The 225,984-nt window shown below is 68.1% G+C and carries 203 protein-coding genes, 2 tRNA genes, 1 other RNA gene, 7 pseudogenes and 1 riboswitch (1 of these 214 running past the window's edge); of the genes and pseudogenes, 123 read left to right on the forward strand and 90 right to left on the reverse strand.

From position 1 onward, the window contains the following. Window positions 1–160 carry the beginning of a polyprenyl synthetase family protein gene (locus MSPGM_RS12590; RefSeq protein WP_003597325.1) on the reverse strand. It extends 803 nt beyond the left edge of the window, so 160 of the gene's 963 nt are visible here — the first part of the coding sequence; it begins with the start codon at window positions 158–160; its stop codon lies off the left edge, out of view. Window positions 161–196: 36 nt separating this feature from the next. On the opposite strand from MSPGM_RS12590, the gene mtgA reads away from it, so the two are divergent. After that, window positions 197–982, forward strand: coding sequence for a monofunctional biosynthetic peptidoglycan transglycosylase (mtgA, locus tag MSPGM_RS12595; protein ID WP_003597327.1), 786 nt, complete (start codon window positions 197–199; stop codon window positions 980–982). A 4-nt stretch (window positions 983–986) separates the two neighbouring features. Here the strand turns inward: mtgA and MSPGM_RS12600 are convergent, their stop codons facing one another. Together MSPGM_RS12600 and MSPGM_RS12605 are read right to left on the reverse strand one after the other, a co-directional pair. After that, window positions 987–2,390, reverse strand: coding sequence for a deoxyribodipyrimidine photo-lyase (locus MSPGM_RS12600; RefSeq protein ID WP_003597329.1), 1,404 nt, complete (start codon window positions 2,388–2,390; stop codon window positions 987–989). Window positions 2,391–3,019: 629 nt separating this feature from the next. Next, window positions 3,020–4,141 (reverse strand): TRAP transporter substrate-binding protein, encoded by a 1,122-nt coding sequence (locus tag MSPGM_RS12605; protein WP_003597331.1) that lies wholly within the window; start codon window positions 4,139–4,141, stop codon window positions 3,020–3,022. 134 nt (window positions 4,142–4,275) lie between these two features. Here MSPGM_RS12605 and MSPGM_RS12610 point away from each other — a divergent pair, with 134 nt between their 5' ends. Then, the gene (locus tag MSPGM_RS12610; RefSeq protein WP_003597333.1) at window positions 4,276–4,851 is read left to right on the forward strand and encodes a tyrosine phosphatase family protein; all 576 of its coding nucleotides are present in this window, start codon (window positions 4,276–4,278) and stop codon (window positions 4,849–4,851) included. Window positions 4,852–4,874: 23 nt separating this feature from the next. Here the strand turns inward: MSPGM_RS12610 and MSPGM_RS12615 are convergent, their stop codons facing one another. From MSPGM_RS12615 to MSPGM_RS12630, 4 genes are all read right to left on the reverse strand, one after another. Next, complete coding sequence (locus tag MSPGM_RS12615) at window positions 4,875–5,999, reverse strand: branched-chain amino acid ABC transporter substrate-binding protein (RefSeq protein WP_003597335.1); 1,125 nt, start codon at window positions 5,997–5,999, stop codon at window positions 4,875–4,877. 318 nt (window positions 6,000–6,317) lie between these two features. Then, complete coding sequence (locus tag MSPGM_RS12620) at window positions 6,318–7,490, reverse strand: polysaccharide biosynthesis/export family protein (RefSeq protein ID WP_012752876.1); 1,173 nt, start codon at window positions 7,488–7,490, stop codon at window positions 6,318–6,320. 197 nt (window positions 7,491–7,687) lie between these two features. Beyond that, entirely contained in the window at window positions 7,688–9,154 is a 1,467-nt protein-coding gene (locus MSPGM_RS12625) for an LTA synthase family protein (protein ID WP_003597338.1), read from the reverse strand. 6 nt (window positions 9,155–9,160) lie between these two features. After that, entirely contained in the window at window positions 9,161–11,110 is a 1,950-nt protein-coding gene (locus tag MSPGM_RS12630) for a capsular polysaccharide biosynthesis protein (protein ID WP_003597339.1), read from the reverse strand. 362 nt (window positions 11,111–11,472) lie between these two features. On the opposite strand from MSPGM_RS12630, the gene MSPGM_RS12635 reads away from it, so the two are divergent. Genes MSPGM_RS12635 through MSPGM_RS12645 form a run of 3 tightly spaced genes read left to right on the forward strand, consistent with a single transcriptional unit; the run spans window position 11,473 to window position 14,461 of the window. Beyond that, the gene (locus MSPGM_RS12635) at window positions 11,473–12,780 is read left to right on the forward strand and encodes a capsule biosynthesis protein (protein WP_003597340.1); all 1,308 of its coding nucleotides are present in this window, start codon (window positions 11,473–11,475) and stop codon (window positions 12,778–12,780) included. A gap of 56 nt (window positions 12,781–12,836) precedes the next feature. Next, window positions 12,837–13,604, forward strand: a complete 768-nt coding sequence (locus MSPGM_RS12640) for an SDR family NAD(P)-dependent oxidoreductase (protein WP_261925660.1) — start codon at window positions 12,837–12,839, stop codon at window positions 13,602–13,604. Continuing rightward, a complete protein-coding gene (locus MSPGM_RS12645) occupies window positions 13,604–14,461 on the forward strand; it encodes a methionyl-tRNA formyltransferase (protein WP_003597342.1) in 858 nt (285 codons plus the stop codon). The genes MSPGM_RS12640 and MSPGM_RS12645 overlap by 1 nt, the downstream gene beginning before the upstream one ends. A 3-nt stretch (window positions 14,462–14,464) precedes the next feature. Here the strand turns inward: MSPGM_RS12645 and MSPGM_RS12650 are convergent, their stop codons facing one another. Continuing rightward, a complete protein-coding gene (locus MSPGM_RS12650; protein WP_003597343.1) occupies window positions 14,465–15,745 on the reverse strand; it encodes an O-acetylhomoserine aminocarboxypropyltransferase in 1,281 nt (426 codons plus the stop codon). Window positions 15,746–16,305: 560 nt separating this feature from the next. On the opposite strand from MSPGM_RS12650, the gene petA reads away from it, so the two are divergent. From petA to MSPGM_RS12670, 4 genes are all read left to right on the forward strand, one after another. Continuing rightward, entirely contained in the window at window positions 16,306–16,854 is a 549-nt protein-coding gene (gene petA / locus MSPGM_RS12655; protein WP_012253951.1) for a ubiquinol-cytochrome c reductase iron-sulfur subunit, read from the forward strand. A 34-nt stretch (window positions 16,855–16,888) separates the two neighbouring features. Further along, complete coding sequence (locus tag MSPGM_RS12660; RefSeq protein ID WP_003597348.1) at window positions 16,889–18,181, forward strand: cytochrome b; 1,293 nt, start codon at window positions 16,889–16,891, stop codon at window positions 18,179–18,181. Window positions 18,182–18,202: 21 nt separating this feature from the next. Then, window positions 18,203–19,096, forward strand: coding sequence for a cytochrome c1 (locus MSPGM_RS12665; protein WP_003597351.1), 894 nt, complete (start codon window positions 18,203–18,205; stop codon window positions 19,094–19,096). 211 nt (window positions 19,097–19,307) lie between these two features. Then, entirely contained in the window at window positions 19,308–20,183 is an 876-nt protein-coding gene (locus MSPGM_RS12670; protein WP_003597352.1) for an S-methyl-5'-thioadenosine phosphorylase, read from the forward strand. A gap of 104 nt (window positions 20,184–20,287) precedes the next feature. Here MSPGM_RS12670 and MSPGM_RS12675 read toward each other — a convergent pair whose 3' ends face one another. Together MSPGM_RS12675 and MSPGM_RS12680 are read right to left on the reverse strand one after the other, a co-directional pair. Then, window positions 20,288–20,551 (reverse strand): YARHG domain-containing protein, encoded by a 264-nt coding sequence (locus MSPGM_RS12675; RefSeq protein WP_003597353.1) that lies wholly within the window; start codon window positions 20,549–20,551, stop codon window positions 20,288–20,290. A 34-nt stretch (window positions 20,552–20,585) separates the two neighbouring features. After that, window positions 20,586–21,491 carry a metallophosphoesterase gene (locus MSPGM_RS12680; RefSeq protein WP_003597354.1) on the reverse strand — a complete coding sequence of 302 codons (906 nt, stop codon included), beginning with the start codon at window positions 21,489–21,491 and terminating at the stop codon, window positions 20,586–20,588. Window positions 21,492–21,701: 210 nt separating this feature from the next. Here MSPGM_RS12680 and hisB point away from each other — a divergent pair, with 210 nt between their 5' ends. The 7 genes from hisB to coaA all read left to right on the forward strand — a co-directional run bounded on the left by hisB (window position 21,702) and on the right by coaA (window position 26,561). After that, window positions 21,702–22,289 carry an imidazoleglycerol-phosphate dehydratase HisB gene (gene hisB / locus MSPGM_RS12685; protein WP_003597355.1) on the forward strand — a complete coding sequence of 196 codons (588 nt, stop codon included), beginning with the start codon at window positions 21,702–21,704 and terminating at the stop codon, window positions 22,287–22,289. A gap of 22 nt (window positions 22,290–22,311) precedes the next feature. Beyond that, entirely contained in the window at window positions 22,312–22,815 is a 504-nt protein-coding gene (locus MSPGM_RS12690; protein WP_003597356.1) for a DUF2628 domain-containing protein, read from the forward strand. After that, complete coding sequence (gene hisH, locus MSPGM_RS12695; RefSeq protein ID WP_003597357.1) at window positions 22,812–23,474, forward strand: imidazole glycerol phosphate synthase subunit HisH; 663 nt, start codon at window positions 22,812–22,814, stop codon at window positions 23,472–23,474. The genes MSPGM_RS12690 and hisH overlap by 4 nt, the downstream gene beginning before the upstream one ends. A gap of 41 nt (window positions 23,475–23,515) precedes the next feature. Then, window positions 23,516–24,283: a 1-(5-phosphoribosyl)-5-[(5-phosphoribosylamino)methylideneamino]imidazole-4-carboxamide isomerase gene (gene hisA, locus MSPGM_RS12700; RefSeq protein WP_003597359.1), complete on the forward strand. Its 768-nt coding sequence runs from the start codon at window positions 23,516–23,518 to the stop codon at window positions 24,281–24,283. Between the two features lie 47 nt (window positions 24,284–24,330). Next, window positions 24,331–25,107, forward strand: coding sequence for an imidazole glycerol phosphate synthase subunit HisF (gene hisF, locus MSPGM_RS12705; protein WP_003597362.1), 777 nt, complete (start codon window positions 24,331–24,333; stop codon window positions 25,105–25,107). A gap of 120 nt (window positions 25,108–25,227) precedes the next feature. Further along, complete coding sequence (locus MSPGM_RS12710; protein ID WP_012752879.1) at window positions 25,228–25,551, forward strand: phosphoribosyl-ATP diphosphatase; 324 nt, start codon at window positions 25,228–25,230, stop codon at window positions 25,549–25,551. Further along, window positions 25,548–26,561, forward strand: coding sequence for a type I pantothenate kinase (coaA, locus tag MSPGM_RS12715; RefSeq protein WP_003597366.1), 1,014 nt, complete (start codon window positions 25,548–25,550; stop codon window positions 26,559–26,561). The genes MSPGM_RS12710 and coaA overlap by 4 nt, the downstream gene beginning before the upstream one ends. Before the next feature lie 167 nt (window positions 26,562–26,728). Here the strand turns inward: coaA and MSPGM_RS12720 are convergent, their stop codons facing one another. Further along, window positions 26,729–28,414: a methyl-accepting chemotaxis protein gene (locus MSPGM_RS12720; protein ID WP_080577024.1), complete on the reverse strand. Its 1,686-nt coding sequence runs from the start codon at window positions 28,412–28,414 to the stop codon at window positions 26,729–26,731. A gap of 566 nt (window positions 28,415–28,980) precedes the next feature. Between MSPGM_RS12720 and MSPGM_RS12725 the strand changes: the two are divergent. Together MSPGM_RS12725 and MSPGM_RS12730 are read left to right on the forward strand one after the other, a co-directional pair. Continuing rightward, window positions 28,981–30,125: pseudogene (locus tag MSPGM_RS12725) on the forward strand (transglycosylase SLT domain-containing protein). 191 nt (window positions 30,126–30,316) lie between these two features. Further along, window positions 30,317–30,838: a response regulator gene (locus tag MSPGM_RS12730; RefSeq protein WP_003597371.1), complete on the forward strand. Its 522-nt coding sequence runs from the start codon at window positions 30,317–30,319 to the stop codon at window positions 30,836–30,838. 49 nt (window positions 30,839–30,887) lie between these two features. On the opposite strand, the gene MSPGM_RS12735 is transcribed toward MSPGM_RS12730, so the two are convergent. Beyond that, on the reverse strand, window positions 30,888–31,019 hold the full coding sequence (locus MSPGM_RS12735; RefSeq protein ID WP_261925661.1) for a hypothetical protein: 132 nt from the start codon (window positions 31,017–31,019) through the stop codon (window positions 30,888–30,890). A gap of 584 nt (window positions 31,020–31,603) precedes the next feature. Between MSPGM_RS12735 and MSPGM_RS12740 the strand changes: the two genes are divergently transcribed. Continuing rightward, a complete protein-coding gene (locus MSPGM_RS12740) occupies window positions 31,604–32,275 on the forward strand; it encodes a L,D-transpeptidase (protein WP_043706714.1) in 672 nt (223 codons plus the stop codon). A 120-nt stretch (window positions 32,276–32,395) separates the two neighbouring features. Here the strand turns inward: MSPGM_RS12740 and MSPGM_RS12745 are convergent, their stop codons facing one another. Together MSPGM_RS12745 and MSPGM_RS12750 are read right to left on the reverse strand one after the other, a co-directional pair. Next, window positions 32,396–32,722 carry a hypothetical protein gene (locus tag MSPGM_RS12745; RefSeq protein ID WP_003597378.1) on the reverse strand — a complete coding sequence of 109 codons (327 nt, stop codon included), beginning with the start codon at window positions 32,720–32,722 and terminating at the stop codon, window positions 32,396–32,398. A 207-nt stretch (window positions 32,723–32,929) separates the two neighbouring features. Continuing rightward, window positions 32,930–33,406, reverse strand: coding sequence for a phasin (locus MSPGM_RS12750; RefSeq protein ID WP_003597379.1), 477 nt, complete (start codon window positions 33,404–33,406; stop codon window positions 32,930–32,932). A 241-nt stretch (window positions 33,407–33,647) separates the two neighbouring features. Between MSPGM_RS12750 and MSPGM_RS12755 the strand changes: the two genes are divergently transcribed. The 5 genes from MSPGM_RS12755 (at window position 33,648) to MSPGM_RS12775 (ending at window position 42,663) form a co-directional block, all read left to right on the forward strand. Beyond that, entirely contained in the window at window positions 33,648–36,179 is a 2,532-nt protein-coding gene (locus tag MSPGM_RS12755; protein ID WP_012752883.1) for a PAS domain-containing sensor histidine kinase, read from the forward strand. Between the two features lie 259 nt (window positions 36,180–36,438). After that, complete coding sequence (acs, locus tag MSPGM_RS12760; protein ID WP_012752884.1) at window positions 36,439–38,388, forward strand: acetate--CoA ligase; 1,950 nt, start codon at window positions 36,439–36,441, stop codon at window positions 38,386–38,388. 211 nt (window positions 38,389–38,599) lie between these two features. Further along, entirely contained in the window at window positions 38,600–38,986 is a 387-nt protein-coding gene (locus MSPGM_RS12765; RefSeq protein ID WP_003597382.1) for a DUF485 domain-containing protein, read from the forward strand. After that, on the forward strand, window positions 38,983–40,668 hold the full coding sequence (locus MSPGM_RS12770; protein WP_003597383.1) for a cation acetate symporter: 1,686 nt from the start codon (window positions 38,983–38,985) through the stop codon (window positions 40,666–40,668). The genes MSPGM_RS12765 and MSPGM_RS12770 overlap by 4 nt, the downstream gene beginning before the upstream one ends. Window positions 40,669–40,926: 258 nt before the next feature. Continuing rightward, a complete protein-coding gene (locus MSPGM_RS12775) occupies window positions 40,927–42,663 on the forward strand; it encodes an MFS transporter (protein WP_003597384.1) in 1,737 nt (578 codons plus the stop codon). A 213-nt stretch (window positions 42,664–42,876) separates the two neighbouring features. On the opposite strand, the pseudogene purH reads toward MSPGM_RS12775, so the two are convergent. From purH to sseA, 3 genes and pseudogenes are all read right to left on the reverse strand, one after another. Then, window positions 42,877–44,474, reverse strand: a pseudogene (gene purH / locus MSPGM_RS12780) (bifunctional phosphoribosylaminoimidazolecarboxamide formyltransferase/IMP cyclohydrolase). 207 nt (window positions 44,475–44,681) lie between these two features. Beyond that, window positions 44,682–46,394: a heparinase II/III family protein gene (locus MSPGM_RS12785; protein ID WP_003597386.1), complete on the reverse strand. Its 1,713-nt coding sequence runs from the start codon at window positions 46,392–46,394 to the stop codon at window positions 44,682–44,684. A 187-nt stretch (window positions 46,395–46,581) separates the two neighbouring features. Continuing rightward, a complete protein-coding gene (gene sseA / locus MSPGM_RS12790) occupies window positions 46,582–47,430 on the reverse strand; it encodes a 3-mercaptopyruvate sulfurtransferase (RefSeq protein ID WP_012752889.1) in 849 nt (282 codons plus the stop codon). Window positions 47,431–47,702: 272 nt separating this feature from the next. Here sseA and MSPGM_RS12795 point away from each other — a divergent pair, with 272 nt between their 5' ends. Then, window positions 47,703–47,939 carry a hypothetical protein gene (locus MSPGM_RS12795; protein WP_003606795.1) on the forward strand — a complete coding sequence of 79 codons (237 nt, stop codon included), beginning with the start codon at window positions 47,703–47,705 and terminating at the stop codon, window positions 47,937–47,939. 82 nt (window positions 47,940–48,021) lie between these two features. Here MSPGM_RS12795 and MSPGM_RS12800 read toward each other — a convergent pair whose 3' ends face one another. Then, window positions 48,022–49,107, reverse strand: a complete 1,086-nt coding sequence (locus MSPGM_RS12800) for a calcium-binding protein (RefSeq protein WP_012253974.1) — start codon at window positions 49,105–49,107, stop codon at window positions 48,022–48,024. A gap of 674 nt (window positions 49,108–49,781) precedes the next feature. On the opposite strand from MSPGM_RS12800, the gene MSPGM_RS12805 reads away from it, so the two are divergent. The 7 genes from MSPGM_RS12805 (at window position 49,782) to gyrB (ending at window position 56,439) form a co-directional block, all read left to right on the forward strand. Continuing rightward, on the forward strand, window positions 49,782–51,314 hold the full coding sequence (locus MSPGM_RS12805) for a DEAD/DEAH box helicase (RefSeq protein WP_012253975.1): 1,533 nt from the start codon (window positions 49,782–49,784) through the stop codon (window positions 51,312–51,314). Between the two features lie 174 nt (window positions 51,315–51,488). Beyond that, entirely contained in the window at window positions 51,489–51,674 is a 186-nt protein-coding gene (locus tag MSPGM_RS12810) for a YegP family protein (RefSeq protein WP_003600744.1), read from the forward strand. A gap of 126 nt (window positions 51,675–51,800) precedes the next feature. Further along, window positions 51,801–52,085, forward strand: coding sequence for a hypothetical protein (locus MSPGM_RS12815; RefSeq protein ID WP_003600741.1), 285 nt, complete (start codon window positions 51,801–51,803; stop codon window positions 52,083–52,085). A 209-nt stretch (window positions 52,086–52,294) separates the two neighbouring features. After that, window positions 52,295–52,438, forward strand: coding sequence for a hypothetical protein (locus tag MSPGM_RS12820; protein WP_003600739.1), 144 nt, complete (start codon window positions 52,295–52,297; stop codon window positions 52,436–52,438). A gap of 86 nt (window positions 52,439–52,524) precedes the next feature. After that, window positions 52,525–52,944, forward strand: a complete 420-nt coding sequence (locus tag MSPGM_RS12825) for an acyl-CoA thioesterase (RefSeq protein WP_261925662.1) — start codon at window positions 52,525–52,527, stop codon at window positions 52,942–52,944. 164 nt (window positions 52,945–53,108) lie between these two features. Next, window positions 53,109–53,753 (forward strand): MBL fold metallo-hydrolase, encoded by a 645-nt coding sequence (locus MSPGM_RS12830; RefSeq protein ID WP_003600734.1) that lies wholly within the window; start codon window positions 53,109–53,111, stop codon window positions 53,751–53,753. 238 nt (window positions 53,754–53,991) lie between these two features. Continuing rightward, window positions 53,992–56,439 (forward strand): DNA topoisomerase (ATP-hydrolyzing) subunit B, encoded by a 2,448-nt coding sequence (gene gyrB / locus MSPGM_RS12835; protein ID WP_003600732.1) that lies wholly within the window; start codon window positions 53,992–53,994, stop codon window positions 56,437–56,439. Between the two features lie 63 nt (window positions 56,440–56,502). Here the strand turns inward: gyrB and MSPGM_RS12840 are convergent, their stop codons facing one another. Then, window positions 56,503–57,210 (reverse strand): sigma-70 family RNA polymerase sigma factor, encoded by a 708-nt coding sequence (locus tag MSPGM_RS12840; RefSeq protein ID WP_003600731.1) that lies wholly within the window; start codon window positions 57,208–57,210, stop codon window positions 56,503–56,505. A gap of 440 nt (window positions 57,211–57,650) precedes the next feature. Between MSPGM_RS12840 and mscL the strand changes: the two genes are divergently transcribed. Further along, a complete protein-coding gene (mscL, locus tag MSPGM_RS12845; protein ID WP_003600729.1) occupies window positions 57,651–58,076 on the forward strand; it encodes a large conductance mechanosensitive channel protein MscL in 426 nt (141 codons plus the stop codon). A gap of 6 nt (window positions 58,077–58,082) precedes the next feature. On the opposite strand, the gene MSPGM_RS12850 is transcribed toward mscL, so the two are convergent. The 7 genes from MSPGM_RS12850 to MSPGM_RS12880 form a co-directional block, all read right to left on the reverse strand. After that, window positions 58,083–58,373 carry a hypothetical protein gene (locus MSPGM_RS12850; protein ID WP_003600728.1) on the reverse strand — a complete coding sequence of 97 codons (291 nt, stop codon included), beginning with the start codon at window positions 58,371–58,373 and terminating at the stop codon, window positions 58,083–58,085. Window positions 58,374–58,664: 291 nt separating this feature from the next. Further along, the gene (locus MSPGM_RS12855; protein WP_003600727.1) at window positions 58,665–59,078 is read right to left on the reverse strand and encodes a DUF1236 domain-containing protein; all 414 of its coding nucleotides are present in this window, start codon (window positions 59,076–59,078) and stop codon (window positions 58,665–58,667) included. 182 nt (window positions 59,079–59,260) lie between these two features. Next, window positions 59,261–60,442: a pyridoxal phosphate-dependent aminotransferase gene (locus tag MSPGM_RS12860; RefSeq protein WP_003600726.1), complete on the reverse strand. Its 1,182-nt coding sequence runs from the start codon at window positions 60,440–60,442 to the stop codon at window positions 59,261–59,263. A gap of 121 nt (window positions 60,443–60,563) precedes the next feature. After that, entirely contained in the window at window positions 60,564–60,755 is a 192-nt protein-coding gene (locus tag MSPGM_RS12865) for a hypothetical protein (RefSeq protein ID WP_003600725.1), read from the reverse strand. A 167-nt stretch (window positions 60,756–60,922) separates the two neighbouring features. Beyond that, on the reverse strand, window positions 60,923–62,329 hold the full coding sequence (locus MSPGM_RS12870; protein ID WP_003600724.1) for an ATP-binding protein: 1,407 nt from the start codon (window positions 62,327–62,329) through the stop codon (window positions 60,923–60,925). Between the two features lie 7 nt (window positions 62,330–62,336). Next, window positions 62,337–63,065, reverse strand: a complete 729-nt coding sequence (locus MSPGM_RS12875) for a response regulator (protein WP_003600723.1) — start codon at window positions 63,063–63,065, stop codon at window positions 62,337–62,339. Next, window positions 63,065–63,628, reverse strand: coding sequence for a MarR family winged helix-turn-helix transcriptional regulator (locus tag MSPGM_RS12880; RefSeq protein ID WP_012753014.1), 564 nt, complete (start codon window positions 63,626–63,628; stop codon window positions 63,065–63,067). Before MSPGM_RS12880 ends, MSPGM_RS12875 begins: the two co-directional genes overlap by 1 nt. 220 nt (window positions 63,629–63,848) lie before the next feature. Here MSPGM_RS12880 and MSPGM_RS12885 point away from each other — a divergent pair, with 220 nt between their 5' ends. From MSPGM_RS12885 to MSPGM_RS12895, 3 genes are all read left to right on the forward strand, one after another. Beyond that, window positions 63,849–64,736, forward strand: coding sequence for a branched-chain amino acid aminotransferase (locus tag MSPGM_RS12885; RefSeq protein WP_003600719.1), 888 nt, complete (start codon window positions 63,849–63,851; stop codon window positions 64,734–64,736). A gap of 102 nt (window positions 64,737–64,838) precedes the next feature. Further along, window positions 64,839–65,102: a DUF3072 domain-containing protein gene (locus MSPGM_RS12890; protein ID WP_003600718.1), complete on the forward strand. Its 264-nt coding sequence runs from the start codon at window positions 64,839–64,841 to the stop codon at window positions 65,100–65,102. A 272-nt stretch (window positions 65,103–65,374) separates the two neighbouring features. Next, window positions 65,375–65,593 (forward strand): Flp family type IVb pilin, encoded by a 219-nt coding sequence (locus MSPGM_RS12895; protein WP_309248317.1) that lies wholly within the window; start codon window positions 65,375–65,377, stop codon window positions 65,591–65,593. A gap of 148 nt (window positions 65,594–65,741) precedes the next feature. On the opposite strand, the gene MSPGM_RS12900 is transcribed toward MSPGM_RS12895, so the two are convergent. The 3 genes from MSPGM_RS12900 to MSPGM_RS12910 all read right to left on the reverse strand — a co-directional run bounded on the left by MSPGM_RS12900 (window position 65,742) and on the right by MSPGM_RS12910 (window position 70,122). Further along, the gene (locus MSPGM_RS12900; protein ID WP_410007714.1) at window positions 65,742–66,512 is read right to left on the reverse strand and encodes a DUF937 domain-containing protein; all 771 of its coding nucleotides are present in this window, start codon (window positions 66,510–66,512) and stop codon (window positions 65,742–65,744) included. Between the two features lie 237 nt (window positions 66,513–66,749). Beyond that, the gene (locus MSPGM_RS12905) at window positions 66,750–68,231 is read right to left on the reverse strand and encodes an MATE family efflux transporter (protein WP_003600716.1); all 1,482 of its coding nucleotides are present in this window, start codon (window positions 68,229–68,231) and stop codon (window positions 66,750–66,752) included. After that, complete coding sequence (locus MSPGM_RS12910) at window positions 68,224–70,122, reverse strand: monovalent cation:proton antiporter-2 (CPA2) family protein (protein WP_003600715.1); 1,899 nt, start codon at window positions 70,120–70,122, stop codon at window positions 68,224–68,226. Before MSPGM_RS12910 ends, MSPGM_RS12905 begins: the two co-directional genes overlap by 8 nt. Before the next feature lie 352 nt (window positions 70,123–70,474). On the opposite strand from MSPGM_RS12910, the pseudogene ispH reads away from it, so the two are divergent. Both ispH and thrB read left to right on the forward strand, forming a co-directional pair. Beyond that, window positions 70,475–71,496, forward strand: a pseudogene (gene ispH / locus MSPGM_RS12915) (4-hydroxy-3-methylbut-2-enyl diphosphate reductase). 98 nt (window positions 71,497–71,594) lie between these two features. Further along, window positions 71,595–72,560 (forward strand): homoserine kinase, encoded by a 966-nt coding sequence (thrB, locus tag MSPGM_RS12920; protein ID WP_003600712.1) that lies wholly within the window; start codon window positions 71,595–71,597, stop codon window positions 72,558–72,560. Window positions 72,561–72,608: 48 nt separating this feature from the next. On the opposite strand, the gene MSPGM_RS12925 is transcribed toward thrB, so the two are convergent. Beyond that, window positions 72,609–73,091 (reverse strand): peroxiredoxin, encoded by a 483-nt coding sequence (locus MSPGM_RS12925; protein ID WP_003600710.1) that lies wholly within the window; start codon window positions 73,089–73,091, stop codon window positions 72,609–72,611. Window positions 73,092–73,214: 123 nt separating this feature from the next. Here MSPGM_RS12925 and MSPGM_RS12930 point away from each other — a divergent pair, with 123 nt between their 5' ends. After that, complete coding sequence (locus MSPGM_RS12930) at window positions 73,215–73,823, forward strand: YqgE/AlgH family protein (RefSeq protein ID WP_003600708.1); 609 nt, start codon at window positions 73,215–73,217, stop codon at window positions 73,821–73,823. 38 nt (window positions 73,824–73,861) lie between these two features. Here the strand turns inward: MSPGM_RS12930 and MSPGM_RS12935 are convergent, their stop codons facing one another. From MSPGM_RS12935 to MSPGM_RS12945, 3 genes are all read right to left on the reverse strand, one after another. Continuing rightward, entirely contained in the window at window positions 73,862–74,923 is a 1,062-nt protein-coding gene (locus MSPGM_RS12935) for a putative zinc-binding metallopeptidase (RefSeq protein ID WP_012753018.1), read from the reverse strand. Between the two features lie 183 nt (window positions 74,924–75,106). Then, window positions 75,107–77,782 (reverse strand): alanine--tRNA ligase, encoded by a 2,676-nt coding sequence (gene alaS / locus MSPGM_RS12940; RefSeq protein ID WP_012753019.1) that lies wholly within the window; start codon window positions 77,780–77,782, stop codon window positions 75,107–75,109. 94 nt (window positions 77,783–77,876) lie between these two features. Next, entirely contained in the window at window positions 77,877–78,584 is a 708-nt protein-coding gene (locus tag MSPGM_RS12945) for a helix-turn-helix transcriptional regulator (protein ID WP_003603411.1), read from the reverse strand. A 74-nt stretch (window positions 78,585–78,658) separates the two neighbouring features. On the opposite strand from MSPGM_RS12945, the gene MSPGM_RS12950 reads away from it, so the two are divergent. After that, a complete protein-coding gene (locus MSPGM_RS12950) occupies window positions 78,659–79,261 on the forward strand; it encodes a glutathione S-transferase family protein (RefSeq protein WP_003603413.1) in 603 nt (200 codons plus the stop codon). A gap of 82 nt (window positions 79,262–79,343) precedes the next feature. Here MSPGM_RS12950 and recA read toward each other — a convergent pair whose 3' ends face one another. After that, window positions 79,344–80,423, reverse strand: a complete 1,080-nt coding sequence (gene recA, locus MSPGM_RS12955; protein WP_373691185.1) for a recombinase RecA — start codon at window positions 80,421–80,423, stop codon at window positions 79,344–79,346. Between recA and MSPGM_RS12960 the strand changes: the two genes are divergently transcribed. Then, entirely contained in the window at window positions 80,389–80,619 is a 231-nt protein-coding gene (locus MSPGM_RS12960) for a hypothetical protein (protein ID WP_162094034.1), read from the forward strand. The two genes, recA and MSPGM_RS12960, sit on opposite strands and share 35 nt — an antisense overlap. An 80-nt stretch (window positions 80,620–80,699) precedes the next feature. On the opposite strand, the gene cckA is transcribed toward MSPGM_RS12960, so the two are convergent. From cckA to flgB, 7 genes are all read right to left on the reverse strand, one after another. Continuing rightward, a complete protein-coding gene (cckA, locus tag MSPGM_RS12965) occupies window positions 80,700–83,411 on the reverse strand; it encodes a cell cycle histidine kinase CckA (protein ID WP_003603415.1) in 2,712 nt (903 codons plus the stop codon). Window positions 83,412–83,569: 158 nt separating this feature from the next. Then, on the reverse strand, window positions 83,570–84,634 hold the full coding sequence (flhB, locus tag MSPGM_RS12970) for a flagellar biosynthesis protein FlhB (protein ID WP_003603416.1): 1,065 nt from the start codon (window positions 84,632–84,634) through the stop codon (window positions 83,570–83,572). Window positions 84,635–84,736: 102 nt separating this feature from the next. Beyond that, window positions 84,737–85,513, reverse strand: a complete 777-nt coding sequence (gene fliR, locus MSPGM_RS12975; RefSeq protein WP_003603417.1) for a flagellar biosynthetic protein FliR — start codon at window positions 85,511–85,513, stop codon at window positions 84,737–84,739. Window positions 85,514–85,558: 45 nt separating this feature from the next. Beyond that, complete coding sequence (gene fliQ, locus MSPGM_RS12980; protein ID WP_003603418.1) at window positions 85,559–85,825, reverse strand: flagellar biosynthesis protein FliQ; 267 nt, start codon at window positions 85,823–85,825, stop codon at window positions 85,559–85,561. 81 nt (window positions 85,826–85,906) lie between these two features. Next, a complete protein-coding gene (fliE, locus tag MSPGM_RS12985) occupies window positions 85,907–86,230 on the reverse strand; it encodes a flagellar hook-basal body complex protein FliE (protein ID WP_003603419.1) in 324 nt (107 codons plus the stop codon). A gap of 5 nt (window positions 86,231–86,235) precedes the next feature. Continuing rightward, window positions 86,236–86,646 (reverse strand): flagellar basal body rod protein FlgC, encoded by a 411-nt coding sequence (flgC, locus tag MSPGM_RS12990; protein WP_003603420.1) that lies wholly within the window; start codon window positions 86,644–86,646, stop codon window positions 86,236–86,238. Between the two features lie 21 nt (window positions 86,647–86,667). Then, complete coding sequence (gene flgB / locus MSPGM_RS12995) at window positions 86,668–87,084, reverse strand: flagellar basal body rod protein FlgB (RefSeq protein ID WP_003603421.1); 417 nt, start codon at window positions 87,082–87,084, stop codon at window positions 86,668–86,670. Window positions 87,085–87,412: 328 nt separating this feature from the next. Here flgB and MSPGM_RS13000 point away from each other — a divergent pair, with 328 nt between their 5' ends. Both MSPGM_RS13000 and MSPGM_RS13005 read left to right on the forward strand, forming a co-directional pair. After that, window positions 87,413–88,636, forward strand: coding sequence for a hypothetical protein (locus MSPGM_RS13000; RefSeq protein ID WP_012753021.1), 1,224 nt, complete (start codon window positions 87,413–87,415; stop codon window positions 88,634–88,636). Between the two features lie 107 nt (window positions 88,637–88,743). Next, complete coding sequence (locus MSPGM_RS13005) at window positions 88,744–89,838, forward strand: NAD(P)/FAD-dependent oxidoreductase (protein ID WP_003606443.1); 1,095 nt, start codon at window positions 88,744–88,746, stop codon at window positions 89,836–89,838. Window positions 89,839–89,840: 2 nt separating this feature from the next. On the opposite strand, the gene MSPGM_RS13010 is transcribed toward MSPGM_RS13005, so the two are convergent. Then, window positions 89,841–90,680 carry a transglutaminase-like domain-containing protein gene (locus tag MSPGM_RS13010; protein ID WP_261925664.1) on the reverse strand — a complete coding sequence of 280 codons (840 nt, stop codon included), beginning with the start codon at window positions 90,678–90,680 and terminating at the stop codon, window positions 89,841–89,843. Between the two features lie 197 nt (window positions 90,681–90,877). Here MSPGM_RS13010 and MSPGM_RS13015 point away from each other — a divergent pair, with 197 nt between their 5' ends. The 11 genes from MSPGM_RS13015 (at window position 90,878) to MSPGM_RS13065 (ending at window position 98,690) form a co-directional block, all read left to right on the forward strand. Further along, complete coding sequence (locus MSPGM_RS13015) at window positions 90,878–91,684, forward strand: heme ABC transporter permease (RefSeq protein ID WP_003606441.1); 807 nt, start codon at window positions 90,878–90,880, stop codon at window positions 91,682–91,684. A 137-nt stretch (window positions 91,685–91,821) separates the two neighbouring features. Beyond that, complete coding sequence (gene ccmD, locus MSPGM_RS13020; protein WP_003606439.1) at window positions 91,822–91,974, forward strand: heme exporter protein CcmD; 153 nt, start codon at window positions 91,822–91,824, stop codon at window positions 91,972–91,974. Then, window positions 91,971–92,591: a DsbE family thiol:disulfide interchange protein gene (locus MSPGM_RS13025; RefSeq protein WP_003606437.1), complete on the forward strand. Its 621-nt coding sequence runs from the start codon at window positions 91,971–91,973 to the stop codon at window positions 92,589–92,591. The genes ccmD and MSPGM_RS13025 overlap by 4 nt, the downstream gene beginning before the upstream one ends. Before the next feature lie 122 nt (window positions 92,592–92,713). Continuing rightward, window positions 92,714–93,457: a (Fe-S)-binding protein gene (locus MSPGM_RS13030; protein ID WP_003606436.1), complete on the forward strand. Its 744-nt coding sequence runs from the start codon at window positions 92,714–92,716 to the stop codon at window positions 93,455–93,457. Next, complete coding sequence (locus tag MSPGM_RS13035; RefSeq protein ID WP_012753022.1) at window positions 93,454–95,028, forward strand: lactate utilization protein B; 1,575 nt, start codon at window positions 93,454–93,456, stop codon at window positions 95,026–95,028. Before MSPGM_RS13030 ends, MSPGM_RS13035 begins: the two co-directional genes overlap by 4 nt. Further along, on the forward strand, window positions 95,025–95,630 hold the full coding sequence (locus MSPGM_RS13040; RefSeq protein WP_004446864.1) for a lactate utilization protein C: 606 nt from the start codon (window positions 95,025–95,027) through the stop codon (window positions 95,628–95,630). The genes MSPGM_RS13035 and MSPGM_RS13040 overlap by 4 nt, the downstream gene beginning before the upstream one ends. A gap of 87 nt (window positions 95,631–95,717) precedes the next feature. After that, on the forward strand, window positions 95,718–96,578 hold the full coding sequence (locus MSPGM_RS13045) for a transglutaminase-like domain-containing protein (RefSeq protein ID WP_004446861.1): 861 nt from the start codon (window positions 95,718–95,720) through the stop codon (window positions 96,576–96,578). Between the two features lie 414 nt (window positions 96,579–96,992). Then, a complete protein-coding gene (rplM, locus tag MSPGM_RS13050) occupies window positions 96,993–97,454 on the forward strand; it encodes a 50S ribosomal protein L13 (RefSeq protein WP_004446860.1) in 462 nt (153 codons plus the stop codon). 2 nt (window positions 97,455–97,456) lie between these two features. Continuing rightward, a complete protein-coding gene (gene rpsI, locus MSPGM_RS13055) occupies window positions 97,457–97,942 on the forward strand; it encodes a 30S ribosomal protein S9 (RefSeq protein ID WP_004446858.1) in 486 nt (161 codons plus the stop codon). A gap of 82 nt (window positions 97,943–98,024) precedes the next feature. Further along, complete coding sequence (locus MSPGM_RS13060; RefSeq protein ID WP_004446856.1) at window positions 98,025–98,399, forward strand: DUF2293 domain-containing protein; 375 nt, start codon at window positions 98,025–98,027, stop codon at window positions 98,397–98,399. 81 nt (window positions 98,400–98,480) lie between these two features. After that, on the forward strand, window positions 98,481–98,690 hold the full coding sequence (locus tag MSPGM_RS13065) for a molybdopterin-binding protein (protein ID WP_004446854.1): 210 nt from the start codon (window positions 98,481–98,483) through the stop codon (window positions 98,688–98,690). 12 nt (window positions 98,691–98,702) lie between these two features. On the opposite strand, the gene MSPGM_RS13070 is transcribed toward MSPGM_RS13065, so the two are convergent. Both MSPGM_RS13070 and MSPGM_RS13075 read right to left on the reverse strand, forming a co-directional pair. Continuing rightward, entirely contained in the window at window positions 98,703–99,581 is an 879-nt protein-coding gene (locus MSPGM_RS13070) for an aldose 1-epimerase family protein (protein ID WP_004446852.1), read from the reverse strand. A 60-nt stretch (window positions 99,582–99,641) separates the two neighbouring features. Next, window positions 99,642–101,432 carry an ABC transporter ATP-binding protein gene (locus MSPGM_RS13075; protein WP_012753025.1) on the reverse strand — a complete coding sequence of 597 codons (1,791 nt, stop codon included), beginning with the start codon at window positions 101,430–101,432 and terminating at the stop codon, window positions 99,642–99,644. Window positions 101,433–101,835: 403 nt separating this feature from the next. On the opposite strand from MSPGM_RS13075, the gene MSPGM_RS13080 reads away from it, so the two are divergent. Together MSPGM_RS13080 and MSPGM_RS13085 are read left to right on the forward strand one after the other, a co-directional pair. After that, window positions 101,836–102,285 carry a hypothetical protein gene (locus MSPGM_RS13080; protein ID WP_244426781.1) on the forward strand — a complete coding sequence of 150 codons (450 nt, stop codon included), beginning with the start codon at window positions 101,836–101,838 and terminating at the stop codon, window positions 102,283–102,285. A gap of 850 nt (window positions 102,286–103,135) precedes the next feature. Beyond that, complete coding sequence (locus MSPGM_RS13085; protein WP_004446845.1) at window positions 103,136–103,558, forward strand: hypothetical protein; 423 nt, start codon at window positions 103,136–103,138, stop codon at window positions 103,556–103,558. 383 nt (window positions 103,559–103,941) lie between these two features. Here MSPGM_RS13085 and MSPGM_RS13090 read toward each other — a convergent pair. The 3 genes from MSPGM_RS13090 to MSPGM_RS13100 form a co-directional block, all read right to left on the reverse strand. Beyond that, window positions 103,942–104,017, reverse strand: a tRNA-Phe gene (locus MSPGM_RS13090). A 115-nt stretch (window positions 104,018–104,132) separates the two neighbouring features. Further along, a complete protein-coding gene (yacG, locus tag MSPGM_RS13095) occupies window positions 104,133–104,351 on the reverse strand; it encodes a DNA gyrase inhibitor YacG (RefSeq protein ID WP_004446844.1) in 219 nt (72 codons plus the stop codon). Continuing rightward, complete coding sequence (locus MSPGM_RS13100; protein ID WP_004446842.1) at window positions 104,348–105,019, reverse strand: Maf-like protein; 672 nt, start codon at window positions 105,017–105,019, stop codon at window positions 104,348–104,350. Before MSPGM_RS13100 ends, yacG begins: the two co-directional genes overlap by 4 nt. Window positions 105,020–105,162: 143 nt before the next feature. Here MSPGM_RS13100 and MSPGM_RS13105 point away from each other — a divergent pair. Continuing rightward, window positions 105,163–105,238 (forward strand) — tRNA-Thr (locus MSPGM_RS13105). Window positions 105,239–105,318: 80 nt separating this feature from the next. Here MSPGM_RS13105 and MSPGM_RS13110 read toward each other — a convergent pair. From MSPGM_RS13110 to MSPGM_RS13120, 3 genes are all read right to left on the reverse strand, one after another. Then, window positions 105,319–105,681, reverse strand: coding sequence for a hypothetical protein (locus tag MSPGM_RS13110; RefSeq protein ID WP_244426786.1), 363 nt, complete (start codon window positions 105,679–105,681; stop codon window positions 105,319–105,321). Window positions 105,682–105,826: 145 nt separating this feature from the next. After that, entirely contained in the window at window positions 105,827–106,117 is a 291-nt protein-coding gene (locus MSPGM_RS13115) for a hypothetical protein (protein WP_004446838.1), read from the reverse strand. A 164-nt stretch (window positions 106,118–106,281) separates the two neighbouring features. Then, window positions 106,282–108,525, reverse strand: coding sequence for a TonB-dependent receptor (locus MSPGM_RS13120; protein WP_004446837.1), 2,244 nt, complete (start codon window positions 108,523–108,525; stop codon window positions 106,282–106,284). 120 nt (window positions 108,526–108,645) lie between these two features. After that, window positions 108,646–108,846: riboswitch (cobalamin riboswitch) on the reverse strand. Between the two features lie 363 nt (window positions 108,847–109,209). Between MSPGM_RS13120 and MSPGM_RS13125 the strand changes: the two genes are divergently transcribed. The 3 genes from MSPGM_RS13125 (at window position 109,210) to MSPGM_RS13135 (ending at window position 110,249) form a co-directional block, all read left to right on the forward strand. Next, window positions 109,210–109,341 (forward strand): hypothetical protein, encoded by a 132-nt coding sequence (locus MSPGM_RS13125; RefSeq protein ID WP_012753086.1) that lies wholly within the window; start codon window positions 109,210–109,212, stop codon window positions 109,339–109,341. A gap of 117 nt (window positions 109,342–109,458) precedes the next feature. Then, complete coding sequence (locus MSPGM_RS13130; RefSeq protein ID WP_012753087.1) at window positions 109,459–109,854, forward strand: hypothetical protein; 396 nt, start codon at window positions 109,459–109,461, stop codon at window positions 109,852–109,854. A 131-nt stretch (window positions 109,855–109,985) separates the two neighbouring features. After that, window positions 109,986–110,249 carry a hypothetical protein gene (locus MSPGM_RS13135; protein ID WP_004446832.1) on the forward strand — a complete coding sequence of 88 codons (264 nt, stop codon included), beginning with the start codon at window positions 109,986–109,988 and terminating at the stop codon, window positions 110,247–110,249. A 43-nt stretch (window positions 110,250–110,292) separates the two neighbouring features. On the opposite strand, the gene ccmB is transcribed toward MSPGM_RS13135, so the two are convergent. Further along, window positions 110,293–110,958 carry a heme exporter protein CcmB gene (ccmB, locus tag MSPGM_RS13140; RefSeq protein WP_004446831.1) on the reverse strand — a complete coding sequence of 222 codons (666 nt, stop codon included), beginning with the start codon at window positions 110,956–110,958 and terminating at the stop codon, window positions 110,293–110,295. Continuing rightward, window positions 110,958–111,605, reverse strand: coding sequence for a heme ABC exporter ATP-binding protein CcmA (ccmA, locus tag MSPGM_RS13145; protein ID WP_004446830.1), 648 nt, complete (start codon window positions 111,603–111,605; stop codon window positions 110,958–110,960). Before ccmA ends, ccmB begins: the two co-directional genes overlap by 1 nt. A gap of 721 nt (window positions 111,606–112,326) precedes the next feature. On the opposite strand from ccmA, the gene acnA reads away from it, so the two are divergent. The 6 genes from acnA (at window position 112,327) to MSPGM_RS13175 (ending at window position 118,524) form a co-directional block, all read left to right on the forward strand. Next, window positions 112,327–115,026, forward strand: coding sequence for an aconitate hydratase AcnA (acnA, locus tag MSPGM_RS13150; RefSeq protein ID WP_004446828.1), 2,700 nt, complete (start codon window positions 112,327–112,329; stop codon window positions 115,024–115,026). Between the two features lie 216 nt (window positions 115,027–115,242). Next, window positions 115,243–115,542 (forward strand): antibiotic biosynthesis monooxygenase family protein, encoded by a 300-nt coding sequence (locus tag MSPGM_RS13155; protein ID WP_004446827.1) that lies wholly within the window; start codon window positions 115,243–115,245, stop codon window positions 115,540–115,542. A 123-nt stretch (window positions 115,543–115,665) separates the two neighbouring features. Next, a complete protein-coding gene (maiA, locus tag MSPGM_RS13160; RefSeq protein WP_012753088.1) occupies window positions 115,666–116,313 on the forward strand; it encodes a maleylacetoacetate isomerase in 648 nt (215 codons plus the stop codon). Between the two features lie 156 nt (window positions 116,314–116,469). After that, complete coding sequence (locus tag MSPGM_RS13165; RefSeq protein ID WP_261925665.1) at window positions 116,470–117,801, forward strand: NAD(P)/FAD-dependent oxidoreductase; 1,332 nt, start codon at window positions 116,470–116,472, stop codon at window positions 117,799–117,801. An 85-nt stretch (window positions 117,802–117,886) separates the two neighbouring features. Beyond that, the gene (locus MSPGM_RS13170) at window positions 117,887–118,213 is read left to right on the forward strand and encodes an EthD family reductase (RefSeq protein ID WP_004446823.1); all 327 of its coding nucleotides are present in this window, start codon (window positions 117,887–117,889) and stop codon (window positions 118,211–118,213) included. Beyond that, on the forward strand, window positions 118,213–118,524 hold the full coding sequence (locus MSPGM_RS13175; protein ID WP_003600093.1) for a hypothetical protein: 312 nt from the start codon (window positions 118,213–118,215) through the stop codon (window positions 118,522–118,524). Before MSPGM_RS13170 ends, MSPGM_RS13175 begins: the two co-directional genes overlap by 1 nt. An 80-nt stretch (window positions 118,525–118,604) precedes the next feature. Here MSPGM_RS13175 and MSPGM_RS13180 read toward each other — a convergent pair whose 3' ends face one another. Further along, window positions 118,605–119,978: a methyl-accepting chemotaxis protein gene (locus MSPGM_RS13180; protein WP_003600090.1), complete on the reverse strand. Its 1,374-nt coding sequence runs from the start codon at window positions 119,976–119,978 to the stop codon at window positions 118,605–118,607. Window positions 119,979–120,386: 408 nt separating this feature from the next. On the opposite strand from MSPGM_RS13180, the gene nadA reads away from it, so the two are divergent. The 4 genes from nadA to MSPGM_RS13200 all read left to right on the forward strand — a co-directional run bounded on the left by nadA (window position 120,387) and on the right by MSPGM_RS13200 (window position 124,796). Continuing rightward, a complete protein-coding gene (gene nadA / locus MSPGM_RS13185; protein WP_012753089.1) occupies window positions 120,387–121,430 on the forward strand; it encodes a quinolinate synthase NadA in 1,044 nt (347 codons plus the stop codon). After that, window positions 121,430–122,959, forward strand: coding sequence for an L-aspartate oxidase (locus tag MSPGM_RS13190; RefSeq protein WP_012753090.1), 1,530 nt, complete (start codon window positions 121,430–121,432; stop codon window positions 122,957–122,959). Before nadA ends, MSPGM_RS13190 begins: the two co-directional genes overlap by 1 nt. Continuing rightward, window positions 122,952–123,812 (forward strand): carboxylating nicotinate-nucleotide diphosphorylase, encoded by an 861-nt coding sequence (gene nadC / locus MSPGM_RS13195; protein WP_003597745.1) that lies wholly within the window; start codon window positions 122,952–122,954, stop codon window positions 123,810–123,812. Before MSPGM_RS13190 ends, nadC begins: the two co-directional genes overlap by 8 nt. 315 nt (window positions 123,813–124,127) lie before the next feature. Further along, window positions 124,128–124,796 carry a L,D-transpeptidase gene (locus tag MSPGM_RS13200; RefSeq protein ID WP_003597748.1) on the forward strand — a complete coding sequence of 223 codons (669 nt, stop codon included), beginning with the start codon at window positions 124,128–124,130 and terminating at the stop codon, window positions 124,794–124,796. A gap of 99 nt (window positions 124,797–124,895) precedes the next feature. Here the strand turns inward: MSPGM_RS13200 and MSPGM_RS13205 are convergent, their stop codons facing one another. Then, on the reverse strand, window positions 124,896–125,033 hold the full coding sequence (locus tag MSPGM_RS13205; protein ID WP_015951148.1) for a hypothetical protein: 138 nt from the start codon (window positions 125,031–125,033) through the stop codon (window positions 124,896–124,898). 153 nt (window positions 125,034–125,186) lie between these two features. On the opposite strand from MSPGM_RS13205, the gene MSPGM_RS13210 reads away from it, so the two are divergent. Both MSPGM_RS13210 and MSPGM_RS13215 read left to right on the forward strand, forming a co-directional pair. Next, window positions 125,187–125,429, forward strand: a complete 243-nt coding sequence (locus MSPGM_RS13210) for a DUF2171 domain-containing protein (RefSeq protein ID WP_003597752.1) — start codon at window positions 125,187–125,189, stop codon at window positions 125,427–125,429. A gap of 88 nt (window positions 125,430–125,517) precedes the next feature. Further along, window positions 125,518–125,706 carry a hypothetical protein gene (locus MSPGM_RS13215; RefSeq protein ID WP_043706784.1) on the forward strand — a complete coding sequence of 63 codons (189 nt, stop codon included), beginning with the start codon at window positions 125,518–125,520 and terminating at the stop codon, window positions 125,704–125,706. Between the two features lie 61 nt (window positions 125,707–125,767). Here the strand turns inward: MSPGM_RS13215 and MSPGM_RS13220 are convergent, their stop codons facing one another. Then, window positions 125,768–126,196: a gamma-butyrobetaine hydroxylase-like domain-containing protein gene (locus MSPGM_RS13220; RefSeq protein ID WP_003597754.1), complete on the reverse strand. Its 429-nt coding sequence runs from the start codon at window positions 126,194–126,196 to the stop codon at window positions 125,768–125,770. Between the two features lie 142 nt (window positions 126,197–126,338). Here MSPGM_RS13220 and moaA point away from each other — a divergent pair, with 142 nt between their 5' ends. Continuing rightward, on the forward strand, window positions 126,339–127,373 hold the full coding sequence (moaA, locus tag MSPGM_RS13225) for a GTP 3',8-cyclase MoaA (RefSeq protein ID WP_012753092.1): 1,035 nt from the start codon (window positions 126,339–126,341) through the stop codon (window positions 127,371–127,373). A gap of 6 nt (window positions 127,374–127,379) precedes the next feature. On the opposite strand, the gene MSPGM_RS13230 is transcribed toward moaA, so the two are convergent. Next, a complete protein-coding gene (locus MSPGM_RS13230) occupies window positions 127,380–128,300 on the reverse strand; it encodes a WcbI family polysaccharide biosynthesis putative acetyltransferase (RefSeq protein ID WP_012753093.1) in 921 nt (306 codons plus the stop codon). After that, entirely contained in the window at window positions 128,201–129,397 is a 1,197-nt protein-coding gene (locus tag MSPGM_RS13235; protein WP_003597757.1) for a GSCFA domain-containing protein, read from the reverse strand. The genes MSPGM_RS13230 and MSPGM_RS13235 overlap by 100 nt, the downstream gene beginning before the upstream one ends. Before the next feature lie 194 nt (window positions 129,398–129,591). Between MSPGM_RS13235 and MSPGM_RS13240 the strand changes: the two genes are divergently transcribed. Continuing rightward, window positions 129,592–130,458 (forward strand): NAD(P)-dependent oxidoreductase, encoded by an 867-nt coding sequence (locus MSPGM_RS13240; protein WP_012753094.1) that lies wholly within the window; start codon window positions 129,592–129,594, stop codon window positions 130,456–130,458. On the opposite strand, the gene miaA is transcribed toward MSPGM_RS13240, so the two are convergent. Next, complete coding sequence (gene miaA, locus MSPGM_RS13245) at window positions 130,436–131,389, reverse strand: tRNA (adenosine(37)-N6)-dimethylallyltransferase MiaA (protein ID WP_003597759.1); 954 nt, start codon at window positions 131,387–131,389, stop codon at window positions 130,436–130,438. The two genes, MSPGM_RS13240 and miaA, sit on opposite strands and share 23 nt — an antisense overlap. Window positions 131,390–131,400: 11 nt before the next feature. Between miaA and serB the strand changes: the two genes are divergently transcribed. Beyond that, window positions 131,401–132,297 (forward strand): phosphoserine phosphatase SerB, encoded by an 897-nt coding sequence (gene serB, locus MSPGM_RS13250; RefSeq protein ID WP_003597760.1) that lies wholly within the window; start codon window positions 131,401–131,403, stop codon window positions 132,295–132,297. 108 nt (window positions 132,298–132,405) lie between these two features. Here the strand turns inward: serB and MSPGM_RS13255 are convergent, their stop codons facing one another. From MSPGM_RS13255 to MSPGM_RS13280, 6 genes and pseudogenes are all read right to left on the reverse strand, one after another. Then, on the reverse strand, window positions 132,406–133,941 hold the full coding sequence (locus MSPGM_RS13255; protein ID WP_003597763.1) for a Do family serine endopeptidase: 1,536 nt from the start codon (window positions 133,939–133,941) through the stop codon (window positions 132,406–132,408). 111 nt (window positions 133,942–134,052) lie between these two features. Further along, window positions 134,053–134,994: a protease modulator HflC gene (hflC, locus tag MSPGM_RS13260; RefSeq protein WP_003597764.1), complete on the reverse strand. Its 942-nt coding sequence runs from the start codon at window positions 134,992–134,994 to the stop codon at window positions 134,053–134,055. Continuing rightward, a pseudogene (gene hflK / locus MSPGM_RS13265) lies at window positions 134,991–136,138 on the reverse strand (FtsH protease activity modulator HflK). The gene hflC and the pseudogene hflK overlap by 4 nt, the downstream one beginning before the upstream one ends. A 291-nt stretch (window positions 136,139–136,429) precedes the next feature. Beyond that, window positions 136,430–136,930, reverse strand: a complete 501-nt coding sequence (locus MSPGM_RS13270) for a dihydrofolate reductase (protein ID WP_003597767.1) — start codon at window positions 136,928–136,930, stop codon at window positions 136,430–136,432. Further along, window positions 136,930–137,724, reverse strand: coding sequence for a thymidylate synthase (locus MSPGM_RS13275; protein WP_003597769.1), 795 nt, complete (start codon window positions 137,722–137,724; stop codon window positions 136,930–136,932). Before MSPGM_RS13275 ends, MSPGM_RS13270 begins: the two co-directional genes overlap by 1 nt. An 87-nt stretch (window positions 137,725–137,811) precedes the next feature. Then, the gene (locus tag MSPGM_RS13280; RefSeq protein ID WP_043766892.1) at window positions 137,812–138,630 is read right to left on the reverse strand and encodes a CPBP family intramembrane glutamic endopeptidase; all 819 of its coding nucleotides are present in this window, start codon (window positions 138,628–138,630) and stop codon (window positions 137,812–137,814) included. Window positions 138,631–138,672: 42 nt separating this feature from the next. Here MSPGM_RS13280 and ssrA point away from each other — a divergent pair. Together ssrA and MSPGM_RS13290 are read left to right on the forward strand one after the other, a co-directional pair. Then, window positions 138,673–139,050: a transfer-messenger RNA gene (gene ssrA / locus MSPGM_RS13285) on the forward strand. A gap of 57 nt (window positions 139,051–139,107) precedes the next feature. After that, window positions 139,108–139,761, forward strand: a complete 654-nt coding sequence (locus MSPGM_RS13290) for an SspB family protein (protein WP_003597772.1) — start codon at window positions 139,108–139,110, stop codon at window positions 139,759–139,761. A gap of 50 nt (window positions 139,762–139,811) precedes the next feature. Here MSPGM_RS13290 and MSPGM_RS13295 read toward each other — a convergent pair whose 3' ends face one another. Continuing rightward, window positions 139,812–141,212 (reverse strand): cytochrome P450, encoded by a 1,401-nt coding sequence (locus tag MSPGM_RS13295; protein ID WP_003597774.1) that lies wholly within the window; start codon window positions 141,210–141,212, stop codon window positions 139,812–139,814. Between the two features lie 125 nt (window positions 141,213–141,337). On the opposite strand from MSPGM_RS13295, the pseudogene fumC reads away from it, so the two are divergent. From fumC to MSPGM_RS13310, 3 genes and pseudogenes are all read left to right on the forward strand, one after another. Further along, window positions 141,338–142,755, forward strand: a pseudogene (fumC, locus tag MSPGM_RS13300) (class II fumarate hydratase). Window positions 142,756–142,815: 60 nt separating this feature from the next. Next, window positions 142,816–143,004 carry a DUF4169 family protein gene (locus MSPGM_RS13305; protein WP_003597777.1) on the forward strand — a complete coding sequence of 63 codons (189 nt, stop codon included), beginning with the start codon at window positions 142,816–142,818 and terminating at the stop codon, window positions 143,002–143,004. Continuing rightward, the gene (locus MSPGM_RS13310) at window positions 143,001–143,312 is read left to right on the forward strand and encodes a ribbon-helix-helix domain-containing protein (RefSeq protein WP_003597778.1); all 312 of its coding nucleotides are present in this window, start codon (window positions 143,001–143,003) and stop codon (window positions 143,310–143,312) included. Before MSPGM_RS13305 ends, MSPGM_RS13310 begins: the two co-directional genes overlap by 4 nt. On the opposite strand, the gene MSPGM_RS13315 is transcribed toward MSPGM_RS13310, so the two are convergent. The 3 genes from MSPGM_RS13315 to MSPGM_RS13325 all read right to left on the reverse strand — a co-directional run bounded on the left by MSPGM_RS13315 (window position 143,235) and on the right by MSPGM_RS13325 (window position 145,112). Next, window positions 143,235–143,720: an MmcB family DNA repair protein gene (locus MSPGM_RS13315; RefSeq protein WP_003597780.1), complete on the reverse strand. Its 486-nt coding sequence runs from the start codon at window positions 143,718–143,720 to the stop codon at window positions 143,235–143,237. The genes MSPGM_RS13310 and MSPGM_RS13315 overlap by 78 nt on opposite strands. 69 nt (window positions 143,721–143,789) lie before the next feature. Further along, window positions 143,790–144,584 carry a cobalamin-binding protein gene (locus MSPGM_RS13320; protein ID WP_261925666.1) on the reverse strand — a complete coding sequence of 265 codons (795 nt, stop codon included), beginning with the start codon at window positions 144,582–144,584 and terminating at the stop codon, window positions 143,790–143,792. 6 nt (window positions 144,585–144,590) lie between these two features. Beyond that, a complete protein-coding gene (locus MSPGM_RS13325) occupies window positions 144,591–145,112 on the reverse strand; it encodes a DedA family protein (protein ID WP_003597784.1) in 522 nt (173 codons plus the stop codon). Window positions 145,113–145,330: 218 nt separating this feature from the next. Between MSPGM_RS13325 and pdxY the strand changes: the two genes are divergently transcribed. From pdxY to MSPGM_RS13340, 3 genes are read left to right on the forward strand one after another with little or no spacing between them, the layout of a single operon-like run. After that, window positions 145,331–146,182: a pyridoxal kinase PdxY gene (pdxY, locus tag MSPGM_RS13330; RefSeq protein ID WP_261925667.1), complete on the forward strand. Its 852-nt coding sequence runs from the start codon at window positions 145,331–145,333 to the stop codon at window positions 146,180–146,182. A 19-nt stretch (window positions 146,183–146,201) separates the two neighbouring features. Next, on the forward strand, window positions 146,202–147,131 hold the full coding sequence (locus MSPGM_RS13335) for a PhzF family phenazine biosynthesis protein (protein WP_003597790.1): 930 nt from the start codon (window positions 146,202–146,204) through the stop codon (window positions 147,129–147,131). Beyond that, window positions 147,121–147,852 (forward strand): NUDIX hydrolase, encoded by a 732-nt coding sequence (locus MSPGM_RS13340; protein ID WP_003597793.1) that lies wholly within the window; start codon window positions 147,121–147,123, stop codon window positions 147,850–147,852. Before MSPGM_RS13335 ends, MSPGM_RS13340 begins: the two co-directional genes overlap by 11 nt. Window positions 147,853–147,863: 11 nt before the next feature. On the opposite strand, the gene MSPGM_RS13345 is transcribed toward MSPGM_RS13340, so the two are convergent. Continuing rightward, window positions 147,864–148,190 carry a hypothetical protein gene (locus MSPGM_RS13345; RefSeq protein ID WP_003597794.1) on the reverse strand — a complete coding sequence of 109 codons (327 nt, stop codon included), beginning with the start codon at window positions 148,188–148,190 and terminating at the stop codon, window positions 147,864–147,866. 619 nt (window positions 148,191–148,809) lie between these two features. Here MSPGM_RS13345 and MSPGM_RS13350 point away from each other — a divergent pair. From MSPGM_RS13350 to dgcA, 4 genes are all read left to right on the forward strand, one after another. Next, complete coding sequence (locus MSPGM_RS13350) at window positions 148,810–150,372, forward strand: 2-isopropylmalate synthase (protein ID WP_012753099.1); 1,563 nt, start codon at window positions 148,810–148,812, stop codon at window positions 150,370–150,372. 191 nt (window positions 150,373–150,563) lie between these two features. Beyond that, window positions 150,564–152,399, forward strand: coding sequence for a dihydroxy-acid dehydratase (gene ilvD / locus MSPGM_RS13355; protein WP_003597797.1), 1,836 nt, complete (start codon window positions 150,564–150,566; stop codon window positions 152,397–152,399). Between the two features lie 289 nt (window positions 152,400–152,688). Beyond that, entirely contained in the window at window positions 152,689–153,699 is a 1,011-nt protein-coding gene (gene dgcN, locus MSPGM_RS13360) for an N-acetyltransferase DgcN (protein ID WP_261925668.1), read from the forward strand. A gap of 13 nt (window positions 153,700–153,712) precedes the next feature. Further along, window positions 153,713–154,693 carry an N-acetyl-D-Glu racemase DgcA gene (gene dgcA / locus MSPGM_RS13365; RefSeq protein ID WP_003597800.1) on the forward strand — a complete coding sequence of 327 codons (981 nt, stop codon included), beginning with the start codon at window positions 153,713–153,715 and terminating at the stop codon, window positions 154,691–154,693. Window positions 154,694–154,702: 9 nt separating this feature from the next. Here the strand turns inward: dgcA and MSPGM_RS13370 are convergent, their stop codons facing one another. Further along, window positions 154,703–155,821, reverse strand: coding sequence for a transglycosylase SLT domain-containing protein (locus tag MSPGM_RS13370; RefSeq protein ID WP_003597801.1), 1,119 nt, complete (start codon window positions 155,819–155,821; stop codon window positions 154,703–154,705). Between the two features lie 315 nt (window positions 155,822–156,136). Between MSPGM_RS13370 and MSPGM_RS13375 the strand changes: the two genes are divergently transcribed. The 14 genes from MSPGM_RS13375 to MSPGM_RS13440 all read left to right on the forward strand — a co-directional run bounded on the left by MSPGM_RS13375 (window position 156,137) and on the right by MSPGM_RS13440 (window position 172,780). Then, a complete protein-coding gene (locus MSPGM_RS13375) occupies window positions 156,137–157,330 on the forward strand; it encodes an inositol-3-phosphate synthase (RefSeq protein ID WP_003597802.1) in 1,194 nt (397 codons plus the stop codon). Between the two features lie 12 nt (window positions 157,331–157,342). Continuing rightward, window positions 157,343–158,263, forward strand: a complete 921-nt coding sequence (locus MSPGM_RS13380) for an HD domain-containing protein (RefSeq protein ID WP_261925670.1) — start codon at window positions 157,343–157,345, stop codon at window positions 158,261–158,263. A 31-nt stretch (window positions 158,264–158,294) separates the two neighbouring features. Further along, complete coding sequence (locus tag MSPGM_RS13385) at window positions 158,295–159,476, forward strand: class I SAM-dependent methyltransferase (RefSeq protein WP_003597807.1); 1,182 nt, start codon at window positions 158,295–158,297, stop codon at window positions 159,474–159,476. After that, on the forward strand, window positions 159,476–160,504 hold the full coding sequence (locus MSPGM_RS13390) for a Gfo/Idh/MocA family protein (RefSeq protein WP_012753102.1): 1,029 nt from the start codon (window positions 159,476–159,478) through the stop codon (window positions 160,502–160,504). The genes MSPGM_RS13385 and MSPGM_RS13390 overlap by 1 nt, the downstream gene beginning before the upstream one ends. A 191-nt stretch (window positions 160,505–160,695) precedes the next feature. Further along, entirely contained in the window at window positions 160,696–162,315 is a 1,620-nt protein-coding gene (locus MSPGM_RS13395) for a YcaO-like family protein (protein WP_003597810.1), read from the forward strand. Further along, complete coding sequence (locus MSPGM_RS13400) at window positions 162,312–163,205, forward strand: sugar phosphate isomerase/epimerase family protein (protein WP_003597811.1); 894 nt, start codon at window positions 162,312–162,314, stop codon at window positions 163,203–163,205. The genes MSPGM_RS13395 and MSPGM_RS13400 overlap by 4 nt, the downstream gene beginning before the upstream one ends. Continuing rightward, window positions 163,202–164,440 (forward strand): glycosyltransferase family 4 protein, encoded by a 1,239-nt coding sequence (locus MSPGM_RS13405; RefSeq protein ID WP_003597812.1) that lies wholly within the window; start codon window positions 163,202–163,204, stop codon window positions 164,438–164,440. The genes MSPGM_RS13400 and MSPGM_RS13405 overlap by 4 nt, the downstream gene beginning before the upstream one ends. Next, on the forward strand, window positions 164,437–165,198 hold the full coding sequence (locus MSPGM_RS13410; RefSeq protein ID WP_012753103.1) for a PIG-L deacetylase family protein: 762 nt from the start codon (window positions 164,437–164,439) through the stop codon (window positions 165,196–165,198). Before MSPGM_RS13405 ends, MSPGM_RS13410 begins: the two co-directional genes overlap by 4 nt. Next, window positions 165,182–165,808 (forward strand): uracil-DNA glycosylase, encoded by a 627-nt coding sequence (locus MSPGM_RS13415; RefSeq protein ID WP_012753104.1) that lies wholly within the window; start codon window positions 165,182–165,184, stop codon window positions 165,806–165,808. The genes MSPGM_RS13410 and MSPGM_RS13415 overlap by 17 nt, the downstream gene beginning before the upstream one ends. 211 nt (window positions 165,809–166,019) lie before the next feature. Further along, window positions 166,020–167,051 carry a lysylphosphatidylglycerol synthase domain-containing protein gene (locus tag MSPGM_RS13420; RefSeq protein ID WP_261925671.1) on the forward strand — a complete coding sequence of 344 codons (1,032 nt, stop codon included), beginning with the start codon at window positions 166,020–166,022 and terminating at the stop codon, window positions 167,049–167,051. A 23-nt stretch (window positions 167,052–167,074) separates the two neighbouring features. Then, window positions 167,075–168,367: an ATP-binding protein gene (locus MSPGM_RS13425; protein ID WP_012753105.1), complete on the forward strand. Its 1,293-nt coding sequence runs from the start codon at window positions 167,075–167,077 to the stop codon at window positions 168,365–168,367. 200 nt (window positions 168,368–168,567) lie between these two features. Beyond that, window positions 168,568–171,066, forward strand: coding sequence for a heavy metal translocating P-type ATPase (locus tag MSPGM_RS13430; RefSeq protein ID WP_012753106.1), 2,499 nt, complete (start codon window positions 168,568–168,570; stop codon window positions 171,064–171,066). Next, the gene (gene cueR, locus MSPGM_RS13435) at window positions 171,063–171,527 is read left to right on the forward strand and encodes a Cu(I)-responsive transcriptional regulator (RefSeq protein WP_003605161.1); all 465 of its coding nucleotides are present in this window, start codon (window positions 171,063–171,065) and stop codon (window positions 171,525–171,527) included. The genes MSPGM_RS13430 and cueR overlap by 4 nt, the downstream gene beginning before the upstream one ends. Window positions 171,528–171,613: 86 nt before the next feature. Continuing rightward, window positions 171,614–172,780, forward strand: a complete 1,167-nt coding sequence (locus tag MSPGM_RS13440) for a M20 aminoacylase family protein (RefSeq protein WP_003605159.1) — start codon at window positions 171,614–171,616, stop codon at window positions 172,778–172,780. A gap of 69 nt (window positions 172,781–172,849) precedes the next feature. Here MSPGM_RS13440 and MSPGM_RS13445 read toward each other — a convergent pair whose 3' ends face one another. The 9 genes from MSPGM_RS13445 to rimP form a co-directional block, all read right to left on the reverse strand. Further along, window positions 172,850–173,224, reverse strand: coding sequence for a hypothetical protein (locus MSPGM_RS13445; RefSeq protein WP_003605157.1), 375 nt, complete (start codon window positions 173,222–173,224; stop codon window positions 172,850–172,852). Next, window positions 173,221–174,210: an acyltransferase family protein gene (locus MSPGM_RS13450; RefSeq protein ID WP_261926401.1), complete on the reverse strand. Its 990-nt coding sequence runs from the start codon at window positions 174,208–174,210 to the stop codon at window positions 173,221–173,223. The genes MSPGM_RS13445 and MSPGM_RS13450 overlap by 4 nt, the downstream gene beginning before the upstream one ends. A 274-nt stretch (window positions 174,211–174,484) precedes the next feature. After that, window positions 174,485–174,673, reverse strand: coding sequence for a hypothetical protein (locus MSPGM_RS13455; protein ID WP_244426788.1), 189 nt, complete (start codon window positions 174,671–174,673; stop codon window positions 174,485–174,487). A gap of 161 nt (window positions 174,674–174,834) precedes the next feature. After that, the gene (gene truB, locus MSPGM_RS13460) at window positions 174,835–175,860 is read right to left on the reverse strand and encodes a tRNA pseudouridine(55) synthase TruB (protein ID WP_003605151.1); all 1,026 of its coding nucleotides are present in this window, start codon (window positions 175,858–175,860) and stop codon (window positions 174,835–174,837) included. A 208-nt stretch (window positions 175,861–176,068) separates the two neighbouring features. Continuing rightward, window positions 176,069–176,506: a 30S ribosome-binding factor RbfA gene (rbfA, locus tag MSPGM_RS13465; protein WP_003605149.1), complete on the reverse strand. Its 438-nt coding sequence runs from the start codon at window positions 176,504–176,506 to the stop codon at window positions 176,069–176,071. Window positions 176,507–176,608: 102 nt separating this feature from the next. Beyond that, window positions 176,609–179,578, reverse strand: a complete 2,970-nt coding sequence (gene infB, locus MSPGM_RS13470; protein ID WP_209688542.1) for a translation initiation factor IF-2 — start codon at window positions 179,576–179,578, stop codon at window positions 176,609–176,611. 64 nt (window positions 179,579–179,642) lie between these two features. Beyond that, window positions 179,643–180,386: an RNA-binding protein gene (locus MSPGM_RS13475; RefSeq protein WP_261926402.1), complete on the reverse strand. Its 744-nt coding sequence runs from the start codon at window positions 180,384–180,386 to the stop codon at window positions 179,643–179,645. A 41-nt stretch (window positions 180,387–180,427) separates the two neighbouring features. Then, a complete protein-coding gene (nusA, locus tag MSPGM_RS13480) occupies window positions 180,428–182,065 on the reverse strand; it encodes a transcription termination factor NusA (RefSeq protein WP_003598934.1) in 1,638 nt (545 codons plus the stop codon). A gap of 113 nt (window positions 182,066–182,178) precedes the next feature. After that, entirely contained in the window at window positions 182,179–182,934 is a 756-nt protein-coding gene (gene rimP, locus MSPGM_RS13485) for a ribosome maturation factor RimP (protein ID WP_003598935.1), read from the reverse strand. A gap of 263 nt (window positions 182,935–183,197) precedes the next feature. Between rimP and MSPGM_RS13490 the strand changes: the two genes are divergently transcribed. Then, on the forward strand, window positions 183,198–183,851 hold the full coding sequence (locus MSPGM_RS13490; protein WP_003598937.1) for a CatB-related O-acetyltransferase: 654 nt from the start codon (window positions 183,198–183,200) through the stop codon (window positions 183,849–183,851). A 327-nt stretch (window positions 183,852–184,178) separates the two neighbouring features. On the opposite strand, the gene MSPGM_RS13495 is transcribed toward MSPGM_RS13490, so the two are convergent. Continuing rightward, window positions 184,179–185,213, reverse strand: a complete 1,035-nt coding sequence (locus MSPGM_RS13495; protein ID WP_012254075.1) for an aspartate-semialdehyde dehydrogenase — start codon at window positions 185,211–185,213, stop codon at window positions 184,179–184,181. 366 nt (window positions 185,214–185,579) lie between these two features. On the opposite strand from MSPGM_RS13495, the gene MSPGM_RS13500 reads away from it, so the two are divergent. Continuing rightward, the gene (locus MSPGM_RS13500) at window positions 185,580–186,416 is read left to right on the forward strand and encodes a hypothetical protein (protein ID WP_003598944.1); all 837 of its coding nucleotides are present in this window, start codon (window positions 185,580–185,582) and stop codon (window positions 186,414–186,416) included. A 113-nt stretch (window positions 186,417–186,529) separates the two neighbouring features. Continuing rightward, the gene (locus MSPGM_RS13505) at window positions 186,530–186,943 is read left to right on the forward strand and encodes a hypothetical protein (RefSeq protein ID WP_003598945.1); all 414 of its coding nucleotides are present in this window, start codon (window positions 186,530–186,532) and stop codon (window positions 186,941–186,943) included. A 63-nt stretch (window positions 186,944–187,006) separates the two neighbouring features. Here MSPGM_RS13505 and speG read toward each other — a convergent pair whose 3' ends face one another. The 3 genes from speG to zigA all read right to left on the reverse strand — a co-directional run bounded on the left by speG (window position 187,007) and on the right by zigA (window position 189,271). Next, a complete protein-coding gene (gene speG, locus MSPGM_RS13510) occupies window positions 187,007–187,555 on the reverse strand; it encodes a spermidine N1-acetyltransferase (RefSeq protein WP_003598947.1) in 549 nt (182 codons plus the stop codon). Window positions 187,556–187,638: 83 nt separating this feature from the next. Further along, window positions 187,639–187,932, reverse strand: a complete 294-nt coding sequence (locus MSPGM_RS13515; protein WP_003598948.1) for a hypothetical protein — start codon at window positions 187,930–187,932, stop codon at window positions 187,639–187,641. Between the two features lie 118 nt (window positions 187,933–188,050). Continuing rightward, window positions 188,051–189,271 carry a zinc metallochaperone GTPase ZigA gene (gene zigA / locus MSPGM_RS13520; RefSeq protein WP_003598950.1) on the reverse strand — a complete coding sequence of 407 codons (1,221 nt, stop codon included), beginning with the start codon at window positions 189,269–189,271 and terminating at the stop codon, window positions 188,051–188,053. A 225-nt stretch (window positions 189,272–189,496) separates the two neighbouring features. On the opposite strand from zigA, the gene MSPGM_RS13525 reads away from it, so the two are divergent. From MSPGM_RS13525 to glgB, 7 genes and pseudogenes are all read left to right on the forward strand, one after another. Further along, on the forward strand, window positions 189,497–190,123 hold the full coding sequence (locus MSPGM_RS13525) for a TetR/AcrR family transcriptional regulator (protein ID WP_003598952.1): 627 nt from the start codon (window positions 189,497–189,499) through the stop codon (window positions 190,121–190,123). 166 nt (window positions 190,124–190,289) lie between these two features. Beyond that, window positions 190,290–190,769: a DUF2852 domain-containing protein gene (locus MSPGM_RS13530; protein WP_012753115.1), complete on the forward strand. Its 480-nt coding sequence runs from the start codon at window positions 190,290–190,292 to the stop codon at window positions 190,767–190,769. 252 nt (window positions 190,770–191,021) lie between these two features. Then, window positions 191,022–192,827: a malto-oligosyltrehalose trehalohydrolase gene (gene treZ / locus MSPGM_RS13535; RefSeq protein ID WP_003598956.1), complete on the forward strand. Its 1,806-nt coding sequence runs from the start codon at window positions 191,022–191,024 to the stop codon at window positions 192,825–192,827. Next, a pseudogene (locus tag MSPGM_RS13540) lies at window positions 192,824–197,763 on the forward strand (malto-oligosyltrehalose synthase). Before treZ ends, MSPGM_RS13540 begins: the two are co-directional and overlap by 4 nt. Window positions 197,764–197,900: 137 nt before the next feature. After that, window positions 197,901–201,275: a maltotransferase domain-containing protein gene (locus MSPGM_RS13545; RefSeq protein ID WP_012753118.1), complete on the forward strand. Its 3,375-nt coding sequence runs from the start codon at window positions 197,901–197,903 to the stop codon at window positions 201,273–201,275. A gap of 171 nt (window positions 201,276–201,446) precedes the next feature. Next, window positions 201,447–204,713, forward strand: a complete 3,267-nt coding sequence (gene treS / locus MSPGM_RS13550) for a maltose alpha-D-glucosyltransferase (protein ID WP_004446516.1) — start codon at window positions 201,447–201,449, stop codon at window positions 204,711–204,713. Between the two features lie 62 nt (window positions 204,714–204,775). After that, a complete protein-coding gene (gene glgB, locus MSPGM_RS13555; RefSeq protein ID WP_004446523.1) occupies window positions 204,776–207,130 on the forward strand; it encodes a 1,4-alpha-glucan branching protein GlgB in 2,355 nt (784 codons plus the stop codon). Window positions 207,131–207,151: 21 nt separating this feature from the next. On the opposite strand, the gene MSPGM_RS13560 is transcribed toward glgB, so the two are convergent. Further along, a complete protein-coding gene (locus tag MSPGM_RS13560) occupies window positions 207,152–207,481 on the reverse strand; it encodes a YnfA family protein (protein ID WP_004446524.1) in 330 nt (109 codons plus the stop codon). A 94-nt stretch (window positions 207,482–207,575) separates the two neighbouring features. Next, window positions 207,576–207,848 carry a hypothetical protein gene (locus MSPGM_RS13565; protein ID WP_004446525.1) on the reverse strand — a complete coding sequence of 91 codons (273 nt, stop codon included), beginning with the start codon at window positions 207,846–207,848 and terminating at the stop codon, window positions 207,576–207,578. 104 nt (window positions 207,849–207,952) lie between these two features. On the opposite strand from MSPGM_RS13565, the gene MSPGM_RS13570 reads away from it, so the two are divergent. Further along, window positions 207,953–209,068, forward strand: a complete 1,116-nt coding sequence (locus MSPGM_RS13570) for an SPL family radical SAM protein (RefSeq protein ID WP_012753121.1) — start codon at window positions 207,953–207,955, stop codon at window positions 209,066–209,068. A 31-nt stretch (window positions 209,069–209,099) separates the two neighbouring features. On the opposite strand, the gene nth is transcribed toward MSPGM_RS13570, so the two are convergent. Together nth and MSPGM_RS13585 are read right to left on the reverse strand one after the other, a co-directional pair. After that, window positions 209,100–209,864 (reverse strand): endonuclease III domain-containing protein, encoded by a 765-nt coding sequence (gene nth, locus MSPGM_RS13580; RefSeq protein WP_004446527.1) that lies wholly within the window; start codon window positions 209,862–209,864, stop codon window positions 209,100–209,102. Between the two features lie 49 nt (window positions 209,865–209,913). After that, window positions 209,914–210,675, reverse strand: a complete 762-nt coding sequence (locus MSPGM_RS13585) for a GyrI-like domain-containing protein (RefSeq protein ID WP_004446528.1) — start codon at window positions 210,673–210,675, stop codon at window positions 209,914–209,916. Between the two features lie 195 nt (window positions 210,676–210,870). Here MSPGM_RS13585 and dapF point away from each other — a divergent pair, with 195 nt between their 5' ends. Next, the gene (gene dapF, locus MSPGM_RS13590; RefSeq protein ID WP_004446529.1) at window positions 210,871–211,761 is read left to right on the forward strand and encodes a diaminopimelate epimerase; all 891 of its coding nucleotides are present in this window, start codon (window positions 210,871–210,873) and stop codon (window positions 211,759–211,761) included. Next, window positions 211,758–212,990 (forward strand): tRNA (N(6)-L-threonylcarbamoyladenosine(37)-C(2))-methylthiotransferase MtaB, encoded by a 1,233-nt coding sequence (gene mtaB / locus MSPGM_RS13595; protein WP_004446537.1) that lies wholly within the window; start codon window positions 211,758–211,760, stop codon window positions 212,988–212,990. Before dapF ends, mtaB begins: the two co-directional genes overlap by 4 nt. Before the next feature lie 40 nt (window positions 212,991–213,030). On the opposite strand, the gene MSPGM_RS13600 is transcribed toward mtaB, so the two are convergent. Beyond that, window positions 213,031–213,750, reverse strand: a complete 720-nt coding sequence (locus MSPGM_RS13600; protein ID WP_004446538.1) for an RluA family pseudouridine synthase — start codon at window positions 213,748–213,750, stop codon at window positions 213,031–213,033. Between the two features lie 73 nt (window positions 213,751–213,823). Between MSPGM_RS13600 and ftsY the strand changes: the two genes are divergently transcribed. Both ftsY and MSPGM_RS13610 read left to right on the forward strand, forming a co-directional pair. Continuing rightward, the gene (gene ftsY / locus MSPGM_RS13605; RefSeq protein ID WP_004446539.1) at window positions 213,824–215,290 is read left to right on the forward strand and encodes a signal recognition particle-docking protein FtsY; all 1,467 of its coding nucleotides are present in this window, start codon (window positions 213,824–213,826) and stop codon (window positions 215,288–215,290) included. A 39-nt stretch (window positions 215,291–215,329) separates the two neighbouring features. Continuing rightward, the gene (locus tag MSPGM_RS13610) at window positions 215,330–215,950 is read left to right on the forward strand and encodes a septation protein A (RefSeq protein ID WP_004446540.1); all 621 of its coding nucleotides are present in this window, start codon (window positions 215,330–215,332) and stop codon (window positions 215,948–215,950) included. 6 nt (window positions 215,951–215,956) lie between these two features. Here the strand turns inward: MSPGM_RS13610 and MSPGM_RS13615 are convergent, their stop codons facing one another. Continuing rightward, a complete protein-coding gene (locus tag MSPGM_RS13615) occupies window positions 215,957–216,856 on the reverse strand; it encodes a carotenoid 1,2-hydratase (RefSeq protein ID WP_190273111.1) in 900 nt (299 codons plus the stop codon). Beyond that, a pseudogene (gene crtD / locus MSPGM_RS13620) lies at window positions 216,853–218,351 on the reverse strand (1-hydroxycarotenoid 3,4-desaturase CrtD). The gene MSPGM_RS13615 and the pseudogene crtD overlap by 4 nt, the downstream one beginning before the upstream one ends. A 105-nt stretch (window positions 218,352–218,456) precedes the next feature. On the opposite strand from crtD, the gene MSPGM_RS13625 reads away from it, so the two are divergent. The 7 genes from MSPGM_RS13625 (at window position 218,457) to MSPGM_RS13655 (ending at window position 225,831) form a co-directional block, all read left to right on the forward strand. Beyond that, complete coding sequence (locus MSPGM_RS13625; RefSeq protein WP_003605356.1) at window positions 218,457–219,323, forward strand: polyprenyl synthetase family protein; 867 nt, start codon at window positions 218,457–218,459, stop codon at window positions 219,321–219,323. 21 nt (window positions 219,324–219,344) lie between these two features. Next, the gene (locus tag MSPGM_RS13630; RefSeq protein ID WP_012753127.1) at window positions 219,345–220,490 is read left to right on the forward strand and encodes a methyltransferase; all 1,146 of its coding nucleotides are present in this window, start codon (window positions 219,345–219,347) and stop codon (window positions 220,488–220,490) included. A 100-nt stretch (window positions 220,491–220,590) separates the two neighbouring features. Continuing rightward, entirely contained in the window at window positions 220,591–221,529 is a 939-nt protein-coding gene (gene bchC / locus MSPGM_RS13635) for a chlorophyll synthesis pathway protein BchC (protein WP_003605359.1), read from the forward strand. Next, window positions 221,526–222,530, forward strand: coding sequence for a chlorophyllide a reductase iron protein subunit X (locus MSPGM_RS13640; RefSeq protein WP_003605362.1), 1,005 nt, complete (start codon window positions 221,526–221,528; stop codon window positions 222,528–222,530). Before bchC ends, MSPGM_RS13640 begins: the two co-directional genes overlap by 4 nt. Before the next feature lie 3 nt (window positions 222,531–222,533). Beyond that, entirely contained in the window at window positions 222,534–224,060 is a 1,527-nt protein-coding gene (gene bchY / locus MSPGM_RS13645) for a chlorophyllide a reductase subunit Y (RefSeq protein WP_003605363.1), read from the forward strand. Next, complete coding sequence (gene bchZ, locus MSPGM_RS13650) at window positions 224,060–225,526, forward strand: chlorophyllide a reductase subunit Z (protein ID WP_012753128.1); 1,467 nt, start codon at window positions 224,060–224,062, stop codon at window positions 225,524–225,526. The genes bchY and bchZ overlap by 1 nt, the downstream gene beginning before the upstream one ends. 71 nt (window positions 225,527–225,597) lie before the next feature. Beyond that, window positions 225,598–225,831 (forward strand): hypothetical protein, encoded by a 234-nt coding sequence (locus MSPGM_RS13655; RefSeq protein WP_003601875.1) that lies wholly within the window; start codon window positions 225,598–225,600, stop codon window positions 225,829–225,831. Window positions 225,832–225,984: the final 153 nt, after the last annotated feature.

Consider the following 225,984-nt stretch of genomic DNA (forward strand, 5'->3'; position numbering starts at 1 on the left):
AACGGGGCGGGCGGGCGATCTCGCCGGCCTGGAGTGTCGGCCCGAGCAGATCGACGAGGAAGGTCTCGACGGTGTCGGCGACCTGAGCGAGCCTGTGGGTAAAGTCACCCGTATAGGCGTCCGCCTTGACCGAGGGGTGGGAAGCCTGCGTTGAGGTCATCGGAAGGGGCCTGGATCGGGGAGGGGCGGACGCGACGTGGCGGTGCCGGAGGAGAGTGAAGCCGAACGGCACGGGCGCGACCTGCGGAGGATTCCTTCGCCGAAGCCCCTCGCGAGGACCCCCGCGCCGCGGAACCCCGCCCCGAGGCGTCGAACCGGGCTGCGGCGCGCCGCCACCCTGATCACGCTCGCTCCCATTGCCATTCTTGCCTTCACGCTCACGCTCGCGCTCGTCTATAGCGTGGCGACCCCGCCCTCAACCCTGATGCTGGGCCGTTGGTTGACGCTCCAGGGCGCGCAGCGGGACAGCGTGAAGCTGGAAGCGATCGCCCCGGCTCTGGTCCAGGCGGTGATGGCCTCCGAGGACCAGCGCTTCTGCCTGCATAACGGTGTCGATTGGGGCGCCTTGCGCGACGTGGTGGACGACGAGGAGGGCCCGAGCCGGGGTGCCTCGACCATCACCATGCAGACGGTGAAGAACGTCTTCCTCTGGCCCGGCCGCTCCTACATCCGCAAAGGCCTCGAAATCCCGCTCGCGGTGATGGCTGACGCGGTCTGGGGCAAGCGCCGGACCATGGAAATCTATCTCAACGTCGCCGAGTGGGGGGAGGGCATCTTCGGGGCCGAGGCCGCCGCCCGTCACTGGTTCCGCAAGAGCGCGCGCGACTTGAGCCGCAACGAGGCCGCGCTCCTCGCCGCCGTCCTGCCGAACCCGATCCTGCGCAGCGCCGGCAAGCCGACCCGCGGGGTGCGGGCGATCGCGGCGCGCATCCAGAGCCGGATGGGTCAGGTGGATGGGCTGATGGGGTGTTTGAAACGCTGAAGGATCAGCCTTCTTCCGCCTCGCACAGCCGTGTCACTGCTCGCTCATAGCCCTTCGCGTCAAACTTCCTGAGCGAGTTCTCGCTCTGATAGCGCACGCTCCCGAAAATCTGGCGGGTCTGCCACGGGCGGTCGTGCAGGCCGAAGATCCAGGCGACGTTGGTGAAGGAATTCGCGTCGCGCCCGTCGAGGAAGTAGCGGTTGTTGAGTCGCAGCGTCCGGGCGAACGCCTCCTCCGGCGAGGGCGACCATTCGAGGATCTTCTTGCCCCAGTACATGCGGAGCTGGTTGTGCATGTAGCCGGTCTCGCGCATCTCGCGCATGGCGACGTTCCAGTAATGGTCGTGGGTCTTCCCCTCCGCCAACTCCTCCTCGGAATAGAGTTTCGGGCGCGGGTCGTCGGCGTGCTCGGCCAGCGTCTTGCGGGCCCAGTCGGGCACGGCGCGGGCGTAATCGTCGTAGCCCTGCGTGTGGAAGACGTGGTTCATCGCCAATTCGCGCCGAACGATCAGCTCCTCGAGATAAGCCGAGCGGTCGTCATCGTCGGCGTCCTTCGCGGCGCGGATCGCCAGCGCGATCTCGACCGGCGAGATGTGCCCGAAATGCAGGTAGGGGCTCATATGCGAGGCCGCCCCGGCCTCCGGCTTGTTGCGCCCGGCGCCGTAGCCGGCGAAGGCGTGCTCGAGGAAGCGCTTCAGATGGCCGGCGGCCTCGGTGTAGCCGCCGCGGAAGCGCTTCACCGGACCGACCGTGGTGTTGAGGGCTAGCTTCGCGAGAAGCTTTTCCGGGTCCGAGGCGTCGAGCCCATCCTTCAACTTCAGCCGCTTTATCAGCCCTTCGGCCGGGTGATCGACCTGACGCGGCTCAACGGGTTCGAGATAGTCGTCCCAGAGCTTCCGGAGCTTCGGGCGCAGGGTGCGCGCGGCGTATTCGTGCTTGGTCGAGGCGGTCTCGAGCGGCACCACCACATCGCCCTCAACCTGAACGATCCGGCATTGCGCCTCCCGTTCGATCTCGCCGTACCAGCGTTTCTGAATCGCGAGGTAGCCGCGATCCAGCACCAGCAGCGCGGCGTCTGCCGAGAGATCGATGGCGATTTCGGCCGGCGTTGCCCGACGCAGGAGAAAGGCGATGCCACGCTTTTCCAGGGCGGCGGCCGCGTCGGCGAGCCCCTGCAACAGGAAGGAATAGTGCCGGGCATTGGCCTCGGGGAAGCCGTTGGCGCCGTCGAGCAGGCCGAAGCAGACGAGGAGCGGAAGCTTGAGGCGGTTGGCTTCCTCGATCGCCAGCTCCAGCGCCGGATTGAACGGGACGCGCATGGCCTGCTGCATCAGGTACAGGACGTAACCGGCGCCCTCGCGCGGCTTCACGTCGTTCAGCACCCGGATGCGGGCCGGTTGGATCGCCATCGCTCGAAAACGCCCCGTCTCGGCAGCTTCTATTCGGTCCGTTTCCGCCGAGGCGGCCGGTCGCGCCGATTCGGGCCCCGCCTTGATTCCGCGGGTCGGACGTCCCGTTCGGGGCAGGGAATGCATCAGGGCGAAGAACGTTGCATCGGGCTCGGGCCCGACGCGCCCTCCACCTCCGGGCGTCGCCCGGCGCGGATCAGAAATCGCTAAACAGTTCAATGATCTGGCGTGCGCGAAAACAATGCGCGCGGCCCCGTTTACTGCATAGGCCGCGGCGATTCATTGCGGCCGGGCCTCGAAATCGTCTGCGGCATTTGAGTGACAGACCTCGGCCGACGTGTGCCTCCACACGCGCAAACGCGATCATTGCCGACGAAGCGACTTGCAAAATCCTGAGCGAAGATCATTTTGTGCATTGCGGGAACGCAGACGGCGTCTGCCTCCCGCTGCCCTCTTTGGGCGTTTCCTCCCTAGACTTCGGGCCGCCCTTAGGGGCGGCTTTTTTTTGTTCTAGAGCCGTATCCGACCGGATTGCATCAGGCCGGCGCCTCTCGGTCCTTGTTTTGACGCGCATTTTTTCGACGAACCGGTGACCACTTCGTCGGAATGCGCTTTAAGTTCAGGTCCGATCATCCGCGGGCGCGGGCGCGGATCATGAAGTTGTCGTAGGTGTACTCGGCCACTTGGAACCAGAGGTATTCCTCGTTCCGAAAGGTCTTCATTGCGTCGTAGATCCGCTTGAAGTCCGGGTTCTTGGCCGAGAGGTCGGCATAGACCTCGTTCGACGCCTTCAAGGCCGCCTCCATCACCTCCTGCGGGAACGGGCGGAGCTGCGCGCCGCCCGAGACGAGCCGGCGCAGGGCCTGCGGGTTGCGCGCGTCGTAGCGGGCCTGGACATCGGCATTCACCTGCGCGGCCGCCGCCTGCAGGATGGCACGGTAGGTCTTGGGCAGGCCCTTCCAGGCGTCGGCATTGATCCAGAAGTGCAGGAGGGCGCCGCCCTCCCAAAAGCCGGGATAATGGTAGATCGGCGCGACCTTCTGGAGGCCGAGCTTCTCGTCGTCGTGCGGGCCGATCCATTCGGCCGCATCGAGCGCCTTGCTCTCCAGCGCGGCGTAGATCTCCGGCCCCGGCGTCGTCTGCACCGCCGCCCCGAGCTTGGCCAGCACCGTGGCGCCGAGCCCGCTAATGCGCAGCTTGAGCCCCTGGAGGTCGCCGACCGTCTTGATCTCCTTGCGGAACCAGCCGCCCATCTGCGCCCCGGTATTGCCGCCGGGCAACGCCACCAACCCGTTCTTGGCGAAGATTTCGGCGAACAGCTCCGCCGCGCCGCCCTGGAGCCACCACGCGTTCTGGCCGCGGGCGTTGAGCCCGAACGGCATCGCGGTGGCGAGGGCGAAGGCAGCGTTCTTCGCCATGCCGAAGCTGGCCGGCGCATGGCCCATCTCGGTCTTGCCGCCTCCGACCGCGTCGAGCAGCCCGTCGGCGGGGATCGACTCGCCCGCGGCCGAGACCTGGATCTGGAAGCGCCCATCGGTCGCCTCGGCCACCGCCTTGGCGAGGCTCTCGGAGGCACCGAACAGGATGTCGAGGTTGCGCGCATAGCCCGAGGTCAGGCGCCAGCGCAGCTCCGGCGTCGGTTGCTGAGCCTGGGCCGGGCTCGCCAGCGATCCGGCGGCGCTCAATCCGGCACCGAGGCCGGCGGTCAACAGGGCGCGGCGTTGCACGGACTTTGGCACGGACTTTTCCATGGATCTCCCGGCTCGTCCCGATCGCTCGGCCGCCCTTCCGTGGGCAGACCGTTGCCATACACGTGAAGCCCGCCATCCGGAAACCGGGGCAGGCCCCGTCGCCTCGCGCGGCGCGGCGTGATAGCAGGCTCGGCGTGAACACCGAAAAGCTCCACCTCCACACCGTCTGCGGCCTCGACGAACTCGTCGAGCATCAGACCCGCGGCGTCAGCCACGTCCTGTCGATCCTCGATCCCGATCGTGCGGACCCGGAGGCGTTCGGCGCCTACGGCACCCACCGGCGCACCATCCTGCGCTTCCACGACGCCATCGAGCCGGCGCCGGGCGTCGTCCTGCCGGAGCGCGAGGACGTCGAGAAGATCCTCGCCTTCGGCCGCGACGTCATCGCCGATGGCGGCGAGATCCACATCCTCGTCCACTGCCATGTCGGCATCTCGCGCTCGACCGCGGCGCTCGCGACGCTGTTCGCCGAGGCCGAGCCCGACACGCCGGCGCAAGACCTCATCGCCCGCCTCCACGCCCAGCGGGAGAAGGCGTGGCCGAACGCGCGCATGATCGCATTTGCCGACGAGATGCTCGGGAGGCAGGGCAGCCTCAGCGAGGCGGTGCGCCGCCTTCACGCGCTGCAACTGCGCAAGCGCCCGCATCTCGATGGGGTGATGCGCGACCTCAGCCGCGGCGCCGAGGTGGATGCGGCCCTGCGGGACTGACGTTCCGCCTCAGTTCATTTTGCTCAATTCGATTTGGCCGGCGTGAAGTTGCCGTCGCGCCAGACGTAGAGCACGTAGCCCTGGGCGGTGATGTCGCCCTTTGAGTCGAAGCCGACAGGGCCGAGCACCAGATCGAAGCGCTCGCCGTGCAGGGCCTTGGCGATCGCTGCGGGCTCCGTGCTGTGGGCGAAGTTGCCGGCCTCCACCAGCGCCTGGAGCGCGGCATAGCCGTAGATCATCGAGCCGTCCGCCTCGACGCCTTGCGCCTTGAACTCGGCCACCACGCCCTGCGCCTCCGGCTTGCGGCTCGGATCGAGATAGAAGGTCATCAGCACGCCGTTGCTGGCAGGGCCGGCGATCTTGGCGAAATCCGGTGTGGCGATGGCCGAGGTGCCGAACCATTGCGGGCGAAAGCCCCGTTCGGCCGCGATGCGGACCAGCCGGCCCATCTCCTGCGCGTCGCCGCCGTAATAGACCACGTCGATATTCGCCGCCTTCAACCGGTCGGCGAGGGCCACGTCATCGGCATCGCTCGGCTGGAAGGCCGCCGCCATCGCTTCGTTGACGCCGATACGGTTGAGGTTGTCCTTGGTCGCCGCCGCGAGCGTGCGCGAGGCCGGCGAGAGGTCGTTGAGGATGGCGATCCGCCGGTCGCGGAACCGCTCGGCGAGGATCGCGGCCGAGAGCTTGGCCTGGTCGTCGTCCCGGCCGCAGACCCGGAAGATCGTCGGTAGGCCGCGGTCGGTCAGCTTGGCGGCGACCGAGGCCGCGGTGATCATCACGATTCCGTTGGCAGCGTAGACATCGGAGGCCGCGAGCGACGCGTTCGAGCAGACATGGCCGACGACGAGCCGCACGCCCGTGTTCACGTAGTGGTTGGCCACCGCCACGGCCTGATTCGAATCGCAGGAATCGTCCTGCACGTCGAGCACGATGGGCTCGCCGTTGATGCCGCCCTTCGCGTTGGCGTCCCGCGCCGCCGCCTCGACGCCGCGCAGCACCTGCGCGCCGACGGTGACGTAGGGGCCGGTGCGCGGCACCGCGACGCCGACCTTGACCTCCGCCATGGCCGGAACAGCCGAGAGCAGGAGCCCGGCCAGCAGCGCGAGCGAGGCCGAACCGAGGGCGAGGGGGCGTCGGACCGTCATGGCGCCTCTTTCCCAGCCCGCTGCCCCTTTGCCAAGGTCTGCCGGTCCGGACCGTTGTCGTCTGTCAGGACGGCCGTCCTGTATCGGCTCCCGTCTCGGGACCGGCACGGTCGCGCATCCGACATCACCTTCGCTGCATGGAATGACGCCGGCTGGGCCTTTGGCAAGTCGCGATCTCGACGAAACGGGGCGGACTTTCGCAGGGGAGGGGGCGTGTACGGTCCATCCGCACCCACGCGCCACCCGGACGATGCGCTAGGCTTTCGTTCTTGCATCGTCTTTTTGCGAAAGCCGATGGCCACCTTTCGGGACGATGCTCTACCGCGTAACGGTGTAGATCGAGGCGCCGGCCGCGATGGGCGAGGCCACGGTCGAGAACACGCTCAGCACCTTGCCGAGCTCCGCGAACGGCGAACTCGACACATAGACGAGATCGCGGTTCCGCATTCGGAAGCTCTGGGTCAGGAACATCCCCTGCGCGTCGCGCAGGTTCACTCGGTACACCACCGGCACCTGCGGTGAGGACAGCAACGGCGAGTTCGGCCGCAGCCGCCGCACCACCGCCGCCGGCTCGTAGCGGAAGATGAACACGCCCGCCGGGTCGGCCTGGAACTCGCGCAGGCCGGAGGCGCGTGCCAGCGCCTGCGACAGCGTCAGCCCGTCCGCCGTGAACGGCACCTCGGTGGTGTTGCCGAGCGCGCCCACGGCCAGGAAAGTCTGCGGATCGCGCACCAGGGTCAGCGTGTCGTCGGGACGCACGAAGATGTTTTCGCGTGGGTTCGAAACCACCGTGGTCATCGGCACGGTGACGGTGCGGTTGCCGCGCGACAGGCGCACGAAGGTCTCGGATACCGGGGTGCGCACGCCCCCGGCCTGGGCGATGACGTCGAGCAGGCGGTCGCCGCGGCCCGACAGCGGCACGCGCTTGCCCATCGCCGCCTCGCCGGAGACGGTGACCGATTGCGAGACCGGCTTGGTGACGGAGACGAGCACCTGCGGCTGGATCGCCTTGCCGGCGAGCTCGGTCTCGATCAGCGCCTGGACGTCCTGAGTGCGGCGTCCGACGACCTTGATCCGGCCGGCATAGGGGACGGTGATGCCGCCATCGGGCCCGACCACCTGCTCAGGGATCGTGGCGGACTTGGAGCCGGCGGAGAAGCGGTCAGAGACGAGCGGGCCGGAGAACAGGCCGCCGGCACCGGCCTCCCAGACCTGAACCGCCACCGAGTCGCCGACGCCGATCACCGGCTCGACCGAGGGGCGATGGTCGCCGAAGGTGACGAGGAGGCTGTCGAGGGGGCGGGTGCGCAGGGCCTCGACGAGGGCGGGGGTGATGTCGATGATTTCGTAGCGGGCGAACAGACCTTCGGCGGTGGCGACGTCGGCGCCGCTCTCGATCGCCGAGGTGGTCGGCCCCGCGGCCGGCAGGACCGAACATCCCGGCAGGGCGAGGGCAGCGGCAAGGATTGCCAGGGCCGCAGCGCACTTCATCGGAGACTCCATCCGGGTCGAGGCGGGGCGCAGAGCCACGTCCGTCCCTTTTCCGATCGTCACGCAGTCACTGCGATCCATTGAATACGGGCCCCGGCCTGATGCTTGATTGACGCGTACGATGCGCCGACGGCCGGCGAGGGCTCACGCAGCAATGCGTCACCACCGTGGCACGGCTACGCTTATCCCCCAAATCCTCAACGTTTCGGGGTGACGGCGTCCCGCAGGACACAGCCGAGCTGTGCCGCGGTGAGATCGATCCGGGCAGGGGGCGAGCCGTCCCGGCCGAAACGGAACAGCGCGTAGTCCGTCGCCATCGGGCCGGATTCCGGCGGACGGAGGTCGGGCAGCGAGGGCGCATGATCGCCGAACACGCAGAGCGTCGCCCGCCGCCCGGCGAGTCCGTCGATCAGCCGCTCGATCGCTTGGCCGGTATGGGCGACGTGGTGGAGGTATTGCGCCAGCGGCTCGTCGACGCCCGTGAGCCGGCCCGGCTTCCAGGGGCCGTGATTCTCCATCGTGACGGAGAACACGAACGTGCGGCCCTTTGTGCTCCCCCGGCCCTTTGCCACCTCCGCCAGAATGCGGTCGGCGACGGCGACGTCGCCGATATAGGGGCCGATCCGAGGCGCGCCGGCGAAATCCTCTTCCATGACGAGGCGCTCGAAGCCGAGGCGCTGAAACACCCGAGCCCGGTCGAAGAAGTCGCGGTGAAAGGGGTGCACGAACACCGTCTCGAACCCGGCGGCGCGGGCGAGGCGGGCGAGGCTGGTCGGCTCCTCGCCCTTGCGCGCGAGATAGGGGTCGTAGCGGCCGAAGCCGAGGCTTTCCGGGTCGAGGCCGGTGAGGACGGCGTGCTCGGAGCGCATGGTGTAGGCGCCATGCGCGGGGACCGCGAGGCGGCCGTACTGCGCCGCCTGCGCCCGGATCCGCGCCATCGCCGGGAGATCCGGACCGGCGAGGCGGGCGGGATCGAGGAAGGATTCGAGCTGGACCACGACGACGACCTCGTCGTCGGGGCTGCCTTCGCTACGCTCCGGCACCGGGCGCGCATCATCCTCGCCGAGGCGGCGCAGCGCGTAGCCCATCATCGTCGCGACGAGCCCGTAGCGAGCGACGTCGCGGGCGAGGTTCGGGTGTGGGAAGATGCGGCGCAGCGCCCGCTGCCCGAGCGGCGTCAGGCCCGCGAGCGCGAGAGCCGCCAGCGCCACCGGCAGGCCGAGGATCGTGAGGATGGATGCGCCCGCCCCGCTCGGCAAAGCGGCGGGTTCAACGACGTACCAAGAGACAACGGTGGCAACGGCGAGCAGCAGAGGCCCGGCGATCCGCAGATCGGTGAGCGGCAGGGTGTAGTAGAGCTGCGGGTGGCGCGGCACTTGGGCGAGCAGCGCGAGGTCGCTGAACACCACCGGCTCACCGATCACCCGGCGTTTCAGCCGGTCCACCACCGAGAGGATGGCGAGCGTCAGCAGGCAAGAGGAGGCCGCGAGCCAGGGCCGCCACGAGAACTGGAACCAGAACAGCGTGATCAGCGCGTAGCCGGCGGCCCGGATCGCCAGATCGCCGGGCCGGAGGCTCGGGCGCTGCGGCGAGGCCGCCGCCTCGATGGCGAAGGCACCGGTCAGTGCGACCGCGAGGGGCACAAAATAGGTCGTGAGGCTCATGCTGTCTCAGCGGCCGGATTCACTGCGCACGCCGCGGCGGGCCCGCAGGCGGCGGATGACCGGATTGATCAGGGCGTAGCGCAGCCGCATCGTTGCGTGACGGACCGCGCCGAGGGCAAGACGCGAGGGCGGCGCGGCGGCCCGGGCCTCGCTGAGCCGGTCGAGCAGTTGCTCGGGCGTGCATGGCTTCATCGCCACCGGATCGAGATAGAGCGGGTAGAGGATCAGCGCACCCGCCACCAGGGCGTCGAGGGACAGCGTGCGACCGCGGTCGGCCCCCGGTGCCAGATCCTCGGTGAGGCCCCAGCCGGCATAGAAGGGGCGGCCGTGGACGGCGACGCTCAACCCGCGGATCAGCGCCTCGAAGCCTGCCAGCGAGGTCATGGTCTCGACATGGTGGCAGCGGTCGAGCAGGTCGACAATAGAGAGACCGCCGACGACACGGTCGGCGAGCCGCCGCACCTCCTCCTCCGGGATCGCACCGGGACGGAACCCGGCCTCGACGTCGGGATGCGGCTTGTAGAGCAGGAAGGCGTCCGGGTTGCGGGCGCGGGCGGCCCGCAGCAGCGCGAGGTTGCCGCGCACCTGCGGCGAACCGGTCAGCACCGAGGCGTCGTCCTCGACTTGGCCCGGCACCAGCACGATCCGCCGGTCCGTCGGCCAGTCCTCGCCGACGCCTTCGAGGCCGACATTGTACTTGCTCAGGCGCCGCGCCACGATCGATTCGCGCAAGGCGGCGGCGCGGGCGGTCAGCCCGGCTGGGAACTCGGCTTCCTTCAGCGTGCGGGCCAGCCGGCTCTCCACCCGCGGGTCGTAGTAGATGCCGAGATCGTCGACGACGATGGAGGCGCCCGGCTCCAGGCTGGCGCCGAGCCCGACCGAGCGCAGAAATCCGTCTTCGATCCGCGCGAAGGGCAAGCCGGCCTCCGCACAGAGGCGCGGGAGCTGCTCCGGGCAGCGGGTCGCCCAGGCCTGGACCCGGCCGCCCTGCGCGCGAGCGAGCGCCACCGCCTCGTCCGCAATCATGGTGTGGAGTGGTGGTCCCGCCGGCCCGGTGGCGAAGACATCGAGCGCGGCGCGCTTCCAGCCGGACACGCCGACGAGGACGACGCGGCGGTCATTGCCGAGGAAGCGGTCGCGCAGCCACGCCACGCGCTCCACCGCATCCGCAAGCGGGATCGGCCGGCGCGTCCACGGATCAAAGCCGTGCACGCCGGTGCCGTAACGGAGCGCCAGGAACGCCGCCGCATCCGCCGGGCGCGGGCCCGCCGCAGGGTCGGGGCAATGGGTCTCGAAGCCGGCCAGCGCCGCCTCGCAGGCCGCGTCCCACCGCGCCACGTGGATGCGCGCCGTAAGCGGAAACAGCAGCCACGGATCGACCGGGCCCGCGATCACGGTGAGCCGCGGATCGGTCGGCGCGCCGTCACGCGGGCATCCGTCGGGGCCGGCGGCGACGAAGCGCGTCCCCGGATTCTCGGCGAGAAGCCGCGTCAGGAAGCTTCGCAGGGTCGCGCCCGACGCGGCGGTTTGCGGATCAATCAGGGCGAGGCTGGGCCGCGTCTGCCCTGAGAAGAGATCGGCCGCTCCATCCGGAAGCGAGCGGGCGAAGCGGTTGCAGCCGGCGAGGCCGCGTGCGCGCAGTAGGTCGCCGAAGTCCGGGGAAGGGGGCTCGCCTCCGAGGGGCCGGCCGGCATAGCTGAGGCGAAGGCTCGAAAGGCCGGTCTCCGGCGAATCGTAGGGGCTGAGGAGCGGGCCCGGCGCGACCCGCAGAACCGCCTTGCCGTCGGCTGCCGTCGCCGACCACAGGGCCGGCGGGCCGGGGGAGCGGAAGGTCAGCGATGCACCCGTTGCCGCCTCGATCTGCGCGCGCAGAAGCCGGACCGTCCGGCCGAGCGGCAGGTAGGTGCGGGGCAGCCCGGTATCGCCTTGCGGCTCGATGGGGCGCAGGTCGGTCATGGCCGGTCGATCATGGCGGGGCCTGCTCCATAGCCCAAGCCTCGTCCTGGGCCCAGGCCGGTCCGAGCATGGGCTGAAACTTCCTATGCGCCGACACCGGCGGTACGGCGCGCTTCGGCCACGGCTGTGAAGAACGCACTTTTCCGGGGATGGATTGGCACCGGACACAACGGAGCCGCAATCTGGCGCGAGAGGTGCCTCGACCGATCGTCACAGTCGTGGCGTGATCGATCGGCAACGGAGGCTGCAAATTCTCCCGGTCGCCTCGCGCAGCGGTTGTCGTTCGTGGGACTATCGTGAGAGGCGTTTGGCCAGATGACGCAACGCGCACCGCTTCACGACTAGGGATTGAGCGCCTGGGAATGACGCAGCCTCGTGCACATGCCATAGGCCCCCGCGCCGCCACCTTCCTGTTTCTGCAGGGGATCGCCTCCCCGTTCTTCTCGGTCCTCGGCAGCGCCCTGCGCGAGCGCGGCCACGGGGTTCGCCGCATCAATTTCTCGGCCGGCGACTGGTTGTTCTGGCCCTTTCCCGCCGACCATTACCGCGGCAAGCGCGACGGCTGGGACGCCTATCTCGAAGCCTATATCCGCACGCACGCTGTCACCGACATCGTGCTGTTCGGCGATTGCCGGCCCTACCATCAGGCGGCAGTGCTCGTCGCCAAGCCGATGGGCGTGCGCATCCATGTGTTCGAGGAGGGCTACATCCGGCCCTACTGGATCACGTGTGAGGCCGGCGGGGTGAACGGCAACTCGACCCTGCCGAAGCGGGCGGAGGAGATCCGGGAGCTGGCGCGCAAGCTGCCGCAGCCCGGCCGGGCCATGCCGCTCACCGGAGATATGGGCCGGCGCAGCCTGTGGGATATCAGCTTCAACATCGCCAATATCGGCTTTCCGTACCTCTATCCGGGCTTTCGCACCCACCGGCCGAACCACATCGCCGCCGAATATGCCGGCTGGATCCGGAAGTTCGTGCGCCGCCGCCGCACCCGCCGCGAGGCCGCGCGGGTGAACGAGATCTACCACGCGATCAACGCCGACTACTTCCTGCTGCCGCTCCAGCTCGACAGCGACTACCAGATCCGCGTCCACTCGCCGTTCCTCGGCGTCGAGGGCTTCATGGACCGGGTGATCGCCTCCTTCGCCAAGCATTCGCAGGCGCCGACGCGGCTGCTGGTGAAGCTGCACCCGCTCGACAGCGGCATCATGAACTGGCGCAAGCGCGCCCGCCAATCGGCCAAGCGCCACGGCTGCAACGACCGGCTCGACTTCATCGACGGCGGCGACCTGCCCAAGCTCATCGACGGCAGCCGTGGCGTCGTGCTGGTGAACTCCACCGTCGGGATGCTCGCCCTCGAGCGCGGACGGCCGACGCTGGCCTTCGGCTCGGCGGTCTACAACATGCCGGGCCTGACCCATCAGGGCGACATCGACACGTTCTGGGGTGCCCCGCAGGCACCCGACGCGGCGCTGATGCAGGATTTCTTCCGGGTCGTCATGCACCGCACCCAGATCAACGGCGGCTACTTCTCCCGCTCGGCGATCGAGCGGGCCGTGGCCGGCGCCGTGCCGCGTCTCGAGGCGGCGCTTCCGCCTGCCGCGCTGGCTGCCGCGCGCGACACGCTGGAGCAGGCCGGCCGCGACGGAAACCTCTCCCCCGCCTATTGACCGCCGGCTTTCGACACGGTCACGACCCGGCTCCTCAGCGGAAAGACCTCCTCTCCTTGCCCGTCATCCTGATCACCGGCGCCTCCAGCGGCATCGGCGCAGCCCTCGCGTGCTACTACGCCGGGACCGGTGCGAGCCTCGTGCTCACGGGCCGCGATCGGGAGCGGCTGGAGGCGGTGGCGCAAGAGTGCCGGACGCGCGGGGCCGCGGTGCTGACGCGGCTGATCGACGTGCGCGAGCGGGAGGCGGTCGGCGCCTGGATCCGCGAGACCGACGCGGCGACGCCGCTCGACCTCGTCATCGTCAACGCTGCGGTGAATGGCGGGCACCCGTCCGGCGGCCTTGAGACCGAGGCGACGGCCTTCGAGACGGCGGACATCAACCTCACCGGCGCGCTCAACGTGATGCTGCCCTGCGTGACCCTGATGAGCGGGCGCGGCCGGGGGCAGATCGCGCTGATCTCCTCGCTGGCCGCCTACGCGCCGCTGCCCGACGCACCGGCCTATAGCGGCGCCAAGGCGGCGCTCCTCGCTCACGGCCTTGCGCTCCGCCAGAAGCTGAAGCCGCTCGGCGTGCGCCTCAGCGTGGTGACGCCGGGCTACGTCAAGACGCCGATGGGCGGGGTCATCAAGGGCTGGCGCCCCCTGGAAATGTCGGCGGACGAGGCCGCCGCCCGCATCGCTAAAGGGCTGGAGCGTGACCAGGACGTCATCGCCTTCCCGGCGATCCTCGCCGCGCTCGCCCGTGGTGCGCTGTTGGTGCCCGAATGGCTGCGCAGCGCCGGTCTCAGCGGCTTCCGTTTCCGCAACCGGCCGCGGCGCTGATGCCGCCCCTCCGGATCGCCCTGTTCGCGCTGGAGGCGCTGCCGAACGCCCGGGCCGTGCGTCGCTTCGTGGCGGATCACGCGGCGGCGATCGCCTTCGTCGGCCTCTCCAATGCCGAGCGACCGGCGACGGGTGGGCTCGTCGGTCAGGTCCGGCAGCATCTCGCCCGGTCCGGCCCCGGCTTCCTGCCCTATCTCGGCGTCAATTTCGGGCTGCCAGACCTGCTGCGCCCGCTCGCGCCTCTCACCCAGCGCCTTGCCGGCAGTCGCGAGAAGCCCGAGGCCACGCCGCTCGCCGCTTTGTGTCACCAACTCGGGATTCCAACACTGCGGGTCGATGATGTGAATGGCCACGAGGTTTTCCAGGCCTTTGCGGCGCACGCACCTGACCTGATCGTCACCTTCCACTTCGACCAGATTCTATCCGAGGCGACGCTCGCGCGTTCGCGGCTCGGCGGGATCAACCTCCACCCGAGCCTGTTGCCGCTCCATCGCGGCCCCGTGCCGACGATTCACGCGCTGGCGGACGGGAAGGGGGAGTTCGGTGTCACCGTCCACCGCCTCGCGCCCGCGATCGATGCCGGGGCGATCCTGGCCCAGGAAGCGGTCGCGCTGCCCGACGGCACCACAGCCACGCGCGCCGCCGTGCACTTGCACGAGCACGGTCGCCTCCTGGTCGATCGCGTGCTCGGCGAGATCGCCGCCGAGGGGACGATTCCCGCGGGTCGAACCGTTCCGGTGCTGCCCTATCGCGGCTTTCCCGACCGGGCGCTGCTGGCGCGGATGCGCCGCGACGGCCGGCTCCTCACCGACGCGCAGGACTTACGGGACGCGCTGACGCTGTCCCGCAAGGGGTGAGGCTCACGCCCGCAGGGCGGCGTCGAGATCGTCGATGAGATCCTGCGCATCCTCGATACCGATCGAGAGGCGCACAACCTCGGGGCCGGCGCCTGCCGCCCGCTTCTGCTCGTCCGTGAGCTGGCGGTGCGTGGTCGAGGCTGGGTGGATCACCAGCGAACGGGTGTCGCCGATATTGGCGAGATGGCTGAAGAGCTGGAGATTCGAGACCAGTTTCACGCCGGCCTCGTAGCCGCCCTTGAGGCCGAAGGTGAACACGGCACCCGCGCCCTTGGGCGTATAGCGCTGCGCGAGCGCGTGGTAGCGGTCGCTCTCCAGGCCGGGATAGCTCACCCAATCGACGTTGGCGTGGTTCTTGAGGAAGGTCGCCACCTTCAGGGCGTTGTCGGAGTGGCGCTGCATCCGGAGCGGCAGTGTCTCGATGCCATTCAGGATCAGGAAGGCGTTGAACGGCGACAGCGACGGCCCGAGATCGCGCAGGCTCAGCACGCGCACGGCGATGGCGAAGCCGAAATTGCCGAAGGTCTCGGCCAGCACCATCCCGGCATATTCCGGCCGCGGCTCCGACAGCATCGGGTAGCGCGCATCGCCCTGCCACTGGAACGTGCCGCCATCGACGATGAGGCCGCCGATGGAATTGCCGTGGCCGCCGAGGAACTTCGTGGCCGAATGCACGACGATGTCGGCGCCGTGCTCGAACGGCTTGATCAGGTACGGCGTCGCCATCGTGTTGTCGACGATGAGCGGGATGTTGTGACGCTTGGCGATCACCGAGAGCGCGGCGATGTCGGTGATGACCCCGCCCGGATTGGCGATGCTTTCACAGAAGATCGCCTTGGTGCGCGGGGTGATGGCGCGCTCGAACGAGTCCGGATCGTCGGTGTCGGCCCAGACCACCTGCCAGCCGAAGTTCTTGTAGGAGTGATTGAACTGGTTGATCGAGCCGCCGTAGAGCTTGTTGGCCGCGATGAACTCGTCGCCCGGCTGCATCAGCGCGTGCAGGGTCAGGAATTCGGCGGCGTGGCCCGAGGCGACGGCGAGCGCGGCGGTGCCGCCTTCGAGCGCGGCGATGCGCTCCTCCAGCACCGCGTTCGTCGGGTTGGTAATGCGGGTGTAGATGTTGCCGAAGGCCTGGAGCCCGAACAGCGAGGCGGCGTGGTCCACGTCGTCGAAGACGAAGCTCGTCGTCTGGTAGATCGGCGTCGCCCGCGCGCCCGTGGCCGGGTCGGGGGTCGCGCCGGCGTGGATCGCGAGGGTGTTGAAGCCGGGCTGGCGGTCGGTCATCGAAAAACTCCTCAAGACGCGTCGTTTACGCCCGTGCTCTTCGGCGGTGCAAGCGCCCGAAGCCGCTTGGGCGGCTTCGCCGCGCGAAGAGTGCGGCGCGGAGCGGGCTTTTCAGGACTTCGGTCCTGAAAAGCATCGAGCGGAGCGGCAGCCTGAGGCCGCGGAGGCGGTCGCCGGCGCTTGAGGCCGGAGAAAAGAAAGCGGAGCGGTCGCTCCGCGGCCTGCGACCTTGCGCATCGGCCCATGGCCACCGTGTTGGGCCGGCCCCGACGGAGGCCGAAACGTTCGAATGGTGCGCCGGGGTAACGATCGATCGGGAACGTTGCGGCACTGCACAGCGCTCAAGCGCAGCAGTCTAGACATGTTCGCATCTGCCATGTCACAGAGCCGCGCGACCCAAACGGTAATCCGGTGACCCACGGTCGCATTGATTGCCCCGGCGCGATGGTGTCTGCCGTTGCGTCAGATTTCGAATTTGAAAGCCTTCAAGGTGCGCGCGGGCGAAATCGCCGGAGTGCTGCCCGGAAAGGCTCGGCGCGGCGGCTGACGGGAGGACCACCTTGGCGGACGAAGGGCCTCAGGGCACCAAGCGAGATTTCCTGTTCCTCGCGACAGGCGCGGGATTGGCCGTCGGGGCCGGCGCGGTGGCGTGGCCCTTCGTGGCCTCCATGGCGCCCGATGCGGCCACCGTCGCGGCCGGCGCGCCGCTCGACGTGGACCTCAGCCCGATCCAGGACGGCCAGATCGTCAACGTGTTCTGGCGCGGCAAGCTGATCTTCGTGCGCAAGCTCACGGAGAAGGAAGTCACGGACATGAAGGCCGTGCCGCTCTCCGAGATGATCGACCCGGCTGCCTTCGACACGCGGGTGAAGAAGGGCCACGATCAGTGGCTTGTGAGCTACGGCAACTGCACCCATCTCGGCTGCGTGCCGATCGGCCATTCCGGCAATTACGAGGGCTGGTCCTGCCCCTGCCACGGCTCGCAGTTCGACGCTGTCGGCCGCGTGCGCCGCGGCCCGGCGCCGACCAATCTGCCGATTCCGCCCTACGCCTTCGAGTCCGATACCAAGATCAAGATCGGCGAAGAAGGCGGCAAGGCGGTCGCCTGACAACAGGACACGAGAAGCCGGAGCGGGCAAACCGATGAGCAGCGCACACGCGACCTCGACCTACGTACCCAAGAGCCGCCTCGCGAAGTGGTTCGAGTCACGGCTGCCGCTGGTCGGGCTGGTGCACTCGTCCTTCGTCGCCTTCCCGGTTCCGCGTAACCTCAACTACTTCTGGACCTTCGGCGCGATCCTGATCGCCTTCCTCGGCATCCAGATCATCACCGGCGTCTGGCTGGCGATGCATTACGATCCGAGCGCGGGCAACGCGTTTGAGAGCGTCGAGCACATCATGCGCGACGTGAATTACGGCTGGCTCTTGCGCTACGCGCACGCCAACGGCGCGTCGATGTTCTTCGTGGCGGTCTACGCCCACATCTTCCGCAACCTCTATTACGGGTCCTACAAGGCCCCGCGCGAGGTGCTCTACCTGCTCGGCGTCATCATCTACCTCCTGATGATGGCCACTGCCTTCCTTGGCTACACCCTGCCGTGGGGCCAGATGAGCTTCTGGGGCGCCACCGTCATCACCAACATCCTGGCGGCGATCCCGGTCGTCGGCGATACGATCCAGAGCCTGCTCTGGGGCGGCTACTCGGTCGGCAACCCGACCATCAACCGGTTCTTCTCGCTGCACTTCCTGCTGCCGTGGATGATCGCCGGCGTCGTCGTCCTGCACGTCTGGGCGCTGCACGTGACGGGTCAGAACAACCCGGCCGGCATCCCGATCAAGTCGAGCAAGGACGCCGTGCCCTTCACCCCCTACGCGACCATCAAGGACGTGTTCGCGGTGGTGGTGTTCATGATCCTGTTCGCATGGTTCATCTTCTACCAGCCGAACTATCTCGGCCACGCCGACAATTACGTCCCGGCCAACCCGTCGGTGACGCCCGCGCACATCGTGCCGGAATGGTACTTCCTGCCCTTCTACGCGATCCTGCGCGCGGTGCCGGACAAGCTCGGCGGCGTGATCCTGATGTTCGGCGCGGTGCTGATCCTGGCCTTCGCGCCCTGGCTCGACACCTCGCGGGTCCGCTCCTGCAACTACCGTCCGGTCTACCGGGTGTTCTTCTGGGTCTTCCTGGTCAACGCCATCATCCTCGGCTGGCTCGGCGCCAAGCCCCCGGAAGGCGGCTACGTCCTCGCCTCGCGGATCTGCACCATCTACTACTTCGCCCACTTCCTCATCGTCATGCCGCTGGTTGGCCTGTTCGAGACGCCTGACCGTCTGCCGGGCTCGATCCTCGAGACCGTGACCGGTCCGGGCAAGCAGGTGAGCGGGTCCGGCATGCCCGCGGGTGCTGCGGCCGAACCGGCCAAGCGCGCCTAAGGCCCGAGGGAGAGAACAACGATGCGCATCGCACGCCTCTTCGCCGCGACCCTACTCGCGGCCTCCCTCGGCGCCGGCTCGGCCCTGGCCGAGGACGGACACGGCACCAACCCGCCGCGGGAGAAGTGGAGCTTCGCCGGCATGTTCGGCCGGTTCGACCAGGCGCAGCTCCAGCGCGGCTTCCAGGTCTACAAGGAAGTCTGCGCGAGCTGCCACTCCATGCGGCTGGTCGCCTTCCGCAACCTCGCGGAGCCGGGCGGACCCGGCTTCACTGAGGGGCAGGTCAAGGCGCTCGCCGAGACCTACAGCGTCAAGGAACTCGACGATTCCGGTGCCGAGAAGGAGCGCCCGGCCCGTCCGGCCGATCGCTTCCCGTCACCGTTCCCGAACGACAAGGCTGCCGCCGCGGCCAATGGCGGCAAGGCGCCGCCGGACTTCTCGGTGCTGGCCAAGGCCCGCACCTATGAGCGCGGCTTCCCGCTCTTCGTGTTCGATGCGCTGCCCTTCACCGGTTATTCCGAGCAGGGCGTCGATTACATCCACGCGCTCCTGACCGGCTACGAGGAGGCCCCGAAGGGCTTCACGATGCCGGATAGCGGCTACTACAATAAGTACTATCCCGGCCACGTGATCGCGATGCCGCCGCCGCTCAGCGACGGCCAGCTCACCTATCCGAAGAACGACAAGGGCGAACCCGTCGTCCCGGAGACGGCGGACCAGTACTCGCGCGACGTGTCGGCCTTCATGGCCTGGGCGGCCGAGCCGCACATGATGGCCCGCAAGTCCCTGGGCCTTCGGGTGATCCTGTTCCTCTTCGTCCTGGCGGGTCTGCTGTTCTACGTGAAGAAGCAGGTCTGGAAGAAGGTCGGCGGCGAGGTGCACGGCCTCCAGCCCGAGCTGCACAAGACCTACTGAGCGAAAGCTTCCACGACCGAACCAACGAACGGGCCCCTCGCGGGCCCGTTTGCGTGTGGGGGAACGCCTACGGTAAAGGTTCCGCAGCCCCGGGCGAACCGATTCGGGCGCAATTAAAACGTCATCGCCGGGACTTACGACGCTTTGCGCAGAGCGGATGCGCCGCGTGCCTCTCGGCCTTGGCCACAGTCTACACACAAGGGATTATTGCATGACGGCAGCGGTTCTCGGCGTGATCGGCGGCTCGGGCGTCTACGACCTGCCCGGCCTGGAGGATGTCCGCGAAGAGGCGATCTCGTCGCCCTGGGGCGAGCCCTCCGACGCGCTGCGGATCGGCCGCATCGGTGGGACCAAGGTGGTGTTCCTCGCCCGCCACGGGCGCGGCCACCGTTTCTCCCCCACCGGCATCAACTACCGCGCCAACATCGACGTGCTCAAGCGGGCGGGCGTGACCGACATCGTCTCGCTCTCGGCCTGCGGCTCGTTCCGCAACGAGCTGCATCCCGGCCTGTTCGTGCTGGTCGATCAGTTCGTGGACCGCACCGTTGGGCGCGCGACCTCGTTCTTCGGCAATGGCTGCGTCGCCCATGTGCCGTTCGCCCACCCGGTCGGGCCGCTGCTGCAGCGTCGCATCGCCGCCGCGGCGGAAGCCGAGGGCATCACCGTCCATAAGGGTGGCACCTACGTTTGCATGGAGGGGCCGCAATTCTCCTCCATGGCCGAGTCGAAGCACTACAAGGCCGCGAATTTCGACGTCATCGGCATGACCAACATGCCGGAGGCCAAGCTCGCCCGCGAGGCCGAGATCACCTACGCCACCATCGCCATGGTGACGGATTACGATTGCTGGCACCCGAGCCATGACAGCGTGGACGTGGCCTCGGTGATCGCCGTCGCCCGTGCCAACGCCGACAAGGCGGCCCAGCTCGTGTCCCGCGTCGCCCGCGACTTCCCCGAAGAGCGCGAGGAGTGCCCGGCGGGCTCGCACCGGGCGCTGGACGGCGCGATCATGACGGCACCCGCGCACCGTGACCCGGAGCTGCTGGCCAAGCTCGATGCGGTGGCCGGGCGTGTGCTGAACGGCTGACGGCTGCTTCGGCGGACTGCCCCATCAATCGATGATGCGTCCGCCGCTCCCAGTCTGCGGGGAGAGGCAGGCGCTCGCCGCGACGGAGAGCGCCTGCAAAGAAATCAGCGCGCGCAGCCGTTCTCGCGTTCCTGGCGCTGGATGTCGGCGATGTCAGCGCGCTGGCGGGCGGAGAGCGGCACGTCGGCCAGTTCGTCGTACTTGCAGCCGGAATTTCCGAAGGCGCGGATCGCGCGCTCGGTGCGGAAGCAGTAGCCGGCATCCTTGTAGATCGCGTTGCGCTCACCCCACAGCTCGTCGCAGGGGAAGGCCGCCAGGGCGGGCGAGGCCGCGAGCGACACGAGAACGGCGGCGGCGAGGAAACGCATGGAGGATGCTCCGAGCCGTCGGAGCCGGGCGTCCTCAGGCGGTCTTGAGGGTCAGTGAGCGGCTCGGCTCGCGGCCGAACCCGCGGATCTCTAGGCGGTCGCCCGCGATCCCCACCACGGCGAAGGCCGAGCTGTCCGGCGTGTCTACCATGCCGTGAAAGGTGACGTAGTGAATTCCGTCGCGCTCGGCGTAGTTGCCCGCATGATTGTGACCGTTGAAATAGGCGATCACGTGCGGCTGCCCCGCGAGAAGACTGGTGAGCCGGCCGGCATCCCAGAGATTGTGCGGGTTCTCGGGTGCGACGGGATAGTGATTGAGCACCACGACCCGCTCGCCGGCCGTCCGCGCCGCCGCCAACCTTCGCTCCAGCCACGCGAACTGCGACTCGCTGAGCGACCCGTTCCAGGGTTTGGCGTTGACGAGCCCCGCCGTCTTGGCCTGCTCCAGGCGCTCCGCCGCCAGCGTCCGGCGCGGATCACCCGGCAGCGGGGCAAACAGCGAAACGTCGTTGCCGTCGAGCACGACGAAACGGATGCCGGCCACCACGAAGTCGTAGTACGGCCCCTCCATCCCGAGCAGGCCCGGCACCCGCCCGCGATGTTCGGGCGCCACCTCGAAATCGTGGTTGCCGAGCAGGAACCGGGTCTCGTGGCGCAGCGTCTGGTAGATCGGCAGGATGCGGTCGTAGCTCGCGACGTCGCGGTCGATGATGTCGCCCAGGGTCACGACGAAGCGCAGATCCTCGCCGTTCAGGGCATCGACGGCTGCGCGCATCTTATCGAGGCTGTTGGCGTAGTAGCGGCCGAGCGTCAGGTTGGGCGGCGCCTTGGCATATTGCGGATCGGCGATCACGCCGAAGCGCAGCGGCCCGTCGGCGGCTCCGGCTCGGGCAGCAAGGAGCGCGGCGCTGGCGGTGAGGACGGAACGGCGGGACAGCATGCGGCTTCTCGGCATCGGTGACCCCGGCAGGCTGGCGCGCCGGCATGACCGGCGGATGACGTCGAGGGTCGTCCCGTGCCAGTTCAGGCAGGATCGCCGCCAAGACCACCCTTCAAGACCCTTCCCCCGCCGGGCAAAACCACACTACAAGGCAGGCCAGGCCGGCCGTTAAGGCCTGCTGCCCGTTCCAGGATCAGACACCCGTATCCGATGCGTACAGCCAGCATCAGCCGCCGCACGGCAGAGACCGACGTGTCCGTCTCGATCGATCTCGACGGCACCGGCAAGGCCACGATCGCGACCGGCGTCGGTTTCCTCGACCATATGCTGGAGCTGTTCGCCCGGCACGGCCTGTTCGACGTGACGATCAAGGTCGAGGGTGACCTGCACGTCGATCAGCACCACACCACCGAGGATGCCGGCATCGCGCTGGGCCAGGCGGTGGCTCAGGCGCTCGGCGACAAGCGCGGCATCGCCCGCTACGCCGACATCCACCTGCCGATGGACGAGACGCTGAGCCGCATCGCGATCGACATCTCCGGTCGTCCGTTCCTCGTGTTCCGCACGAGCTTCCGGGTCGAGAAGATCGGCCAGTTCGACACCGAACTGGTGCGGGAGTTCTTCCAGGCCTTCGCTATGAATGCCGGCATCACGCTGCACGTCGAGACTCTCTACGGCGAGAACGCGCACCATATTGCCGAGAGCGTCTTCAAGGGGCTGGCCCGGAGCTTGCGGAATGCCGTCGCCATCGACCCGCGTGAGGATGGCCGCGTTCCCTCCACCAAGGGATCGCTCTGAGACCATTTGAGGAGGAGCGAGGATGCGGACCTACACGCTGCACGTTCCCGAGGGCTCGGTTCGGGGTGACCCGCGGGCGCTGGAACAGGCGCATCTCGTGCGCGATGGCTTCTCCTGGAGCGCCTTCGCCTTCACGGTGCTGTGGTTCCTGCGCCACCGGCTCTGGCTCGCCGCGCTCATCGTGCTGGTGGGGCTCGTCGCCCTTGCACTGGCGGGGCGGGCGCTCGGCCTCTCGCCCTTCGCCGCGCTGATCGTCACATTGCTGGTGAGCCTGCTGATCGGCATGGAGGCGTCGAGCCTGCGCCGCTGGACCTATGGCCGCCGGGGCAAGCCCGCTCAGGACGCGGTGATGGCCGGCTCGCAGGAGGAGGCTGAACTGAAGGCCGCCGCCCGCTGGCTCGATGCCGCGTCGGTTCCCGGCGCCGCGGCAACGGGTTTCGCCACAACGGCCGTGAGCCGCCCGACGCATCGCCGCGGCGATGATGCGGTGATCGGCCTTTTCCCCGCGAGCGAGGGTGGACGGTGAGCGAGCAGACCGTCGCGATCATCGATTACGGATCGGGCAATCTCCACTCGGCGGCCAAGGCCTTCGAGCGCGCGGCCCGCGAGGCCGGGCTCGACGGCACCCGCATCGTCGTCACCGACGTGCCGGAAGCCGTGGCCGGCGCCGACCGCGTGGTGCTGCCCGGCGTCGGCGCCTATGCCGATTGCCGCCGCGGCCTCGATGCGGTGCCCGGCATGGTCGATGCCATGACCGAGGCCGTCAGGGCGCAGGGCAAGCCGTTCCTCGGCATCTGCGTCGGCATGCAGCTCATGGCGAGCCGCGGCCTCGAATACGAGGAGACCGCGGGCCTGAACTGGATTCCCGGCGACGTCGCTCCGATCGAGCCGGCTGACCCAGCATTGAAGATCCCGCATATGGGCTGGAACACCCTGCATGTCGACCGCGAGCACGCCCTGCTGCGCGACATCGCGATCGGGGAGGGTGGGCTCCACGCCTATTTCGTCCACAGCTTCGCGCTGAAGGCCTCTGAGCCGGCGGACGTGGTCGCCCATGCCGAGTATGGCGGCCGGGTCACGGCGATGATCGCGCGCGACAACATGGCCGGCACCCAGTTCCACCCCGAGAAGAGCCAGCACCTCGGTCTCGCGCTCCTCGGCAACTTCCTGCGCTGGCGCCCCTGAGGGCCGCCTTTGTCCGACACATCGTATTCGCGAGCTGACGCGTGATCCTGTATCCGGCCATCGACCTCAAGGAAGGGCGCTGCGTCCGCCTCGTTCAAGGCGACATGGCCCAGGCCAAGGTCTTCAACGACGATCCCGCCGCGCAAGGGGCGGCCTTCGAGTCTCAGGGGTTCTCCTGGCTCCATGTGGTCGATCTCGACGGTGCCTTCGCCGGCGAGCCCCGCAACGCCGCGGCGGTCGATGCGATCCTGGCGCGGGTGCGCCTGCCGGTGCAGCTCGGCGGCGGCGTGCGCGAGATGCGCACCCTCGAAGGCTGGCTCGAAAAGGGCGTGAGCCGCGTCATCATCGGCACGTCGGCCGTGCGCGATCCCGCCTTCGTGCGTGAGGCGGCCCGCCTCCATCCCGGGCGCATCGCCGTCGGCATCGACGCCAAGGACGGGCGCGTGGCGGTGGAGGGCTGGGCCCAGACCTCCAGCATGACCGCGGAAGAGCTCGGGCGCCGCTTCGAGGATGCGGGGGTGGCCGCTATCATCTACACCGACATCGCCCGCGACGGCATCCTCAAGGGCCTCAACATCGAGATGACGCTGGCGCTGGCCTCGGCCGTCAGCATCCCGGTGATCGCCTCGGGCGGCCTCGCCTCGATCGCCGACGTCGAGCGGCTGCTGGAGCCGGACTGCGCCGTGCTGGCCGGGGCCATCACCGGCCGCGCCCTCTACGACGGCCGCATCGACCCGAAGGAAGCGCTCGCCGCCATCGCCCGTGCCAAGGGCCGTGACAAGAGCCGTGACGCGGGGAGCGCCGCGTGATCGCGACCCTCCGACCGCCGGCCCCGACAGCCTGAAGGCATTCACGCGTGCTGAAGACCCGCATCATCCCCTGCCTCGACGTGAAGGACGGGCGCGTCGTGAAGGGCGTGCAGTTCCTCGAATTGCGCGATGCCGGTGATCCGGTCGAATCGGCCAAGGCCTACGATGCGGCCGGCGCCGACGAACTCTGCTTCCTCGACATCACCGCGAGCCACGAGGCGCGCGGCACCCTGCTCGACGTGGTGAGCCGCACGGCGGAAGCCTGCTTCATGCCGCTCACCGTCGGCGGCGGGGTGCGGAATGTTGCCGATGTGCGCACGCTCCTGCTCGCGGGCGCCGACAAGGTCGGCATCAACACCGCCGCCGTGAAGAACCCCGACTTCGTCGCCGAGGCGGCGGAGAAGTTTGGCGACCAGTGCATCGTCGTGGCGATCGACGCCAAGCGGGTCTCCGGTCCGGACGAGGCCGCGCGCTGGGAGATCTTCACCCATGGCGGCCGCAACCCGACCGGGATCGACGCGGTCGAATTCGCCCGCACGGTCTCCGAGCGGGGCGCGGGCGAACTCCTCGTCACCTCCATGGACAAGGACGGCACCCGCTCCGGCTACGACATCGCGCTCACCCGCGCCATCGCCGATGCGGTGCGGGTGCCGGTGATCGCCTCCGGCGGCGTTGGCGGGCTCGACGACCTTGTGGCGGGCGTCCGTGACGGCGGCGCGAGCGCGGTGCTGGCTGCCTCGATCTTCCATTTCGGCCACCACACGGTCGGCGAGGCGAAGGCCCACATGGCCGCCGCCGGACTTGCGATGCGGCTCGATCCGTAACGGGTATCCGGTGGGCGGATGCCCGCGCCCCTTGACCGGGGGCCCGAGCCTGCGCAGGGTTTAAAGTGCCGGTATCCGATCAGGCGGTACCGCATGATACGGTTTCCGCTTGCGCGCCTTATGACGAAGTTCAGCCTCGACGACCTCGCCGCCCTCGTGGACAGCCGCGCCGGCACGCCCCCCGAGACTTCCTACACCGCAAAGCTGCTCTCCGAGGGGCCGGCCAAGGCGGCCAAGAAGCTCGGCGAGGAGGCGGTCGAGGCCGTCATCGCCGCGGTGCAGGGCGACCCCAAAGCGCTCGTCTCGGAGGCGGCGGACGTGCTCTATCATCTCGTCGTGACGCTCAAGGCGGCGGGCGTGCCGCTCGACGACGTGATGGCGGAGCTTGGCCGGCGCACCGCCCAGAGCGGGCTCGCCGAGAAGGCGGCGCGGAGGCACACATGATCGGCGCCCCGATCCCGTCGGCGGGGATCGAACCGGAGGAGCGCCAGAATCCGGTGACCGGCCACGGGCCGAGCCGCCTTTCGCCCTATCGGATCTTTTCGCGAGACGAATGGGCGCAGCTACGAGCCGATGCCCCGTTGACGCTGAGCGCCGAGGATATCGGCCGCCTGCAATCGCTCAACGACCCGATCTCGATCGAGGAGGTCGTGGCGATCTACCTGCCGCTCTCCCGCCTGCTCTCGCTCTACGTTGCGGCAACCCAGGGGCTGTTCAAGGCGACGCAGCGCTTCCTGCTCGCCGACCACGACACCAAGGTGCCCTACATTATCGGCCTGGCCGGCTCGGTGGCGGTCGGCAAATCGACCACGGCGCGGGTGCTGAAGGCGCTGCTCGCCCGCTGGCCCAACACGCCGAAGGTCGATCTCATCACGACCGACGGCTTCCTTCACCCCAACGCCGAATTGCAGCGTATGGGCGCGATGGAGCGGAAGGGTTTTCCCGAGAGCTACGACAGCGCGGCGCTTCTGCGCTTCCTCGCCGACATCAAGGCCGGGCACAGGCGCGTCGCCGCCCCGGTCTATTCCCACCTCGTCTACGATGTGGTGCCGGGCGAGGAGCAGGTGATCGAATCACCCGACATCCTCATCGTCGAGGGCCTGAACGTCCTCCAGCCGGCGCGCCTGCCGCGGGACGGCACCGCGATCCCCTTCGTCTCCGACTTCTTCGACTTCTCGATCTATCTCGACGGGCACGAGGACGACCTGCACCGCTGGTACGTCAACCGCTTCCTGCGCCTGCGCCAGACCGCCTTCCGCGATCCGCTCTCCTATTTCCGCAAATACGCCGAGGTCACCGAGACCGAGGCGCTGGAGATCGCCGACCGACTCTGGACGACGATCAACCTGCCGAACCTGCGCGACAACATCCTGCCCACGCGCCAGCGGGCCGGTCTGATCCTGGCCAAGGGGCCGAGCCATCGCATCGAGAGCGTGGCGCTCCGACGGCTGTGAGATCGGAGGGATCGAAGGTGAGGCCCGATCCACTCGGTCGTCTGCTGACCGCATCGTGGACGGCACCATTCGCGTCGTCGATCGATCGCTAAAGGCCCAGAATGCGAACGGCCCCCGCTCATCGAGCGAGGGCCGCAGCGTAGCTCACAAGTCGAGCCGGGTTCCGGTCAGGCGGCGCGCACGGTGGCGAGGAAGTTCCCGACCTCGGCGTTGAGGTGTTCGGACTGGCGCGACAGCTCGGAGGCCGAGGCCAGCACCTGCGCGGCGGCTGCACCCGTCTCCTCGGCCGCACCCGCCACGCCCGCGATGTTCGTCGTCACTTCGCTCGTCCCGGCGGATGCCTGGGCAACGTTGCGGACGATCTCCTGGGTTGCCGCGCCCTGCTCCTCCACCGCCGTCGCGATCGAGGCCGCGACGCCCGCGATTTCGCGGATGCGCGTGCCGATTCCGCCGATCGCGCCGACCGCCTGATCCGTCGATCCCTGGATCTGGCCGATCTGCCGCCCGATCTCCTCGGTGGCGCGCGCGGTCTGGTTGGCGAGTTCCTTGACCTCGGCGGCCACGACCGCGAAGCCTCGCCCCGCCTCGCCGGCACGGGCCGCCTCGATCGTGGCGTTGAGCGCCAAGAGGTTCGTCTGCCCCGCGATCTGCGAGATCAGGGCCACCACGTCGCCGATGCGGCTGGCCGATTGCGCCAGCTCCTGCACGAGGCCCGCCGTGGCATTGGCCTCCGCCACCGCCATTTGGGCGAGGTCGGCCGAGCCGGAAACCTGCCGGCTGATCTCGGCCACCGACGAGCCGAGTTCTTCGGCCGCCGCCGCCACGGTGTTGACGTTGGCCGCAGCCTGCTCGGCGGCCGCCGCCACGCTGGTGGATTGGGTGGCGGTCTGTCCGGCGGTGGAACTCATGCTTTGGGCGGTGGCCTGCAACTCGCTGGCGGCCGAGGAGACCATGCCAACGATGCCGCCGACCGCGGCCTCGAAGCCATCGGCCATCTGCCGCATGCCGGCCTTGCGCTGCTCTTCAGCTGAAGCACGCGCGAGCGCCGTCTCCTCCTCGAGCTGGCGGGTCCGAACGAGATTGTCGCGGAACACCTGCACGGCGCCGGCCATCGCACCGATCTCGTCCTGGCGGCTGGCATAGGGAATCTCCGAGGCTGCGTCCCCGCCGGCCAAGCGCCGCATCGCCGCGGTCATCCGCTCGATCGGACGCGAGACGCCCAGGAAGCAGAAGGTCATCGCGCTCAGGGCGATCAGGACGGCAAGGCCGAGGATGAGCAGCGTGCTCCGCATCGCCGAAGCCTGTTCCGACCGGACGGCGGCATCGGCCTTCTTGCCATTCGCAATATTGATATCGACGAGCTTGCGTGCTGCGGCCGAGACGGAGAGGTAGTTGGCGTACATCGAGCCGCGGAAGAACGCGATGGCCTCGTCGTAGCGCTCATTCGGGAAAGCCCGCAGGCGTTCGCCATCGGCTCTCAGCAGATCAAGCTTCGACTTCAACTCATCATACGTCTGCTGCTCGTCCGCGCTGGCGACGAGCGATTGGTATGCCGCAACCCTTTGGTCGCGTTCTGTTGCGAACTCGACAATTCTGGCTCTGCTCTGCTCTCTCGACGCCTCATTCTCGGGCGTCATGTAGCGAGCCTGCCAAAGACGCGTGCGCAGAATGAGCGCGTTGATTGCATGTGCTTCGTTGATGGAGGGAATAGTATTCTCGAGAATATCATTCGTGACAGTAGAGATGCTGTTGATCTTCCAATAGGCGGCAGCGCCCTGCAGGATCGACACGACGAGCATCGCTGCAAAGAGGCATCCCAGGGATGCTCGAACGCTGAGTGAAATTTTTGGCATGGGTAACCCCGGGTGTGGCGGGCATTCTATTGCCTCAAGAATCAGTACACGGAGTTAAAGGGTTTTCGCAGTTTATGTCGTATCGACGCCGCTCGAAGTGTAAAAAATCAAGACGATGAAGAATTTCATAATTTGTAGAGGTTTGTTGAAATCGGATTTATAATGCTCGTTGTTGGCGCCGTATCCAACCTGATTGGATTAGGCTGGCGTAGACAGGCGCTTGATTGGCGGAGCCTTCTTTCGACGAACCGGTCACCACTTCGTCGGACAGCGTTTTCGATGTCTCTGTCAGAGTAGAAGTAAAAGTAGAAGGATGTGCACCCCGGCCGCTGTCGCCGGCCGCTGTCGCCGATCCGCGATGGACGCTGCGGCCTCCAAGGTCGAGCCCTCGCGCGTTCCTTGGGGACAAGTCCGGGGATAACCGCCCAAATGGCTCAGCTTGCCCGCAAATTGCCCCGCAATGCCTTGGGGATGCCACAACCTCGGCCGTGTTTGCGCCACATCCGGCGGCGTAACTGTTGCCCATACGCCGCTGGCGCCATCACGAAGAGTGAGCGACGACAACGATGCAGGGCCGTTCGATTGGATCGCCGCGGACCACCAAGATTTCCTCTCACGCTCCTCGCAAGAGCGGGCGTCCCACCCCGTCCTCCGACGCCATCACCCTGAATTCCCGGACGGGACGTGATCACGGCAGCCGCACGGCTTTGGTCCGCTCCATCCTGTCCATGACCCTGCTCGCCGGGGGCTGAGCGCGGTTCTGCTTAATGCCGGCACCGATTTTGGCCGGGCCGAGGCGTCGACCAAGGTGTCCGATCTCGCCATGCCGAAGCCGCGCCTTCAGGCGCTCGCGCCCGAGATGCCGGTGTCGAGCGTGCTGGCCGCCTCCGCGAGCTTCCACCCCGTGGGCGATCTCGACACCGAACTCGGCACCAACACGGTCGACCGCGTCTCCTACGACTTCCTGCTCTCGCAGACCTCGACCGGCGATCCGAACGACATCCTCGAATTCGGGCCGATGAAGATCCGCCGCCACCTCGTGCAGACGATCGTGAAGGCGGCTCAGGCGGTGCAGACCGATCCGGTGCTGCTCATGGCGGTGGCCGACAAGGAGTCGAGCTTCATCACCGCCGTCCAGGCCAAGACCTCCTCGGCCACCGGCCTGTTCCAGTTCATCGAGCGCACTTGGCTCGGTGTGATCCGCGATTTCGGACCCCGATACGGCTACGAGAAGGAGGCCGGCCTGATCGTTCCGGACGGCAACGACCGGCCGTCGATCCAGGATCAGGCCGAGCGCTCCCGCATCCTCGACCTGCGCCGCGACCCCTACCTCTCGGCCGTCATGGCCGGCGAGATGCTGAAGCGCGACGCCGGACGCATCGCCTTGAAGATCGGCCGCGAGCTGACTCTCGGCGAGGTCTACCTCGCGCACTTCCTCGGGCCGGAGGACGCCGAGAACTTCCTGTCCCAGGTGGTCGACAAGCCGACCGCCGCCGCCGCGACCCTGCTGCCCGGCCCGGCCCGGGCCAACCGGTCGATCTTCTTTGCCGGCACCACCGGCCGAGGCCGCCATCGCAAGCCCGCGAGCCTCTCGGTCGCCCAGGTGCACCAGAAGTTCGAGGCGATGATGAACGCCCGCGGCGACCGCTATCGCGACGTTCGCACCGTGGCCGGCCTTGTCGCGCTCGCCGACGCCGAGACCGTTCAGTAGAGCTGCGGCCGCCCGCCGCGCGGCGGGCCCGCGACGGTGAAAATCCTCCTTCGACGCAACTGAGCGGCGCCCGACCGCTTTGTTGTGGTGTGGTGCGGCCCGGACGCGCAGGGGAGGATCGTTTCGCCTTGAACGACACGTTTCGAGACCGATCGCATCGGGGGCTCGCCGATGATCCGCTTCTGCCGAGCATGAAACTCGATCAGATCGGGCAGGCGCTCGCCTCCTGCTACGACAACCTCGTCGCCGAGGGCATTCCCGACCATCTCGCCGCCCTGGTTCGGCGGGTCGATCACGCTGAACGCGCCGCGCCGGCGAAGGTCGAGCGTCCGGACGCCCGCATCGCCCTCGTGGTCGAGGACGAGCGCGACACCCGCGAACTGGCCGAGAGCGTGCTGGAAGAAACCGAGTTGCGCGTGATCGGCTGCGACAGCGCCGAGCGTGCCTTGAGCGTCCTGCAAGAGAGAGGCGGCGACGTCGCTCTGGTCTTCGCCGATATCCGTCTGGCGGGGGCGATGGATGGACTTCAGCTTGCCCGCGCCATCGCCACTCTCTGGCCGCGCACCCGGCTGGTCGTGACCTCCGGCGTCGAACCGGAGAACGGGACGTCCTTGCCGGAAGGGGCGGTGTTCATCCCGAAGCCTTGGCGCGCCTTCGATGTGCTGGTCGAGGCCGAGCGGGCCGCCCGCGATCCGTCGCCCCCGGTCAGCTGACCGCGCGGGAAGCATCGTCTTGAGCTATCGGCGCCGTGCTGGGTGATCGTCAGGCCGCGACCGCGTCGCGCCGACGACGCTGAAAGAACAGGGTCGCCCCGATCAGGCGGACGACGCCCGCGCCCATGCCGGCATAGACGAGTTCCCAGTCGGTCCGCTCCTGATGCGCGGTGTCGTCCAAGATAATCCTGCCAGCAGGCGAAAGCTGAGGTCGGTCCGCCGATCGAGCTGAGAACCGTAAGTCACTTCCGCTTTTCGAGAAGCAAGCCGACCATCCCTCCGATCTCTTTCGGGTTTCGAGGCGATCAGATGAGGCGGGGCGGGTCAAGAAATAAAATGAACCATGGTTTGATTGGGCTCTGACGCGGATTTGCCGCGCGACGTCAGAGCATTGGGCCGGCCTTATTGATGGACACTCTCGCGGAACGCCGCGGCCTTTCCGGCAAGCGCCGCGAGGGAGGCTTCATCGAATTGGTAACCCGAGCAATACTTCCCGCGGCGCGCCTGATGCACAGCGTCCGCCACGAGCTGCCGCGACTCGGCGGCCGGCCGTCCTTGGCCGTGCCGTGGCTCTCGGATGACGGCCCGAGGCGGGGCGCGCGTCACGCTGGGCCGTGGCCGATTCGGGAGTAACCACATCGCCATGGCCAAGCTGATGTGAACCGCCGGACGGCCGAGTCGTGGAAAATCCGTAAACAGCAGGGAACCGACCAAGCACAGTCACGCTTGTAATGGCAAAGATTACTGCACAGGTAGGCCCCTGCGATGAAGACCTTGGCATCTGTTCTCGCCGGCGTTGTCGGCGTCTGTGTTCTCACGATGGGCGCTGCAAACGCTGCGCCCTACGATCCGTTCGGCTCGGACGACGATGGTTACCAGGAGCAGTCGTCGCGAGGCGGCTGGCCGGTCTACGACCCCTACGCCACGCAGCGCGGCTCCAGCGCGCGAGGCTATAGCCAGGGTTACGGAGAGGACGAGGCCGCTCAAGCACAGGTGGCGCGTATTCCCCGCGAAGTCGTGGAGTACAACAGCCGCTACACTCCGGGCACGATCGTCGTCTCCACGGCCGAGCGTCGTCTCTACTACGTGATGCCGGGTGGCCAGGCCGTTCGCTACGGCGTGGGCGTCGGGCGTCCGGGCTTCACCTGGAGCGGCGTGAACAAGATCACCGCCAAGCGCGAATGGCCGGGCTGGACGCCTCCGGCGGCGATGATCGCCCGTCGTCCCGACCTGCCGCGCTACATGGCCGGCGGCATCGAGAACCCGCTCGGCGCCCGCGCGATGTATATCGGCAAGTCGGAATACCGGATCCACGGCTCGAACGAGCCGGACACGATCGGGCAGGCCGTCTCTTCGGGCTGCATCCGCATGACCAACGAGGATGTCACCGACCTCTATTCCCGCGTGAAGGTTGGGGCCACCGTCATCGTCAACTGACGCGCCGGATCATCGAAACCTTCGAGAAGAGCCGCGCCGGCCGTCCCGGCGCGGCTTTTCTCGTATCGGCTCGGTGTCCGGGCATCGCGGCCCGCCGACCGTCGTCGTGCGAGAAGGCGTTTACGGTGCGACGCGTCCGACGGCCGTACGCGGACCGTTCAGGAACGACACCGGCATATCGCAGAAGCAGCGAGCGCCCAGCGGGCGCGGGCCGGGCAGAGGGCAGGAGAACGGCTGCAGGCCGCTGATGCCCGATTGCACGGCGTCGCAATTGAGTCCCATGGCTCGGCGCGGTGGGGGACCACCCCAGTCGCGATCGCGATAGGCGCGCGCGCGGGGCGGAGGCGCATCGTAGCCGTCGTCGTAATATTGTGCCTGGGCGGGCGCGAGGCTTCCGGTCGCGACGGCGATCAGGGCCGCGAGACCGAGAGTACGAACGGGACGCATCGTGTCCAAAACCTCCGCTGGGCCGCCTCTTACGGAGCCGGCGAGGCGGGGAGCTTTGCTGTGCCCCGGCGGCGGAAAAGAGGCGGAGCGGGAGACCGCTTTTCTGGATGAAACCAGAGGGGTAAGGCCCGAAACGAGGACGGCCCACTCCGTTGGGAGCGGGCCGTCGGCCTTACGTGCCATCCGAACCGTAGTGCGGAGGGTGCGTCAGGAAGAAGACTTCTGCGCGTCGTTGGCACTCTCGCGGGCCGTCTCGACGCCCTGCTCGTAGGCTTGGCGGGCGTCGGCGGCACCCTGCTGCATGACGCTCTTGGCGTTCTCGGCGCTCTGCTGAAACGCGCTCTGTGCGAGGCCACCGAACTCCTTGGCCTGCGCCTGAATCGCCGCGAACTGCGCGCGCACGAACTCCGCCTGGTGCTGCATGGCCTCCTGGACATCGCGCGAGCGCACGAGCTTCTGCGCCAGGTCGAACGCGGCGTTGACGTTCTGCTCAGCGTACTCGAAGCCGCGCGAGGAGATGCTGGTGGCGTTGCTGCGGGCGAGGTCGGTCGAGCCCTGGACGGTGTCGGCGGTGCGGCGGGCCGCGCCGATGAAAGAATCGAACGCCTTACGGGCCTGCTCGACGCTCTTCTCGGCGAAGTCGCGCATCTCGGTCGGGACTTCGTAATTCGGAGTGTTTGTCACGTCTCTCTCCTGATGTTGGCATCGGGCGCTCGTTGTGCGGCGCACAATGTGCACTGCACAATAGCGCAGGGGTAACCTTTTTTCCAGCCCCGGGGGACCAATTGAGGTTACCAGTTGATAAACGTGTGGCGGCAGGCTTCAGTGTCCACGTCTGGCCGCAGTTAAGTTACACAGGGCTCAGGTGTTCATGCCCCGAACGACCGGCGACAGGGCGATGAAGGGGTTCATGACCAGGGTTCGGATGTCGGACCGCGCAGTGCAGGCTTCCTATCCGGGCGACGATGCGGCCATTCGTGACGCGTTGGCGCGCTGGAGAGACGACGCATCGATCGCGCATCTCGTTCGCGAGGGCAGCGCTCTGCTCGTTCTCGACGAGGCAGCCGAGCGCATCCTCTACGCCGCCGGTGCGGCGCTCCCGCTGCGGGCGGGCGTCGCCGGTTCGGACGGCACCGTCCTTGCGGCTCTTCGCCTGTCCGAGCAGATCCGCCGCGCTGGTGCCCTGGGCACACGGCCCCGCATGATCCGTTTGCGCTTCGATCCCCGCGGTGTCGCGCCGCCCGTGGTCGCCCTTGCCGCGCGGGTCGCAATCGACGAGGGGCATCCGGTCCTGCTCCTCGCCCCGATCGGATCCTTGCCGGCCTTGCGGCCGTTCGACAGCGGGCCTGCCAAGGCCGATCCGCCCCCGGCGGATTCGGGCCCGGATGTCGCGAAGCCCGAGGCCTCGTTTCCATCCCCGGTGCCATCCCCGGTGCCGGAAGTGGAAACGGCGGAACTGCCGCTCCGTGTGATCTGGCGCAGCGATGCCGATGGTGTGCTGACCCATGTCTCGCGCACCCATCCCGACCTCGCCGAAGCCCTGTCCGGCCGCTCCTGGGCGATGCTCGCCGCCGACGGTGTGATCGAGGGCGCGGCGCTGACGGAAGCGCTCGCGGGCCGGCGCACCTTTCGGACCCTGCCGCTTCTGGTGCGCGGTCGTGCCTACGAGCACGCGCTCGAAATCTCGGGCGCTCCTGCGGGCCGTTCGACGGACGACTTCTCCGGGTTCGGCGGCTTCGCCATCCTCGGCGAGCGTCGCGCCCGTGTGATGGAGAGTGCGGTCGAGGATGAGGAAGACGGACTGGAGAACCTGCAGGAGGAGGCCCCGGTCGATGAGACGGAGGCGGAATCCGGCCTGTCGGTGAACGAGCATGCCGCCTTCCGCGAAGTCGCGCGCGTTCTCGGATTGCGGTTCGCTCCCGACGAAGACGGGGACGACGCGGCGCCGCCGCCCGCGCGCCCCGAATCCGCGCCAAGCGGCTCGGTGATGCCCTTTCCGATCCCGCAGGGCCGCCTTTCGGAGGCTGAGACGCGTGCGCGTCTCGCACTCACCGAGCTGCTCGAGAGCTTGCCTCTCGGCGTGCTCGTCTACCGCGGCAGCGAGATGCTGTTCGCCAGCCGCACCTTCCTCGATCTCACCGGCTACGCCGATCTGCCGGCCCTGCGTCAGGCGGGCCTCGCGCATCTCTTCCGCGGGCTGCCGCCCAGGGATCGGGAGATCATCGGGCCGGTGCCCTTCGCGCGGCCCGAAGGCGGCACGGTGGCGCTTCTCGTCGATCGGGCCGGCCTCGTCTGGGAGGGGGCGCAGGCCGAAATCTGCCTTGCGCGGGCCATGCCCGCTGCCGGCGATATCCAACTTCCGGCCAATGCCGCGCGGCTGCGGGCGGAGAAGGTGCTGGATAGTCTGGAGGACGGCGTCGTCACCCTCGATGCCGAGGGCCGCGTTGTCGGCCTGAACCCGAGCGCTGCCGAACTCGTCCATGCCCATCCCAAGGAGGTTGTGGGCGGGCGCTTTGCCGACCTGTTCGCGTCCGAGAGCCTGTCGGCGCTGGAAACCGCCGTCACCGATTCCCGCCGCTCGGGGACGAGCAAGGTCCACGGCGTGACCGTGCGCACTGGGGCGGCGGCGTTGCGCCTGCGCATCGCCCGGCTGCTCGGGGAGGATGCACCGGGCTATTGCGCCAGCCTGCGCGAGATCCGCGATGAGGACGTGGCGCCTCCGGCTCCGGTCGCGGAACCTGTGCGGCGGAGCGAGCCCGAGGCGGAGGGTGTCTGGAAGGCCAACGCGCTCGCGCGGGTCAGCCGCGAGATCCGCCCGTCGCTCAACGCGATCCTCGGCCTCACCGACATGATGCTCTCCGACCGCTTCGACCGGGCGGATGCGGAGCGTCTGGAGGCCTACTTACGCGAAGTGCGTCTCTCCGGCGGCCGGATTGCCGCCCTGATCGACGACTTGCTCGATCTTGCCGAGATTCAGGCCGGCCGCGGCAAGCTCACCTTCGCCGACCTTGCGCTGAACGAGCTGGTCGCTTCGTGCATTGCCGCGCAGCAGCCCCAGGCGGCGCGCGACCGCATCGTCCTGCGCACCAGCCTTGCCCCCAATCTGCCGGCGATGAAGGCGGACGAGCGTTCGATCCGGCAGGCGGCGCTGACCGTGCTCGGAAACGCGATCCGCGTGACCGAGGCCGGCGGACAGGTGATCGTCTCGACCACGCTCGCCGAGCAGGGAGAGGTCGCCCTGCGTGTGCGCGACACCGGCACCGGCATGACCGAAGACGAGCTAATGAGCGCACTCGAGCCGTTCGGGGCCGATCTCGGCGCTGTTCCGGAGGGGGACGAGAAGGGGTTCGGCCTGACGCTGACCAAGGCGCTCGTGGAGGCCAATCGCGGACGGTTCCGCATCAGCAGCCGCAAGGACGAAGGCACCCTCGTCGAGATGCTGTTTCCGGCCGCCTGACACACGGCGCGCCGGTGGGAACCGCGGCGGCGCCTGCCCAATTCCCATGATACGACAAGCGTTTCCCGGACTTGTTCCGGAAGACCGTCAGTGTGCGCGACGCCTCCAATGAATTACTGTGCAACTCGATTGCGCAAAACTGCCGACCTCGACTTTTTGGTGCTTGCCGGGTGTATTCATGTGCGCTTAAGAGTTCTGAGGAAGCCCCGGCTGCGCGGACCTTCGCGATACGATCGGGCACCGGCAGGGAAGAAACCAAATGAGCGAGAAGGTCATCGACGTTCAAGATGCCTGGCGGGACCGGGCTCTGATCGACGAAGCCAAGTACAAGGAAATGTACGAGGCCTCCGTTTCTGATCCTGAGACGTTCTGGGGCGAGCATGGCAAGCGGATCGACTGGTCGACGCCGTTCAGCAAAGTCAAGAATACGAGCTTTGCGCCGGGTGACGTATCGATCAAATGGTTCGAGGACGGCAAGACCAACGTCGCGCTAAACTGCATTGACCGTCATCTCGCGACCCGCGGCGACCAGACGGCGATCATCTGGGAGGGCGACGACCCCAACGAGTCGAAGCACATCACCTACCGGCAGTTGCACGCCGAAGTGTGCCGGATGGCCAACGTCCTGCGCAATCGCGGCGTCGGCAAGGGTGACCGCGTCACGCTCTACCTTCCGATGATCCCCGAGGCCGCCTACGCGATGCTGGCCTGCGCGCGTCTGGGCGCCATCCACGCCATCGTCTTCGGCGGCTTCTCGCCCGACTCGCTGGCGAGCCGGATCAAGGGCTGCGGCTCGAAACTCGTCATCACGGCCGACGAGGGCCTGCGCGGCGGGCGCAAGGTGCCGCTCAAGGCCAACGTGGACGAGGCGATCAAGCGCCTCGACAAGGATCTCGTGGACCACGTGATCGTGGTGAAGCGCACGGGTGGCAACGTGGCGATGGAGCCTGGCCGCGACGTCTATTACCACGAGGCCGCCGAACAGGTGACCGACGAATGCCCGGCGGAGGCCGTCGAGGCCGAGCACCCGCTCTTCATCCTCTACACGTCGGGCTCGACCGGCCAGCCGAAGGGCGTGGTGCACACCACCGGCGGCTACCTCGTCTACGCTTCGATGACCCACCAATACGTCTTCGATTACCACGAAGGCGACGTCTACTGGTGCACGGCCGATGTGGGCTGGGTCACGGGGCACAGCTACATCGTCTACGGTCCGCTCGCGAACGGCGCGACCACGCTGATGTTCGAGGGCATCCCCACCTATCCGTCGAATTCCCGCTTCTGGGAGGTGATCGACAAGCACAAGGTCAACATCTTCTACACCGCGCCGACCGCGATCCGCTCGCTCATGGGCGGCGGCGAGGGGCCGGTAAAGAAGACCTCGCGCCAATCCCTGCGGGTGCTGGGTTCGGTCGGTGAGCCGATCAATCCGGAAGCCTGGGACTGGTACTACCGCGTCGTCGGCGATTCCCGCTGCCCGATCGTCGACACGTGGTGGCAGACCGAGACCGGCGGCATCCTCATCACCCCGCTGCCGGGGGCGACGCGGCTGAAGCCCGGCTCGGCCACGCTTCCGTTCTTCGGCGTGCAGCCGGTGATGGTCGATGCCGAGGGGAAGATTCTCGACGGCGCCTGCGAGGGCAACCTCTGCATCAAGGACAGCTGGCCCGGCCAGATGCGTACGGTCTACGGCGACCACGAGCGCTTCGAGCAGACCTACTTCTCGACCTACAAGGATCTCTACTTCACCGGCGACGGGGCCCGGCGCGACGCGGACGGCTATTACTGGATCACCGGCCGCGTGGACGATGTCATCAACGTCTCCGGACACCGCATGGGTACGGCGGAGGTCGAATCCTCCCTCGTCGCCCATCCGAAGGTCTCGGAAGCGGCGGTCGTCGGCTATCCGCACAACGTGAAGGGCCAGGGCATCTACGCCTACGTCACCCTCAACGAGGGTGAGGAGGGCACGGATGAACTGCGCAAGGAGCTGGTCACCTGGGTCCGCAAGGATATCGGCCCGATCGCCTCGCCCGATCTGCTCCAGTTCGCGCCGGGGCTGCCGAAGACCCGCTCCGGCAAGATCATGCGCCGCATCCTGCGCAAGATCGCCGAGGACGATTTCGGCTCGCTCGGCGATACCTCGACCCTGGCCGAGCCGGCCGTGGTCGATGACCTGATCGAGAACCGCCAGAACCGCTCGGCCTGAGCGGTGCCGACCGCTCCGGCCGTCTCGCGCGGCCGGAGCCGTTTCACGCAACGACTTTTGCCGGAAACCGGCGTGCCGGGCGTCCGCTTCCGACGCGCCGGTCGCGGGTCCTGACGGGGCGAGCGCCAGCGCCCTGATTGTCGTCCTTAAAGAATAAGCAGCCGATCCCGGCCCTCGCCGCGCTGGGCCACGATCGCGCCGGAGGAGATTCATGAGCACCATCCAGACGGTGGGACCATCCGCGACGTCGGACGCCCGCTCGCTCCATGGGGCAGGAGCCCTCGACATGCCCGAGCCCGATCACCGGCTCGACCGCATCGCCGAGCACCCGACCTTCAAGACCTTGGTGCACGAACGCACACGCTTCGGCTGGATCCTCACCGGCCTGATGCTGTTCGTCTATTTCGGTTTCATCGGCCTCATCGCCTTCGACAAGGCGCTGCTCGCCACCAAGGTCGGCGGCACGGGCTCGCTCGGCTTCTACATGGGCATGTTCGTCATCGTCTTCGCCTTCGTGCTGACGGGGATCTACGTCGCCCGCGCCAACACCCGCTACGACCGGCTCTCGGCCGACCTCATCCGGAGCCTTGCCAAATGATCCGCCTCGTCCCCCTTCTCGGCGCCGCCCTTGTCGGCGCGACCCCGGCGCTCGCAGCCGGGCCGGATCTCGGCGCCGTGCAGCAGCAGGCCACGAACTGGCCTGCGATCTTCATGTTCCTGTTCTTCGTCCTGTTCACCCTCGGTATCACCTACCGGGCGGCGAAGGGTTCGAAGTCGGCGGCCGACTTCTACGCGGCCGGCGGCGGCATCTCGGCGCGCACGAACGCCCTGGCGATCGCCGGCGACTACATGTCGGCGGCATCCTTCCTCGGCATCTCGGGGCTCGTCTATTCCTCGGGCTTTGACGGCCTGATCTACTCGACGGGCTTCCTCGTCGGCTGGCCGATCGTGCTGTTCCTGATCGCCGAGCGTCTGCGCAACCTCGGCAAGTTCACCTTCGCCGACGTGGCGAGCTTCCGCCTCGACCAGACCTCGATCCGCATCATCTCGGCGACCGGCACTCTCGTCGTGGTGGCGTTCTACCTGATCGCGCAGATGGTCGGCGCGGGGAAGCTGATCCAGCTCCTGTTCGGCCTGCCCTACCTCTACGCGGTGGTGATCGTCGGCGCGCTGATGATCATCTACGTCGCCTTCGGCGGCATGAAGGCGACGACCTGGGTGCAGGTCATCAAGGCCTGCCTGCTGCTCGGCGGCGCGACCTTCATGGCCGGCGCCGTCCTCTACAAGTACGGCTTCAGCCCGGAAAAGCTGTTCGCGACTGCCGTGCAGACCCATCCGAAGGGCGACGCCATCATGGCGCCCGGCGGCCTCGTCTCGAACCCGATCGACTCGCTCTCGCTCGGCGTCGGCCTGATGTTCGGCACCGCGGGCCTGCCGCACATCCTGATGCGCTTCTTCACGGTGTCCGACGCTCAGGCCGCGCGTAAGTCGGTGTTCTACGCCACCGGCCTGATCGGCTACTTCTACATCCTCACCTTCATCATCGGCTTCGGCGGCATCGCCCTGCTGATGTCCGACCCGAGCTACTTCAAGCTCGGCGCGGACGGCACGACCTACGACAAGATCAAGGACATGGTCGGCGGCACCAACATGGTGGCCGTGAACCTCGCCAACGCGGTGGGTGGACCGTACTTCCTCGGGTTCATCTCGGCGGTGGCCTTCGCGACGATCCTCGCGGTGGTGGCGGGCCTGACGCTCGCCGGCGCCTCGGCGATCAGCCACGACCTCTACGCGCAGGTCTTCGCCCGCGGGCGGACCACGGAGCGGGCGGAGGTGAACCTCTCCAAGGCCTCCGCCGTCGGCATCGGCATCGTGGCGATCTATCTCGGCTACGTGTTCGAGAACCAGAACGTCGCCTTCATGGTCGGGCTCGCCTTCTCCGTGGCAGCGAGCTGCAACTTCCCCGTCCTGGCCATGTCGATCCTCTGGCGCGGCACCACGACCTGGGGCGCGCTCATCGGCGGCCTCGTCGGACTCCTGGCGGCGGTGGTCATGGTGGTGCTGTCCGACGCGGTCTGGGTGAAGACCTTCGGTCATCCGGCGGCCCTGTTCCCCTACGCGAACCCAGCCCTGTTCTCGATGCCGCTGGCCTTCGTGACGATCTGGGCGGTCTCGAAGATCGACAGGACCCGTCGAGCCGACCGCGAGCGGGCCGCGTTCGATGCCCAGTTCGTGCGTTCGGAGACCGGCATCGGAGCCTCGGGCGCCCACGCGCACTGAGCCTCGGGCGTAGGCCAACCGTAGAGGGCGCAGCCGACGAGGCTGCGCCCTTTTTGCGTCCGCCAAGTCTTCGCCCGTTACCGCCGCCCGAATTCTGTCAACTACGCAGCCTGCACCGCGATTTACCTATTGGGCAGCTTCAAGGCATGCGGTAACACATGCGTGTGCATGCGCCGAGCGCATGGAGCGGGTTGAAGCCGGCGAACCGGACGCCCGCGCGCGTGTGACCTGCACGTGTGACCTGGAGGAACGACAGAGATGGCTGGGGCAACCGCAATACCGCGGTCCGGGGACGCAGTCAGGCCGATGACTGCGGGTGAGAAGAAGGTCATCATGGCCTCCTCGCTCGGGACCGTTTTCGAGTGGTACGATTTCTATCTATACGGCTCGCTCGCCGCGATCATCGGCGCGCAGTTCTTCTCCGCATACCCGGAGGCGACCCGCAACATCTTCGCATTGTTGGCCTTCGCCGCAGGCTTCCTTGTGCGCCCGTTCGGCGCACTGGTGTTCGGCCGGCTCGGCGACATGGTCGGTCGTAAGTACACCTTCCTCGTCACCATCCTGATCATGGGCATCTCGACCTTCGCGGTCGGCCTTCTGCCCTCCTATACGACCCTCGCGGCCTACAATGTCGGCTGGATTGCGCCGGTGACGCTGCTGGCGCTGCGCATGCTCCAGGGTCTCGCGCTCGGCGGCGAGTACGGCGGCGCGGCGGTCTACGTGGCCGAACACGCTCCGGCGGGACGGCGCGGCTTCTATACCGCCTTCATTCAGACCACCGCGACGCTCGGCCTGCTGCTCTCGCTGATCATCATCCTCTCGACGCAAGGCTACGTGAACAGCGCCTATCCGGCGACCACGGTGACCAACGCGGACGGGACCACGACCACGCTGACGGCCTTCCAGGTCTGGGGCTGGCGCATTCCGTTCCTCGTCTCGGTGGTGCTGCTCGCCATCTCGGTCTGGATCCGCCTGCAGATGCAGGAGAGCCCGGCCTTCAAGAAGATGAAGGAGGAGGGCACCCACTCCAAGGCGCCGCTCTCGGAAGCCTTCGGTCAGTGGAAGAACGCCAAGTGGGCGCTGCTGGCCCTGCTCGGCCTCACCGCCGGTCAGGCCGTGGTCTGGTACACCGGCCAGTTCTACGCGCTGTTCTTCCTTCAGAGCATCCTGAAGGTCGATCAGTTCACGGCCAACATCATGATCGCTTGGTCGCTGATTCTGGCCACCGGCGGCTTCCTGTTCTTCGGCAGCCTCTCGGACCGGATCGGCCGCAAGCCGATCATCCTCGGCGGCTGCCTGATTGCGGCGCTCACCTACTTCCCGCTGTTCAACATGCTGACCGCCCAGGCCAACCCGGCCCTGCACGCGGCCCAGGCGAACGTGCCGGTGGTGGTGAAGACGAACAAGGACGATTGCTCGTTCCAGTTCAATCCGGTCGGTACCGCCAAGTTCACCAAGGAGTGCGACGTCGCCAAGGCGCTGCTCGCCCGCTCCGCCGTGAACTACACCACCGAGAACCAGCCGGCCGGTACGCCGACCGTGGTCAGCATCAAGGGTAAGGACTTCCCCGTCGCCGATCCAAACTTCGCCAAGGCGGTGCCGGCGGCGCTGACCGAGGCGGGTTACCCGTCCGCGTCAGCCAATCCGACCGTGATCAAGGCCGCGAACCCGATCGACATCTTCACGGGTCAGAAGCTCGCGGTCGTCGGCATCCTGACGATCCTCGTCCTCTACGTGACGATGGTCTACGGCCCGATCGCCGCCGCGCTGGTGGAGCTGTTCCCGACCCGGATCCGCTACACCTCGATGTCGCTGCCCTACCACATCGGTAACGGCTGGTTCGGCGGCCTTCTGCCCGCCACCGCCTTCGCGATGGTGGCCCAGACCGGCGACATCTATTTCGGCCTCTGGTACCCGATCGTGATCGCGCTCTTCACCTTCGTGATCGGCCTGATCTTCATCCCCGAGACCAAGGACCGGGACATCCTGTCCTGACAGTTTCGGAGCCGACGGACCATACGGAAAAGGCCCCGCCGAGAGGCGGGGCCTTTTTCATTTCGGAAGCCGCCCCGGCTCCCGTCGAGGGATGTGCCGAGCGCGCCGCCTTAAAGCGCTTTCCGACGAGGTGGATGTCGGTTCGGCATGGGAAAGCGCGTCAAAACAGGAGTTTAGAGACAGCGGCCTGATGCGATCAGGTCGGATACATCTCTAGTGCCGGAAGTGGCGCACGCCGGTGAACACCATGGCGAGCCCGGCCTCGTCGGCGGCCCGGATCACCTCATCGTCGCGCATCGAGCCGCCGGGCTGGATCACGGCGGTGGCACCGGCCTCGGCGGCGGCGAGCAGGCCGTCGGCGAAGGGGAAGAAGGCGTCGGAGGCCACCGCCGAACCCTTGGCGAGGCTCTCGGACAGGCCGAGGCGCTGCGCCGCTTCCGCCGCCTTACGCGCGGCGGTGATCGAGGAATCCACCCGCGACATCTGCCCGGCGCCGATGCCGACCGTGGCGCCGCCCTTGGCGTAGACGATCGCGTTCGACTTCACGTGCTTGGCGACCCGATAGGCGAAGCGCATGTCGGCGAGTTCCGCCTCGCTCGGGGCGCGCTTGGTCACGACCTTCAGGTCCATGTCGTCCACGCTGAGCGCATCCCGGCCCTGGACCAGGAAGCCGCCCGCCACGGTGCGGATGACCTCGCCCTTCGCCCGCGGATCGGCGAGGCCGCCGGCGAGCAGCAGCCGCAGGTTCTTCTTGGCGCCGACGATGGCGAGCGCCTCCTCGGAGGCGTCGGGGGCGATGATGACCTCGGTGAAGATCTCGACGATCTTTCTCGCGGCCTCGGCGTCGAGAGGCCGGTTGAGGGCGACGATGCCGCCGAAGGCCGAGGTCGGGTCGCAGGCCAGCGCCTGCTCATAGGCCGCCAGCAGATCCGGCCCTTCTGCCACGCCGCAGGGATTGGCGTGCTTGATGATCGCCACCGCCGCCGTGCGGGCGGGGTCGAACTCGGCGACGCATTCGTATGCGGCGTCGGTGTCGTTGAGGTTGTTGTAGGACAGTTCCTTGCCCTGGGCCTGCCGGGCGGTGGCGATGCCGGGGCGCAGGGTGCCGGGCAGGCGGTAGAAGGCAGCCGATTGGTGCGGGTTCTCGCCGTAGCGCAGGCTCTGGGCGAGCGTTCCGCCGAGCGCCTTGAAAGTCGGGGCCTTGTCGCGTCCCTCGACCTCGGCGAGCCAGTTGGCGATCGCCGCGTCGTAGGAGGCGGTGCGCGAAAACGCCTTCTGCGCCAGCCGGCGGCGGGTCGTGGCGGTGAGGTTGCCGTCATGCTCCGCGAGTTCGGCGAGGATGGCGCCGTAATCCGAAACATCCACCACCACGGCGACGTCGGCATGGTTCTTGGCCGCCGCGCGGATCATCGCCGGGCCGCCGACATCGATGTTCTCGACGCAGTCGTCATAGGCCTTGCCGGCCTTCAACGTTTCCTCGAACGGGTAGAGGTTGACCACGAGCAGGTCGATCGCGTCGATGCCGTGGGCGGCCAAAGCCGCCTGATGCTCGGGTTGTCGCGCACCGCGAGCAGGCCGCCATGAACCGCCGGATGCAGCGTCTTCACCCGGCCGTCCATCATCTCAGGAAAGCGCGTCAGCTCGGAGACTTCCCGGACGGCAAGACCCGCTTCGGTCAACGCGCGGTGGGTGCCGCCGGTCGAGACCAGTTCGACGCCGCGCTTGCTCAGCGCCGCAGCGAAATCCGTGAGCCCAGTCTTGTCCGAAACGGAAAGGAGGGCGCGGGTGACCCGGATCTGGTCGCGCGGCATGGGGATCGCCTGTGTCGTCAGTGAGGGAATTTGCGCGCGCGGTAGCACGGAACCGGCCGGGGCGGCCAGTTGAAGCGGACGATGTCCGGCTACAGAGGCGAGTGTTTCAACCGCTACACTTAAGAGCCGCGTCCTGCCGAGCGGCACCGAAGCCGTCATCGGGGGCTCCCGTGCATCCGGCGGAAGCCCGCGGCTCCGCAATTGGAGTCAGACCTGCTCGATCTGCCAGCGCACCAGCGCGTCCTCATCCACCGTCAGGTGTAAGACAATCTGCGCGGTCCGCCGCGCTCCGACGACGCCCGCGAAATAGACGCTCTCCTCGATCGCCGCCGTCGCACCCTCCACCGTGAAGCGCCAGCGCTCGCCGGTCGGCAGGCCCAGCATCACGCTGCCGTCGTCCTGAGGCTGCGTCGCGACGGCGGTGTGGAGATGGAAGCGCACCGCCACCGGCTGGGGCCGCGAGCGCGGGCGCTTGCTGTCGCGCCGGAACGCGTCCTCGCCCGCCAGCCGCACGGGGCTGTCGGAGAGGCGCCAGCGGCGCTCGTGCAGGATGCCGAATTCGGTGACGTAGCCGTCATGGCGCGCGGCCAGGACCGCGGCCCCGTTCTCCGTGCGCCGCTCGACCGCGACCGGACCGGGACCGCGCAGGACCACGGGGCCGCGGCGATAGAGCAGCCAGCGGGCAGCGATCCGGCTGATCCACCAATCCTCCGGCTCGTCGAGGAAGCGGCAGGAAGAGGTGTCGGCGACTGTCGCCGTCGAGTGTGCGGCGGTGCTCCGCGCTGCCCGGCGCAGCTCGCCGCCGCTCGCGGGACTGCCGCAATTGACGACGATGCGCTGCGCCCCGCTCGTCAGTTCGAAGGAGAGGCAGCCGGCGGCAGCCTCACGCGACTGGTCCATCGGCGGCGGCGCGCCGACATCGCAGACGAGCACGACCCGTCCCAGTTCGAGCCGGGCGTAGCCGGAATGGGAGGCGTACATCAGCGGCTCGGTGCCGGCCCCGTCATAGACCAGCAGCGTGGCGAGATGGTCGGCCGCCGTCACGCCCATGCCGTTGAAGTGGCTGAGCGAGGCATCGCCGTGCCGCAGGAGGCGCAGCGCCGGCAGCATCCGGTCGACGGCGCGCAGGAGCGCTTCCGGCGGATCGACGCTGCGGCTGAGGAAGCTCTGGCGCAGGGGCAGCAGATCGAGCAGCAGCTCCATGGCAAAGCGCGGATCGCGGGATCGGTGGCCGCCGTCCGGCAGGATCTGCGCTTCGAGTTCGCGCACGAGGATGCGGGTGGCCCGGCGCAGGATCGGCTCGATGCCCTCGCAGCACAGCCCGGCATAGGTCAGCGCCACCGCTGCCAGCAGGCGCGATTGCGGCGGTGATGACCGCCGCAGCGAGCGCTCCAGTTCCCGCGCGCCCTTGCCGACCGCCTTGAGGAAGGCCTGATAGAAGGCGTGGTCAGCGCCCTCCAGCACCAGCGGCGACTGGCACAGGAACGAGATCAGCCGGCGTGAGGCGACCGGCACCGGGCTGGCGCGAGCCGCCTCGCCGCGCCCGCTCATGAAATCCGAGACGAAGGCGCGGGCATTGGCCCGGGCCAAAGCCGTGTCGGCGGCGCGCAGATGGCGCAGCCAGCCGAAGCCGTAGAGCGCATCCGCCCATTCGGGGGAGGGGGGATCGTAGTCGAAAGGCGAGCGTCCGCTCACCACCAGCGAGCGGCCGGCGAAGACGAACAGGCCGGAATAGATGTCGTCGGCGAGCGAGGCGTCGCTGGTCCGCAGGTCGTGCGGCGCGATCACGAGGCCGGTCACCCGCGCGCGGGTGAGGATCTCGGGCCGCGCCGTGAGCTGTGCCGTCCGTTCGCGAACCGCGCGGACGATCTCGTGACCGAGCAGGCGGTAGAGCTGCAAGCGTTCGGGGCCCCTGCCCAAGCCGTATCCTCCGAGCCTTCGAGACGGGCCGTACGGGTTGCCGCCCGGAGCCGCCCCATGGGGCACCCGGCAGCCGGCTTCGGCCAAGCTTATGCCCGTCCTCTTAACCACCCTTTAACGCTGTGTCGTCCTCGCCGGGGCCGGCATCCCCGGAATGCACCGGCCCGACGCGGCGGCGCTTCGCCGCTCAGGCGGGGCCGGTCTCGACGGGGCGGGCGGGATCGGCGCCCCATTCCGACCACGAGCCGTCATAGAGCGCCCGCGGCTCCTTGCCCAACGTCTCGAGTGCCAGCGCGACGATGGCCGCGGTCACGCCCGAGCCGCAGGTTGTGACGACGGGGCGGTCGAGATCGACGCCGGCCTCCGCGATCGCGGCGCGCAGCGAGGCCTCGTCCCGCAGGCGGCCGTTCGCCTGAAGGGCGGCGTAGTGCAGGTTCTTGGCGCCGGGCATGTGGCCGGGGCGCACGCCGGGGCGGGGCTCCGCCTCCTCGCCGCGGAAGCGCGGGCCGGAGCGGGCATCGACCACCTGCGTCGTGCCGCCGGCCAGGGCGCGGGCGATGTCGCCCGCATCTGCCACGGCGCCGTTGTTGAGCCGCGCCGTGAAATGGCGCCGGTCGCGCGGGCGGCCCTCGCCGTCCTCGGTCGGGTAGCCCGCAGCGACCCAAGCGGGCATGCCGCCTTCCAGTATCTTGACGTCGCGCATGCCGAAGGTCTGGAGCATCCAGCGAACCCGCGGCGCCGAGAACAGCCCCATCCCGTCATAGACCACGACCTGCGCACCGTCGCCGACCCCGAGCGCGCGCATCTTCGAGGAGAACACCTCGGGCCGCGGCAGCATGTGGGGGAGGGTGGATTCGGTGTCGCTCATCGCGTCCAGATCGAAGCGGATCGCACCGGGGATGTGGGCTGCCTGATACTCCGCAGCGGCGTCGCGCCCCTGCGCCGGCAGGTACCACGAGGCATCGAGCACGACGACGTCCGGCGCGTTCAGGCGCTGATGCAGCCATTCCACCGTGACGAAGGGCGATGTGGTCATGAATGTCCTCGCTGCGCGGGTCTTCGCGGGGAAGACACCACATCCGGCATCGGCGGGGTTTCGGCAAGTCCAAGGATCGGAAAGCCTGCGCGTCACCGGGTCGGCGGGGGCTGTGACCCTTTCGCCGGACTGTCAGCGGGCCGATGTTCGGGTAAGTGCCGATCGGGACCGGCCCGGCGATGGTCGGGATTGATCGTCGGTGGCCTCTGCCAAAGCCGACCGGTCGGGATCCGCCGGGCGCGACACGACAGATCTGAGGATGCGGAAGCGACGTGCGTGAGACCTACCACATCGAAGTGCTCGGCCCCGAGGAGGCCGGCGCGCCGGGAGGCGTGCAGCAGCGCATTTCCGTCCGGATGGACAGCCTTGAGGGGGCAAAGGAGCGGGCGCGCCGCCTGTTCGCCCGGGCCCGCGTGCCGCAGCGCTCCCGCACCGCGGCGGAGGCGGTGCGGGTGATCGACGGGGCGGGGATCGAGGTCTTCCGGATGAGCCGGTTCGACGAAGGCTGACCGGTCGCTTGCCGGCGCGGCTGCGAGCCTGACGCGGGGCCGCATCGATTGCTTAGTCGATATTTCGGCCTCGACGCCGAGATCAGGCGAAGGTGCCGTCGTTGAACGTCGCGCGGCCCTCGACGGCGCCGTATTCGAGGTAGTGCAGCAGAGGATTGAGCCCGGCCGCCGCGACATCGCCGTTGGCGGCGAGGTACTGCTTGGTGTCGAACTGGGCCGAGGGATCGCGGCCTTCCTTCCACCCGTAGGTGAGGTAGTGTTCGAGGGGATTGATGCCGGCCGCCGCAACATCGGCGTAGGCAGCCAGATACCCCTTCGTGTCGAAGAAGGCGTTCGGGTTGCGGCCTTCCTTCCAGCCGTAATCGCTGAAGTGCTGCTCGGCGTCGTTCCCGTTCCGGTAAACGTCGCCGTACCGGCTGAGGTAGAACAGGTCGTCCACGGCCTGGTTGCCGTCACCCTGCAGGATCGAGCGGTCGGCGAAGGCGAACACTTCCGTGTTCTTGACCGTGTCGAGCGAGTTCTGTCCGGCGATGGACGATAACGTGCCCGCGGACGTCACGCCAGCTTGAGCAAAATTGAAGTTGAACACCGCCGTGTCGATGCCGAGGGCGCCGTCGAGCGTATTGGTGCCCGTTCCGCCCGACATCCGATCATTGCCGTAATCGCCGAACAGGACGTCGTTGCCGGCGTCGCCGAACAGGACATCGTTGCCGAGATCGCCGTCGACGAGGTCGTTGCCGTCGCCGCCGTAGACGGTGTCGTCGTCCTCGCCGCCCGCGACGAAGTCATTGCCCTCTTCGCCGAAGACGAGGTCAGCGCCCTGCTCGCCAACGAAAAAGTCGTTGCCCCGGCCGCCGTACAGGACGTCGTCGCCGGGATTGCCGGCTGCGTAATCATCGCCGTCCTGACCGTAGATCGTGTCGTTGCCGATCTCGCCAATCAGCTGGTCGGATCCGTTGCCACCGTAAATCGTGTCATTACCCGGCCCGCCGGCAATGTAATCGACGTTGTTTCCGCCGGTGATCGTGTCGTTTCCGTCCTGACCGTCGATCCGGTTGAATCCACCCGGGTCCGTAATGACATCGTTTCCGAGGAGACCGAGAATCACGTCGTCTTGAAGGGTACCGTTGAGAACGTTGTCGCCGTTGGTTCCCGAAATCGTGGCCATTGCAAAACTCCCGCCCTGGTGGTTGCCAAGCAGACCAACGGGCATCCCCGACAGACGTGGCAATGTTCCCGACGCAGGGATGATTTTATTCGAAACTATAAAATGTTGTGAGAGCGGAATTTTACCGCACGATTATTCCATATGATAGACGGCGCTCCGGCGGATTGAAGCGGACCGAACACGGCGTCTTCCGTCGCTGCGCGACTTGATGAAAATTTATAGCAAAGGTGCTGCGTTCTGCGGTGCAAAAGCTTGGCGGTGCAAATTGCGAAGGGTTTTGCGAAACCGTCACTTTGCCTGTCCGCTGTCATCAGTTCCGAGAACCCGCTCGCTGGACAGGTTCACACCTCGGGATCTGCAGCTGCCCCCTGAGAGGCCGCTCCGTGGCTCGCGCGCCGGGATCGAAGGGATCGGGAGGTTGGGCGCATTGACTTCGCAGGTGCAACGTCGCATATCGCATCTGCAGCGTCAGCGACCGAACGGGGTCGCTTGAGGGGGCTGCGTGACGGTTTGCGCCTTTTCCAAGGTTGTGCCCCGGCCCCTCTCTTCAACGTGTATGCACCCCAGGCCGCTCCATCACGCGGGCAGCCTCCCGGACCGATGGACCCGCCTTTGATAGTCCCGCGCGAATTGATGCGCCGGATTGCGGGTTCCGCTGCCTTGAAAGTAACGACTTGACCCAATTTACCGATTTCGGCCTCGCTCAGCCCGTGCTCCGCGCGCTGGAAGAGGCCGGCTACGTCACGCCGACGCCGATCCAGGCGCAGGCCGTTCCGCCCGCGATGGAAGGCCGCGACCTCTGCGGCATCGCTCAGACCGGCACCGGCAAGACCGCCGCCTTCGCCCTGCCGATCCTGCATCGCCTGTCGCTCGACAGCCGCCGTGCGCCGCGCCGCGGTTGCCGCGTGCTCGTGCTGTCGCCGACCCGCGAGCTCGCAAGCCAGATCGCCGACAGCTTCTCGGATTATGGCCGGCACCTGCCCTACACCAACACCGTCGTCTTCGGCGGTGTGAACATCACCCGCCAGGAGCGTGCGATCGCGCCGGGCGTCGACATCCTCGTCGCCACGCCGGGCCGCCTCATCGACCTCGTCGATCGCCGCGCGCTGACGCTGGAGGGCGTCGAGATCCTCGTCCTCGACGAGGCCGACCAGATGCTCGACCTCGGCTTCATCCACGCGCTCAAGCGCATCGTGAAGATGCTGCCGGCCAAGCGCCAGAGCCTGTTCTTCTCGGCTACCATGCCGAAGAACATCGCTGGGCTTGCCGACCAGTATCTCAGCAACCCGGTGCAGGTGGCGGTCACGCCCGTGGCGACCACCGCCGAGCGCGTCGATCAGCAGGTCATCTTCTGCCACACCGGCGCCAAGCAGGCCCTGCTCAACCACGTCCTGCGTGACCCGAAGATCGAGCGCGTGCTCGTCTTCACCCGCACCAAGCACGGTGCGGACCGGGTCGTGCGCGGCCTCGACAAGGCCAGCGTCGTCAGCGCGGCGATCCATGGCAACAAGAGCCAGCCGCAGCGCGAGCGGGCGCTCGCCGCCTTCCGCGACGGTTCCTGCCGCGTGCTGGTGGCGACCGACATCGCCGCCCGTGGCATCGATGTCGACGGCGTGACCCACGTCGTGAACTACGATCTGCCGAACGTGCCGGAATCCTACGTCCACCGCATCGGCCGCACGGCGCGTGCGGGTGCGGAAGGTCAGGCGATTTCGTTCTGCAACGACGAGGAGCGCGCTTACCTGCGCGACATCGAGCGCACCACGCGCCAGAAAATTCCCGTCGGCGGGTTCCCCGAGGGCTTTGTGCCGCCGACGCGCCAGGAAGCGCAGGACAACGCCGCTGAGGAGGCGCGCCGTCCGCCGCGTCAGCCCCAGGGTCGCCCCGGCCAGCGCCAGGGTCGTCCGGGCGGCGGTCGCGGCCAGGGTGGCGAGGGACGCGGCGAGCCGCGCGCCCACGAAGCCCGCGGCGGGCGTCCCGGTGGACAGCCGGGTCACCGTCAGGACCAGCGCGCCGCGGGCGCACCGCGCCCCGACGGTCAGCGGCAGGACCAGCGCCGTCCCGAGCGGGCCGGCGAGGCTCGTCCGCAGGGTGCGCGTCCGCAAGGAGCCCGTCCGAGCGACGGCCGTCGCGACGGTCGGCCCGCGCGCTCCGGGGGCGAGGGCGGCCGGGCGATCGGCTGGCTCGACCGCGCACCGCGCACCTGAGCCGCGGACGGCCTGACGATCCCGCGTCGAACGCCCGCCCCATTGCGGGGCGGGAGGGGACGCAACCGATCGTCGGCGTCTTAACGGGCCTCTGACATCGATCTTTTCGGCGCGGGATGCGTTCATCCCGCGCCGTTCTCGTTCGGAGCACGGCCTGTCAGGAGATCAGGCGGAATGCGCTACGAACTCTATCGTGATGCGGGTGGGCAGTGGCGCTGGCGCCTTCGCGTCCAGAACGGCAACGTCATCGCGGATTCCGGTGAGAGCTATGTTCGCCGCGAGGATTGCGAGCGCGGAATCGAACTGGTGAAGGGCAGCGCCGAGGCGTCCGTCGTCGACATGACGACGAAGATCGCCTGACCCCCTTTTCACAGCCCCTGCGGTCGCTCTTTTGACGAAACCGTTTCGCGGCCTCGTGCGTTCTCGCTCGCGCGGTGCGCCGGGTTCGGCGTGTCCGTTCGCGAATGCCGAAGAGGGAATGCCCACTTGCTCAGAAAACTCCTCCTTGCCGCGCTGATGGTCCTGGGCCTCGCCGCGGTGTCGCCGCAGGGTGCGTCGGCCGCCCCGGTCGGCCCGTCGGCTGCGCTCGTGACCGAGACCGCGCCCGCGACCATCGAGAAGGCGCAGTATTACGGCGGTGGCTGGGGGCCGCGCCGTCATTACGGCCGCCGCTTCTACGGCCCGCGCCCGTTCTACCGTCGCCCGTACTACGGCCCGCGCCGTTTCTACGGCCCGCGTCGCTTCTACGGCCCGCGTCGCTTCTACTATTGATCCGAACGGATCTCTTGGGGTCCCCAACGGACCTCTGAAGACGATCGTTTCCGAATTGAGCCCGGAGTGTCACCGCTCCGGGCTTTTTCGTGTCTGCCTCTTGGACCGGCCGATCACGTCCCGCGCTTTTCGAAAACCCGCGGGGCGATATAGGATGGCGTTCGAGCGAGTATGGTCCGCGTGAGACGGGCCGCTCCGGAGGACGTCCCATGATCGATCTCGTGACGCGGCAGCGGCGCGCGATTGCGCCGCCTCGTACCCTGTCCTGGCAGGACATCCCCCTCGAGCTGTTCGTCTGCGCCGCGGCGATCTTTCTCGCGGCCGGGCTGGAGCTTCTCGGCCTGATGCCCTGACCCGGTTCCACCTCTGGCGCCGGACCGGCGCCCGTGCTTGGCTGTCGGACAACGCGCGATCGAATCGGCGCGAACGGGGGGAATCGATGACGCATGCGATCGATTTTAGCGACGAGCATCCCATCGGCGACCTGACGGTGCGCACGATCGCGATGCCGGCCGACACCAACGCCAACGGCGACATCTTCGGCGGTTGGGTGCTCTCGCAGATGGATCAGGCCGGCGGCATCGCCGGGGTCGAGCGGGCGCAGGGGCGGGTCGTGACCGTGGCCGTCGATGCGATGACCTTCATCCGGCCCGTGCGGGTCGGCGACGTGCTGTGCGTCTACACCCGGATCGGCCGGGTCGGACGCACCTCGATGAAGATCCATTTGGAGGCCTGGGCGCGGCGCTTCCAGACCCAGTTCCGCGAGAAGGTTACCGAGGCGACCTTCACCTTCGTCGCCATCGACGAGGTGGGCCGTCCGCGCCCGATCCCGGTTGAGGGTGAAGCGGCATCCACCTGAGGGAGGCCACCGGATCAGGCAGCCCGCGCGGCGACTGAGCGACGCTCGATCCATCATTTTGAGGGATCAACCGGACCGGAGATGAGGCGCCTCGCATTGGCGCTTGCCGGCGCGACGGTCTAGAACTGTACGCAGTATCCTCATCCTCAAACTGCCGAGTCCGTATGCCCGCCACGCCCCGCGCCGCGATCATCCCGGTCACCCCGTTCCAGCAGAACTGCACGTTGATCTGGGACGATGCCACCAAGGTCGGCGCCGTGGTCGATCCCGGCGGAGACCTGGACCGGATCGAGGCGGCGATTCGGGCGCAGGGCGTGACGGTCGAGAAGATCCTGCTCACGCACGGCCATATCGACCATGCCGGCGGCGCCGCGGAGTTGAAGGAGCGCCTCGGCGTTCCCGTCGAGGGCCCGCACGAAGCCGACAAGTTCCTGCTCGATTCCCTGCCCGAGACCGGCGTGAGTTACGGGATCGACGGCGCCCGCGCGATCACGCCGGATCGCTGGCTCAACGAGGGCGAGACCGTCACCGTCGGCGGCCTGACCTTCGACATCTGGCACGCCCCCGGCCACTCGCCCGGAAGCGTCGTCTTCATGAGCCGCGATGCCCGCTTCGCCCTGGTCGGCGACGTCGTGTTCCAAGGGTCGGTCGGCCGGACCGACCTGCCCGGCGGCAGCCATGAGCAGCTGATCCGGATGATCCGCGAGAAGGTGCTGCCGCTGGGCGACGACGTCGCCTTCATCCCCGGCCACGGGCCGACCGGAACCCTCGGGCAGGAGCGGATGACGAACCCCTTCCTGCAAGGGTGATCGGCGACGCGGGCAGCCGAGGGGCATCCGGGCCGGACGTGATCGACCGGCCCGCGAGGCCTAACGGAGGATTAACGGAATCACGTCACAAAGCGCGGTGTCGCAGCGCTTTACCGACGCAAAAAGCGATGCAAAATCAGGGGGGAACGCCTATATGAAGACGAGACGGAAATAGCAGGCATGCCCGGCCCGTCCGGGCTCGAAACAAGGCTTCCGAGCCGCCTGCCCGAGGAATTTCATGGCTGACTCCCCGAACACCGAACACGCCGACAGCTACGGCGCGGAATCCATCCGCGTGCTCAAGGGCCTAGATGCCGTGCGCAAGCGGCCTGGCATGTATATCGGCGATACCGACGACGGCTCCGGCCTGCACCACATGATCTACGAGGTGGTGGACAACGCCATCGACGAGGCGCTCGCGGGCCACGCGGACCTCGTGACGGTGACGCTCAACGCCGACGGCTCGGTGACGGTCTCCGACAACGGGCGCGGCATCCCCACCGACATCCACCGGGAGGAGGGGGTCTCGGCGGCCGAGGTCATCATGACCCAGCTCCATGCCGGCGGAAAGTTCGACCAGAATTCCTACAAGGTCTCGGGCGGCCTGCACGGCGTCGGCGTCTCCGTCGTCAACGCGCTCTCCACCAGCCTGAAGCTGCGGATCTGGCGCGGTGGCAAGGAGCACCGCATGGAGTTCCGCCACGGTGACGCGGTGGCGCCGCTGGAGGTCGTCGGTCCTGCGGGTGATCGGCGCGGCACGGAGGTGACCTTCCTGCCGTCGACCGAAACCTTCACGATGACGGAGTTCGACTACCCGACGCTGGAGAAGCGTCTGCGCGAGCTCGCCTTCCTGAATTCGGGCGTGCGCATCGTCGTCACCGACGCACGCCATGCCGAGCATAAGCGCGAGGAGCTTTGCTACGAGGGCGGCGTCGAGGCCTTCGTGCGCTATCTCGATCGCTCCCGGAAGCCGGTCGACGGCATGACCAAGCCCGTGACCGTGCTGGGCGAGCGCGACGGCATCCGCGTCGAGGTGGCGTTGTGGTGGAACGACTCGTTCAACGAGACCGTCCTGCCGTTCACCAACAACATCCCGCAGCGCGACGGCGGAACCCACATGGCGGGCTTCCGTGCCGCTCTGACGCGCCAGCTCACCGGCTATGCCGAATCCTCGGGTATCGCCAAGCGCGAGAAGGTCTCGCTCACCGGCGACGATTGCCGCGAGGGGCTGACCGCGGTCATCTCGGTGCAGGTGCCGGACCCGAAATTCTCGTCGCAGACCAAGGACAAACTCGTCTCCTCCGAGGTCCGCCCGGCGGTCGAGAACATCCTCAACGAAGGCCTCTCGACCTGGCTCGAGGAGAACCCGGCCCAGGCGAAATCGGTGATGGGCAAGGTCGTGCTCGCGGCCGCCGCCCGCGAGGCGGCGCGCAAGGCGCGCGAGACCATCACCCGCAAGGGTGCGCTCGACATCGCCTCCCTGCCCGGCAAGCTCGCCGACTGCCAGGAGCGCGATCCGAGCAAGTGCGAGTTGCTGCTGGTGGAGGGCGATTCCGCCGGCGGATCGGCCAAACAGGGCCGTGACCGCACCTTCCAGGCGGTGCTTCCGCTGCGCGGAAAGATCCTCAACGTCGAGCGGGTGCGCGCCGACCGGATGCTGTCCTCGGCCGAGATCGGCACGCTGATCACCGCGCTCGGCGCCGGCATCGGCCGGTCCAGCACCGACCGCGAAGGCTTCAACCCGGACAAGCTGCGCTATCACCGCATCATCATCATGACCGATGCGGACGTGGACGGCTCGCATATCCGGACATTGCTGCTGACGTTCTTCTTCCGGCAGATGCCGGAGCTGATCGAGCGCGGGCACCTCTACATCGCCCAGCCGCCGCTCTACAAAGCCGAGCGTGGCCGGCGCGTCCTCTACCTCAAGGACGAGCGGGCGCTGGAAGACTACCTGATCGATCAGGGCGTCGAGGGTGCCGTGCTCCGGCTGGCCTCCGGCACCGAGTTCGGCGGTGCTCAGCTCAAGACCCTGGTCGAGGAGGCGCGCGCCTTCCGTGGCATCCTGCACGGACTCCACACCCGCTACGACCGCTCGGTGGTCGAGCAATCGGTTCTGGCCGGCGCCTTCGCCAAAGATGTGGCCGAGAATCTCGGCGAGGCGGAAGTGCTGGCCGACCGAACCGCCAAGCGCCTCGACCGGATCGCCGACGAGATCGAGAAGGGGTGGACCGGGGCGGCCTCGGAGGGCGGCTACGTCTTCAGCCGGACGCTTCGCAGCGTGACGCAGGTCGCCAATCTCGATGCGACCCTGCTCGCCTCGCAGGAAGCCCGCCGTCTTGCCGAGCGGGCGGAGACTTTGCGCGAGATCTACGAGGAGCCGGTGACGCTCGCCCGCAAGGGGGACGAGACCGAACTCTATGGCCCGGTGGGCCTGTTCGAGGCGGTGATGGCGTTCGGCCGGAAGGGTCTCCAGCTCCAGCGCTACAAGGGCCTCGGCGAGATGACCGCCCAGCAGCTTTGGGAAACGACGCTCGATCGCGACGTGCGCTCCCTGCTGCAGGTGAAGGTCAAGGATACGACCGACGCCGACGACCTGTTCGTCAAGCTGATGGGCGACGTGGTGGAGCCGCGCCGCGAGTTCATCCAAGAGAACGCGCTGAGCGTCGCCAATCTCGACGTGTGACGCGCCACCCCGAGGGCCGGTGACGGCCTCTCGGGGCGATGCGGATGCCCAGAGCGGCGCGGGTCAGGCCCGTGCCGCCGACAATCCGTTCGGCAAGCCTTCGAAGGAATCGACGAGAAAGGCCCGCGCGCGGCTGACGCGGCTCTTGACCGTGCCGACCTGGCAGCCGAGCTGCTCGGCCGCTTCCTCGTAGGTGAAGCCCTCGGCACCGACCAGCAGAAGCGCCTGCCGCTGCGGCAGCGGCAGGGTGCCGATCAAGTTCATCACCATCCGCAAGCCCGCCGCGTGTTCCTGATCCGGGTGAGCGGTCAGCGTGCCGGCGTGGACGCCGTCGGCGTCCTCGACTTCGCGGCGCCCCTTGCGGATCTCGGTGTAGAACTGGTTGCGCAGGATGGTGAACAGCCACGCCGTGAAGTTCGTGCCCGGCGTGAACCGCTCCCGGTTGGCCCAGGCCTTCACCATCGTCTCCTGAACGAGATCGTCGGCTCGGGTCGGGTTGGCGGTGAGCGAGATCGCGAAGGTGCGCAGCATCGGCAGCGCCTTCACCAGATCGTCGCGGAAGATGGTTTCGACCGCTCCGCCATGGGCGGCGAGCGCCGTCTCGAACTGTCTCAACAGTGCCGCGAGCGGGCTCGGCAACGGAGCCTGCTCCGCCAGGTCGAAGTAGTCCCGCAAGGCAAGCGCCAACTGGCGCGGAACGGCTTTTACCGCTTCGACCCGTACGGAGCCGGGATCATCCGGCAATTCACTGCGAATCAGTTCGTCGGGCATCCGAAAGGGCACCTCGGGATAGGGCAGGGCGTTTGAAGTAGTCACCCCTCGGTAGCAATTGAAAAATGAACTGATGCTAAACGGCGACGGAAAAAGCCCCAATCCCCTTAAGCCGGAAGAGCAGATCGCCCGCACAACCCTTAAGATATGTTTCGAAGTTTTTCTGAAGGATTGCCGGACCGGGGTATGAGGCCGGCTGAAGATTGCGGCGCTCGGCGATCTGTTTCCAGCTTGGCCGTTTGAATTGCGCCGGGCCGGCTCGCTATGCGCACAAGTGCACGGAAGCGGAAAACCGGTCGCCCTCTCCCACCGTAAGTCGGCGATCGGCGCAGCTCCTCTTGGCGGCTCCCCTTTGGCAGCTCCCCTTGGCGACCACCGCTTGCGGCATAGCTTTGCACGCAACGGCCTGCAGCGGAGCCGGCGGTTCAAGGAGCCCGAGTATGTTGGAAGAGTTCAAGAAGTTCGCGTTGCGCGGCAATGTGGTCGATCTCGCCGTCGGCGTGATCATCGGCGCTGCGTTCGGCGCCATCGTCAATTCGCTGGTTCAGGACGTCATCATGCCGATCATCGGCGCGGTGACCGGCGGGCTCGATTTCTCGAACTACTACATCCCGCTGTCATCCAAGGTGCAGGACGGCATGCCCTATGCCGAGGCGAAGAAGGTCGGCGCGGTGATCGGCTACGGTCAGTTCCTGACGCTCGCCGTCAACTTCACCATCATCGCCTTCGTACTGTTCATGGTCATCCGCGCCATGAACGTCCTGAAATCCAGGGAAGAGGCCAAGCCAAAGCCGGTGGCCGAGGTGCCGGCCGATGTGAAGCTGCTGGGTGAAATCCGCGATCTGTTGGCGGCGCGACGGGTGTGAACCGTCCTACTTCTTCGGATCGCCCGCCTCGGGCGTGACGCCAAAGGCATCGAGAATCCGGTCGAGCGCCTGTTCGACCGCTTCGGTGCCTTCCTCATGCGTCTTCAGCCGCGTCTCGAGCCGGCGAAGCTGCGGCTCAAATTCCTGCGGCACGCTCGGTTCGTCGCCGAGGAAGCGTGGCTCGGGGGTCGGCTCGGTATAGACGCTCCGAAGCTCATGACCGAGATGGTCGCGCACCGATTCCGGCAGCGGCGGGTTCTCGGGAAGGTTTTCGGCGGATGTGTCGGAGCCGGTCATCGTCAGTCCTGTCCAGGCGCAAACATCGTCTCAAATGGATAAACGAACGGAACACCGGGAGCGTTGCGTCCGACATTCTCACCTGCCTTCGACAGCATCACGGCAAGCGATCGAACACTGATCTTCCAGGAGAGGGGCCGTCGCGCTCAGGCGATGTGTCGTCGACGAGATAGCGCGCCGGACCGCCTCTCTGCGAACCTTTTGGAGCAGGTCAGAACATGAAAAAGGCCCCGGCAGTGGTTGCCGGGGCCGGATGGTGCCGCCCTTGCGGGCGGCCCATGCGCTGCGTGGTTAGTCGAGCACTTCGATGATCCGGTGGCGACCATCCACCAGCACCGGACGGTCGTTGACCACGGTGTAGCGGGTTCCACGGGTCACGTTGTAGTCGTTCGGGACGTCGTAATACGTCACGCCCGAGGACGGCAGCGTGGAGCCGACGACGACGCGACCGTCGTAGTCATAGGAGCGAACGTTGCGCTCGCGAACATAGGAGCGGAAGCGCGGACGATCCTCGACACCGAGGATGCCACCGATCGTACCGGTCGCCGCACCGACCGCACCGCCGACGATGCCACCGATCGGACCAGCCGCATCGGCGCCTTCCTGAGCGCCGCGCTCCGCGCCACGCAGCGTGCCTTGAGCCTGGGCGGCCATGGGCAGAGCAAGCGCGATAGCCGAAGCAGCGAGAAGGGTCTTGATCTTCATTACAGCATCTCCGTCGTTGTGAGGTTCGCCGCGATCAGGCACAGCGAAGCATGGCCGGATAACGCCGCAGCCTCGAATTCGGATGCATGGAAAATCGAGAAAGGCCGAGATTATCGCTCGATGCCGGAAACGGAGGCCGATCTCGCGAAAGCTGTCACATAGGCGAATGACATCTTTCAATCTCAGCCCGGCGAGTGGTCCGAGAGGAACCGATTCATCCGCTCCAACGCCCGAGCGATGTTCTCGGCGGAGTTGGCGTAGGACAGCCGCAGGTAGCCCTCGCCGTATACGCCGAAATCCGGGCCGCCGATCACCGCGACCCCCGCCTCGTCGAGGAGTGCGGTGGCCAGGGCCTTCGCCTTCCAGCCCGTGCGCGCGATGTTCGGGAAGGCGTAGAAGGCGCCCTTGGGAGTGATGCAGGAGACGTTCGGCAGGCCGTTCAACCCGTCCACGACCAGGCTTCGACGCTGATCGAAAGCGGCGACCATCGCGGCGACGCAGTCCTGCGATCCGTCGAGGGCGGCGACCCCGGCCCATTGCGTGGCGGCGTTCACGCAGGAGAAGGAGTTCACGGCGAGCTTGCGGGCGGCGTCATAGAGCGGCTTCGGCCAGACCGACCAGCCGAGCCGCCACCCCGTCATCGCATAGGTCTTCGAGGCACCGTCGAGCGCGATCAGCCGGTCGCGGATCTCGGGATAGGCGAGGAGCGAGACATGCGCCTCCCCGTCATAGGTCATGGAGCCGTAGATCTCGTCGGACAGCACGGCGACGCCCGGATGGGCGGCAAGACCCTGCACCAGAGCGTCGATCTCGGCCTTCGGCGTGACGCCGCCGGTCGGGTTGGCCGGCGAATTGACGATCAGAAGGCGTGTGCGCTCCGTGATCAGCGAGAGCGTCTCCTCCGCCGAGAAGGCGAAGCCGTTGGCCTCGCGGATCGGCACCGGCACCGGGGTGGCCCCGGTGAACGCGATCATCGAGCGGTAGATCGGGAAGCCGGGATCGGGATACAGGATCTCGGCGCCGGGCTCGCCGAACATCAGGATCGCCATGAACATGGTGACCTTGCCGCCCGGCACGATCATCACCGCATCGGGTGAAACCTCGACCCCGTGGCGGCGGTGGAGGTCCCGTGTCACCGCCTCACGGAGCGGTGGGATGCCGATCGCCGGCGTGTAGCCGTGATGGCCGTCGCGCAGGGCCTTGATGCCCGCCTCGACGATATGGGCCGGCGTCGCGAAGTCCGGCTGGCCGATGCCGAGATTGACGATGTCGCGGCCCTGCGCCGCGAGCGCGCTGGCGCGGGCGAGAACGGCGAAGGCGTTCTCCTCGCCGATCCGATCGAAGGAGGGCACGACACGCAGCATGGCCTCGACCTTCCGTCAGACGCCGGCCGGTGCCGGGATTCGGCCGTGCCTCATGAAACACCCGCTCACTGAGGGGGCCTCAGGGGGCACGGCAGAGCGGCGGGCGTTTCGTAGGAGAGGCTCAGCCGTGGGTGCGCGCGGCGAGGCGGCTCGCGGCGAAGGAGATCGCGCCGCCGACGACGAACAGGATCGCGAAGGTCTTGACGGCGGCGTAGAACAGGGCCGGCTCGATCCCGGAATCCGTGAACAGAACGGCGCAGACGGCTGCGATCGGGAGGAGCAGCACGATGGAAAGCGGCACCAGCGGGTTCATTCGACGTCACTCGCGTTCGTTGAGGGACCGCAGCGCGGCCCGAAGAATAATGCGAAGCGGTCTTAGCATCGCCGTTCCGCCGGAGGAAACTCCCGCCGCTTCAGAATCTCCGGTCGATCCGCCAGGGTTTCGGTCAGGCAGGTGTTTCGGACCAGTGAGCGTTTCGATCAGGCGGGGATGCGCACCGTCGCCCGCAAGCCGCCGAGCGGGCTGTCGTGCAGGCCGACATCGCCGCCATGCGCCCGAGCGATATCGCGGGCGATGGCGAGACCGAGCCCGGAGCCGCCGGCATCCTGGCGCGCATCGTCGAGGCGCACGAACGGCTTGAACACGTCCTCGCGGCTCTCGGGCGGGATGCCGGGCCCGTCGTCGTCGATCGCGATGAGGAAAGCGCGGTGCTCGCGTTTGCCCGAGATCGCCACGGTGTCGGCGTAGCGCGCGGCGTTGGCGGCGAGGTTGAACAGGCAGCGGCGCATCGCATCCGGCCGCACCGTGACGAGCGGGCTGCCCTCGATCTCGACCGCCTCGACATGGGCGCCGAGGCGCTCCACGTCGCTGCGCAGATCCTCCAGCAGCGTCCGCATGTCGGTCTCGGCGGCGGTCTCGGCGGAATCACCCCGAGCGAAGGCGAGATAGCCTTCGAGCATCCGGCTCATTTCGTCCACGTCGCGCTGAAGATCCTCCACCTCCGGCGTCTGCTCCACCAGGGCGAGCGAGAGCTTGAACCGGGTGATGATGGTGCGCAGGTCGTGGCTCACCCCGTTGAGCATCGCCGTGCGCTGCTCCATGGCGCGCTCGATGCGCCGCTTCATCTCGATGAAGGCGTGCCCCGCCTGCCGGACCTCGCGGGCGCCGCGCGGCTTGAACTCGATCTCGCGGCCCTTGCCGAACCCCTCGGCCACCGCGGAGAGCCGCAGGATCGGCTTGATCTGGTTGCGCAGGAACAGGATCGCCACGCCGAGCAGCACCAGCGAGGAGCCGGTCATCCAGAGCAGGAAGATATGCGAGTTCGAGGCGTAGGCCTGGTTGCGCCGGGCGGTGACTCGCATCACGCCCTCGGGGATCGCTACCCGGATCTCGATGAGGTTCGAGCGCCCCACCGTATCGATCCAGAACGGGCGCCGGATCTGGCGGCGGATTTCTTCCGACAAGACCTCGTCGAGAATCGAGAAGAACGGGCGCGGCCCCGGATTCGGCAGCTTGGCGCCTTTCAGGATGTCGATGTCGAGGTTCAGCCGCTCCCCGGCGATGCGCGAGAGCGTCTCCGCGTTCCGGTCCTGCGGATACGACTCGTAAATGTCCATCAGCGCGGCGACGTCGGCGGTGACGGCCGCCGAAAGGCGGCGGGTCACGAGCTGCCAGTGCCGCTCCATGAAGGTGTAGGCGATCACCGATTGCAGCAGCACCATCGGCGCGATGATGATGATCAGCGAGCGGGCGTAGAGGCCCTTCGGCAAAGCGTCGCCAATGGCGCGGCTGAGGCGCCGCCAGGTCTTCCGAACGCGACCGAGCGCCCCGGCGAGGGTGCCGGTTCGAGACGGTGCGGTCGCGGAGGGGCGGGCGGGGGCCGCCATGAAGGCCTCAATCGATGGCGAGGCGGTAGCCGACGCCGCGGACGGTGTGCAGGAAGCTCGGATTGGCCGGGTCCGGCTCGATCTTACGGCGCAGACGGTTGATCTGCACGTCGATGGTGCGCTCGGCCGCCAATCCACCATTGCCCGCGAGCGTCTCGCGCTCGACATTGCCGCCGCGGGTCTGGGCCAGCATGGTCAGGATTTCGCGCTCGCGCTCGGTGATCTTCACCGGCTCGTTCTCCCGGCGCAACTCGCCCCGGTCGATGCGGAAGCTGAACGGGCCGAAACTGACCGCGTCCTCGCCGGAGAAGCGGGCTTCCGGCACGGCGGCGTGGCGGCGGATGATGTTGTTGAGCCGCAGGATCAGCTCGCGCGGCTCGAAGGGCTTGGGCAGATAGTCGTCGGCGCCGATCTCCAGGCCCGTGACCCGGTCGTTGGGGTTGGAGCGGGCCGTCAGCATCAGGATCGGTACGCGTGAGGTCTCGCGCACCGAGCGGGCATAGTCGAAACCGCTTTCGCCGGGCATCATCACGTCGAGCACGAGGGCGTCGAACACGAAGCACTGCCCGCGCAGGCGCGCTTCCGCCGCGTTTGCCGCCGCCGTGACCCGGAAACCCTGCTCCGAGAGGAAGCGGGACAGGAGTTCGCGCACGCGCCGGTCGTCATCGACGAGCAGGATATGGGGCGCGTGGTCGGGAAGCTCGGGGCGTGCCCTGAGGGCGCTTTCGGCCGACATCAGGCGCGCCCCGTCGTGCGGCGTGCCATCAGCCGGCGGATCGCGGCGCGCTCGGCCGGCTCGATCATCGCGAGCAGGAAATCCTGGGCGGAGGCCGCGCGGGCCTCGCGCCCGCTCTCGGCCTCGTCATCCTCGGACGGCGCATCGAGCGCCCGCACGATCCGCCGGACCTGCACCCGCGTCAGGTCGGCCGTCAGCGCCCGGCCGGACGGGGTGCAGAACAGGAGCCGCTGTCGCCGGTCGCTCGTGCCGGTCTGCTGCTCGACATAGCCCTGGTCGATCAAATCCTTGAGTACCCGGTTGAGGCTCTGTTTGGTGATGCGCAGGATATCGAGGAGTTCGGCGATGGTGAGGCCGGGATAGCGATCGACGAAGTGCAGCACCCGGTGATGCGCCCGGCCGAAGCCGTACTGCGCCAGAATCCGGTCGGGATCGCCGACGAAATCGCGATAGGCAAAGAACAAGAGTTCGATCAGGTCGTCGCTGTCGCCGCCCGCGGCGGGACAGCTCGGCAGGGACGCCTCACCGGGAGCCTGCACCGCTATGTCGGCATCTGGCGTCATCACACGATTCACGTCGTGAATACCTCGGTCGGCGGCGGATCGCAGGGCTCCGGATGACCCGGGAAGATAAGTCAGTGTTGTTGACATATCTCAGCCCCGTTGTTACCCGTCAACCCTGCCGGTCCAGCCGCTCGCTGCATCGTTCTGCGTCCGCGCGCCGGCATTTGCCCCACCCGACGACCCCGCGCTTCGCCGAGGCCGCGCAGAGGAACTTCGAGAGATGTCCGTGATTCCCTTCGATGAGCGCGAAGGCACGATCTGGTTCGACGGCGCCATGGTGCCGTGGCGCGAGGCGAAGATCCATGTGCTTAGCCACGGCCTCCACTACGGTTCGTCGGTGTTCGAGGGCGAGCGGGCCTATGGCGGCCGGATCTTCAAGAGCCGCCAGCATTCCGAGCGCCTGCGCCAGTCGGCCCAGCTCCTCGATTTCGAGATCCCGTACTCGGTTGATCAGATCGAGGCGGCCAAAGCCCAGGTGCTCGCGACCAGCGGCCTGCAGGACGCCTATCTGCGCCCCGTGGCGTGGCGTGGCTCGGAGATGATGGGCGTCGCGGCGCAGAAGAACACCATCCATCTCGCCATCGCCGCCTGGGAATGGCCGAGCTACTTCGATCCGGAGACCAAGATGAAGGGCATCCGGCTCGACATCGCCGATTACCGCCGCCCCGATCCGCGCACCGCGCCTTCCACATCGAAGGCGGCGGGTCTCTACATGATCTGCACGATCTCCAAGCACCGCGCCGAGAACAAGGGCTATGCCGACGCGCTGATGCTCGACTGGGAGGACAACGTCGCCGAATGCACCGGCGCCAACGTGTTCTTCATCGCCGACGGCGTGATCCACACGCCCCAGGCCGACCGCTTCCTCAACGGCATCACCCGCCAGACCGTGATCGAGCTGGCCAGGCGCCGCGGGATCGAGGTGATCGAGCGGCGCATCCGCCCCGAGGAAATGACGGGCTTCTCGGAGTGCTTCATCACCGGCTCGGCCGCAGAGGTGACCCCGGTCTCCGAGATCGGCCCCTACCGCTTCACGCCGGCGGCGCTGACCAAGACGCTGATGGACGACTACCTCGCTGAGGTGCAGCCGCGGGCGGCCGCCGCCTGAGGATTATCTGGATCGACGGTTCCGGGCCCCTCAAACGGTGCCCGGAACTTAGCGGACAGCCCCGCGTTTTTTGGAACAATCCATGAACGAAGGGGTGCCCCGATGACCGGCAAGACGACCAGCAAGACCACTAAGGACCAGGCTGCGGCCGAGAATCCGAAAGTCGATCCGACCGACGAGTCGAACCGGATCAAGGATCCCGATGAGTGGACGACCGGCGCCGAGCCGATGACAGGCGCGCAGGCCTCCTACCTCAAGACCCTGTCCGAGCAGGCCAAGGCGCCGGAGGCTTTCGAGGCCGACCTCGACAAGGCGGAGGCCTCCAAGCGCATCGACGCCCTGCGCAAGGACACCGGTAAGGCCTGAATCGGCCAAGGGCATCATTCCGGAAGGCGTTAGCCGCTTTTCGAGATGATGCTCGACCGTTTCGCGGGGTGAAGCGGCCCCGAGGCGAGCGGGCGATGGGAGCGGGACACAGGTTCGGCGATCCATCACCCGCTGCCCCGTTCGCGAACGCAGTGGCCGTCGAATGAGACGTGTCGGCGGGTAATGCCGCCGTTTTCTTCAATTCCCTTAAGCTCGCTGCAAGTTCAGGCTGGCAGAATCAGGTCATTGCCTCACGTCCGGGACGATGCGCCGTGTCTCTGCTTCCTCCATCCGCGCCCGTCCCGAAATCCGCCCGACCTTTGTACCGGTCTCTCGTCCGCTTCGCGCGTCATGAATCGGGGGCGACTGCCATCGAGTATGGATTGGTCAGCACCTTCGTCGGGATCGCAGTCATCGGCGCCTTCCGCGCGTACGGAACCGCCCTGGGAAGTTTCTTTCCCAAGATCTTCGAATTGTTTGTGTTCGAGTAGTCCGATGCAGGTGGATCAGGCCGGCTTGATCCGGCGGCGCCGGCCCGTTGATCCCTCGATCGAGACAGCGAGATGATTTGTCGTCCGGCGCCGCGACCGGACGAAGCCGAGCGTTGCCGGTCTGGTAAAACCAGCCGTCCGACGTTCCCTATTTCGGCCCGACCGGCTTGCGCCTTGCGGAAGCTGCGTCCCTTCCCGCGGCCGGAGCGGCTCCGGCTCTGGGCTTTGGATCCTCCGGCTTCGGCTGGCTCCAGAACGCGTCAAACGCGTCTTTCATCGCCTTGACGTTCTGCTCCTGAACCTCGGCTCCGGTCTGGAGCATCTGCTGGATCACTTCCATCGAGGCCTTGGTCGCATCCGGTGTCGGCGCCGCCTCTGCTTTCCGCATGGCCGGGCGCGGCTCGGGCTTGCGCGTCGCAGACGGGGGAGGGGAGGCCATCTGTCCCGCTGCGGCGGTGAGGCCGTTGAGCCAGTCCGTCCAGAGCGTGCCGACCGGGTAAGTGGGGGGCGCGGGCTCGGCGGCCGGTGCCCCGGCGGGCGGGTTGAGAAGCAGGTGGACGATGCCGGCCACGATCATGCCAGCCATGATCGGCAGCATCTGCCTGAGGGCCTGGCTCCCGACGCCGCTCGCCGCCGACGCTTGCTGGATCACCGCCTGAGCGATCATGGGTGAGCCGAACAGGCCTGAAAACATATCCGCACCGGCCTGTGGCGGCGCTTTTCCCGGCTGGCCGAACGCGAACATGCGCCCGAACCCCATCGGATCGGCCGCCGCGTTGCGTTGCATGCCCATCGACAGCGCCGGCAGCAGCGCCTCCATGGCGCGGCGGGTCTGCTCGGGCGAGAGACCGAATTGCTGCCCGAAGGCCCGCACGCTCGCGTCGCCCTGGCTCTGCAGGATGTCGAACATCGTGTACATGGCCGGGCGCCTCAGCGAGCAGCAACGGTCCGGGTGCCGAACGCCTCCGGGCCTCACCATGACAACGTGTCCATGATGCGAGCCCATCCGCATTCCGGACGCGCACCGGTGATGACCGCCGACACTCACATCCGAAGGCTCGCCGGAACGGCCTCGGTCGAGAGTGTGTCGCAACCGGGCGAGGCTGGCCAGCGATAACCCCGATTCCGCGGCGATTTCCCTTGGAATAGCCGACAATCAGCTCGTGCCGGCTTCCACGTTCGCTTTTCCGACTGCACCGATCATTCCACTGGCAGGGGCGGCCTGCACCGCCGCGTCGGCGGAGGGTGGCTCGGGTGCGGGGCCTGCCGCGAGGCTCATGCCGCGTTCGAGCCGGCCCACGGTGCGGAAGGCGAGGGCGAGGCCGGCCACCCCGAAGGCGATCGAGCCGAGGCCGGTGCCAGCGATCACGCCCTCCGGTCCGTACCACGCCGCCCCCAGAAGAGCGGGCGGGACGGTGCCCACCGTCGCCCGGCCCCAGTTCAGCAGGGTCGAGAGGAAGGGAAAGCCGAGATTGTTGAACGCAGCGTTGGCCAGGAACAGCAGCCCGTTGAAGAACCAGACCGGCCCGCTCACCAGACAGAAGAAGGCGAACAGATCGGCCGCGACGCCCTGAAGCTCGAAGGCGCCGGCCAGCGGCGCCCGCGCCAGGGCGAGGAGCAGCCAGACGACGACGACGTAGAGTGCGGTCACCGCCGCACCGACCCGGAGCACGCCCCGCATCCGATCGAAGCGCCCGGCGCCCCAGTTCTGGCCGAGGATCGGACCGATCGAGCCCGACATCGCGAACAACCCGCAGAAGGCGACCGGGGCGAGGCGCTCGATCACTACGTTCCCGGCGATCGCTGGAGGCCCGAAGCCGGACAAGGCGTGCGCCACGAAGGCGCTGGCGATCGAGGGGGCGAGGTTGGTGAGCACCGCCGGCCCGGCGATGCGGGTGACCAGCGGCAGATCGCCGAGGACGGCCGTGAGGCGGGGCGCTTCGAGCAACCGGTAGCGCCGGACGCCGATCCAGCCGACGGCGACGAAGGTGATGCGGGCGACGCAGACCGCGAGCGCGGCTCCGTCCACGCCGAGCCCGAGGCCGAAGATCAGCAGCGGATCGACGAAGACGGTGATGACGGCACCGCCGAGGGTGACATACATCGCCTCCCGCGCTGCGCCGACCGCGCGCAGGAGGCCGGTGAACAGCATGCCCGGCCCGAGCAGCACGTTCGACGGCAGGCTGATCCAGAGATAGCGCCGGGCGACGTCGAGGGTGTGCCCCTCCGCGCCGATGGCCGAGAGCAGCGGGTCGAGCACGGTGAGCAGGAGGGCGGCCAGCAGAGCCGAGGCGATCACGCAATGGACGGTGACCGAGGTCGCGATCCGCCGCGCATCGGCCGGATCGTTCGCTCCGATCGCCCGCGAGACCAGGGCGCCGGCCGCGATCATCAGGCCGATATTGAAGGCGATGGCGAAGAACTGGACGATCGAGGCGAAGCCGACCGCGGCGGTGAGCGCCGGGTCGCCGAGCTTCGAGACGTAGAACAGCGACAGCAGATCGACAGCGAAGATCGCCATCAGGCCGACGGAGCCGGTCGCGCTCATCACCACGACGTGACGCAGGATCGAGCCCGAGACGAAGCGCGCCGCACCCCCGTCTCGGTGCGGCACGGCGCCTGTGCCCGCCTCAGGCATTCGGCTCGGCATCCTCGGGTTCGAGCGCGCGGGCGGCGGATTCGTGTGGCTGCTGCTCGATCAGGCCGCGGGTCTCGGCACTCAGCGCCCGCGAGGGGCTTTTTGGCGCGGTGAGCGGCTCGGGCCGCAGTTCCGGCGTGCCGCGCAGCCAGCCGGAGCCGTCCGGCATCGCCCCCGCCTGCTGGAGCACGAGGCGGGCGACGTCGCGCTTGCGCACGTCCTCGACGCGCCGCGCGGCGGCTTCGGCGGGCAATCCCAGGCTCTCAAGAGTGGCGCGGCCGAAGCCGAGGGCGGATTCGACGGTCTCGCGAAGCTGGAAATCGACGTCGCGGTTCATCAGCTCGATGGCGTGCGTGCGGTCATAGGCCCGCACATAGGTGCGCACGTTCGGGAATTCCTCGTGGACGATGTCGACGATCTTCAAAGCTGCCGGCGCGTCGTCGATGCAGACGCAGATCAGGTCCGCCTTGGCGAGGCCGGAAGCGCGCAGCACGTCGAGCCGGGTGCCGTCGCCGTAATAGATCCGGAAGCCGAAGCTGGTCGCGTTGCGGATCTGCTCGACGTCCTTGTCGATGACGGTGATGTTGATGCCCTCCGCCAGCAGCACCTGCGCCAGGATCTGGCCGAAGCGGCCGAAGCCCACCACCAGCACGCGGGTGTCGCCGGATTCTTGCGCCTCTCCGACGTCGGAGGGCGGCTCGGCCTCCTTCGGGCGGCGGGCGATCAGGGCATCGAGCCCCTTGGCGGCGATGGGCCCGACCAGCATGGTGAGGGCGGCAAGCGCGACGCAGAAGCGGGTCACGTCCGAGGCGAGGATGCGCAAGTCGCCCGCCGCCGGCAGGATCACGAAGGCGAACTCGCCGGCCGGCGCCAGCACCGCCGCGCCGCGCAGGGCGTCGAGCCAGGGCGAGCCGAACAGGCGGAACAGCCCGGCGACCAGGGCGATCTTCACCGCGATCGCGGCCATGGTCGCGGCGAGCAGCGCCAGCCAGTGGTTCGTGAGCAGGCCGCCATCGATCGACATGCCGACGCTCATGAAGAACAGACCGAGCAGCATGCCGCGGAACGGCTCGATGTCGGCTTCGAGCTGATGGCGGAAGTTCGACTCGGCGAGCATCACGCCGGCGAGGAAGGCGCCCATCGCCATGGAGAGGCCGGCCTTTTCCATCACCAGCGCGGTCCCGAGCACCACGAGAAGCGCGGCCGCCGTCATCACCTCGCGTCCGCCCGCCGCCGCGAGCAGACGGAAGAACGGGTTGAGGCCGTAGCGCCCGACGAGCACCACGCCCGCGACGGCGACCGCCGCGCGGCCGGTGGAGCGCAGGCCCTCGTCGAGCCAGCCGTCCTTCGGCGTGGCGCCGGCCGAGGCGAGCAGCGGCAGCAGCGCCAGGATCGCCACCACCGAGATGTCCTGGAACAGGAGGACCGCGAAGGAGCGCCCGCCATAGGGCGAGCCGAGATCGCCGCGCTCCTCCAGCAACTGGAGCGCGACCGCGGTGGCCGAGAGCGCGATGGCGATGCCGACGACGCTCGCTGCGGCCGGCGTCAGGCCGTAGGCGAGAGCCGCGCCCGCGATGACGAGCGAACACAGGGCCAATTGTGCGGCGCCGAGCCCGAAGATGTCGCGCCGCATCGAGACGAGCCGCGAGATCTCGAGTTCGAGCCCGACGATGAAGAGCAGCAGCACCACGCCGATCTCGGCGACGCTCGCCGCCGTCTCGGGCTCCGCGATCAGGGAAAAGCCGGCCGGGCCGATCACCACGCCGGCAACGAGGTAGCCCAGCACCGCGCTCTGGCCGAGCAGGCGCACGAGCGGCACGCCGATCACCGCCGCCGACAGGAAGGTCAGCACCGGCGGCAGGAAGCTGGCGTGGTCCGTGGCGCTCGCCATGAAAGCCCGTTGCCTCGCTGGTTCCAGATGGGAGAAGGGCTTCCCTTAGGACATCGTCCCGAAAGCTGGCCACCGGCTTTCGGAAAAAGACGATGTCAAAACAAGAGCCGTGCGCCTCGCGAGGGCGATTCGCGTGTCGTTCGTCACATGCCCGGCGCCTACGGTCCCGGTGGCACCGGGCGGGCACCGTTGCCACAGCAGCGTCGATGCAGGCCCCCCGGGCGGAGGGTGGGGGTCACGGATCGCGTCGTGTGTGCTAAGCAAATGATGACGGACAGGCGCAGGCCTGTCGCGGCTTTCGGGCTGGCCGCAGTTGACAGACCCGGCCACCCCTCTCCACATCCGTCGGATCATGAGCGCTGACACCATCAACCTCACCGCCGACCCGAACAGGGTCCCGCATCCGGCCGTGACGGGCGACAAGCCGCCACTGGAGATCCTCCTGTGCGCCCCCGCGGCTTCTGCGCCGGCGTGGTGCGCGCCATCGACGTGGTCGAGCGGGCGCTGGCGATCTACGGAGCGCCGGTCTACGTCCGCCACGAGATCGTCCACAACAAATACGTGGTCGAGACCCTGAAGCGGAAGGGCGCCGTGTTCGTGCGCGAGCTGGACGAGGTGCCCGATAGCGGCGCCCCCGTCATCTTCTCCGCCCATGGCGTCGCCAAGACCGTGCCGCAGAACGCCGACGCGCGCGGCCTCACCACCATCGACGCGACCTGCCCGCTGGTGACCAAGGTCCACCGCGAGGCCGAGATCCATCACAAGCGCGGGCGCCACGTTCTGCTCGTGGGCCATTCCGGCCACCCGGAAGTCGTCGGCACCATGGGTCAGTTGCCCAAGGGGTCGATCACCCTGGTCGAGGACATTGACCAGATCGATGCGCTGAATCCGCCGGCCGACCAGGCGCTGGCTTGGGTGACGCAGACGACCCTGTCGATCGACGATACCAAGCATATCGTCGAGGCGCTGAAGGCCAAGTTCACCGGCATTCACGGCCCGCACAAGGACGACATCTGCTACGCCACCACCAACCGCCAGGAAGCGGTCAAGGAAGTCGCGCCGCGGGTTGATGCCCTGATCGTGGTGGGTTCCTCGAACTCCTCGAACTCGCAGCGCCTGCGCGAAGTCGCCGAGCGGGCCGGCTGTCCCATCACCCGCCTCGTCCTGCGTGCTGAGGAGATCGATTGGGATGCCTTCAAGGACATCCGCCGCCTCGGCCTGACCGCTGGCGCGTCCGCGCCGGAGGTTCTGGTCGAAGAGATTATCGACGCCTTCGCCGCGCGCTTCGACGTGACGGTGGATCAGGTGTCGGTCACCGTCGAGGACATGTCCTTCCCGCTGCCGCGCGAGCTGCGCAGCGAAGCCGCCGAATAGGGCGGACGACACGCCGGCCCCCGAGCGGAGGCCGGCCGAACGACCTCCAGGGGCGCCCATGGCGCCCCTTTCTCTTGTCTGAAACCGGCAGCGGCACCGTGGCGGTCTACACCGACGTATCCGACGAGGCGCTGCGCGCCTTCCTCAGAGAATACGAGCTCGGCGATTTGCTCTCCTACAAGGGCATCGCGGAAGGCGTCGAGAACTCGAACTTCTTCCTGCATACGAGCACGGGCAACTACATCCTCACCCTCTACGAGAAGCGGGTGAACGCGGCGGATCTGCCCTTCTTCATCAACCTGATGGGCCATCTGGCACGGGCCGGCCTCGCCTGTCCGCAACCGGTCCGCAACCGCGCCGGTACTGCCCTCGGGCATCTCTGCGGCCGGCCTGCGGCGATCGTCACCTTCCTCGAAGGCGTGTCGTTGAGCCGCCCGAACGCCGAGCATTGCCGGGCGCTCGGCGCCGCGCTGGCCGGGCTTCACGCCGCCGGCCGCGATTTTCCGATGGTGCGCGCGAACAATCTGTCGGTGGAAGCGTGGCGTCCGCTCTTCGTGCAGGCCGAAGCGCAGGCCGACACCGTGGCGCCCGGCCTCGCCGCCCGCACCCGCACCGACCTCGATTGGCTCGAGGCGTCCTGGCCGCAAGGGCTTCCGGCTGGCGTCATCCACGCCGACCTCTTCACCGACAACGTGTTCTTCATCGGCGACGCCGTGTCGGGCCTCATCGACTTCTACTTCGCCTGCACCGACGCCTTCGCCTACGATCTGGCGATCAGCCTCAACGCGTGGTGCTTCGATGCCGACGGCACCTTCCACCGCGACAAGGCGGGTGCGATGATCGCGGGCTACGATGCAGTGCGGGCGCTCGAACCGGCAGAGATCGCGGCGCTGCCGATCCTGGCGCGGGGCGCGGCCATGCGGTTCATGCTGACCCGTCTGGTGGACTGGCTCAACGTGCCGCCCGGCGCCCTGGTGCAGCCCAAGGACCCGCTGGAATACGACCGCCGTCTCGCCTTCCACCGCACCGCGACCGATGCGCGGGACTACGGCTGGGAGAAGTAAGACGGATCGAACCCTCCCCGGTGCCGGGGAGGGCTTATGTCGGGTGGCTCAGAGCACCTTCAGCAGGGCTTCGGCGCCCGAGACCTCGGCCTTGGACGGGGTGTCCTCGACGTTGAGGATCCGCACCACGCCGTCATCCACAAGCATCGCGTAGCGCTGGGAGCGCGGGCCGAGGCCAAAGCCCGAGCCGTCCATTTCCAGGCCGATCGCCTTGGCGAATTCGGCATTGCCGTCGGCCAGGAACTCGATGCCCTCGGCGCCGCTCTGCTGCTGCCACGCGTTGAGCACGAAGATGTCGTTGACCGAGGTCACGGCGATCGCATCGATGCCGCGGGCCAGGATCTCCTCGCGCTTGGCGACGAAGCCCGGCAGGTGGTTGCGGTGGCAGGCCGGGGTGAAGGCGCCCGGCACGCCGACCAGCACGACGCGGCGCCCCTTGAACACGTCGTCGGTCGTCTTGGCCTGCGGACCGTCCGGCCCGTTCACCCGGAAGGTGGCCTGGGGCAGGTGATCGCCAACCTGAATCGTCATCCGTGCTCTCCTCGCAAAAGCCACGAACCGTTAGACGCGCTTCGCGCGACTGTCGAGGCACGGCCGCGCCGCGTGCGCGTTTGCCTTATGGATCAATGACGGCCAGCGCAGTAGCATAGTCCCATGCAGACGCCCGATCCCTCGCTCAAAGACACGGCCTATCTCGACGGCCAGTTCCTCGTGGCTATGCCGGGGATCGGCGACGAGCGCTTCGCGCGCTCGGTGATCTATCTCTGCGCGCACTCGGCGGACGGGGCGATGGGCATCATCGTCAACAAGCCGGTCGCGGATCTGAGCATGCCGGATCTCCTGATCCAGCTCGACATCGCCAGCGAGTCCGATGCGATCCGCCTTCGCGAGCGCGTCGGTCACATGCCGGTGCTGATGGGCGGACCGGTCGATGCCAAGCGCGGCTTCGTGCTCCACACCGCCGACTTCCACATCGATCAATCGACGCTGCAGATCGACGAGGGCGTGTGCCTCACGGCGACGGTGGAGATCCTGCGCGCCATCGCCGACGGGCGCGGACCCTCGAACGCCGTGCTGGCACTCGGCTATGCCGGTTGGCAGGCAGGCCAGTTGGAGAACGAGATTTTGGCCAATGGCTGGCTGAACTGCCCAGCCGATCCGGACCTGATCTTCGATCCGGGGCTCGGCACCAAGTACGATCAGGTCCTCAAGGCGATCGGCATCGATCCCGCCATGCTGTCGGCGGAGGCCGGACGGGCCTGACGCGAGGCCCGTCCGTCGGCGATCGTTGCGAGGCGTTTCTACACCCGGCCGTGCACGAGGTTGTGGATGAAGCCGAGCTTCGTCACCACCGCCGGACCGAGCACGAACGGGTAGAGGTCGCCCTCGCCCATGGTGCGGCTGACGCTGTTCATCGCGAAGACGAAGGGCAGCCACGCATCGATGATCTGCTCGACCGTCTCGGCCGCGTAGGGGTCGAAATCCACCCGTGTGGCGAGTTCGCCCTCGACATCGGCCTTGGGCTTCACCTGCATGCCGAAGGCGCTCGCCATTTCCAGCGTATCGACGATGTGGAGGTAGTGCGCCCAGGTCTCGGCGAAGTCTTCCCACGGATGGGTGGTGGCGTAGGCCGAGACGAAGTTCTCCTGCCAGTTCGGCGGCGGACCCTGATTGTAGTGGCGCTGGAGCGAAGCGCCGTAATCCTGCGAGTCGTCTCCGAACACCGCCCGGCACGGCTCCAGCTTGCCGGCGTCGCGCACGAGGATGTCCCAGTAATGGTGGCCGACCTCGTGGCGGAAATGGCCGAGGAGCGTCCGGTAGGGCTCGCCCATCGACGTGCGGCGCTTCTCACGCTCGGCCGGATCGGCCTCGACCAGCGCGATGGTGATGATGCCGTTCTCGTGGCCGGTCATCACCTTGGGGCCGCTCGAATCCGGCGAGTCGGCCAGGAAGTTGAAGATCAGCCCGTGCTCGGGATCCTCGGCGCGGGTCTTCAGCGGCATGTTCCAGCGCAGCAGAGTGTAGAACAGCCGGTGCTTGGCATGCTCCATCTCGCGCCAGCGCTCCAGATTCACCGGGTCGTTCACATCCGGCACGGTGCCGTTATGGCGGCAGGCGAGGCAGAAGGCGTCGGTCGTACCCGGCGGCACCATCCAGTTGCAGGCGTCGTGCGCGGCGTTGGTGCAGAAGAAGCCCGGGCGATCCGGCGCAGCGAGCGGCGTCCAGGTGTTGTCCCCCGCAGGCTCGAGGGCCGAGATACGACCGAGCTGCGGCAGGTAGGCGAGCCGATGGCCGCAGCGCTCGCAGGAGCGGTTCTCGAAATAGAGGACGTTGTCGCAGGACTGGCAGCGAAAGAGTTTCATCGGCTCACAGGACATTGACGCCCTGTCCCGAATCCGGTGCGGGCCGGATCGGGAAACGGGACGCGCCGGGCACAAGGCTCGGAGGCGGCGGGGATTGGCCGCCAACCAAGCCGCGAACACGCTCACCGTTCCGCGAGCGACAATGTTTTTCTTCCCCCCGACCGCCGCGTGCGCGGAGGCCGGTCAGCCCGCGGCCAAGGCCTCCGCGATCGCCGCGAGTGCGGCGTCCGCACCGGCGCCGTCCGGGCCGCCGGCCTGGGCCATGTCACGCCGTCCGCCGCCGCCCTTGCCGCCGAGGTGGCCGGCACCGGCGCGCACCAGTCCGACCGCGTCGTAACGCTCGGTCAGATCCTCGGTGACGCCAACGACGAGCCCGGCCTTGCCGTCCGCGGAGACGCCGACGAGGGCGACGATGCCCGAGCCGAGGCGGGTCTTGCCCTCGTCGGCGAGACCTTTCAGATCCCGCATCTCGACGCCCTCGACCACCCGGGCCATCAACTTCACGCCGTTGATCTCGCGGGCTTCGTCGCCGCCGCCCGAGGCTCCGCCCATGGCGATCTTCTTGCGCGCATCCGCCAGCTCCTTCTCGAGGCGGCGACGCTCCTCGATGAGTGTGGAGAGGCGCTCCGGCACGTCCGCGACGGGCGCCTTGAGCAGGCCGGCAAGCTGGCTCAGCGTGCGGCTCTCGGTGGCGCGGTGGCGACGGGCGGCGGTGCCGGTCATCGCCTCGATCCGGCGCACGCCGGCGCCGACCGCGCTCTCGCCGAGCACGGTAATCTGGCCGATCTCGCCGAGCTGCGAGACATGGGTGCCGCCGCACAGCTCGATCGAGAAGTTCGGCAGGCGGCCTTCGACCTCGCGGCCCTCGTCATCCACGGGCCGGCCCATGGAGACGACGCGGACCTCATCGCCGTACTTCTCGCCGAACAGGGCGCGGGCGCCCGACTCGATCGCCTCGTCCACGGCCATCAGCTTCGTGACGACCGGCGCGTTCTGGAGCAGCACCGCGTTGGCGATCTCCTCGACGCGGCTCAGCTCCGCCTCGTCGATGGGCTTGGGGTGGCTGATATCGAAGCGCAGGCGCTCCGGCGCGACGAGCGAGCCCTTCTGGGCGACGTGGTCGCCGAGCACCTGACGCAGGGCCTCGTGGAGGAGGTGGGTCGCCGAGTGATTGGCGCGGATCGCGGCGCGGCGCGCGTGATCGACCTTCAGCTCCACGGCGGCGCCGACGGCGAGCGTACCCTCCTCGACCGTGACGTGATGCACGAACAGGTCGCCGAGCTTCTTGTCCGTACCGGTGACGCGTGCCTTGAGGCCGGGCCCGGAGATCGTGCCGGTATCGCCGACCTGACCGCCGGATTCGCCGTAGAACGGGGTCTGGTTGGCGACGACGATGCCGTTCTCGCCCGCCTTCAGCGTTTCGACTTCGCTGCCGTCGCGCAGCAGGGCGCCGACGACGGCTTCGGCCGCTTCCGTGTCGTATCCCAGAAATTCGGTAGCGCCGGTTCGCTCCTTGATGCCGAACCAGACCGTCTCGGTCGCGGCCTCGCCCGAGCCCTGCCACGCGGCCCGCGCCGCCTGCTTCTGGCGCAGCATCGCCGCGTCGAAGGCCTTCGTATCGACGCCGATGCCGCGCGCCTTCAGCGCGTCCTGCGTCAGGTCGAGCGGGAAACCGTAGGTGTCGTAGAGCGTGAAGGCCGTCTCGCCGGACAGGTTCTGGCCGGCCGCGAGATCGCGGGTCTCGGTGTCGAGGATGGCGAGGCCGCGCTCCAGGGTCTTGCGGAAGCGGCCTTCCTCCAGCCGGAGGGTCTCGGAGATCAGCGCTTCGCTGCGGGCGAGTTCGGGGAAGGCCTGCCCCATCTCGCGCACGAGGGTCGGCACGAGCCGGTACATGACCGGATCGCGGGCGCCGAGCAGTTCGAGGTGGCGCATGGCCCGGCGCATGATCCGGCGCAGCACGTAGCCGCGGCCCTCGTTCGACGGCAGCACGCCGTCGGCGATCAGGAACGAGGTCGAGCGCAGATGGTCGGCGATGACGCGGTAGGAGGCGCGCGTCGACGGCTCCGGCGCCCGCGACACGGCGTGGGCCACCGCATCGATCAGCGCGCGGAACAGGTCGGTGTCGTAATTCGAGTGGACGCCCTGGAGGATGGCGGCCATCCGCTCCAGGCCCATGCCGGTATCGATCGAAGGCCGGGGCAGCGAGTTCCGCACACCCGGCTCGACCTGCTCGTACTGCATGAACACGAGGTTCCAGAATTCGAGGAAGCGGTCGCCATCCTCATCCGGAGAACCGGGCGGTCCGCCCGCCAGCGTCGGGCCCTGGTCGATGAAGATTTCCGAGCACGGGCCGCAGGGGCCGGTATCGCCCATCTGCCAGAAATTGTCGGAGGTGCCGATCCGGATGATCTTCTCATCCGAGAAGCCGGCAATCTTCCGCCACAGGCCCGCGGCCTCCTCGTCGTCAGCATAGACGGTGACGAGGAGCTTTTCCGGCGAGAGGCCGAACTCCTTGGTGATCAGCGTCCAGGCCAGCTCGATCGCATCGGCCTTGAAGTAGTCGCCGAACGAAAAGTTGCCGAGCATCTCGAAGAAGGTGTGATGCCGCGCGGTGTATCCGACATTGTCGAGGTCGTTGTGCTTGCCCCCGGCGCGGACGCATTTCTGCGAAGAGGTCGCCTTGACGTAGGGACGCTTCTCGACCCCCGTGAAGACGTTCTTGAACTGCACCATGCCGGCGTTCGTGAACATCAGCGTGGGGTCGTTCTTCGGCACGAGCGAGGACGAGGGTACCACCGCGTGCCCGGCATCCCGGAAGTAGTCCAGGAAGGTCGATCGGATCTCGTTGACGCCGCTCATCGGATAGGCTCGAACATCATGTCGCGTCGGGGAGCCGGCTGAGGACAGCACGGCGGTCAGTCTCGCGCCCTCATACGGGCCCAAGCTTTGCGAGTCACGTCGGCTCATCGCGCGGCCCGGCGCTACCCCTCAGTTCGGCGAGGTAGCTGCGCAGCAGCGTGACCCGCCGCGGGCGGAAGCTGGTGCCCGCTATCCGCACCTCCTCGATGCGATCCAGCCGGAACATGCGGAACGCCTCGCGCAGGCAACACCACGCCAGCAGGGTCATCTTGCTGTCGAGGTAGACGATGGAGAGCGGCAGGATCTGCCGCTCGGTGACCGCACCGTCCTTGTCGCTGTAGCGGAGCGCCAGAGCCTCCTCCCGCCAGCACCCGGCCCGGATCGTCTCCATGTCGGGGATCTTGGAGAAACGGGCCTCGGAGCGGCGAACCTGCGAGACCGCGTGGAGCAGGTGCTGCTCGGCCCGGTCGGGCAGGGTGGCGGCGACCTTGGCCAGTGCCGACGCGGCGGCCTGGGCCAGGGCCGGGTCCCCCATATGACGGACCTCGGCGAGGCCGAGAACCAGCGCCTCGATCTCCGTTCGATCGAAGGTTTGCGGCGGAAGGGCAACGTCCTCGATCAGACGGTAGCCGTAGCCGCGCTCGCCATCGATCCGGGCGCCGGCGGCGCGCAGGCTGTCGATATCGCGATAGAGGGAGCGCAGCGACACGCCGGTTTCCTCAGCCAGCCGCGCGGCGGTGACCGGCGAGGGCAGGACGCGCATCGCGTGCAGCAGTCGGAACAGTCGATCGGTTCGCGCCATCGCCCAACTGACGGAAACTGGCAGGTGCCCTGGACTAAACCCTGGCTTGGCAACCCGCCAGCCAGAGGCCACCGATGATCACGCTGTTCCACGCCCCACAGAGCCGCTCGACCCGCATCGTTGCGCTCCTCAAGGACCTCGACGCGCTCGATGCCGTGCGGATCGAAACCGTCACGATCCCGCGCATGGACGGCTCGGGCGCGCGCGACCCGCGCAACCCGCACCCGGAAGGCAAGGTGCCGCTCCTCGACCACGACGGCGTCCTGGTGCGGGAGTCGAGCGCCATCATTCAGTACTTGGCCGAGCTGTTTCCGAAGAACGGCCTCAGCATCCCCGCCGGCCACCCGCAGCGCGGTGCCTATCTCGGCTGGCTCGCTTGGTACGCCGGCGTCGTCGAGCCGGTCCTGACGTTGGAGGCCATCGGGCTCGATCATCCCGCCATCGCGCGCACCTTCCGGACGAGCGCCGACATCAAGGTACGGCTCGCCGAAACGTTGAAGGACAGGCCCTTCCTGCTCGGTGACCACTTCAGTGCCGCCGACCTCCTCCTGCACTCGCCCTATGCCTGGTTCGGAAAGCCCGGCGAGCCGACCATCGACACCTGGGTCGATCGCTGCACGGACCGGCCGGGCGCCCGTTTCGCGGCCGAGTTCGACGCGAGGCACGCGGCGGCCTGACCGCTCGCCTTCGGCGCAGAAGAAAGCCCGCCGCGATCGCTCGCGGCGGGCTTCATTTATTCTACCGGTGACGCGAGGCGCTTTAGGCCTCACCCTCATCGAGATCGTCGGCGGTCGGCTTGGCCGTCTCGAGAATCCGGTCGGCGACCAGTCCCGAGTTCTGGCGGATCGAGGCTTCGATCTTGTTGGCGATGTCGGGGTTGTCGCGAAGGAAGCCCTTCGAGTTCTCGCGACCCTGGCCGAGGCGCTGGCTGTCGTAGGAGAACCACGCGCCCGACTTCTCGACGATGCCGGCCTTCACGCCGAGGTCGATCAGCTCGCCGACCTTTGATACGCCCTCGCCGAACATGATGTCGAACTCGACCTGCTTGAAGGGCGGCGCGACCTTGTTCTTGACGACCTTGACGCGCACCGAGTTGCCGATGGCCTCGTCGCGATCCTTCAGCGTCGAGACGCGGCGGATATCGAGGCGCACCGAGGCGTAGAACTTCAGCGCGTTGCCGCCGGTGGTCGTCTCGGGGCTGCCGTACATCACGCCGATCTTCATGCGGATCTGGTTGATGAAGATCACCATGCAGTTCGAGCGCGAGATCGAACCGGTGAGCTTGCGCAGGGCCTGGCTCATCAGGCGGGCCTGGAGACCCGGCTGGCTCTCGCCCATCTCGCCCTCGATCTCGGCGCGCGGCGTCAGCGCGGCGACCGAATCGACCACCAGCACGTCGATGGCACCGGAGCGCACCAGCGTGTCGGTGATTTCGAGCGCCTGTTCGCCGGTATCGGGCTGCGAGATCAGCAGGTCGTCGAGGTTGACGCCGAGCTTGCGCGCATAGACCGGGTCGAGGGCGTGCTCCGCATCCACGAAGGCGCAGACGCCACCCTTCTTCTGGGCTTCGGCGATCGTGTGGAGCGCGAGCGTCGTCTTGCCCGACGATTCGGGCCCGTAGATCTCGACCACCCGGCCACGCGGCAGGCCGCCGACGCCGAGCGCGATGTCGAGGCCGAGCGAGCCCGTGGAGATCGTCTCGACCTCCTGCACCTTGTCGGACTTGCCGAGGCGCATGATCGAGCCTTTGCCGAAGGCCCGCTCGATCTGCGTCAGCGCAGCCTCGATCGCCTTGGACTTGTCCTTGTCGGCTGCTGCCATTGTCGAGGAATCCACCATCTTCAGCGCAGGCTGGGCCATCGCAAGGCTTCCTTATGCATGGGAGGGGCACGGCGCTCAATCCGCCGGAGCTGATGGATTTCGTACTTGTTTTGTTCTCAACGCGCAAGCCCGTCGTCGCGGCTTACGCACCGATGAAGAGAACGTGGAAGCGAAGCCGTCGGTCGCGATCGCCCGCGACAACGCCGACCGTTGAACGCCCTCCATCCGATGTCGCCTTGAGCGAATTCGGGGGCCGATCGCCTTCCGCGCGAAGTGGAACTTCCCCCGCCGCGATCAGCTCGCCATCGTTTGCTTCACCGTCTCGACCAGCTGCTTGAGGCTGAACGGCTTGGGCAGGAAGTTGAAGGTCTCGCCCTCGGGCAGGTTCTTGCGGAAGGCGTCCTCCGCGTAGCCCGAGACGAAGATCACCTTGAGGTCGGGCATGTGCTTGCGCAGCTCGCGCAGCAGGGTGGGCCCGTCCATCTCCGGCATCACGACGTCGGAGACCACCACGTCGATGCCGTCGGCATGCTCCTCGATCAGGCGCAGCGCCTCGATGCCGGAGGCCGCCTCCAGCACGGTGTAGCCGCGGGCGGACAACGCCCGGGAATTGACCGCACGGACTGGGTCCTCGTCTTCGACGAGCAGGACGGTGCCCTGGCCGGTATGGTCCGCCGCGGGCTTCGGCGGCGGCTCCGGGGGACGGGCGGCGGGAGTGCCGGATTCCGTCGCCGATTTCGGTTCGGTCTCGTCGTCGGCAGCGGGTTTCGGCTCGGAACGCTCGGAAGCGCCGATCGTCGTCGATCCGGAGGCCGTTCGCGGCGGCGGCAGCGGCTCGGGCAGGGCTTCGATGCCCGGCTCGTGGCGCGGCAGGTAGATGCGGAAGGTGGTGCCTTCGCCCACCGTCGACTGGACGTCGATCGCCCCGCCTGACTGGTTGACGATGCCGAACACCGTCGAGAGCCCGAGCCCGGTGCCCTTGCCGATCTCCTTGGTCGTGAAGAACGGCTCGAAGATCTTCTGGCGCACCTCCGGCGGGATGCCCTCGCCGGTATCGGTCACCTCGATCATGACGTGATCGCCCGCCGGGATGCCGACCGGCCGCTCGCCATCGACCGGGCAATTGGCGGTGCGGATCGTCAGGCTGCCGCCGCCCGGCATCGCGTCGCGGGCGTTGACCGCGAGGTTCACGATCACCTGCTCGAACTGGTTCACGTCGGCCTTGATCGGCCAGATCTCGCGGCCGTGGCGGAAATCGAGCTGCACGCGCTCGCCGAGCAGGCGCTTCAACAGGAGCGTCAGGTCGGAGAGCGCCTCGCCGACATCCATCACCTCCGGACGCAGGGTCTGTCGGCGCGAGAAGGCCAGCAGTTGGCGTACCAGGGAGGCGGCCCGGTTCGCGTTCTGCTTGATCTGCATGATGTCTTGGAAGGCGTGGTCGGTTGGCCGGTGGCTCGCGAGCAGGAGGTCCGAGTAGCCGATGATCGCCTGGAGCACGTTATTGAAGTCGTGAGCGATGCCGCCGGCGAGCTGGCCCACCGTGTCCATCTTCTGGGTCTGGGCGACCTGCTGTTCGAGCTGGCGCTGAGCCGTCGTGTCGAGGGCGTAGAGAATCACCCGTTCATGGTCGCCGTCGCTGCCGGCCCGGGCCTCGGCATCGGGGCTCGGTGTCCCGTCGGAATCCGCCGGGCTCATCCAGACGCGGGCCGAGCGATCACCCGGCCCGGACAGGCCGACCTCGATCGGATCGAGGCCGCCGAAGCCGTTGGCGGCGCGGGCGAGCGCGCCCTCGATGACGCCACGGTCGCGCTCCAGCACCGCGTCGCGCATCATCGGATCGGGCGCGTCGCGGCCACCCTCCGCCGCGGGCTGGCGCGGCATGCCGGCGAACAGGCGCACGAACGAGGTGTTGGCGCGGATCACCCGGCCGTCCCGGTCAAGGGTGGCGATGGCGATCGGGCTGTTGTTGAGGAAGCGGGCGAGCCGAACCTCCGCCGCGCGCTGCGGCTCGTCGGCATCCGATCCGGCGGAGCGATTGAGCACGAAGGTGCGCGAGGGGCCGGGCGCCCCGTCCTGCCCGTAGGCGACGCGATGGTAGAGCCGCGTTGGCAGCGGCTGTCCGTTGCGGCGGCGCAGGTCGATATCGTAGCGGTCGGTGCGCACTTCGCCGGGCAGGCCCGGCGAGGCGGTGAGCATGTCGGCGCCGGGTGCGATCTCGAGGAGCTTCAGCCCGCCGGAGCCGACGGTGGCGAGGTCGTAGCCGAGCCAGGAGGCGAGCGTCGCGTTCATGTAGACGATCGAGCCGGCCGCATCGATCGACAGGAACCCCGCGGGGGCGTGGTCGAGATAGTCGATCGCGTGCTGGAGTTCCTGGAAGACGTTCTCCTGGCGCTCGCGCTCGTGGGTGATGTCGCTCACGGTCCAGAGCGCGGCGGAGCCGCGGTGGCGCGGGATCGGCCGAACCGCGATGCGGTACCACGCGAAGTCGCGGTCCGCCGCGCCACCCGGCGGCGGCGACATGCGGATCTCTTCGGCATAGGCGCGGTCGTCGCGGGATGCCTGCGCGAGCCGATAGACCGCCTCCGAGACTTCCGGCGCGCCGACGAAGATGCGCTCGATGGAGCGGAGATTCGAGAAGCTGTCGCCGCCGGCAAGGCGCATATAGGCCTCGTTGGCGTAGATCATCCGCCCGTTATCCTCGACGACGAGCTTGCCCTCGGGGGCAGCGTCGACGATGGCGCGGGTGATGTCGTCGCGCGAGGCCGGGCCGGCGAGCTGAAGCGCGCCGATCGCCAGGGCGAACAGGAAGAACACGCCAGCCATCGCGAGCAGCGCCAGCAGGGCGAGGATGAGCGGCTGCGCCTGCTCATTGGCGACGAAGGACAATCCCACCACCGCGCCGACGAGCAGGCCCGCCAGCATCAGCAGCAGGCCGACCCGGCCGGGCCGTTCCGAACGATCGATCGAACCGGACGCCGGCACCGCTGGTCCGCTGACCTCAGCCATCAGGCCCTACCCATCCCTCGCACACGGACGGCACATGGCTGCTGCGAGCCCTGTGGGTCGTCAAATGCCGCGCCTTTTGCCGGAGCATTGCCGGACAATGGTGCATAAACCGTGGCGCCTGAACGACTTCGCCGTCCCATGCGGAACCGCATCGAGCCTCAGGCGGCTCGGCGAAGGCGAAGCACGAAACCGATGACCTCCGCAACTGCGCGATAGTGCTCGGCGGGAATCTCCTCATCGACCTCGACCGTGGCGTGGAGGGCGCGGGCGAGCGGCGGGTTCTCCATCACCGGCACGTCGTGGTCGGCGGCGACGGCGCGGATGCGCAGCGCCAGCGAGTCGACGCCCTTGGCGACGCAGATCGGTGCGGCCATCCCGGCCTCGTAGCGCAGGGCCACGGCGAAGTGGGTCGGGTTCGTCACCACCACGGTGGCGGTGGGCACGGCGGCCATCATCCGCTTCTTCACGCGGGCTTGGCGCAACTGCCGGATCCGGGCCTTCACCTCGGGGCTGCCCTCGCTCTCCTTGTGCTCCTGCTTCATCTCCTCCTTGGTCATGCGCAGGCGCTTGTGCCAGCGGTTCCGCTGGTAGAGCGCGTCGCCGAGCGCGATCACCGCGTAGACCGCGAGCATGCCGCCCATCATCTTGAGGGCGAGCGTCAGGGTGCCCTGGAGCGCGACGCCGGGATCGAGCTGGGCGAAGGATTCCGCCCGGTCGTGCTCGCTCCACAGGATCGTCCCGGCGATGGTGCCCACCACGATGATCTTGGCGAGCCCTTTGCCGAAATTCACCCAGGCATCCATGCCGAGCAGGCGCTTGGCGCCGGCCATCGGCGAGATGCGCGCGAATTTCGGCATCAGGCTCTCGGCGGTGAAGATCGGCCGATGCTGGATCAGGCCGGCGGCGATGGCCGCGAGCATCGCGATGCCCAGCGGCACGGCGAGCGCCTTGGTGCAGACCCAAGCCGCGCGCAAAGCCACGCCGAGATAGGTGCCCGAATCCGAGGGCAGGCCGCCGGCATGTTCGAGGAAGCCGCGCATGTCGCGGGTCAGCCCCTCCGCCACCGGGCGGGCCGAGAGCATCAGGGCGAGGGTGAAGGCCGCCAGGATGAAGAAGGTGTTGATCTCGGGCGAGTTGGGGACGTCGCCGCGCTCGATCGCCTGCTCGATGCGCCGTGGCGTCGGGTCTTCGGTCTTGTCCTCGTCGTCGGTCTCGTCGGACACCGGCTCAGGCTCCCCGGTTCCGGATCAGTGCATCGTCCCGAAAGGTGGTCCCCGGCTTTCGGAGAAAGACGATGCGGACACAAGAGGCGGGTGCCCGAAACATCAGCGCCCGAGGAACGCGCCGAGATAGCGGCCGAGATCGTCGAGGAACAGGCCCATGATGAGGCCGAGCGCCCCGACCAGCAGCATCATGCCGATGATCACCGAAGCGGGAACCGCGAGGAAGAACACCTGCAATTGCGGCATCAGCCGGGAGAGCACGCCGAGGCCGAGATTGAACAGGATGCCGAACACGATGAACGGCCCGGAGATCCGCACTGCCAGGGCGAAGCTGCGGCTGAAGGCATCGAGCGCGAGCTTGGCCGCATCCGCCATCGCCGGCACACCGCTCGGCGGCAGTAGAACGTAACTGCGCCCGATCGCTTCGAGGGCGACGTGGTGCAGATCGGTCGCCAGGATGAGCGTGACGCCGAGCATCGCCAGGAAGTTGCCGATCGCCGCCTGCTGGCCGCCCATCGTCGGATCGACGGTCATGGCGTAGGATAGGCCGAGCTGCTGCGAGATCACCACGCCCGCCGTCTGGAGCGCGGCGACGATCATGCGCACGCAGAGGCCCAGCATCAGCCCGATCAGGATCTCGCCGATCAGCAGTCCGATCAGGGAGGGCGCCGCCAACGCCGCATTGCCCGTCGGCAGCATCGGGCGCACGGTCGGGAACAGCACCAGCGTCACGAGGAGAGCGAGGGCGAGCCGCAGGCGGCTCGCGATGAGTTGCTCGCCCAATCCCGGCATCAGCATCATCAGCGTGCCGACCCGGGCGAAAGTGATGAGGAAGGCCGCCGCGAGGCCGGGCAGCAGCAGGTCGAGCGGCGTGGTCATGCCGGCTCATCCTACACGCTTGGGCCGGCCGGCGCTGCCGCCGCATCATCCGCCCGCGGCGATCCGGGCGGCAATCCGGGCCATGTAGGCGGCCATGGCGTCGCCGATGAAGGGCAGCATCAGCAGCATCACCCCGAACACCGCGACGATCTTCGGCACATAGATGAGCGTCTGCTCCTGGATCTGCGTCAGCGCCTGGAACAGCGACACGATCAAGCCGACGACGAGGGCGACGATCATCATCGGCCCGGCCACCTTCAGGAAGACGAAGATGCCGTCGCGGGCGATGTCGAGGATGGCGAGGCCGGTCATGGGGCTTTGGACTTTTCGTCTGCTCTGCGGGGCATCGACGGCCTCCCCTCATCCCGCCTGCGGGCCGAGGGGCCAGAAAAACTAGATCGGCATCCGCATGATCTCTTCGTAGGCGGAGATCACGCGGTCGCGCACGGCAACCAGGGTCTGGAGAGCAGTTTCGCTCTCGGCCACCGCCGTCACCACGTCGACCACGTTGGCCTTGCCGGTGGCCGCCGAGAGGGCGGCGCGGTCGGCCTGCGCGCCGGATTGCGCGACGTTGTCGAGGCTCTGCTGCAGGAAGCCGGTGAAGCCGCCCGGTGCGGTCAGGCCCTGGGCCATGCCCTGAACGGGTTTGACAGCGCCGGGGCGGGCGAGGCTCTGGGCCGCGCCGTAGGCGCCGGCGGCGAAGGCGGAGGTCGTCATCGGGGCTACGCCTTCAGGATCTCGAGGGTGCGGGAGATCATCCGCCGGGTGGCGGTCACCATGTTGAGGTTGGCCTCGTAGGAGCGCTGGGCCTCGCGCATGTCCATGTTCTCGATCAGCCCGTTGACGTTGGGCAGGCGCACCTCGCCGCGCGCATCCGCAGCCGGGTTGCCGGGATCGTGCTTAGTGCGGAACGGTGTGGGATCGCGCCGCACCCTGCCGGCCTCGACGACGCTGGCGTTCAGTTCGTTGTCGAAGCGGCTGGTGAAGGTCGGGATCTTGCGCCGATAGGGATCGCCGCCCGCGGTCTGGGCGGTGGAATCGGCGTTGGCGATGTTCTCGGCGATGATGCGCATCCGTCCGGACTGCGCCTTCAGGCCGGAGGCGGCGATGCCGAGGCTCTTCAAGAAATCCATGACGGTCCCCGTTCAGCGATGTCAGCGCTTGCCGACGGCGATTTTCAGGGCGTCGAGACTCTTCTGGTAGAGCGAGGCGACGAGTTGGTAATCGGATTGGTTGTCGCCGGCCTTCATCATCTCCTCCTCCAGGTTCACCCCGTTGCCGGAGGGGCGGACCTCGAAGCCCTTGAAGCGGCGCGGGTCGGCGTTCGGTCCGGCGCTCGCCGTCATCCCGATATGCGTGGAATCGGTGCGGGCGAGCCCGTCGCCGCCGACCGAGGCCGCGACCGGCGTCGCGAGTTTCATCGAGGCCGCGGACGGCTCGGCGAGATCGCGCGGGCGAAAACCGGGCATGTCGGCGTTGGCGACATTCTCGGCGAGCAGGGCCTGGCGGGCCTGATGCCAGTGCATCCGGGTGCGCAGCATGCCGAGCAGGGGCAGGTCGGTAAGCGACATGGTGCCTCGGGGTCGGCGCGGCCAGTGATGGATTTCAGAGAGCCACAGGTCCGAACCCGGCAGAATCTGCCGCTGACATGGTTAAGGAGCCGTTAACCCGGCAAAACCTGCCGGGTGCCCGTGAGGCCGCACGCCGCGGATGCCGGAATGGCCGCTGCGGGCTGCACCGAGTTGTTAACGGAGTGTCAACATACGTTGCCGGGGCGTGAAGCGGCGGCGATAATCGGGCCGTGTAATGCGTGGGGCCGAGATTGCGTCTCCGCCGGCTTCGGTCACCGCCGGACGTCGCGCGGCGGCGTCAGAGCCCCGACTTAGAAAGACGCGGGTCTTGCAAGCGTTCTTCAGTTCCGAGGGCTCCTACGCCTTGCAGTTCCTGGTGATCTTCCTCGCCATCCTGGTGCTGTTCCTGATTGCCGCGCTGCTGTTCATGCGGCTGTCCGGGCGCGGGCTCACGCTGTCCGCAAATGCGAGCCAGCGCGGACGCCAGCCGCGGCTCGGCATCGTCGACATCTACGAGCTCGACCGGCAGCGCCAACTCATCCTGCTGCGGCGGGACAACGTGGAGCACCTGCTGCTGGTCGGTGGCCCCAACGATGTGGTGATCGAACGCCACATCCAGCGCGGCGCGGGCAGCCGCTATGCGCCAGACGGGAGCGCCCGGCCCGGCGGCGAGGCCGGCATCAGCGACCCGGCGCTGGAGCCGCGGACCGATCCCTTCCTCGACTCTCCGATGCCGCCGACCTTCGCCATGCCGGAGGTGGTGCCCTCGGCGGTGTCCGGCGCCCAGGCCGCCCTCGACCGGGCGCCACCCCTCGATCCCGGCCTGTTCGAGCCCGAGGCCTTGCCGGCCGACGCGCCGGCGCGGCCGGTCTCGCCGGTTAGCCGCTTGATGCGGCGAACGGCGCCGCCGGTGGTCTCCCCCCGCCCGGAGGTCGCGTCCGAGCGCCCCGCGCGGCCGGAATCCGCCTCGGTCGAGCCGGTGCCGGAACCTGTGCCGGAGCCGCCGGTCATAGCCAGCCGTGGGCCGCGCTCGGTCGATCCGGCCGTTCTCTCGGATATGGCCCGGCAGCTTCAGGTGGCGCTGAAGCGTCCCTCGTCCGCGGTCACGCCCCCGCCTGCGGACCCTGCCGAGGTGCCCCCTCCGGCACGGAAACCGGCCGAGCCGGCGCCCGCGCCGATCGATCCGGTCGCCGCGGCGATGGCGGCTGAGCCGGCCCCGCCCATGCCCGCCCCGCCGCCGCCGGTGCGGCCGCAGCCGGCTCCCACCCCGGTGGTGGCAGCGCCCCGGCCCGAGCCGAAGCCTGCGGCCCCCGCCAAGCCCGTCGCTCCCCCGCCATTCGTGGCGCCGCCCAAGCCGGATGCGGTTAAGTCCGAACCTTTCAAGGTTGACCCGCCGAGGCCGGAGCCCGCCAAACCCGAGCCATCCAAGCCGGAGCCGTCGAAGGCCGAGTCGCCGGAGCCCGCCGCTCAGGCGCAGAACCCGTTCTCGGTGGAGGAGATCGAGGCCGAGTTCGCCCGCCTCCTCGGACGTCCGCTCGACAGCAAGAACTGAGGCGAGCACGCTCATCCGCCTCTTGGCCGTAAGGCCTGTTTTTCCGGAGGCCGCCGAATCCGCGTCGTGGTGCGGCGGCCCGAACGTGCGTGAGGCAGGCCGGAGGCATGGAGGCACTCGTCGTCGGGGCGGGGGTGGTGGGGCTTGCGATCGCGCGGGCCCTCGCGCTGCGCGGCGGCGCGGTGATCGTGGCTGAGGCCGCCGAGGCGATCGGCACCGGCGTGTCCGCCCGCAGTTCGGAGGTGATCCACGGTGGGATGTATTATCCCCCCGGCTCGCTGCGCGCCCGCCACTGCGTCGAGGGGCGCCGCCGTCTCGTCGAATTCTGCGAGAGCCACGGCGTGCCCTACCGACTGTGCGGCAAGCTGATCGTGGCGACGCACGAGGCGGAGCGCCCGGCGCTCGAAACGATCCTGTCCCGCGGTGCCGAGAACGGGGTGGAGGGACTGACCTGGCTCGAACGTCCCGAGGCTGTGGATCTGGAACCGGCCCTGTCCTGCGTCGCCGCGCTCCATTCCCCTGCGACCGGTATCGTCGACAGCCACGCCCTGATGCTGGCGTTCTTCGGCGATGTCGAAGATGCGGGTGGCGTGCTGGCGTTGAATACTCCCATCGAAGCGGCCGAACGCCGGAATGGGCGCTGGGAGGTCCGCTTCGGCGGCGAGGCACCGGACGTGCTGCAGGTCGATTGTCTCATCAACGCCGCGGGCCTCGGCGCGCAGACTCTCGCCCGCCGGATCGAGGGAATGGCGGCGGACGGCATCCCCCGTCAGGTTCTGGCCAAGGGCAGCTATTTCGGATGCAGCGGGCGGCCGGCCTTCACGCGGCTGATCTACCCGGCCCCGGTCGAGGGAGGACTCGGCATCCACCTGACTCTGGACCTCGCCGGACGCATGCGGTTCGGGCCCGATGTCGAGTGGGTGGACGCCCCCGATTACGCGGTCGATCCGGGACGCGCCGAGCGCTTCGAGGCGGCAATCCGGCGCTACTGGCCCGGCCTGCCGGACGGGCGCCTGATGCCGGACTATGCGGGCGTCCGGCCGAAACTCAGCGGCCCCGGCGAGCCGGCAGCGGATTTTCGCATCGACGGCCCGGGCGAGCACGGATGGCCGGGCTTGGTGCAGCTCTTCGGGATCGAAAGTCCCGGCCTCACCTCCGCGCTCTCGCTGGCTGAGGCGGTGGCCGATCAGGTGATGGCGTAAGGCTACGCAGCCCGCACCAGATCGGCCTTCGTCCCATCCGCCACCGCATCGGTGTGAACCGCGAAGCTGGACAGCCGCGCCGCGCCGAAGCTCGTGGAGATCGCGCAATCCGTCGCGTCGCGACCGCGCGCCATGACGATGCGGCCGATCCGCGGCGTGTTGTGGCGGGCGTCGAAGGTGTACCAGCGCCCGCCGAGATAGACCTCGAACCACGCCGAAAAGTCCATCGGATCGGGCACGGGCGGCACGCCGATATCGCCGAGATAGCCGGTGCAGTAGCGCGCCGGAATGTTCATGCAGCGGCAGAAAGCGACGGCGAGATGCGCGAAATCGCGACAGACGCCGACCTGCTGCTGGTAGCCATCGAAGGCCGAGCGGGTGGCATCGGCCTGCATATAATTGAAGCGGATGCGCTCGTGCACGTAATCGACGATGGCCTGAACCCGCGCCCAACCCTGCGGCGTCTGGCCGAAGAGCGACCACGCAATCCCGGCCAGCTTATCGGTGTCGCAGTAGCGGCTCGCCATCAGGTAGAGCATCACGTCGTCGGGTAGGGCCTCCACCGGGATCTGGGCGGCCTCCGGCGCGACCGCGTCGGGCAGACCCGAATCGGCAACCAGGAAATCCGCCGAGATCGAGAGGCGGCCCGGCGGCGCGACGATGCGGGTGCAGACGTTGCCGAAGGAATCGACCGTCTGCCGCTGCGGAATCACCGGATCGAAGACGATGTCTTGCGGGCTGCGCAGATCGCCCTCGCGGGAGGGGTGAAGGCTGAGGAGCAGCGACATCGGCGTTGCAGCATCAGTCTCGAAGGTGATGTCGTAACCGGCCTTGATCAGCATGCGGCAGCTCGTGACTTCGATTTTCAATCCCCGAAAATAGAGACTGAGCGGGACCAAGCGTTAATTCTTATGATTACCACGCGTTCCGTTATCGCGTTGCACAAATGTTTCGCAGTCCGCCCGCACAAAAAGCGGACGCCGGACGGGACGTTGGCGCGCATTGCTGCTGCAGCGCACTCGGCGGTATGGAGGCGTCCATGTGGACCGCTCTCTGGAACCGCCTCGCCCATCCGGGCCAATTCCTGCGCTGGTCGGGTGCGGCCTTGCCCTGGCTCGCGGCGGCGTCGGCCCTGCTCGTTGCCGCCGGGCTGTACCTGACCTTCTTCGTCGTGCCGCCCGACTACCAGCAGGGCGACACCGTGCGGATCATGTACGTCCACGTCCCTGCCGCGATTCTCGGCATGGGCTTCTATGGGGCGATGACGCTCTCGGCGATCGGCACGATGGTCTGGCGCCACCCGCTCGCCGACGTGTCGCAGCGCGCCGCTGCGCCGATCGGTGCGGCCTTCACCCTGATCTGCCTCGTCACCGGCTCGCTCTGGGGCAAGCCGATGTGGGGGACCTACTGGGTCTGGGACGCGCGGCTGACCTCGATGCTGGTGCTGTTCCTGATCTATTGCGGCATCATCGCCCTGTGGCGGACCATCGAGGATCCGAGCCGGGCGGCGCGCGCGGTCTCGATCCTGACATTGGTCGGCGCGGTGAACCTGCCGATCATCAAATTCTCGGTGAACTGGTGGTCGACGCTGCATCAGCCGGCCTCGATCCTGCGCATGGGCGGCTCGTCCATCGATTCCTCGATGCTCTACCCGCTGCTCGAGATGGTGCTGGCGATGACCCTGCTCGGCATCACGCTGCATCTTCAGGCGATGCGCACCGAGATCTACCGCCGCCGGGTGCGCACGCAGCTGATCCGGCAGGCGGAGCGGCTCGATGCTGGCGTGCAGGAGGCCGCACCGATGACGCGCGCGGCGACGACCCTTCCCGTGGGCCAAGCGATCTAGAGCGCTTTCCGACGAAGTGGACGCCGGTTCGGCGGAAGAAAGCGCGTTGACACTAAGACCTAGAGACGCCGGCCTGATGCAATCAGGTCGGATACGGCTCTAGGACGATCGATGGGACGAGCACTCTGAGACCCGCCATGGAATTCGGACCTTACGCCCCCTTCATCGTCGGTTCCTACGGCTTCGCGGCCCTGGTGCTCGGCGCCCTGGCCCTCAACGGCTGGTGGGATGGGCGGACGCAGCGCCGCGCGCTCGCCGAGCTGCAGGACGAGCGGGGAGGTCGCTCGTGAGCGCGCAGATCCCGCACGCGACCCCGCCCGGTACCGGGGAGCGCCCCCGCCGCTCGCTCCTCGCGCTGCTACCGGTGCTCGTCTTCGCCATCTTGGCCGTCGCCTTCCTGGTCCGGCTGCGCTCGGGCGCCGATCCTGCGGCTTTGCCCTCGGCGTTGATCGGCAAACCGGTCCCCGCTTTCGCGCTGGAGCCGGTGCCGGGCCTCCAGGCCGCCGGCCGGCCGGTGCCCGGTTTGTCGAGTGCCGACCTCAAGGGGCAGGTGACCGTCCTCAACATCTTCGCCTCGTGGTGCGCCCCCTGCCAGATCGAGCATCCGATGCTGATGCGGCTCGCGCAGGAGCCCGGCATCCGCCTCGTCGGCATCGACTACAAGGATCCCGGCGACGCCGGACGGCGCTGGCTGGAGCGCAACGGCCTGCCGTTCGCGGCGGTCGGCGCCGACACGAGCGGCCGGGCCGGAATCGACCTCGGCGTCTACGGCGTGCCGGAGACCTTCATCATCGGTCCCGAAGGCCGCATCCGCGACAAGCTCGTCGGAATCCTGACGCCGGAAAACTACGCGAGCGTGCTGGAGCGTATTCGCGCCGCCGGACGGACCGCCCCCGTGACCAACTGACCGGGATCAGGCGGCACGCTTGGAAACCGGGGATCGGAGGCGTATGCAGCCCCTGTCCGCTTGAAACCGTTCCAAGGTGGAGAAGCGGGCCAACCGTCTCAAATCACGATCAGAAGAGCGCCATGCGGATCGGACTATTCGTCCCCTGCTACGTCGATGCCTTCGAGCCCGAGGTCGGCATCGCCACGCTGGAACTGCTGGAGCGCTTCGGCCTCACCGTCGAATACCCTTACGATCAGACCTGCTGCGGTCAGCCGATGACCAATACCGGCTGCCATCAGGAGGCCGCCGCGACCGAGGCGCTGTTCGTCAAGAATTTTTCCGGGTTCGACTACATCGTCGCCCCGTCCGGCTCCTGCGTGCATCAGGTGCGCGAGCACCTCACCGCCATCCCGCAGACCGACGCGGTCAAGCATGTGCGGGCCAGGACGTTCGAGCTCGTCGAATTCCTCCACGACGTGCTCAAGATCGAGGATCTTCCCTGGGCGGAGTTCCCGCACAAGGTCGCCTACCACTCGAACTGCAACGCGCTGCGCGGCATCGGCCATGCCCGGCCGACCGAACTGAACCGGCCGTTCTTCTCAAAGCCCCTCAACCTTCTGAAGAAGGTGAAGGGGGTGGAGATCGTCGATCTGACCCGGCCCGACGAGTGCTGCGGTTTCGGCGGCACCTTCTCGGTGTTCGAGCCCGCGGTCTCGGCCAAGATGGGCTACGACAAGGTGACCGATCAGGCCCGCGCGGGCGCCGAATATGTGGTCTCGGCCGATTCTTCCTGCCTGATGCACCAGAAGGGCTGCGCCGAGCGTCTCGGCGTCGGCCTCAAATACATTCACATCGCCCAGGTGCTGAACGGAGCCGCCGCATGAGCGCCGACGACCTGACCCCGCGCCAGACTGAGGACGTGCTCCACCCCGAGGTGCGCGCGCCCTCCGACGAGAGCGAGCGCGGCCCCGGCGGCGAACGGCTCCAGCACGCCGAAGCCGCCTCGAAGCCGATCCGCGCCGACGCGCCGCGCGAGCCGCAGCCCCGCGGCGCCAAGGTGCGCGGCAACCGCCCGATCGATCAGGCGGAGGCCGCCGAGCGCTTCCTCGCCGCGCCGATGCATCAGAAGGCCCATGACGAGCGCCTTTGGGACGTGCGCCGCAAGCGCGATGTCGCCGCCCACGGCATCCCGGAGTGGGAAGAGCTTCGCGAGATCGCCTCGCAGATCAAGACGCACACGCTCACCCATCTCGACCATTACCTCGAACAGTTCGAGGCGGCCGCAGCGGCCAACGGCGTCCATGTCCACTGGGCCGAGGATGGGGCGGACCACAACCGCATCGTCCTCGACATCCTGCGCAAGCACGGCGCCAAGTCGCTGGTGAAGTCGAAGTCGATGCTGACCGAGGAGTGTGGCTTCCGCCACTTCATGGCGGCCCACGACATCGACGTGATCGAGACCGATCTCGGCGAGCGTATCCAGCAGCTCGACGACGAGGAGCCGAGCCACGTGGTGATGCCGGCGGTCCACAAGACCCGCCTCGACGTCGCCGAGGTGTTCGCCCGGACGCTCGGCACCGACCCCGACAACGACGACGCCCACTACCTCGCCGAGAGCCAGCGCGAGACCACGCGCCCGCTGATCCTCAAGGCCGATGCCGGCCTCACCGGCTGCAACTTCGCCATCGCCGAAACCGGCACGGTCGTGACCTGCACCAACGAGGGCAATGCCGACCTCTCCGGCAACGTGCCCCCGCTGCAGATCCACTCGATCGGCATCGAGAAGATCATCCCGCGGGTCGAGCATCTCGGTGTGTTCATTCGCCTGCTGTCGCGCTCGGCGCTTGGCTCGCCGATCACCCAGTACACCTCGCATTTCCGCGGGCCGCGGCCCGGCACCGAGATGCACATGGTGCTGGTCGATAACGGCCGCTCCGAGCGGCTGGCGATGGAGGAGTTCTGGACCTCGCTCAAATGCATCCGCTGCGGCGCCTGCATGAACACCTGCCCGGTCTACCGGCGCTCGGGCGGCCTCTCCTACGGTGCGACCTATTCCGGGCCGATCGGGCTCATCATCGACCCGACCTTCAACAAGCGGAAATACTCGACCCTGCCGTTCTCCTCGACCATGAACGGCTCCTGCACCAATGTCTGCCCGGTCAAGATCAACATCCACGAGCAGATCTTCGCGTGGCGCAAGGTGCTGGCCGAGGAGCACCAGATCCCGCTCCTGAAACAGGGCATGATGAAGGCGGCGGGCGCCGTGCTGAGCCGTCCCGCCGCGTATCGCGCCGCGATCCAGACCGCCGATTCCGCCCTGCGCGTCCTGCCGCGCTTTGCCGTCTACAACCCGGCCAACACCTGGGGGAAGAAGCGCGAGATGCCTCACGCCCCGCGCCAGAGCTTCCACGCGTGGTACCGTCAGAACCGGATGAAGAAGGGGAGCGACGCGTGAGCGCCCGCGAGACCATCCTCGGCCGGCTCAAGGCCAACCGCCCGGCCGGCGACTTTCCGCTGCCGGAGGTGCCGACCTTCGCACCCCTGGTGGGTGACGATCTCGTCGCGGAATTCGCCGAGCGTCTGGGTAAGATGGGCGGGCGCGTCGAGCGTGCGGGCAGCCCGTCCGATCCCTTCGCCCCGGTGCGGGCGCGTCTGGACGGGGCGGCGGTGATCGCCTCCGCCGTGCCCGAATTCTCAGGGAATCGTGACCTCGCCGGTGTCGCCAAGCCGACCGAGGTCAATGATGTCGATGTGGCGGTGGTGCGCGCGCGCTTCGGCGTCGCCGAGACCGGCTCGGTGCTGTTCACACAAGACGACCTGATCGTGAACGCGGTCGCCTATCTCGCCCAGCACCTGATCGTGCTGCTCGACCCGGCCGACATCCTGGTGAACATTCAGGCTGCCTACAAGCGTCCGGACTTCGGACAGGCGGCCTATGCCGTGCTCCATACCGGCCCGTCCGCCACGGCCGACATCGAGGGCGTGCTGATCCACGGGGCGCAGGGCGTGCGCTCGCTGACCGTGCTTCTGCTGCAGCGCAAAAAACAAGCAGCCTGAAAGCGGAGCCGAACGGATCTCTGCGCGTTTGCGGCAAAACGCCTCGCTCGAACGGGGCGTCTTCCCGCAAAATTCGGAGCCGTCCCCGTGCGATTCAAGCTCGGTTGCAGTCTTGCCTATGAGGTCAAGGCGCCCACCACCTTCATCTTCAATGTCGAGGTCGCGAAGCTGCAAAGCCTCGACATCGCCCGCGAAAGCCTGACCCTGGCGCCGGACCTGGCGCGGCGCGTCTACGTCACGCCGGACCTCAAGAACCGCTATCTCGGCGTGAACGTGCAGCCGGGCCCGTTCTCGCTCGAATACAATGCCGAGGTGGATCTGGCCGTCGTGCGGGCCGATCCTGCGACGATCTCCGAGACGCCGGTCTCCGAACTCCCCCTCGACATCCTCCCCTTCCTGCTGCCGAGCCGCTTCGTCTCGTCGGACCGGCTCGCCGCCTTCGCCCAAGCCGAGTTCGGCGACCTTCCGAAGGGCCACCAGCGCGTCAACGCGATCTGCAACTGGATCCATGACAACATCGCCTATCGGCGTGGTTCGAGCGACGGCGAGACGACGGCCGACGAGAGCCTGCTGATGCGTGCCGGCGTGTGCCGCGACTTCGCCCATCTCGGCGCCGCCTTCTGCCGCGGGCTCGGCATCCCGGCCCGGTTCGTGAGCTGCTACGCCTACGGCCTCGTGCCCAGCGACTTCCACGCCGTGTTCGAGGCCTATCTCGATGGGCGCTGGTGGCTGTTCGACGCGACGCGCCAAGCCCATCTCGACGGTCTCGTGCGCATCGGCATCGGGCGGGATGCCGCCGAAATCGCCTTCTCGACGCCCTACGGCGAGATGCAGCCGACCGGTATGGAGATCCGCATCGATCGCGCCGACGGAGGCCCGGAGCCGATGGAGCGCACGGTCGATGCGATCTCGACGGAGGAGCCGGCTCCGCATGCCGGCGCGGCCTGACCGAGGGGCCTCACGATCGACGCCCTACCCGGCGAATCCGGTGGCCCGAGCGCGATGTGAAGTTTTTTTCGCGCTGGGCGGATTAAACGGCATTTTAGCCCGTCAATCTTATGTTCCAGGTAAGCCTGGACGAATCTCCAAACTCCGCCCGCCCGGCTCCGTCCGTGGCGGGCTTTTTCGTTGGCGCTCGTCGCAATCTCCCCGAGCAACGGACGCCGAGACGGCAAACCACATGCGGTACCTAATTACCGCATCCGCAAAAGCCTTCCACGGATTGCGCTTTTCTCTCCGAGGCGTTCAGCGTCTGCCTTGACGAAGACACAGAATCCCCCTAGTGACCCAGCCGTACGCCGCTGCGTCCTCACCCGACGCGGCGGCGCCTTGTTTCCAACGTCACCGGCACGGGAATCGGCCATGAAGACCACTTCGCTGAAGCCCGCCGACGTCGACAAGAAGTGGGTCGTGATCGACGCCGAGGGCCTCGTCGTGGGCCGTCTCGCTTCGATCGTGGCGATGCGTCTGCGCGGCAAGCACAAGCCCGCCTACACGCCCCACGTCGATTGCGGCGACCACGTCATCGTCATCAATGCGGATAAGGTGAAGTTCACCGGCCGCAAGTACGACCAGAAGGTCTACTACCACCACACGGGCTATCCGGGCGGCATCAAGGAGCGCTCGGCCAAGTTCATCCTCGAGGGCCGGTTCCCCGAGCGCGTGGTCGAGAAGGCCGTCGAGCGCATGCTGCCGCGCGGCCCGCTCTTCCGCCAGATCCTCGGCCACCTGCGCGTCTACAAGGGTGCCGCGCATCCCCACGAGGCCCAGCAGCCGCAGGCGCTCGACGTCGGCTCCCTCAACCGTAAGAACGTGAGCGCTTGATCATGGCGACCCTTCAGTCCCTCGCCGACCTCAATCGGGCGAACACCCAGACGAGCAACCCCGAGAACGAGGCGCCCGTCCACGTCCAGAAGCTGGACGCCCAGGGCCGCGCCTACGCGACCGGCAAGCGTAAGGACGCGGTCGCCCGCGTTTGGATCAAGCCCGGCAACGGCACCGTGGTCGTCAACGGCCGCCCGGTCGAGACCTACTTCGCCCGTCCGGTGCTGCGCATGATCCTGCGCCAGCCGCTGGAGATCGTGTCCCGCGTCGATCAGTACGACATCACCGTCACGGTGAAGGGTGGTGGTCTCTCCGGTCAGGCCGGCGCTGTGCGCCACGGCCTGTCCAAGGCACTGACCTACTACGAGCCGGAGCTGCGCTCCTCGCTCAAGCGCGAAGGCTTCCTGACCCGCGACCCGCGCGTCGTCGAGCGCAAGAAGTACGGCCGCAAGAAGGCTCGCCGCAGCTTCCAGTTCTCGAAGCGCTAAGGCGTTCCATTTTCGATGGTGCAAAGGGCGGGGCCGCAAGGCTCCGCCTTTTTCGTATCTTGGATCGAGGCGAGGCCATCGCATGAAGAGGGCAGGGAGCCCGGACCGTCCGAGCCATGCCGCGCCGCCGACGGACCGCCGCGCGGTTCTGGCCGAGGCGTTGGCCCGTCTCGCGCCGCGCCTTCCGGATTTCGAGGCGGAAGCGGTGCTGGACCGGGCGTTGCGCAGCCCTGGCCTGCGCGGCGCGGTGCCGGAAACCGCGGTTTGGCTCGCCCTGACGGCGTTCACCCGGCACAGCTTCACCGAGTATGACGACCTCCTCGACGAGGGTTACGACCGTGACAGCGCCCGCCACTTCGTTCTCGACGAGATGAACGCGCGGCTCGCCGAATGGGGCTGCCGCCGCCGCGTTTCCGAAGAGGCTGATCCCGGCGAGGACGACTTCCCCGAAGCGTGAGGGGACAGCATTTCGTCTCCGCTTGCCGGCCTGCTGCCGCTGGGGCAGGGAGGGCCATCTCAACAGCGGAGACACCCGTCGATGAAGCTCAGCGCGCGCAACGTCCTCAAGGGCAAGGTGGTTTCGGTCGAGAAGGGCTCGACCACGGCCCATGTGAAGATCGAGATCGCCAACGGTCAGATCGTCACCTCGGCCATCACCAACGAATCGGTCGATTCCCTGGGGCTGAAGGTCGGCGGCGAAGCCTATGCCGTGATCAAGAGCTCCGACGTCATCATCGCCGTCGACTAAGTACGTTCAGGCTCACCCCTCAATCGCCAGCGCGATCCCGTGCCGGGCGGCTGCGCCCGGCGCCAGGAGGCGCTGCGAATCGCGGTTCTCCAAAGCGCCTTCGAAGCCGGCCCAGTCGGCGTGTCCGGTCCAGGCTTCCAGCGACAGGAACGGCGCTGTCGGCTTGGTCCAGACCGCGAGATGGGGAAAGTCCTCCATCCGCATGGCGATGGCTCGGCCGCTCGGCGACACGAAACGCATCGCCCGACTCTTCGCGTTGAGGAAGACCAGGGCCTCGCTGAAGAGGTCGGGATCGAGGTCGAGGCGCGCACTGTCGAGGGTCAGTTCCCGCTCGCTGCGCACCAGCAGCCCGCCCGCGCCGACCTCCGGGACGAACGGCCGTTCCGCCTCCTCGAACAGGACCGCGTAGCCGCCGTCGGCGCGACGCTCGCCCCCGGCAAACGGCCAGGGAAAGGCTGGATGGAAACCGAGGGCGTAGGGCAGGGCGCTCTCACCCGGATTCTCGACCCGGATCTCGAAGGCGAGGGTCTTCGCTGCGATGCGGGCGTCGATCGTCAGCCGGAACGGGAAGGGGTAGTGCGCCCGCGTCGCCTCGCTGTCGGTCAAGCACAGCGAAACCGCGTCCGCGCTTTGGCTGACAACCGCGAAAGGGAGGTCGCGGGCAAAGCCGTGCTGGGCCATCGGGTAGCGCCGGCCATCCACCTGCACACTGCCGCCGGACGAGGCGCCGACGACGGGGAAGAGCCAGGGCGCATGGCGGTTCCAGTGCTCCGGATCGCCGCTCCAGAGATATTCGCGGTCATCGACCTGCCAGGAGACCGGCTCGGCGCCGTGCAGCGCGATCCGCGCCGTGCTGCCGTCATCCGCACGGATCTCGATCGTCCCGTCCATTGCCCTCGCCCCCAAGCGTCTGCTTCGCTTCGAAGCGATAGCCGGGCCGCGGCGGAACTGCTACCGGGCCGGGGCCACGACGGCGTCCGCAGGCGGGGGCGAGACAGCGGGATCCGCGATCACCTGCGAGGGCGGCCCCGAGGCGACGATCCGTCCGTCCTCGACGACATGGACCGTGTCGGCTCGGCGCAGCGAGGTGAGGCGGTGGGCGATCATGATGATCGTGCGTGTGCCGCCCAGCGCGCCGAGCGCCTCCATCACCGCGGCCTCGGTCTCGCCGTCAAGCGCACTGGTCGCCTCGTCGAACACGATGACATCGGGGTCGTGGTACAGCGCGCGGGCGATGCCGATGCGCTGGCGCTGACCACCGCTAAGCCGGGCACCGCGCTCGCCCACGCCGGTGTCGTAGCCCGCGGAAAGAGCCGCGACGAAATCGTGCGCGCCCGCAAGCCGCGCGGCGCGCTCCACCGCCGCCCTGTCGAGACTGTCCGGCGGGATGCCGAGAGCGATATTCTGCGTAATGCTGCCGTCGATCAGGAACACGTCCTGCGGCACGTAGCCGATCCGGTTCTGCCAAGCCGGCAGGCTGTCGGCGTCGAGCGGATGGCCGTCGACCAGAATGCGTCCCCGCGTCGGCGTGAGAATGCCGAGGATCAGGCCCACCAACGTCGACTTGCCCGAGCCGGTGCGGCCGACGAGGCCGACGGTGGTGTGAGCGGCGATCGTCAGGTCGATGCCGCGCAGGGTCGGACGACCGGGCTCGTAGTCGAACGCGACGCCCTCCAGACGGATCGCCTGCGCGAAGGGCAAGCGCTCGGCCGTGCGAAGCGCGGGCTCCCGCTCGCCGGCCAAGGCATCGACGATCAGGCGCACGCCGGGCAGGTGAAAGCGCAACTGCGAGACGGAGGTGAAGATGTTCTGGAAGGCCGGCAGCATGCGGTAGCCGGCGAAGGCGAACAGGCCGAGCAGCGGAAGCATGCCGGCGGTGTCGATTCCTTGCGTCAGCGCGAACAGCACCACGGCGATCACGCCGCCGAAGGCGAGCGATTCGATGACGAAGCGCGGCAACTGCCCGGTGACCAGACTCGAGGCGAGGGCGTGGGCGTAGGAGCGCGCCGGCGCATCGAAGCTGCTCGTGAACGTCTCGGCCCGACCGTAGAGCTTGAGTTCGGTCAGCGCGCCGAAGGTCTCCTGCACCACACGGTAGCGGCCCTCGTTGCCCGCCACCGCCCGGGCGCCGAGCCGCGAGAGGCGGGCCCGCATTACGACATAAATCGCAACGTAGAGCCCGCCGAAGCCGCCGCCGAGGATCAGCGCGAGCCGGGGCTGGTAGGCGATCAGGAAGATCACCACCGCCAGCGCCGAGGCGCCGCGTGAGGCGATCACCATGGCTGGGGTGAGCACGCCGACGACGAGGCGGTCGGTCTCGCTCAGCACGTTCTTGGCGAGTTCGGCGCTGTTGGCATGCGCGAAGAACAGGCGCTCGCGATCAACGTAGCGGGCGAGCAGGCGCCGGGCAAAACCATAGCCGACCATGTGGGCGAACAGGAGTTGCGCATAGGCGAAGGCGGCATTCACCGCGCTGGTCAGCAGGATCGCGGCGAGCGCGGCAAATCCGGTCGCGAGCAGGAAGGTGCGGTCGTCGGCGAGACCGAAGGTATCGCGGAGGTTGGCGAGATAGGGGATTCGCGCGGCCGCACCGGGATCGCCGACCAGCGTGAGGAACGGCAGCACCGAGGCGACGCCGACCACTTCGAGCAGGGCGGCGAGCCCGAGCCCGAGCCCCAGCAGCAGGAGCTGCCGTCGGTCGTGTCGCCGCATCACCCGCAGGAGATCGAGGAGGGTCCTCAAACAGTCACCGGGGCGAGAGGGGCTGCGATCCGAACGAGCGACGCGAAAGCGCAACGACGCCCGGACAGGTGCGCTCCGGGCCGGATGCTTTCGGAGCGCTGCTTAAGTGGTTGATGACAAACGGACCCTGGGCCCCTTTGCGCCGAGCGCGGTCTCTAGCATGGCGGGCGGAGGGGGCGTCAAGCGGATGCAGGCCGAAGCGCCGAAGGTGATCGCCGGATCGAACCCGCGGCACGACGACCAGGTTGGCGAGAGCGGTTCGGTACGTTCCGCCGAGGCCCCTCCAGGCTCCGGGGCACGCGGCAGGTCGACGATTCGAATCTCGCGATGACAGATTCGAAGCGCCGGAACCAGAACCTTGGCGGTACGTTTCGCAAGCATGGAACACTATAGATCCGTCTTCGTGACCACCGCCGTCATGGTGTTCGGTCTTCTCGCGACCTCGCCTCTGGTGAGAACGCAGAATTCGGCGCTGACCTCGTCGCGCGCCGAGAGCTTGATCGTCAGCAGCGCCGAGGCGGCCGAAGGTTCCACCTGGGCCGATCCGCCTCGATACAGCGCAGGCGTGCCGGCGCCGAAGCCCGCGACCTTCACGCTGCTGTCACCGGAGATGGTCGCGCTCCTGGCGGCCGACGACCTCGCGGGGGCCGACACGACCCAGCGGGTGCAAGCCGTGCGGCGTCACCGTGCTGCAAAGGTCGCGACTCGGGTACGGCCGGCTCCGGCTGCCGAGACTTCCACCGCATTGCCGGCCTCAGGCACGGCGACGACCGCGACGCAGCCGCAGCAGGCCGCTCGGATCGATCCGATCGGTGATCTCCTGCGGGGGCTGGGGATCGGTCGGGATAGCTGAGGCAGACGTTCCAGCCCGGTTCCGGTCCAAACTCTTTTCGAGCACGCCAATCTGCCGCACGGCACACGCCATCGTTCCCACTCGTTGATTCAGAGGACGTCCCTGAATCTGCGTCGTGGAGTAACTGTTATGATTCTCGCTGCCTCTATCATGCTGATCGGCGCCCTTGGCGCGATCGCCCTCACCGTTGCCGCACGGCCGAGCGCCGACCGCTTCCTGAAGTGGTGACGGCGCTCTGAACTCCCCTCGCGTGCCATGTCCAGACGGTGAAACTTCCCAAGCCTCTTCTGCGTTATGGCTGCGAAGAGATGACGCGGGGGTCCGACGGTGGCGGCGATAGTGATGATGGCAGGCGTTATCGGCGCGGCAGGAACACTGATCTGCCTGATGCCGCGGCTGGACTCGTTTTTTGAGTGGTGACGTCGTCTAGCTGAATACCTCTTCTATAAATTAGATTATTAGATTTTTTGGGTGGTTACTATCTGATCATATGGGTTCATGTCTGATCCGATCCATCATAAAATAATATAATCGTACATTTCTAAATCAAATATTTTAGCTTCCGATTAGATTTTTCCGATATCCGTCGGCAGTTTCTCCTTCAGAACACGTCTGCGCACAGCTACTTCTGATTGGCGCCGTCAATCGCAAGTGAGTGAACTCTTGTTTCGGCTCAACACCGACACATCGCTCAAGCCCGCGCATCACGTTCGCCATGCCATTTTCGATGTTGAGGATTGGCAAAATCGCCATCCTGCATTCCGCCGGTGCAAACAAGCATCGGGTCGAACTTGAATGTTAGACCATACGATCCGACCATGACGCGGCTTGCGACAGAGCGAGGTGCGTCATGTCCGGTAGTCCGACTTGGTATTCGTGGTTCACGTTTCCCTTTTTCGCACCGCTGAGCGGTGGGGTGAGTCAGGACATCTCGGCGGGACCCTACCAGGGCGTCCCGGAGATTGAAGTCGCGGTCATCAAGGAGGTCGGAAGTTTTGGCCAGCAACTCGGGATCATTTCCGAGGCCGTCCGTGAACTCGCCGAGAAGGTCGGAGCGATGCCGCCCGCAAAATCGGCTCACGAACTGGCAAAATCGGGCGAGGCATCTCGTGAACTGACACCACTCGAAAAGCTCGACGTTCTCATCGAACGCGTGGACCGGGTGAAAGCGGCCTACCATGAATCGGTCGAGCGGGACGCGATCCGCGCGCTGGAGCGGCTGCACCGCGTCGATCCCGGCGCTTCGAGCAAGCTCGCGGCACGCTTCCGGTGATGGGGGCTCGCCGCTGTCCTGATGGATCACGCGGACCGGGAAAGCGCCCATCCCCGCAAGTCTCGTGACCGTCTGGAGATTGCCTCAGAAGAACCCAGCCGTCGACCAGTGAACGGACAAGCAACGGGGCCGTTTGTCAGCAGCGTGCGGTACTCGGGGAACTGATAAGGACGGCAACCGGCGGCACCCCTACACCGAGACAGCAAACCGGCGGGCGCCGGATAAGCGTAAGGTGATCTGAGACCAGGGACAGGGACATGACCCCTTCGGCGTGCCAGCGAAACACCGCGCAAAGCCAATAGAGAAAGGACCGTGGAACGGTCGGCTCAACGCTATAAATCAGAAAATCCTGACCTTCTGAGGCTCAAGGCTCTTCAGAAAGATGGTGCCCAGGGACGGAATCGAACCGCCGACACTGCGATTTTCAGTCGCATGCTCTACCAACTGAGCTACCTGGGCATCCGCCGCGTCGCGCTGCGTCGTCGGCTGGCGGGGGTATAGTGAAGGGTTTTGGGCCTGTCCAGCCTTCCTGCAATCGAAGGCGAAGCTTTTTTGCCGGGTGCGGATCTCGGTCTCAGCGGGAGCGATTTTTGTCGTCCGAATGGGGCGGGTAGGACATCTCCTCCTCCTCCGGCCCCGGAATGACGTAGCGCTCGCCGAGCCAGCGTCCGAGGTCGATGTCGGCGCAGCGGGGCGAGCAGAACGGCTTGGTTTCGGTCCGGGCCGGCTTGCCGCAGATCGGACAGGGCGCCAGCGGCTTGTCCCCCGCCGTCCTCTTCACCGACTGGCTCATGTTGCTGCTCCCCAGGCACCCCGCACGGGAAAACCCTCACCTTCGAGCAGGCTCATCGTTTCGTACAAGGGCAGGCCGACCACCGCGCTGTGCGAGCCGACGAGCTTCACCGCGAAGGCTGCCGCCAGGCCCTGGATGGCGTAGCCGCCGGCCTTGCCGCGCCACTCGCCCGAGGAAAGATAGCCCTCGATCTCGCGGTTCGACAGGCGCTTGAAGCGCACGCGGGTCTCGACCATGCGCTCGCGGCGCCGATCCTTCGGCGATAGAATGCAGACGGCCGTGTAGACGCGGTGCGCCCGCCCCGAGAGCAGCCGCAGGCAGTCGGCGGCCTCGTCGATCAGCTCGGCCTTGGGCAGCACGCGGCGGCCCACGGCGACCACCGTGTCGGCCGAGACGAGATAGGCGTCGCGCAGGTCGTCTCGACGCCGCGCCGCAGCCTGGGCTGCCTCCAGCTTTTCCCGGGCGAGGCGGCGGGCGAGATCGCGGGGCGATTCGGATTTGCGCGGGGTCTCGTCGATATCGGCGGGCAGCAGTGCATCCGGCTCGATTCCGACCTGTTGCAGCAGCGCCAGCCGGCGCGGTGAGGCCGAGGCAAGCACGAGGGGCGGTCGCGCAGGCCCCCCGGAAACCTGCGGCTTCAGGGCGTCGGAGGTGAGAAGCTCGTTCATCGGCGAGGTCTTACGCCCAAGCCCGGTGACACCGCAACGCGGTCTCGGCCATCAGACAGCATCCAAGCGCTTGCCAAGGACAAGGCGGCCGTCTAAGACCCGGCACATTCCATCGGGCGTCAACGCGACGAGCCGGATGCGACGCCGCAATAGCTCAGCTGGTAGAGCACCTCATTCGTAATGAGGGGGTCGGGGGTTCGAATCCCTCTTGCGGCACCACTCTCCCACGCTTCGAATTATCTGCGCGCTCAAGCGATTTCGGATCGGGAAACCTCCTCGATTCGGACGCGAACGCATTCTCACTCGCTGGCGCCGGATCGGCTGCTCTGCAGCGAGACGCAGGTTCGCACCATGTCGCTGAGCGTGAGATCCTTGGTGTCGCCGATATTGGCAACCTCTTCCAGGCAGCGCATGAAATAGCCGCTGTCGAGCCCTGGCGAGAGCGTGCTCATCGATTTGCCGACGCGGTTGGTGAAGTCGATCTTCTCGCTGGCTCCGGCGCGCGGCCATAGCGATGCCTTGTCGTCCATTTTCAGCCGGGCTGCCGCTAGTGACGGGCTGAAAAGAGTCAGCGCCGTCAGAACACCTATCACTGCCGCCCGGCCCATCGTCGCGCTCCCTGTCGTGGCGTCGGACGTGTTGCCGACCGATTGCGCGGCCAACGCGGGGGCGTCCGGCGACGTTGCATTGAGAGCCGCGTGCGCAACGAAATTAAGCGCTTTCTCAGAGACTTATCCGCATCGATAGCCGGCTCGGCGCGTCCGGGTGATCCCAGGCGCCGAACCGGCGGTCTCGGCTATGCCGTTCCTAGCGCGAGCTGCCGCCCCCGCTTCCGCCGCCCGCGCTGCCCTGTGGGATGGCTCGCTCCGGCTGGCCGGCATTGCCGCCGGCCGCCGAGTTGGTGGTGATGGTGTCGGCGCCCGTGGCGCCCGGGGCGATGATGTAATCGACGGTGTTGCCGGTGGTGTTGGTCTGGCGCTGGATGATCGTGCCCGGCGGGAACGGGCCTCCGGGGAGGCCCGGGGGGCCAGCCTGAGCGACGGCCGCGCCAGAGCCGAGGCAACTCAGAACGGTGACGGTGAAGGCAATGCGGTGCATTGGGGGACTCCTGAACGTAATGGTGCCTTTGCACGTCCCGAAGGCGTGCGAAGGATGAGCTATCCGCCAGGCAAGTCCCCCGACGGTCGCAGGGTTTCCCGGGGGCCCTGCGGCGTGGTGACGACACGCGCAGGCGTCCGTGTTCAAGCCTCACGGTGCATCGTTCACCACGCGATCGTGTAGGCGACCTCCAACGAGCGCGGGCGCCCGAGAACCCAGGCGGTGCCGACGCCGTTCACGGCGCTGCCATCGACCGCGTAGGTCGTGTCGAACAAGTTGAAGACCCGTAGCGACAGGCGGGAGCCGGCGGTGACCTGATGGTCGAGGCCGAGATTGACCAGCGTGTAGGCCGGCCGCCGGGCAGTGTTGCCGAAATCGGAAAAGACTTCGCCGACATGCTGGAGGCCGATGCGCCCCTCCCAGTCGCGGGCGAAGGCCCAGTTGACCCAGAGATTGGCCACCTGCTCCGGCACATTGATCGGCTGATTGCCGGCATAGGAGACGGCAACCCCGCCGACATTCTGGGTGAAGTCGTCGTACTGGGCGTGAAGCACAGCGAGGTTGGCATCGATGCGCCAGCCGGGGGCGGGGAGCCAGGAGAGCGCGGCCTCCGCGCCGAGGGAGGATTGCTGGCCGACTTGAGTCGAGACCGTCGGCTGGCCCGGAACCGCCGAGATTAGGTTGTCCTTGACGATGCGGTAGCCGGCCAGGGTCCACTCGACGGCGCCGCCGAAGACGAGGCCCTTGGCGCCGACCTCGACTTGGCGGCCGGTCGAGAGTTCGAAGCCGGCCAGCGATTGCGAGAGGGTGATTAGGCTGTTCACCGGATCCGTCGCGGTGGCGTATTGCACGTAGAGCGATGTGTCCGGCGTCGGCTCGTAGAGCAACGCGAAGCGGTAGCCGAGGGCGCGGAACGAGCGCTCGAAGGTCGCGCCGCTGCGCAGATCTTCCCGGTGGAGACGCGGCGCGTCGAAGCGCACCCCGGCGAGGAACGACAACCGGTCGGTCAGGAACAGCCGATCCTCGGCGAAGACCGAAGCTTGGTTCGTGCGCGTGGCGTAGGCCGGGCTCGCCCGCCCGTCCCGCGGGAAGAAGCCGGGATCGTAGCCGATCAGGGGAACGCTCGTCGGCGTCTCGGAGAAGGTGAAGTTGTTGGCGTGGCGGAAGCTGACATGGTTCACGTCGAAGCCGGCCGAGAACGTATTGGCCAGCCCGAACAGGGCGCCGCGGAACGTCGCGTCGAACCGACTCCCGACCTGTTCCTGGCTATGGCCGATTTCGAGATAGTCGGAGCGATCGACGAGCCCCGTTGCCGGGTTGAAGCGGTACTGCTCGACGTCGCGCCAATGCCGGCGGCTTTGAAGGCGGTAGGCGGTGTTGCGCACCGTCACGTCGGCCGAAGGGGTCCATTCCGTCCGGAACTGCGTCCAGTTGTCGGTCCAGGCGATCCTCGAATCGCGGACGTTGTAGTTGTTGAAGCGGATGGCGTCGGGCACACGCCCGTTCACCAGCGGCGTGCCCCAGTAGCGGGTGGGCTCCTGGTAGCCGAAATCGTGGCTGAGCGTGAAGGCGAGATCCGGATTCGCTTGGAGCGTCAGTGCGCCCGAGGCCGCGAGGTTGCGGAAGTCACCCTCTGGGGTGATCCAGCCGTCGGCACGGTTGCCGCTGACATTGAGGCGATAGGCCAGGGATTCGCCGATCGGCCCGGTCGAATCGACCGCCGCACGGGCGATGCCGTCCTCGCCGAGGCCGAAGCGGGCGACATTGAGCGGCGTAAACAGCGGCTTCTTCGAAACGACGTTGACGATACCGCCGATGGCTCCGTCCCCGTAGAGAACGGAGGCCGGCCCGCGCAGCACCTCGATCCGCTCCACGTTCCACGTATCGAACGGGAACGTGACGGTGTTGGCGCCGACATAGAGCCGGGTGCCGTCGAACAAAGTCTGGATCGAGTTCTGCCCGGCAAAGCCGCGAGCGGTGAAGAAGCCGAGTCCATTGCCCGGCGAGCCGAAGGCCGTGATGCCGGTGCCGTTCTGCGACACGGCGTCCAGCACGCTGGTCTGACCGCGCAGGCGGATGGTCTCGCCCGAGATGATGTCGAGACTCGCGGGCGTTTCCAGCGGCGTGAGACCGAGCCGGCTCGCCGAGCGCGACGGCGTGCGCAGGTTGAGGCCGACCTGCGAGGACTGCGTCAGACTCGGTGTCCGCAAGGCTGCGGCGGCGTCCGCGCCGATGGCATCTGCCGGCGCGTTGGCGGGCAGGCCGATCCCGGCGCCGCCTTGCACCGCGATCTCATCGAGATGCGTCAGGAGTGCCTGGGCCCGAACCGGACCGGACGTCGTGAGGGGCAGGGCGGCGACTGCGGACAGGAGGGACCGGCCGCAGAAGCGGCGGTGAAAGGGGGACATGATGGAAACGATGCCTCGGCAGCGACGGTGGCACGTCACCGCGACCGAGGCCGAACCACTGCCGGCCATGGGCCTTCAGCGTTTCGACACCTGCTGGGACACCCCGCCCGGCATGGCTCGCGTGTGACCACGGCTGACGGCAGGTCTCCTGGCTCGCGGGTCGTCGCCCTCCATCGTCTTCCCAGGCGAGGCATGCCCAGTGACGTGGTGATGGAGGACTCTCCGCTCACAGTTGCGGGGGCAGCCGCGGGATCGAGCTCGAAAGCCCTCCACCGCGTTCCCTTTTGATCCCTTGCGGGAACCGTCAACGGTCAAGCTACGGTCAAGGCGGCGCTTCGGTCAATGCGCCCGGCGCCGTTCGGGACGCCTGCACCAGGAGCGATCCACAATCGCGGACCCTGCCGCGACCAAAGCCGCACGGCAGCCAAAAAGAAAAAAGGCCGCCCCGAAGGACGGCCCGAAGTCTAGGGAGGAAACGCCCAAGAAGGGCTGCAGGACCGCGACGCCATCGCGACCCGGCATGGCCATGATTTCTCAGGTTGCAGTGCACAAAGCAATCGCTGACGCGTCGGATCGGGCATGCATTCATTGCATATGTTCGGTTCCGAACTCATGCGCTCCGGCGGAGCCATTCGGCCGCCCAGGGGTTTCGGTCCTCCGAATGCTGCCTCATGGATGCTGGATATGCCCCGTTGGATGTTCGCCTTTCCCGTCGTGCTGATGATTCTTGCAGGGCTCGTCGTCTTCGCCTTCACGCGTACGGGCCCGACCGACAACCAGAACACCCACGCTCCGCAGACCGGCCAGACCCGCTGACGCCGCCGAATCCCAGAGCGCGCCGGCCCCTGAGCCATTCCGGCCCACAAATTGCGAAGTTTGCACGGTCGGAATCGTTCGGTGGGGTCCTCCGTGCGGATCGGATGCGTTTTCCTCTTGAGCGCCCTCCTGCTTCCATCCGGGGCTCACGCACGCGATGCGCATGCGGACGCGGCGGCCTTCGCGGCGGCGGCCCGTCACCATGTCGGTGAGCGCGTCACGCTCGATCATTGCCACCTCGTCTACGCGACCGACGACGAGATCACCTGCATCGGCCTGTTGCCGGAGGATGCGGCGGGCAATGTCCGCTTGGCCGGTAAGCTACTGATCCGGGTCGCGGCCGCGGAGATGCAGGGCCGCACCCGTGCCCTCGCGCTCTGTGCCGGTGGCGCTCTTGACGAAGCCTGCGAGGTGAGCGTGGCGGGAGAGGTGTTCGACGCCTCCCCTTCGTTCGGGCTCGGCGCGGCCCAGTTGATGGGCTTGCGCGAAGCGACGATCTGCTGGCCGGACTGAGCTTCGCGAAGCGCTGCCGAGCCTGATCCTGCGAGAGCGATACGCGCAACCGATGTGAGGCCGATCTCCGGCGATGGACCCGCGTGAACCCTCAAGGGTCTAGTGCGTTCGAACTCCAAGGGAGTTTGCCGATGATCACTCGTCTGTCGTTTGCCGCGGTTCTGGTCGCGGCCCTCGCTACATCCGCTGCCGCCCAAGGGCCGGCGCAGACCGGGACCGGCGGTGGTCCGGCTTCGACCATCTACGCGCCGAACACCTCTGCCGTCGGTCAGACCATGCCGCCGGCCGGGGCGGGCGGTGTGCGGCGCGACCCGGGCAATCCCGACCGCGAGACCGCCATGGAAAAGAAGGACGACAAGATCGACACCGGGATCTGCATCGGCTGCGACAAGTAGATCCGGCGAACCGAGGCGCGACCTCCCGACCGCCACGCCCGGTTCATTCCGACCAGCGCAAAGCCGCGGCGGCGGCCAGGGTGCCGACCACTGCCGCGATCAGGCTCAGGGCGGCTAACACCGTCAGCGGGGTCGTGAACGGCACCGTGCCGCCCAGGGCAGCCTCAGCGGCCGAGACCCCGAAGATCAGAGTCGGGACCATCAGCGGCAGCACGATGATGGCCAGGATCAGGCCGCCCCGACGGATGGTGGCGGTCAACGCCGCGCCGACGGCGCCGATGAAGGCCAGAGCCGGCGTGCCTAGGGCCAGCGTCAAGGCCGTGGCACCCATGGCTTTCGGGGAGAGTGCCACCAGCAGGCCGAACAGCGGCGAAGCGAGCGCCAGAGGTAGGCCGGTCGTGAGCCAGGAGGCCAGGACCTTGGCAAGCACCACCAGTTCCAACGGCACGGCAGCGCCCGTCATCAGGTCGAGAGAGCCGTCCTCCTCGTCCGACTGAAACAGCCGGTCGAGGCCGATCAGGGTGGCCAGCACCGCCGAGAGCCAGAGGATCGCGGGGCCGATCCGCGACAGCAGGTTCATGTCGGGCCCGAGCGCGAAGGGCACCAGCACCACGATCATCAGGAAGAAGACGAGCGAGAGCGCGCCCGAGCCGCCGACCCGGGCGGCCAGCTTTAGATCGCGCGCGAGGAGGGCGGAGAAGGCGCGCATCACAGCCAATCCTCCGCCTCGAAGGCCGCTTCAGAGACGGCCTCGGGTGCCGCCGGTCCAATGCGCAGCTCGCGGGCATCCTCTAGGCCGAGGGCTTGGTGCGTTGCAGCAACCACGAGCCCCCCTTCGGCCCGGTGGCGTCCCATCAGCCCCGCGAGAACCCCCTGCGAGGCGAGGTCCAGGGCGGCGGTCGGCTCGTCGAGCAGCCAGAGCGGGCGACTGCAGACGAGGAGGCGCGCCAGCGCCACCCGGCGCCGCTGCCCCGCCGAGAGATAGCCGACCGGCAACCGTGCAACATGCGGCAAGCCCAGCGCCTCCAGGGCCGCCTTCGGGGAGGCGGCGGGATTGCCGAGAAGATCGCGGGCGAATTCGAGATTTTCGGCGGCGGTCAGCGCCGATTTCAATCCGTCCCGGTGCCCGACCACGTGAAGGCATTCCGGCAGGTTCGCCTCGCCGATGCCCTCAGCGCGGATCGTGCCGGCATCGGGCTTGAGGCGGCCGGACAGCATCGTGAGCAGGCTCGATTTGCCCGCGCCGTTGCGCCCGGTGACCATCAGGCCTTCGCCGGGTCCGAGCACGAAAGAAAGGCCGGAAAAGATGCGGCGTCCGGAGCGCCGGCAGGCCAGATTCTCGACGATCAACCGCACGGATCGGCCTTCGATAAGGTTGAGGTCCGCACGCTTCGTCTCGGTCCTGGCTGTCGGATCTCCTCGCCTGGCGCGAAGAGAATACCGGGGCATCTCGCGGACGGAGAGGCCGGTCTCGTGCGGCCTATAGCGGATCGTTCGGCGGCGCGCGAACCGCTCGGGCCGCTGACGCATTGATTCGGTGATGCCACATGGCAGGTTCGCAGGATGGGCGACCATGGATGCCGAGACGGCCCCGCAGGCCCCGCTCCACCCGTCCGAAGACGCTATGGCCCGCGATCCCGCCGCGATCGCCGGGCGCACGCAAGTGGAAGCCCGACTCGCAAGCCTGACGCCGGACCAACGCGCAGCGTTCTGGGACGCAGTGCGCCACTGCTACGTCTTGGGAACGGACAGCCGCCGGACGCATCGGTAGGGCAGGACCGCAATATCAGTCGCGCGGCTGTGTCATCGGGCCAGTAGCGGCCAATTTCGAAACGTTCTATAGACCGGCTCAGGCTGCGCCGCGCGATCATTCCAGGGCGTCCAAATCGCCCCTCGCGCACCATCCTGAGTGTCATTCGCGGGCCTCCCGGCCGCCGGGAGTTCCCCGAGGGCACTCGCTACCCGGGCACCCCCGGGGCGGCGCGCGCTCCTTGGAGCGTCTCCGGCCGAACACCTCTCGTGGCGCAGGTTATGCCTGCTCCGTGTTCGCTAACGCCAGCTCAGGACCCGACTCGCCGTGGCATCCCTCGACAGCTTCAAAGCTCGCCAGACGCTTCAAGCAGGCGGCAAGACCTACACCTACTACTCCATTCCCGAGGCGGAGAAGAACGGCCTGGCCGACTCGACCGCCCTTCCGTTCTCGATGAAGGTCATCCTCGAGAACCTCCTGCGCTTCGAGGACGACCGCTCGGTCAAGCGGGCCGATATCGAGGCCGCCGTCGCGTGGCTCGGCAACCAGGGCAGGGCCGAGACCGAGATCGCCTTCCGCCCTTCCCGCGTCCTGATGCAGGACTTCACCGGCGTGCCGGCCGTCGTCGATCTCGCCGCGATGCGTGACGCCATGGTCGCGCTCGGTGGCGACCCCCAAAAAATCAATCCGCTGGTCCCGGTCGATCTCGTCATCGACCATTCGGTGATCGTGGACGAGTTCGGCACCCCGAAGGCGCTCGGCGACAACGTCGCCCTCGAATACGCCCGCAACGGCGAGCGCTACACCTTCCTGAAATGGGGCCAGTCGGCCTTCGATAACTTCTCCGTGGTCCCGCCGGGCACGGGCATCTGCCACCAGGTGAACCTCGAATACCTGTCCCAGACAGTCTGGACCCGCACCGAAGACGGCGCCGAGATCGCCTATCCCGACAGCCTCGTCGGCACCGATTCGCACACCACCATGGTCAACGGTCTGGCTGTGCTCGGCTGGGGCGTCGGCGGCATCGAGGCCGAGGCGGCGATGCTCGGCCAGCCGCTGTCGATGCTGATTCCCGAGGTCATCGGCTTCAAGCTGTCCGGCAAGCTGCCCGAGGGCACCACCGCGACCGATCTCGTGCTCACCGTCACGCAGATGCTGCGCAAGAAGGGCGTGGTCGGCAAGTTCGTGGAGTTCTACGGCCCCGGCCTCGACGACATGCCGGTCGCCGACCGTGCCACCATCTCCAACATGGCGCCCGAATACGGCGCGACCTGCGGCTTCTTCCCGATCGATCAGAAGACCATCGACTTCCTGAAGGTCACCGGCCGGCAGGACGACCGCATCGCGCTGGTCGAGGCCTATGCCAAGGCGCAGGGCATGTGGCGCGACGCCAAGACCCCCGATCCGGTCTTCACCGACACGCTTGAACTCGACATGAGCACGGTGCGTCCGTCGCTCGCCGGCCCGAAGCGTCCGCAGGATCGGGTGCTGCTCGACAGCGCCAAGGCCGGCTTCGCCGACTCGATGGAAAAAGAGTTCAAGAAGGCGGCCGACATCGCCCGGCGCTACCCGGTCGAGGGCACGAACTTCGACATCGGCCACGGTGACGTGGTGATCGCCGCGATCACGAGCTGCACCAACACCTCGAACCCGAGCGTGATGATCGGCGCCGGCCTGCTCGCCCGCAACGCGGTCGCCAAGGGCCTGACCTCGAAGCCGTGGGTGAAGACTTCGCTCGCGCCCGGCAGTCAGGTCGTCGGCGAGTATCTCGACAAGTCCGGTCTCCAGGCGAGCCTCGACGCTCTGGGCTTCAACCTCGTCGGCTTCGGCTGCACCACCTGCATCGGCAATTCGGGCCCGCTCCCGGCGCCGATCTCGAAGGCGATCAACGACAACGACGTCGTCGCGGCGGCCGTGCTCTCCGGCAACCGCAACTTCGAGGGCCGCGTGAACCCGGACGTGCGGGCGAACTACCTCGCCTCGCCGCCGCTGGTGGTCGCCTACGCGCTCGCCGGCTCGCTCCAGATCGACATCACCACGGAGCCGCTCGGCCAGGGTTCGGACGGCAAGCCGGTCTACCTGAAGGACATCTGGCCGTCCTCGGAGGAGGTGAACCGATTCATCGAGGAAAACATCACCTCGGAGCTGTTCAAGAGCCGCTACGCCGACGTGTTCGGCGGCGACGAGAACTGGAAGGGCGTGGAAGTCACCGAAGCCGAGACTTTCGCCTGGGATGGGGGCTCCACCTACGTGCAGAACCCGCCCTATTTCGAGGGCATGACCAAGACGCCCGACCCGATCACCGACATCGAGGGCGCGCGTATCCTCGGCCTGTTCCTCGATTCGATCACCACCGACCACATTTCGCCGGCTGGCAACATCCGCGCGGCCTCGCCCGCCGGTGCGTACCTGCAGGAGCATCAGGTGCGGGTGCAGGACTTCAACCAGTACGGCACCCGGCGCGGCAACCACGAGGTGATGATGCGAGGCACCTTCGCTAACATCCGCATCAAGAACCAGATGGTGCGGGACGAGGCCGGCAATGTCGTCGAGGGTGGGTGGACGCTGCACCAGCCCGACGGCGAGCGGATGTACATCTACGACGCGGCGATGCGCTACGCCGAAGAGGGCACGCCGCTGGTCGTCTTCGCCGGTAAGGAATACGGCACCGGCTCGTCCCGCGACTGGGCGGCCAAGGGCACCAAGCTGCTCGGTGTGCGCGCCGTGATCGCCGAAAGCTTCGAGCGCATCCACCGCTCGAACCTCGTCGGCATGGGCGTGGTCCCGCTGGTGTTCCAGGGCGAGGAATCCTGGGAATCGCTCGGCCTCAAGGGTGACGAGACGGTGACGATCAAGGGTCTGTCCGGTGAGCTGAAGCCGCGCCAGACGCTGACCGCCGAGATCACCTCCGTTGACGGCTCGAAGCGGGAGGTCCCGCTGACCTGCCGGATCGATACGCTCGACGAGCTGGAATACTTCCGCAACGGCGGTATCCTGCCTTACGTGCTGCGGTCTCTGGCGGCTTAAGCGCCTCTTCCGTTCGCGCTGCCTGAAAGCCTCTCCCGCAAGGGAGGGGCTTTTTCGTTGAGCTAGTGGTTCCGGCAACCGTACCGAAGCAAACGAGACGAAGAGGGATCGAGGCATCGGCCGCGGCTCGACGCTTTGTCAGTGCATCCGCTATTCCCTCACCATCGAACGCTCCGCCCCAATCGACGCGGCGGGCCGGCTGGGAAATGACGCTCTATGATCCTCGAAATCGCACAGATCGACGTGAAGCCCGGCTCGGAAGCCGAATTCGAAGCCGGCATTACGAAGGCCGCCGAAATTTTCCGGGCCGCTGCCGGGTGCCGCAGCTTCGCGGTGCGCCGCTCGATCGAGAAGCCGCAGCGCTACCGCCTGCTGATCGAGTGGGATACGCTTGAGGCACACACCAAGGACTTCACCGGCTCGCAGGCCTGGAAGGACTACCGGGCGATGGTCTCTCCCTATTTCGAGGCTCCGCCCCAGGTGGAGCACACCGAACTGACGCTTCAGGCCTTCTGAGTGTCTCGCTCCGACCGCCCGCCGCACCGTGTTGCCCAAGGCGAGACGGTCGGAGGTCGGGCTTTGTGTGAAACATCCTAAACGGCCGCCAAGGGCTGGACGACAAAAGGGGGAGACGGCCTCGTGAAGATGTACGGCAATTGGCGCTCGGCCGCGGCTTTCCGCGTGCGCATCGCCCTCAACCTCAAGGGTATCGCCTACGAGGAGGTCTTCCTCGACCTCGATGCCGGCGACCAGCACAAGCCCGACTTCCTCGCGATCAATCCGCAGGGCGCAGTGCCGGCGCTGTTCGATGGTGACGGTCCGCCGCTGACGCAGTCGCTCGCGATTCTCGACTATCTGGAGGAGACCCGGACCGGCGTTCCACTGCTGCCGGAGGAGCCGCGGGCGCGGGCTCGTGCCCGCTCGCTGGCCCAGGTCGTCGCCTGCGACACCCATCCCCTCTACGTGCCGCGGGTGCGCACCTTCCTAATGGAGAATTACGGCCTGCCGCGGGAGCGGATGCTGGAATTCCTGCGCAACGCCTTCATCACCGGTTTGAAGACGCTGGAGACGCGGCTCTCGAATGAGGCTGGTACGGGCCGATTCTGCCAGGGCGACGCGGTGAGCCACGCCGACCTGTGCCTCATCAGCCTGTGGGTCGGCACCGGCATTTTCGGGATCGACACCGCCGCCTATCCGACGGTGAAGCGCATCAGCGAGGAAGTGCTGGCGCTCGATGCCGTTGCCCGCGCCCATCCGCTGCGGCAGCCCGGCGCGCCCGCTTCTTGATGAAAAAAAATTTTACGAAACCGTCCGTTCAGTAATGCTGGATTTGCGTTCCAGACACGCTGCGAACGTGTGGGTCCTTTCACAGTTACCGATGTAAGATCATTCCAAACTGAAAGGCTGCCGAGCGAGGCGGCCTGCGACGCGAGTGGGGCGAGGATGGTTCCGAGCGAATCGGTCACGGATCAGCACAAGATCGTCGTGGTGGGGGGAGGGGCCGCCGGGCTCGAACTGGTGACCAAGCTCGGCAACAAATACGGCAAGCGCGGCAAGGCCCACACCACTCTGGTGGACCGGGCGCGCACCCATATCTGGAAGCCGCTGCTGCACGAGGTCGCCGCCGGCTCGCTTGATGTCGGCCATCATGCGATCGATTACCTGCACCACGCCCACGCCAACCACTTCCGCTACCGCATCGGCGAGATGACCGGGCTCGACCGTGAGAAGCGGGTGATCCACCTCGCCGCCAGTCGCGACAGCGAGGGGCGCGAGGTCACGCCCGTGCGCACCATCCCCTACGACACGCTGATCATGGCGGTGGGCTCCACCACCAACGATTTCGGCACGCCGGGTGTCGCCGAGCACGCCATCGCCCTCGACACCAAGGAGCAGGCGCTGCGATTCCACCAGCGCCTCGTCAATGGCATGCTGCGCGCTCACACCCAGGACGGTCCGGTGCGTCCCGGCCAGCTCCACGTGGCGGTGATCGGCGCGGGCGCGACCGGCACCGAGTTGGCGGCGGAACTGCACCGCACCACCCGCGAGGTGGCACGCACCGGCCTCGACCGCATCGATCCGGCCAAGGATCTGAAGATCACCCTAATCGAGGCCGCCGACCGCATCCTGCCCGCGGTACCGCAGAGGCTGGCGGTTGAGGTGATGGGCCAACTCGCCAAGATCGGCGTCGAGGTGCGGGTACAGGCCCGCGTCACCGAGGTGCGGGCCGACGGCGTCCAGCTCGCCGATGGCGGTTTCATCCCCTCCGAACTCGTGGTCTGGGCGGCGGGCGTGAAGGGGCCGGCCTTCCTCAAGGATCTCGGTGGGCTCGAGAGCACTCGGAACAACCAGCTCGTCGTCACGGCGACGCTGCAGACCTCCCGCGACCCGGACATCTTCGCCATGGGCGACTGTGCCTACCTCGTCGAGGAGGGCTCCCAGACGCCGATCCCGCCGCGCGCCCAGGCGGCTCACCAGCAGGCCTCGCACCTCTATGGGCAGATGGCCAACCGTCTCGCCGGCCGGCCGCTGAAGCCGTTCAAGTATCGCGACTTCGGCTCGCTCGTCTCGCTTGGCGAGTACACGGCCGTCGGCAACCTGATGGGCTTCATCCAGGGGAAGAACATGTTCATCGCCGGGTTGTTCGCCCGGCTGATGTACCGTTCGCTCTACAAGATGCACGAAACGGCCGTGAACGGCTGGTGGAAGACGAGCCTCGATGCCCTGGCCCGGGCGCTCACCCGGCGCACCGAGCCGCGGGTGAAGCTGCACTGACGAAGCCCGAGACTTGAACCGGCGGGCGGGCGCGACATGTTCCCGATCCGCCGGCTCGATGAAGAAGCCGGTGGAAGGAGACGCCATGATCCTCGTCAGCGTGATGTATCCAAGCGGCGCCGGCACCCGCTTCGACATGGACTACTATCTGAAGAAGCATATGCCACTGGTCAGCAAACGCTGGACCGCGAAGGGTCTGCATGACTACACGGTCGTGACGGGCACCGGCACGCCGGATGGCGGCGCGCCGCCCTATCAGGTCGTGGCGCTGTTGCGCTTCGAATCCGCCGACGCGTTCAAGTCCGCGGCCGCTGCGGATGGGCCGGAGATCTTCGGGGACATCCCGAACTTCACCGACACGCAGCCGACGGTGCAACTCAGCGAATTTGCGGCATCTGAAGTGAGAGGGTGATGATCGACATCATCAAGCAGATCCAGGCTTCCAATCCGGGGCTGGGCACGACGATCATCGTGCTGCGTGCCGACTCGCGGGCGCTGGCCGATCCGGCGACGCTGACGCCCGAGGCGAAGGCGTGGATCGATGCGAACGCGCCCGACGCGCGCCTCTCGCAGGAGACGGTGCTTCTCGCGCCCTATCCCGGTGGGATGCCGACGGAGCGCACGGTCACGGTGCTCGCCTTCTCCGATGCGCGCCACTTGGCCGCCTTCGCGACGGCCTGGACCGGCGATCCGACGCTTGATGACGACGAGGAAGCCGCCTGATCGCGGCCGGGGCCGCGCCCGCCTGAAGAGCAGGGGCGGCCCGCTTTTAAGAGCACCTGGGCGACAGCGCCGCGCGGCGCTCAGGCCGTTTCGATGATCCGGGCGGCGGCCGTGATCATGTCCTTCATCGCCACGTTCGCGGCTTGATAGGCCGGGGTGCCGACATCCCAATTGTTCTGGGCGAGAGCCTTCACCATGCGCTCGGCCTCGGCGTGGGCGGTCGCCTCGGCCTTCAGGAAGGCCTCTGCCGCATTCCGACGAGCCGGATCGGAGATCAGGCCTTCCACCGCCTGCCGGGCGGCCCGGCCCCGCAGGATCGCCGCGGCCGGATCGGCGGGCGCCGCGCCAAGCAGGATCGTCGCGAGCCCGCGCTTCCATAGACCGAGATCGGCCGGCAGACGCACCAGCTCGTAGAGATCGAGCCCGCTCGAATCCGCCAGCGCCGTCTGCGCCAGCGTCTCGGCCTTCACGAGGCGCTTGGTGATGGCCTCGATCTCGGTGCGGGTCTTGGCTGCCTTGGCGGCGATGCTTTGCACGCTGCTCGAAATCTCCGCCGTCGCGCTGCTCTGCTGCGTGATGGCCGCCGCGAGGGCCGCGTTCATCTCGCTCGTGCGGGCGATCCGCTCGGCCGCGCTCTCGACGCGGGTGCCGAGGCTGTCGACCACGCTGCTGCCGGTGGAGACCGCGCCGCGGCTCTCCTCGACGGCACGGGCGATCTGGCTCATCTCACCCTGGAGGGTGTTGAGCCACGTACGGATCTGCTCGGTCGAGCGCGCGGTCTGGCCCGAGAGCGACTTCACTTCCGCCGCCACCACCGAGAAGCCGCGCCCTGCTTCACCGGCGCGCGCCGCCTCGATCGTGGCGTTGAGCGCGAGCAGATTGGTCTGGCTCGAGATCGTGGCGATGGTGCCCGCCATGGTGCCGATCTCGGCGATGGCGTTCTGGAGAAGCTGAAGGCGCTCGTCGATCTGGTGGGTGCGGTCGCGGATCGCGTCCATGGCCGAGCGGGCGTTGCCGACATCGGACATGCAGGCTGTCATTGCTTGGCGCGCCTCGGCGGCGCTGGAGCCGGCGGCCTCCGAGGTCTCGGCGACCTCGGCAATCGAGGCACCCATCTCTTCGATCGCGCTCGCGATGGTCTGCGTCGATTGCGCGACCTCGCCCACGTCGTAGGTGGTCCAGCCGATATTGATCGCCCCTTCCGAGGCCTCCCTTGCCACGGCGGCGACGTTGGCCCGTTCGGCACGCAGGTCATTGCGCCGTACCCGCTCAAGGTCGCTCAAAGCGGCACCCACCGCGTTACCCGGCACGGCGGTCTCGTCGAAGCCGGCACGATTGGCGAGGCGCTGAATCGCCGCGATCAGACGCGCGTCGTCGGAAGGGCCGGCGGTCGGGATCTCGGATGAAACAGATGCGGACGATGCGGCAGTACGGCCGAGCTTGAGAGACAGCATGGCGTCAAAGGCCCCCGATTACTTTTCTTGCCACTTATTATGGAAAGACCTGCCCAGATCGGTTTCGCTCGTCGGCAGCCGCACATCTACCGGTTGAGCGAGGTTGGGCGCAGCACTCTCTATGATGACGGTGCTGATGATTACCGATGGCTAGTTAACGTTGGATTTAAGTGATCTAGAGGGTGCCTATAAGGTGTTGATAAGAAGCATCAAATGATGAATTGCGTCCGTTTAGGCTCCACGGGGGTTGCGATTTCTTGCATCTGATGCCGGCGCGCTCGTGTGCAGATGCAGCAAAATTTTGCATCGCAAAATCGTTATGCTCAGTCTCAGCATATCTGGACAACGGCAGGGGTGGCGCCTAACTTAGGCGGCACAATGCTCATTTTGAGCATAAAGGAGACCGCGATGTCCGAGGCAGGATCCGCCCTTCGCGAGCCGGCCGAACGGGCCTTCCCGCTGCCCCACATCTACGAGCGCGTCAGCCGTCATGTGCCCGCGATCGAGTGGCCGGCGCTGGCTCCCGATGTCGAAGCCATCCTGCGCTTGAAACGCGAGCGCAACGCGGTGGTTCTGGCGCACAATTACCAAGCGCCGGAGATCTTCCACACCGTGGCGGACATCGTCGGCGACAGTCTCGCGCTGGCGCGTGAAGCGGCACGGGTCGATGCGGACGTCATCGTGCTGGCCGGTGTCCACTTCATGGCCGAGACCGCCAAGCTCCTGAACCCCGGCAAGACCGTGCTGATGCCCGACATGGCCGCCGGCTGCTCGCTCGCCGATTCGATCACTGCGGCCGACGTGCGCGCCCTGCGCGCCAAGTATCCGGGCGTGCCGGTTGTGACCTACGTCAACACCTCCGCCGCGGTGAAAGCCGAATCGGACGTGTGCTGCACCTCCGGCAATGCCGCCGACGTGGTGCGCGCCCTCGGGGTGCCGCGGGTTCTGATGATCCCGGACGAGTTCCTGGCCCAAAACGTCCAGAAGCAGGTGCCCGAGGTCGAGCTGCTGACCTGGGCCGGACATTGCGAGGTGCATGAGCGCTTCACCCCGGCCGACATCGCCGATGTGCGCGAAAGCTATCCCGGCATCACCGTGATCGCCCATCCGGAATGCCCGCCGGACGTGGTCGAGGCCTCGGACTTCTCCGGCTCGACGGCGATGATGATGAACTACGTCACCGAGAAGCGGCCGTCCCAGGTCGTGCTCGTGACCGAGTGCTCGATGGCCGACAACATCGCGGTGGCCAACCCCGACATCGAGTTCATCAAGCCCTGCAACCTCTGCCCGCACATGAAGCGGATCACCTTGCGCAACATCCGTGAGGCGCTGGAGACGATGACGCACGAGATCACCGTCGAGGAAGGACTGGCCGAGCGGGCCCGCCTCGCCGTCGAGCGGATGCTTGCGGTGAAGCCGACCCAGACCGTCTCACCGCGGCAGGCCGCCTGATGAGCGTCTTCGCCCGGAGTCCTGCCGACCGGGTGGTCGTGGTCGGCGCCGGGGTGGCCGGGCTCGCCACGGCCCTGCGGCTCGCGCCCCGCCCCGTCACCCTCATCACGGCCTCACCCCTCGGGGCCGGAACCGCCACGGGTTGGGCACAGGGCGGCATCGCCGCCGCGATGGGCGCGGACGATGCGCCCTCGCTCCACGCGGACGACACGCTCGCCGCGGGCGCCGGCCTGACCGAGCCGGAGGTTGCCCTGCGCGTCGCCGAGGCGGGACCGGGCCTGATCGACTGGCTCGTCGCCCTCGGCACCGGCTTCGACAGGGAGGCGGACGGCGCCCTGGCGCTCGGGCTGGAGGCCGCCCATAGCCGCCGCCGGATCGTGCGGGCGCGGGGCGACTCCACCGGCCGTACCGTGCTCGATGCGCTGGTGCGCGCCGTCCAGGCGACACCTTCGATCGAAGTTCTCGTCGCCGGACTGCACGGCCTGATGCAGGATGCCGACGGCCGCGTTTGCGGTGTCGTGTGTGAGCGCGACGGCGCGGCCTTCCGCTTGCCCGCCCGCGCCGTGGTGCTGGCGACCGGCGGCACCGGTGCGCTCTATGCCTCGACCACGAACCCGCGGGGCGCCCTCGGGCGGGGGCTTCTCGTCGCCGCGCGTGCGGGAGCCGCGTTGCGCGACCTCGAATTCGTGCAGTTCCACCCGACCGCCATCGCCGCCGGCCGCGATCCGATGCCGCTCGCGACCGAGGCGCTGCGCGGCGAAGGCGCGGTGCTGATCGATGAGGACGGCGCGCCCGTGATGGCGGGGATCGAGGGTGGTGATCTCGCCCCCCGCGACGTCGTTGCCCGAGGCATCTTCCAGGCGCTCGGCCGCGGCCGCACGGTCTATCTCGATACCCGCGGCCCGCTCGGCGCCCGCATGCCGCAGCGCTTCCCGACGGTTTTCGCCCTCTGCGCCGAGGCCGGCATCGATCCGGCGGTCCAACCGATCCCGGTCCGCCCGGCGGCACACTACCACATGGGCGGCATCCTCGTGGACGCCGCCGGCCGCAGCACCGTGCCGGGCCTCTGGGCATGCGGCGAGGTGTCCTCGACCGGTCTGCACGGCGCCAATCGGCTTGCCAGCAACTCGCTTCTCGAAGCGCTGGCCTTTGCACCGCGCATCGCCGAATCGATCGATGCCGCCTCGGCCCCGGCGAGCACGGATCGCCCGGCGCCGCTGCCGGCGATTCCACCGCAGGATGCCGCGGCGCTCGCCGAGGTTCGCGGCATCATGGAACGCTGCGTCGGCGTGGTGCGCGACGACGCCGGCCTGTCGCAGGCCATCGCCCGTCTCGCCGATCTGTCCGAGCGCGGCAGCGACGCGGCCGCCACGGGCCTGATGATCACCCGCTCCGCCCTCGATCGGTGCGAAAGCCGCGGTGCCCACTGGCGCAGCGATCATCCCGGCCAGCTCCCGGCCCGGCACTCCGTGTTCACGCCCGCCGCAGCCGACGCCCCGTGCGCGGTTCAGGAACTCACCGATGCCTGACGACGTCCTGCTGCCGCTGCCGCGCCTTCTCGTGGAGCCCGTGGTGCGGGCCGCCCTGCTCGAAGATCTCGGTCGGGCGGGAGACATCACCACGGATGCCATCGTGCCCGCGGGCGAGCGCATGGAGGCGGTCATCGCCTCCCGTCAGGACGGGGTGATCGCCGGCACCGACGCGGCCGCCATCGCGTTCGAGTTGATCGATCCGAGCCTGGCGGTTTCGGTCGAGCGGCCCGACGGATCCCGCGTCGCGCCGGGCGATACCGTGATCCGTCTCTCCGGCCCGGCGCGCGCCGTGCTCACCGCCGAGCGCGTCGCCCTCAACCTGCTCTGTCGGTTGAGCGGGGTCGCCACGGCGACGGCCTCGCTGGTCGAGGCGGCGCGGCCGCACGGCAAGGCGCGGATCGTCTGCACCCGTAAGACCACGCCGGGTTTGCGAGCGCTGGAGAAGCACGCCGTGCGCGCCGGCGGCGGCTCGAACCACCGCTTCGGGCTCGACGATGCCGTGCTGATCAAGGACAACCACGTCGCCGTCGCGGGCGGCATCATTCCCGCCATCGAGCGGGCTCGGGCGCGGACCGGGCACCTCGTCAAGATCGAGGTCGAGGTCGACACGCTTGCCCAGCTCGAAGAGGCGCTCTCGGTCGGCGCCGACGCGGTGCTTCTCGACAACATGAGCCCCGATACGTTGCGGCAGGCAGTGGCGATGGTCGACGGACGCGCCGTGACCGAGGCCTCGGGCCGGATCAATCGGGAGACCGTCGGCGCCGTGGCCGCCTCGGGCGTCGATCTGATCTCGGTCGGCTGGATCACCCACAGCTCGGCGATCATCGATTTGGGGCTCGACGCGGCGTAGCCTCGAGCTCGCCGGGACCATCCGTCCGCGTCCAGTGCCGCCGGAACGTCTGACCGTTGCGCGTTACCGTTTTCGCTTCGGCGGCCCGGAGGAGCGCTCGCGCAAGGTTCCGGCCTCCAACAATAATCCTTGCCCGCACGGCCGAGCTGCCACAGTGTGGCCACACGGTCACGACGCTGGCCGAAGCGGTGCTGCACTGCAAATCAAGCTTGGCTTTAAACCGGGAGCGTTTACGCCTTGGCGAGCGTCCGCACGGCATCGTGCGGCGGTTCTTCCACCGCGTCCCCTGTTCTTCGCCTGCCCCGAGAGGCCCTGATGCGCCGTTTCGTCTTTGCCCTGGGCGGGCTTGCCTGCGCGACGTTCGCGCTGGCAAGCCCTGCCGCAGCCTATGAGATTGACCCGCTCACGCGTCAGCCGCTGACCGAGGTTCTGACGGTGCGCGTGCGCCCGCAGAACACGTTGCCGACCGCCAACGCGGCGCTGCCGGCGGATATCCCGGGCGCGCCCACCGACCCGCTTGCGTCGACCGTGCCGCAGATGACCGCGATTCCGCGCGATACGGTTCCCTATTCCGGACCCTACGCCCCCGGCACCATCGTCGTCTCGACCACCGAGCGCCGGCTCTACCTCATCCAGCCCGGCGGCGAGGCCCTGCGCTACGGCGTCGGCGTCGGCCGTCCCGGCTTCACCTGGGGCGGCACGCAGACCGTCACGATGAAGCGCGAATGGCCCGATTGGCGCCCGCCGTCGGAGATGCTGCGTCGCCGTCCCGACCTGCCGCGCTACATGAAGGGCGGCATCGAGAATCCGCTCGGCGCGCGCGCCATGTATCTCGGCAACACGATCTACCGCATCCACGGCTCCAACGAGCCTGAGACGATCGGCACGGCGGTGTCCTCCGGCTGCATCCGCATGACCAACGAGGATGTGACGGATCTCTACAGCCGCGTGAAAGTCGGCGCCCGGGTCGTCGTCCAGCGCTGATCGCTCATCCGAGACGTAAATGAGAAAGGGCCGGCAGCGATGCCGGCCCTTTTCGTTTGGTCGTGGTCCAAGTTGGTCGCGGTCCGAGAGGGCGCCGCGTCAGCCGATCAGCAGCAGATCCAGCACGACCGCGGCGATGCCGCCCGCCACGGCCAAGCCGAGGATGACGACGCTGCTGAGCTGATCGACGGAATTCACGTCCTGACCGACGCGGTGTTGGAACTCATTCGCTGACACAAGCGACCTCCGTTGAAATCTCGCACGCCAACGGGCGGGGCGGGGGATGGTTCAATGTCGGACCGTCGCAGGCGGCCCCGAAGCCGCGTGGATCGCCGACGCGGAACCTCCCCCCGTAATACCGGTTGGCTCCCCTCAACAGGGAGGCCAACCATGGTCGATGCCAGCCAGATACGCGAGCACGCCACCGTCGTCGGTTCCGATGGCGGACATGTCGGCACGGTGGATCACGTCGGAAAAGGCGAGATCAAACTGACGAAGAGCGACGCCGATGCGGGCGGGCTCCATCACTACATCCCACTCGATCTCGTGATCGCCGTCGAGGGCGATCAGGTCCACCTCGATCGGAGTGCCGAAGAGGTCAAGAAGGAGTGGAGCACGTCGGGCGCCGCGTAAGCGAACGTCATACGCCCCGGTCGCGGTTCGAGCGTTCGAATCGATCGACCGCCCGTCTCGGCACGGAGTTCGGCCTCAGCACACGCCGATGGCCGACGCCGCGTTCATGGAGAGAATCTTGACTGCACAGAATGATCGGCCGAAATCAGAAACCGAGCCGAAGCCGATCGGTGATCCGCCCCCCGCTCCGCAGCCGCCGGCCGGAGATCCCCCGCCGCATCGGCCGGATGCGATCCCCGACGAGGATCTCGACCAGGTCGAGGAGCAGCCGAGCTGATGCGTTTCGCGGGCCACCTTCAGGCGTGGCCCGCGTCACGTTCCACGATCTGATCGCGTTCTCAGTGGCAGCCGCAACCGCCGCTTCCGCAGCCCCCGCTGCCATGGCTCGTTTTCGCGGGTGCGCTAGTCACGCGGTCCCTGGTGAGGCCACGCTCCTCCAGCTCGCGCAGATAGGTCGACCAGCGATTCCGGTACTCGCGGCCGAGATCGAACAGGTAGTCCCACCCGTAAATACCCGTATCGTGCATATCGTCGAAGAACAGCTTCACGGCGTAGTTGCCGATGGGCTCGACGGAGAGGATTGCGACATCGCGCTTGCCGCCCAGCACCTTGCGTTCGGCCGGAGAATGGCCTTGAACCTCCGCTGAGGGACTCGACACGCGCAAGTATTCGGCGGGCAGCTCGAAGCGACCGCCGCCATCGAACGCGACAGTCAGAATGCGCTTGTCTCCGGACAGGCGGATCTCGGTGGGCCAGCGCTCACTCATGACGGTCGTTCCACGCTCTCATGCCGGCGTTGCGCTCCCGCGCTTGCCGGATAATGCTACCGCCCTCATATGGATGGCGATGTTGGATCTGTCAGCCGACAAAACCACCCATGCCGGCACCGAGTCGAGTTCAGAGGCGCGTATGTGGGGCCCCGCCGACGATATCCTCGCGCCGGTCCGGCCGGCGCCGCTGATCGACCCGTTCCAGCGGGCGATCACCTATCTCCGCATCTCGGTGACGGATCGCTGCGACTTCCGCTGTGCCTATTGCATGTCAGAAGACATGCAGTTCCTGCCCAAGCGCGATCTGTTGACGCTCGAAGAACTCGATCGGCTTTGCGGCGTGTTCATCGATCGCGGGGTGCGCAAGCTGCGGATCACCGGCGGCGAGCCGCTGGTGCGCCGTGACATCATGCATCTGTTCCGGCGGCTCTCCCGCCACCTGAAGAGCGGCACCCTCGACGAGCTGACGCTGACGACCAACGGCTCCCAGCTTGCCCGCTTCGCGCCCGAACTGGCCGAACTCGGCGTGCGCCGGATCAACGTGTCGCTCGACACACTGGACCCGGACAAATTCCGTGCGATTACCCGGCGCGGCGACCTTTCGGTGGTGCTGGCGGGGATCGAAGCAGCGCGTGCCGCCGGCATCAAGGTCAAGATCAACGCCGTGGCGCTCAAGGGCGTCAACGAGGACGAGATCGCCGACATGATCGCCTGGGCCCACGGGCTCGGCATGGACATGACGCTGATCGAGGTCATGCCGCTCGGCGAGATCGAAGGCGACCGGACCGACCAGTTCCTGCCGCTGTCGATCGCCCGCGAGCGCCTGGAGCAACGCTTCACGCTGACCCCGCTGCCCGACCGCACCGGTGGCCCGGCGCGTTACGTGCGGATCGAGGAGACCGGCGGGCGGCTCGGTTTCATCACGCCGCTGACGCATAATTTCTGCGAGAGCTGCAACCGGGTCCGTCTCACCTGCACTGGCAAGCTCTATATGTGCCTCGGCCAGGAGGACGCGGCCGATCTGCGCGCGGCGCTGCGCGCCTCGCCCGACGACGCGCTGGTCACGCAGGCCGTCGTGGAGGCGATCTCCCGCAAGCCCAAGGGCCACGACTTCGTCATCGAGCGCGCCCGCCCGGCGGCCGTGCCGCGGCACATGAGCGTGACCGGGGGCTGACGCTTTTCAGCCCGCGATCGGGATCAGCGTGTCTCGAATCTCCCGGTTCGCGAGCCAGTTCTGGACGCGTTCGCAATGCGTGGCGATCTTCGGCGTGTGTGCGTAGATCGCCAGCGATCCCTCGACCATCGCCCGCAGCTCGATGCAGCGGGCGGCATCGACGAGGAAGTTCAGTCCGCCGAGCGGCGGCTTGAAGGTCGTGCTGCCGGCGACGCCGAGCCGTGCCGCGATCTCCGGATAGACCGGCCAGATGCTCCCGCTGAGTGGGTCGGGCAGGTAATCCTCGCAGGCCGCGGTTCGCGCCGGAATCTCGGCACGGTGAAGCGCGTCGCGGGCCAGATCCGCCAGCACGAACAGCTTCGGGTGATTGATCGTGTGCATGAAGCAGCCGCGGCGCATCCAGCCGGCGAACAGGTGGTCGAGGTTGAAGCCGTGCGCATGGCTCATCGCCAGCAGGGCATCGCGATTGGGAAACCAGCCGTCGAGATAGCCGACGCGCGAAAAGACCTCGGCCCGGAACAGCGAGACGATCTCATCGGCCGAGAAGCCGCGGGCGAAGCCGTAGACGATCAGCGCCGAGTGGTAGTCTCCCATCGGCGAGCCGAAGAGGCCGCCCTTATGGGCGATGTAGACGATATCCGGGTGGAAGGCCGGGAAGACGATCGTCGGCACGGGCACGACGAGCCGGGCGATCTCGAAGATCCGCGCGGGCGTCACCTCGCCGAACGGGCCGGCCTCGAACGGGAAGCAGACGGTCAGGTCGGCGTCCCGGACGGCGTCGAGCAACCGCGCGGAGCTTGAATCGAACTGCGAGAACGTCGCCGGCTCTACCGACGCGATCTCAGCATCCGGCGCAAGGAACCCCAGGCACCCCGCAAGGACGGCGACTTGGCAGTTGTTGCCGACGACGACGATTCGCCTAGCCACGGCCGCGTGCCTCCGACTGCCAGCAATTCCTCGTCGCAGACCACGGCGGCCTGCCGGGCGAACTCATGGCGTGCCTCGTGCAGGCTGCGGCTGGAGGCGGGGAGGGCGTCGTGGTCCCCGCCCTCGGTGAGATGGCGGAAGAACACCCGCATGACATGATCGACACCGTCCTTGCTGACGGACCTGAGATCGCTTTCGAGATAGCGGAAGGCGCCCTCGGGCGAGGTGATGATCTCGTAGGAGGGGAAGTACAGCGTATCGTCGCGCGTGTCGGCAAGACGCTGGGCAGCCACCCGAAGCACCGCCTTGCTGTGTATGGTCGATTGCAGCACGTGGCGCCCTTCATAGGTCGCGACAAGCGGCACCGGCGAGACCGTCAGGATCTGGCGCGCCCGCGGATTGACCGCCTTCAGGGCATCGGCGAAGGCGGAGAGGTCCGCGATCACCTCCTCGACCGGCTGGTTCCTGAAGGCGTAGGCCTCCGAATCGAAGGTGCCGGCGGCCACGCCCGGACAGAGCGGAAAGGCCGCCCCATCCGCCGTCGCTTGCCAGCCCTCGGTGAGGCCGAGAGTGAAGACGAAGACGTCGAGGCTTTCGAAGAGCCGGCGCACCTGGGCGAAGTGCTCTTGCCGCTCCGCCTCGATCGCTTCGGGGCTGGCAAAGCCTGCAGGTTCGATGCGCGGTCGGAACGGGTCGGCGAAGCGCCCGTCCGCTCGTCCCCAGGCTTCATCGGCGGGGGTGAAGCGGCCATAGGCTCGCTCGATGAGCTGCAGCAGCTGGCGCGCGGTGTAGACGTTGCCGTAGCGCGCCGAGAACAGGCGGTAGCCGCGGGCGCGAGCCTCGTCCGGCGTGACGCCTTCGGGCGCGTCTTCCGTGACGAGATAATGGTAGCCGCTTGCCTGGAGCCTGTCGGCGATGTGCTGGGCAAAGCAGCTACCCGCCGTGGCGATACGGGTCTGCCGCGTCAGCCGGAACCCATCCGGTACCGGCGGGCCGGTCATCGGGTCGAGGGCGAACAGCGGCAGCGAGCCGACGGAGCGATCCCAGAAGGCATGGTCGGCAAGACCGGAATAGGGGTTTCGGGCGCGGTCTTGCATCGGCGGGCGGACCCTAGCCGACCGGCTCCGCAGCGGCAACGTCGTCACTCGAGCCGTATCCGATCGGATTGCCTCAGGCCGGCGTCCCTTTCGCTGGAAAGTGCCCACGCGCTGCTGCGCTTTGCATTTTGAATGTCGTGCGCGCGGGGCTAGAGCACGCCCTTGGACGATCGGATACCGGAGACACCAATCCCATGGCGAAAGTCGCGTTCCTGGGCCTCGGCGTGATGGGCTCGCCGATGGCGGGGCACCTTGCGAAGAAGGGCCACGACGTCACGGTCTTCAACCGCACCGGAGCCAAGGCTGAGGCGTGGGTCGCCGCCAATGGAGGCCAAGCCGCGGCAACGCCCCGCGAGGCGGCAGCCGGATGCGCCATCGTCTTCGCCTGCGTCGGCAATGACGACGATTTGCGCTCGGTGGTGCTCGGCGCGGACGGTGCCTTTGCCGGCATGGAGAGGGGCGCGATCTTCGTCGATCACACCACTGCCTCGGCCGAGGTCGCCCGCGAACTGTCCGCGGCGGCGGACGCGGCCGGGCTTCGCTTCATCGACGCCCCGGTCTCCGGCGGTCAGGCCGGCGCGGAGAACGGCGTGCTCACCGTGATGTGCGGCGGCGAGGAGGCGACCTACGCCGAGGCCGAGCCGGTCATCATGGCCTACGCCAAGTCCTGTCGTCTGCTCGGGCCTTCCGGATCGGGCCAGCTCACCAAGATGGTCAACCAGATCGCCATTGCCGGGGCGGTGCAGGGGCTCTCGGAGGCGATCCACTTCGGTAAGCGCGCCGGCCTCGACATCGAGGCCGTGCTCGACGTGATCTCCAAGGGCGCGGCCGGCTCCTGGCAGATGGAGAATCGCGGCCGGACCATGAACGCGGACAAATTCGACTTCGGCTTCGCGGTCGAGTGGATGCGCAAGGATCTCGGCATCCTGCTCGCCGAGTCGCGCCGCAACGGCGCCCGGCTGCCGGTGACGGCGCTGGTCGATCAGTTCTACGCCGAGGTCGAGGCCATGGGCGGCAAGCGCTGGGACACCTCGTCCCTCATCGCCCGGCTGGAGCGCTGAGCCGGGCCTCGACCTGGGACCACGCTGCCTCCGGCGTGGTCCAGTGCCAATCCTCGCCCATCTGGTGGCGGAACCACGTGAATTGGCGCTTGGCGTAGCGGCGGGTGTCGCCCTGGCCGCGCTGGATCGCTTCTTCGCGGGAGATCGTCCCGTCGAGATGGGCGATCAACCCCGGCACGCCGTGGGCGCGCATCACCGGTAGCAGCGGGTCGAGACGCCGCTCCCGGAGCGCGGCGACCTCGTCGAGCGCGCCTTGCTCCATCATCGTTACGAATCGCGCGTCGATGCGCTGGCGCAGCGCTTCGCGCTCGGTGGCGAGGAAGAGCTTCAGCAGCGGCTTCCCGGCGAGCGGGCCCGGCACACGCGCCTCGTGAAACGAGCCGATGGATCGGCCGGTCGCCGCGTGGATTTCGAGCGCCCGCATCACGCGCATCCGGTCCGAGGGCCGCAGCCGCTCGGCGCTCTCGGGATCACGCAAAGCGAGCGCGGCGTGAAGCGTTTCGGTCGGCTGTCCGTCCGCCTCCGCTCGGATCTGCTGCCGGATGGCGTCGGGCACCTCCGGCAGATCCGAGATGCCCTCGTCGAGGCTACGGAAATAGAGGCCGGTGCCGCCGACGAAGACCGGCAGGGTTCCCGCATCCATCTCCGAAAGGAGCGCGGCCGCCTGCCGTTGGAAGTGCCCGACGGAGAAGTTCACCGCCCCGTCGATGCTGCCGTAGAGGCGATGGGGGGCCAGCCCTTCCTCCTCGGCGGTGGGTCGCGCCGAGAGCACGCGCAGGTCGGCGTAGACCTGCATCGAATCGGTGTTGATCACCGCGCCACCGAAGGCGCGCGCGATTTGTAACCCCAGCGCCGACTTGCCCGACGCGGTGGGCCCTGCAATGAGGATGGCGGCCGGGCGCCCTGTTTCCTGCCCGTCCGGACTTTGCACGGCACATCTCCATGACCCTCGTCGCGACGCTGATAGCAAACCCCGCTCGGCCCGCCATCACCGATGCGGTGCTCGCCGAGGCGCGCCGCGTGACGCGGACGGAGCATCAACCGCGAACGCTCCACGGTGAGGTCGCCGCCGAGCTTCTGGTGCCGGGCGCGCCCGACGAAGCGCCGGCCCTCACGGAGGCCCTGCGCGCAGCGTTCGGGTCCGAGCCGATCGACGTGGCCGTGCTCCCCCACGATCAGCACCGCCGCAAGCGGCTGTTCCTCGCCGACATGGATTCGACCATGATCGAGCAGGAATGCATCGACGAACTCGCCGATGTCGTTGGCATCAAGGATCAGGTGGCGGCGATCACCGAGCGGGCCATGCGCGGCGAGGTTGCCTTCGAGCCGGCCCTGCGCGAGCGGGTGGGACTGTTGAAAGGCCTATCCGTCGGCGTGATCGATGGTCTGATCCGCGACGCCATCCGCCTCACGCCGGGCGGCGGCACCCTCGTCGCGACGATGCGGGCGCACGGCGCCTTCACCTGTCTCGTCTCAGGTGGATTCACCCTGTTCACCGGCCCCATCGGCACCTGTCTCGGTTTCGATGAAACCCGCGCCAACCGCCTCGATGTAGCGGACGGACACCTGACGGGACGGGTGATCGAGCCGATCGTCGGCGCGGAGGCCAAGCGCGCGAGCCTCATCGAGTTGCGCGAGCGGCTGGGCCTGAGCTCTGCGGAGACGATTGCTGTCGGTGACGGGGCGAACGATTTGCCGATGCTCGGTGAGGCCGGGCTCGGTGTCGCCTTCCGCGCCAAGCCGAAGGTGGCGCAGGCGGCGCAGGTGCGAATCGAGCACGGCGACCTGACCGCGCTGCTCTACCTGCAGGGTTTCTCGACGGCGGAGTTCGTCGCCTAGTCTTTTCCGGCCACGGCCCGAAGCTTCTGGAAGCAAACCGACTGCGTGCCATCCCCTCTCCCCCGGTTCGGGAAGAGGGGATGGCAACACCGTCGGTTGGGTCGCCGCTTACTCCAACCCGATCGCCACGAAGCGCACGTCACCGTTGGTGCTGGCCACCAGCAGCAGCACCGACTTGCGGCCCTCCTTCTTGAGCGCCTCGACGCGCTTCGTCACGTCGGCCGGGTTCGAGATCGCCTCCTGGCCGACCTCGACGATCACCTCGCCCGGCTGGATGCGCTTGTCGGCGGCGGTCGAGTTCGGATCGACCTTGGTCACGACCACGCCGGTCTTAACGCTCTCCTTGATGCCATACCGGCGCCGCACCTCGTCGTTGAGGCCGGAGAGGTTGAGGCCGAGGACCTGGCGATTGACCGATTCCGCCTCCGGCTGCTTGAGGTTGGCGACCTGAGCCTTCTCGCCGTCCTCGAGGCGACCGAGCACGACAGATTTCGTCTGCTCCTCGCCCTTGCGTACGACCTGGACGTCCACGGACTTGCCCACCGGGGTCGCGGCGACGATGCGCGGCAACTCGCTGGAGGATTTCACCGGCACACCGTTGAACTTGACGATGACGTCGCCGACCTCGAGCCCCGCGGTCTTGGCCGGGCCCTTCTCGTCGACGCCGGCCACCAGCGCACCCTTAGCGCCGCCCTTCAGGCCGAGCGCCTCGGCGGTGGCCTCATCGACGTTCTGGATGCGCACGCCGATCCAGCCGCGGCGGACCTCGCCGAACTGGCGGAGTTGATCGACGACCTGACCGGCGGTTGCCGACGGCACCGCGAAGCCGATGCCGACCGAGCCGCCCGAGGGGGAAAGGATCGCGGTGTTGATGCCGATCACCTCGCCGTCCATGTTGAACAGCGGACCGCCGGAATTGCCCTTGTTGATGGCCGCATCCGTCTGGATGTAGTTGTCGTAAGGTCCGGACTCGATATTGCGGCCTCGCGCCGAGACGATGCCGGCGGAGACCGAGCCGCCGAGGCCGAACGGGTTGCCGATCGCCATCACCCAGTCGCCCGGGCGCATCTTGTCGGAATCGCCGAAGGGCACGGCCTTGAGCGGGCGCTCGGCCGTCGGCTTCACCCGAAGCAGGGCGAGGTCGATCTTCGAATCCTTGCCGATGATCTCTGCCTTGAGCTTGGTGCCGTCGCTCAGGATGACCTGAATGTCGTTGGCGTCGCCGATGACGTGGTTGTTCGTCACCACGATGCCCGAGGCGTCGATGATGAAGCCGGAGCCGAGCGAGTTCGACTTGCGCGTCGGTCCGCGCGGGCTTTCGTCATCACCCTTAGGAGCGCCCTGGCCGCGCCGCTTGAAGAACTCCTCGAAGAGATCCTCGAAGGGCGTGCCCTGAGGCAGTTGCGGCATGGTCCGGCCGCCGCGGTTGCTGGCTTCGACCGTCGTCGAGGCCGAAATGTTCACCACCGCATCCGTCACCTTGTCAGCAAGGTCGGCGAGCGATTCCGGGCCACGGGCGAAGGCGGGGAGCGGCAGGGCGGTGACCGTGACGGTGACGCCCAGCACCGCAGCGGCCAGGGCCGATGAGGCGCGCCGGGCGAACGACGGCGTTCGACCCCGGACGGCGTTCGCGGCGAGTCTCATGGACGGTTCCTCAAGCTCAAAGAGTGCCTGTTTCAGGCCGACTTATAGATTCAGCGGCCGGCACCCCGATCAAGGGTGCCGGCCGCGATGGTCGTATCGGTCGCAGATCGCTCAGCGCACGGAGCCCGAAGCCGTTGGCTCGGCGTCGTTGCGGGCACCCTGCGGACGGCGTCCCTGCGGATCGTTGAAGAAGCGGAAGAAGTCCGAGTTCGGACTCACCACGAGCCGGGTGTCCTGCCCCTTCAGCGCCTGCTCGTAAGCCTGCATCGAGCGATAGAAGGCGAAGAAGTTGGCATCCTGGCTGAACGCCTCGGCGAGGATGCGGTTTCTCTCCGCGTCGCCCTCACCGCGCAGCTCTTCCTGCTTCTGATTGGCCTCGGCCAGGATCACGACGACGTCGCGGTCGGCCTTGGCGCGGATCAGCGTCGCCGCCTGATCGCCGTTGGCGCGAATGTCGGTCGCCTCCTTCTTCCGCTCCGACGTCATGCGGTCATAGACCGCTTGGCTGTTCTTGGCGGGAAGGTCGACACGGGTCATGCGCAGATCGACGATCTCGATGCCGAGACTCTTGGCCTGCTTGTTCACGTCCTCCTGAATCGTGTTCATCAGGTCGGCACGCTCGGTCCGCACGATGGCGTCGCGGCTGGTGCGTGCCAGAACGTTGCGGAGGGCCGAGTTGGTGAAGCTCGCCAGACGCTGGTTGGCCAGGGCGATCGTCCCCGCCGCCTGGTAGAACTTCAGCGGATCGATGATCCGGTAGCGGGCGAAGGCATCCACTTCGAGGTTCTGCCGGTCGGCGGTGAGCAGGGTCTGAACCGGAAGGTCGAGGTCCAGCACCCGCTTGTCGAACAGCACGACGCTGTCGGTGAACGGCACCTTGAAGTAGAGGCCGGGCTTGTTCTGGCCCACGGGGTTCAGCACGTCGCGCACGCGGCCGAGCTGAAGCACGAGCGCCTGCTGCATCTGCCCTACGGTGAAGACGGAGGCGTAGAGGCCGATCGCGGCGACCGCCGCGAGGATGACCAAGCCGGTCCGAATGGCTGAATTGTTCATCGGCCCGTCGCTCCGTTCGTCTGCGTCCGCCCATTCTCCATCAGAGGCAGCACCGGCAGCACGCCCGCGGCGTTGGCACCGGCCACGCCACCGTTCTGATCGATGATCACCTTGTTCACGGAGCCGAGCACGCGCTCCATCGTCTCGAGGAAGATCCGCTCGCGGATGACCTCGGGCGCGACCTTGTAGGAGTCGTAGACCTGACGGAAGCGGGACGCCTGACCGGTCGCCTCGGAGGTGGCCTGGGACTTGTAGGCCTCGGCTGCCTGCATGACCTTGCTGGCATTGCCTCGGGCTTCCGGCGTCACGCGGCTGGCATAGGTCTCGGCCTCGTTACGCACCTGCTGAGCATATTGCTGCGCCGCGTTCACGTCGATGAAGGCGGGTCGCACCTCCGGGGGAGGGGTGACGCTGGTGAGCTGCACGACCTCGATCCGCACGCCCGCGCCGTACTCGTCCAGAGCGCTCTGGACGATCTCCTTGACCTCCTGAGAGATGCTGGACTGCTCGTTGGTCAGGATCGCCTGGATGTTGCGGCGGCCGATCACCTCGCGCATCGCGCTCTCGGCGATGGCCTTGATCGTCCCGTCCGGGTTGGCGAGGTTGAAGACGTAGTCCTCCGCCTTGAGGGGGTTGACGCGCCACTGCACCTCGAAATCGATATCGACGATGTTCTCGTCGCCGGTGAGCATCAGGCTCTCTTCCGGCACGTCGCGCTGACGCGTCGTGTTGCCGGCAGCCATGTAGCCGATCGGAATCGAGTTCACGATGCCGACGTTGGGCTTCTGCACCGAGCCGATCGGGTAGGGGAAGTTGTAGCGCAGGCCTTCACCGGACTGGCCGGTATAGCGCCCAAAGATCGTGTTGATGCCGACCTCGTTCGGCTTCACGATGTAGAATCCGGTCAGCAGCCACGCGCCGAGCACGAGGCCCGCTGCCAGGAGGAGTCCCTTGCCGCCGCCGAAGCCTCCGCCGGGCATGACGCCGCGGAGACGATCCTGGCCGCGCCGGAGCAGATCCTCGAGATCGGGGGCGTCTTGCCGCCGCCCCCGCCACCCCAGGGACCGCCGCCGTTACCGCCGCCGCCGCCGCCGGGACGGCCCCAGGGGCCACCTCCGCCGCCGCTCTGATTGCTCCAAGGCATTCTCGACGTGAACTCCTGCTGAAGCCGGTCCCCGCGAATGCGGACGACCCTTGCCCTAAAACCCTGGCCCTAAACGCGATCCGTCGCACCGCTACGGGGCGGGAAAAGCCGGTTTTCCCAATTTTCCCAAGCGCCAGAACGCGTTTGCAGTGCCGCAGGGACGCTGCGCACCTGAGTGGCGCCGCGCAGTCCTGTCAAGGCTGGCAGGTGGGCCCACACCGCGTCAACCGCAACGGCCATTCGTGCAACGAAACTCTTTCCGCCCCTGCGGCCAAAGCGCCGGATGCCTGGTCAACGGCTGCCCAACCGCTCCAAGTCCACGAATTGAAACGCGAACTCGTCGCGCTCGCCGGGGCCGTGCGCCTCGCGCAATGTCTCACGGAAGAGAGACCGGTCGAAGGGCGGAAAGTACGCATCGCCCTCAGGCGCCGCATCGACTTCGGTGAGATGCAGCCGGTCGGCATGGGGTAGGGCGAGCCGGTAGATCTCGGCGCCACCCACCACCATCAGTTCGTCGTCCCCGGCGGCGGCGAGCGCTTCGTCCCAATCATGCACGACGGTCACGTCGGAGAGGGCGAGGCTGCGGTCGCGGGTGATGACCAGACTGCGCCGTCCGGGCAGGGGGCGGCCGATCGAATCCCAGGTCTTGCGCCCCATCAGGATCGGCTTGCCCATGGTGAGCGCCTTGAAGCGCTTCAGGTCGCTGGAAAGCCGCCACGCGAGGCTGTTGTCGCGGCCGATCACGCCGTTGCGGGCGATGGCCGCGACCAGAGAGATGCGGGGTTGAGCCATCAGACCGCCACCGGTGCCTTGATCGCGGGATGCGGTTCGTAGCCTTCGATCACGATGTCCTCGAAGCGGAAGTCGAACAGCGAGCGCACCTCCGGGTTCAATCGCAGCCGGGGCAGGGGCCGCGGCTCGCGCGAAAGCTGGAGGTGGGTCTGCTCCAGATGGTTGGCGTAGAGATGCGCGTCGCCGAAGGTATGGACGAAGTCGCCGGCCTTGAGCCCGGTCACCTGTGCCATCATCGCGGTGAGCAGGGCGTAGCTCGCGATGTTGAACGGAACGCCGAGGAAGGCGTCGGCCGAGCGCTGGTAGAGCTGGCAGGAGAGGCGCCCGTCCGCCACGTAGAACTGGAACAGGCAGTGGCAGGGGGCGAGCGCCATCCGATCGAGGTCGGCCGGGTTCCAGGCCGAGACGATGAGGCGGCGCGAATCCGGGTTGCGGGCGATCTCGTCGAGGATCCAGGCGATCTGATCGACGGTGCCGCCGTCGGGCTTCGCCCAGGAGCGCCACTGCTTCCCGTAGACGGGGCCGAGATCGCCATTCGCGTCGGCCCACTCGTCCCAGATCGTGACGCCGTTCTCCTTGAGATAGGCGACGTTGGTGTCGCCCTTCAGGAACCACAGCAGCTCGTGGATGATCGAGCGCAGGTGGAGCTGCTTCGTCGTCACCAGGGGAAAGCCGTCCGCCAGATCGAACCGCATCTGGTGGCCGAACACCGAGAGTGTGCCCGTGCCGGTTCGGTCCTCCTTGCGGACGCCCTCGGACAGGATGCGGGTGAGCAGATCGTGATAGGCGCGCATGGCTCCTCAGGTCTGGCGGCTGCCCCGGCGGATGTCGAGTCGGGCCTGCCCGCCGTCCCGGCTTTCCCCCGGTCTTGGTTACGCGGGCTACCGAAGCAGGCTCGGACCGAGCTGGTAGGCGAGCAAACAGAAATTGCTCCAGCCGTGGAGCAGGATGCAGGGCCAGAGCCGGCCGGTGCGCCAGCGCAGCCAGCCGAGGGTGAGCGCGAGCGGCAACAGGGTCAGCGGCCGGGCGAGCGCGCTCTTGGCACCCGGATCGAGGGAGACGTGGGCGAGGCAGAACAGGAGCGCCGTCGCCACGATCGTTCCCGCCGGCCCGAGGAAAGCGCTGGCCCGCGCGAAGGTCTCGCCCCGCAGCAGCAATTCCTCCGCGACCGGGGCCAGCACCACGACGAAGGCGAACCACAGGCCGAGCATCGTCGGGTTCAGGAAGGGCGAGAGACGGACCCCGCTACCGAAATTCATGTGGAGTGCCGCCGCCGTCGTCGTCACCCAGGCGATGTGGATCATCGGCCAGAGCGGGAGCAGCAGCCAGAGCCGCCGCATCGGCAAACGGGGTTCCAAGGGGCGGGCCAGTCCGAGCCGCTGGCGCCAGGCGGCGCCGCCGGCCCAGGCGGCGAGCCCGATCACGAGCGCGGCCATCAGCACTTGCCGCAGGGCGTCCATCATGACGCCGCGCCCGGTCACCTCCGACAGGGGCAGCCGCGGGCGCGCGGCGGCGTTCGTGAACGGGTCGATGCCGAGCCGCAGATCGCCGCCGACACGTACGATGAGGATGGCGAGGCCGCTCGCCAGAAGCAGGATGGCGAGTGGGACCGCGATGAGCAGCAGCACCCGGCCGAACCATGACAAACCCGCTGCGAGCGGGGGTTTCGACGGGCGTGCGTCGGCGGCGGCGGGCGGCATATCGGCCACGCTCGCAACGCGGAGCGGGTCTGAGCGCAGATCGCTCTTCAAAACCGCCGTCGGCCTCTCTATATTGGCTTTGCCGGTCGCAAGGCCGGCTATGGCGATAAACGTTCTTCGAAATAAACCTATCGGACCCGGGGGCGGTACCCGGCGCCTCCACCCGAACCCAGGACCGATGGCCGCACGGCCTCAGCGTGTTGGGTTCCGGCGGGGGCGAAATAGGATCGACGAGGGCGTAAAGGGTGAACTTTCGCTCGGCATGGTTCCGCCGTTATCGGGCCTTTGCAATAGTTGCCAACGACAACTTTGCTCCGGTGGCTGTCGCCGCGTAAGCGGTGCCAAAAACCGACCTAAAGTCCTAGCGGGTAGCACCGCATAGGCGGGGTTCGGAGGTACCTGGCAACAGAAACCTCCACTCAATTTCCACGACCCGGCGCAGCCCAATCCCGGCCGTGACCGGTGAAGCGAGCGCCGATGGCCGAAGATCTGATCCGTTACGATCTCCTGGTTCAGGACGCCCTGCGCGGTGTCGTGCGCAAGGTGCTGACCGACGCCGCGCGTGAAGGGCTGTCGGGCGAGCATCACTTCTACATCTCGTTCCGCACCGAGGCGCCGGGTGTGCGCATGTCGCAGCGCCTGCGCGAGAAGTACCCGCAGGACATGACGATTGTCCTGCAGCACCAGTTCTGGGATCTCGGCGTGACCGAGCACAGCTTCGAGGTCGGGCTGTCGTTCTCGGGCGTGCCGGAGCGGCTGCTGATCCCGTTCGACGCGCTGTCCGGCTTCTTCGATCCGTCGGTGCAATTCGGCCTCAAGTTCGATTTGAACGAGGGTGCCGAGGGCGAGCAGGCGGAGGAGACGCAGCCGAGTGCACCGGCCAAGGCCGGCCCGCGCGGAGCGGGCTCCGAGCCTGCCGAGATCAAGCCGAAGAGCACGGGTCTCGCCACGGTGCAGAACGGTCCGAAGATCGTTCCGGCCCTTCCCGCCTCCGGAAAGGCGAAGACGGATCTCAAGCCGGACAACAAGCCCGAGGACGGCGCCGAGGCCAAGCCTGAAGCCGCCGAGAAGACCGATCGCGACGGCACCGCAGAGGTCGTGAGCCTCGACGCCTTCCGTAAGAAGAACTGAGTCTTTTTCTCCCGCGACCGCTCCTCCTCCGGGGGGAGCGGTCGCGTGCGTTAGGCGCGCCGCTGCGCCAGCATCCGCAGGCCGTCCTTCGGCCGCAGCGTCACGCGGTGGAGCGGCGTGACCGGAGGATGATCCGCCGGCAAGGTGAACCGCACCGCACGCGCTACGTGAGCCAGCACCAGCGTCGCCTCCTGCACCGAAAAGCTCTGGCCAATGCAAACGCGCGGACCCGCCCCGAACGGCAGGTAGGCGAAGCGTTCGACGCTTTCGCGCCGCTCCCCGAGGAAGCGCTCGGGGATGAAGGCGTCCGGCTCATCCCACAGCTTGCGGTGCCGGTGCATCACCCAGGGCGCGATGATGACGGTCGAGTTGCGGGGGATCTTCACCCGCCCGATCCGATCCTCGCGGAGCGCTTGGCGGCTGAGGAACGGCACCGGCGGGAACAGCCGCATCGTCTCCTCCATCACCGCCTTGGTGAAGGGCAGCCGGTCGAGTTGCAGCGCGCCGCCCTCGCCTGCGGCGGCATCGACCTCCGCTTCCATACGCGCCCGCGCCGCCTCATCCTGCGACAGGCAGTAGAGCGCCCAGGTCAGGGCGTTGGCCGTGGTCTCGTGGCCGGCGGCGATGAAGGTGACGATGTTGGCCTTCACTTCAAGGTCGGAGAGGCCGCGACCGGTCTCCGGGTCCTGGGCGGCCAGCAGCAGGGTCATCAGATCGTGTGGCGCCTCGCCGCGGGCGAGTGCCGCCTTGCGCTCGTCGAGGAGGGTATCGACCACCTCGGCGAAGAACCGCAAAGCCGGCCGGGCCCGCAGCCGGCCGAGCCGCGGCACGAAGGCGGGGAAGCCGAACACGTCGAGGGGGTCGATCGGTCCGATCGATTCGAGCAGGCGGGTGATGGCGCGTCCGAGCGCATCGGGATCGCCGGGCAGGCCTTGCGTGAAGATCGTCCGCTCCAGCACGTCGAGGGTGGCGCGGGTCATCTCCAGGGCGACATCGACGGTGGCACCGTCGCGCCGGGCGAGCCGCCGGCCGAGCCGCGCGCCGGCGGCATCCATCTGCGCGACGAAGCCCGCCACATGGCGCGCGGAAAAAATCGGTGCCAGCGTGCGCCGCTGAAGCCGCCACTCGTCGCCTTCCGCCGTGAGCAGGCCGTCGCCGAGACCCGGCGCCAGCACCCGCTTCTGCAGGTCGTCCTTGCGGTAGTGGGCGGCGCGCTCCACCAGCAGGTAGCGTACCAGCGCCGGGTCGCTCACGACGGTGATGCGCCCCATCGCCGTCTCGCCCGCGACGACGAATTCCTCGAAATGCGCGTCCATCCACGTCGCGATCGGGTTCTCGCGCACCTTTTTCAGGAAAGCGAAGAGACCGAGCGGCTGCGTGAGCGGCGGCGGCACCTTGGGCCGGAAAAGCGGTGTGGTCGTCGGAGGCGCGAGGGGCAGCGTATCCAGCATCGGCAGGCGAACAACCTCGGCGGTAACGGAGTGCGCGATGCGTCATCCCCCGTTCGGGGCCGGCATCGCGCTTGTCATCGTGCTTCGTTAAGTAGGGCCGCATCAGAGCCAACGAAGAGGCCACGATGTCGCCGCACGAGAACCCTTCCGTCGAGACGCGTACCGAGTCCGACACCTTCGGCCCGATCGAAGTGCCCGCCCACCGCTACTGGGGCGCCCAGACGCAGCGCTCGATCCAGAACTTCAAGATCGGCACCGAGCGCCAGCCGGCGCCGCTCGTCCATGCGCTCGGCATCGTCAAGCAGGCCGCCGCGCTGGTGAACAAGGATCTCGGCGGCCTCGATCCGAAGATCGCCGACGCGATCGCCGAATCCGCTGCCGAAGTGGTCGCCGGAAAGCACGACGACGAGTTCCCGCTGGTGGTGTGGCAGACGGGCTCGGGCACGCAGTCCAACATGAACGCCAACGAGGTGATCGCGAGCCTCGCAAACGAGCGGCTCGGGGCAAGCGCGGCGGCAAGTCGCCGGTCCACCCCAACGATCATTGCAACCGCGGCCAGTCCTCAAACGACACCTTCCCCACCGCCATGCACATCGCGGTCGCCCGCGAGGTTCAGGAGCGGCTGCTGCCGGCGCTCTCCCACCTGCACACCGCGCTCGATGCCAAGGCGAAGGAGTTCGAGAGCATCGTCAAGATCGGCCGCACGCACTTGCAGGATGCGACGCCGGTCTCGCTCGGCCAGGAATTCTCCGGTTACGCCGCGCAGGTCGCGCTCGGTGGCGCGCGCATCGCCGCCACGCTCCCCGGCGTGCTGGCGCTGGCGCAGGGCGGCACCGCCGTCGGCACCGGCCTCAATGCGCATCCGGAATTCGCGGAGCGGTTTGCGGCCAAGGTCGCGGAGCTGACCGGGCTGCCCTTTACCTCGGCCGAGAACAAGTTCGAGGCGCTGGCCACCCACGACGCCCTCGTCTTCCTTCAGGGCGCGCTGACGGCTTTGGCATCGGGCCTCTTCAAGATCGCCAACGACATCCGCCTGCTCGGCTCCGGCCCGCGCTCGGGCCTCGGCGAATTGTCGCTGCCGGAGAACGAGCCCGGCTCGTCGATCATGCCGGGCAAGGTCAACCCGACCCAGTGCGAGGCGCTGACGATGGTCTGCGCGCAGGTGGTCGGCAACGGCACCACGGTGAGCTTTGCCGGCTCACAGGGTCATTTCGAGCTCAACGTGTTCAAGCCGGTGATCGCCAACGCGGTGCTGCAATCGGTGCGGATTCTGGCCGACGCCTCAGTCAGCTTCACCGACAATTGCGTCGTCGGCATCAAGGCCAACACCGACCGGATCAGCGACCTGATGAGCCGCTCGCTCATGCTGGTGACCGCGCTCGCGCCCTCGATCGGCTACGACAAGGCCGCCGAGATCGCCAAGACCGCGCACAAGAACGGCACCACCCTGAAGGAAGAGGCGCTGCGGCTCGGCTACGTCACGGACGAGGAGTTCGAGCGGGTCGTACGCCCCGAAACCATGCTGGCGCCGAGCGCGGAATAAGCGCTAGTTTCGCTTCCCGGCGCGGCCTCTCCGCGCCGGGTCGTCCGGAGGGCTGACACGGTGGCCGAGATCATCAACCTGCGCCAGGTGCGCAAGGACCGTGAGAAGGCGGCGAAAGAGGCCAAGGCTGCGGAGAACCGCATCCTGTTCGGCCGGCCGAAGAAGGCGAAGACGCTGGCCGAGACGCGCAAGGCGATCGAGCAGTCCCGCCACGAGGGTCACCGCCTCGCCGATCCCGATAAGGAATGACGCGCGCGCCCCTGCGGGAGAACGCGAAACGCTCGGTGATGATCGCGGGCCACCGCACCAGCGTCTCGCTGGAGGCGGAGTTCTGGACTGCGTTGCAAGAGATCGCGCAGGCGCGCGGACAATCGGTGCAGGCGCTGATCGGCGCCATCGATTCCGAGCGCGGCGCGCGCAACCTCTCCTCCGCGATCCGGGTGTTCGTGCTCGGCGCGTTTCGCGACGAGCGCGCGCCGTCAGAGCGCCCCCTCGCGGATCGCGCCGGGATCGGCCAGGGCGTGCAGGAGACCGGCGGCGGAATGAGCGAAGCGTAGGGTAACCGACTTGCGCCGGGCCGGGCTCAGCGGATGGTCCGGCGGCTCACGCAGGATCGCTGCGCCGAAAGAATCGGCGACGATGAGGCCGCATTCCTCCGGGATGAGCGATTCCGGCACCGTCTCGGGGATCGCGAAGAAGAAGCGGTCGCAATAGTCGCGGTAATCCGGCCATTTCCGGTCGGCGCGAAAGTCGGCGACGCTCGATTTGATCTCGATGATGGTGAGCCGTCCGGCGCCGCAGAGCGCGATCACGTCGGCGCGGCGTCCGTTGGCGAGCGAGAATTCCGGCAGGCTTACGCAGCCCATTTCGGCGAGCAGGCGTCGGACCCCGCGCTGGATGTTCAGCGCGGTCGGTGACTGGCGCCGGTCCGGCGGCAGGACGATGTGGGCGAGAGCTGTGGACATGCCGGGGCGTTGGCTTGCGGATGAGGCCGAATCGAGTCCGCACATCCTGCCAGCGCGGTTACCTCGGTGTCACCCGCCGCTTTGCCGCACGGCCAAAGCAGCCCGGAGCGCCGCGAACCCGTCCGTGAGGGCGGCGGGGCCCGGTTGGAGGATCAGCGGCGACTTGATCTCGTGGATGCGCCCCGCCGCTACGGCGGGAATCGCGTGCCATCCGGGCCGGGAGCGGATGCGCTCGACGTTGACGCGCTTGCCGCACCAGGAGGCGAGGATCACGTCGGGGGCGGCCGCGATCACCTGCTCCGCGGTGACGATCCGGTCCTTCGCCGCCTGCGCGCGGCTGAGGTCCGGAAACACGTCCTGCCCGCCGGCATAGCCGATCAGGTCGGAGACCCAGCCGATGCCGGAGATCATCGGCTCGTCCCATTCCTCGAAATAGACCTTCGGCCGTGCGCGTCCTGCGTTCTCGGCGGCGGCCTCGGCGAGGTGCGCCGCGTAGGACTGCGCCAGTGCCTCGGCCCGCTCCGCCGCGCCGACGAGGGCGCCGACGGTGCGGATCATCGCGAGGCAGCCTTCTACATCGCGCTGGTTGAACAGGTGGACCGCCACGCCGGCGCGGGCGAGGCTGGCGACGATCTCGGCCTGAAGATCCGAGAAGGCGAGGACGAGGTCCGGTTCGAGGGCGAGAATCTTCGGCAGATCGGCGCTGGTGAAGGCCGAGACCCGCGGCTTCTCCCGGCGCACCTGCGGCGGGCGCACGGCGTAGCCCGAGACGCCGACGATGCGGCGATCCTCACCCAGCAGATAGAGCGTCTCGACGGTCTCCTCGGTGAGGCAGACGATGCGTTCGGGCGGGAAGCGGCGCATGGCGCGTCAGTAATGCAGCCACGTCAGCAGGCCCGCACCGGGGGCGAGCAGGACGAAGGCCCAGACGAAGGCCGAACTCCAATTTGCGAGCTGGAACGGGATGCGGGCGAGGCCGAAGCTGCCGGCGACCAGCGGCACCACCGCCCGCGCCGGACCGATGAAGCGGCCGATGAGAATCGCCCCCGCACCCCAGCGCCGCAGGAAGGCTTCGGCCTTCGCCGTCATTTCCGGGTGCCGGCTCATCGGCCAGAGGCGCTTCACGCCGTCCTTGTAGTAATGCCCGACCTCGTAGGAGACCCAATCCCCGAGCCCCGCGCCGATGCCCGCCCCGATCACCATGGGCCAGAACGGCAGGCCGCTGCTGCCGATCAGCGCGCCGACGCCGAGCAGGATCGCCGTGGCCGGCACCAGCAGCGACAGGACCGCCAGCGATTCGCAGAAGGCGATCACGCCCGTCACCAAGGGTGCCCACGCCTTGTAGGTTTCGATGAAGGTGAGGACGGATTGGCGGGCGGCGTCGAAATCCATACTCACTCCGGAAGATTGGCCGAAAGCCGTATCCAACCTGATGGCATCAGGCCGGCGTCTCTAGGTCTTTGTTTTGATGTGCATTCTTTCGACGAACCGGTGACCGCTTCGTCGGGATGCGGTCAAGGTTGGCCGAGCCCTAACGCGCCGTTGCACCGATCGGATGCGCGCGGGGGCCCGCCGGGTTATCACGATGCAGGAGCGGATACCGGAGCACCATGAAGGTCCTGTCGATCCAGTCGCATGTCGCCTACGGCCATGTGGGCAATTCGTCCGCCGTGTTCCCGATGCAGCGGCTCGGGGTCGAGGTGTGGCCGGTGCACACGGTTCAGTTCTCCAACCATACCGGCTACGGGCAGTGGCGCGGGCGCGTCTTCGACGGGCCGGCGGTGGAGGAGGTCGTGCAGGGCGTGGCCGAGCGCGGCGCGCTCAAGGAGTGCAACGCCGTCCTCTCCGGCTATATGGGTTCGGCCGATATCGGCACCGCGATCCTCCGGACGGTCGCGGCTGTGCGGGCGGCCAACCGCGAAGCGCTCTATTGCTGCGACCCGGTGATCGGCGACACCTATTCCGGCGTCTATGTCCGCCCCGGTATCGCCGATTTCATGCGGTCGCAGGCCGTTCCGGCGGCGGACATCCTCACCCCGAACCAGTTCGAACTCGATCTCATCTCGGATGCGCCGAGCGACACGCTGAAAGCGGCCAAGGCGGCGGCAGCTTCGGTGCAGGCGCTCGGCCCCCGTGTCCTGCTCGTGACCTCGCTCGTCACGGCGGAGACGCCGCCGGATGCGATCGACATGATGGCGGCCGAGGGTGGCTCGTTCTGGCGCGTGCGCACGCCACGGCTCGACCTGAAAGCGGTCTCGGGCGCGGGCGATGCGGTCGCCGCGCTCTATCTCGTGCACTACCTGCGCACCGGCTCGGCGGCCCTGGCGCTCGGCATGGCGGCGGCCTCGATCCACGGCCTGCTGCGCCGGACCGCCGAGGCCGGCTCGGACGAGCTGCTGACCGTCGCCGCGCAGGAAGAGTTCGTCGCGCCGAGTGCGGCCTTTCCCATCGAGATCGTTTGAACCTTCTCAAGGAGTCATGATGCTGGAACGCCGCTTCGCCACCCTCGACGTGTTCACCGATACGCCGCTGGCCGGAAACCCGCTCGCGGTGGTGCTCGACGCTGACGGGCTCAGCGCCGAGGCGATGCAGGCGATCGCCAGCGAGTTCAATCTGTCGGAGACAGTGTTCGTCCTGCCGCCGGCCGAGCCGCGCCACCGGGCCCGCCTGCGCATCTTCACACCGACCCGCGAACTGCCCTTCGCCGGCCACCCGACAGTTGGAACGGCGGTGCTGCTCGCTCTCCGCGACCGGGCCGAGCGGCAGGCGGTGGCGCTGGCGGATGCCGCCGCCTTCGGCCTCGAGGAAGAGATCGGCATCGTCTCCTGCGTCGTCGAGGCAGCGGAGGATGGCCACAACGGTCGTGCCCGTTTCAAGCTGCCGGTTCTGCCGACCTATCTCGGCGAGGCCCCCGCCAACGAAGCCCTGGCCACGGCTTTGGGACTGAAGCCCGGCGATCTCGGCTTTAACCGCCATCAGCCGAGCCGGCACGGCGCCGGCCCCGCCTTCACCTTCGTGCCGCTCGCCTCCGGCGAGGCGCTGGCGCAGGCCCGGCTCGATACCGCCCGGTTCGAGCGCCTGTTCCGCCATGCCGAGCCCGACGCGCTCTACCTCTATGCTCTCGACGCGGAGGGCCTCGGGCAAAGCTACCAGGCACGGATGTTCGCGCCCCATCTCGGCGTTGCGGAAGACCCGGCGACGGGCAGCGCCGCGGCGGCCTTCGCCGGCGTGCTGATGCAGTTCGAGCCGCTGGGCGAGGGCACTCACGACGTGGTGATCCGCCAGGGCGTCGCCATGGGGCGGCCGAGCACGATCGACCTTCAGGTCGTCATCGCCGAGGGCACCCTGCGCTCGGTCGAGATCGGCGGACAGGCCGTGGTGGTGAGCGAGGGCGTGCTGCGTGTCGATTGAGATCGCGGGCGACGCCGCACCCGGTTTCAGCCTCACGCCGCTGGTGCGGGTCTCCGCGCGGCGCGTCGAGTACGATTGGGCCTGGGCGCGGGACAACGCCGAGGCGATCAATCGCAATTGGGAGCGCCGCCTGGCGGAGACGCCGGGCCTGTTCGACGGGCCGGTCTATCTCGCCAGCGGCTGCGTCCTGGCGGACGGCGCGTGCGAGGCGAGCCTGTTCGAGGTGCGCTATTCGCGCTTCCTCGCCTTCCGCGATGCGGGCGTGCCCGACGCGCTGGTGGCCAACGCCTTCGCGGCGATCGTCCCGCACAGCCGAGACGGGGCGGTCCTGCTCGGCGTGATGGGCGCCCAGACCGCCAATGCCGGCCAGATCTACTTCCCCTGCGGAACGCCCGATCCCGGCGACCTGCGCGATGACGGCACGGTCGATCTCGCCGGCAGCGCCGCGCGCGAGTTCTTGGAGGAGACCGGCCTGACGCTCCCCGAGGGGGCGGAGGAGAAATGGGTGCTGCTGCGCGGCGACGGCCAACTCGCCTTCCTGCGCCCGGTCCGCTTCGACTGCGCGGCCGAGACGCTGAAGGCTCGCATCGAATCGCATCGCGGCCACGAGGACGAGCCGGAACTCGCCCACAGCATCATCGCACGCTCGCGCTCCGACATCGACGCCGCCCGGATGCCGGGCTTCGTCCAGGCCTATCTCGCGAGCGTCTTCCCGGCCTGAAAGCCCGGCTTTTACCGGTAGCCGTAGCGCGCCTTGGCTGCCGAGAGCAGGCTCGTCGCCTCGCCCTCGCGGCCGGCGGCGCAGGCGCCCGCCGCCTTGTCGAGATCGGCGCTGAAGCGCGTGCCGACGGCCGCGGACAGATCGCCGGTCTTTACGTCGCCCGCGACGATGGCCTGGGTCCGGGCGATGGTCGGGCCACACCCGGTGCCGGTCGGCAGGGCGGTGACAACCGGTGCTGCGGCCACGGCCGCGACCGGCGGCGGTGCGCTCGACTGGCAGGCACTCAAGGCGCAGCCGAGGACGAGGATGGAGACGGCAAGGGGAAGCGGCGCGGGCACGACGGGTCTCTCCGGTTGCGAGACGAGGTTCGCTGCAGCCAAGCTTGGCCGGCGGTTTGTGCCCTCCGCGCATGGGCCGGTCAATCGTCGGACGGACGCGGCACAGTGCCATTGTTTGAAGCCACTTGGTTCGAAGCCGCTTGCGCGGCTTCGCGGCGCGAAGAGCGCCGCGCGAAGCGGGCTTTTTGGGGCGTGAGCCCCGGAAAGCGTCGAGCGGAGCGAAGCCTGAGCCCGCGGAGGCGGGCGCCGGCGACTGAGGCCGGCAAGCAAACCAGGGTGATCGCTTTCGAGCGATAACCCTGGCATGTGCTTGTCACGATCCCCGCCAATCGGTACATACCGCCACCCTGGTCTCGTGACGGTCTTCCGGCGAGTCAGCCTCTTGAGGAGAATCGAGCGTGGCCCCTGGCCGCCCTGCGCAGACGAACGATGGCGCTGCTCTCGCGGCCGCTTCGTCGTGCGCGCTCATTCTCGTAGGCCTGCTTCTTAGCCGCCCCTGAGGGCCGTCCGGGCGCGATCGCCTGGGCTCTCAGGGGATGCCGCCCATCGACCGGAAGACAGGCTTTTCCGGCGCCGCTCCCAACGTGTCGAGCGCGCCGGCTGCGAGGAACGAAGACCCATGGCGAACACGACTCAGAGCGCGAAGGACCGCGTCGTCATCTTCGACACGACGCTGCGCGACGGCGAGCAATGTCCCGGCGCAACCATGACGCTCGACGAGAAGTTGGCGGTGGCCGAACTGCTCGACGGGATGGGCGTCGACATCATCGAGGCGGGCTTCCCCATCGCCTCCAACGGCGACTTCGAGGCCGTCTCCGAGATCGCGCGGCGCACCAAGCGGGCGACCGTGGCGGGCCTCGCCCGCGCGATTCCCGCCGACATCGCCCGGGCGGGCGAGGCGGTGCGGCACGCTGAGCGCGGCCGCATCCATACCTTCGTCTCGACCTCGGCGATCCACCTCGCCCACCAGATGCGCAAGACGCAGGACGAGGTGATCGAGATCATCCTCAAGACCGTGGCCCAGGCCCGCGACCTCGTCGAGGACGTGGAATGGTCGGCCATGGACGCGACTCGCACCGACATCGACTATCTCTGCCGCTGCGTCGAGGCCGCGATCCGCTCGGGCGCCACCACCATCAACCTGCCCGACACGGTGGGCTACGCCACGCCGCAGGAATACGGCGCGATGTTCCGCCAAGTCCGCGAGCGCGTACCGAACGCCGACAAGGCGATCTTCTCGGTGCATTGCCACAACGATCTCGGGCTGGCGGTGGCGAACTCGCTCGCCGGCCTGGAGGGCGGCGCCCGGCAGATCGAGTGCACGGTCAACGGTATCGGCGAGCGCGCCGGCAACGCGGCGCTCGAAGAGATCGTCATGGCGATCCGCACCCGCGCCGACGTGATGCCCTACGACACCGGCATCGACTCGACGATGCTGACCCGCGCATCGAAGCTCGTCAGCCACGCGGCGAACTTCCCCGTGCAGTACAACAAGGCCATCGTCGGCCGGAACGCCTTCGCCCACGAGAGCGGCATCCATCAGGACGGCATGCTCAAGCATTCCGAGACCTATGAGATCATGACCCCGGCCTCGGTCGGGCTCGCCAAGACCTCGCTGGTGATGGGCAAGCATTCCGGCCGCGCGGCGTTCAAGTCGAAGCTCGGCGAGCTCGGCATCTCGCTGTCCGACAACCAGTTCCAGGACGTGTTCGAGCGCTTCAAGGCCTTGGCCGACCGCAAGAAGCACGTCTACGACGAGGATATCGAGGCACTGGTGGACGAGAAGCGCGCCACCGCCCACGACCGCATCAAGCTCGTCTCCCTGTCGGTGATCGCCGGCACGCGGGGCCCGCAGCGCGCGACGATGAAGATCGAGATGGACGGCCGCATCTTCACCGCGGAGGCCGATGGCAACGGCCCGGTGGACGCGGTCTTCAACGCGATCCACGAGATCGTCCCGCACGACGCGGTGCTCGAACTCTATCAGGTCCACGCCGTGACCGAGGGCACCGACGCCCAGGCCGAAGTTTCGGTCCGGCTGAAGGCCGGAGAGCGCTCGGTCACGGCGCGCGGTGCCGACCCGGACACGCTGGTGGCCTCGGCCAAGGCGTATCTCTCGGCGCTCAACAAACTCTCGGCGGCCTCCGTACGGCTGCACGCGCAGCACGCTGCGGTGGTCTGAACGACACTTCTATCCCACCCCACCCCCTCATCCTGAGGCGCCGCGGTCGCGGCCTCGAAGGAGAGCTCTAGGGATCGCGAGGCCGGCTGGAGCCCTCCTTCGAGGCTCCGCTTCGCTTCGCACCTCAGGATGAGGGCGTGTTCTTGGACGATCGGCCGGTTGGTCGATCAGCTTCGAAAAGTCCCGAAAAAATGCCCGCCTATCGCTCCCGCACCACCACCCATGGCCGCAACATGGCCGGCGCCCGCGGCCTTTGGCGCGCCACCGGCATGAAGGATTCGGATTTCGGCAAGCCGATCATCGCGGTGGTGAACTCGTTCACGCAGTTCGTGCCGGGCCACGTCCACCTGAAGGATCTCGGCCAGCTCGTGGCCCGCGAGATCGAGCAGGCGGGCGGTGTGGCGAAGGAATTCAACACCATCGCGGTCGATGACGGCATCGCCATGGGCCATGACGGAATGCTCTACTCGCTCCCGTCGCGCGAGCTGATCGCCGACAGCGTCGAGTACATGGTCAACGCGCATTGCGCCGACGCCATGGTCTGCATCTCGAATTGCGACAAGATCACCCCCGGCATGCTGATGGCGGCGCTGCGCCTCAACATCCCGGCGGTGTTCGTCTCCGGCGGGCCGATGGAGGCGGGCAAGGTCGTGATGAACGGCGTCACCCGCAAGTTCGACCTCGTCGATGCGATGGTGGCCGCGGCCGATGATCGGGTCTCGGACGAGGACGTCGCCGTCATCGAGCGCTCGGCCTGCCCGACCTGCGGTTCGTGCTCGGGCATGTTCACGGCGAACTCCATGAACTGTCTCACCGAGGCGCTCGGCCTATCGCTGCCCGGCAACGGCTCGACGCTCGCGACCCATGCCGACCGCAAGCGCCTGTTCGTCGAGGCCGGTCACCTCATCGTCGATCTGGCGCGCCGCCACTACGAGCAGGACGACGCCAGCGTCCTGCCGCGCTCGATCGCGACGATGGCCGCCTTTGAGAACGCGATGACCCTCGACATTGCCATGGGCGGCTCGACCAACACGGTGCTGCACCTGCTCGCCGCCGCGCATGAGGCCGAGGTGCCCTTCACCATGGCCGACATCGACCGGCTGTCACGCCGGGTGCCGGTTCTGTGCAAGGTCGCCCCGGCCGTCGCCAACGTCCACATGGAGGACGTGCACCGGGCCGGCGGCATCATGGGGATCCTGGGCGAACTCGACCGCGCCGGTCTGATCGACCGATCCGTCGGCAATGTCGGCTCGGGCACGCTCGGCGCGGCGCTTGACCGCTGGGACGTCAAGAAGACCCAGAGCGAGTCGGTCCAGACCTTCTTCCGCGCCGCGCCCGGCGGCGTGCCGACCCAGGTGGCCTTCAGCCAAGCCTCGCGCTGGGATGAGCTCGACCTCGACCGCGAGGCCGGCGTCATCCGATCGGCCGAGCACGCCTATTCGAGGGATGGCGGGCTGGCCGTGCTCTACGGCAACCTCGCGGAAGACGGCTGCATCGTGAAGACGGCCGGCGTCGATGCTTCGATCCTGACTTTCACCGGCACCGCCCACGTCTTCGAGAGCCAGGATGCGTCGGTGGATGCCATCCTCAACGGCCGCGTGAAGGCCGGCGAGGTGGTGCTGATCCGCTACGAGGGCCCCCGCGGCGGCCCCGGCATGCAGGAGATGCTCTATCCCACGAGCTACCTGAAATCGAAGGGCCTCGGTAAAGCCTGCGCGCTCGTCACCGACGGCCGATTCTCAGGCGGCTCCTCGGGCCTCTCCATCGGCCACGTCTCGCCGGAAGCCGCCGAGGGCGGTCTGATCGGCCTCGTCGAGCAGGGCGACCGGATCGAGATCGACATCCCGAACCGGCGCATCCACCTCGCCGTGGACGAGGCCGTGCTCGCCGAGCGCCGCGCCGCCCGCGACGCGGAGGGCTGGCGTCCGGCCACGCCCCGCAAGCGCAAGGTCAGCACGGCGCTCCGCGCCTACGCGATGCTCGCCACCAGCGCCGCCAAGGGGGCGGTGAGACGAATCGAGCCGTAGGGCATTCTTGTATCCCACCGGTTCTGGCTTCCACCCCGCACCTCATGCTGAGGCGCCCGCGCAGCGGGCCTCGAAGCACGGCGCAAGGTCGATCCTGGCCCGGCGCGCGGCTCCAAGCGAAGGCAGAACCGCCGCGGCGTGCTTCGAGGCCGCGCTTGCGCTCGGCACCTCAGCATGAGGGATCGAAGCGGGGTTACAGCAATGCCGAGGTCATCCCTCGCGCATCGGGCACGGATCACGCATAGACGCGTTCTCAGGCGGAGCTTCGCTCCGGACGGGACAATCGCCTATGCAGATCGCCACGCCCTATCTGATGTTTCTCGGCGACGTGCCGGACCGGCTCGCCGCAAAGACCGCCTACGGCATCAATGACTGGCGCCCCGAATGGTGCGTCGGCCAGTTCCGGATGGAGGGCTGTGCCGCCGATCTCGGCATCCCCGATCTGACTCTGGAGGAGGCGGTCGCTAAGGGCTGCAAGACCATGGTCGTCGGCGTCGTCAATGCCGGCGGCGTGATGCCCGACCACTGGGTCGCGGAGATCGTGGCGGCGCTCGATGCCGGGCTCGACGTGGCGAGCGGGCTACATGTGCGGCTCGGCTCGATCCCCCAGATCGCCGAGGCAGCCAAGCGCAATGGGCGCGCCCTGCACGACGTCCGCCACACCACCGAGACTTTCCCCACCGGCAAGGGCACCAAGCGTCCCGGACGTCGCCTGCTCACCGTCGGCACCGATTGCTCCGTCGGCAAGAAGTACACCGCACTCGCCCTGGAACGGGGCATGCGCGAGCGCGGCTTCGATGCCGATTTCCGCGCCACCGGCCAGACCGGCGTGTTCATCTCCGGCCGGGGCGTGGCCATCGACGCGGTCGTGGCCGATTTCATCTCCGGTGCCGTGGAGTGGGTCTCCCCGGCGGCCGAGCCGAATCACTGGGATCTGATCGAGGGGCAGGGCTCGCTGTTCCACCCCTCCTTTGCCGGCGTCAGCCTCGGCCTGCTGCACGGCGCGCAGGCCGATGCCTTCGTGATCTGTCACGAGCCGACCCGCACCCGCATGCGCGGCGTCGAGGCGACCCTGCCGACGATCCAGGAGGTCATCGACCTGACCATCCGCTGCGGCTCGCTCACCAATCCGGGCATCCGCCCCGTCGGTATCGCCGTGAACACGCAGGCCCTGCCCGAGGCGCAGGCGCGCGCGCTGCTGAGCGAGGCGGAATCCGTTCACGGCCTGCCCGCCACCGATCCCGTGCGCTTCGGCGTCGAGGGGATCGTGGATCGGATCGCCGCCGAGTTTCCGGCCTGAGGGAGAAGAGCCGATGCCGCGTCTGACCGTTGCCGTCGAGCGCTTCCCCATTGCCGGATCGTTCACGATCTCCCGCGGCAGCCGCACCGAGGCGGTCGTCGTTGTTGCGACCGTGGAGGACGGTTCGTTTCGCGGCCGGGGCGAGTGCGTGCCCTATGCCCGCTACGGCGAGACGGTCGAGAATGTCGCCGCCTTCCTCGATGAACAGGCGGCATGGATCGCTGACGGGGGAGGGCGGTTCGACCTCGCCGGGCGGATGAAGCCGGGTGCCGCCCGCAATGCCCTCGACTGCGCCCTGTGGGACCTCGAAGCGAAGCGCAGCGGTAAGCCCGCTTACGAACTCGCGGGGGTTGCTGCACCGGCTCCGGTCACCACCGCCTACACGCTGAGCCTCGGCGAGCCCGAGGCGATGGAGGAAGCGGCGCGTGGGGCGGCGCACCGGCCGCTGCTGAAGGTGAAGCTCGGCGGCGAGGGCGACCCCGAGCGGATTGCCGCCGTGCGCCGCGGCGCGCCGGATTCGCGCCTCATCGTCGATGCCAACGAGGCGTGGCGGCCCGAGACGATTCGCGACAACCTCGCGGCCTGCGCGGCGGCGGGCGTCGGCTTGATTGAGCAGCCGTTGCCGGCGGGCGAGGACGGGTTACTCGCCGAGATCGACCGCACGATTCCGATCTGCGCCGACGAGAGCCTGCACGACCGCGCCGGGCTCGATGCCCTGGCCAAGCGCTACGACGCGATCAACATCAAGCTGGACAAGGCCGGCGGTCTCACGGAAGCGCTGAAGCTCGCCCACGAGGCGCGGGCGCGCGGCTTCGAGATCATGGTCGGCTGCATGGTCGGCTCGTCGCTCGCCATGGCACCGGCCCTGCTGCTCGCCCACCACGCGGCTTACGTCGATCTCGACGGGCCGCTGCTGCTCGCCCAGGACCGGGCGCCGGCCCTGCGCTACGAGGGCAGCACCGTCTATCCGCCGGAGCCCGAGCTGTGGGGTTGAGCGCAGTCTCTACTGAACCGAGCGGATCGCCAGCGAGGGCACCACGTCCTCGCTGAGACGCAGGCGGGCGTCGAGGATCGGTGCGGCCGGATCTTCGGCCTGCTGCTGCGCGAGGTCGGCGATGGCCTGATACTGGCTCAGGCGCCGGTCGATCATGCCGTCGAGCTTCTCGTGGACTTCGGCCACGGTCAGGCTGCGGCGCTTGCCCCCGTCCTTGGCGGTGAAGATGGCGCGGTTGGCACGCGCGGCCCGGCCGAAGGCGGCCTTGGCGACCTTGTCCGGATCCTCGGCGCTGAGCGACAGGAACTTGCCGGCGCTCGCGGTGCCGAGGAAATGCGCGAGATAGAGTTCGGTGGTCTTCAACTCGCGGCCGATCCGCGCCTCGATCCGGCTGCGATCCCGCTTGATCAACTCGCCGGCCATCAGGCCGGAGACGTAGGGGTCGTTGCGCAGGTCGAGCACCCGCTTGCGGGTCGCCGCGTCGGCGATGGTGATGCCGGCGCCATGGCCCTTCACCGCGGCGGCGTCATCGGCCATCCCGTGCTTGGCGCCGTACTGGCGGATCATCTCCAGCCAGGTGCCGGTGACGAACTGGAACAGACCCTGCGCCGAGGAGGCGGAGGACTTCACGTTGGTATCGAAGCTCGATTCCTTGTCGGCGAGCGCCATCATGTAGACGGGATCGACGCCGGTCACCTCGGAGGCCTTCAGGATCGTTTCCACCAGCGGACGCGACACGCTCATCTCGCCGAAGCGGAGGATCTCGTCGTCGGTGTCCGAACGGGGATTGGCCAGCGACGCCTGCATGCGGTCGATCGAGGCGGTCAGCCCGCCGGCTTGGCCAAGCAGCGCGGTGCCGCCCCATTCCGCCTCGGCCCCGGCCGGGCGGAGATCGGCCCGCACCATCATCGGGATCGAAATCGCGACATGTGCGTTCTCGTAGGCGGACACGGCCTGCGGCCCGGCCAGCAGCAGGGTCACGCTGGCGGTCAAGGCGGCAAGGCTGCGCACGAGCGGCGAACGAACGCGCGACGGCTGCGAAGCAGCACCGTTGCCGGCATTCGACCCGCAAGGCACGAGTCGGCTTACGTCGTCGGCGCAGCGCGCCGGCTCCGGGTAAACCCCCATCGGTCTTCCTTGTTGGTGCCTCGGCGTTCTTTTGTGCCGGGCTTCGTTTAACCGGCGGAGGTTTCGCCGCCGGGTGTGACCACAATGGGACCACCCCGTGATCCAAACGTGATCCCGTTAATCCAGCGTTAAGCCATTGTGTTTACGATATTTTAACCAAACGATGCAGTCCCGGCGAAACTGGACCTGCGGCAAAGATGGCAGGGTCGGCACCGGAACGGACTGGGTTGGTCACAGTTGTCATGGGCCGCGCGGCCTCCCGTTAGGGCTCATCCTAAGGCGTCAGCGCCACCACAACAGAAAGATCGAGTTCCCATGGGCATTCAGACCGGTCGACGCGTCGGAGTGGCGTTCGTTGGCATGGGCGGTGCAGTCGCGACGACAGCCATCGCCGGCATCGAAACCATCAAATCGGGTTCGAACCGTCTGGATGGCCTTCCGCTCGCGGGTGTGTCCGTTGCCGGGATGGCCGACTATAAGGATCTCGTCTTCGGCGGCTGGGATCTGAACGGCGACGACCTCGCTTCGGCCGCCACCGGTCACGGTGTGTTGAGCCGCGAGGACATCGAGAACGGCGCCCAGGCGCTCAAGGGCATCACGCCCTGGCCGGCGGTTGGCTCGGCCAAGTTCTGCAAGAACATCGACGGCGGCAACCGCATCGTCGCCAAGGACCATCGCGAGACCGTCTCGGTCATCGCCAACGACCTCAACCGCTTCCGCAAGGAGAGCAACCTCGACGACGTCGTGGTGATCAACCTCGCCTCGACCGAGCGCTGGCCCGATCTCTCCGTGCCGGTTCTCAACTCGGCCGAAGCTTTCGAGAAGGGGCTCGATTCGAGCGACGAGTCGATCTCGCCGGCGATGCTCTACGCCTATGCGGCGATCAAGAGCGGCGTTCCCTACGCGAACTTCACCCCCTCCATCGCCGCCGACGTGCCGGCCCTGATGGAACTCGCCCGCGAGCTGAACGTCCCGGTCGCCGGCAAGGACGGCAAGACCGGCCAGACCATGATGAAGACGGTGCTGGCCCCGGCCCTGAAGGCCCGCCAGCTTCACGTCGATGGCTGGTTCTCGACCAACATCCTCGGCAACCGCGATGGCCTCGCCCTCAACGATCCGAACTCGCTGCAATCGAAGCTCAACACCAAAGGCACGGTGCTCGATTCGATCCTCGGCTACCCGGTCGAAGACCACCTCGTGCACATCCACTATTACCGCCCGCGCGGCGACGACAAGGAAGCCTGGGACAACATCGACGTCACCGGCTTCATGGGCCAGCGCATGCAGATCAAGGTCAACTTCCTCTGCAAGGACTCGATTCTGGCGGCACCGCTGGTGATCGAAATTGCCCGCGTGCTGGATCTCGCCAAGTCCCGCGGTGACGGCGGCGTGCAGGAGCAGCTCTCGACCTTCTTCAAGGCGCCGATGGTGAAGAACGGCCACGGTCCGGAGCACGATTTCGGCAAGCAGCAGCGGATGCTCTTCGACTGGCTCGGCGCGCAGCAGTAAGGCCCCGCGCCCGTGACGGGTTTTTCGCAAACCGGGCCGGCAGCCCCCGTCGCGGTGCGGGAACTGCTGGTCGAACTCGGCGATCTCAAGCGCGTCCGCTCGGCGGGACGCGCAGGCTCGATCGCCGAGCGTCTGTTCGCTCAAGGGTGGTCGGCGCTCACCGGCGGCGCCCCGCCGGAGACCGTCGCCCTCGACATCACGACCAAAGCGCTGGCCGCCGCGCGGCTCTGCGACCTCGACGCGGCGTTCCTCTCGGCTGCCGGGCTCGATGAGGCGCAGACCTCCGACGTACTGGTCGCGGGGCTCGATGCGGTTTCGGAACCGGTCGATCCCGAGTTGCGGGATCGCCTTCGGGCTTGCCTACGCGAGCCCGCCGCTCTGCCGGCCGGGCCCGTGCCGGGCTTCGTCGGCGCCTTAGCGCAGCAGCCCAGAGCAGGGGTGACCTGCCCCGGCAAGCCGCGCATCCTGCTCGAACCGCCTGAGAACCACGCCGAGCACTGCCTCGTCGTGGCGGTCTACGGCGTGCTGCTCAGCCCGTTCTACCGGGCCGATCCGACGACCGTGTTCCTAGCGGCGATGGCGCACCACTTCCACAACGCGGCGATGCCCGATGCCGGCTTCACCGGCGAGATGCTGCTCGGCGACCATCTCTGGCCGATCGTCGGGCGGTGTTCGGAATGGGCTTTGGAAGAGTTGGAGCCGCCGCTGCGGGAGACGGTCCGTGCCGCCCGCCTCGTCCTGCCGGACGATGCCACGGCGGAGGGCCGCGCCTTCCACGCTGCCGACTCCATCGACCGCGTCCTGCAGATCGCCCAGCACCTGCGGGCCGCCTCGCTGACGATGGACACGGTGCTCGGCGAGATGGAACTGGTCCATGCCGGGCCGGTCAAGGCTTTCCAGGATCGCGTTCTGACCGATATGCGCATCCCGTGACGTCCCGCGCTGTCCGGCAGAATCCAGGCTCATGATCCCCTTCGATCTCCTCTCGCCGGAGACCGGCCACAGGCTCAAGGTCGACGGCGCGCATGCCCTGCGCGACGCCGAAACCGGAGCCCGCTGGCCGGTCATCGATGGCATTCCCTATCTTCGCACCGGCCGCGACAGCCTCGTCACGGCGGCGCTCGATCATCTCGACGCCGATCGGCGAGAGGACGCGCTCGTCCTCCTGCTGGCCGATCAGGACGATTGGTGGACCGGTCCGCCGGCCGACCCAGAGTCGTTGCGCCGGCTGGTTCGGGAGCGCGCGAGCGCCACCCTGCGGCAGGCCGTGGACTGGCTCGGCTGGGGCCGCGTCGGCGACTACTTCGTCAACCGCTGGACTGACCCGACCTTCCTGGCGGGCCTGAGCCTGCTGGAGGCGCACTGGAACGACCCGGTCTGTGCGTTCGAGCTTGCCTGCGGCATCGGCCATTACCTGCGCGAATTGAAGCGCCGGGGCGTGAAGGTCGCGGGTGCGGACGTGGTCTTCGCCAAGCTCTGGGTGGCCCGGCACTGGGTGGTCGGCGAAAAAGCGCAGCTCGTCTGTTTCGACGCGTCGTCGCCGCATTGGCCGATTCCCGAGGCGCCGGTCGATCTCGTGATCTGCAACGACGCCTTCTACTTCCTCGACGACAAGCCCGGCATCCTGTCCTGCCTGCGGCAGACCGCCGGGGAAGAGGGCTGGCTCGCCCTCAGCCACATCCACAACAGCGGGCAGCCAGGCTTCTCGGCCGGCAAGGCAATCTCGGCGGCCGAAATCGAGGAGCTGTTCCCGGACGGGCTGGTCTACGACGACGCCGAACTGACCCGCGCCCTGGTCGAGGCGCGCGCACCGCAGCCCCGCGAGCCGCGCGACCTCCGAAGCTGCGAGGCGTTCTCGGTGGTGGCCGGGCCCGGAATGCGCCCGGCGCCGCGGGCGATCGTCGATGGCATCACGCTGCCGCCGGCGGATGCGGCACTTCACCTCAATCCGCTCTACGTGCCCGAGGACGGTGGCTTCGCCATTCGCTGGCCATCGGAGCGGTACGAGGCCGAATACGCCTCGCAGGCGACTTATCCGCTGCATTCGGACGGCCCGGAGGCCATCGACTGGAACGGCAAGCCCAACACGTCGGACGCGGCGCGGGTGCGCCGCCGCGAATACGTCGATCTGCCGGAGCGCTGGTGATGGTGGGAAGCGTCGGCTGGGGCATCGTCGGCTACGGCTGGGTCGCCCGCGACTACATGGCGCCCGGCATCCGCGCCGCGGGGCATCGCCTGATCGCCGTTGCTGATCCCGGCGCGGCGTCGCGCGCGGCGGCGGAAGCCGAGGGCGCGCGGGCGCATGCCGACCTCGCCGGGCTGATCGCCCAGCCCGAGGTCGAGGCGGTCTACGTCGCCACGCCGAACCATCTCCACCGCGGTGCGGTCGAAGCGCTCTGTGCCGCCGGCAAGGCGGTGCTGTGCGAGAAGCCGATGGCCGCTTCTCTCGCCGATGCGGAAGCGATGGCGGCGGCCGTGCGAAAGTCCGGCGCATTCTACGGCACCGCCTTCGACCAGCGCCATCATCCCGGTCACCGTGCCATGCGCGACCTCATCCGCGCGGGCCGGCTCGGCACGGTGACGGCGGTTCGCATCGTCTATGCCTGCTGGCTCGATCGGGCCTGGGCGTCGTTCCGGGGCCAGGACAACTGGCGCATCGATCCGGCCCAGGCGGGCGGCGGCGCGCTGATCGACCTCGCGCCCCACGGGATCGACCTCGTGGATTTCCTGCTCGGCGAGCCGATCGCCGAGATCGCGGCCATGACCCAGGCCCGCGCGCAAGATTACGCCGTCGATGACGGCGCCCTGCTGATCGGCCGCACCGGTTCGGGCGCGCTCGCCCAGCTCAACGTCGCCTACAATTGCCCCGACGCCCTGCCGCGCCGCCGGCTGGAGGTGGTCGGCACCAATGGGATGCTCACCGCGACCGACACGATGGGCCAGACCGCGGGCGGCAGCGTCACCTTCACGAACGGCGCGGATGGCCGGGTCGAAGACATCGCCTTCGACAAAACGGCTTCGCCCTTCCTCGAACAGGTGCGCGCCTTCGGCCGCGCCCTGCGCGAACGGGACGAGCGCACCGCCTGGGACGCCGAGCGCGACCTGCACACCATGCGCCTGATCGCCCGCGCCTACGCGGCGGCAGGCAAACCGGCCGGCCGCGACGCGGCCTGACGACGATTGTTAGGAGCAGACCGTACGATCCCACCCACGCCCTCATCCTGAGGTGCGGAGCGAAGCGCAGCCTCGAAGGATCGTCCAGATCCCCGCGATCCCTGGAGGATCCTTCGAGGCCGCTTCGCGGCACCTCAGGATGAGGTTCGGGGTTGGAGACAGGACGGTCAGCCGCTGCTGATGGAACGGACATGACAGCGACCGACGCCCTCGACCGGGACGACCGCGCCCACCACCCGAATCTGGCGGCGCCGCGCCCCTATCGCCGCGGCTCTCCGCGCAAGATCGAGGGGCTGCCAGCGCGGCTGCCCGATGTCGTGAAGGCCTATCTCGACGTTCTACCGGAGGGCCGGGTCGTCGGCTTCAACCTCGCGGGGCTCGACCGCACCGGCATCCCGGTCTGGTTCGTGGCGCTCTTTCTCGATGACCCGTTCTATGTCGGCGCCATGCCCTCCGGCATCGGCTACGGCGCCACCGATGACGAAGCGCTGATCGGCGCCGTGGCCGAGATCGCCGAGAACCTGATGCCGTCCGTTGCCCTGCTGCCACGCAAGGGCGACAACCAAGCGGCCGTCTCCTACGCCGACCTCGTGCGCGTCTACGGCGCATCCTCCGTGGCCGATCCGCTGACGCTGTGCCTGCCCGCCGGTTCCTCCGTCGGCCGCGATACCCCGCTCGACTGGACCAAAGCGGTCCGCGCCCGCACCGGGGAGTCGGTGTGGATGCCGCTCGATATCGCCGCGACCGACTACTTCGAGCTGCGCGAGGGCTATCAGCCCTTCACCAACCTCATCACCAACGGCCTCGGCGCCGGGCCGGACGTGAACTTTGCGCTCGGCCACGGTTTGCTCGAACTGCTCCAGCGCGACGGCAACGGCCTGCTGTTCCGGGCTCTCGACCAGGGCGTAATGCTCGATCTCGACGGGATCGGCCCCGAGACGCGCGGCATGCTTGACCGGCTGGAAAGCCTCGGCATCCGGGCGCTGCCGAAATTCGCCACCGACCAGTTCGGTCTCACCAACCTCTACGTCGTCGGTTACGATGTGGACCCGGCCCGCACGCCCGCGCCGATCGCGCTTTCGGCCTGCGGCGAGGCCTGCGATCCGGACCGCGAGCGGGCTTTGCGCAAGGCGCTTCTCGAATTCCAGGCGGCGCGCGTCCGAAAAACCTTCGGCCACGGGCCGCTGGCGCTTGCCGATACGGTGGCTCCGCCCGGCTATGTCGAATCCTTCATCCAGAAGGCATTGCCGAGCCTCGATCTGGAGGAGAGCCGCGCGCTTCAGGCCATGCTCGCATGGCTCGACCTGTCTTCGGCCGAGCTGCGTGGGGTTCTGAGCAACACAGTCTATTCCGAGCGCAGCACCAAGGCGTTTTCCGACCTGCCGACGACACCGGCCCCGGACGGTCACGCCCGCGGAAAGATCGCCCGCGACCGGCTGGAGGAGGCAGGCTTCGATGTGCTCTACGTCGATTGCACGCCGCCCGGCGGCGGGATCGGTGTGGTCAAGGCGATCGTGCCGGGACTCGAAGTCGAGACCATGAGCTACTACCGGATCGGCGAGCGCAACGCGAAGAAGCTGATCGAGCGCGATCACCCTCTGATCCGCTTCGGCACGCCGACCGACACGCTGCTGCCCGTCCGCTTGACGCCGGAGGCGATCGAACGCCTCGGCGGCCAGCCGCTCTTCGACGTGGCCTTAGCCGAGCAGATCGTCGGCTCGCATTATCCGCTCTACCGCGAGCCGGAATCGCACCACGCGCCGTTCCGCTACGAACGCCAGGGCCGCCGGGCCGAGCGGAGGCCCGCATGAGCCTGCGCTTCGCCTACAACACCAACGGCACCGCCAATCACCGCATCGAGGATGCGATCCGCCTCATCAAGGATGCGGGCTACGATGGCGTCGCGCTCACCCTCGACATCCACCATCTCGACCCCTTCGCCGAGAATTGGGTGATCGAGGCCGATCGCATCGCCAGCCTCCTGAACCGGCTCGAACTCGGTTCGGTGATCGAGACCGGCGCCCGCTTCCTGCTCGACCCGACCGCCAAGCACGAGCCGACGCTCGTCACCGCCGACGCTTCGGGCCGGGCACGGCGCGTCGGCTTTCTCAAGCGGGCGATCGAGATCGGAAAGATCCTGAACTCCGAAGCCGTCTCGTTCTGGGCCGGCGTGCCGAAGCCGGGCGTGGACCACGGCGAGGCGCGGGGATGGCTGATCGACGGTCTGTGCGAGGTCTCCGACTTCGCCGCCGAGAAGGGCGTCGTCGCAGCGCTTGAACCGGAGCCCGGCATGCTGATCGAGACGCTCGACGACTTTGCCGCGATCGACCTGCCGGGCCTGTCGCTCGCCCTCGATACCGGTCACTGCCTCGTCACGGGGGAGCGCGATCCGGCCGCGGCCGTGCACGAATTCGCCCCGCGCCTCGGCACCGTGGCGATCGAGGACATGAAGCGGGGCGAGCACGTCCATCTGCCCTTCGGCGAGGGTGACATGGATGTCCCTGCCGTTCTGGACGCGCTCGACGCGATCGGGTTCAGCAAACTCGTCTGCGTGGAGCTTTCGCGCGAGTCGCACCGCGCCGACGTGATGGTCGGCCAATCCCTCGACTATCTCCGCACCTGCCGCCGTCCCGGTCCCGGTCTTCCGATGCCGGACACCACACCGCGCGAAGCCGCGATGCCCGGGCTGCCCACGTCATGAGAATCTGTTTCGTCAGCCGCCGCTACTTCCCGGCGATCTCCGGCATGAGCGTCTATGCGCAGAACCTCCTGCGCGAGGTGGCGGGGGCCGGCCACGACGTGACGATGATCTCGCAATATCGCGGCGACGAATTCGGCACGCGCGTCTATGGCGGTGGCCCGCCGCCCTCCGTGCCCGGTGTGCACGTCATCGGCCTCGAACAGCAGGGCGAGCAGGAAGGCGGGGATTTCGAGCGTGACATCGATACGATCGTCGCGACGATTTGCGCCGAGCACGCCAAGAAGCCATTCGACGTGCTGCACGCGCAGTATGGCTACCCGACCGGCTGGGCGGTGTTGCTGGCGGGCAAGCGGCTCGGCGTGCCGACGGTGGTCTCGATCCAAGGCGGCGACGGCCATTGGGTCGGCTCCTGCTGCGAGACGCATCGCCGCGCGATGGTCGAGGTGCTGGCCCATGCCAACGCCCTGCTGATCGGCGGGCAATCCTTCCTGAAGGAGGTGTGTGACCGGCTCGGCTCCGATCCCACTCGCTTCACCATCGTCCCCGGAGCCGTGGACACCGCCCGCTTCACCCCCGGAGAACGCTTCCAGGCCGAGCGTGAGGACGAGGAGCCGGTGCGGCTGCTCTACCACGGCCGGGTCGACCGCCGGAAAGGCGTGCTCGATTTCCTCGACGCCCTGGAGCGGCTCTGGGAGGCCGGCGTGCCGTTCGATGCGACGATCTCCGGCATCGGACCGGATGTCGAGTCCGCCCGCGCGAAAGCGGATGCCATCGGCTTCACCTCGGCACAGGTCCGCTTCACCGGCTACGCTGACTACGACACCGTGCCGGACCTCTACCGCGAGGCCGACGTCTTCGTTTCGCCGACCTACGCGGAGGGCTTCTCGAACACGATTCTGGAGGCGATGGCCGCCGGGCTCGCGGTGGTCTCGACCCACTCCGTCGGCGTCTCGGATTGCCTGCGGGACGAAGAGAACGGGCTGCTGGTGAATCCCGGCGATGTACGGGCGCTCACCGCCGCCCTTCGGCGGGTGGTGGAGGACGACGATCTGCGCCAGCGTCTCGCCGAGGCCGGATTGGAGGAGTGCCGCCGGGTCTATTCCTGGACCGCCGTCGGCCGGCAGATCATGGATGTCTATGCGCAGGTCGCCGGGGAGCGCCCGCACACGGATGTCCCGGACACGCTGCCGATCGACGCCGATTGCCGCTTCCGCAAGGAGCCGCACCTGCTGTGACACGTACCGCACTCGCCATCTCGCCGCATCTCGACGATGCGGTTTTCTCGGCCGGCGGCACGCTGGCGCGACTTGCCGCGCAGGGCTGGCAGGTCGTCATGGCGACGATCTTCACGGCATCGGTGCGGGACCCGCGCGGCTTCGCCCTCGCGTGCCAGCTCGACAAGGGGCTGGGGCCGGAGGTCGATTACATGGCCCTGCGCCGCGAGGAGGATCGCGCGGCGGCCCGTGCGCTCGGCATCGACGAGCCGGTCCACCTGCCGTTCCGGGAGGCCCCGCATCGCGGCTACGCATCGGCGCCGGAATTGTTTGCCGAACTTCGCCCCGACGACCGGATCGGAGCCAACCTCGCCGACGCCTTCGAGCGGCTGGTGGCCGATACCGGGCCGGACCTGATCCTCGCGCCGCAGGCCGTCGGCGGCCATGTCGATCACGTGCAGGTCGTGCGCGCCTTCCGCGCCGCGCAGCCGCCCTTGCCGGTGCTGTGGTGGCGCGACTTCCCCTACACCGTGCGCAGCACCGAGCCGAAAGAGCCGCTGAGGTCGATCTTCGAGCATTGGCCCGAGCAGGCCGTGCGCCTCGATTCGGAGGCCGAACACCGCAAGGCGGAAGCCTGCGCCGCCTACGCGTCGCAAATCGGCTTCCAGTTCGGCGGGCCGGAGGGATTGCGCACGCGTCTTTCCGCCGAGAACGGCGTCGAGCGCTTCCGCTTGCAGGGCCGGGTGCCGCCGGGTCTGCGCGATGCCGGCTTCGCCTGACGCGCCGAAGAGCCTGCGCGATCCCGCCCTTCTCGAGGCGCGCCGAGCGATGGCCGACGCGCCGCATGTCCGGCCGCTGCGCGCCTTCGCCCGCATGATTGCCGCCGAGCGGGGCGCGGCCGTCCCCGATCCCGATCCGCTCGATGGCGGCGTGGAGGCGCGGCTGCTCCTGCTGCTCGAGACGCCGGGCCCCTCGATCGGCCGCACCGGCTTCGTCTCCCGCGACAACCCGACCGGCACCGCCGCCAACCTGTTCCGCTTCCTGGCCGAGGCCGGGATCGCGCGACGGGACACGCTGATCTGGAACGCCGTGCCCTGGGTGATCCACGCGCCCGGCGCCCTCAACCGCGCGCCGCTTCGATCGGAAGCGAGCGCCGCCGCGCCATATTTCGCGCCGCTGCTGGCTCTGCTGCCGCGGCTCGCCGTGGTCGTCCCGGCCGGGCGCTTCGCGCGGGAAGCGTCGGCGCCGCTCGCCGCCTTGCGGCCGGAACTGCCCGTGGTGGCGATACCCCATCCGAGCCCGACGTATGTCTGCACCGCGCCCGCCGTGCGCGAGCGCATCCTGGCGGGTTTGGCAGAGGCGGCCGCGCATCTCGCTGCGACGCCGTGACGGTCAGGATACCGTGATTTCGGCCGCATTCCCGGTGCAGGGCATCCCCGTGCCGGTGGCCCTTCGCTGGCCTTTGCCGGTCGAAGCCCCTAAATGCCGCGGGGGCGGTTCGGGATCGATACCGCTCGGGACGACCCGCGCCGAATACACCCTGCGGTCGACCAGCGGAGGCGGATACCGTTCTCACATGAAACCTGCCGGGAAGCACAGGATGGTCACGGAGGCCGAGCCGGCCGACGCGGACCGCGAGGCTGATGCCGGATCGAAGAAGGCGTCGAAGCGCGGGCGCTATGCCTGGATCGGCACGATCGCCAGCCTCATCCTCATCGTCGCCTCGCTTGGCGTTCTGTGGAAGCTCTCGGAAGAGATCAGTTGGGCCGAGTTGCAGGCGGCCTTCACTGCGGTGGCCGCGACACAGCTTACCGAAGCCTTCCTGTTCGTGGCGGTCAGCTACCTGTTCCTGACCTGCTACGACGCGCTCGCCCTGCGCCAGCTTCGGATCAAGCTGCCCTACCGCATCACGGCGCTCGCCTCCTTCACGAGCTACGCCGTGAGCTTCACCCTCGGCTTTCCGCTCATCACCGCGGCGACGATCCGCTACTGGATCTACTCGAAGCGCGGATTGTCGGCGGCCAAGATCGCCGCGCTGACGGTGATCGCCGGCTTTACCTTCTGGCTCGGCATGGGGGTGGTGCTCGGCTTCAGCCTCATCATCGAGGCGGGCCAGCTCGCGAGCCTCACCTTCAAGAGCATCGGCGTCAACACCACCGCACGCCTCAATCAGATCCTCGGCTTCGGCACGCTCGGGCTCGTGCTCGGCTATCTCGCCTGGGTCTCGGTGAAGCGGCGCTACATCAAGGTGCGCCACTGGCACCTCGAATTACCTGGCGCCACGGTGTCGTTCAGCCAGATGGTGGTCGGCATCGGCGATGTATGCGCGGCCGCCGCCGTGCTCTACATGCTGATGCCAGAGGGCCTGCACCTCCCCTTCACGACCTTCCTGGCGATCTACGTGCTGGCCGCCATGCTCGGCATCGCCTCCAACGCGCCGGGCGGCATCGGCGTGTTCGAAGCCACGATCCTGCTCGCCCTGTCCTACCTGCCGCGCGAGTCGGTGCTCGGCTCGCTGCTGCTGTTCCGGGTCTGCTACTATCTCGTCCCCTTCGCCCTCGCCTTGGTGATGCTCGGCATCTACGAAGGGATGCAGCGTCTGCGGCGCCGGGCCGCCGCGAACGACCCGTGATCCCTCCGGTTCTCTAGCCCGGCATGTTGAGCAACCCGGCCCGCCCTCTCTGGCTCGGCGTCACCCTCGCCGTGGCCGTGATTGTTTTCGCGGAAGCGATCGGCGGCACGGTCGACGCCGCCCTGATCGTCTCCGCCAGCCTTGCCCTTTTCATCGGCGGGCTCATCGGGCGCCGCGCGCAGGGGCCGGTTCTGCAGCAGTCCGAGGCGGGCCCGCCGCGCCGCCACACCATCGCCGAGGCGCTGCTGGCGAACATCCCCGATCCCGTCATTCTGGTCGATCGCCGGGTGGTTGTGATGGAGGCCAACCCGGCCGCCCGTCGACTCCTGCCGGGGCTCAAGCTCCGCCATCCGCTTTCCTTCTCCCTGCGCGCGCCCGACGTGCTCGATGGGATCGAGGAAGTGCTGCGCACCGGCTCGGCCGTGCGGACCGAGTACGCGACCCGCGTGCCGACCGAGCGCGCCTTCGAGGTGCAGATCGGCGCCCTGCCGATGTCCGACATGCCCGGCAGCGGCGAGGCCAACGTCGTGCTGTTCCTGCGCGACCTTACCGAGGCGCGCCGCCTCGAGGCGATGCGGGTCGATTTCGTCGCCAATGCCAGCCACGAACTGCGCACGCCGCTCGCCGCTCTTCTCGGTTTCATCGAAACCCTTCAGGGCCCCGCCCGCGACGATGCCCACGCCCGCGAGCAGTTCCTCGGCATCATGCGCACCCAGGCCCAGCGCATGACCGGGCTGATCGACGACCTGCTCTCGCTCTCGCGCATCGAGCTGCACGAGCACGTCGTGCCGACCCGAACAGTTGATCTCGGCCGCATCGCCCGCCAGATAGTCGACATGCAGGCGCCGCTCGCCCTCAAGCGTGGCATCGCGTTGAGCGTCGAGCGGCCCGATATCCCGCTCCCGGTGCTCGGGGATCGCGACGAGCTTCTGCGCGTCATCGAGAATCTCGTCGAGAACGCGATGAAGTATGGCGGCAGCGGCGGCGTGGTCGTCGTGTCGCTCCACCGCGTCGAGGGGGTGGACGGGCGCGGGGCCCGGATCGAGCTCAGGGTGCGTGACGAGGGGCCGGGCATCGCGGCCGAGCATATCCCGCGGCTGACCGAGCGCTTCTACCGCGTCGATACGGCGTCGAGCCGCCAGCAGGGCGGAACCGGTCTCGGGCTCGCCATCGTCAAGCACACGCTCAATCGCCACCGGGGCAAGCTCATCATCGAGAGCGAGCCGGGGCGTGGCACCACGGTGCGGGTAAGCTTGCCGGAACATCGGCCGGACACCGTCGGACCGATGCCGGACGAGGTGCCCGCACGGGATTAGCGGATGACCCCGGGGGAACGGTGTGCGGTCGGCCCCGTTTGCCGGGAAGAGCCAGTCGATGCCGTCGCGCCAGTGCGGACATCGAACGACGCGCGACACGTGCCGAAAGATGCGGGGGCAAAGGTGCTTTCCCTGGCCTGAAAGCCTCGAACGCCCCGCCCCTTGACCTTCCCATGATGGGAAGGCCCATCTGAGGTGGCATGGAAACGATCCTTGAATCCCACACCACGCCGCCCGCGCCCGTTGAGGCCGAGCGGCCGTCCCGCCTGACCCTGCCGGTCGAGGGCATGAGCTGCGCCTCCTGCGTCGGACGCGTCGAGCGGTCGCTCCGCGCGCTGCCCGGCGTGAGCGACGTCGCCGTCAACCTCGCCACCGGCCGCGCCAGCCTCGCCCTGCCGGATGGCGTGCCACCCTCGCGGGCGGTCGAGGCGATCCGCGAGGCCGGCTACGACGTGCCGGAATCCGTCACCGCCGTCTCCGTCGAGGGGATGAGCTGCGCCTCCTGCGTCGGACGCGTGGAGCGCGCCCTCATGGCGCTTCCCGGTGCCGTCTCGGCGAGCGTGAACCTCGCTACCGGCCGGGCGGAATTGCACCACGCCGCCGGCACAGTCTCCCTGAGCGATGTCGAGGCAGCCGTGCGGCAGGCCGGCTACGAGCCGCGTGCGCTCGGTGCCGCAGCGGACGCCTCACACGCGGATCGGCAGGAGCGAGAGGCGTCCGCACTCCGCCGCGACCTGATCGTCGCCGCCGTGCTGTCGGCCCCGGTCGTCGTCCTCGACATGGGGAGCCATCTGCTGCCGGGCTTCCACCATGCGGTGACGGGCCTTCTCGGCGCAGGCGGCTTCGCCTGGATGCAGGCGGTGCTCGCGACCCTGGCGCTGGCCGGGCCCGGCCGGCGCTTCTTCCGGATCGGCGTGCCGAACCTGCTGCGCGGCCATCCCGACATGAACGCCCTCGTCGCCCTCGGCGCCGGCGCGGCCTACCTCTTCTCCCTGGTCTCGACCGCCGCGCCGTGGTGGCTGCCGGCCGGGTCGGCGCATCTCTACTTCGAGGCGAGCGTCCTCATCGTCACGCTAATCCTGCTCGGGCGTACCCTGGAGGCCCGCGCCAAGGGCCGAGCCGGCGCGGCGATCGCGCGGCTGATCGACCTCTCGCCCAAGACGGCGCGGCGGGTGGAGGGCGCGACCGAGCGTGAGGTGCCGGCGGCCGACCTCACGATCGGTGATCGGGTGCGCGTGCGGCCCGGCGAGCGCGTACCGGCGGACGGCCTCGTCGCATCGGGCGCCTCCTTCGTCGATGAGAGCATGATCACCGGCGAGCCGGTGCCGGTGGAGAAGGGCCGGGGCGCCCGCGTCGTCGGCGGCACCCTCAACACCACCGGCAGCTTCGACTTCACAGTGGACCGCACCGGTGCCGACACCGCGCTGGCGCGGATCGTGCGGATGGTTGAGGAGGCGCAAGGCGGTAAGCTGCCGATCCAGGCGCTGGTGGACCGGGTCACTCTGTGGTTCGTGCCCGCCGTCATCGCCATCGCCGTGCTGACCTTCCTCGCGTGGCTCGTCCTCGGTCCTTCGCCGGCGCTCGGTCATGCCCTGGTCGCGGGAATCTCCGTGCTTATCATCGCCTGCCCCTGCGCCATGGGGCTGGCGACGCCGGTCTCGATCATGGTCGGTACCGGCCGGGCGGCGGAACGGGGCGTGCTGTTCCGTCAGGGCGCCGCGTTGCAGGCGCTGCGGGACGCCCGCGTCATCGCCCTCGACAAGACCGGCACGCTGACCGAGGGCCGTCCGCGCCTGACCGATCTCGTCACCGCGCCCGGCTTCTCCCGTGAGAGTGTGCTGGCGCTGGCAGGCGCCGTCGAGGCGCGCTCCGAGCATCCGGTCGCCCGCGCCATCGCCGCCGCGGCGCGCGACGCCGGGGCACTGCCCGACGCCGAAGCGTTCGAGGCGGTGCCGGGCCACGGCGTCTCGGCTCGGGTCGAGGGGCGGGCGGTGGCGCTCGGCAACCGCCGCTACATGGAACGGCTCGGCGTGACGATTGCTGCGCTGGACGCCGATGCCGCCCGTCTCGCTCTAGAGGGGAAGAGCCCGATCTTCGCCGCCGTGGACGGCCGGCTCGCGGCGCTCGTCGCGGTGGCCGATCCGGTCAAGCCCGAGGCGCGCGCGGCCCTCGATGCCCTGCGCGCCCGCGGCCTCACCGTGGCGATGCTGACGGGAGATGCCCGCGCCACCGCCGAGGCGGTCGCCCGGTCGCTCGGCATCACCGAAGTCGAGGCCGAGGTGCTGCCCGAGGGCAAGGTCGCGGCCCTGCGCCGCTTGCGCGAGGCCCACGGCCCGGTCGCCTTCGTCGGCGACGGCATCAACGACGCGCCCGCTCTGGCCGAGGCCGATATCGGCATCGCCATCGGTACCGGCACCGACATCGCGGTGGAGAGTGCCGACGTCGTGCTGATGTCCGGTGCGCTCACCGGGCTGGTCGAGGCCGTGATCCTGTCGCGTGCGACGCTCGCGAACATCCGCCAGAACCTGTTCTGGGCGTTTGCCTACAACGCGGCGCTGATCCCCGTCGCCGCCGGTGGGCTCGCGGTCTTCGGCGGTCCGCAGCTCTCGCCGGTCCTGGCGGCCGGGGCGATGGCGCTCTCCAGCGTCTTCGTCGTCGGCAACGCGCTGCGCCTCAAGCGGGCGGGGGGCACCGCATGAGCGCGCCCTCTGTCACCATCGGCGAGGCGGCCCGCGCAACCGGCGTCTCGGCCAAGATGATCCGCTACTACGAGGAGACGGGCCTGCTCGGCCCCGCGGGACGGACGGCCGCCGGCTATCGCGTGTACAGCGAGGCCGACCTGCACGCGCTCCGCTTCGTCCGCCGCGCCCGCGACCTCGGCTTCTCGATGCGGGAGATCGCCGACCTGCTGGCCCTCTGGCACGACCGCTCCCGCGCCAGCGGCGCGGTCAAGGCCGTGGCGCTCGGCCATGTCGCCGACCTGCGCCGCCGCATCGGCGAGTTGGAGGCGATGGCCCGCACCCTCGAACATCTGGCCGAACGCTGCTGCGGCGACGACCGACCGGACTGCCCGATCCTCGACGATCTGGCGGGAGGAGAGGCGCCCGAGCCCGCGGAGACGGGCGCGGCACGATTGCGGCGAGGAAGAAAGCAGGGGTGATCGCTTTCGGGCGCTTGCCCTGAGGCTTGGCCGTTGACCCCGTGTTGGCCTTCTGCTTGCTGGGACCTTCCGGAAAGGTTGGATCCATGCCCGTCATCGACCGCATCGCCGATCTCTCGGAGGAGATCACCGCCTGGCGGCACGATCTCCATGCCCATCCGGAGCTTCAGTACGACGTTCACCGCACCGCCGGTTTCGTGGCGGACAAGCTGCGCGCCTTCGGCTGCGACGAGGTCGTCACCGGCATCGGCCGCACCGGCGTCGTCGGGGTGATCCGCGGGCGGGCGCACGGCTCCAACCGCGCGATCGGCCTGCGCGCCGACATGGACGCTTTGCCGATTCAGGAGATCCGCGACCTTCCCTACCGCTCGATCGCGCCTGGCAAGATGCACGCCTGCGGCCATGACGGGCACACCGCCATGCTGCTGGGTGCCGCGAAATACCTCGCCGAGACCCGCGACTTCGATGGCCGCGCGGTGCTGATCTTCCAGCCGGCCGAGGAGGGCGGGGGCGGCGGCGAGGCGATGGTGCAGGACGGAATGATGGAGCGCTTCGGCGTCGAGTCGGTTTACGGTCTTCACAACGTCCCCGGCCAACCGCTCGGCACCTTCGCGATCCGACCCGGCCCGATCATGGCCTCCACCGACCGCTTCACGATTTGGATCGAGGGCAGGGGCGGGCACGCGGCCCTGCCCCAGGCCGCGGTCGATACGGTGCTGGTCGGGAGCCACATCGTCGTCGCCCTGCAATCCATCGTCGCCCGCAACATCGATCCGCTCGATTCGGCGGTGGTCTCCGTCTGCGCGGTTGAAGCCGGCGAGGCGTTCAACGTGCTGCCGCAGATGGCTGAGTTGCGCGGCACGATGCGAGCGCTGACGCCGGCCGTGCGCGACCTGATGCGCGAACGGCTCGCGGCGATTGCGGAGAATGTTGCCATCGCCTTCGGCGCGAGGGCGAACGTCGATTTTGCCAGCGGCTATCCGGCGACCGAGAATCACCCGGCCGAGACCGACTTCATGGCCGATGTCGCCGCGCTGGTCGTCGGCGAGGATCGTGTCGAGCGGGACGTGGCGCCGATGATGGCGGCCGAGGACTTCTCCTACATGCTGGCCCACCGGCCCGGCGCCTACATCTTCATAGGGAATGGCCCCTCCGCCGGCCTCCACCACCCGGAATACGACTTCAACGACGCCGCCATCCCCTACGGCGCCTCGCTCTGGGCGCGGATCATCGAGACCGGGCTTCCGGCCTAAGACCAGCCAGCGCACGAGCGGCAGGTTCTGGGATCGAGCATCCAGCGGGGTTGCGACGGAGCGGACGCCTCAAGCGGCATGGACCCGCTCCAGGAACGTCCCGATCGCGACTTGCAGCGCGGCGCTGCCATCCCCGACTCGCTCGGCACCGGAGCGCACTTCGTCGGAACGCTTCTCGTTGGAAGCGGCCGCGGCGCGGACCTCCGCGATGCTCAGCGACACCGTGCGGGCATCCGCTGCGGCCCCTGCAATGGCACAGGCGATCTCGTGGCTGGCCTGCCCCTGTTGCTCGGCCGCCGTCGCAACCTCGGCGGCGATGAGGCTGAGCTGGGCGATCGTTTGCCCGATCTCGCCGATGGCACCGCTCGTGCCGCACGCCGCCTGCTGGATCGCCGCGATCGGTGCGCATCTGCCGTAGCGGGCCGACCTCTCACGCTGCCTCAACTCGTGGAGGTTGCCGCCAATTCGAGCGCGCTTCTCGGACGCGGTCGAGCGAGCCGGTTGAGCATACGCCCGACGGGACGCTCGAAGCCGTAATAGGTCAGGAACGCCAGCGCGAGGCAGGCCGGCACAGCCATCGCGTTGGCGGCGATGGTCGTGCCGACCTTGCGATGCACGAGCGCGATCACGAACCCATGGGTTAGGTAGAGTGAATAGGAGGCATCTCCGATCCGCTCCAGGGCGGCGAGGGCGCGCCGGGGCCAGCGCCCGGCCCGCTCGATCGCCAGCGCGCCGCAAACGATGAGGAAGGCCGGGCCGCCCCATACGAGCGGCCGTAGGGCTTCCGTGTAGTGCCAAGCGAGCTCGGCCGCGACGAGGCCGGTTGCGCCGACGGCCATGAGGCTCAGCCCGCGTCCGAGACCGGCAAGGCGGATCGGCCCGGCAAGGGCAAGGCCGGCAATGAATTCGAGCATGATCGCCGAGGTCCAAAATCGCAGCGGGGCGTTCTCGGGCGCGAAAATCGCGCCCGCAATCACGAGCCCGGCCAGGGCTGCCGCGCAGAAGGTCCGGGGCGCGCCGATCCAGAGACCAGCGGCGAACAGGACGTAGAACAGCATCTCAGCATTGAGCGTCCTACCCGAGATCGCCAACGGCCAGATCTGACCTTCGGCGTTGTAGTAGGGCACGAACAGTAGGGATTTCGCCAGGGTGGCCCCATCGAAGCTGAAGCGGGCGAACAATCCTGCTAGCGCGCCTGCGCAAAGCACAAGAGTTGTTGCCCAATAAAGCGGTACGATACGTATCGCACGTTTCAAAATGAATTGGCCCGGAGTAACTTTAGTATCTAAACTTCCCATAACGAATCCGGAAACGACGAAGAATATATCAACGCCAGCGGCGCCGGTTACGAAACGGTGGTCCGATAAGTGGTGAGCTGCAACAAGCAGCGCGGCCGTAGCCCTGAGTGCCTGGATTGAAGCGAAACGCATCTCCAACACCCCGCAAATCGTCAGATCACTCTATGCAAGTCATCACTTGAAAAAGCAAAAATCTTACCAATTGAGAATGGCTAGGTTCAAAAGAGACCTGACAATCGTAACCCTCTGTTCAGTCCTCTCTGCCCGAGCCTAGCGGTCTCATCAGCCAGGGTGACGGAACGTTGGTCCGCGGCGATCCCTCGATGGCCGGCAACGCCGCGCCGAACGGCACCGTCTCGTCGAGCCGATCGTCGGCGAGCGCCTGCATGGTGGCTTTCACCCTTGTTCAGACGGCGTGCTCGATGGATTGGGCCAGACCTCGGGCCTGAAGCCCGGCATTCCAGAACGATACGGTGAGGGCGGCGCGGGCCTGTTCCTGCGATGCCTGCCGCAGCGCGAAGGCCGAGATGCCCGCTCCGACGAGACCAAGGAGCCCGACGACCATCGCCAGTGTGAAGCCCAGAGATACGCGCATGAAAAAGCCCGCCGATCCGTAGAATCGACGGGCTTCTATGGAGAGCATTTTTGCTCGAAAGTTAAATAGAGCCGGCTATTTTCGATTACGTACGATGAAGTGGCTGTGAGCACTTCTTTTATTGTGAATCACTCGGTCGACCGCGCGAGAGAGCCGATCCTTCAGTTTCTCGGTGCCGCCGTTCCGCCGAGGTGAAACACGCGATGCGGCACCAGTTCGCCGCGCTCGACATCGCCGACGGCGACGAGCACGCCGCCGCAGGTCGCGTAGGCCTTGCCGCCGATCGGCGCGTCCTGCCCGCGCAGAATCACCGGTTGCCCGCGCATCAGGCGAAGCCCCATGTCGCGGCTGACCGCCACCGAGGGCACCTCGTCCAGGGCCGTTTCCACCGCGTGGAGATGCATCTCGGTGCTCTCTTCGAGGGTGGCGACGCTGCAGGCGGCCGCCTCCTCGAAGGGGCCGACGCGGGTGCGCCGCAGGGCCGAGACGTGACCGTAGCAGCCGAGCACCCGGCCGAGATCGCGGGCCAGCGCACGAACGTAGGTGCCCTTGCCGCATTCCGCAGCGATCACGGTGCGGTCGCCGTGGTGCTCGATCACCGAGAGGTGGTCGATGCGCACCGAGCGGGCCACCAGTTCCACCACCTCGCCGTCACGGGCGAGGTCGTAGGCGCGCTCGCCCTGAATCTTGATGGCGGAGTAGCGCGGCGGCACCTGTTCGATCTCGCCGACGAAGGCGGGCAGAGCCGCCTCGAGCGCCTCGAGGGTCGGGCGGACGTCGGAGGTCTCGACCGGGCGACCTTCGGCATCATCGGTGTCGGTCTCGACACCCCAGGTCACCTCGAAGCGGTAGGCCTTGCGGCCATCCATGACGAACGGCACCGTCTTCGTTGCCTCGCCGAGCGCGATCGGCAGGATGCCCGATGCCAGCGGATCGAGCGTGCCGGCATGGCCCGCCTTCTTGGCGTTGAACAGGCGTTTCACCACCGCCACGGCCTGGGTCGAGGTGATGCCGACGCCCTTGTCGAGCACCACCCAGCCGCTCACGTCGTTCTTCTTCGGCCGGTCATGACGCGGACGGCCGCGCTGAGGGCGGCGTCCGCCCCGCGGCGGTCCGTCCCGACGCAGGTCGCCCCGCGGCTCCTGCGGCGCTTCGCCGGCGCGTTCGGAAGAAATGTCGTCTTGCATCCTGTCCTCGATCGACGGGTTCTCTAGAGCATCGTCCCGAAAGGTGGCCACCGGCTCTCGGCAAACGACGATGCAAAAACAAAAGCGGAGAGCATCGGCCTGGATTGGACATCCAGGACGAGGCTCTTGAGCGGCTCAGCCCATCAAGGGGCCATCACTCGGCCCGTTGGGCGAAGGGGCGGAGCAACGGCAGCCGCCCGGATGGAGATCAATCGCGCGAGGACGAATCCGGTTCGCCCTCGTCGTCCTCGCGAGGCGCACTTTCCAGATCCCTTTGGACCTTCTCGCTCCGCAGGAGCTGGTCGATCCGGGCCGCCTCGTCGAAGGTCTCGTCGCGCCGGAAACGCAAGTCGGGCGCGAATTTCAGGTTCACCCGCCGGGCCACTTCCTGGCGGAGGATCTTCTTGTGACGCTCGAGCGCGGCGATCACCGGGGCCTCGTCCTGGCCGCCGAGCGGCATGACGTAGGCGGTGGCCAATTTGAGGTCCGGCGACATCCGAACCTCGGGAACGGTGACGACATGCGAGCCGAGCACCGGATCCTGAATGTCACCACGCTGCAGCACTTCGGCCAGAGCGTGGCGGATGAGTTCGGCCACGCGCTGCTGACGCTGCGTGGGACCGGAGGGAGTCTGCTTTTGGGCCATCGGCTGATCGACGTCGCTGAACCATCAGGCGGGTGCCTGGAAACAAAGGGGGCCGCAGCTTTCGCCGCGGCCCCGTAAGGAAGAGCGGTAGGGGAGGGCCGCTCAGAGCGTGCGCTTGATTTCCTCGACGTTGAAGCACTCGATGAAATCGCCCACGCGCATGTCCTGGTAGTTCTGGAAGGACATACCGCACTCGTAGCCGGCGGTGACTTCCTTGGCGTCGTCCTTGAGGCGCTTGAGCTGGGACAGCTTGCCCTCGTGGATCACCACGTCGTTGCGCAGCAGGCGGACATGAGCGCCGCGCTGGACCACACCCTCCATGACCCGGCAACCGGCGATCTTGCCGACCTTCGACACGTCGAAGATCTGCAGGATCTGCGCCTCGCCGAGACGCTCCTCGCGAAGCGTCGGCGGCAGCATGCCCGACAGCGTGGCTTTGATGTCGTCCACGAGGTCGTAGATGATGCTGTAGTAGCGAATCTCGGTGCCGTCGCGCTCGGCCGCGTTGCGCGCTTCCTTGTGGGCGCGCACGTTGAAGCCGATCACCACCGCCTTTGAGGCGTTGGCGAGCGTGATGTCCGACTCGGTGATGCCGCCCACGCCCGAGAGCAGGATGCGAACGCCAACCTCGTCGTTGCCGAGCGCCGTGAGCGCGCCGTTGATGGCCTCGACCGAGCCCTGCACGTCACCCTTGATGATGATCGGCAGTTCCTTGCGGTTCGCGCCTTCCTTGGCCTCGCGCATCATGTCGACGAGCGAGCGGTTGGCGCCGCCGGTGCGGGCGTTCAGACGCTCACGCTTGATGCGGGCGCGGTACTCGGTGACCTCGCGGGCGCGGGCCTCGTTCGGCACCACGATCACGCGATCGCCGGCGTCCGGCGTACCGTTGAAGCCAAGCACCTCGACCGGGACCGAAGGGCCGGCATAGGGCACGTGCTTGCCGGTATCGTCGATGAGGGCGCGGATGCGGCCCCACTCGGCGCCGGCGACGACGATGTCACCGGTGAACAGCGTGCCGCGCTGCACGAGCACGGTGGCGACAGGGCCGCGACCACGATCGAGCTGCGCTTCGATCACGGTGCCTTCGCCATCGCGCTTCTCGTTGGCGCGCAGGTTCAGGATCTCGGCCTGGAGCTGAAGGCCCTCGAGAAGCTCGGGCAGACCCTCGCCAGTCTTTGCGGAGACTTCGAACTCGAGGGTCTCACCGCCCATCGACTCCACTTGGATGTCGTGCTGCAGCAGCTCGGTGCGCACCCGCTGCGGGTTCGCATCGGGCTTGTCGATCTTGTTGATGGCGATGATCATCGGGACACCCGCCGCCTTGGCGTGCTGAATCGCCTCGACGGTCTGGGGCATCACGCCGTCATCAGCCGCCACCACGATCACGACGATGTCCGTCACCTTGGCGCCACGGGCGCGCATGGAGGTGAAGGCCGCGTGGCCGGGGGTGTCGATGAAGGTCACGAGATCGCCCGAGGGCGCCGCCACCTGATAGGCACCGATATGCTGGGTGATGCCACCAGCCTCACCCTCGACCACGTTGGCCGCACGGATCGCGTCGAGCAGCGAGGTCTTGCCGTGATCGACGTGACCCATGATCGTGACGACCGGCGGACGCGGATCCAGATCCTCCTCCAGATCCGGCTCGTCCGAGGTCAGACCTTCCTCGACGTCCGACTCGGCGACGCGGCGAACCGTATGGCCCATCTCCTCGGCGATGAGCTGAGCCGTATCCGAATCGATCACGTCGGTGATCTTGTGGATCTGGCCCTGCTTCATCAGCAGACGGATGACGTCCACCGCACGTTCGGACATGCGGTTGGCGAGTTCTTGGATGGTGATCGTCTCTGGGATTGTCACGTCGCGGACGATTTTCTCCTTGGGCTCCTCGTGCCGATGCCCGCTCATCCGCTGCTGGCGGCGGCGGAAGGAGGCCACGGAACGAGTGCGCTCTTCCTCGCCCGCAGTTGCGTTGGCGATGGTGAGGCGGCCACGGTTACGGTCACCGCCCGGCGACTTCGGCGTCTTGGGCGGCGTAATGATCTTGAGTGGCATACCGGGGCGACGAATCACCCGCTTGGTATCCGACTCCTCCTCGGCCGCGGCGGCGCCGGGACGACCAGCGGGACGCGCAGCGGCGCCCGCACCCGCGGGGCGGGCGGCGGTTGTCGGGGTCGGCGCCTTCTCGGGCTCCGGCGCCGGGGCCGGGCGCGCCATGAAGTTCAGGTCGCGCGGCTTCTTGATATCCGCGGTGATGGTACGGCGCGGCTCGGCCGGCGGCTGCGGCGCAGCCGGACGGGCAGCCGACGGTGCCGGACGGACACCGGGGCGGGCGCCGGACGCAGCCGGACGCTGGGCCGCACCACTCGGACGCGCGGCCGACGGAGCAGCAGCGGGACGTGCGGTGGCCGCAGGGGCCGGACGTGCAACCGGGGCTGCGGCCGGGGCCGGCGCAGCAGCTGCAACCGGCTCCGATGCCGCAGGAGCGGCAGCAGCGGGCGGGGCCTCGGCGGCGGGCAGGGCGGCGACGCGCGCAGCCTCTTCCTCGGCGCGGCGACGCGAATCCTCGGCGGCCTTGCGGCGGAGTTCGTCTTCCTGACGGCGCCGCTCATCCTCTTCGCGGCGGCGTGCCTCGGCAGCCTCACGCTCGCGGCGCTCGGCTTCCTCACGGTCGCGGCGGGCCTGGATTTCGGCCTCGGCACGGGCGCGGGCCTCGGCCTCGCGGCGCTGCGCATCGGCCAGGGCGGCAGCGCGGGCATCCCGCTCCTGCTCGCTCAGGGTGCGCAGCACGACGCCGGAGGCGCTTCGGCCGGCCGGACGCGCGGCCGGCGTCGGCGCGGGCGCCACGGAGGCAGGACGCGGCGGAGGCGCGGTGACGGGCTCACGCGGCGCGACCGCTCCGGGCGCGGCGCCGATCGTACGCCGCTTCACCGTCTCGACCACGACGGACTTCGACCGCCCGTGGGAGAAGCTCTGACGGACCGTTCCCTGCTCGACCGGACGCTTGACCGTCAACGGCTTCGAGGGGGCTCTGGTCTGCGTCTTGTCACCCGGATTGTTCGTATCGCTCATTCAGTCTGAACCCTGAGGGTTTCCATCGTCCCATCGGCCGGCGGCGGGCATGCCCGGCCGAGTGTCATGTCAATTCGTCGTCGTGCGAATCGAAGGCGGTCGCGCCAGCAGCAAGCGGGGCGTCCTCTTCAGACGCCGACGCCATACCCTCGAAGGTGCGGAACCGACGCCAACGCGCGAGATAGCCGGTAGTGCCGGCTCCCGCGATAAGGGCAGCGTGTATCACATGATCCCGGCCCAATGCCATGTCCAATTCGGTGTTGGACAGGTCATCGACAACGGGAATAACCGATATGGCATCGCCGTAGCGCCGCCGCAAGGCAGCTGCGAGCTTGCGCCGGCCGTCTGGAGCGGCATCGCTGGCGTGAATCACCGCCGCGACGCCGACCGCTCCGAGAGTCGCCGACTCGACCTTGCCGAAGCCGGTCACGACGCAACCGGCCTTGTTGGCCATAGCCAAGGCCTGACGCAGATCGGTGCGAAGACCCTCGGCGACCTGATCGGCGAGATCGGGCGGGACCTTCGCCTCGTTGGACTTGAAGGCGCGGTTGAAGGCACGGCGCTTGACCGCGGCTTCGATCGTCGCGCGCGTGGCGGTCACCCACGCACCGCGACCCGGCAGGCGTGCGCGCAGATCCGGCACCACCGTGGCGCCCGGTCCCAGCACGAAGCGGATCATCGCCGAGGGCGACTGCGCTTTACGGGTAACGATGCAGGTGCGCACAGGCTCCCGGCCGCGGCCTGGGCCACGGTCGAGATCCGGGCCGGTCTCGGCCGATTCGCCGTCCGTGCCCCCCTGCGCGATCATATCCTGCACCGTGTCTCCGTATGTGTCCCCGCGCCTCCGGCTCAAGCCTGCTGCGGCTCGGCCGTCGCTTCCTCGGTTGCCTCGCCGTCCTGGGCGTCGCCCTCGGAGGCCTCACCCTCCGGCTCCGGTAGCGCGTCGATCCAGCCGGCCTTCAGACGGGCGGCCATGATCAGCGCCTCGGCCTCGGCCCGCGACAGTTCGAAGCCGTCGAGATAGCCGGCATGGCGCACGGCCTCGGGGCCGCGGCCTTCGGTGTAGCCGACGAGATCGTCGGTGGCGCAGCCGGCAAGGTCCTCGACGGTCTTCACCTCGTTCTCGCCCAGCGCCACCATCATCGCGGTGGTGATGCCGTCGATCTCGCGCAGTTCGTCCTCGACGCCGAGTTCGCGGCGGCGGTCGTCCTGCTCCTGCTCGATCCGGGCGAGGTAATCCTGAGCGCGGGCCTGGATCTCGGCACCGGTCTCCTCGTCGAGACCCTGGATGTTGGAGAGTTCGGCGACATCGACGAAGGCGATTTCCTCGACGTTGCGGAAGCCTTCGGCGGCCAGCAACTGGCCAACCGTCTCGTCCACGTCGAGCGCTTCCATGAACGCCTGAGTCCGCTCCGCGAACTCCTTCTGGCGCCGCTCGGATTCCTCGGCCTCGGTCAGGATGTCGATGTCCCAGCCGGTGAGCTGCGAGGCCAGCCGCACGTTCTGGCCGCGGCGGCCGATGGCCAGCGAGAGCTGGTCGTCGGGCACCACCACCTCGATGCGGTCGGCTTCCTCGTCGAGCACCACCTTCACGACCTCGGCCGGCTGCAGCGCGTTGACGATGAAGGTCGCCTGATCTTCCGACCACGGAATGATGTCGATCTTCTCGCCCTGAAGCTCGCCGACCACCGCCTGGACGCGGGATCCGCGCATACCGACGCAGGCGCCGACCGGGTCGATCGAGGAGTCGCGGGAGATGACCGCGATCTTGGCGCGCGAGCCGGGATCGCGGGCGACCGCCTTCACCTCGACGATGCCGTCATAGATCTCCGGCACTTCCTGGCCGAACAGCTTGGCCATGAATTGCGGGTGCGAGCGCGACAGGAAGATCTGCGGCCCGCGCACCTCGGAGCGCACGTCGAACAGGTAGGCGCGGATGCGGTCGCCGGGGCGGAAGGTCTCGCGCGGGATCATCTCGTCGCGGCGGACGATGCCCTCGCCGCGGCCGAGATCGACGATAACGTTGCCGTACTCGACGCGCTTGACCACGCCGTTGAGGATTTCGCCGATCCGGTCCTTGTACTCGTCGTACTGGCGGGCGCGCTCGGCGTCGCGCACCTTCTGGACAATGACCTGCTTAGCCGACTGCGCCGCGACACGGCCGAAATCGAACGGCGGCAGAGTATCGGAGATCACATCGCCGATGAGGGCGCCGGGGTTGTAGCGGCGGGCCTGATCGAGGGTGATCTCACGGGCATCGTTCTCAACCTGATCGACCACGAGGAGGTGGCGGGACAGGCGCAGCGCGCCGCTCTTCGTGTCGATCTCGGCGTGAACGTCGGTCTCGGCGCCGTAGCGGGAACGGGCCGCCTTCGCGATCGCCTCTTCCATCGCCTCGATGACGATCTGGCGGTCGATCACCTTCTCGCGGGCGACCGCCTCGGCGATCTGCAGGAGTTCGAGCCGATTGGCGCTGACGACAGCCATGGGGTCTGGTCCTTCCTTCGGTCGTGTCTTCCGCTGCGAGAGCGGACTTATTCTCAAGGTCTTCTTGCATCGCGACGGCGCCGGTACCGGCCGCTCGAAGCGATGCCGCGGAATCAGTGAAGCGTGTCGCGGTTCTTGAGGCGGGCGGCCTTCGTGACGATGCCGCCGCCGGGCTTGGGCTTCTTCGCCTTCACCGGCTTGTCGGATTTCTTGTCCAGCTTGGGCTTGGGCCGCTTCGGCTGCGGGATGAAGCGGACCTGCGGCGCCTCGTGCTCGGCTTCCGCGCCCTCTTCCTCGTCGCCCTCTTCGCCGTCCTGCGGCGGGGCAGAGCCACGGCGGAGCGATTCGCGAATCAGCTCGTCCGTCAGAACAAGATGCGCCTCGCCGAGATCGCGCAGCGGTACGTCGATGCGGCTCGGAAGGCCCGGCTTCACGTCGGGAAGATCGATCGGCACCGTGGTGCCGTCCGCGCTCGGAACCCCGATGATGCCGCGGAAGCGCTTGCGCCCGTCCATCGGCACGGCAAGCTCGACCTTTGCCTCATAACCGGCCCAGCGCTCGAAATCGGAAACGCGCACCAGGGGCCGGTCGATGCCGGGCGACGAGACTTCGAGATAGTAGGCGTCGCCGACCGGGTCCTCGAGGTCGAGGATCGGCGAGATCGCGCGGCTCACCGCCTCGCACTCATCGACGCCCATCGTGCCGTCGGGCCGTTCGGCCATGATCTGCACAGTGCGGCCGTTGGTGTTCGAGATCTTCACCCGGACCAGCCGGAAGCCGAGGCCCTCGATCGGTCCCTCGACGATCTGGGCGACGCGCGCGGCGACGCCGGTCTCGCTGACAAGACGTTTCTCGGTAGGCTCCGCCATGCTGTGATTTTCCGAAGGTCTCGATCGGGGTTGAGCTTGGCAAATCCAGCGCTGGAGGTGCTCGCGAAAATAAAAAAGAGCGGACCCCGGGGGCCCACTCCCGCAAGCAGCCTATCGACTGCACCAGAAATGTTGAGCCGTGACTTAACCCCGCTGCGTGGCGAATTCAAGCGTTTCGAAGCGCGTTCCCCGGCCTCCCGTGTCGCGATCCGGCCATCCCCGCTGCAAACACCGCCTCGTCCGCACGCGAGAGGGGAGGGAGCATGCAGCCACCGAGGATCGGACCGGATCCGGGTGCCCTGCACCCGATGGCCGGGCACAGCCGCGTGACCTTCATTCGCAACCTCGACCTGCCGGAGAATGTCGAGGTCGGCGCCTACAGCTACTACGATGATCCGGCCGGGCCGCAGGCCTTTCTCGACGCGATCCTCTACCACTTCCCCTTCATTGGCGACCGGCTGGTGATCGGGAAGTTCTGCGCCCTCGCCGCAGGCACGCGCTTCCTGATGAACGGCGGCAACCACCGCCTCGACGGGCTTTCGACCTACCCCTTCCCGATCTTCGGCGGCGACTGGATCGGCCGCTTCGAGGGCGAGCTGAACTTCCCTAATCGCGGTGACACGTGCATCGGCAACGATGTCTGGCTCGGATATCAGAGCACCGTGATGCCGGGCGTCACCGTCGGCGACGGGGCAGTGGTCGCGGCGCATTCGGTGGTGGCGGCGGACGTCCCGCCCTACGCGATCGTGGCCGGCAACCCCGCAAAGGTTGTCCGCCGCCGTTTCTCGGAAGAAGACGCCGCACGACTGCAGGCGGTAGCGTGGTGGGATTGGCCGATCGAGCGGATCACGGCTCACCTGCCGCTGATCGGCGGCGGCGACATCGCCGCACTCGAAGCGGTGGCGCGGGACGGCTGATCGGTGGTGCCGTAGGGGACCAGGGGCGGCGCCAGCTTCATCGGCCCGTGTTCGGTGGCCAGAACCGCCGCGATCCAAGCGAGCAGCAGGACGAAGAGAACGACCTCCCGCAATGAGAGACGCCTCGGGCGCTTTGTTGGACGGTTGGCCATTTAGCAGAGGTCGGAAGCGGGTATGGGCCGCCTTTAACATCCGACTGTTTCTAACATATGTTATAAAACGACGCACTCACCGTCGTGGATCGTGCTCCTGCTTCGGACGATCGCCCAAACGAAAACGCCGCCCCGGTCAGGGACGGCGTTTCGATATGGTCAGGGCCGTGAAAGGCTAGGCGGCCTGCTTGGCCTTGTTCAGCAGCTTACGGTTCACCAGCACCTCGGCGATCTGCACCGCGTTGAGGGCCGCGCCCTTGCGCAGGTTGTCCGAGACGCACCAGAAGTTCAGGCCGTTCTCGACCGTGGCGTCCTCGCGGATGCGGGAGATGTAGGTCGCATCCTCGCCCGCCGCCTCGTGCGGGGTCATGTAGCCGCCGTTCTCGCGCTTATCGATCACGAGCACGCCCGGCGCCGCACGCAGGATCTCGGTCGCCTGCTCCGGCGAGATCGGGCGCTCGAACTCGACATTGACCGCCTCGGCATGACCGATGAAGACCGGCACCCGCACCGCGGTCGCCGTGAGCTTGATCTTGGGATCGAGCATCTTCTTGGTCTCGGCGACCATCTTCCACTCTTCCTTCGTGTAGCCATCCTCCATGAACACATCGATGTGGGGGATGACGTTGAAGGCGATCCGCTTGGTGAACTTCTTCGTCACCACCTCGCCGGCGGTGAAGACAGCGCGGGTCTGGCTGAACAGCTCGTCCATCGCCTCCTTCCCGGCGCCGGAAACGGACTGATAGGTCGAGACCACGACGCGCTTGATGGTGGCCGCCTCGTGGAGCGGCTTGAGCGCGACGACGAGCTGTGCGGTCGAGCAGTTCGGGTTGGCGATGATGTTGCGCTTGGAGAAGCCCACGACCGCGTCGGCATTCACCTCCGGCACAATCAGCGGCACGTCGGCGTCGTAGCGAAAGGCCGACGAATTATCGATCACCACGCAGCCTTGGCTGCCGATGCGCGGGCTCCACTCCTTCGACGTCTCGCCGCCGGCCGACATCAGGCAGATGTCGGTGTCGGAGAAGTCGTAGGTGTCGAGCGTTTTGACCTTGAGAATCTTGTCGCCGAAAGAGACTTCCTGGCCCAGGCTCCGGCTGGAGGCCAGCGCCACGACCTCGTCGGCCGGGAAGGCGCGCTCGGCCAGGATGTCGAGAATCTCGCGGCCCACATTGCCCGTGGCTCCGACGACGGCGACCTTGTAACCCATCTCACCAAACTCCGCTGCGCGGGCCGGATGTCACCGGACCGCCTCTTCCCGTAGCCGGCGGACGCACCGCTCGGGCCTAGGTTCGGGAAGATTCCATAGGCTGAAGAACCCGCCCCGGTTTGTCGAGGTGGGCTCTCAAAGCACCCGGAGCAAGATGCCCGCCGTGCTCCCCTGTCAAGGGGCACCTGCCGGCGGTCGCTGCGCAGACGTGACAGGATGGTGCGCGCGGCAACCCGGCATTCACCATCGAACGAGGAATCCGAGGACAGGCCGTGTTTCCTCAACCCGCTGGTGGCGGGCGCCGGGGCAGAGATCGGGCAACGGCGAGGGCCTTTACGGCCCCGCGGACCCGATAAAGGCCTGCGCATGCTCCCCCATCCGGACGACGCCTTCGACAGATCCGACGATTTCCAGGATCTGCCCCGTCCCCGTCCCCTCGGCCACCTGCGGCTGGCGGCCAAGCTCGCGGCCAGCGCGGCCCTGATCGCTGGGCTCTCCCTGGTCGCCCGCGATCGGGCCGTGGCACCCGAGCCGCCGCAGTCTTGGAGCGAACCGCCGCGAGCCGCCGAGGGCGCGCGCCGGGCGATGGCCGCGACGGAGCCGCTGCTGACGTTGCGGGACGACGCGGCCGAGTTGCCGCCCCAGCCCGGACCGACGCGGTGGAATTCCGGCAACGGACAGCGTGAGGACAGCGTGAGCCAGGGCGCGTTCGACATGATCGAGGCGCCGTACCTCCTCCTCACAGCCACCGATGCGGGCGGCCGAGCCGAGCCGGGCGCCAGCCTGTTCGTGACGCTGGTGCGCCGGGCAGCCGACGGGCGCGGCCTCTCCGTCATCCGCACCGGAGAGCGCGGCATCGTCGCGACCACCCTCGGCAGCTTCGAGACCGTCGAGGCCACGCTGTCGGCGGCAGGCAAACGCAGTTGCACCGGCTTTCGCAGCCTCGACCTGAAGGCGGTGGCGATCGACGGCTGGTTGTGCGGCATCCTCGGGCAGGCGCCGGAACCCCGCTCCGTCGCCTGCGCCATCGACCGGATCACGCTGGCCGGCCGTGTGACGGCGGCGCTCGGCGCCGATGCCCTCACCGGTGCGAGCGCCTGCCGGATCGAAGAGGCCGCCGCAGTGCCGGGCGATAGCACCGGCTCGATCGCCGTCGCCGAGGCGCCAACGAAAAACAATACGGCAAAAACGCGGCGAAAATGATGAAGCGCGGCCATATTCGCGGAACAACGGCCACGCCAGAACGTCTACTCTGCAACAAGCGGGATTCTTAACGAACGGCCCGTACCGTAGGCTCTCACACGACAAGGTACGCCATGCGCTTTTCCAAGCTCGCCCTGTTGGGCGCCATGACCCTCACCGCGATCGGCTTCGGAACCAGCGCTGAGGCCCAGGGCCCCTACGGTAACCCCGGCTACGTTCGTGTGAGCCAGCCGCTGCCGATCCGCATCCGTCCGCGCTCCTGGCTCGATGCCGGCAATGTGGTCGAGCCCGGCAACGGCTCGGTGGCGAACCCGGCGACCAACCCGGCCTTCATCGCCGCCTCGAACGCACTTCTGCCGCCCTACGGCCCGACCGACCGTTACGGTCGTGGTGTGCTGCCCGATCCGATCACCAACGGCCCGTTCATCGGCGCGCGCTCGACGGCGATCCGCAATGTCGATTTCTCGGCCGTCGACGCGATCGACCCAACTTCCTACGTGGCGCGCTACGGCAACCCGTACCGGTAAGAATTACACGTCTGAGCGACGGATGGAGCGGGCCCTTCGGGGCCCGTTTTTGTTTCGAGGGCGTCAGGTCTTGAGCACCGGCTCTGCGACGTCACCCGCGCCACGTTCGGCCAGATAATGGGGCTGAAACAGGCACATGCGCACCGCATCGCGGTAGCGGCCGTTGACGAAGAACTCGTCCCTGAGAATGCCCTCTGGGCGGAAGCCGCAGCTTTCATAGATGCCGGCCGCGCGTTTGTTGTCCTTGTCCACATGCAGGTAGAGCTTGTGGATGTTGAGCACCTTGAACGCGTAGTCGATGGCGATGCGGGTCGCGCGCTTGGCGTAGCCCTTCCCCTGATGGTCGGGGTGGATCGCGATCTGGAACTCACAGCGGCGGTGCAGATGGTTGATCTCCACCAACTCGACCATGCCCGCGGGCTCGCCACGCTCCGTCGCGATGATGAAGCGCCGCTCGGTCTGATTGTGGATGTTGCGCTCGTAGAGCTGCGCCAGTTCGGCGAAGGACTCGTAAGCCTCCTCGAACCAATAGCGCATGATGCTGTCATTGTTGTTGAGCTGATGCACGAAGAGGAGGTCTTCGCGCTCCAGCGGTCGTAGCTTGATACTCATGTCCGGACTCGGGCCAGGGCGGAATCGGTTTTGGCCCCTGGCCTACTCCCACGCCGACCAAGACGGAATGATGAAAGCCGGCTTTACAGCGCGCGAAGCCCGGCTTCCTCGAGGGCCAGGGCGCGGGCAGCGGCCTCGTCCAGGTCATCGAGCGGCCCCCGGAAGCGCAAGGCCCGGGTCGGCTCGCCGGCCCGCATCACCAGAACCACCGTCTCGACATCCGGGCAGCCGGGATCGGGGCAGGCGATTTCGTTGACCGACAGCGCGTCCGCTTCGCTCAAGCCGAAGGCCGGGTGAAGCAAAGCCTTGGCGCGCGAGGCCGCCTGCGCCAGCCCGGCCGAGCGGGCACGCCAATCTTTCAGGCTGATGAAGCCCATTGCGCGCTCCTCCGCTTAGAGCGCTTTCCGCCGAAGTGGACGCCGGTTCGGCTAAAGAAAGCGCGTCACAACAATGGCCTAGAGACACCGGCCTGATGCAATCAGGTCGGATACGGCTTTAGGCCGCCGCCCTGCGCCAGGCCGGGAAAGGATCGGGCAGGTCCCGATAGGCCTCTGCATCGAAGCGCCGAACCTCCGCCGGACCGACGAGGCAGGCATCGAGCGCATCGGTGATCGCGTCCCGGTCCATGCCCCGGCCAATGAAGACGAGTTCCTGGCGCCGGTCACCCCAGACCTCGCTCCAGACCGTGTGAAGGCGCTCGCGGAAAACCTCTTCCTCCGGCCAGCGCTGGCGCGGCACCGCTGCCCACCAGAACCCCATTGCGCCGATATGGGCGACGGCACCGGCCAGCGAAAATTCACCGACCCATTCCGGCCGGGTCGCGAGCCAGAAATGACCCTTCGCCCGGATCAGCCCCGGCCAGGTCGTGTTGGCGAACGCCTGGAATTTCTGCGGATCGAGCGGCCGGCGCGCCCGGTAGACGAAGGAACTGATGCCGTATTCCTCGGTCTCCGGCACATGCTCGTGGGCGCCATAGAGTTCCTTGAACCAGAGCGGGTGCTCCTGCGCCTTTTCCTCGTCGAACAGCCCGGTATCGAGGATAGTGTCTGGCGGCACTTGGCCGTGGGATGCCTCGACAATGCGCGCATCCGCGTTGAGCCCCCGCACCACCGAGCGCACGAGGTCGAGATGACTCGGCGAGACGTCGCGCGCCTTGTTGATTACGACGACGTCGGCAGACTCGATCTGCTCCACCAGCAGATCGACCAGGGTGCGGGTGTCGTCGGCGCCCGCGGTCTCGCCGCGCTGGCGCAGGAAGTCGTTTGAGCCGTAATCCTTCAGGAGGTTCACGGCATCGACCACGGTCACCATCGTGTCGAGCCGCGCCACGTCGCTGAGCGCTTCACCGGCCTCGTCGCGGAAGGAGAAGGTGCTCGCCACCGGCAGCGGCTCGGCGATGCCCGTGCCTTCGATTAGCAGGTAGTCGAAGCGGCCCTCGGCGGCGAGGCGGCGAACCTCGGCCAGAAGGTCATCGCGCAGGGTGCAGCAGATGCAGCCGTTGGTCATCTCCACGAGCCGCTCGTCCGTGCGCGACAGATCCGCCCCACCGCCACGAACGAGGTCGGCATCGATATTCACCTCGCTCATATCGTTGACGATCACCGCGACGCGCCGACCCTCGCGATTGTTGAGAACGTGATTGAGCAAAGTCGTCTTGCCGGCACCGAGGAAGCCCGACAGCACGGTGACGGGGAGGCGAGAGGGGGTCTCAGACATGATTCATCCGCGAAGGCGAGGCTCAAAACGTTACTTTATAACATTGCAAGCGCGTCGAGCCGTCAAGTCGGATGAGCGGAAAAGACGGTCGACTCATGGACCGTCTCGGGAGAAAAGGCCGGGGCGGCACCGAGGCGGACGCACCGCGCTCGCGCCGCGGGACCAATGCGGTGTTTCATCGGTTGCAACCGCACGCATTCGGTTTGCACGAAGGAGGGTGAACGGGTGCGACCCTGGCGCGAGGGACCGGGCGACCGGCGCAGCTACCATCACGGCAACCTCAAAGAGGCGTTGATCGAGGCCGCGCGCCGCTTCATCGCCGAGCGGGGCATCGGTGGCTTCACGCTGGTCGATGCCGCTCGCTTGGTCGGGGTGACGCCCGCGGCGCTCTATCGCCATTTCCGCGGGCGCGAGGCCCTGTTGGAGGAAGTGGCGGGCCGCGGCTTCGCCGACCTCGCCGACCGGCTGGCCCGGGCGCTGGCGGGCCGTGGCACGCCGCTGGAGCGCTTCACACGCATGGGTGAGGCCTATCTCGCCTTCGCCGAGGAAGAGCCGGGCTACTACGCGGCGATCTTCGAAGTGCGCGGTCAGGCAGCCCCGGCGCCTGCTCCTGAGCGGCCGAATCCGTTCAATCTTCTGGTCGAAGCTCTCCGCACGACCTTCCCCGACGGTTTCGACGGCGTCGACCCACGCTTCCTCGCACTTGAGGTCTGGGCGCTCTCGCACGGGATCGCCACGCTGTCGGCTGCCAGCCAACTGCCGAAGCCCGGGCCGGACAAGTACGAATTGCTGCGCGCGGGCGTTCTCGCGCTGGTCCACGGCGCCGGTGGGCGGGCGAAGGACAAAGGTTAGCGCAAGGCTTTCGCGCCGCCGAATCAGGGCCTACGCCCGAGGCCGGCAAAATCCAGGTTGATCGCTCGCAATCGATGGCCGTGCTGTTTGGGGCCGGACCCTTGAAACGGTCGAGGCGGGTCCGCATGTAAATGTTGTTCACATTCACACCCCGGAGTCCTCAGCCGTGAACACGTCCTCCACCTCTCCCTGGTCCTGCGGCGCGTCTCACCGCAGCGGTCCTTTTCCCAAGCGTTCCCTCGAAATCGGCGCGATCGTTGTCGCGTTCATCTATTGGTGGCCAGTCGCCGCCGCTTACGTCGCCTGGAAGATCGCGGGCTATCCCGCCTTCAGCCAGATGAAGGAGTTCGCCAACAGCGGCAGCTTCAACTTCGCGGGCGGTGAGGGCCGGTCGCGCTTCGCCCGCGCTTTCGCGGCGGCGAAGGGGTGTTCCGGCACCAGCGCCACATCCGGCAACTGGGCCTTCGAGGAGTATCGTCGGGCCGAACTTGAGCGCCTAGAAGCACGTCGCCGTGCGCTTCAGGAAGAGAGCCGCGCCTTTACCGACTTTGTCGAGGAGCTGAAGCGGGCGAAAGACCGCGAGCAGTTCGACGCCTTCATGGCCAAGCGCCGCTCCGAGGGCGGTGGCCCGACCATCGAAGCCTGATCCTTCCGCTTCTCGACCGATCGCTGCTCCAGTGAAGGGCCCCCCGCCGGCAGGCGGGGGCCCTTTGTGCGTTGGACAACAAAGAGCGTGCGCTGCAGCAAATCCGTCACACCGGGCGGTTGTCTCCGCTCGAACCCGCCATAACTGCGACGAGGGGGAACAAGCGTTGGCCGGGCGCCTTGTGAGACACAGGAAACGCCCGCCAGCCAGAACGACGATCGATTCCTTTTCCCAGCGGAGACCGGTGGCCTGATGCGGCGTGCCCATACGATGCGATTCGGCAGCGAGTTTGCCGAGGACGGTGTGCGGTTCGCCCTCTGGGCACCGACCGCCAAGGACGTGACCCTTGTTGTCGACGGGACGGACCATCCGATCCCCGATGTCGGCGAGGGCTGGCGCCGCACGACGCTGCCGGGGGTGAAGGCCGGTGCGCGCTATGGCTTCCGCATCGATGGCGACCTCGTGGTGCCGGACCCGGCCTCCCGTTTCCAGCCCGAGGACGTTTCCGCACCGTCCGAGGTGATCGACCCCAACGCTTATGCGTGGTCCGACCAAGAGTGGACGGGACGGCCCTGGGAAGAGGCGATCGTCTACGAGGTGCATGTCGGCACGGCCACGCCCGAGGGGACTTATGCCGGGCTGGAGAAACGCCTCGACGATCTGGTCGATCTCGGCGTCACGGCGATCGAGTTGCTGCCGCTCGCCGACTTCAAGGGAACGCGCAACTGGGGCTATGACGGCGTGCTGCCCTACGCCCCGGACTCGGCTTATGGCCGCCCGGACGACCTCAAGCGCCTGATCGACACCGCCCATTCCAAGGGCCTGATGGTGCTGATCGATTGCGTCTACAATCACTTCGGCCCGGCCGGAAACTACCTGCACGCCTACGCCAAGACCTTCTTCACCGAGCGTCACCAGACGCCGTGGGGCGCCGGAATCAATTTCGACGGCAAGGAGTCGGGCCCGGTCGTGCGCGACTACTTCATCGAGAACGCGCTCTACTGGCTGAAGGAATACCATTTCGACGGCATCCGCTTCGACGCGGTGCACGCGATCCTCGACGATTCCGAGAAGCATTTCCTGACGGAACTCGGCGAGACGATCCGCAAGACCCTACCGGATCGGCACGTCCATCTGATCTTGGAGAACGAGGCCAATCAGGCCCGCTGGCTGGAGCGCGACAACAGCGCGTCTCCTGTGCTTCACACGGCGCAATGGGCGGACGACCTGCATCATTGCTGGCACGTTCTTCTGACCGGCGAGGATGCCGGCTACTACGAGAGCTTCGCCGACAAGCCGGTGGAGCACCTGGCCCGCTGCCTTGCAGAGGGTTTCGCCTACCAGGGCGAGCCCTTCCCGACCCTCGACAACCATCCGCGCGGCGAGCCCTCGGCGCATCTGCCGCCCTCGGCTTTCGTCACCTTCCTTCAGAACCACGATCAGGTCGGCAACCGCGCGCTCGGCGAACGCCTGAACCATCTCGCCGACCCCAAGAAGCTGGCGCTCGCCCGCGCCGGGCTGCTGCTCGCGCCGCAGATTCCGATGCTTTGGATGGGCGAGGAATGGTCGGCTTCCGCGCCCTTCCTGTTCTTCGTGGATTTCGCGCCCGACGAGGAATTGAACAAGGCGGTGCGTGAGGGTCGCCGCCGCGAGTTCAAGAGCTTTGCCGCCTTCGCTGATGACACCTCGGTGATCCCCGATCCGACAGAGGCGCGAACCTTCGAGGATTCGAAGATCGATTGGGACGAGGCCGAGACCGAGCCGCATCGCGCCATCTGGGCCGACACGCGCAACATCCTCCAGATCCGCCGGCAGAGCGTGGTGCCCCTCACCAAGAGCCGCTACCTCGGGGCCGACGCCAAGATCCCGGCGCCGGGTGTCGTGGATTGTACCTGGCGCTACGCGGACGGCTGGCTGCGCTTCATCGCGAATGTCGGCGACGCGGAGTTCTCGGCGAGTGCCGATGGCGGCCAGGTGATCTGGTCGAGCGGGGCTGTCCGACAGGCGATGGAGCTGCCGTCCTGGACGGGCGTCTTCCTGATCGGTGGCACCAAGTGAATCTCTCTGACGTGAGTGCCTCGAACGTGAGTGATCTCGAACGCCTCGCCGACCTCGTCGGCATCGCCGACGGCTTCACCGATGCTTTCGGGAAGCGGGTCGATACGCCGCTCGATGTGCGCCGCGGCATGCTCGAAGCCCTCGGATTCGCGGCGGCGGGTGACGAAGCGATCCGCCGCAGCCTCGACGCGGTCGAAGCGGTGCGCGCCAACGTGATCCCGCCGCTTCTGGCGGCCGAGGCACGGCGCGGCGTGCGCGTGCCGGTGCGGATGGGCGTGACCTCCGGCGCCGTGGCGTGGCGGCTGGTGGATGAGCACGAGCGCTCCCGGGAGGGACGGGCCACCTTGACTGCGTCGGAAGACGGCACCGGGTTCGACCTGCCGCCGCTGACGCCGGGCTATCACCGGCTCACCGTGACGGTGGGCGACAGCCGGGCCCAGGCCTGGATCGTCTCCGCACCGCAGCGCTGCTGGCGCCCGCGTGCCTATGCCGAGGACGGCGCCCGCGATTGGGGTCTCGCCGCCCAGCTCTACGGGCTGCGCTCGCCGAGCAACCTCGGCATCGGCACCTACGCGGATGCCGGCCGTGCCGCCCGTGATGCGGCTTTGCGCGGCGCCTCGTTCCTCGGGCTCAGCCCTGCCCACGCCCTGTTCCCCACCGACCGGGCGAAGATCTCCCCCTATTCGCCGTCCTCGCGCCTCTTCCTCGAAACCCTCTACATCGAACCGGGCGCGCTACCGGGCTTCGCTGGAAGCCGCGCTGCCGAGATCTTGGAAAGCCACCGCGCCCGCATCGAGACGCTGCGAGACATCTCCCTCGTCGATCATGCCGGCGTCTGGGAGGTTCTCTCGCCCATCCTCGAAGCCTATTGGGAGGATTCCGACGCCCGAACCGGCAAGGATGCCGGCTTCGCGGCGTTCCGCGAGGAAGGCGGCGAGAACCTCACGTCGCACGCCACCTTCGACGCGCTCTCCGAACATTTCCGGACCAAGGGCGCGCACTGGCTCGGCGATTGGCCGGAAGAGTACCGCCGCGCCGGTACCGATGCCGTGCGGGCCTTCTCCGAGACGCATGCGGACCGCATCCGCTATCACATCTTCTTGCAATACCTCGCCGATACTCAGCTCAAAGCCTCGTCCGAGATGGCGCTGGCCGCCGGCATGCGGCTCGGCCTCTATCGCGATCTGGCGGTCGGCGCGGACCGGGGCGGCTCGGAGATCTGGTCGCATCCCGAGCGCTTCGCCAACGGCGTCTCCATCGGCGCGCCGCCGGATCTGCTCGCCCCCAAAGGCCAGGATTGGGGCCTGCCGGCCTTCGATCCGCTCGAGATGGAGCGCGACGGCCTGAAAGCCTTCCGGGCCCTGGTGAGAGCGAACATGCGCCATGCCGGCGCGATCCGCATCGACCACGCGTTTCAGCTTGCGCGCCTGTTCCTGATCCCGCTCGGGCGGTCGGCCCGCGAGGGTGCGTATGTCGCGATGCCGTTCGAGCCGATGCTCGCCGTGCTGCGGCTCGAGAGCCACCGCGCCAAGTGCCTCGTCATCGCCGAGGATCTTGGCACCGCGCCGGAGGGCTTCTCCGATGCGCTGATGCAGTCCGGCATCCTCAGCTACCGTATCCTGGCCTTCGAGCGGGAGCAGGGCGGTGCCTTCAAGGCCCCGAGGCCTATCCGAAGGATGCGCTGACCGCGATCACCACCCATGACCTGCCGACCTTCGTCGGCTGGTGGCGCGGCGTCGATACCGACACCCGACAGTCGCTGGGCCTCTACGACGCCGAGCGCGCCGAGGCCGAACGCACCGAGCGCGTCGCCGAGCGCTGGCGTCTGTCGGAGGCGCTGGCGGCCCAGCAGCTCCTGCCGAGCTCCGAGCCGCCGGAACACGCACCGCTCGAGGCAGCGGCCCGCTATCTCGCCCGCGCGCCGTCGATCCTGACCGCCGTGCAGTATGAAGACGTCGTCGGCGAACTGTCGCAGGCCAACGTGCCCGGTTCGACCGAGGGCTATCCGAACTGGCGGCGCAAGCTCGACCGCAACCTCGAAGCCATCGCCGCCCCCGGCGGGCCGCTTGCCAAGCTCGCCGCCGCGCTGTCGGCTGAGGAGCGGGGACCGCGCTCGGGCGCCGCTCGCCTCGCTTCGGCTCCGCCGCGGGCGACCTACCGCCTCCAGTTCCACGAGGGCTTCACCTTCGCCGATGCGGAGAAGACGGTCCCTTATCTGCAGAAGCTCGGCATCAGCCACGTCTACGCGTCGCCGCTGCAGCGGGCGCGGCCGGGCTCGACCCACGGCTACGACATCGTCGATCATTCCCAGATCAATCCGGAGATCGGCGGTGAGGAGGGCTTCCGCAGCTTCACCGATGCGCTCCACGCCCATGGCCTGAAGCTGCTCCTCGACATCGTGCCCAACCACATGGGTGTGGGCGGCGCCGACAATCCGTGGTGGCTCTCGGTGCTCGAATGGGGCGGTCTCTCGCCCGCGGCCAATGCCTTCGATATCGATTGGGAGCGGCTCGGCGCCAACGGCAAGCTCGTCATCCCCTTCCTCGGCGAGCGTTACGGCGAGGCTCTGGAGAAGGGCACGCTGGAGCTGAAATTCGACGAGGCGGCCGGCGCCTTCAGCGTCTGGCACTACGAGCATCAATTCCCGATCTGCCCGCTGCAATACCCGACGATCCTCAACCGGGCGCTCGCGGCGCTCGGCGAGATCGGCGACGACATGTCGGCGGAGGTTCTGGCGATCACCGAGCGCCTGCGGGCCATGGGTGAGGAGACCAATCTCGAGCGCCGCCGCGCCATGCCGGAGGCCGCCGAGGAACTGAAGCGTCAGCTTGCCGGCACCGTGCGGGCCTCGCCGCAGATCGCCGCCTCGATCTACCGGGCGCTGCATCTCCTCAACGGCAACCGGGACTATCCCGACAGCTTCGGGCCGCTCCACCGGCTGCTCGAACAGCAATCCTACCGGCTCGCCCATTGGCGGATCGCGTCGAGCGACATCAACTACCGCCGCTTTTTCGACGTGAACTCGCTGGCCGGCCTGCGCGTCGAGCTGTCGGACGTGTTCGTCCGCTCGCACGATCTGCTGTTCCGCCTTATCGGCGAGGGCCGGATCGACGGATTGCGCATCGACCACATCGACGGGCTGGCCGATCCGCTGGGTTACGCCCGTGCGCTCCAGGCCGCAGTCGGTCCCGGCTTCTACATCGTCGTCGAGAAGATCCTGGAGCCCGGCGAGAAGCTGCGCGACTGGCCGGTCGCCGGCACCACCGGCTACGACGTGCTGAATCAGCTCGACGGCATCCTGGTCGATCGGGCCCTGAAGCCGCGCATCGAGAAGTTCTATCGGTGGGCCACCGATATGGACACGCCCTACGGCTTCCAGTTCCGCGCGGCCAAGGCGGAGATTCTGGAGATCAGCTTCGCCTCGGAACTCGAAGTGATGACCGGCGACCTCAAGCAAATTGCCGATTCCGACCGGCGCACCCGCGACTTCTCAACAAACGCGATCCGTCGGGCGCTGATCGAGATCGTGGCGCGCTTCCCCGTCTATCGCTCCTACTTGCCCGGTGATCTCGACGAGACCGAGATCGAGGCCGAGGATGTGCGACTGATCGAGGGCGCCGTGCGCAAGGCCAAGCGCTGGAGCGCGCTACCGGATCGTTCGGTGCACGACTTTGCTGCCGATGCCCTGCTCGGCCGGACCGATCTCGGCTCTGCCGGTCACCCGGACCAGCAGGTGGTCCTGCGCTTCCGTCGCCGGTTCCAGCAGCTCACTGGCCCGGTGATGGCCAAGAGCCTGGAAGACACGTTGTTCTATCGCTTCGTCGAACTGCTCGGCCTCAACGAGGTCGGCGGCGATCCCGGCGAGTACGGCCTCGACGCGGAGCACTTCCACGCGCTTCAGGCGGCGCGCGCCCGCGACTGGCAGAACGCGATGATCACCACGGCCACCCACGACACCAAGCGCGGCGAGGATGCCCGCACGCGCCAGCTCGCCCTCTCCGAGCTGCCGGAGGAATGGGCCCGCGCCTGGGACACGTGGCGCCGCGCCTCCGAGCCGCTGATCAAGCAGGTCGAAGGCGAGCCGGCACCGGACCCGAACGACCAGTGGATGTTCCTCCAGGCGATTCTCGGCGCGTGGCCGCTCGAGCTTCTGGACGGCGACGACCCGGGCGCGATCGAAGACTTCCGCAAGCGCCTCGATGCCTATGCCGAGAAGGCTCTGCGCGAGAGCAAGCGCCGGTCGAGCTGGGTCAATGTGGACGAGGGTTACGAGAGCGCCGTCCACGCGCTCTTTGCGGCCCTGGTCGTGCCCGGCTCGGATTGCATGGAGCGACTCCGGCCGCTCGTCCGTCGCCTTGCCTTCCTCGGCATGATCGCGGGACTCGGGCGTACGGTTCTCAAATGCACCCTTCCCGGCATTCCGGACACGTATCAGGGTACCGAGTTCTGGGACTTCTCGTTCGTCGATCCCGACAACCGTCGGCCTGTCGATTACGCGGAACGGGCCCGGGCGCTGGAGGCCGGCGGCACGCCGGACGCGTTGATCGGTTCCTGGCAGGACGGACGCGTGAAACAGGCGACGTTGGCGCGGTTGCTCGCCGACCGGGCGGCGCGCCCGGCCTTCTACGCCGATGCGGATTACCGTCCGCTCCCGGCCGAAGGTGCGCGTGCGGATCACGTCATCGCGTTTACCCGCTCGGCCGTCACCTCGGGTGAGGACGATCTCTTGGTCGCCGTGCCGCGGCTCGTCGCACGGATGACGTCCGAATCGGGTTGGTCCAGCGAAGCCTTCGCCGGAACCGTCCTCCCCGTACCGGCCGGCAGCCGGTGGGTGGACGTGGTCGGCGGCGGCGAGATCACGGCGGAGGGCGACGGGCTCGACCTCGGTCGGCACTTCGCGAAACTGCCCTATCTGGTGTTGCGGCGGGCTGCCTGAGGCGGCCGCACGAAACATCGGCTCACTGTCCCTTGGGCGGTGAGCAAGCTTGGTCGGTCGGCGTTTCGTCAATGCCTGACCACGGCCTCGATTCATCAGAACGCGCTTGGCGAGAAGCGACAAGACGGAGGCGATCCATGAACGCACCGAACACCGCGATGACGCCCGCGACCCGGACCGGCTCGGAGACGGTGGCCCTTCCGGCTGCCTTCGCACCCCGCGCGGAGGGTCCGCGCATCTACAACCTGTTCCCGCTCCTCGTCGGGACCGTCTCGCAATGGGCCGCGGAACTGCCGCGCATCGCCGAGCTCGGCTTCAATTGGGTCTATCTCAACCCGTTTCACCAGACCGGCGGCTCGCGCAGCCTCTATGCGGTGGCCGATCTCGACGCGCTCGACGAGCGGTTTCGTGACGGTGACGGCACGTCGGACGACGAGCAGATCACGCGGTTCTGCCGGGCTGCCGAGTCGCACGGCGTGTCGGTGATGAGCGACCTCGTCATCAATCACACCGCCGACAACGCGCGCCTGTTCCACGACCGGCCGGACCTGTTCGTGCGCGACGCCGAGGGTAACCCGGTGAGCCCGGCGGCGATCGATCCCGACGATCCGACGAAGCGTACGGTCTGGGGCGACCTGATCGAACTCGACTACCATGCCGAGCATGCTCGGGGTGAGCTGATCCGCATCTTCGACGGCTACATCGCTCGGCTGCAACGGCTCGGTGTGCGCGGCTTCCGCTGCGATGCGGCCTACAAGGTGCCGCCGGATGTCTGGCGCGCGCTGATCCAGGCCGCCAAGCAGCGCGAGGCCGACACGCTATTCGCCGCCGAGACGCTGGGCTGCACTTTCGAGGAGGCGCAGGCGACGGCTGGCGCCGGCTTCGACTACCTGTTCAACTCGTTCGCGTGGTGGAACCTCAAGGCGCCTTGGGCTCTGGAGCAGTACGAGCGGCTGCGGGTGGTCGCGCCCTCAATCGCCTTCCCCGAGAACCACGACATGAGGCGGCTCGCCGCCGACATCCCCGGCGGGGCGGAGGCGGTCGCCCAGCGGCTGAAGACCCGCTACGCCCTCTCCGCCTTCTTCTCGGCCGGCGTGCTGATGCCGATCGGCTACGAGTGGGGGTATCGCCGCGCACTGCACGTGGTCGAGACCACGCCCGGTTCACGCGAGCACGATACGGGGATCGACATCTCCGGTTATGTGACGGCGATCAACGCGCTGAAGGCTTCGATTCCGGCTGCCAATGTCGAGGGCGCGCAGATGCGGCTCTCGGCGCCCGATGCGCCCTTCACCGCCCTGTTCCGCACCGATACCGGCCACCCGGCCTCGGCGCATTCGGCGACGCTCCTCCTGTTCAATCCCGGCGACGTTCCGGTCCCGGTCGATGCCGGCCGCCTGATCGAGCGCACCGGCGGCCAGCTCGGCCCGTTCGACGATCGCACGCCCGACGCCGAGCCGATCGCCTTCCATCCGGGTGCCAGCATTGATCTGCTGCCGGGCGAGTTGCGCATCCTCGTGGCCGAGCGCGCGAAGGTCGCCGCACCGCCGCCCGCGACCGTGCCGCAGGGCAAGGGCCGCGTCGTCATCGAGGCGGTGACGCCGGAGATCGATGGCGGCCGCTCGCCGGTGAAGCGCGTCGTCGGCGAGCAGGTGCGCGTCGAGGCGGACATCTTCTCCGACGGTCACGAGATCATCAACGCGGCGATTCTCTCCCGCGTCGTGGGCGAGGAGACGTGGCGGCGCGACCCGATGGTGTTCGTGGACAACGATCGCTGGGCCGGTCACTTCCCGCTCGAGCGCAATGCCCGCTACGAGTTCACGATCGAGGCGTGGCGCGACGGCTTCTCGTCCTGGGTGCGCGACACCCTGAAGAAGCGCGATGCTGGCGTGGACGTGCGGCTGGAGACGATCGAGGGCGTCGAGCTGATCCAGATCGCCGAGGATCTGGCGAGCGGGGCCGACAAGCAGCGGCTCGACGGGCTGATCCGCTCGCTCGCCGCCGAGCCGGAAGGCTCGCCGGTGATCCTGGAGAAGATCCTGGCACCGGAGACGATGTCGCTGGTCCGGCGTAACGCCGAGCGGGTGAACCTCTCGCGCTATCCCGTGAACATCCCCGTCATCGCCGACCGGCTCGCGGCCCGGTTCTCGGCTTGGTACGAGATCTTCCCGCGCTCGCAATCGGGCGATCCGAACCGCCATGGCACCTTTGCGGACGTGATCCGGCGCCTGCCCGAGATCCGCGAACTCGGCTTCGATGTGCTCTATTTCACGCCTATCCATCCGATCGGGAAGACGAACCGCAAGGGCAAGAACAACACGCTGAAGGCGCAGCCCGGTGATGTCGGCTCGGTCTACGCGGTGGGTTCCGAGGAGGGCGGGCACGAGGCCGTGCATCCCGAACTCGGCACGCTGGAGGATTTCCGCCAGCTCGTCGCCGCCAGCCACGCCCACGGCATGGAGGTCGCGATCGACTTCGCGATTCAGTGCTCGCCCGACCACCCCTGGATCAAGCAGCATCCCGAGTGGTTCGAGTGGCGGCCCGACGGCACGCTCAAATTCGCCGAGAATCCGCCCAAGAAGTACGAGGACATCTCGAACGTCCACTTCTATGGCGGGGCGCTGCCCTCGCTCTGGATCGAGCTGCGCGACATCGTCCTCGGCTGGTGCGCCCAAGGTGCGCGCATCTTCCGGGTCGACAACCCGCACACCAAGCCGATTCCGTTCTGGGAGTGGATGCTGGGCGAGGTGAACGCGCAGTATCCCGACGCGATCTTCCTCGCCGAGGCCTTCACCCGCCCGAAGATGATGAAGAAGCTTGCCAAGGCCGGCTACCAGCAGAGCTACACCTACTTCACGTGGCGCAACACGAAGCAGGAGCTGACCGAGTACGCGCTGGAACTGGCGGGTGAGATGGGCGAGTACTACCGTCCGAATTTTTTTGCGAATACGCCGGATATCAATCCTTACTACTTGCAAACAAGCGGACGACCGGGCTTCATCGTGCGTGCGACTCTCGCTGCGACGCTGTCCTCCATCTACGGCATCTATAACGGCTTCGAACTATGCGAGGCCGCGCCGTATCCGGGTAAGGAAGAGTATCTCGACTCCGAAAAGTACGAGCTGAAGGCGTGGGACTATCACCGCCCCGGCAATATCCGCGACCACATCATCAAGCTCAATCAGGCGCGCCGGGACAATCCGGCGCTTTGGGACTTCCGGAATATCCATTTCACGGGTGCCTGGAACGACAACATCATCGCCTACGCGAAGGTGACGCCGGAGCGCGACAACTGCGTATTCGTGATGGTCAACCTCGACCCCAAGAACCGCCAGGAATGCACCTACGAGGTGCCGCTGCATCTGCTCGGCCTGCCCGACGATGCGGCGGTCGAGGTCGAGGATCTGCTGCTGGGCTACAAGTTCGAGCTCTACGGCAAGAACCACCGAATCGCCCTCGATCCGGCCGACCGCTCGGCGATCGTCTGGCGGATTCGGCCTCGGCGCGCCTGACGGCCCGCGCCCCGCACCGAACCGGCCTCCACTTTCGGTGCGGGGCGCTCTAGATCCGGCGAAATACGGCGTCACCGTCGTGTTCTCGCCAAGAAGCGGGCCGAGGAGGCTCGCAGCCCGGTGCCACACGGCCCGGTTCCGCTCTCGAAAGTGACGTGAGGCAGCGACGGGATGATCGATCGCAGCGATCCGCAGTGGTACCGTGACGCCATCATCTACCAGATCCACGTCAAGTCGTTCTTCGACTCGTCGAATGACGGGATCGGCGATTTCGAGGGGCTGACGCAGAAGCTCGATTATGTCCGTGACCTCGGGGTCACGGCGATCTGGCTGATGCCGTTCTATCCCTCGCCGCTGCGCGACGACGGCTACGACATCGCCGACTACCGCGATGTGAACCCGTCCTACGGGACGATGGAAGATTTCCGCCGCTTCGTGGCTGCCGCCCACGAGCGGGGGCTGCGCGTCATCACCGAGCTGGTCATCAACCACACCAGCGATCAGCACCCCTGGTTCCAGCGCGCCCGCGAGGCGCCGGCCGGAAGCCCTGAGCGCGATTTCTACGTGTGGTCGGATACCGACGAGAAGTATTCCGATACGCGCATCATCTTCCTCGACACCGAGGTGTCGAACTGGACCTGGGACCCGGTCGCCAAGCAGTACTTCTGGCACCGCTTCTACAGCCACCAGCCCGACCTGAACTTCGACAACCCGGCCGTGCTGGAGGCCGTGATCGAGGTCATGCGCTACTGGCTCGACATGGGCGTCGACGGGCTGCGGCTCGACGCGATCCCCTACCTGATCGAGCGCGACGGCACGAACTGCGAAAACCTTTCCGAGACCCACGACGTCATCAAGGCGATCCGTGCGGCGCTCGACGCCGAGTATCCCGACCGGATGCTGCTGGCCGAGGCCAACCAGTGGCCGGAGGAGACGGCGCAGTATTTCGGCGACGGGGACGAATGCCACATGGCCTTCCACTTCCCGCTGATGCCGCGGATGTACATGGCGATCGCCCGGGAGGACCGGCACCCGATCACCGACATCATGCGCCAGACGCCCGAGATTCCCGAGGGCTGCCAGTGGGCGATCTTCCTGCGCAACCATGACGAGCTGACGCTCGAAATGGTGACGGCGGAAGAGCGCGACTACCTCTGGTCGTTCTATGCCGCCGAGCGGCGCGCCCGCATCAATCTCGGCATTCGCCGCCGCCTCGCGCCGCTGCTGGAGAACGACCGGCGCAAGATCGAGCTGATGAAGTCCCTCGTCCTGTCGATGCCTGGCACGCCGGTGCTCTACTACGGCGACGAGATCGGCATGGGCGACAACATCTATCTCGGCGACCGCGACGGCGTGCGCACGCCGATGCAGTGGTCGCCGGACCGCAATGGCGGCTTCTCGCGGGCCACCCCGCAGAAGCTGTTCCTGCCGTCGATCCAGGACCCGATCTACGGCTACGACGCGATCAACGTCGAGGCGCAGATCCAGGCGCAAACCTCGCTGCTGAACTGGACGCGGCGCATGATCGCGATCCGCAACAACTCGGTCGCGCTGGGGCGCGGCGCCATCCAGTTCCTGTATCCGGCGAACCGCAAGGTGCTCGCCTGGATTCGCGAGCATGAGAACGAGCGCATCCTCTGCGTCGCCAACCTTTCGCGGGCACCGCAGGCGGTGCAGCTCGACCTGTCGGACCTGCGTGGCGCGATCCCGATCGAGCTGACCGGCGGCACGGCCTTCCCGGCGATCGGCGAACTGCCCTACCTGCTGACCCTGCCGGCCTACGGTTTCTACTGGTTCGCTCTCTCGGTCGCGAATACCGGCGAGATCGGCCCGCAGCCGCAGAGCCCGGAACTGTTCACCCTGGTGCTCACCGGCGGCATCGAGACCCTGATCAAGGGCCGCGAGCGCACCGCGTTCGAGCGCACGGTGGCGCCGCCCTTCATCGCCTCGCGCCGCTGGTTCGGCGCCAAAGGCACACGCATCAAGTCGGTGCAGGTCGATGACAGCGCCATCGTCAAGGACGGTTCCGGCGAGGGCAAGTTCCTGCTGCCGCGGGTGGCGGTGACCCTCGCCAACGGCGAACGCCAGGACTACTTCGTGCCGCTCGCCGTCGAGGAGGGCCGCGAGGATGAGACTCTGCTGGATCACGCGGTCGCCCGCGTGCGCCGCGGGCCTCGCACCGGCCTGCTCTACGAGGCGGCGGCCGCCGCGCCGTTCGCCGTCGCCCTGATCGAGGCGATGCGCGACGGCGTCACGATCCCGTCCGAGCGCGGGAGCCTCGTCTTCTCGACGACCTCGGCTTACGATCCGGAGGTGCCGTTCGAGGCCGCCGACGTGCGCCGCCTCTCGGCCGAGCAGAGCAACACCTCGATCGCCATCGGCGCGCGGATGATGCTCAAGCTGCTGCGCCGCCTCCAGCCCGGCACGCATCCCGAGATCGAGATCGGCCGGTTCCTCACCGAGCAGGCCCATTTCGCCAACACGCCGGCTTTGCTCGGCGTGGTGGAGCATGTGGCTGCGGACGGCACCCGTACCGCCCTGGCGCTGCTCCAGAAGTTCGTCCTCAACCAGGGCGACGCCTGGACGCTGATGCTGGAAGGCCTGCGGCGCGACTTCGAGACCGTGGTGCTCGCCCCCGAGAGCGAGGCGCCGGCGCCGGAGGATGCCTTCAACGCGCATCTGCGCTGGGCGGAGCTGCTCGGCCAGCGGACGGCCGAACTGCATCGGGCCTTCGCCATCGACACCGACGATCCGGCCTTCGCGGTCGAGCCGTTCGGTGAGGCGGATCTCGCTTCGCTCGCGGATGATGCCCGCCATCAGGCCGCGCGGGCGTTCAAGGGGCTCGACGCGATCACCGCGTGGTCGCCGGGCTCGGCCAGCGAGGCGCTCGCGTCCCGCCGTAGCGAGGTCGAGGCGCTCATCACCGATCTGGCCTCCGGCCCGCTGCGGGGTGCCACCAAGACCCGCATCCACGGCGATTACCATCTCGGGCAAGTGCTCGCCTCCGAGGGCGATCTCATCATCGTCGATTTCGAGGGTGAGCCCTCACGTCCGGTGGAGCAGCGCCGGGCCAAATCGACGCCGATGCGCGACGTGGCGGGCATGCTCCGATCCTTCGCCTACGGCGCCGAAACGGTGGTGCGTGAGATCACGGCCCGCTTCGGCGACAGCGAGGAACGGGCGCGCAACGCGGCGATCGCGTGGCGCGGCATGATCGATGCAGCGTTCCTCGACGGCTACGGGCAAGCCGTGGCCGGCAGCCGGGCGGCGGTGGAGGATACGGAGACGCAATCCCGTCTGCTGCGTCTGAGCCTGCTGACCAAGGCGCTCTACGAAATCGATTACGAAGTGAACAACCGCCCCGACTGGATCGAAATCCCAGCACGTGGTGTTCTCAACATACTGGATGAAGCCAAGCGCGACCGCGCTTCGGTGTGACCTGCGCGCTCCCGCGCGCCACCCTTTGATGGCCCGGGAGCGCTTCCGAGAGAGGTGATTGGATGACGGCTCTGGACGAGAAGGCCGCGGCTCGTAACGAGGGGCAGGCGGCCGCCAACGTCCCGAACAGGTCAGGCTCGACCGAGGCGCCGCGCGCGCCCCGGTCGTCGGATGCGCTTGGCGGCGAGGGGGCTCCCCGTGTGGGCCGCTCCGCCTCGCAAGCGCGCGATGGCCACCTCCATCCCGATGCCATTGCGGCCGTGATGGCGGCCGATCACGGCGACGCGTTCGGCGTCCTCGGGCCGCATCAGGTTGCGCCCGGTACGTGGGAGGTCCGTGCGATCCTGCCGGAGGCGAAGGCAGCCCGCCTCGTCACGGGCGGGCAGAGCATCGCGTTCGAGCGCGTTCATCCCGACGGGTTCTACGTCGCGAGCGTGAAGAGCGAAGGTCGACCCCTCTACGAGATCGAGGTCGAGGCCTGGGACGGCACCAGCACCCGCCGTCACGATCCCTACGGTTTCGGCCCGTCGCTCGAACAGAGCGAGATCGACGGCCTGCGCCTGATCGGCAGCAACCTCGTGTATCGCGTGCTCGGTGCCCATGCGGGTGAGCTCGACGGCATCGCCGGGTTCCGCTTCGCGGTCTGGGCGCCGAATGCCCGCCGCGTCAGCGTCGTCGGCGACTTCAACGATTGGGACGGCCGGCGCCACCCGATGCGGCTGTGGCTCAATGGCGGCGTCTGGGAGCTGTTCGTGCCGGGTCTCAAGGCCGGGCAGAACTACAAGTTCGAGATCCGCGGTCCCGATGGCTCGGTGCTGCCGTTGAAGGCCGATCCGGTCGCCTTCCGCGCCCAGCATCCGCCGCAGACGGCCTCGGTGCTCCAGGGTCTCAACGAGCCGCAGTGGAACGATGCGGCCTGGATGGACACGCGCGGTGAGAAGGATCCGCGCCACGCCGCCATGTCGGTCTACGAGGTCCATCTCGGCTCGTGGGCGCGGGTGCCGGACGAAGGCAACCGCTACCTGACCTACAAGGAGCTGTCCGACCGGCTGATCCCGTACGTGAAGGAACTCGGCTTCACGCATATCGAGCTTCTGCCGATCACCGAGTACCCGTTCGACGGCTCCTGGGGCTACCAGCCGGTCTCGCTGTTCGCGCCGACCAGCCGCTTCGGCACGCCCGACGATTTCGTCGATTTCGTCAACGCAGCGCACGCAGCCGGCATCGGCGTGATGCTCGATTGGGTGCCGGGGCACTTCCCCCTCGACGCCCACGGCCTCGGCCTGTTCGACGGCACGCATCTCTACGAGCATGCCGATCCGCGCCAGGGCTTCCACCAGGATTGGGGCACCTACATCTACAATTTCGGCCGGGTCGAGGTGTCGGCCTTCCTCACGGCCAATGCCCGCTTCTGGCTCGAACACTACCATCTCGACGGCCTGCGCGTGGATGCAGTCGCGTCGATGCTCTACCTCGACTACTCGCGCCGTGCGGGCGAGTGGATTCCGAACCAGTACGGCGGCAACGAAAATCTCGACGCCATCAACTTCCTGCGCAAGACCAATGAGGCCACCTACAGCCACGCGCCGGGCACCATCACGGTGGCCGAGGAATCGACCTCGTGGCCGGGCGTGTCGCACCCGACCTACACGGGCGGTCTCGGCTTCGGCTTCAAGTGGAACATGGGGTGGATGCACGACACCCTGAAATACATGTCGGAGGATCCGATCCACCGGCGTTACCACCACCACAACCTGACCTTCGGCCTGCTCTACGCCTTCTCGGAAAACTTCGTTCTGCCGCTCTCCCACGACGAGGTGGTGCACGGGAAGGGCTCGCTGCTCGGCAAGATGCCGGGCGACCGTTGGCAGAAGTTTGCCAATCTGCGCGCCTATTTCGGCTTCATGTGGGGGCACCCTGGCAAGAAGCTGCTCTTCATGGGCGGTGAGTTCGGCCAGGAGCGCGAGTGGAACCACAACCAGTCGCTCGACTGGCACCTGCTCGACGATCCCCTCCATGGCGGCGTGAAGGATCTGATCCGCGACCTCAACCACGTCTACACCTCGACCCCGGCGCTCTATTCGCGCGACGTCGAGGCCAGCGGCTTCCAGTGGCTGGTGGCGGACGATTCCGACAACTCGGTCATCGCCTGGGCGCGCAAGGGCAAGGCAGAGGGCGAGGTCGCCATCGTCGTCTCGAACTTCACGCCGGTGCCGCGTGAGGGCTACCGCGTCGGCGTGCCGACGGCCGGTTTCTACCGCGAGGCAATCAACTCGGACGCCGAGCGCTATGGCGGCTCGAATGTCGGCAACATGGGCGGCGTGCAGAGCCAAGCCGAGCAGAGCCACGGCCAGCCGCATTCGCTGAGCCTGACGCTGCCGCCGCTCTCGACCCTGATCCTGATTCGCGAGGGCTGATCGCCTCGACCCCGGAGCGGTTCAGCCGCTCCGGGGGCCGAACAGGATCACCGCCGTGCCGGCGAGGCAGATCGCCCCGCCGGAAAGATCCCAGCGGTCGGGGCGATGTCCCTCGACACTCCAGAGCCAAAGGATCGAGGCGGCGATGTAGATGCCGCCATAGGCGGCGTAGGTGCGCCCGGCCGCCTCGCTCTCGACGAGGGTGAGCAGCCAAGCGAACAGGGCGAGCGAAACGAGCCCCGGCGCGACCCACCAGACCGACCGATCGAGCCGCAGCCACGCCCAGAAGGCGAAGCAGCCGGCGATCTCAGCCAACGCGGCTCCGGAATAAGCGAGAAGGGACTTGGTCATTGGCGACGCTTGGCGCGGGCCGAGCCCGTTGCCAAGTCATCGCAACCGGTCATCCGGCTGACTTCTCTGACGCATCGATGCGCCGGATCGTGCGTCAGGCGTCGTCCTCCGGCGCGAACACCTCGCCCTTCTCGGCAAGCTGCACATTGTTGCGGTCGGCGGGGAGATCGCGAAGGTCGCGGTACGATCTGAGCAGACGGTGCAGGTCGGCCCTGGCCGGATCGGACGGCTCCGGTGCCCCGGGATCGAATCCGTCCACCACGGCATCCACCCGCCGGTCGAGAACCTCGGCGTTTCGCGGATCGAGGCCTTCGATCCGGGCGAGAAGGTCGGCAATCGCGGCGCGTTTCGTCTCCAGCTCCGACATCGACACCTCACAAGATCTTCGCGCGAAAACAGCGCCCGAGGCCTTCCAGGGTTCCGAAAGGACGCATCCCCGGACCTTCGGCACAGGCCGAGGGTTGGTGCGGCATGACCCTTGTTTCGACCGAGGAGGCCGATGCCCGGCCCGTGGCGCGGCCCCGCTCCGCCCGTCTCTGGCATCCGCGCCGGGTGCTGGTGACGCCGGCCGCCCTCGAACATGCCCATGGCCGGCAGATGGTCGCGCAGGCGGAAGACCTGGGTCTCCCGGTCGAGCGCCTGAAGAGTAACCGGCTCACCGGTTTGCGCGACGCCGAGAACCCGCGCCGGGCCTACGCGCAGGCCAAGGCCACGCTCGCCATCGTCACCGCACCGCCGACGAAACTGAAGCTCCAACCGATACCGCCGAGCGCCGACTGGCGCTTCGATCTCGCCGAGGGCTGTCCGGCCCATTGCCAGTACTGTTATCTCGCCGGCTCCCTCTCGGGGCCGCCGGTGACGCGCGTCTACGCCAACCTCGACGCGATCCTCGGCAATCTCGAAAGCTATCTGGGGCAGGGCGGCGTCACCAGCGCCTCGGAGGCGCGGGCGGCCGAGGGCACCACCTTCGAAGCGTCCTGCTACACCGATCCGCTTGGGATCGAGCATCTCACCGGTTCGCTCTCGGCGGCGATCCGTCATTTCGGCGCCTGGGACGCGCCGGTGCAACTGCGCTTCACGACGAAGTTCGCCGCGGTCGAACCGCTCCTCGACCTGCCGCATCACGGCCGCACGCGCATCCGCTTCTCGGTCAACGCGGCCGCGGCGGCGCATTACGAGGGCGGCACCGCTCCGCTCAGCGAGCGGCTCGCTGCCATGGGTGCCGTCGCCCGGGCCGGCTATCCCGTCGGCCTCACCATCGCGCCGATACTACCCGTCGAGGGATGGCCGGACGCCTACGACGCCCTGCTGCGCGACGCGGCCGCGGCTTTGTCCGGTGTGGCCGCGCCCGATCTGACGGTCGAACTCATCACCCACCGCTTCACGCCGGGTTCGAAGACGGTGCTTGAGGGATGGTATCCGGGTTCCGACCTGCCGATGCGCGAGGCGGAGCGCACCCGTAAGCTCACCAAGTTCGGTTCGGTGAAATACGTGTTTCCGAACGATCTCATGAAGGCGATGCGGGCCCATCTCACGGGGCGGATCGCGGTTCACCTGCCGACGGCGCGCATCCTCTATTGGACGTGAAAAAGGCTGACACGCGCGACCGGATAGAGCGTCAGCCCGCAGCTTTCCTCACCTGCCCCGTCGGGCAGATGTCGAGCAGCACGCAGCGTCCGCAGGCCGGCGAGCGATGGAAGCAGACGCGCTGACCGTGCAGCATCAGCACCTCGTGATTGTCGTAGAGCTTCTGCGCCGACCAATCGTCGGGAAGCTGGGCCCGCAGCACCGCGTGGCTCGGCCCGACATCGACCTTGGCACCGATCAGCCCCGTGCGCTGGGCAACGCGGTGATGGTGGCTGTCCACCGGCAGGGCGGGCATCCGCAGCGTCGAGAACGACAGCACCGCGGCACTCGTCTTCGGCCCGATGCCGGGGATCGCTTCGAGCCAGCCGCGCGCCTCATTGACGCTCATATCCCCCAGGAAATCGAGGGTGAGCGCACCGACCCGCTCCTGCACCGCGGCGAGCACCGCCTTGATGCGCGGCGCCTTCAGCTCCGGCCAGGTGACGCCGTGGATCGTCGCTTCGATCTCCTCGACCGACGCCGCCTCGATCTCCGTCCAATCGGGCCAGCGCGCCCGCAGCGCCTTGAAGGCACGCCCTGAATCGGCGTTGCGGGTTCGGTGCGAGAGCAGCGAGGAGATCAGTTCCGACAGCGGGTCGAGGCTGTGGAAATACGGGATCGGGCATTCGTAGACGCCGCAGAGGCGGCGGTGAATCTCCAGCGCTTTGTCCTTCAGCGCCTCGGACGCGGCGGCCGGCGCCTCGCGGCGGCGATGGCGGGCTGCCGCCGGGAGGGCTGTATCGGGGAAAAGCGTCATGGAAGCCGAATCCGCGAAGGGATTCGGCGGTTCCCGGCCCGCGACAACCTTACTTCGCCGGCTCCTTCGGCAGCGCGTAGATGTTGATGTCGAGTTTGTCGTCCGCACCCTCGCCGAGGTCCGTGACGTATTCTTCGAGGAAGCGGTCCTGGACCGCGATTTCCTTGGCGTCGAGATAGGCGATCAGCGTCTCGTAGGTGCCGTCGATCTCCTCATAACTGCCGCTATGCTTGAACCGCAGAGCCTTGCCGCTCGGGTTCGAGCCGAACTTGACGTCGCCGCCCTCCGCGCCCTGCGCGGGTGCAGCTTCGATCGGGATCATCGCCTCGTACTGGAAGCCGTCATCCTCGGTCTTGGTGAACAGGGCGATCGGCCGGCCCGCTTGCTTGAGGTTCAGCTTGGCCAGCGTCTCGCCGATCGTCTTGTAGGCTTTGCGCAGATTGGCCCGCGCCTCTTCCCACTTGGTCTCGCCCGCGAGGATCGCCACGGGTTTGGCCGGAAGCGTCACCTCATCGACGTCGTTCGGCTCGCCTGGAACCGTCACGAGGGTCGGCAGCGCCGAAGGCGGTGGCGTGACCGCCTGGGCCGCTCCGGCTTGGGCGGGGCGCGGGATCGGGACCTGCTGAGGCGAGGGCGCTGCCGGGTCGGGGCCGGATTTCGTGGTGTCCGGCACGGTCGTGGTCGGCAGTGGGTTCGCCTCGGCAGGGGAGGGCGCGTTGGTGGGGGGCGGCGCGTTCTGGGCGAGCGACGCAGTCGTCAACGAAGGGACGAGAGCGAGGAGGCCCGCGGCGAGGGTGGCGAGACGGGTCAAGGTGGTGACGCTCCGATTGGCCGGTTCGAACAGGGTAGGGCCGAAACACGCCCCGCGCGAGACCGTTGCGGCGCGACGTTGCGGCTCTTCGTTCCCGACTCGCAGGCTGGCGGCTTTTGCCATATACGCCGCGCCACCCCCGCATTCCCCAGACAAGGTCGTCAGAGGTCCAATGAGCCCTCTTGGAGCCCTCTCGTGAGCCCTCTCGCAAATCGCCGCTTCCTGAAGATGCACGGCGCCGGCAACGCCATCGTCGTGCTCGACCTGCGCGGCACTGCGGTCCGTGTGACGCCGGCCGAGGCCCGCGCCATCGCGGCCGACGTGCATTCGCGCTTCGACCAGCTCATGGTCGTGCACGATCCCGTCACGCCCTGCACCGATGCCTTCATGCGCATCTACAACACTGACGGCTCGGAATCCGGCGCCTGCGGCAACGGCACCCGCTGCGTCGGCTACGCGCTGCTCGACGATCCGGCCATGGCGAGGCCTGCCGAGAACGGCGCCCTGACGCTGGAGACGAAGGCCGGACTGGTCGCGGTCAAGCGGATCACCGAGCGCTCCTTCACCGTCGATATGGGTCAGCCGCGCCTGCGCTGGGACGAAATCCCGCTCGCCGAACCGTTTCTCGATACCCGCCGCATCGAGCTTCAGGTCGGGCCGATCGACGATCCGATCCTCCATTCGCCCGCCGCCGTGAGCATGGGCAACCCGCACGCGATCTTCTTCGTCGAGCGCGACCCCGACAGCTACGATCTCGGCCGCATCGGGCCGCTGCTCGAGGCCCACCCGATCTTCCCCGAGCGCGCCAACATCTCCATCGCCGAGGTGACGAGCCGCGACACGATCAAGCTGCGCGTCTGGGAGCGCGGCGCGGGGCTGACGCTCGCCTGCGGCACGGCCGCCTGCGCCACGGTGGTGGCCGCCTCGCGCCTGCGCATGATCGGCCGCACCGCCCGCGTGGCGCTTCCCGGCGGGGAACTCTCGATCGAGTGGCGCGCCGACGACCACGTGCTGATGACCGGCCCGGTCTATCTCGAAGGCGAGGGCACGTTCTCGCCCGACCTGTTCGCCGGGATCGACGGGTGAGCGTCGAGACGCTCACTTTCGGCTGTCGTCTTAACACCGTCGAATCCGAGGTGCTGCGCGGCCATGCCGAGCCCGATGCCGAGGGGCGCGACCTCGTCGTCGTCAACACCTGCGCCGTCACGGCCGAGGCCGGGCGGCAGGCGCGCAAGGCGATCCGCCGGCTTTCCCGCGAGCGGCCCGGCGCCGAGATCGTGGTGACCGGTTGCGGCGCCGAGGTCGAGCGCGCGAGCTACGCCGCGATGCCGGAGGTGGCGCGCCTCGTCGGCAATGCGGCCAAGCTCAGGCCGGAGAGCTGGCAAAGCGGCACCGCGCCGGCGCCTGAAGACATCATGGCCGTCCGCACGGCCGAGCCGACGCACATCACCACCATGAGCGGGCATACCCGCGCCTTCGTGCCGGTGCAGAACGGTTGCGATCACCGCTGCACCTTCTGCGTCATCCCATTCGGGCGCGGCAATTCCCGCTCCGTGCCGGTCGCGGAGGCGGTGGCGCAGGTGCGCCGCATCGTCGAGCATGGCGGGCGCGAGGTGGTGCTGACCGGCGTCGATCTCACGGCCTATGGTCGCGACCTCGATTCCGACTTGAGCCTCGGGCGCCTCGTTCGCACGATTCTCGCCAAGGTGCCGGATCTCGCGCGGCTGCGGCTGTCATCGATCGATTCTGTGGAGGCCGATGCCGAGCTGATCGCTGCCTTCGCCGAGGAGCCGCGGCTGATGCCGCATGTCCACCTCTCGCTCCAGGCGGGCGACGACCTGATCCTCAAGCGGATGAAGCGGCGACATTCGCGTGCCGACGCGATCCGCCTCTGCCAAACCCTGCGCGACCTGCGGCCCGGCCTCGTCTTCGGCGCCGACCTGATCGCCGGGTTTCCCACCGAAACCGAGGCGCAATTCGCCCGCTCCCTCGACCTCGTGGCCGAATGCGGGCTGACGCATCTCCACGTCTTCCCCTATTCGCCGCGCCCTGACACGCCCGCCGCGCGGATGCCGGCGGTGCCGGGCGACGTGGTCCGCGCGCGTGCCGCCCGGCTTCGCGAAACCGGTGCGGCGGCCCTCGCCCGCCACCTCGACGGCGAAGTCGGCGCCCGCCGCAGGGTTCTGACCGAACGGGGCGATACCGGCCGGACGGAAGCGTTCTCGCTCGTGCGGTTTTCCGAGCCGGTGCCCGCTGGGGACATTCGCGACGTCACCGTTACTGGGCATGACGGGCAGGCTCTGCTCGCGGCCTGAGCGAGACCCGCCCGTCTGTGTTCCCCGGGGGGGGCGAGATCTACGGGGCGGAAGCGGTCATTCCGCACGCCTCGAGCCCTGCTCGCATATGCGCGGGCGCCGGCGCCTCGACGGCAATCGCCTCACGCTTCGGATAGAGCGGCAGGCTCAAACCCCGCGCATGGAGCTGCAAGCCCGGCCCGTCCCGCCCGGCGCCTCCGTAGATCGCGTCGCCGCGGATCGGCCAGCCCATCGCCGCGCAATGAACCCGCAATTGGTGGGTTCGGCCCGTGACCGGCTTCAGTTCCAGCCAAGACAGACACTCGCTCCGCCCGAGAACCCGGTAGAGCGTCAGCGAGGGCGCACCGGCCGGGTCGGTCTTCATCCACCAACTGCGCGGATCGTCCGAACGTTTGGCCAATGGGAGGTCGATACGCCCTTCCATCGCCTCGGGGCCGCCTTCGACCAGCGCCCAATAGGTCTTATCGACCTTGCCGTCGGCGAACAGGCGGTTCAAACGCGCCAAGGCCTTGGCGTGTCGGCCGAGCACGAGGCAGCCCGACGTGTCGCGGTCGAGCCTATGCGCGGCCTCCGGCCGGCGCGGCAAGCCGAAGCGCAGGGCGTCGAGATGGTCGGTCAGCGTCGGCCCGCCTTTCGGGCCCGGATGCACCGGCAAACCCGCTGGCTTGTCGATGACGAGCATCAAGGCATCGCGGTAGAGGAGCGGAGGCCCTATCTCCGGTCCGACGGTGCGATCCGACACTGAAACACGCGCGTTCATGCTCCACGGGCTAGAATGTCGGATCGTCGCGGGCAAGGTTTGAGCAGGGCAAGATTTTGAACAAGGGACGCGGATGAGCGACGACGAGAAGCCCGGCTGGTTCGGACGCCTGTTCGGGCGAAAGGGCGCGCCCGAATCCAAGTCCCCCGAGCCGGTGCCGGCCGAGGATGCAGCGGCCGAGGAAACGCCGGCCGAGGAATCGGTCACGCCGGATCCGCTGTCGCCCGCCTCCGAATCCGAAGGGCAGCCGGTCTTCACCACCGCGGCGGACGACGTCGCCCGCGTGCCGCCGGCGGTGAGCGAGCCCGCGCCGGACGATCCCGACAAGAATCGCATCCCCGATGAACTGGAGGGTGCCGACCTCCAGCCCGAGCCGCAGCCGCCATCCGGCGAAGCACCGCAGCCCGACGAGATTTCTGCCGAGAGCGAACCGGCGGCCGCCCCCACCGAGACGGCGGAGAAGCGGAACTGGTGGTCGCGCCTGACGGGCGGCGAGGAGGAGACGCCTGCGCCCGCGGCCGAATCCGAACCGCCGGCCGAGGTCGATATCCAGCCGGTCGATTCCGCGGCGGCGCTCGCGAGCGATGCGGTGTCCGGCGCCGTCGAGGGCAGCGAGAAACAGGGCTGGTGGTCACGCCTGACCGCCGGAATGCGGCGCACTTCCTCCGCGCTGTCGGACCGGGTGACGGGCCTGTTCACCAAGCGCAAGCTCGACGCCACGACCCTCGAGGATCTGGAAGACGCGCTGATCCAGGCCGATTTCGGCGTGGAGACCGCGACGCGCATGTCGGAAGCGGTCGGCAAGGGCCGCTACGAGAAGGGCATCTCGCCCGACGAGGTGCGCGCCATCCTCGCCACCGAGATCGAGCGGGCGCTGGAGCCGGTGGCGCTGCCGATCGAGATCGATTCGGCCAAGAAGCCCTACGTGATCCTGACGGTCGGCGTGAACGGCGCCGGCAAGACGACGACGATCGGCAAGCTCTCGCTCAAGTTCAAGGCCGAGGGGCGCAGCGTCATGCTGGCGGCCGGCGACACGTTCCGCGCAGCCGCGATTGAGCAGTTGCGGGTGTGGGGCGATCGCACCGGCACGCCGGTCATCAGCCGGGCGCAGGGCTCGGATGCGGCCGGGCTCGCCTTCGACGCGTTCAAGGAGGCGCGGGAGAACGGCACCGACGTGCTCCTGATCGATACCGCCGGCCGCTTGCAGAACAAGGCCGGGCTGATGGCGGAGCTGGAAAAGATCGTCCGGGTCATCCGCAAGCTCGATCCGGAGGCACCGCATGCCACCCTGCTGGTGCTCGACGCCACCGTCGGGCAGAACGCGTTGAGTCAGGTGGAGTTGTTCTCGCAGGCCGCACCCGTGTCGGGCCTCGTGATGACCAAGCTCGACGGAACGGCGCGGGGCGGTATTCTGGTGGCGCTCGCCACGAAGTTCGGCCTGCCCGTGCACTTCATCGGGGTCGGCGAGGGCGTGGAAGACTTGGAGCCGTTCGCCGCGCGGGACTTTGCCCGGGCGATCACCGGCCTTCCCAAGGAGTAGCCGATTGCCTGCCCCTTGGAGCATCGTGAGAGTATCCGCATGAAGGTCGAGAGCGTTCCGCCGCGCCGGCACCTGCCGCCGCTCCTCAAGCTGGCGCTGGAAGTGGGCCCGCTGACGGTCTTCTTCCTCGGCAACGCCTATGCCGAGCGCTTCGGCGTGGTGGCGGAGAGCAAGCTGTTCGTGGCGACCGGCGTGTTCATCGTCGCCACGATGATCGCGCTCGCCGTGCACTTCGCCCTGCTGCGGCGGCTGCCGATCATGCCGCTCGTTTCCGGTGTCGTCGTGCTGGTGTTCGGTGGCCTGACGCTGGTGCTGCAGGACAAGACCTTCATCATGATGAAGCCGACCATCGTGAACACGCTGTTCGGCCTCGTCTTGCTCGGCGGCCTTGCCTTCAACAAGTCGCTGCTTTCGGTCGTGCTCGACAGCATGTTCGCACTCACCGACGTGGGCTGGCGCAAGCTCACCTTCCGCTGGGGCCTGTTCTTCCTCGCGCTCGCGGTCGTCAACGAGGTCGTCTGGCGCACGCAGACCGAGGATTTCTGGGTGAGCTTCAAGGTGTTCGGCATCATGCCGCTCACGGTCGCCTTCGCCTTGGCCCAGACACCGCTACTGCTGCGCTACGAGCGCAAGGACGAGGCCGAGGCGAACGCCGGCTGACTAGTCTCAGCCGATCCGCCGCGGCATCCGGAACGGCAGCATCAGCCGCACCAGCGGGTTGCGGAAGCGTGTGAGCGACAGGCTCTCGTGCACGGGCTGAACCGCCTCGCCGTCGAGGGTCGAGGCGAGCAGCGAGCGGGCGTAGAACGGCGTGTCCTCAAAGGTGCGGATCACCTGGGCGCGGCCGTCGTCGCCGCGGGTCGTGCGCGGCATCCGCCACAGGCCGGTGGACGGCAGGCCGGCCGCGAGCGGTGGGCGCATCTCGCGGCGGGTGCCGTCGGCGTCGAAGCGCAGCGTCAGGTTCTGTCCGCTGCCATCCCTCCGGCGCACGTCGTAGAGGATGGCCGAACCGCGCTTGAGCGGTGCGCGGCACCAAGTCCAGTCCGTGAACGCGTCTTCGAGGGCGCCGTCGCCGTCATTGGTGTCGTGGTAGCCGCTGCCGCGCCAGGAGAGGGCGGGCGCGGTAAACGCGGCCTCGACCTCGCAATCGGGCGCCATCGGCCACCAGCGGTGCAGGCCGTGCGTGTCGAGGGTGAAGGGCTGCGCCGTCAGCGCCCGCGGCCGCACTCGCACCGTGCCCCGCACCGCCCGCGGGACCGGCGAAGACCGCTCGTCGAGGCGGATCGTCAGCACGCTGCCGTCCCATTCGAGGGAGGACGGCCCAAGGCTGAAGCTGGTCGCATCGCGCGACAGCGACCGGGCGTTGCGCTCGGTCATGGCGAAGCGGTTGCCGCGCTCGCCGTAGAGCACGACGTTGACGGCGCAGTGGGCGAACGGGTCGCGCGCCGCATCCCAGGCATAGTAGGGCGAGAACACGCTGCCGATGAAGGCGATGACGGTGAGCCCCTGGCGCCCGTCCGCGCTCACGGCATCGACGTACCACCAGACGTAGCCGCCGCGCGTCACCGCCCCGTCGAAGCGAGGTCCGCGCGCAGTGCCGCCGCCGCGAGCCGGCCCGACTGCGCCGCCATCGGCACGCCCGGCCCCGGATGCACGCTGCCCCCGCCAGGTAGAGCCCCGGCACCCGCGTCCGCACCCCCGGCCGCTTGAACGTCGCCGTCCAGCCATGCGAGGCCCGGCCGTAGAGGGCTCCGCTCGTCCCCGGAAACAGCTCCGCGAAATCCTGCGGCGTCGTGATCGTCCCCGATCCCGTCGGCTCCAGCGTGAGCCCGCAGGCCGAGAGCTTGCGATGGATGGTCGTCTCGCATGCGGCGATCTCCGTGGGGCTGAAGCGGCGCTCCCCGCCATCGGCGGGGGCGTTGACGAGGAGGAGTAGGCGTTCCGGCCCCTCAGAGGCCGAGCCGCCGTCCCCGTCTCGGTCCTGCGCACAGACGTAGACGGTCGGGTCCGGCGGCAGGCGGCGGCCGCGCAGGATCGCATCGAACTCCGCCCGGTAATCGGACGAGAAGAACACGCTGTGATGCGCAAGGGCGAAGCCCGTCGCCCGCGCCGTCGTGCAGATGGTGAGCGCCGAGAGCGAGCGCTCGCGGGCGGGCACCCGGTCGCCGGCGGCCGCCGCATCGCGCCCGAGCAGGCCGCCGCCGAGCGCCGCCACGTCGGCGTTGGCGATCACCGCGTCGGCGGCGATGCGCTCACCGCCGACGAGTTCGACCCCCGCGACGCGGCCGCGCTCGGTCAGGATGCGCGTCACATCCGCGCCGGTGCGCAGGCTGACGCCGCGGCGTTCGGCCAGATCCGCGACCGTGCGCGCGAGCCGGCTCAAGCCGCCCTCGACGGTCCAGACGCCCGCCTGCTCCACATAGGCGACCAGCATCAGCGTGGCCGGCGCCTCGAACGGCGAGGCGCCGCAATAGGTGGCGTAGCGCCCGAAGAGCTGGTGCAGGCGCGGATCGCGGAAGTACTCGCCGAGCGCGGACCACAGGGTCGCGAAGGGCTGGATACGCCACAGACTGCCGATCCCCGCGAGCCCGACACGCTGGGCGAGATCGACGGGGCTCGGCCGGTCGGCGCGGATGAACGGCCCTTCCAGCGTGCGGTAGACCTCGGCCGCGCGGGCGCAGAACCGCCGATAGCCCTCCGCCTCGCGCGCGCCGGCGAAGGCGCCGATCGCCGCCGCCGAGGTCTCGATATCCGCGAACAGGTCGAGCCGCTCGTGCGCGTTCCAGGCATGGCGGGCCAGCAGGGTGGCCGGCCGCAGCCGCATCTCCGATTCGAGGTCGGCGCCGGCCTCGGCGAACAGCTCCTCGAACACCCAGCGCATGGTGAAGACGGTGGGGCCCGCCTCGACCGGCACCCCACCCACGGCGAGCGAGCGCATCTTGCCGCCGACTCGCGCTGCCCGCTCCAGGACGGTGACGTTGTGGCCGGAAGCGGCGAGGCTCAGCGCCGCTGCGAGCCCGCCAATCCCGGCTCCGATCACGATGACGCTTTTTTCTGCCACCGAAAATGCGCTCCGCCTCGCATCACCGTTGATCCGCGCCGTCAACAGTGTCAAGTATAGTTGACATGAATGCAAGGCAAGTCAGCCTGACATCGGGAGGACGGCATGGACGTCGGCCGGCGGATCGAGACGGTGCTCGACAATGCGGTTTCGCATGCGGAGGCGCCGGGTGCGCCGCCGTTGCTGGCGGAGGCGATCCGCTACGCAGTCTTCCCCGGCGGCCACCGCATCCGCCCGCGGCTCTGCCTCGCCGTCGCGCTCGCCTGCGGCGACGATGACCCCGCCACCTCCGAGGCGGCCGCCGCGGCGATCGAACTCCTGCACTGCGCCTCTCTCGTCCACGACGACCTGCCGTGCTTCGACGACGCGCCAATGCGCCGCCAGAAGCCCTCGGTCCATGCGGCCTTCGGCGTGCCGCTCGCGGTGCTCACAGGCGACGCGCTGATCGTCGCCGCCTTCGAGACGCTGGCGCGGGGCGTGACCCGCTCGCCCACGCGCCTCGCGGGTCTCGTCGGGCTGATCGCCCGCGCCGCCGGCTCGCCCGCCGGCATCGTCGCCGGGCAGGCCTGGGAATCCGAGCCTTACGTGGATCTGGTCGAGTACCAGCAGGCCAAAACCGGCGCGCTGTTCGCCGCGGCCACGGTGGCCGGTGCCGCCGCCGCGGGAGCGCCGCCGCTCCCCTGGCGCCTGCTCGGCGAATGCCTCGGGGCGGCTTATCAGGTCGCCGACGATCTGCGCGACGTCGCCTGCCGCCAGGAGGAGATCGGCAAGCCTGCCGGTCGCGACGCCACGCTCGGGCGTCCGAACGCGGCGGCCCTGCTCGGGATGGGCGGTGCCCTGGAGCGCCTGAAGCACCTTACGCAGGAGGCGATCGACGTGATTCCCCCCTGCCGCGGGCAGGACGCCATGCGCACCGAGATCGAGGCGCAGACCCGGCTGTTCATGCCCGCCTCCTTACGAGCGATGGCTTGAGGACCGGCCTTGCCCGCCGCGATGACCGAGGCCGGACCCGCGCCGGAGAAACGCGGCGGCTGGCGCGAGCGCTGGCTCGCCTTCCGCAACCGCACGGTCGCCGGCCCCGGCTTCCAGCGCTGGGCGGCGGGGTTTCCGCTCACCCGCAGGATCGCGCGGCGTAACACCAGGGCATTGTTCGATCTGTGCGCCGGCTTCGTCTACGCGCAGGTGCTGTTCGCCTGCGTCCGGCTCGACCTGTTCACGCTGCTGCGCGACGGCCCGCTCGCCCCCGATGCTCTCGCTCGGCAGCTCGATCTATCCACGGATCGCGCGCTGACCCTGCTCAAGGCCGCCGCCTCGCTCGACCTGATCACCCGGCTGCCGGACGGGCGCTTTGCCCTGGCCGATCTCGGCGCGGCGCTGATCGGCAATCCCTCGGTCGCGGCGATGATCGAGCACCACGCGATGCTCTACGCCGATCTGGCCGATCCCGTCGCCCTGCTGCGCGGGGGAGCGGGACCGACGCGGCTCGGGGGCTACTGGCCCTATGCCGAAGCCGGCGAGGCGGCGCAGCTCGGATCGGACTCGGTCGCGGCTTATAGCGGGTTGATGGCGGCCTCGCAGGCGCTGATCGCCGACGACGTGCTCGACGCCCTGCCGCTCGGCGATCGTGCGTGTCTCATGGATGTCGGGGGCGGGGAGGGCGTGTTCCTCGCGCAGGCCGCCCGCCGCCATCCGGGGCTGGCCCTGCGCCTGCTCGATCTCCCGCCGGTCGCGGAACGGGCGGGCGCCCGACTCACCGCCGAGGGCCTCAGCGATCGCGTCACCTGTCTCGGGCGGAGCTTTCTCGGCGCCTCCCTGCCGGAGGGCGCCGACGCGATCACCCTGGTACGGGTCGTCCACGATCATGACGATGCGGTCGCCTTGGCACTCCTGCGCGCGGCCCACGCGGCGCTGCCGCCGGGCGGCCTTCTGGCGATCGCCGAGCCGATGGCCGGCACGCCCGGCGCGGAGCCGGTGGGAGATGCGTATTTCGGCTTCTACCTCCTGGCCATGGGCAGCGGCCGTCCCCGCACGGCGGACGAGTTAACCGCCATGCTGACCCAGGCTGGCTTCAATGAAATCCGCGAGCGCCCCACGCGGCGTCCGCTGCTGGCGCGATTGATCACCGCAAAGCGACGATAGAATTGTAAAGTTTACTTGACGCAAATTTACGTCCATCTAGGATGACAACAAGCGGTTCAGCCTTCTGCGGAGTCGCAAGCAGCAACGGGGAGGCAGGGAGATGGAAGCGTTGGCCGTCGTCCTTGAACGACCGGAGCACTTGGCGCTCAACCGTCTCGCGCTCACCCCCGCGACCGAGGGCGATGCGACCGTTGCCGTCTCCTGGAGCGGCATCAGCACGGGGACCGAGCGCCTGCTCTGGTCCGGCCGGATGCCGCCCTTTCCCGGCATGGGGTATCCGCTGGTGCCCGGCTACGAGTCGGTCGGCACGGTGGTCGAGACCGAGGCCGGCAGTGGCCTGCGCGTCGGACAAACCGTGTTCGTGCCCGGCGCCCGCTGCTTCGGCGCGGTCAACGGCCTGTTCGGCGGCGCGGCCTCGCACCTGATCGCTCCGGCCGCGCGCCTCGTCCCGGTCGATGCCGCGCTCGGCGACCGGGCCTGCCTCATCGCCCTGGCGGCGACCGCTTACCACGCCCTGTCCGGCATCGTGCCCGGCAAGCGCAGTCTGATCGTCGGCCACGGCGTGCTCGGCCGGCTGCTCGCGCGGCTGACGGTGCTGGCCGGCGGCGAGCCCGTGGTGTGGGAGCGCGAGACGCTGCGGGCTGCGGGTGACTTCGGCTATTCCGTGCTCGCCCCCGACGACGATCCGGCGCGTGACTATTCCACCATCACCGATGTCAGCGGCGATTCGAGCCTGCTCGACACGCTGATCGGCCGCCTCGCGCCCGGCGGCGAGATCGTGCTGGCCGGCTTCTACGAAGCAGCACTCGCCTTCGCCTTTCCGCCCGCCTTCCTGCGCGAGGCCCGCATCCGGGTTTCGGCGGAGTGGCGGCCGGGCGATCTCGCGGCGGTCCGGACCCTGATCGAGGGCGGACGCCTGTCGCTCGACGGACTCATCACCCACCGGGTGCCCGCCACGGAAGCGGGGGAGGCCTACCGCACGGCTTTCGCCGATCCGGCCTGCCTAAAGATGATCCTCGATTGGAGGGCCTGCTCATGAACCTACAGCTCAGCAAGGCGGCGCTGGACGCCGCGACGACGCTGCGGGCCGAGGCCGCCATCGAGCCCGATCCAGTCGCGACCGGCGAGGTGAAGCGCGAGACGCAGATCATCGCGATCTACGGCAAGGGCGGCATCGGCAAGTCGTTCACCCTGGCCAATCTCAGCTACATGATGGCCCAGCAGGGCAAGAAGGTGCTGCTGATCGGCTGCGACCCGAAGAGCGACACGACCTCGCTCCTGTTCGGCGGGCGCGCCTGCCCGACCATCATCGAAACCTCGACGAAGAAGAAGCTCGCAGGTGAGGCGGTCGCCATCGGCGATGTCTGCTTCAAGCGCGACGGCGTCTACGCGATGGAACTCGGCGGCCCGGAGGTCGGTCGCGGCTGCGGCGGACGCGGGATCATCCACGGCTTCGAGCTGCTGGAGAAGCTCGGCTTCCACGAATGGGGCTTCGACTACGTCCTGCTCGACTTCCTCGGCGACGTGGTCTGCGGTGGCTTCGGCCTGCCGATCGCCCGGGACATGTGCCAGAAGGTCATCGTCGTCGGCTCCAACGACCTGCAATCGCTCTACGTCGCCAACAATGTCTGCTCGGCGGTCGAATACTTCCGCAAGATGGGCGGCAATGTCGGCGTCGGCGGCCTCGTCATCAACAAGGATGACGGCACCGGCGAGGCGCAGGCCTTCGCGGACGCGGCGGGCATTCCGGTGCTGGCCTCGATCCCGGCCGACGACGACATCCGCCGCAAGAGCGCGAATTACGAGATCATCGGCAAACCCGACGGGCGCTGGGGCGCGCTCTTCGCCGATCTCTCGCAGAACGTGTCGGACGCCGCGCCGCACCAGCCGAGGCCGCTGAGCCAGGACGCGCTGCTCGGCCTGTTCTCGAGCGAAGCCACCGGACGCCACGTGGTGCTGGAGCCCGCCACCATCGAGGACATGTGCGGGCGAACCAGCCTCGCCAAGCCGTCCCTCGAAGTCGTCTACGACGAGGTCTGAGCCATGGCGGTCAGCCTCGACATCACCGCGCTCCGCGCCCGCCGCCCCGAGGGCATCGATCTCGCCGCGACGCAGGGCGACGGGCTCGGCTGCCACGCCGGCAAGGACGCGATGCGCGCGGCTGCCGAAGCGGCCGGCCTGTCCGGAACGCTGGAGCAGTACCGCAAGGACTACCCGGCGGGGCCGCACGATCAGCCGCAAAGCATGTGCCCGGCTTTCGGCTCCCTGCGCGTCGGCCTGCGCATGCGGCGCACGATGACGATTCTGTCGGGCTCGGCTTGCTGCGTCTACGGGCTGACCTTCACCTCGCATTTCTACGGGGCGCGCCGCAGTGTCGGCTACGTGCCGTTCAACTCCGAGACGCTCGTCACCGGCAAGCTGTTCGAGGACATCCGCGAGGCGGTCTACGCCTCGGCCAATCCGCAAGATCTCGACGCGATCGTCGTCATCAACCTCTGCGTCCCAACCGCGTCGGGCGTGCCGCTGCGCCTCCTGCCGAAGCAGATCGACGGCGTGCGCGTGATCGGCATCGACGTGCCGGGCTTCGGCGTGCCGACCCATGCCGAGGCCAAGGACGTGCTGGCCGGCGCCATGCTCAAATTCGCCCGCAGCGAGGCCGAGAGCGGCCCGGTCCAGGCGCCGCGTGGGGGCCGCTCGGAGCGCCCGTCCGTCGCGCTTCTGGGCGAGATGTTCCCGGCCGATCCCGTGGTCATCGGCGCGCTCCTCGAACCGCTCGGCCTCAGCGCCGGCCCGGTCGTGCCGACGCGCGAATGGCGCGAACTCTACGGCGCTCTCGATGCGGCGGCGGTGGCGGCGATCCATCCGTTCTACACCGCGAGCGTGCGCGAGTTCGAGGCGGCCGGGCGGCCGGTGATCGGCTCCGCCCCCGTCGGGCATGACGGCACCGCCGACTGGTTGGCGGCCATCGGCAAGGCCTGCGACGTCCCGCGGGACAGAATCGCGGCGGCGCAGAACCGGCTTCTGCCGGCGATCCGGGGGGCGCTGGCGGCGGCGCCGATCCGCGGGCGCATCACGCTCTCGGGTTACGAGGGCTCGGAACTTCTGGTCGCCCGTCTCCTCGTCGAGAGCGGCGCCGAGGTGCCCTATGTCGGCACCGCTTGCCCGCACACGCCCTGGTCCGAGCCGGACCGGGTCTGGCTGGAAGAGCGCGGCGTCAGCGTTCGCTACCGCGCCTCGCTGGAAGACGATCTCGCCGCGTTCGAAGCGTTCCGGCCGGATCTCGCCATCGGCACGACGCCGGTGGTGCAGAAGGCGAAGGAGGCCGGCACGCCGGCGCTGTACTTCACCAACCTGATCTCGGCACGCCCGCTGATGGGCGCGGCTGGAGCCGGTTCGCTGGCCAAGGTCGTCAACGCCGCCCTCGCCAACCGGCCGCGCTTCGACGCCATGCGCGCCTTCTTCGAGGGTGTCGGCACCGGCTACGCCGCCGGCATCTGGCCGGACATGCCGGTGCTCAAGACGGCGCCGAAGGCGGCCGCTCCCCTGAAGCCGATCGGGGAGATGGTCTGATGCTGGTCATCGATCACGACCGCGCCGGCGGCTACTGGGGCGCCGTCTACGTCTTCACGGCGATCAAGGGCCTGCAGGTGGTCATCGACGGCCCCGTGGGCTGCGAGAATCTGCCGGTCACCTCAGTGCTGCACTACACCGACGCCCTGCCGCCGCACGAGCTGCCGATCGTCGTCACCGGCTTGGCGGAGGAAGAACTCGGCCGCCACGGGACCGAGGGCGCGATGAAGCGGGCGCACGCCACGCTCGATCCCGGCCAGCGCAGCGTCGTGGTGACGGGCTCGATTGCCGAGATGATCGGCGGCGGCGTCACCCCGGAGGGCACCGGGCTCCAGCGCTTCCTGCCGCGCACCATCGACGAGGACCAGTGGCAATCCGCCGACCGGGCGATGAGCTGGCTCTGGCAGGAATACGGCGCCCGGCGCTTCGCCAAGAAGGGCATTCCGGCCCGGCCCGAGCGCAAGGCCGGGGAGAAGCCGCGGGTCAACATCATCGGCCCGGCCTACGGCACTTTCAACATGGCCTCGGACCTCGCCGAGATCCGCCGCCTCGTGGAGGGGATCGGCGCCGAGGTGAACCTCACCTTCCCGCTCGGCTCGCACCTCGCCGACGTGCCCAAGCTCGTCAACGCGGATGCGAATATCTGCCTCTACCGCGAGTTCGGCCGCCTGCTCTGCGAGAGCCTGGAGCGCCCCTATCTCCAGGCGCCGATCGGGGTGCTCTCGACCACCAAGTTCCTGCGCACGCTCGGCGAGATCCTGGGGCTCGACCCCGAACCCTTCATCGAGCGCGAGCGCCACACCACGATCAAGCCGGTCTGGGATCTGTGGCGCTCGGTGACGCAGGACTTCTTCGGCACCGCGAGCTTCGGCATCGTCGCGACCGAGACCTACGCCCGCGGCGTGCGCCACTTCCTCGAAGAGGAGATGGGTCTGCCCTGCCACTTCGCCGTCAGCCGCAGCGCGGGCACGAAGCCCGACAACGCGGCGGTGCGCGAGGCAATCAAGACGAACCCGCCCCTCGTCCTGTTCGGCTCCTTCAACGAGCGCATGTACCTCGCCGAGGCCGGCGGGCGGGCGATCTACGTGCCCGCCTCGTTCCCCGGCGCGATCATCCGGCGGCACACCGGCACGCCGTTCATGGGCTATGCCGGCGCGACCTACCTCGTTCAGGAAGTCTGCAACGCCCTGTTCGACATGCTCTTCCACATCCTGCCGCTCGCGCGCGACATGGATGCGGTGGAAGCGACGCCCGCCCGGACGCATCGCGAACTGCCCTGGGACGAAGCGGCCCGCGCCCGGCTCGACGCGCTGGTCGAGGCCCATCCCGTTCTCACGCGGATCTCCGCCGCCAAACGCCTGCGCGACGCCGCCGAGCGGGCCGCGCGCCGGGTCGCCGCCGAGCGCGTCGCCGCCGCCCATGTCGAGCGGGCGCAGACCGACCTCGTCTCGGGGAGCGCCGCATGAGTGCCGGTCTCCTCCATCCCCTTCACCCTCCGGCCCCTCGCGGAGCCGGACAGATTGCGGAGCACCAAGTCATGGGAGTGGTCATGCAACGATCGATGCCCGCGTCGTCGCGGCTGCACAGCGAGGCGGTCCAGTTCCGGATCATCCTCGCCGCAACCTACCCGTTCTTCCTCGCCGCCGCCCTGGTGCAGCGTTTCCGGCCGGGCACCGCGCCGCGGCGCGGTCTGCCGCCGATGCGCCGCTCCGTCTTCGGCGAGGCCAAGGCCATGGCCGTCTCGGCGATCCCGTTTGCCTTCATGGGCTAGGGACCCGGCGCGTCGTCTCGCGGACCGGCACCCGCCTTTCGCGACGCTGCGCCGGCGCCTCAGAACTTCCGTGCGGTGACACGGGGGATCCCTGCGCCGTGATGTCATCGGGTCACGGCGACACCCGCCACGCCTGTCAACGCGCGGCATAAC

The sequence above is a fragment of the Methylorubrum sp. GM97 genome (assembly GCF_024347855.1).
Taxonomy (GTDB): domain Bacteria; phylum Pseudomonadota; class Alphaproteobacteria; order Rhizobiales; family Beijerinckiaceae; genus Methylobacterium; species Methylobacterium extorquens.

Coding starts and splice junctions, on each gene's coding strand:
- MSPGM_RS13640 (WP_003605362.1), top strand. CDS start 221,526: ATGAACCTACAGCTCAGCAAGGCGGCGCTGGACGCCGCGACGACGCTG.
- MSPGM_RS13335 (WP_003597790.1), top strand. CDS start 146,202: ATGCTGGAACGCCGCTTCGCCACCCTCGACGTGTTCACCGATACGCCG.
- MSPGM_RS12840 (WP_003600731.1), bottom strand. CDS start 57,210: ATGCCCGACGAACTGATTCGCAGTGAATTGCCGGATGATCCCGGCTCC.
- MSPGM_RS13610 (WP_004446540.1), top strand. CDS start 215,330: ATGAAGGTCGAGAGCGTTCCGCCGCGCCGGCACCTGCCGCCGCTCCTC.
- MSPGM_RS12905 (WP_003600716.1), bottom strand. CDS start 68,231: ATGCCTGAGGCGGGCACAGGCGCCGTGCCGCACCGAGACGGGGGTGCG.
- MSPGM_RS13315 (WP_003597780.1), bottom strand. CDS start 143,720: ATGTCCACAGCTCTCGCCCACATCGTCCTGCCGCCGGACCGGCGCCAG.
- MSPGM_RS12625 (WP_003597338.1), bottom strand. CDS start 9,154: ATGAGCCTCACGACCTATTTTGTGCCCCTCGCGGTCGCACTGACCGGT.
- MSPGM_RS12810 (WP_003600744.1), top strand. CDS start 51,489: ATGCGCTACGAACTCTATCGTGATGCGGGTGGGCAGTGGCGCTGGCGC.
- MSPGM_RS12910 (WP_003600715.1), bottom strand. CDS start 70,122: ATGGCGAGCGCCACGGACCACGCCAGCTTCCTGCCGCCGGTGCTGACC.
- MSPGM_RS12755 (WP_012752883.1), top strand. CDS start 33,648: ATGTCGGACCGCGCAGTGCAGGCTTCCTATCCGGGCGACGATGCGGCC.
- MSPGM_RS12900 (WP_410007714.1), bottom strand. CDS start 66,512: ATGTACACGATGTTCGACATCCTGCAGAGCCAGGGCGACGCGAGCGTG.
- MSPGM_RS13060 (WP_004446856.1), top strand. CDS start 98,025: ATGAAGAGGGCAGGGAGCCCGGACCGTCCGAGCCATGCCGCGCCGCCG.
- MSPGM_RS12850 (WP_003600728.1), bottom strand. CDS start 58,373: ATGACCGGCTCCGACACATCCGCCGAAAACCTTCCCGAGAACCCGCCG.
- MSPGM_RS13035 (WP_012753022.1), top strand. CDS start 93,454: ATGAGCGCCGACGACCTGACCCCGCGCCAGACTGAGGACGTGCTCCAC.
- MSPGM_RS13070 (WP_004446852.1), bottom strand. CDS start 99,581: ATGGACGGGACGATCGAGATCCGTGCGGATGACGGCAGCACGGCGCGG.
- MSPGM_RS12860 (WP_003600726.1), bottom strand. CDS start 60,442: ATGCTGCGTGTCGTGCCCTCCTTCGATCGGATCGGCGAGGAGAACGCC.
- fliE (WP_003603419.1), bottom strand. CDS start 86,230: ATGACGACCTCCGCCTTCGCCGCCGGCGCCTACGGCGCGGCCCAGAGC.
- MSPGM_RS12880 (WP_012753014.1), bottom strand. CDS start 63,628: ATGACGCCAGATGCCGACATAGCGGTGCAGGCTCCCGGTGAGGCGTCC.
- MSPGM_RS13560 (WP_004446524.1), bottom strand. CDS start 207,481: ATGACCAAGTCCCTTCTCGCTTATTCCGGAGCCGCGTTGGCTGAGATC.
- MSPGM_RS12770 (WP_003597383.1), top strand. CDS start 38,983: ATGATCCGCCTCGTCCCCCTTCTCGGCGCCGCCCTTGTCGGCGCGACC.
- MSPGM_RS12765 (WP_003597382.1), top strand. CDS start 38,600: ATGAGCACCATCCAGACGGTGGGACCATCCGCGACGTCGGACGCCCGC.
- MSPGM_RS12660 (WP_003597348.1), top strand. CDS start 16,889: ATGAGCAGCGCACACGCGACCTCGACCTACGTACCCAAGAGCCGCCTC.
- MSPGM_RS13280 (WP_043766892.1), bottom strand. CDS start 138,630: ATGCCGCCCGCCGCCGCCGACGCACGCCCGTCGAAACCCCCGCTCGCA.
- MSPGM_RS12680 (WP_003597354.1), bottom strand. CDS start 21,491: ATGCTGTCCCGCCGTTCCGTCCTCACCGCCAGCGCCGCGCTCCTTGCT.
- ftsY (WP_004446539.1), top strand. CDS start 213,824: ATGAGCGACGACGAGAAGCCCGGCTGGTTCGGACGCCTGTTCGGGCGA.
- MSPGM_RS13375 (WP_003597802.1), top strand. CDS start 156,137: ATGGGCATTCAGACCGGTCGACGCGTCGGAGTGGCGTTCGTTGGCATG.
- MSPGM_RS12630 (WP_003597339.1), bottom strand. CDS start 11,110: ATGACCGACCTGCGCCCCATCGAGCCGCAAGGCGATACCGGGCTGCCC.
- MSPGM_RS13565 (WP_004446525.1), bottom strand. CDS start 207,848: ATGTCGGAGCTGGAGACGAAACGCGCCGCGATTGCCGACCTTCTCGCC.
- MSPGM_RS13405 (WP_003597812.1), top strand. CDS start 163,202: ATGAGAATCTGTTTCGTCAGCCGCCGCTACTTCCCGGCGATCTCCGGC.
- MSPGM_RS13190 (WP_012753090.1), top strand. CDS start 121,430: ATGAGCGTCTTCGCCCGGAGTCCTGCCGACCGGGTGGTCGTGGTCGGC.
- MSPGM_RS13440 (WP_003605159.1), top strand. CDS start 171,614: ATGCCCGTCATCGACCGCATCGCCGATCTCTCGGAGGAGATCACCGCC.
- MSPGM_RS12775 (WP_003597384.1), top strand. CDS start 40,927: ATGGCTGGGGCAACCGCAATACCGCGGTCCGGGGACGCAGTCAGGCCG.
- MSPGM_RS13490 (WP_003598937.1), top strand. CDS start 183,198: ATGCAGCCACCGAGGATCGGACCGGATCCGGGTGCCCTGCACCCGATG.
- MSPGM_RS13545 (WP_012753118.1), top strand. CDS start 197,901: ATGAACGCACCGAACACCGCGATGACGCCCGCGACCCGGACCGGCTCG.
- nadA (WP_012753089.1), top strand. CDS start 120,387: ATGTCCGAGGCAGGATCCGCCCTTCGCGAGCCGGCCGAACGGGCCTTC.
- MSPGM_RS12950 (WP_003603413.1), top strand. CDS start 78,659: ATGATCACGCTGTTCCACGCCCCACAGAGCCGCTCGACCCGCATCGTT.
- MSPGM_RS12615 (WP_003597335.1), bottom strand. CDS start 5,999: ATGACGGTCCGACGCCCCCTCGCCCTCGGTTCGGCCTCGCTCGCGCTG.
- MSPGM_RS13655 (WP_003601875.1), top strand. CDS start 225,598: ATGGGAGTGGTCATGCAACGATCGATGCCCGCGTCGTCGCGGCTGCAC.
- MSPGM_RS13005 (WP_003606443.1), top strand. CDS start 88,744: ATGGAGGCACTCGTCGTCGGGGCGGGGGTGGTGGGGCTTGCGATCGCG.
- MSPGM_RS12885 (WP_003600719.1), top strand. CDS start 63,849: ATGTCCGTGATTCCCTTCGATGAGCGCGAAGGCACGATCTGGTTCGAC.
- MSPGM_RS12600 (WP_003597329.1), bottom strand. CDS start 2,390: ATGGCGATCCAACCGGCCCGCATCCGGGTGCTGAACGACGTGAAGCCG.
- MSPGM_RS12690 (WP_003597356.1), top strand. CDS start 22,312: ATGCGGACCTACACGCTGCACGTTCCCGAGGGCTCGGTTCGGGGTGAC.
- MSPGM_RS12605 (WP_003597331.1), bottom strand. CDS start 4,141: ATGGAAAAGTCCGTGCCAAAGTCCGTGCAACGCCGCGCCCTGTTGACC.
- dgcN (WP_261925668.1), top strand. CDS start 152,689: ATGCAGATCGCCACGCCCTATCTGATGTTTCTCGGCGACGTGCCGGAC.
- MSPGM_RS12665 (WP_003597351.1), top strand. CDS start 18,203: ATGCGCATCGCACGCCTCTTCGCCGCGACCCTACTCGCGGCCTCCCTC.
- MSPGM_RS13275 (WP_003597769.1), bottom strand. CDS start 137,724: ATGCGCGCCTATCACGATCTGCTCACCCGCATCCTGTCCGAGGGCGTC.
- MSPGM_RS13400 (WP_003597811.1), top strand. CDS start 162,312: ATGAGCCTGCGCTTCGCCTACAACACCAACGGCACCGCCAATCACCGC.
- MSPGM_RS12825 (WP_261925662.1), top strand. CDS start 52,525: ATGACGCATGCGATCGATTTTAGCGACGAGCATCCCATCGGCGACCTG.
- MSPGM_RS13495 (WP_012254075.1), bottom strand. CDS start 185,213: ATGGGTTACAAGGTCGCCGTCGTCGGAGCCACGGGCAATGTGGGCCGC.
- MSPGM_RS13085 (WP_004446845.1), top strand. CDS start 103,136: ATGTCCGGTAGTCCGACTTGGTATTCGTGGTTCACGTTTCCCTTTTTC.
- MSPGM_RS12870 (WP_003600724.1), bottom strand. CDS start 62,329: ATGGCGGCCCCCGCCCGCCCCTCCGCGACCGCACCGTCTCGAACCGGC.
- MSPGM_RS12935 (WP_012753018.1), bottom strand. CDS start 74,923: ATGAAACTCTTTCGCTGCCAGTCCTGCGACAACGTCCTCTATTTCGAG.
- MSPGM_RS13255 (WP_003597763.1), bottom strand. CDS start 133,941: ATGAGACTCGCCGCGAACGCCGTCCGGGGTCGAACGCCGTCGTTCGCC.
- flgC (WP_003603420.1), bottom strand. CDS start 86,646: ATGGATTTCTTGAAGAGCCTCGGCATCGCCGCCTCCGGCCTGAAGGCG.
- MSPGM_RS13210 (WP_003597752.1), top strand. CDS start 125,187: ATGGTCGATGCCAGCCAGATACGCGAGCACGCCACCGTCGTCGGTTCC.
- bchC (WP_003605359.1), top strand. CDS start 220,591: ATGGAAGCGTTGGCCGTCGTCCTTGAACGACCGGAGCACTTGGCGCTC.
- glgB (WP_004446523.1), top strand. CDS start 204,776: ATGACGGCTCTGGACGAGAAGGCCGCGGCTCGTAACGAGGGGCAGGCG.
- pdxY (WP_261925667.1), top strand. CDS start 145,331: ATGAAGGTCCTGTCGATCCAGTCGCATGTCGCCTACGGCCATGTGGGC.
- MSPGM_RS12745 (WP_003597378.1), bottom strand. CDS start 32,722: ATGCGTCCCGTTCGTACTCTCGGTCTCGCGGCCCTGATCGCCGTCGCG.
- MSPGM_RS13455 (WP_244426788.1), bottom strand. CDS start 174,673: ATGCGCGTATCTCTGGGCTTCACACTGGCGATGGTCGTCGGGCTCCTT.
- MSPGM_RS12875 (WP_003600723.1), bottom strand. CDS start 63,065: ATGTCGGCCGAAAGCGCCCTCAGGGCACGCCCCGAGCTTCCCGACCAC.
- MSPGM_RS13450 (WP_261926401.1), bottom strand. CDS start 174,210: ATGCGTTTCGCTTCAATCCAGGCACTCAGGGCTACGGCCGCGCTGCTT.
- MSPGM_RS12710 (WP_012752879.1), top strand. CDS start 25,228: ATGACGAAGTTCAGCCTCGACGACCTCGCCGCCCTCGTGGACAGCCGC.
- nth (WP_004446527.1), bottom strand. CDS start 209,864: ATGACGCTTTTCCCCGATACAGCCCTCCCGGCGGCAGCCCGCCATCGC.
- MSPGM_RS13015 (WP_003606441.1), top strand. CDS start 90,878: ATGTGGACCGCTCTCTGGAACCGCCTCGCCCATCCGGGCCAATTCCTG.
- MSPGM_RS13175 (WP_003600093.1), top strand. CDS start 118,213: ATGATCGACATCATCAAGCAGATCCAGGCTTCCAATCCGGGGCTGGGC.
- MSPGM_RS13220 (WP_003597754.1), bottom strand. CDS start 126,196: ATGAGTGAGCGCTGGCCCACCGAGATCCGCCTGTCCGGAGACAAGCGC.
- bchZ (WP_012753128.1), top strand. CDS start 224,060: ATGCTGGTCATCGATCACGACCGCGCCGGCGGCTACTGGGGCGCCGTC.
- MSPGM_RS12890 (WP_003600718.1), top strand. CDS start 64,839: ATGACCGGCAAGACGACCAGCAAGACCACTAAGGACCAGGCTGCGGCC.
- MSPGM_RS12720 (WP_080577024.1), bottom strand. CDS start 28,414: ATGCCAAAAATTTCACTCAGCGTTCGAGCATCCCTGGGATGCCTCTTT.
- MSPGM_RS13200 (WP_003597748.1), top strand. CDS start 124,128: ATGCGCCGTTTCGTCTTTGCCCTGGGCGGGCTTGCCTGCGCGACGTTC.
- MSPGM_RS13515 (WP_003598948.1), bottom strand. CDS start 187,932: ATGGGCTTCATCAGCCTGAAAGATTGGCGTGCCCGCTCGGCCGGGCTG.
- MSPGM_RS13415 (WP_012753104.1), top strand. CDS start 165,182: ATGCCGGCTTCGCCTGACGCGCCGAAGAGCCTGCGCGATCCCGCCCTT.
- MSPGM_RS13115 (WP_004446838.1), bottom strand. CDS start 106,117: ATGCACCGCATTGCCTTCACCGTCACCGTTCTGAGTTGCCTCGGCTCT.
- MSPGM_RS12930 (WP_003600708.1), top strand. CDS start 73,215: ATGCAGACGCCCGATCCCTCGCTCAAAGACACGGCCTATCTCGACGGC.
- serB (WP_003597760.1), top strand. CDS start 131,401: ATGACCCTCGTCGCGACGCTGATAGCAAACCCCGCTCGGCCCGCCATC.
- MSPGM_RS13600 (WP_004446538.1), bottom strand. CDS start 213,750: ATGAACGCGCGTGTTTCAGTGTCGGATCGCACCGTCGGACCGGAGATA.
- alaS (WP_012753019.1), bottom strand. CDS start 77,782: ATGAGCGGCGTCAACGAGATCCGATCGACCTTCCTGGACTACTTCCGG.
- fliQ (WP_003603418.1), bottom strand. CDS start 85,825: ATGACCGGCCTCGCCATCCTCGACATCGCCCGCGACGGCATCTTCGTC.
- MSPGM_RS12675 (WP_003597353.1), bottom strand. CDS start 20,551: ATGCGTTTCCTCGCCGCCGCCGTTCTCGTGTCGCTCGCGGCCTCGCCC.
- ccmD (WP_003606439.1), top strand. CDS start 91,822: ATGGAATTCGGACCTTACGCCCCCTTCATCGTCGGTTCCTACGGCTTC.
- MSPGM_RS13170 (WP_004446823.1), top strand. CDS start 117,887: ATGATCCTCGTCAGCGTGATGTATCCAAGCGGCGCCGGCACCCGCTTC.
- MSPGM_RS13570 (WP_012753121.1), top strand. CDS start 207,953: ATGACCCTTGTTTCGACCGAGGAGGCCGATGCCCGGCCCGTGGCGCGG.
- MSPGM_RS12620 (WP_012752876.1), bottom strand. CDS start 7,490: ATGAAGTGCGCTGCGGCCCTGGCAATCCTTGCCGCTGCCCTCGCCCTG.
- acs (WP_012752884.1), top strand. CDS start 36,439: ATGAGCGAGAAGGTCATCGACGTTCAAGATGCCTGGCGGGACCGGGCT.
- rbfA (WP_003605149.1), bottom strand. CDS start 176,506: ATGGCCCAAAAGCAGACTCCCTCCGGTCCCACGCAGCGTCAGCAGCGC.
- MSPGM_RS12830 (WP_003600734.1), top strand. CDS start 53,109: ATGCCCGCCACGCCCCGCGCCGCGATCATCCCGGTCACCCCGTTCCAG.
- MSPGM_RS13215 (WP_043706784.1), top strand. CDS start 125,518: ATGGCCGACGCCGCGTTCATGGAGAGAATCTTGACTGCACAGAATGAT.
- MSPGM_RS13425 (WP_012753105.1), top strand. CDS start 167,075: ATGTTGAGCAACCCGGCCCGCCCTCTCTGGCTCGGCGTCACCCTCGCC.
- MSPGM_RS13320 (WP_261925666.1), bottom strand. CDS start 144,584: ATGCGCCGCTTCCCGCCCGAACGCATCGTCTGCCTCACCGAGGAGACC.
- MSPGM_RS13165 (WP_261925665.1), top strand. CDS start 116,470: ATGGTTCCGAGCGAATCGGTCACGGATCAGCACAAGATCGTCGTGGTG.
- yacG (WP_004446844.1), bottom strand. CDS start 104,351: ATGAGCCAGTCGGTGAAGAGGACGGCGGGGGACAAGCCGCTGGCGCCC.
- flgB (WP_003603421.1), bottom strand. CDS start 87,084: ATGTCGCTTACCGACCTGCCCCTGCTCGGCATGCTGCGCACCCGGATG.
- truB (WP_003605151.1), bottom strand. CDS start 175,860: ATGCAAGACGACATTTCTTCCGAACGCGCCGGCGAAGCGCCGCAGGAG.
- MSPGM_RS13065 (WP_004446854.1), top strand. CDS start 98,481: ATGAAGCTCAGCGCGCGCAACGTCCTCAAGGGCAAGGTGGTTTCGGTC.
- dgcA (WP_003597800.1), top strand. CDS start 153,713: ATGCCGCGTCTGACCGTTGCCGTCGAGCGCTTCCCCATTGCCGGATCG.
- nadC (WP_003597745.1), top strand. CDS start 122,952: ATGCCTGACGACGTCCTGCTGCCGCTGCCGCGCCTTCTCGTGGAGCCC.
- infB (WP_209688542.1), bottom strand. CDS start 179,578: ATGAGCGATACGAACAATCCGGGTGACAAGACGCAGACCAGAGCCCCC.
- rplM (WP_004446860.1), top strand. CDS start 96,993: ATGAAGACCACTTCGCTGAAGCCCGCCGACGTCGACAAGAAGTGGGTC.
- ccmB (WP_004446831.1), bottom strand. CDS start 110,958: ATGCGCGCCTTCTCCGCCCTCCTCGCGCGCGATCTAAAGCTGGCCGCC.
- zigA (WP_003598950.1), bottom strand. CDS start 189,271: ATGTCTGAGACCCCCTCTCGCCTCCCCGTCACCGTGCTGTCGGGCTTC.
- moaA (WP_012753092.1), top strand. CDS start 126,339: ATGTGGGGCCCCGCCGACGATATCCTCGCGCCGGTCCGGCCGGCGCCG.
- MSPGM_RS13625 (WP_003605356.1), top strand. CDS start 218,457: ATGGACGTCGGCCGGCGGATCGAGACGGTGCTCGACAATGCGGTTTCG.
- MSPGM_RS12650 (WP_003597343.1), bottom strand. CDS start 15,745: ATGACCGACCGCCAGCCCGGCTTCAACACCCTCGCGATCCACGCCGGC.
- MSPGM_RS13500 (WP_003598944.1), top strand. CDS start 185,580: ATGCTCCCCCATCCGGACGACGCCTTCGACAGATCCGACGATTTCCAG.
- bchY (WP_003605363.1), top strand. CDS start 222,534: ATGGCGGTCAGCCTCGACATCACCGCGCTCCGCGCCCGCCGCCCCGAG.
- MSPGM_RS13290 (WP_003597772.1), top strand. CDS start 139,108: ATGGCCGAAGATCTGATCCGTTACGATCTCCTGGTTCAGGACGCCCTG.
- MSPGM_RS13505 (WP_003598945.1), top strand. CDS start 186,530: ATGCGCTTTTCCAAGCTCGCCCTGTTGGGCGCCATGACCCTCACCGCG.
- MSPGM_RS13390 (WP_012753102.1), top strand. CDS start 159,476: ATGGTGGGAAGCGTCGGCTGGGGCATCGTCGGCTACGGCTGGGTCGCC.
- MSPGM_RS13325 (WP_003597784.1), bottom strand. CDS start 145,112: ATGGATTTCGACGCCGCCCGCCAATCCGTCCTCACCTTCATCGAAACC.
- speG (WP_003598947.1), bottom strand. CDS start 187,555: ATGAGTATCAAGCTACGACCGCTGGAGCGCGAAGACCTCCTCTTCGTG.
- treS (WP_004446516.1), top strand. CDS start 201,447: ATGATCGATCGCAGCGATCCGCAGTGGTACCGTGACGCCATCATCTAC.
- MSPGM_RS13475 (WP_261926402.1), bottom strand. CDS start 180,386: ATGATCGCGCAGGGGGGCACGGACGGCGAATCGGCCGAGACCGGCCCG.
- MSPGM_RS13155 (WP_004446827.1), top strand. CDS start 115,243: ATGATCCTCGAAATCGCACAGATCGACGTGAAGCCCGGCTCGGAAGCC.
- MSPGM_RS12925 (WP_003600710.1), bottom strand. CDS start 73,091: ATGACGATTCAGGTTGGCGATCACCTGCCCCAGGCCACCTTCCGGGTG.
- MSPGM_RS12865 (WP_003600725.1), bottom strand. CDS start 60,755: ATGAACCCGCTGGTGCCGCTTTCCATCGTGCTGCTCCTCCCGATCGCA.
- MSPGM_RS12945 (WP_003603411.1), bottom strand. CDS start 78,584: ATGGCGCGAACCGATCGACTGTTCCGACTGCTGCACGCGATGCGCGTC.
- mscL (WP_003600729.1), top strand. CDS start 57,651: ATGTTGGAAGAGTTCAAGAAGTTCGCGTTGCGCGGCAATGTGGTCGAT.
- gyrB (WP_003600732.1), top strand. CDS start 53,992: ATGGCTGACTCCCCGAACACCGAACACGCCGACAGCTACGGCGCGGAA.
- treZ (WP_003598956.1), top strand. CDS start 191,022: ATGCGGCGTGCCCATACGATGCGATTCGGCAGCGAGTTTGCCGAGGAC.
- MSPGM_RS13030 (WP_003606436.1), top strand. CDS start 92,714: ATGCGGATCGGACTATTCGTCCCCTGCTACGTCGATGCCTTCGAGCCC.
- MSPGM_RS12635 (WP_003597340.1), top strand. CDS start 11,473: ATGACGCAGCCTCGTGCACATGCCATAGGCCCCCGCGCCGCCACCTTC.
- MSPGM_RS13100 (WP_004446842.1), bottom strand. CDS start 105,019: ATGAACGAGCTTCTCACCTCCGACGCCCTGAAGCCGCAGGTTTCCGGG.
- MSPGM_RS12800 (WP_012253974.1), bottom strand. CDS start 49,107: ATGGCCACGATTTCGGGAACCAACGGCGACAACGTTCTCAACGGTACC.
- MSPGM_RS13235 (WP_003597757.1), bottom strand. CDS start 129,397: ATGCAAGACCGCGCCCGAAACCCCTATTCCGGTCTTGCCGACCATGCC.
- cueR (WP_003605161.1), top strand. CDS start 171,063: ATGAGCGCGCCCTCTGTCACCATCGGCGAGGCGGCCCGCGCAACCGGC.
- MSPGM_RS13120 (WP_004446837.1), bottom strand. CDS start 108,525: ATGTCCCCCTTTCACCGCCGCTTCTGCGGCCGGTCCCTCCTGTCCGCA.
- MSPGM_RS13180 (WP_003600090.1), bottom strand. CDS start 119,978: ATGCTGTCTCTCAAGCTCGGCCGTACTGCCGCATCGTCCGCATCTGTT.
- MSPGM_RS13395 (WP_003597810.1), top strand. CDS start 160,696: ATGACAGCGACCGACGCCCTCGACCGGGACGACCGCGCCCACCACCCG.
- fliR (WP_003603417.1), bottom strand. CDS start 85,513: ATGACCACGCCGCTCGACCTGCTGCTGCCCGGCCTCGCGGCGGCCTTC.
- MSPGM_RS13010 (WP_261925664.1), bottom strand. CDS start 90,680: ATGCTGATCAAGGCCGGTTACGACATCACCTTCGAGACTGATGCTGCA.
- MSPGM_RS13430 (WP_012753106.1), top strand. CDS start 168,568: ATGGAAACGATCCTTGAATCCCACACCACGCCGCCCGCGCCCGTTGAG.
- hflC (WP_003597764.1), bottom strand. CDS start 134,994: ATGAACAATTCAGCCATTCGGACCGGCTTGGTCATCCTCGCGGCGGTC.
- MSPGM_RS12730 (WP_003597371.1), top strand. CDS start 30,317: ATGAAACTCGATCAGATCGGGCAGGCGCTCGCCTCCTGCTACGACAAC.
- sseA (WP_012752889.1), bottom strand. CDS start 47,430: ATGACCACATCGCCCTTCGTCACGGTGGAATGGCTGCATCAGCGCCTG.
- MSPGM_RS13385 (WP_003597807.1), top strand. CDS start 158,295: ATGATCCCCTTCGATCTCCTCTCGCCGGAGACCGGCCACAGGCTCAAG.
- MSPGM_RS12855 (WP_003600727.1), bottom strand. CDS start 59,078: ATGAAGATCAAGACCCTTCTCGCTGCTTCGGCTATCGCGCTTGCTCTG.
- MSPGM_RS13270 (WP_003597767.1), bottom strand. CDS start 136,930: ATGGCTCAACCCCGCATCTCTCTGGTCGCGGCCATCGCCCGCAACGGC.
- rimP (WP_003598935.1), bottom strand. CDS start 182,934: ATGGCGGAGCCTACCGAGAAACGTCTTGTCAGCGAGACCGGCGTCGCC.
- MSPGM_RS13135 (WP_004446832.1), top strand. CDS start 109,986: ATGATCACTCGTCTGTCGTTTGCCGCGGTTCTGGTCGCGGCCCTCGCT.
- recA (WP_373691185.1), bottom strand. CDS start 80,423: ATGGTGGATTCCTCGACAATGGCAGCAGCCGACAAGGACAAGTCCAAG.
- MSPGM_RS13420 (WP_261925671.1), top strand. CDS start 166,020: ATGGTCACGGAGGCCGAGCCGGCCGACGCGGACCGCGAGGCTGATGCC.
- rpsI (WP_004446858.1), top strand. CDS start 97,457: ATGGCGACCCTTCAGTCCCTCGCCGACCTCAATCGGGCGAACACCCAG.
- MSPGM_RS13310 (WP_003597778.1), top strand. CDS start 143,001: ATGACGCGCGCGCCCCTGCGGGAGAACGCGAAACGCTCGGTGATGATC.
- cckA (WP_003603415.1), bottom strand. CDS start 83,411: ATGGCTGAGGTCAGCGGACCAGCGGTGCCGGCGTCCGGTTCGATCGAT.
- MSPGM_RS13630 (WP_012753127.1), top strand. CDS start 219,345: ATGACCGAGGCCGGACCCGCGCCGGAGAAACGCGGCGGCTGGCGCGAG.
- ilvD (WP_003597797.1), top strand. CDS start 150,564: ATGCCCGCCTATCGCTCCCGCACCACCACCCATGGCCGCAACATGGCC.
- MSPGM_RS13295 (WP_003597774.1), bottom strand. CDS start 141,212: ATGCTGGATACGCTGCCCCTCGCGCCTCCGACGACCACACCGCTTTTC.
- MSPGM_RS12670 (WP_003597352.1), top strand. CDS start 19,308: ATGACGGCAGCGGTTCTCGGCGTGATCGGCGGCTCGGGCGTCTACGAC.
- MSPGM_RS12820 (WP_003600739.1), top strand. CDS start 52,295: ATGATCGATCTCGTGACGCGGCAGCGGCGCGCGATTGCGCCGCCTCGT.
- nusA (WP_003598934.1), bottom strand. CDS start 182,065: ATGGCTGTCGTCAGCGCCAATCGGCTCGAACTCCTGCAGATCGCCGAG.
- MSPGM_RS13125 (WP_012753086.1), top strand. CDS start 109,210: ATGCCCCGTTGGATGTTCGCCTTTCCCGTCGTGCTGATGATTCTTGCA.
- MSPGM_RS13370 (WP_003597801.1), bottom strand. CDS start 155,821: ATGGGGGTTTACCCGGAGCCGGCGCGCTGCGCCGACGACGTAAGCCGA.
- MSPGM_RS12740 (WP_043706714.1), top strand. CDS start 31,604: ATGAAGACCTTGGCATCTGTTCTCGCCGGCGTTGTCGGCGTCTGTGTT.
- coaA (WP_003597366.1), top strand. CDS start 25,548: ATGATCGGCGCCCCGATCCCGTCGGCGGGGATCGAACCGGAGGAGCGC.
- MSPGM_RS13350 (WP_012753099.1), top strand. CDS start 148,810: ATGGCGAACACGACTCAGAGCGCGAAGGACCGCGTCGTCATCTTCGAC.
- MSPGM_RS12645 (WP_003597342.1), top strand. CDS start 13,604: ATGCCGCCCCTCCGGATCGCCCTGTTCGCGCTGGAGGCGCTGCCGAAC.
- hisB (WP_003597355.1), top strand. CDS start 21,702: ATGCGTACAGCCAGCATCAGCCGCCGCACGGCAGAGACCGACGTGTCC.
- MSPGM_RS13240 (WP_012753094.1), top strand. CDS start 129,592: ATGGCGAAAGTCGCGTTCCTGGGCCTCGGCGTGATGGGCTCGCCGATG.